182 protein-coding genes, 1 tRNA gene, 1 rRNA gene, 6 pseudogenes and 1 riboswitch (1 of these 191 cut by a window edge) are annotated in these 230,686 nt (G+C 71.1%); of the genes and pseudogenes, 131 read left to right on the top strand and 59 right to left on the bottom strand.

What is annotated here, in order from left to right; all coding sequences use genetic code 11:
• Both rrf and ACF062_RS06475 read left to right on the top strand, forming a co-directional pair.
• A 5S ribosomal RNA gene (gene rrf / locus ACF062_RS06470) occupies positions 1-94 on the top strand; the annotation flags it as partial.
• A gap of 115 nt (positions 95-209) precedes the next feature.
• On the top strand, positions 210-872 hold the full coding sequence (locus ACF062_RS06475) for a DegT/DnrJ/EryC1/StrS family aminotransferase (RefSeq protein ID WP_392137662.1): 663 nt from the start codon (positions 210-212) through the stop codon (positions 870-872).
• Here the strand turns inward: ACF062_RS06475 and ACF062_RS06480 are convergent.
• Positions 869-1,786 carry an alpha/beta hydrolase family esterase gene (locus ACF062_RS06480; protein ID WP_392136595.1) on the bottom strand — a complete coding sequence of 306 codons (918 nt, stop codon included), beginning with the start codon at positions 1,784-1,786 and terminating at the stop codon, positions 869-871. The genes ACF062_RS06475 and ACF062_RS06480 overlap by 4 nt on opposite strands.
• Before the next feature lie 116 nt (positions 1,787-1,902).
• Here ACF062_RS06480 and ACF062_RS06485 point away from each other — a divergent pair.
• Positions 1,903-1,975, top strand: a tRNA-Thr gene (locus tag ACF062_RS06485).
• Between the two features lie 103 nt (positions 1,976-2,078).
• Here ACF062_RS06485 and ACF062_RS06490 read toward each other — a convergent pair.
• Positions 2,079-4,763, bottom strand: coding sequence for a SpoIIE family protein phosphatase (locus tag ACF062_RS06490; protein ID WP_392136598.1), 2,685 nt, complete (start codon positions 4,761-4,763; stop codon positions 2,079-2,081).
• A gap of 271 nt (positions 4,764-5,034) precedes the next feature.
• On the opposite strand from ACF062_RS06490, the gene ACF062_RS06495 reads away from it, so the two are divergent.
• From ACF062_RS06495 to ACF062_RS06540, 10 genes are all read left to right on the top strand, one after another.
• Positions 5,035-10,545, top strand: a complete 5,511-nt coding sequence (locus tag ACF062_RS06495) for a HAMP domain-containing protein (protein ID WP_392136600.1) — start codon at positions 5,035-5,037, stop codon at positions 10,543-10,545.
• Positions 10,546-10,789: 244 nt separating this feature from the next.
• Entirely contained in the window at positions 10,790-11,473 is a 684-nt protein-coding gene (locus ACF062_RS06500; RefSeq protein WP_223777136.1) for a two-component system response regulator, read from the top strand.
• A 163-nt stretch (positions 11,474-11,636) separates the two neighbouring features.
• Positions 11,637-14,420: a DNA translocase FtsK gene (locus tag ACF062_RS06505; RefSeq protein ID WP_392136604.1), complete on the top strand. Its 2,784-nt coding sequence runs from the start codon at positions 11,637-11,639 to the stop codon at positions 14,418-14,420.
• 206 nt (positions 14,421-14,626) lie between these two features.
• The gene (locus tag ACF062_RS06510; RefSeq protein ID WP_392136607.1) at positions 14,627-15,529 is read left to right on the top strand and encodes a helix-turn-helix domain-containing protein; all 903 of its coding nucleotides are present in this window, start codon (positions 14,627-14,629) and stop codon (positions 15,527-15,529) included.
• Positions 15,530-15,667: 138 nt separating this feature from the next.
• Positions 15,668-17,140: a 30S ribosomal protein S12 methylthiotransferase RimO gene (gene rimO, locus ACF062_RS06515; RefSeq protein ID WP_392136610.1), complete on the top strand. Its 1,473-nt coding sequence runs from the start codon at positions 15,668-15,670 to the stop codon at positions 17,138-17,140.
• Positions 17,137-17,838 (top strand): CDP-diacylglycerol--glycerol-3-phosphate 3-phosphatidyltransferase, encoded by a 702-nt coding sequence (gene pgsA, locus ACF062_RS06520; protein ID WP_223777140.1) that lies wholly within the window; start codon positions 17,137-17,139, stop codon positions 17,836-17,838. Before rimO ends, pgsA begins: the two co-directional genes overlap by 4 nt.
• A 26-nt stretch (positions 17,839-17,864) precedes the next feature.
• The gene (locus ACF062_RS06525) at positions 17,865-18,416 is read left to right on the top strand and encodes a CinA family protein (RefSeq protein WP_392137663.1); all 552 of its coding nucleotides are present in this window, start codon (positions 17,865-17,867) and stop codon (positions 18,414-18,416) included.
• Positions 18,417-18,525: 109 nt separating this feature from the next.
• A complete protein-coding gene (locus ACF062_RS06530) occupies positions 18,526-18,900 on the top strand; it encodes a helix-turn-helix domain-containing protein (protein ID WP_055529762.1) in 375 nt (124 codons plus the stop codon).
• Between the two features lie 328 nt (positions 18,901-19,228).
• Positions 19,229-19,699, top strand: coding sequence for a Dps family protein (locus ACF062_RS06535; protein WP_223777142.1), 471 nt, complete (start codon positions 19,229-19,231; stop codon positions 19,697-19,699).
• A 191-nt stretch (positions 19,700-19,890) separates the two neighbouring features.
• Positions 19,891-20,268 carry a hypothetical protein gene (locus ACF062_RS06540; protein ID WP_392137664.1) on the top strand — a complete coding sequence of 126 codons (378 nt, stop codon included), beginning with the start codon at positions 19,891-19,893 and terminating at the stop codon, positions 20,266-20,268.
• Here the strand turns inward: ACF062_RS06540 and ACF062_RS06545 are convergent.
• From ACF062_RS06545 to ACF062_RS06560, 4 genes are all read right to left on the bottom strand, one after another.
• Positions 20,216-21,046 carry an SDR family NAD(P)-dependent oxidoreductase gene (locus ACF062_RS06545; RefSeq protein WP_392136613.1) on the bottom strand — a complete coding sequence of 277 codons (831 nt, stop codon included), beginning with the start codon at positions 21,044-21,046 and terminating at the stop codon, positions 20,216-20,218. The genes ACF062_RS06540 and ACF062_RS06545 overlap by 53 nt on opposite strands.
• Before the next feature lie 94 nt (positions 21,047-21,140).
• Positions 21,141-21,941, bottom strand: a complete 801-nt coding sequence (locus ACF062_RS06550; protein ID WP_392136615.1) for a DNA-formamidopyrimidine glycosylase family protein — start codon at positions 21,939-21,941, stop codon at positions 21,141-21,143.
• A 174-nt stretch (positions 21,942-22,115) separates the two neighbouring features.
• Positions 22,116-26,804 (bottom strand): ATP-dependent helicase, encoded by a 4,689-nt coding sequence (locus tag ACF062_RS06555; protein ID WP_392136617.1) that lies wholly within the window; start codon positions 26,802-26,804, stop codon positions 22,116-22,118.
• Positions 26,805-26,956: 152 nt separating this feature from the next.
• Positions 26,957-27,931: a hypothetical protein gene (locus ACF062_RS06560; RefSeq protein WP_392136619.1), complete on the bottom strand. Its 975-nt coding sequence runs from the start codon at positions 27,929-27,931 to the stop codon at positions 26,957-26,959.
• A 79-nt stretch (positions 27,932-28,010) separates the two neighbouring features.
• Between ACF062_RS06560 and ACF062_RS06565 the strand changes: the two genes are divergently transcribed.
• Both ACF062_RS06565 and ACF062_RS06570 read left to right on the top strand, forming a co-directional pair.
• Positions 28,011-28,205 carry a DUF3046 domain-containing protein gene (locus tag ACF062_RS06565; protein WP_127910735.1) on the top strand — a complete coding sequence of 65 codons (195 nt, stop codon included), beginning with the start codon at positions 28,011-28,013 and terminating at the stop codon, positions 28,203-28,205.
• A 104-nt stretch (positions 28,206-28,309) separates the two neighbouring features.
• Positions 28,310-29,584, top strand: a complete 1,275-nt coding sequence (locus tag ACF062_RS06570; protein WP_392136621.1) for an AI-2E family transporter — start codon at positions 28,310-28,312, stop codon at positions 29,582-29,584.
• Between the two features lie 72 nt (positions 29,585-29,656).
• On the opposite strand, the gene ACF062_RS06575 is transcribed toward ACF062_RS06570, so the two are convergent.
• Complete coding sequence (locus ACF062_RS06575; RefSeq protein ID WP_392137665.1) at positions 29,657-30,790, bottom strand: winged helix DNA-binding domain-containing protein; 1,134 nt, start codon at positions 30,788-30,790, stop codon at positions 29,657-29,659.
• Positions 30,791-31,091: 301 nt separating this feature from the next.
• Between ACF062_RS06575 and recA the strand changes: the two genes are divergently transcribed.
• The 4 genes from recA (at position 31,092) to ACF062_RS06595 (ending at position 36,610) form a co-directional block, all read left to right on the top strand.
• On the top strand, positions 31,092-32,225 hold the full coding sequence (gene recA, locus ACF062_RS06580) for a recombinase RecA (RefSeq protein ID WP_223777149.1): 1,134 nt from the start codon (positions 31,092-31,094) through the stop codon (positions 32,223-32,225).
• Between the two features lie 3 nt (positions 32,226-32,228).
• Positions 32,229-33,035: a recombination regulator RecX gene (recX, locus tag ACF062_RS06585; protein ID WP_392136624.1), complete on the top strand. Its 807-nt coding sequence runs from the start codon at positions 32,229-32,231 to the stop codon at positions 33,033-33,035.
• Positions 33,036-33,179: 144 nt separating this feature from the next.
• Positions 33,180-34,067, top strand: coding sequence for an ArsR/SmtB family transcription factor (locus ACF062_RS06590; protein WP_392136625.1), 888 nt, complete (start codon positions 33,180-33,182; stop codon positions 34,065-34,067).
• A complete protein-coding gene (locus ACF062_RS06595; RefSeq protein ID WP_392136627.1) occupies positions 34,064-36,610 on the top strand; it encodes an FtsX-like permease family protein in 2,547 nt (848 codons plus the stop codon). Before ACF062_RS06590 ends, ACF062_RS06595 begins: the two co-directional genes overlap by 4 nt.
• Before the next feature lie 35 nt (positions 36,611-36,645).
• Here the strand turns inward: ACF062_RS06595 and ACF062_RS06600 are convergent, their stop codons facing one another.
• From ACF062_RS06600 to ACF062_RS06635, 8 genes are all read right to left on the bottom strand, one after another.
• Positions 36,646-37,041, bottom strand: coding sequence for a rhodanese-like domain-containing protein (locus ACF062_RS06600; RefSeq protein ID WP_392137666.1), 396 nt, complete (start codon positions 37,039-37,041; stop codon positions 36,646-36,648).
• Positions 37,032-37,595 carry a cysteine dioxygenase gene (locus ACF062_RS06605; RefSeq protein ID WP_392136629.1) on the bottom strand — a complete coding sequence of 188 codons (564 nt, stop codon included), beginning with the start codon at positions 37,593-37,595 and terminating at the stop codon, positions 37,032-37,034. The genes ACF062_RS06600 and ACF062_RS06605 overlap by 10 nt, the downstream gene beginning before the upstream one ends.
• A gap of 81 nt (positions 37,596-37,676) precedes the next feature.
• Entirely contained in the window at positions 37,677-37,763 is an 87-nt protein-coding gene (locus ACF062_RS06610; RefSeq protein ID WP_392137667.1) for a putative leader peptide, read from the bottom strand.
• A 385-nt stretch (positions 37,764-38,148) separates the two neighbouring features.
• Complete coding sequence (locus ACF062_RS06615) at positions 38,149-39,882, bottom strand: FAD-dependent monooxygenase (RefSeq protein ID WP_392136631.1); 1,734 nt, start codon at positions 39,880-39,882, stop codon at positions 38,149-38,151.
• Between the two features lie 266 nt (positions 39,883-40,148).
• Entirely contained in the window at positions 40,149-41,147 is a 999-nt protein-coding gene (locus tag ACF062_RS06620) for an amino acid ABC transporter permease (protein WP_392136633.1), read from the bottom strand.
• Positions 41,144-41,791 carry an amino acid ABC transporter permease gene (locus tag ACF062_RS06625; RefSeq protein ID WP_392136635.1) on the bottom strand — a complete coding sequence of 216 codons (648 nt, stop codon included), beginning with the start codon at positions 41,789-41,791 and terminating at the stop codon, positions 41,144-41,146. Before ACF062_RS06625 ends, ACF062_RS06620 begins: the two co-directional genes overlap by 4 nt.
• 95 nt (positions 41,792-41,886) lie before the next feature.
• Entirely contained in the window at positions 41,887-42,807 is a 921-nt protein-coding gene (locus ACF062_RS06630) for a glutamate ABC transporter substrate-binding protein (protein WP_392136637.1), read from the bottom strand.
• A gap of 47 nt (positions 42,808-42,854) precedes the next feature.
• Positions 42,855-43,634, bottom strand: coding sequence for an amino acid ABC transporter ATP-binding protein (locus tag ACF062_RS06635; protein ID WP_392136639.1), 780 nt, complete (start codon positions 43,632-43,634; stop codon positions 42,855-42,857).
• Between the two features lie 279 nt (positions 43,635-43,913).
• Here ACF062_RS06635 and ACF062_RS06640 point away from each other — a divergent pair, with 279 nt between their 5' ends.
• Both ACF062_RS06640 and ACF062_RS06645 read left to right on the top strand, forming a co-directional pair.
• Complete coding sequence (locus ACF062_RS06640; RefSeq protein ID WP_223777158.1) at positions 43,914-44,603, top strand: response regulator transcription factor; 690 nt, start codon at positions 43,914-43,916, stop codon at positions 44,601-44,603.
• A 15-nt stretch (positions 44,604-44,618) separates the two neighbouring features.
• The gene (locus ACF062_RS06645) at positions 44,619-46,034 is read left to right on the top strand and encodes a sensor histidine kinase (protein ID WP_392136642.1); all 1,416 of its coding nucleotides are present in this window, start codon (positions 44,619-44,621) and stop codon (positions 46,032-46,034) included.
• 53 nt (positions 46,035-46,087) lie between these two features.
• Here the strand turns inward: ACF062_RS06645 and ACF062_RS06650 are convergent, their stop codons facing one another.
• Entirely contained in the window at positions 46,088-47,083 is a 996-nt protein-coding gene (locus ACF062_RS06650) for a TAXI family TRAP transporter solute-binding subunit (protein WP_392136644.1), read from the bottom strand.
• A gap of 140 nt (positions 47,084-47,223) precedes the next feature.
• On the opposite strand from ACF062_RS06650, the gene miaB reads away from it, so the two are divergent.
• The 3 genes and pseudogenes from miaB to ACF062_RS06665 all read left to right on the top strand — a co-directional run.
• Positions 47,224-48,714: a tRNA (N6-isopentenyl adenosine(37)-C2)-methylthiotransferase MiaB gene (gene miaB / locus ACF062_RS06655; RefSeq protein ID WP_392136646.1), complete on the top strand. Its 1,491-nt coding sequence runs from the start codon at positions 47,224-47,226 to the stop codon at positions 48,712-48,714.
• 357 nt (positions 48,715-49,071) lie between these two features.
• Positions 49,072-49,809, top strand: a complete 738-nt coding sequence (locus ACF062_RS06660; RefSeq protein ID WP_392136648.1) for a class III extradiol dioxygenase subunit B-like domain-containing protein — start codon at positions 49,072-49,074, stop codon at positions 49,807-49,809.
• A gap of 181 nt (positions 49,810-49,990) precedes the next feature.
• A pseudogene (locus ACF062_RS06665) lies at positions 49,991-50,212 on the top strand (YbaK/EbsC family protein); the annotation flags it as partial.
• Between the two features lie 280 nt (positions 50,213-50,492).
• On the opposite strand, the gene ACF062_RS06670 reads toward ACF062_RS06665, so the two are convergent.
• Positions 50,493-50,780 (bottom strand): antitoxin, encoded by a 288-nt coding sequence (locus tag ACF062_RS06670; protein ID WP_392136650.1) that lies wholly within the window; start codon positions 50,778-50,780, stop codon positions 50,493-50,495.
• Positions 50,781-50,814: 34 nt separating this feature from the next.
• Positions 50,815-51,117, bottom strand: coding sequence for a hypothetical protein (locus tag ACF062_RS06675; protein WP_392136652.1), 303 nt, complete (start codon positions 51,115-51,117; stop codon positions 50,815-50,817).
• 182 nt (positions 51,118-51,299) lie between these two features.
• Here ACF062_RS06675 and miaA point away from each other — a divergent pair, with 182 nt between their 5' ends.
• From miaA to hflX, 6 genes are all read left to right on the top strand, one after another.
• Positions 51,300-52,238 (top strand): tRNA (adenosine(37)-N6)-dimethylallyltransferase MiaA, encoded by a 939-nt coding sequence (miaA, locus tag ACF062_RS06680; protein ID WP_392136654.1) that lies wholly within the window; start codon positions 51,300-51,302, stop codon positions 52,236-52,238.
• A 107-nt stretch (positions 52,239-52,345) separates the two neighbouring features.
• Positions 52,346-52,807, top strand: a complete 462-nt coding sequence (locus tag ACF062_RS06685; protein WP_392137668.1) for a hypothetical protein — start codon at positions 52,346-52,348, stop codon at positions 52,805-52,807.
• 67 nt (positions 52,808-52,874) lie between these two features.
• Complete coding sequence (gene dapF, locus ACF062_RS06690; RefSeq protein ID WP_392136656.1) at positions 52,875-53,753, top strand: diaminopimelate epimerase; 879 nt, start codon at positions 52,875-52,877, stop codon at positions 53,751-53,753.
• Between the two features lie 142 nt (positions 53,754-53,895).
• On the top strand, positions 53,896-56,040 hold the full coding sequence (locus ACF062_RS06695; protein ID WP_392136658.1) for a RelA/SpoT family protein: 2,145 nt from the start codon (positions 53,896-53,898) through the stop codon (positions 56,038-56,040).
• 115 nt (positions 56,041-56,155) lie between these two features.
• Positions 56,156-57,655: a M1 family metallopeptidase gene (locus ACF062_RS06700; protein WP_392136660.1), complete on the top strand. Its 1,500-nt coding sequence runs from the start codon at positions 56,156-56,158 to the stop codon at positions 57,653-57,655.
• 242 nt (positions 57,656-57,897) lie between these two features.
• Complete coding sequence (gene hflX / locus ACF062_RS06705; RefSeq protein WP_392136662.1) at positions 57,898-59,388, top strand: GTPase HflX; 1,491 nt, start codon at positions 57,898-57,900, stop codon at positions 59,386-59,388.
• Between the two features lie 112 nt (positions 59,389-59,500).
• On the opposite strand, the gene ACF062_RS06710 is transcribed toward hflX, so the two are convergent.
• Positions 59,501-60,721, bottom strand: a complete 1,221-nt coding sequence (locus tag ACF062_RS06710; RefSeq protein WP_392136664.1) for a trypsin-like serine peptidase — start codon at positions 60,719-60,721, stop codon at positions 59,501-59,503.
• A 295-nt stretch (positions 60,722-61,016) separates the two neighbouring features.
• Positions 61,017-62,264, bottom strand: coding sequence for a trypsin-like serine peptidase (locus ACF062_RS06715; protein WP_392136666.1), 1,248 nt, complete (start codon positions 62,262-62,264; stop codon positions 61,017-61,019).
• 804 nt (positions 62,265-63,068) lie between these two features.
• On the opposite strand from ACF062_RS06715, the gene ACF062_RS06720 reads away from it, so the two are divergent.
• From ACF062_RS06720 to ACF062_RS06740, 5 genes are all read left to right on the top strand, one after another.
• Positions 63,069-64,640 carry a diaminobutyrate--2-oxoglutarate transaminase family protein gene (locus tag ACF062_RS06720; protein ID WP_392137669.1) on the top strand — a complete coding sequence of 524 codons (1,572 nt, stop codon included), beginning with the start codon at positions 63,069-63,071 and terminating at the stop codon, positions 64,638-64,640.
• 889 nt (positions 64,641-65,529) lie between these two features.
• On the top strand, positions 65,530-67,356 hold the full coding sequence (locus ACF062_RS06725) for an IucA/IucC family protein (RefSeq protein ID WP_392137670.1): 1,827 nt from the start codon (positions 65,530-65,532) through the stop codon (positions 67,354-67,356).
• 54 nt (positions 67,357-67,410) lie between these two features.
• On the top strand, positions 67,411-68,202 hold the full coding sequence (locus tag ACF062_RS06730; RefSeq protein WP_392136668.1) for a GNAT family N-acetyltransferase: 792 nt from the start codon (positions 67,411-67,413) through the stop codon (positions 68,200-68,202).
• Between the two features lie 58 nt (positions 68,203-68,260).
• Positions 68,261-70,141, top strand: coding sequence for an IucA/IucC family protein (locus tag ACF062_RS06735; RefSeq protein ID WP_392136670.1), 1,881 nt, complete (start codon positions 68,261-68,263; stop codon positions 70,139-70,141).
• A gap of 40 nt (positions 70,142-70,181) precedes the next feature.
• Positions 70,182-72,152: an ATP-dependent DNA helicase gene (locus ACF062_RS06740; RefSeq protein ID WP_392136672.1), complete on the top strand. Its 1,971-nt coding sequence runs from the start codon at positions 70,182-70,184 to the stop codon at positions 72,150-72,152.
• 96 nt (positions 72,153-72,248) lie between these two features.
• Here ACF062_RS06740 and lexA read toward each other — a convergent pair whose 3' ends face one another.
• Positions 72,249-73,034, bottom strand: a complete 786-nt coding sequence (lexA, locus tag ACF062_RS06745) for a transcriptional repressor LexA (RefSeq protein ID WP_030778599.1) — start codon at positions 73,032-73,034, stop codon at positions 72,249-72,251.
• Between the two features lie 496 nt (positions 73,035-73,530).
• On the opposite strand from lexA, the gene nrdR reads away from it, so the two are divergent.
• Both nrdR and ACF062_RS06755 read left to right on the top strand, forming a co-directional pair.
• Positions 73,531-74,076 carry a transcriptional regulator NrdR gene (gene nrdR, locus ACF062_RS06750; protein WP_392136675.1) on the top strand — a complete coding sequence of 182 codons (546 nt, stop codon included), beginning with the start codon at positions 73,531-73,533 and terminating at the stop codon, positions 74,074-74,076.
• A gap of 137 nt (positions 74,077-74,213) precedes the next feature.
• Positions 74,214-77,120, top strand: coding sequence for a vitamin B12-dependent ribonucleotide reductase (locus tag ACF062_RS06755; protein WP_392136676.1), 2,907 nt, complete (start codon positions 74,214-74,216; stop codon positions 77,118-77,120).
• A gap of 159 nt (positions 77,121-77,279) precedes the next feature.
• On the opposite strand, the gene ACF062_RS06760 is transcribed toward ACF062_RS06755, so the two are convergent.
• Complete coding sequence (locus ACF062_RS06760; protein ID WP_392136678.1) at positions 77,280-77,867, bottom strand: TerD family protein; 588 nt, start codon at positions 77,865-77,867, stop codon at positions 77,280-77,282.
• 226 nt (positions 77,868-78,093) lie between these two features.
• Between ACF062_RS06760 and ACF062_RS06765 the strand changes: the two genes are divergently transcribed.
• Positions 78,094-78,699 (top strand): YdbC family protein, encoded by a 606-nt coding sequence (locus ACF062_RS06765; protein ID WP_356578491.1) that lies wholly within the window; start codon positions 78,094-78,096, stop codon positions 78,697-78,699.
• A gap of 28 nt (positions 78,700-78,727) precedes the next feature.
• Here the strand turns inward: ACF062_RS06765 and ACF062_RS06770 are convergent.
• Positions 78,728-79,327 (bottom strand): annotated as a pseudogene (locus tag ACF062_RS06770) (TetR/AcrR family transcriptional regulator C-terminal ligand-binding domain-containing protein); the annotation flags it as partial.
• 309 nt (positions 79,328-79,636) lie between these two features.
• Between ACF062_RS06770 and abc-f the strand changes: the two are divergent.
• From abc-f to ACF062_RS06790, 4 genes are all read left to right on the top strand, one after another.
• Positions 79,637-81,247, top strand: a complete 1,611-nt coding sequence (abc-f, locus tag ACF062_RS06775) for a ribosomal protection-like ABC-F family protein (protein WP_392136680.1) — start codon at positions 79,637-79,639, stop codon at positions 81,245-81,247.
• A 34-nt stretch (positions 81,248-81,281) separates the two neighbouring features.
• Positions 81,282-81,941: a histidine phosphatase family protein gene (locus tag ACF062_RS06780; protein WP_223777180.1), complete on the top strand. Its 660-nt coding sequence runs from the start codon at positions 81,282-81,284 to the stop codon at positions 81,939-81,941.
• A 12-nt stretch (positions 81,942-81,953) separates the two neighbouring features.
• Positions 81,954-82,862, top strand: coding sequence for an ADP-ribosylglycohydrolase family protein (locus ACF062_RS06785; protein WP_392136683.1), 909 nt, complete (start codon positions 81,954-81,956; stop codon positions 82,860-82,862).
• A gap of 613 nt (positions 82,863-83,475) precedes the next feature.
• A complete protein-coding gene (locus tag ACF062_RS06790) occupies positions 83,476-84,978 on the top strand; it encodes a DUF4153 domain-containing protein (protein WP_392136685.1) in 1,503 nt (500 codons plus the stop codon).
• 143 nt (positions 84,979-85,121) lie between these two features.
• On the opposite strand, the gene ACF062_RS06795 is transcribed toward ACF062_RS06790, so the two are convergent.
• Positions 85,122-86,678 (bottom strand): MFS transporter, encoded by a 1,557-nt coding sequence (locus ACF062_RS06795; protein ID WP_392136687.1) that lies wholly within the window; start codon positions 86,676-86,678, stop codon positions 85,122-85,124.
• Positions 86,679-86,821: 143 nt separating this feature from the next.
• On the opposite strand from ACF062_RS06795, the gene ACF062_RS06800 reads away from it, so the two are divergent.
• The 3 genes from ACF062_RS06800 to ACF062_RS06810 all read left to right on the top strand — a co-directional run bounded on the left by ACF062_RS06800 (position 86,822) and on the right by ACF062_RS06810 (position 89,166).
• Positions 86,822-87,436: a TetR/AcrR family transcriptional regulator gene (locus tag ACF062_RS06800; RefSeq protein WP_392136688.1), complete on the top strand. Its 615-nt coding sequence runs from the start codon at positions 86,822-86,824 to the stop codon at positions 87,434-87,436.
• A 241-nt stretch (positions 87,437-87,677) separates the two neighbouring features.
• Positions 87,678-88,379, top strand: a complete 702-nt coding sequence (locus tag ACF062_RS06805) for a ribonuclease HII (RefSeq protein WP_356578375.1) — start codon at positions 87,678-87,680, stop codon at positions 88,377-88,379.
• Positions 88,380-88,458: 79 nt separating this feature from the next.
• Complete coding sequence (locus tag ACF062_RS06810) at positions 88,459-89,166, top strand: hypothetical protein (protein WP_392136690.1); 708 nt, start codon at positions 88,459-88,461, stop codon at positions 89,164-89,166.
• A 597-nt stretch (positions 89,167-89,763) separates the two neighbouring features.
• Here the strand turns inward: ACF062_RS06810 and ACF062_RS06815 are convergent.
• Entirely contained in the window at positions 89,764-90,402 is a 639-nt protein-coding gene (locus ACF062_RS06815) for a hypothetical protein (protein ID WP_392136692.1), read from the bottom strand.
• A 218-nt stretch (positions 90,403-90,620) separates the two neighbouring features.
• Entirely contained in the window at positions 90,621-92,810 is a 2,190-nt protein-coding gene (locus ACF062_RS06820; protein WP_392136694.1) for a RecQ family ATP-dependent DNA helicase, read from the bottom strand.
• Positions 92,811-92,943: 133 nt separating this feature from the next.
• Between ACF062_RS06820 and ACF062_RS06825 the strand changes: the two genes are divergently transcribed.
• The 7 genes from ACF062_RS06825 (at position 92,944) to ACF062_RS06855 (ending at position 104,113) form a co-directional block, all read left to right on the top strand.
• Positions 92,944-94,704 carry a DUF4192 domain-containing protein gene (locus ACF062_RS06825; protein WP_392136695.1) on the top strand — a complete coding sequence of 587 codons (1,761 nt, stop codon included), beginning with the start codon at positions 92,944-92,946 and terminating at the stop codon, positions 94,702-94,704.
• Positions 94,705-95,049: 345 nt separating this feature from the next.
• Positions 95,050-97,020, top strand: coding sequence for a glycogen debranching N-terminal domain-containing protein (locus ACF062_RS06830; RefSeq protein ID WP_392136697.1), 1,971 nt, complete (start codon positions 95,050-95,052; stop codon positions 97,018-97,020).
• A gap of 167 nt (positions 97,021-97,187) precedes the next feature.
• Entirely contained in the window at positions 97,188-97,949 is a 762-nt protein-coding gene (locus ACF062_RS06835) for an NUDIX domain-containing protein (protein WP_392136699.1), read from the top strand.
• Between the two features lie 263 nt (positions 97,950-98,212).
• Positions 98,213-100,093, top strand: coding sequence for an ATP-binding cassette domain-containing protein (locus ACF062_RS06840; protein ID WP_392136700.1), 1,881 nt, complete (start codon positions 98,213-98,215; stop codon positions 100,091-100,093).
• A gap of 162 nt (positions 100,094-100,255) precedes the next feature.
• The gene (locus ACF062_RS06845) at positions 100,256-101,146 is read left to right on the top strand and encodes a FadR/GntR family transcriptional regulator (protein WP_356578362.1); all 891 of its coding nucleotides are present in this window, start codon (positions 100,256-100,258) and stop codon (positions 101,144-101,146) included.
• Between the two features lie 452 nt (positions 101,147-101,598).
• Complete coding sequence (locus ACF062_RS06850; protein WP_263303363.1) at positions 101,599-103,143, top strand: RNA polymerase sigma factor; 1,545 nt, start codon at positions 101,599-101,601, stop codon at positions 103,141-103,143.
• Positions 103,144-103,282: 139 nt separating this feature from the next.
• The gene (locus ACF062_RS06855; protein ID WP_392136703.1) at positions 103,283-104,113 is read left to right on the top strand and encodes a serine protease; all 831 of its coding nucleotides are present in this window, start codon (positions 103,283-103,285) and stop codon (positions 104,111-104,113) included.
• A gap of 195 nt (positions 104,114-104,308) precedes the next feature.
• On the opposite strand, the gene ACF062_RS06860 is transcribed toward ACF062_RS06855, so the two are convergent.
• Positions 104,309-104,539, bottom strand: coding sequence for a hypothetical protein (locus ACF062_RS06860; protein ID WP_127911237.1), 231 nt, complete (start codon positions 104,537-104,539; stop codon positions 104,309-104,311).
• Positions 104,540-104,980: 441 nt separating this feature from the next.
• Here ACF062_RS06860 and ACF062_RS06865 point away from each other — a divergent pair, with 441 nt between their 5' ends.
• The 3 genes from ACF062_RS06865 to ACF062_RS06875 all read left to right on the top strand — a co-directional run bounded on the left by ACF062_RS06865 (position 104,981) and on the right by ACF062_RS06875 (position 109,381).
• Entirely contained in the window at positions 104,981-107,104 is a 2,124-nt protein-coding gene (locus ACF062_RS06865; protein ID WP_356578356.1) for a DNA topoisomerase IV subunit B, read from the top strand.
• 139 nt (positions 107,105-107,243) lie between these two features.
• The gene (locus ACF062_RS06870) at positions 107,244-107,792 is read left to right on the top strand and encodes a DUF485 domain-containing protein (protein WP_392137671.1); all 549 of its coding nucleotides are present in this window, start codon (positions 107,244-107,246) and stop codon (positions 107,790-107,792) included.
• A complete protein-coding gene (locus tag ACF062_RS06875) occupies positions 107,789-109,381 on the top strand; it encodes a cation acetate symporter (protein ID WP_392136706.1) in 1,593 nt (530 codons plus the stop codon). Before ACF062_RS06870 ends, ACF062_RS06875 begins: the two co-directional genes overlap by 4 nt.
• Positions 109,382-109,418: 37 nt before the next feature.
• Here the strand turns inward: ACF062_RS06875 and ACF062_RS06880 are convergent, their stop codons facing one another.
• From ACF062_RS06880 to ACF062_RS06910, 7 genes are all read right to left on the bottom strand, one after another.
• Positions 109,419-110,606 carry an RNA polymerase sigma factor gene (locus tag ACF062_RS06880; protein WP_392137672.1) on the bottom strand — a complete coding sequence of 396 codons (1,188 nt, stop codon included), beginning with the start codon at positions 110,604-110,606 and terminating at the stop codon, positions 109,419-109,421.
• 20 nt (positions 110,607-110,626) lie between these two features.
• Positions 110,627-111,034 (bottom strand): YciI family protein, encoded by a 408-nt coding sequence (locus ACF062_RS06885; RefSeq protein ID WP_223779233.1) that lies wholly within the window; start codon positions 111,032-111,034, stop codon positions 110,627-110,629.
• A 108-nt stretch (positions 111,035-111,142) separates the two neighbouring features.
• Positions 111,143-111,820, bottom strand: a complete 678-nt coding sequence (locus ACF062_RS06890) for a response regulator (RefSeq protein WP_392136707.1) — start codon at positions 111,818-111,820, stop codon at positions 111,143-111,145.
• A 22-nt stretch (positions 111,821-111,842) separates the two neighbouring features.
• Positions 111,843-113,483: an ATP-binding protein gene (locus ACF062_RS06895; protein WP_392136709.1), complete on the bottom strand. Its 1,641-nt coding sequence runs from the start codon at positions 113,481-113,483 to the stop codon at positions 111,843-111,845.
• Positions 113,484-113,643: 160 nt separating this feature from the next.
• Positions 113,644-114,549, bottom strand: coding sequence for a sucrase ferredoxin (locus ACF062_RS06900; RefSeq protein WP_392136711.1), 906 nt, complete (start codon positions 114,547-114,549; stop codon positions 113,644-113,646).
• Between the two features lie 36 nt (positions 114,550-114,585).
• The gene (locus ACF062_RS06905) at positions 114,586-116,130 is read right to left on the bottom strand and encodes an MFS transporter (protein WP_392136713.1); all 1,545 of its coding nucleotides are present in this window, start codon (positions 116,128-116,130) and stop codon (positions 114,586-114,588) included.
• Positions 116,131-116,579: 449 nt separating this feature from the next.
• Positions 116,580-117,860, bottom strand: coding sequence for a citrate synthase (locus tag ACF062_RS06910; RefSeq protein WP_392136714.1), 1,281 nt, complete (start codon positions 117,858-117,860; stop codon positions 116,580-116,582).
• Positions 117,861-117,990: 130 nt separating this feature from the next.
• On the opposite strand from ACF062_RS06910, the gene ACF062_RS06915 reads away from it, so the two are divergent.
• Positions 117,991-119,175, top strand: coding sequence for a citrate synthase/methylcitrate synthase (locus ACF062_RS06915; RefSeq protein ID WP_392136715.1), 1,185 nt, complete (start codon positions 117,991-117,993; stop codon positions 119,173-119,175).
• Positions 119,176-119,224: 49 nt separating this feature from the next.
• Here ACF062_RS06915 and ACF062_RS06920 read toward each other — a convergent pair.
• The 4 genes and pseudogenes from ACF062_RS06920 to ACF062_RS06935 all read right to left on the bottom strand — a co-directional run.
• Positions 119,225-119,359, bottom strand: a pseudogene (locus tag ACF062_RS06920) (hypothetical protein); the annotation flags it as partial.
• 254 nt (positions 119,360-119,613) lie between these two features.
• Positions 119,614-119,886, bottom strand: a complete 273-nt coding sequence (locus ACF062_RS06925; protein WP_392136716.1) for a hypothetical protein — start codon at positions 119,884-119,886, stop codon at positions 119,614-119,616.
• 128 nt (positions 119,887-120,014) lie between these two features.
• Positions 120,015-120,251 (bottom strand): hypothetical protein, encoded by a 237-nt coding sequence (locus tag ACF062_RS06930; protein WP_223777201.1) that lies wholly within the window; start codon positions 120,249-120,251, stop codon positions 120,015-120,017.
• A gap of 92 nt (positions 120,252-120,343) precedes the next feature.
• Entirely contained in the window at positions 120,344-120,919 is a 576-nt protein-coding gene (locus tag ACF062_RS06935; RefSeq protein ID WP_392136718.1) for a DUF6082 family protein, read from the bottom strand.
• 345 nt (positions 120,920-121,264) lie between these two features.
• Between ACF062_RS06935 and ACF062_RS06940 the strand changes: the two genes are divergently transcribed.
• Positions 121,265-122,416 carry a CobW family GTP-binding protein gene (locus ACF062_RS06940; protein WP_392136719.1) on the top strand — a complete coding sequence of 384 codons (1,152 nt, stop codon included), beginning with the start codon at positions 121,265-121,267 and terminating at the stop codon, positions 122,414-122,416.
• Positions 122,417-122,422: 6 nt separating this feature from the next.
• On the opposite strand, the gene ACF062_RS06945 is transcribed toward ACF062_RS06940, so the two are convergent.
• Positions 122,423-124,876, bottom strand: a complete 2,454-nt coding sequence (locus ACF062_RS06945) for a DNA topoisomerase (ATP-hydrolyzing) subunit A (RefSeq protein WP_223777204.1) — start codon at positions 124,874-124,876, stop codon at positions 122,423-122,425.
• A 236-nt stretch (positions 124,877-125,112) separates the two neighbouring features.
• On the opposite strand from ACF062_RS06945, the gene ACF062_RS06950 reads away from it, so the two are divergent.
• From ACF062_RS06950 to ACF062_RS06965, 4 genes are all read left to right on the top strand, one after another.
• Positions 125,113-126,477: a M16 family metallopeptidase gene (locus tag ACF062_RS06950; RefSeq protein ID WP_392136721.1), complete on the top strand. Its 1,365-nt coding sequence runs from the start codon at positions 125,113-125,115 to the stop codon at positions 126,475-126,477.
• Complete coding sequence (locus ACF062_RS06955; protein WP_392136723.1) at positions 126,474-127,859, top strand: M16 family metallopeptidase; 1,386 nt, start codon at positions 126,474-126,476, stop codon at positions 127,857-127,859. The genes ACF062_RS06950 and ACF062_RS06955 overlap by 4 nt, the downstream gene beginning before the upstream one ends.
• 204 nt (positions 127,860-128,063) lie before the next feature.
• A riboswitch (cyclic di-AMP (ydaO/yuaA leader) is annotated at positions 128,064-128,226 on the top strand.
• A 12-nt stretch (positions 128,227-128,238) separates the two neighbouring features.
• Entirely contained in the window at positions 128,239-129,042 is an 804-nt protein-coding gene (locus ACF062_RS06960) for a M23 family metallopeptidase (RefSeq protein ID WP_356578325.1), read from the top strand.
• A 192-nt stretch (positions 129,043-129,234) separates the two neighbouring features.
• Entirely contained in the window at positions 129,235-129,921 is a 687-nt protein-coding gene (locus ACF062_RS06965; RefSeq protein WP_392136725.1) for a GntR family transcriptional regulator, read from the top strand.
• 172 nt (positions 129,922-130,093) lie between these two features.
• On the opposite strand, the gene ACF062_RS06970 is transcribed toward ACF062_RS06965, so the two are convergent.
• Entirely contained in the window at positions 130,094-130,375 is a 282-nt protein-coding gene (locus ACF062_RS06970; RefSeq protein WP_190085156.1) for an HPr family phosphocarrier protein, read from the bottom strand.
• Positions 130,376-130,512: 137 nt separating this feature from the next.
• Between ACF062_RS06970 and ACF062_RS06975 the strand changes: the two genes are divergently transcribed.
• The 4 genes from ACF062_RS06975 (at position 130,513) to ACF062_RS06990 (ending at position 135,951) form a co-directional block, all read left to right on the top strand.
• Entirely contained in the window at positions 130,513-133,374 is a 2,862-nt protein-coding gene (locus ACF062_RS06975; protein ID WP_392136727.1) for a GNAT family N-acetyltransferase, read from the top strand.
• Positions 133,375-133,445: 71 nt separating this feature from the next.
• Positions 133,446-134,033: a DUF5998 family protein gene (locus tag ACF062_RS06980; RefSeq protein ID WP_392136729.1), complete on the top strand. Its 588-nt coding sequence runs from the start codon at positions 133,446-133,448 to the stop codon at positions 134,031-134,033.
• Positions 134,033-135,223, top strand: coding sequence for an alkaline phosphatase family protein (locus ACF062_RS06985; protein WP_392136731.1), 1,191 nt, complete (start codon positions 134,033-134,035; stop codon positions 135,221-135,223). The genes ACF062_RS06980 and ACF062_RS06985 overlap by 1 nt, the downstream gene beginning before the upstream one ends.
• Positions 135,224-135,291: 68 nt before the next feature.
• Positions 135,292-135,951, top strand: a complete 660-nt coding sequence (locus ACF062_RS06990) for a thymidine kinase (protein ID WP_392136733.1) — start codon at positions 135,292-135,294, stop codon at positions 135,949-135,951.
• Between the two features lies 1 nt (position 135,952).
• Here the strand turns inward: ACF062_RS06990 and ACF062_RS06995 are convergent, their stop codons facing one another.
• Positions 135,953-136,765, bottom strand: coding sequence for a VOC family protein (locus tag ACF062_RS06995; RefSeq protein WP_392136735.1), 813 nt, complete (start codon positions 136,763-136,765; stop codon positions 135,953-135,955).
• A 323-nt stretch (positions 136,766-137,088) separates the two neighbouring features.
• On the opposite strand from ACF062_RS06995, the gene ACF062_RS07000 reads away from it, so the two are divergent.
• On the top strand, positions 137,089-137,916 hold the full coding sequence (locus tag ACF062_RS07000; RefSeq protein ID WP_392136736.1) for a sulfurtransferase: 828 nt from the start codon (positions 137,089-137,091) through the stop codon (positions 137,914-137,916).
• Positions 137,917-137,976: 60 nt separating this feature from the next.
• Here the strand turns inward: ACF062_RS07000 and sepH are convergent, their stop codons facing one another.
• Positions 137,977-139,077 carry a septation protein SepH gene (gene sepH, locus ACF062_RS07005; RefSeq protein WP_223777216.1) on the bottom strand — a complete coding sequence of 367 codons (1,101 nt, stop codon included), beginning with the start codon at positions 139,075-139,077 and terminating at the stop codon, positions 137,977-137,979.
• 471 nt (positions 139,078-139,548) lie between these two features.
• Between sepH and ACF062_RS07010 the strand changes: the two genes are divergently transcribed.
• Complete coding sequence (locus tag ACF062_RS07010) at positions 139,549-140,781, top strand: hypothetical protein (protein WP_392136738.1); 1,233 nt, start codon at positions 139,549-139,551, stop codon at positions 140,779-140,781.
• 6 nt (positions 140,782-140,787) lie between these two features.
• Here the strand turns inward: ACF062_RS07010 and ACF062_RS07015 are convergent, their stop codons facing one another.
• Both ACF062_RS07015 and ACF062_RS07020 read right to left on the bottom strand, forming a co-directional pair.
• Positions 140,788-142,119, bottom strand: coding sequence for a D-arabinono-1,4-lactone oxidase (locus ACF062_RS07015; RefSeq protein ID WP_392136740.1), 1,332 nt, complete (start codon positions 142,117-142,119; stop codon positions 140,788-140,790).
• Positions 142,067-143,317, bottom strand: coding sequence for an MFS transporter (locus ACF062_RS07020; protein ID WP_392136741.1), 1,251 nt, complete (start codon positions 143,315-143,317; stop codon positions 142,067-142,069). Before ACF062_RS07020 ends, ACF062_RS07015 begins: the two co-directional genes overlap by 53 nt.
• 142 nt (positions 143,318-143,459) lie before the next feature.
• On the opposite strand from ACF062_RS07020, the gene ACF062_RS07025 reads away from it, so the two are divergent.
• Both ACF062_RS07025 and ACF062_RS07030 read left to right on the top strand, forming a co-directional pair.
• The gene (locus ACF062_RS07025) at positions 143,460-144,587 is read left to right on the top strand and encodes a ferrochelatase (protein ID WP_392136743.1); all 1,128 of its coding nucleotides are present in this window, start codon (positions 143,460-143,462) and stop codon (positions 144,585-144,587) included.
• 31 nt (positions 144,588-144,618) lie between these two features.
• Complete coding sequence (locus ACF062_RS07030; protein ID WP_392136744.1) at positions 144,619-145,428, top strand: inositol monophosphatase family protein; 810 nt, start codon at positions 144,619-144,621, stop codon at positions 145,426-145,428.
• Positions 145,429-145,511: 83 nt separating this feature from the next.
• Here the strand turns inward: ACF062_RS07030 and ACF062_RS07035 are convergent, their stop codons facing one another.
• On the bottom strand, positions 145,512-145,685 hold the full coding sequence (locus tag ACF062_RS07035; protein WP_167515896.1) for a hypothetical protein: 174 nt from the start codon (positions 145,683-145,685) through the stop codon (positions 145,512-145,514).
• A gap of 302 nt (positions 145,686-145,987) precedes the next feature.
• On the opposite strand from ACF062_RS07035, the gene ACF062_RS07040 reads away from it, so the two are divergent.
• The 4 genes from ACF062_RS07040 (at position 145,988) to ACF062_RS07055 (ending at position 149,529) form a co-directional block, all read left to right on the top strand.
• On the top strand, positions 145,988-146,641 hold the full coding sequence (locus tag ACF062_RS07040; RefSeq protein ID WP_055544891.1) for a response regulator transcription factor: 654 nt from the start codon (positions 145,988-145,990) through the stop codon (positions 146,639-146,641).
• Between the two features lie 6 nt (positions 146,642-146,647).
• Positions 146,648-147,895, top strand: a complete 1,248-nt coding sequence (locus tag ACF062_RS07045) for a HAMP domain-containing sensor histidine kinase (RefSeq protein ID WP_223777222.1) — start codon at positions 146,648-146,650, stop codon at positions 147,893-147,895.
• A 394-nt stretch (positions 147,896-148,289) separates the two neighbouring features.
• Entirely contained in the window at positions 148,290-148,586 is a 297-nt protein-coding gene (locus ACF062_RS07050; RefSeq protein WP_205035431.1) for a DUF4193 domain-containing protein, read from the top strand.
• Positions 148,587-148,599: 13 nt separating this feature from the next.
• Positions 148,600-149,529: a hypothetical protein gene (locus tag ACF062_RS07055; RefSeq protein WP_392136747.1), complete on the top strand. Its 930-nt coding sequence runs from the start codon at positions 148,600-148,602 to the stop codon at positions 149,527-149,529.
• Positions 149,530-149,584: 55 nt separating this feature from the next.
• On the opposite strand, the gene ACF062_RS07060 is transcribed toward ACF062_RS07055, so the two are convergent.
• A complete protein-coding gene (locus ACF062_RS07060; RefSeq protein ID WP_392136749.1) occupies positions 149,585-150,037 on the bottom strand; it encodes a DUF3093 domain-containing protein in 453 nt (150 codons plus the stop codon).
• Positions 150,038-150,095: 58 nt separating this feature from the next.
• On the opposite strand from ACF062_RS07060, the gene ACF062_RS07065 reads away from it, so the two are divergent.
• From ACF062_RS07065 to ACF062_RS07115, 11 genes are all read left to right on the top strand, one after another.
• On the top strand, positions 150,096-150,680 hold the full coding sequence (locus tag ACF062_RS07065) for a PaaI family thioesterase (RefSeq protein WP_223777225.1): 585 nt from the start codon (positions 150,096-150,098) through the stop codon (positions 150,678-150,680).
• Positions 150,680-151,228 carry a dUTP diphosphatase gene (gene dut / locus ACF062_RS07070; RefSeq protein WP_392136751.1) on the top strand — a complete coding sequence of 183 codons (549 nt, stop codon included), beginning with the start codon at positions 150,680-150,682 and terminating at the stop codon, positions 151,226-151,228. The genes ACF062_RS07065 and dut overlap by 1 nt, the downstream gene beginning before the upstream one ends.
• A 1-nt stretch (position 151,229) precedes the next feature.
• Positions 151,230-152,006 carry a DUF3710 domain-containing protein gene (locus tag ACF062_RS07075; protein WP_392136753.1) on the top strand — a complete coding sequence of 259 codons (777 nt, stop codon included), beginning with the start codon at positions 151,230-151,232 and terminating at the stop codon, positions 152,004-152,006.
• Between the two features lie 163 nt (positions 152,007-152,169).
• A complete protein-coding gene (locus ACF062_RS07080; RefSeq protein WP_392136754.1) occupies positions 152,170-155,415 on the top strand; it encodes an FtsX-like permease family protein in 3,246 nt (1,081 codons plus the stop codon).
• 47 nt (positions 155,416-155,462) lie between these two features.
• Positions 155,463-158,279, top strand: a complete 2,817-nt coding sequence (locus tag ACF062_RS07085; RefSeq protein WP_392136756.1) for an FtsX-like permease family protein — start codon at positions 155,463-155,465, stop codon at positions 158,277-158,279.
• A complete protein-coding gene (locus tag ACF062_RS07090) occupies positions 158,272-159,219 on the top strand; it encodes an ABC transporter ATP-binding protein (protein WP_392136758.1) in 948 nt (315 codons plus the stop codon). Before ACF062_RS07085 ends, ACF062_RS07090 begins: the two co-directional genes overlap by 8 nt.
• A 98-nt stretch (positions 159,220-159,317) precedes the next feature.
• On the top strand, positions 159,318-159,986 hold the full coding sequence (locus tag ACF062_RS07095; protein WP_392137673.1) for an ABC transporter ATP-binding protein: 669 nt from the start codon (positions 159,318-159,320) through the stop codon (positions 159,984-159,986).
• 169 nt (positions 159,987-160,155) lie between these two features.
• On the top strand, positions 160,156-162,711 hold the full coding sequence (locus tag ACF062_RS07100; RefSeq protein WP_392136760.1) for an ATP-binding protein: 2,556 nt from the start codon (positions 160,156-160,158) through the stop codon (positions 162,709-162,711).
• Between the two features lie 32 nt (positions 162,712-162,743).
• Positions 162,744-163,427 (top strand): response regulator, encoded by a 684-nt coding sequence (locus tag ACF062_RS07105; protein WP_223777234.1) that lies wholly within the window; start codon positions 162,744-162,746, stop codon positions 163,425-163,427.
• A 104-nt stretch (positions 163,428-163,531) separates the two neighbouring features.
• A complete protein-coding gene (locus tag ACF062_RS07110) occupies positions 163,532-163,930 on the top strand; it encodes an OB-fold nucleic acid binding domain-containing protein (RefSeq protein ID WP_127910110.1) in 399 nt (132 codons plus the stop codon).
• Between the two features lie 3 nt (positions 163,931-163,933).
• Positions 163,934-164,686 carry a DUF3159 domain-containing protein gene (locus tag ACF062_RS07115; RefSeq protein WP_392136763.1) on the top strand — a complete coding sequence of 251 codons (753 nt, stop codon included), beginning with the start codon at positions 163,934-163,936 and terminating at the stop codon, positions 164,684-164,686.
• 108 nt (positions 164,687-164,794) lie between these two features.
• Here ACF062_RS07115 and ACF062_RS07120 read toward each other — a convergent pair whose 3' ends face one another.
• The 4 genes from ACF062_RS07120 to ACF062_RS07135 all read right to left on the bottom strand — a co-directional run bounded on the left by ACF062_RS07120 (position 164,795) and on the right by ACF062_RS07135 (position 166,849).
• Positions 164,795-165,463, bottom strand: coding sequence for a potassium channel family protein (locus tag ACF062_RS07120; RefSeq protein ID WP_392136765.1), 669 nt, complete (start codon positions 165,461-165,463; stop codon positions 164,795-164,797).
• On the bottom strand, positions 165,463-166,131 hold the full coding sequence (locus ACF062_RS07125; RefSeq protein WP_127910113.1) for a TrkA family potassium uptake protein: 669 nt from the start codon (positions 166,129-166,131) through the stop codon (positions 165,463-165,465). Before ACF062_RS07125 ends, ACF062_RS07120 begins: the two co-directional genes overlap by 1 nt.
• Positions 166,132-166,277: 146 nt before the next feature.
• On the bottom strand, positions 166,278-166,517 hold the full coding sequence (locus tag ACF062_RS07130; RefSeq protein WP_223777237.1) for a hypothetical protein: 240 nt from the start codon (positions 166,515-166,517) through the stop codon (positions 166,278-166,280).
• Positions 166,517-166,849, bottom strand: a complete 333-nt coding sequence (locus ACF062_RS07135; RefSeq protein ID WP_392136767.1) for an ArsR/SmtB family transcription factor — start codon at positions 166,847-166,849, stop codon at positions 166,517-166,519. Before ACF062_RS07135 ends, ACF062_RS07130 begins: the two co-directional genes overlap by 1 nt.
• Positions 166,850-167,080: 231 nt before the next feature.
• On the opposite strand from ACF062_RS07135, the gene ACF062_RS07140 reads away from it, so the two are divergent.
• From ACF062_RS07140 to ACF062_RS07165, 6 genes are all read left to right on the top strand, one after another.
• Positions 167,081-169,540, top strand: a complete 2,460-nt coding sequence (locus tag ACF062_RS07140) for an MMPL family transporter (protein WP_392136769.1) — start codon at positions 167,081-167,083, stop codon at positions 169,538-169,540.
• A gap of 60 nt (positions 169,541-169,600) precedes the next feature.
• Positions 169,601-171,661, top strand: coding sequence for an APC family permease (locus ACF062_RS07145; protein ID WP_392136771.1), 2,061 nt, complete (start codon positions 169,601-169,603; stop codon positions 171,659-171,661).
• A gap of 106 nt (positions 171,662-171,767) precedes the next feature.
• Positions 171,768-173,111 (top strand): class I SAM-dependent RNA methyltransferase, encoded by a 1,344-nt coding sequence (locus ACF062_RS07150; RefSeq protein ID WP_392136773.1) that lies wholly within the window; start codon positions 171,768-171,770, stop codon positions 173,109-173,111.
• A gap of 96 nt (positions 173,112-173,207) precedes the next feature.
• Entirely contained in the window at positions 173,208-174,689 is a 1,482-nt protein-coding gene (locus ACF062_RS07155) for a sigma-70 family RNA polymerase sigma factor (RefSeq protein ID WP_392136775.1), read from the top strand.
• A gap of 181 nt (positions 174,690-174,870) precedes the next feature.
• Positions 174,871-177,255 carry a non-reducing end alpha-L-arabinofuranosidase family hydrolase gene (locus ACF062_RS07160; protein WP_392136777.1) on the top strand — a complete coding sequence of 795 codons (2,385 nt, stop codon included), beginning with the start codon at positions 174,871-174,873 and terminating at the stop codon, positions 177,253-177,255.
• Positions 177,256-177,299: 44 nt separating this feature from the next.
• On the top strand, positions 177,300-179,489 hold the full coding sequence (locus ACF062_RS07165) for a WD40/YVTN/BNR-like repeat-containing protein (RefSeq protein ID WP_392136779.1): 2,190 nt from the start codon (positions 177,300-177,302) through the stop codon (positions 179,487-179,489).
• A gap of 847 nt (positions 179,490-180,336) precedes the next feature.
• Here the strand turns inward: ACF062_RS07165 and ACF062_RS07170 are convergent.
• Both ACF062_RS07170 and ACF062_RS07175 read right to left on the bottom strand, forming a co-directional pair.
• Entirely contained in the window at positions 180,337-182,049 is a 1,713-nt protein-coding gene (locus ACF062_RS07170; RefSeq protein ID WP_392136781.1) for a hypothetical protein, read from the bottom strand.
• Between the two features lie 146 nt (positions 182,050-182,195).
• A complete protein-coding gene (locus ACF062_RS07175) occupies positions 182,196-182,342 on the bottom strand; it encodes a hypothetical protein (RefSeq protein WP_392136783.1) in 147 nt (48 codons plus the stop codon).
• Between the two features lie 24 nt (positions 182,343-182,366).
• Between ACF062_RS07175 and ACF062_RS07180 the strand changes: the two genes are divergently transcribed.
• The gene (locus tag ACF062_RS07180) at positions 182,367-183,362 is read left to right on the top strand and encodes a zeta toxin family protein (RefSeq protein WP_392136785.1); all 996 of its coding nucleotides are present in this window, start codon (positions 182,367-182,369) and stop codon (positions 183,360-183,362) included.
• Between the two features lie 198 nt (positions 183,363-183,560).
• Entirely contained in the window at positions 183,561-183,779 is a 219-nt protein-coding gene (locus ACF062_RS07185) for a hypothetical protein (protein ID WP_392136787.1), read from the top strand.
• A gap of 129 nt (positions 183,780-183,908) precedes the next feature.
• Here the strand turns inward: ACF062_RS07185 and ACF062_RS07190 are convergent, their stop codons facing one another.
• Complete coding sequence (locus tag ACF062_RS07190; protein WP_392136788.1) at positions 183,909-185,408, bottom strand: PucR family transcriptional regulator; 1,500 nt, start codon at positions 185,406-185,408, stop codon at positions 183,909-183,911.
• 398 nt (positions 185,409-185,806) lie between these two features.
• On the opposite strand from ACF062_RS07190, the gene ACF062_RS07195 reads away from it, so the two are divergent.
• Complete coding sequence (locus tag ACF062_RS07195) at positions 185,807-187,336, top strand: MFS transporter (protein ID WP_392136790.1); 1,530 nt, start codon at positions 185,807-185,809, stop codon at positions 187,334-187,336.
• A gap of 87 nt (positions 187,337-187,423) precedes the next feature.
• The gene (locus ACF062_RS07200; protein WP_392136792.1) at positions 187,424-189,076 is read left to right on the top strand and encodes an amidohydrolase; all 1,653 of its coding nucleotides are present in this window, start codon (positions 187,424-187,426) and stop codon (positions 189,074-189,076) included.
• A gap of 240 nt (positions 189,077-189,316) precedes the next feature.
• Here the strand turns inward: ACF062_RS07200 and ACF062_RS07205 are convergent, their stop codons facing one another.
• Positions 189,317-189,463, bottom strand: a complete 147-nt coding sequence (locus tag ACF062_RS07205) for a hypothetical protein (RefSeq protein WP_392136794.1) — start codon at positions 189,461-189,463, stop codon at positions 189,317-189,319.
• Between the two features lie 214 nt (positions 189,464-189,677).
• Here ACF062_RS07205 and ACF062_RS07210 point away from each other — a divergent pair, with 214 nt between their 5' ends.
• From ACF062_RS07210 to ACF062_RS07225, 4 genes are all read left to right on the top strand, one after another.
• Positions 189,678-190,901: a globin domain-containing protein gene (locus ACF062_RS07210; RefSeq protein ID WP_392136796.1), complete on the top strand. Its 1,224-nt coding sequence runs from the start codon at positions 189,678-189,680 to the stop codon at positions 190,899-190,901.
• A gap of 332 nt (positions 190,902-191,233) precedes the next feature.
• The gene (locus ACF062_RS07215; protein WP_392136798.1) at positions 191,234-192,544 is read left to right on the top strand and encodes an SPFH domain-containing protein; all 1,311 of its coding nucleotides are present in this window, start codon (positions 191,234-191,236) and stop codon (positions 192,542-192,544) included.
• A 55-nt stretch (positions 192,545-192,599) separates the two neighbouring features.
• Positions 192,600-193,541, top strand: a complete 942-nt coding sequence (locus ACF062_RS07220) for a C40 family peptidase (protein WP_392136799.1) — start codon at positions 192,600-192,602, stop codon at positions 193,539-193,541.
• A 340-nt stretch (positions 193,542-193,881) separates the two neighbouring features.
• Entirely contained in the window at positions 193,882-194,160 is a 279-nt protein-coding gene (locus ACF062_RS07225) for a hypothetical protein (RefSeq protein WP_392136800.1), read from the top strand.
• 29 nt (positions 194,161-194,189) lie between these two features.
• Here the strand turns inward: ACF062_RS07225 and ACF062_RS07230 are convergent, their stop codons facing one another.
• From ACF062_RS07230 to ACF062_RS07240, 3 genes are all read right to left on the bottom strand, one after another.
• Positions 194,190-194,924, bottom strand: a complete 735-nt coding sequence (locus ACF062_RS07230; RefSeq protein WP_392136801.1) for a response regulator — start codon at positions 194,922-194,924, stop codon at positions 194,190-194,192.
• Positions 194,911-196,083 carry a hypothetical protein gene (locus ACF062_RS07235; protein ID WP_392136802.1) on the bottom strand — a complete coding sequence of 391 codons (1,173 nt, stop codon included), beginning with the start codon at positions 196,081-196,083 and terminating at the stop codon, positions 194,911-194,913. The genes ACF062_RS07230 and ACF062_RS07235 overlap by 14 nt, the downstream gene beginning before the upstream one ends.
• Positions 196,084-196,405: 322 nt before the next feature.
• The gene (locus ACF062_RS07240) at positions 196,406-197,287 is read right to left on the bottom strand and encodes a MurR/RpiR family transcriptional regulator (RefSeq protein WP_392136803.1); all 882 of its coding nucleotides are present in this window, start codon (positions 197,285-197,287) and stop codon (positions 196,406-196,408) included.
• 435 nt (positions 197,288-197,722) lie between these two features.
• On the opposite strand from ACF062_RS07240, the gene ACF062_RS07245 reads away from it, so the two are divergent.
• The 9 genes and pseudogenes from ACF062_RS07245 (at position 197,723) to ACF062_RS07285 (ending at position 204,323) form a co-directional block, all read left to right on the top strand.
• Positions 197,723-198,373 (top strand): hypothetical protein, encoded by a 651-nt coding sequence (locus ACF062_RS07245; protein WP_392136804.1) that lies wholly within the window; start codon positions 197,723-197,725, stop codon positions 198,371-198,373.
• A 128-nt stretch (positions 198,374-198,501) separates the two neighbouring features.
• The gene (locus ACF062_RS07250; protein ID WP_392136805.1) at positions 198,502-199,014 is read left to right on the top strand and encodes a signal peptidase I; all 513 of its coding nucleotides are present in this window, start codon (positions 198,502-198,504) and stop codon (positions 199,012-199,014) included.
• Positions 199,015-199,017: 3 nt separating this feature from the next.
• Complete coding sequence (locus ACF062_RS07255; RefSeq protein WP_392136806.1) at positions 199,018-199,818, top strand: hypothetical protein; 801 nt, start codon at positions 199,018-199,020, stop codon at positions 199,816-199,818.
• A gap of 130 nt (positions 199,819-199,948) precedes the next feature.
• Positions 199,949-201,178: a peptidoglycan-binding protein gene (locus ACF062_RS07260; RefSeq protein ID WP_392136807.1), complete on the top strand. Its 1,230-nt coding sequence runs from the start codon at positions 199,949-199,951 to the stop codon at positions 201,176-201,178.
• Positions 201,179-201,561: 383 nt separating this feature from the next.
• Positions 201,562-201,981: an ATP-binding protein gene (locus ACF062_RS07265; RefSeq protein ID WP_392136808.1), complete on the top strand. Its 420-nt coding sequence runs from the start codon at positions 201,562-201,564 to the stop codon at positions 201,979-201,981.
• A gap of 360 nt (positions 201,982-202,341) precedes the next feature.
• Entirely contained in the window at positions 202,342-202,530 is a 189-nt protein-coding gene (locus ACF062_RS07270) for a ribbon-helix-helix protein, CopG family (protein WP_392136809.1), read from the top strand.
• Positions 202,527-202,874, top strand: a pseudogene (locus tag ACF062_RS07275) (type II toxin-antitoxin system death-on-curing family toxin); the annotation flags it as partial. The gene ACF062_RS07270 and the pseudogene ACF062_RS07275, both read left to right, overlap by 4 nt.
• 346 nt (positions 202,875-203,220) lie before the next feature.
• Positions 203,221-203,844, top strand: coding sequence for a hypothetical protein (locus ACF062_RS07280; protein WP_392136810.1), 624 nt, complete (start codon positions 203,221-203,223; stop codon positions 203,842-203,844).
• A complete protein-coding gene (locus ACF062_RS07285; protein ID WP_392136811.1) occupies positions 203,784-204,323 on the top strand; it encodes a hypothetical protein in 540 nt (179 codons plus the stop codon). Before ACF062_RS07280 ends, ACF062_RS07285 begins: the two co-directional genes overlap by 61 nt.
• 463 nt (positions 204,324-204,786) lie before the next feature.
• Here ACF062_RS07285 and ACF062_RS07290 read toward each other — a convergent pair whose 3' ends face one another.
• Positions 204,787-204,915, bottom strand: a complete 129-nt coding sequence (locus ACF062_RS07290) for a DUF6408 family protein (RefSeq protein WP_226599771.1) — start codon at positions 204,913-204,915, stop codon at positions 204,787-204,789.
• A gap of 464 nt (positions 204,916-205,379) precedes the next feature.
• Between ACF062_RS07290 and ACF062_RS07295 the strand changes: the two genes are divergently transcribed.
• The 20 genes and pseudogenes from ACF062_RS07295 (at position 205,380) to ACF062_RS07390 (ending at position 225,595) form a co-directional block, all read left to right on the top strand.
• A complete protein-coding gene (locus ACF062_RS07295; RefSeq protein WP_392136812.1) occupies positions 205,380-207,308 on the top strand; it encodes a DNA/RNA helicase domain-containing protein in 1,929 nt (642 codons plus the stop codon).
• 278 nt (positions 207,309-207,586) lie between these two features.
• Positions 207,587-207,787 (top strand): annotated as a pseudogene (locus tag ACF062_RS07300) (hypothetical protein); the annotation flags it as partial.
• Positions 207,788-207,937: 150 nt separating this feature from the next.
• Positions 207,938-208,093, top strand: a pseudogene (locus ACF062_RS07305) (VOC family protein); the annotation flags it as partial.
• A gap of 284 nt (positions 208,094-208,377) precedes the next feature.
• On the top strand, positions 208,378-209,496 hold the full coding sequence (locus ACF062_RS07310; RefSeq protein WP_392137674.1) for a homoserine O-acetyltransferase: 1,119 nt from the start codon (positions 208,378-208,380) through the stop codon (positions 209,494-209,496).
• Between the two features lie 44 nt (positions 209,497-209,540).
• Positions 209,541-210,872: an O-acetylhomoserine aminocarboxypropyltransferase/cysteine synthase family protein gene (locus ACF062_RS07315; RefSeq protein WP_392136813.1), complete on the top strand. Its 1,332-nt coding sequence runs from the start codon at positions 209,541-209,543 to the stop codon at positions 210,870-210,872.
• Positions 210,873-210,883: 11 nt separating this feature from the next.
• Entirely contained in the window at positions 210,884-212,188 is a 1,305-nt protein-coding gene (locus tag ACF062_RS07320) for an acetyl-CoA carboxylase biotin carboxylase subunit family protein (protein ID WP_392136814.1), read from the top strand.
• Positions 212,185-213,483: a hypothetical protein gene (locus tag ACF062_RS07325; RefSeq protein ID WP_392136815.1), complete on the top strand. Its 1,299-nt coding sequence runs from the start codon at positions 212,185-212,187 to the stop codon at positions 213,481-213,483. The genes ACF062_RS07320 and ACF062_RS07325 overlap by 4 nt, the downstream gene beginning before the upstream one ends.
• Positions 213,480-214,205, top strand: coding sequence for an alpha/beta fold hydrolase (locus ACF062_RS07330; RefSeq protein WP_356578249.1), 726 nt, complete (start codon positions 213,480-213,482; stop codon positions 214,203-214,205). The genes ACF062_RS07325 and ACF062_RS07330 overlap by 4 nt, the downstream gene beginning before the upstream one ends.
• Before the next feature lie 27 nt (positions 214,206-214,232).
• Positions 214,233-214,505, top strand: a complete 273-nt coding sequence (locus tag ACF062_RS07335) for an acyl carrier protein (RefSeq protein WP_320589720.1) — start codon at positions 214,233-214,235, stop codon at positions 214,503-214,505.
• A complete protein-coding gene (locus ACF062_RS07340; RefSeq protein WP_392136816.1) occupies positions 214,495-215,694 on the top strand; it encodes a hypothetical protein in 1,200 nt (399 codons plus the stop codon). Before ACF062_RS07335 ends, ACF062_RS07340 begins: the two co-directional genes overlap by 11 nt.
• On the top strand, positions 215,691-217,244 hold the full coding sequence (locus ACF062_RS07345; protein ID WP_392136817.1) for a class I adenylate-forming enzyme family protein: 1,554 nt from the start codon (positions 215,691-215,693) through the stop codon (positions 217,242-217,244). The genes ACF062_RS07340 and ACF062_RS07345 overlap by 4 nt, the downstream gene beginning before the upstream one ends.
• On the top strand, positions 217,228-218,532 hold the full coding sequence (locus ACF062_RS07350) for an alanine racemase (protein ID WP_392136818.1): 1,305 nt from the start codon (positions 217,228-217,230) through the stop codon (positions 218,530-218,532). The genes ACF062_RS07345 and ACF062_RS07350 overlap by 17 nt, the downstream gene beginning before the upstream one ends.
• Positions 218,532-218,783, top strand: coding sequence for an acyl carrier protein (locus tag ACF062_RS07355; protein WP_392136819.1), 252 nt, complete (start codon positions 218,532-218,534; stop codon positions 218,781-218,783). Before ACF062_RS07350 ends, ACF062_RS07355 begins: the two co-directional genes overlap by 1 nt.
• Positions 218,780-219,967, top strand: a complete 1,188-nt coding sequence (locus ACF062_RS07360; RefSeq protein ID WP_392136820.1) for an acyl-CoA dehydrogenase family protein — start codon at positions 218,780-218,782, stop codon at positions 219,965-219,967. Before ACF062_RS07355 ends, ACF062_RS07360 begins: the two co-directional genes overlap by 4 nt.
• On the top strand, positions 219,960-221,123 hold the full coding sequence (locus tag ACF062_RS07365) for an acyl-CoA dehydrogenase family protein (protein ID WP_392136821.1): 1,164 nt from the start codon (positions 219,960-219,962) through the stop codon (positions 221,121-221,123). The genes ACF062_RS07360 and ACF062_RS07365 overlap by 8 nt, the downstream gene beginning before the upstream one ends.
• Complete coding sequence (locus tag ACF062_RS07370) at positions 221,120-221,749, top strand: 4'-phosphopantetheinyl transferase family protein (RefSeq protein ID WP_392136822.1); 630 nt, start codon at positions 221,120-221,122, stop codon at positions 221,747-221,749. Before ACF062_RS07365 ends, ACF062_RS07370 begins: the two co-directional genes overlap by 4 nt.
• Complete coding sequence (locus ACF062_RS07375) at positions 221,749-222,792, top strand: hypothetical protein (RefSeq protein WP_392136823.1); 1,044 nt, start codon at positions 221,749-221,751, stop codon at positions 222,790-222,792. The genes ACF062_RS07370 and ACF062_RS07375 overlap by 1 nt, the downstream gene beginning before the upstream one ends.
• Positions 222,789-224,336: an amino acid adenylation domain-containing protein gene (locus ACF062_RS07380; protein WP_392136824.1), complete on the top strand. Its 1,548-nt coding sequence runs from the start codon at positions 222,789-222,791 to the stop codon at positions 224,334-224,336. The genes ACF062_RS07375 and ACF062_RS07380 overlap by 4 nt, the downstream gene beginning before the upstream one ends.
• Entirely contained in the window at positions 224,329-224,895 is a 567-nt protein-coding gene (locus ACF062_RS07385; RefSeq protein WP_392136825.1) for a flavin reductase family protein, read from the top strand. Before ACF062_RS07380 ends, ACF062_RS07385 begins: the two co-directional genes overlap by 8 nt.
• An 82-nt stretch (positions 224,896-224,977) precedes the next feature.
• Positions 224,978-225,595 carry an HPP family protein gene (locus ACF062_RS07390; RefSeq protein ID WP_392136826.1) on the top strand — a complete coding sequence of 206 codons (618 nt, stop codon included), beginning with the start codon at positions 224,978-224,980 and terminating at the stop codon, positions 225,593-225,595.
• Positions 225,596-225,686: 91 nt separating this feature from the next.
• On the opposite strand, the gene ACF062_RS07395 is transcribed toward ACF062_RS07390, so the two are convergent.
• Positions 225,687-226,640: a LysR family transcriptional regulator gene (locus ACF062_RS07395; RefSeq protein ID WP_392136827.1), complete on the bottom strand. Its 954-nt coding sequence runs from the start codon at positions 226,638-226,640 to the stop codon at positions 225,687-225,689.
• 209 nt (positions 226,641-226,849) lie between these two features.
• Between ACF062_RS07395 and ACF062_RS07400 the strand changes: the two genes are divergently transcribed.
• The 4 genes from ACF062_RS07400 to ACF062_RS07415 all read left to right on the top strand — a co-directional run.
• Entirely contained in the window at positions 226,850-227,257 is a 408-nt protein-coding gene (locus tag ACF062_RS07400; RefSeq protein ID WP_392136828.1) for a cupin domain-containing protein, read from the top strand.
• A 79-nt stretch (positions 227,258-227,336) separates the two neighbouring features.
• Entirely contained in the window at positions 227,337-227,870 is a 534-nt protein-coding gene (locus ACF062_RS07405; protein WP_392136829.1) for a cobalamin B12-binding domain-containing protein, read from the top strand.
• Positions 227,867-229,240 (top strand): methylaspartate mutase, encoded by a 1,374-nt coding sequence (locus ACF062_RS07410; RefSeq protein WP_392136830.1) that lies wholly within the window; start codon positions 227,867-227,869, stop codon positions 229,238-229,240. The genes ACF062_RS07405 and ACF062_RS07410 overlap by 4 nt, the downstream gene beginning before the upstream one ends.
• 7 nt (positions 229,241-229,247) lie before the next feature.
• A protein-coding gene (locus ACF062_RS07415) for an FAD/NAD(P)-binding protein (protein ID WP_392136831.1) crosses the window boundary here: on the top strand, positions 229,248-230,686 show its 5' portion. It continues 439 nt past the right edge of the window; 1,439 of the gene's 1,878 nt are visible here — the first part of the coding sequence; it begins with the start codon at positions 229,248-229,250; the stop codon falls past the right edge of the window.

The raw sequence follows: 230,686 nt of genomic DNA on the forward strand, positions 1-230,686 counted from the left end.
AACGCCCGGTTACATTCCGAACCCGGAAGCTAAGCCTCACAGCGCCGATGGTACTGCAGGGGGGACCCTGTGGGAGAGTAGGACGCCGCCGAACTCATCTTGATGGAGCTGGTCCCTGAACTTCGGTTCGGGGACCAGCTCTTTTTTGTTTTGCGTCACTTGCCGTTCACGTTGTGCAGCCAACATCCGCAGACATGGGGACAGTTGGAATGTTGCGCGCCGCCGGTGTCGGCACCGGTGACGAGGTCGTCGTGCCCGCCTACGGGAATGCCGAGATCGCCGAGGCCGTGGTCCGGGCCGGAGCGCTGCCGGTCTTCGCCGACATAGAGCCGGCGACGTACTGCCTCGACCCTGACGCCGTGGCCGCCGTGGTGACCCCGCGTACGGCAGCCGTCATCGTCGTACACCGCTTCGGGAGCCAGGCCGACGTACGGCGCCTGCGGGAACTGGGGAGCCGGCAAGGGTTCCTCGTCCTGGAGCAGGGCGAGTCGGAGGCTCCGTACGAAGGCATGGAGCGTCGGCGGGCGCATGCCGCGTACCTCAGCGGGCGGCTCAGTGGAGTCATGACGCCGGACGGCGGTGAGGGGCACAGCTATCAGCAGTACGTGGTGCGCGTGCCCGGGAACGGGCGCCCGGACCGGGACGCCTTCGCGCGCGCGGTACGGGCCAAGGGAGTCAACTGCTGGGTGCCCGTGAAGACTCCGGTGCACCGGCTGCCGCAGTTCCGCAGGGATGTATGCCTGCCCGAGACCGAGCGGGCCGCGGACGAGACGCTGGCGCTGCCCGTCGACGCGTCGATGTCGCGGCGCGACCTTCAACGCGTCGTCTCCGCCTGCAACGCCCTCGGAGGGCTTCTTCAACCCGCTTTCTAGGTCGCCTTCTTGGTATGGGATTCGAAGAACTCCCATATCAGGTCGGTGGCGTCGACACCGGCCTGCGGGTCGGACATGTTGCCGCCCGTCCCACCCGGCCAGGAGTGGCCCATCTCGGGCAGTCGATAGACGATGACGTCCGAGCCGTCGCGGCATGTGGCGGTCGTCTTCCTGATGTCGTTCTTGAGCTTCCGGGGTTCGCGAGGATCGCAGGACAGGCGCTTCTGCCAGGAGTCGATGCCCGCGTCCATTCCGCCGTAGTGCTCGTCGAGACCGCCGATGAAGGTGATCACCGAGACCGGGGTCTTCGGCATGTACGAGGCCTTCTCCGCGTCGGTGCCGAGATACCCGCCGCTGACAGGGGCGATGGCCGCGAAGGTGTCGGGTAGCTCCACCGCGAGCTTGTACGACATGTCGCCGCCGTTCGAGATGCCCGTGGCGTAGATGCGGGACGGATCGGCGTTCCAGGTCTTGGTCAGTCTCGTCGTGAGCGTGCGGATGAAGCCGACGTCGTCCTCGGTCCCGCAGCAGATGAGGGCATTGAAGCCCCGGTTGAGTCCGTCGGGGTAGGCGACGAGGAAGTTCTCGTCGTCAGCCTTGGCGTTCAGGCCGCTGATCGCCGCCATGGCCTTCCCGTCAGCCGGATAGGGGTGCATGGCGACGACGAGGGGAAGCTTCTCGGAACGCGTATATCCGGGTGGGGCGTGGACGGTGTAGACGCGCTTCTCGCCCTTCCAGGAGAGCGTGACCTTGTGGTCGCCGGGGCGTGGGATCTCCGCGGCTGCCGGCTTCTTCGAGGGGCGCGGGCCCGGGGTCTCCTTGGCGTCGGAGCCGCAGGCCGTGAGCGGCAGGAGCAGGGCTGCGATCGCCAGGGATACGGCGGAGCGCGGACGTGTCGTACGTCGGGTCGGCATGCGCGCAGGGTGACAGCGTCCGGGCAGGTGGTCCAGAGGAATGGGCGGTTCGGAGGGGCGCGGATTTCAGGTATGATCTATTCCGTTGCCGCGCGGGAAACCGCGAAGGACAGCAGGCCCCTATAGCTCAGTCGGTAGAGCGTCTCCATGGTAAGGAGAAGGTCAGCGGTTCGATTCCGCTTGGGGGCTCAATAAATGAAGGCCTCCGCCCGGTTGGGCGGAGGCCTTCTTCGCGTTCAGGCGTTGCTCGCCGTGCCGTGGTCCGGGGTGCCTGGAGGTGCCCCCGGAGCGCTCAGTCCTTGTCGAGGCCGGGGACGCGCATCGCGAGGATGGCCATGTCGTCGGACGGGGCGTCCGACGCGAAGCGCTCCACCGCGCGCATGATGCGGGCCGCCACCGCGCCGGCCGTCAGGCCCGTACAGGTCGTCAGGACGTCCGCGAGGCCGTCGTCGCCGAGCATGCGGGTGCCCTCGCGGCGCTCGGTGACGCCGTCGGTCACGCAGAGCAGGACGTCGCCCGGGTCGAGCGTCATCGTCTGCTCGTACAGTTCGAGGTCGTCCATGACGCCGAGCAGCGGCTGCGGTTCGGCGTACGGCTCGACCGTGCCGTCCTGGCGCAGGCGCAGCGGCAGCGGATGGCCGGCGCAGACGATCTTCAGGACCGCGGAGCCGTCCTCCTGGGGCCACAACTCGCCGTACAGGAGCGTCAGGAAGCGGCTGCGGGCGCCCTCGTCGAGGATCGCGGCGTTCAGGCGCTCCAGGACCGCGGGGCCGCCGAAGCCCTCGCGGGCGAGCAGGCGCAGGGCGTGCCGGGCGAGGCCCGTGACGGCGGCGGCCTCCGGGCCGGTGCCGCAGACGTCGCCGATCGCGAAGCCGTACGCGCCGTCGCGGATGGGGAAGAGGTCGTAGAAGTCGCCGCCGACTTCGTTGCCCTCGCCGGCCGCGCGGTAGATGACGTCGACCTCCACGCCCGGGATCTGCGGAAGGCCGGGCGGCAGCAGGCTGCGCTGCAGGGACTGGCTGATGGCCATGCGCTCGGAGTAGAGGCGGGCGTTGTCCAGGGCCAGGGCCGCCCGGCGGGAGAGATCTTCGGCCAATTCAAGGATCTCTTGGCGGAAGTGCTCGTCGGAGGGCTTACCGAGCGTGAGCATGCCGATGACGCGGTTGCGGGCCACCAGCGGCAGGACCACCGTCTCGCCGCCCACCGCGGATGCCGTGGACAAGGTGGTGCCGATGCCGGAGCCCAGGGTCATCGGTTCGCCGAGGCCCAGGCTGCGCATGGACGTGCGCAGCGCCGCCTGGTGGGCGGCCTCCGAGGGCGCGGCCCAGACGCGGGCGCCCGGGGTGGGGACCGGGTCGGGCGGGGCGATCTTGGAGAGGAGGGCCTTGAGGCCGTCGATGCGCTCCTCGTCCTCGTGCAGGACGTACGAGAGGTAGGGCTCGGCGGACTGGTCGGCGATGGTGTAGACGGCGCACCACGTGGCGAGCGTCGGGACCGTCATCTGGGCCATGAGGGCCAGGGTCTGGTCGCGGTCCAGGGTGCCGGCAAGGAGGTCGGAGGCCTCGACGAGGAAGGAGAGCGAGCCGCGGCGGAGCCGCTCCAGCTCGCCGAGGCGCGCGGACTCCACGGCGAGGGCGATGCGGTCGGCGGCGAACTGGAGGCGCAGGGCTTCTTCGTTCGAGTACCGGTCGGGGGCCTCCGCGGCGACGCCGAGGGAGCCGGTGAGACGGCCCTCGACCTTGAGGGGGACCGTGACGACGGAGCGCATGCCCGTGCCGCCCAGCAGCGGGACGGCGCCGGGGACGAGGGTGAGGTCCTCGTGGACGGCCGGCATGCGGGCCGAGCCGTAGCGCCCGGGGCCCGCCTCGACGGGGACGCGGGCGAAGCGCTGGCGGGCCGAGGGCAGGCCGGTGGAGGCGCGGACCTCCAACTCCGTCTCGTCGTCGGTGGCCAGGAGCAGGAAGGCCGCGTCGCCGTCGAGCATGTCGCGGGCGCGTTCGACGGTGCGCTGGAGCAGGCCGTCGAGGTCCTCGGGGGCGGGGGAGCCGATGAAGACCTCGAAGGGGTCCGTGGCGTTCGGCTCGCTGAGGGTGCCCTGCTCGGGGGTCGCGCCGCGGAGCGGGGTCTGCAGTACGGCGCGCTCGTCGTCGCGTACGAGGAGACAGACCGTGGACGGCTCGCCCTCGTTGTCACGCACGCGCAGGTGGGAGGCGTAGACGGGGATGACGCGGCCGTGGGAGCCGCGGATGCCGTAGCTGCCCTCCCAGCGGGAGAGCTGGAGGGCCTCGGCGATGCCGGTGCTGGTGCCGGGGGTGTGGGGCCAGGCCGCCAGGTCGTTCAGGGGCTTTCCGATGACCTGCTCGGCGGCGTACCCGAAGAGGTCCTCGGCGTCCTCGTTCCAGGCGTTGATCGCGCCCGCGCGGTCGATCTGGATCACGGCGACGCGGACTCTGCCGTCGGCGAGCGGCAGGAGGTCGGCCGGGAGGGCGGGGCCCGCGGTGCGGGTGCCCACCGAGCGGTGGGGGAGGTCGAGTTGGAACCAGACCAGTTTGTGCGTGGGGGTGTAGTCGACGCCCCAGCGGGTGGCGAGCGCGGCGCAGAGCTGGAGGCCGCGGCCGCCCTCGCGGTCGGGGCTGCCCATGTTCACGGAGGACTGCTGGAGCGGGATCTCGCGCTCCGGATAGCGGTCGGAGACCTCGATGCGTACGGCGTCCTCGCTGCGCAGGCACAGGACGTCGGCGGCCGTGCCGGCGTGCACCACGGCGTTGGTCACCAGCTCGCTGGTGAGGACGACGGCGTCGTCGATGATGTCCGAGAACCCCCAGCCCTGGAGGGTGTCGCGCACGAAGGAGCGGGCCGTCGCGACGGAACGTCCGACGGGGTCGAAGGTCGCAGCCGCACGCGCGGTGATCACAGCACTCCTCGTACGAGTTTCGACAGTTTCGACTGTCTCGACGCCCAGTTCTCCCGAACCCATGGTGCGGCCGCCCCTCCGATGCCCGCTTGTTCGTGTACCACCGCCCTGGCCGGGCAGGACCGGGGTGGTTGGACAGCCGGATGCAAGGTTACTTACCTTCGCCGTCCATGCTGATGCCGGTCGTCGGTCTTTCCGCCCGGAGGGGTGCGGACGGTATGCGAAGCTGCCGAACTGTTATGGCCTGGTTCTGCCATGGTGAAACACTGGGCAGGCTTCATGAAGGCAGCTCGAGCAGCCCAAGCAGTAGGTCAACCCTTGCGGGAGGGACACAGTGGAGTCTGGCGCAGCGACGCGGGGCACTAAGACGCGCGCGAAAGACGGACAGTCCCTGAACAAACAGCGCAAACCGCGCAATGGGGCGACTGCTTCCGTGGACGCGGCGGCCTTGAACCGGCTGCTCGCGGCCCTGGTGGCGATGCGGGACGGCAATTTCCGTAAGCGGCTCACGGTCTCCGGCGACGACGTCATGTCGCAGATCGCCGCGGTCTTCAACGAGGTCGCCGACCGGAATCTGCACCTCACCGGTGAGCTTTCGCGGGTCCGGCGCATGGTCGGACGTGAGGGAAAACTCACGGAACGGCTGGAGGGCGGAGCGAGCGAGGGCTCGTGGGCGGCCGCGATCGAGGCGTCGAACGCCCTTGTCGACGATCTCGTACGTCCCGTCTCCGAGGTCGGCCGGGTCCTGTCCGCGGTGGCGGAGGGTGACCTGGAGCAGCGCATGGAGCTGCGGGCGCAAGGGGCGGACGGGAACGGTCATCCGCTGCGCGGGGAGTTCCTGAAGGTCGGCCGTACCGTCAACAACCTCGTCGATCAGCTGTCCACCTTCACCGACGAGGTCACGCGGGTGGCCAGCGAGGTCGGTACGGAGGGCAAGCTGGGCGGGCAGGCCCGGGTGCGCGGGATGTCCGGTTCGTGGAAGGACCTCACGGACTCGGTCAACACCATGGCGTACCGCCTGACGGCGCAGGTACGGGACATCGCGCTGGTGACGACGGCCGTGGCGAAGGGTGACTTGTCCCGGAAGGTCACGGTTCACGTCGCGGGCGAGATGCTGGAGCTGAAGAACACCGTCAACACGATGGTGGACCAGCTCTCCTCGTTCTCCTCCGAGGTGACGCGCGTCGCCCGCGAGGTCGGTACGGAGGGCGAGCTCGGCGGCCAGGCGCAGGTGCCAGGTGTGGCGGGCGTGTGGAAGGACCTCACCGATTCGGTGAACCTCATGGCCGGCAATCTCACCGCCCAGGTGCGTGGCATCGCGGAGGTGACCACGGCGGTCGCCAACGGTGACCTGTCGCGGAAGGTCACGGTGAGCGCGCGCGGCGAGGTCGCCCAGCTCGCCGAGACGATCAACCAGATGACCGAGACGCTGCGTACGTTCGCGGACGAGGTCACCCGGGTGGCGAACGAGGTCGGTGCCGAGGGGCAGCTGGGTGGTCAGGCCAATGTGCCGGGAGCGGCGGGCACTTGGAAGGATCTGACGGACTCGGTCAACACGGTGTTCCGCAACCTCACCACGCAGGTGCGGGACATCGCGCAGGTGACGACGGCGGTGGCCAACGGCGATCTGTCGCAGAAGGTCACCGTCGACGTCGCGGGCGAGATGCTCGAGTTGAAGAACACCGTGAACACCATGGTGGATCAGCTCTCCGCCTTCGGTTCCGAAGTGACGCGGGTGGCGCGGGAGATCGGCGTCGAGGGTGAGCTGGGCGGCCAGGCGCAGGTGCAGGGCGCGGCCGGTACGTGGAAGGACCTCACCGACTCGGTGAACACCGCCTTCCGCAACCTCACCGGTCAGGTGCGCAACATCGCGCAGGTGACGACGGCGGTGGCCAACGGCGATCTGTCGCAGAAGGTCACGGTGGACGTCTCCGGAGAGATGCTCCAGCTGAAGAACACCGTGAACACGATGGTGGACCAGCTGTCGTCCTTCGCCGACCAGGTCACGCGGATGGCGCGCGACGTGGGCACCGAGGGCCGGCTCGGCGGCCAGGCGCGCGTGGACGGCGTGAGCGGTACGTGGAAGGACCTCACCGACTCCGTCAACTTCATGGCCGGGAACCTGACGTCGCAGGTGCGTCAGATCGCGCAGGTGACGACGGCGGTGGCGCGCGGTGATCTGTCCCAGAAGATCGAGGTCGACGCGCGTGGCGAGATCCTGGAGCTGAAGAACACCATCAACACGATGGTCGACCAGCTCTCCGCCTTCGCCGACCAGGTGACCCGAGTGGCCCGCGAGGTGGGCACCGAGGGGCGCCTCGGCGGTCAGGCGCAGGTGCCGGGCGTGGCAGGTGTGTGGCGTGACCTGACGGACTCCGTGAACGGCATGGCGGGCAACCTCACGGCCCAGGTGCGCAATATCGCGCAGGTCGCCACGGCGGTGGCGCGCGGTGACCTGTCGCAGAAGATCGACGTGGACGCGCGCGGCGAGATCCTGGAGCTGAAGAACACCCTCAACACGATGGTGGACCAGCTCTCGGCCTTCGCGGAGCAGGTCACGCGGGTCGCCCGCGAGGTGGGCACCGACGGCATCCTCGGTGGCCAGGCCGAGGTGCAGGGCGTCTCGGGCACCTGGAAGGACCTGACGCAGTCCGTGAACGGCATGGCGAACAACCTCACCCTCCAGGTGCGGAACATCGCCGAGGTCACCACGGCTGTCGCCATGGGTGACCTCTCCAAGAAGATCACCGTCGACGCGAAGGGCGAGATCCTCGAACTCGTCACGACCGTCAACACCATGGTCGACCAGCTGTCCTCGTTCGCCGAGCAGGTCACGCGCGTGGCCCGTGAAGTGGGCACCGAGGGGCAGCTCGGCGGCCAGGCACGGGTGCCCGGAGTCACCGGCATCTGGAAGGACCTGAGCGACAACGTCAACCTGATGGCCAACAACCTGACCAGCCAGGTGCGGAACATCTCCCAGGTCTCGGCGGCGGTCGCCAACGGCGACCTCACCAAGAAGGTCACGGTCGAGGCGCGCGGCGAGGTCGCGCAGCTCGCCGACACGGTCAACACCATGGTGACGACGCTGAGTTCGTTCGCCGACGAGGTCACGCGCGTGGCCCGCGAGGTGGGCACGGACGGCATCCTCGGCGGCCAGGCGCGCGTGCCGGGCGTTTCCGGTACGTGGAAGGACCTCACCGAGTCGGTGAACTCGATGGCGTCCAACCTGACCGGGCAGGTCCGCAACATCGCGATGGTGACCACCGCGATCGCCAAGGGCGACCTCACCAAGAAGATCGACATCGACGCCCGGGGCGAGATCCTGGAGCTCAAGACCACCATCAACACGATGGTCGACCAGCTGTCGTCCTTCGCCGAGCAGGTCACCCGGGTCGCCCGCGAGGTGGGCACGGAGGGGCAGCTGGGCGGTCAGGCACGCGTGCGTGACGTCGACGGCACCTGGCGCGACCTCACCGAGTCCGTGAACGAGATGGCCGGAAACCTCACCCGGCAGGTGCGTGCCATCGCCAAGGTCGCCACCGCGGTGACCCGGGGCGATCTGAACCTCAAGATCGAGGTCGACGCGGCGGGCGAGATCCAGGTCCTCCAGGACAACATCAACACGATGATCGCCAACCTCCGCGACACCACCCTGGCCAACAAGGAGCAGGACTGGCTCAAGGGCAACCTCGCGCGGATCTCGGGGCTGATGCAGGGCCGCCGGGACCTGGAGGACGTCGCCTCGCTGATCATGAGCGAGCTGACGCCGGTGGTCTCCGCGCAGCACGGCGCGTTCTTCCTGGCGATGCCCACGGACGACGCCAAGGATCTCGGGGGCGAGAACGAGGACGCGTACGAGCTGCGCATGCTCGGCAGCTACGGCTACTCGATGGGCTCCATGCCGACGTCCTTCCGGCCCGGCGAGACGCTGATCGGCACGGCCGCCAAGGAGCGGCGCACGATCCTCGTGGAGAACGCGCCCTCCGGCTACCTGCGGATCGCCTCCGGCCTCGGTGAGGCACCGCCCGCGCAGGTCATCGTGTTGCCGGTGCTCTTCGAAGGGACCGTCCTCGGCGTGATCGAGCTGGCCGCGTTCCAGCCCTTCACGCAGATCCAGAAGGACTTCCTCAGCCAGATCGCCGAGATGATCGCGACGAGCGTCAACACCATCAGCGTCAATACGAAGACCGAGGTGCTGCTCAAGCAGTCGCAGGAGCTCACCGAGCAACTGCGCGAACGCTCGGCCGAGTTGGAGAGCCGGCAGAAGGCGCTCCAGGACTCCAACGCCGAGCTGGAGGAGAAGGCCGAGCTGCTGGCCCAGCAGAACCGCGACATCGAGGTCAAGAACACCGAGATCGAAGAGGCCAGGCAGGTCCTGGAGGAGCGCGCGGAGCAGCTCGCGGTCTCGATGCGCTACAAGTCCGAATTCCTGGCGAACATGTCGCACGAGCTGCGCACACCGCTCAACTCCCTGCTGATCCTGGCCAAGTTGCTCGCCGACAACGCCGACTCGAACCTCACCCCGAAGCAGGTGGAGTTCGCCGAGACGATCCACGGCGCGGGCTCGGACCTGCTCCAGCTCATCAACGACATCCTCGACCTGTCGAAGGTCGAGGCCGGCAAGATGGACGTCTCCCCGACGCGCATCGCCCTGGTGCAACTCGTCGACTACGTAGAGGCCACGTTCCGCCCGCTGACCGCGGAGAAGGGGCTCGATTTCTCCGTACGCGTCTCCCCGGAGCTGCCCGCGACGCTGCACACGGACGAGCAGCGCCTCCTCCAGGTGCTGCGCAACCTCCTGTCGAACGCGGTGAAGTTCACCGACTCCGGAGCGGTCGAGCTGGTGATCCGGCACGCCAACAACGACGTGCCCAACGCGATCCGCGAGCAGCTCCTGGAAGCGGGCTCGCTGCGGGACGCGGGCGCCGACCTGATCGCCTTCTCGGTCACCGATACCGGCATCGGCATCGCGGCCAGCAAGATGCGGGTCATCTTCGAGGCGTTCAAGCAGGCCGACGGGACGACCAGCCGGAAGTACGGCGGCACCGGCCTCGGCCTGTCGATCAGCCGGGAGATCGCACGGCTGCTCGGCGGCGAGATCTACGCCCAGAGCGAGCCGGGCCGCGGCTCGACCTTCACGCTCTATTTGCCCCTGCACCCGAGCGAACTGCCTCCCCAGGGCTACGCGCAGCTCGCGCCCCCGCGCGCCACGGCGGAGCTGCCCGCCGCGGAGGGCGGTCCGACGGGCCCCGAGGCCCCTACGCAGCTCGCCGGCGCGGCGGCGCAGGAGCCGCAGACGGGCCCGGCGGCGCTCCTGCGGCGCCGTCGGCGCGCGGCGGCCGCGGCGTCCGGGATGTCCGTGGCGGAACAGCCGCCCGCGCAGCCGGTGGCCGGCGGCCAGGACCAGAGGCCGCAGGAGCAGTGGCCCGCGGGACAGGAGGCGTCGGCCGCGCGGCCGGGCTTCCACTTCGAGGGCGAGAAGGTGCTGATCGTCGACGACGACATCCGCAACGTCTTCGCGCTCACCAGCGTCCTGGAACAGCACGGCCTGTCGGTGCTGTACGCGGAGAACGGCCGCGAGGGCATCGAAGTGCTGGAGCAGCACGACGACGTGACGGTCGTTCTGATGGACATCATGATGCCGGAGATGGACGGGTACGCGACGACGACGGCGATCCGCAGGATGCCGCAGTTCGCGGGGCTCCCGATCATCGCGCTCACAGCGAAGGCGATGAAGGGCGACCGGGAGAAGGCGATCGACTCCGGAGCTTCCGACTACGTCACGAAGCCGGTCGATCCGGATCATCTGCTGTCGGTGATGGAGCAGTGGATGCGCGGTCAATGACCGAGAACCGGCTTCGTCACACGGAGTTGCTGACAGAGTGTGGCCGGAGTCGTGTAGAACCGCGGTATTCGGGGAACCTTCTGGTCTCCCACCGCGTTTCTGCTACGTGCACAGTGACATCGCGGTGACAGGGTGTGGCGACGGGCGGGGTGCGGCTACCATGACCGGCACAAGGACGGGCGGCGCAAGGGAGTCGTCCTCTGGGGCGGCGCCCGGTGTTTCGCCGGGGCGAGGAGGGCGGGCCATGGTGCAGAAGGCCAAGATCCTCCTGGTCGATGACCGGCCGGAGAATCTGCTGGCGCTGGAGGCCATCCTCTCTGCGCTCGATCAGACACTGGTGCGGGCATCGTCCGGGGAGGAAGCGCTCAAAGCACTACTCACGGACGACTTCGCGGTCATTCTGCTGGACGTGCAGATGCCAGGAATGGACGGTTTCGAAACCGCCGCGCACATCAAGCGGCGGGAGCGGACCCGGGACATCCCGATCATCTTCCTCACCGCCATCAACCACGGACCGCATCACACCTTCCGTGGCTATGCGGCGGGAGCGGTGGACTACATCTCCAAGCCGTTCGACCCGTGGGTGCTGCGCGCGAAGGTCTCGGTGTTCGTCGAGCTGTACATGAAGAACTGCCAACTGCGGGAGCAGGCGGCGCTGCTGCGTCTCCAGCTGGAAGGCGGCGGCAAGGCCTCGGCGGGCGACGCCAAGGAGCCGGCGGGGCTGCTCGCCGAGCTGTCGGCGCGGCTCGCGGCCGTCGAGGAACAGGCCGAGGCGCTCTCCAAACAGCTGGACGACGAGTCGGCGGACGCGGCCGCGGTCGCCACCGCCGCCCATCTCGAACGCAAACTGACCGGCCTGCGCCGGGCTCTTGACGCCCTGGAACCAGGTACCGGCAGCGGCGCCCCCTCGGTCCCCTCGCAGAACTGACGCGGCGCGTCGCCACGCGGACCCGGTGAGCCCCCGTCAGTTCACCGCGTCCTCAAGGGCGACACGAACGGGTGACGGTGGGGGTCCCCCTGTTCGAGCGAAGTCGAGAACTCGGGGGAGGGCACACGTGTCCACAGTGGTCGACAACGGTAACCTCACACCCATGGCCTCACGTCAGCCCGCAGCCAAGAAGACGCCCGCGAAGAAGGCGGCCGCGCCGACGAAGGCTCCGGTGAAGAAGGCCGCAGGCAGGCCGCCCGCGAAGAAGACCGCGGCAAGGAAGGCGCCCGCGAAGAAGGCCCCGGCCAAGAAGGCGGTGGCGAAGAAGCCCGCTCCCAAGCCGGCCCCGAGCCCCACCAGCGGGCTGTACCGCCTGGTACGCGCGGTCTGGCTGGGCATCGCACACACGGTCGGCGCGCTGTTCCGCGGCATAGGGCGCGGCGCGAAGGGCCTCGACCCGGCGCACCGCAAGGACGGCCTCGCGCTGCTGCTGCTCGGCGTCGCCCTGATCGTCGCGGCGGGTACCTGGTCGAATCTGCGGGGCCCGGTCGGCGATCTCGTCGAGATCCTGGTGACCGGCGCGTTCGGCCGCCTCGACCTGCTGGTTCCTCTGCTGGTCGGCGCCATCGCCGTACGCCTCATCCGGCACCCGGAGCAGCCCGAGGCGAACGGCCGGATCGTGATCGGCCTCTCCGCCCTGGTCGTCGGAGTCCTCGGGCAGGTCCACGTGGCGTGCGGCTCGCCCGCCCGCAGCGACGGCATGCAGGCGATAAGGGACGCCGGTGGCCTGATCGGCTGGGGCGCCTCCACACCGCTGATCTTCACCATGGGCGAGATCCTCGCGGTGCCGCTGCTGGTGCTGCTCACCGTCTTCGGGCTGCTCGTCGTCACGGCGACGCCCGTCAACGCCATCCCGCAGCGCCTGCGGCTGCTCGGCACCAAGCTGGGCGTGATCCAGCCGTATCCCGAGGCCGACGATTTCTCCGACGACGACGAGCGCTACGACGAGCAGTGGCGCGAGGCCCTCCCTGCGCGCTCCTCGCGGCGGCGCACCGCCGCCCCCGACGCGTACGCGCCCGACCAGATTGAGGAAGAGGCTCTCTCAAAGCGCCGCAGGCCGCGCGGGACTCCCGTACAGCCGGAGCTCGGCCGGCCCATGGACGCCGTGGACGTGGCGGCCGCCGCGGCCGCCGACCTGGACGGCGCCGTCCTGCACGGCATGCCGCCCTCGCCGCTGGTCGCCGATCTGACGCAGGGCGTCTCGGGGGAGCGGGAGGAGAGTGAGGAGCGTGAGGAGCGCGCGCGTACGGCTCCTGTACCGCCCGCGCGCGCCACGGACGCCCCCGTGCCCGGCAAGCTCAAGAAGAAGCCGCAGGCGGCCACCGAGGGCGTCGTGCCGGACCTCACCAAGTCCGCGCCCGACACCCCGCGCGAACTGCCGGCGCGCGCCGAGCAGCTTCAGCTCGCCGGCGACATCACGTACGCGCTGCCCTCCCTCGACCTCCTGGAGCGCGGCGGCCCCGGCAAGACGCGCAGCGCGGCCAACGACGCGGTCGTGGCCTCCCTGACGAACGTGTTCACGGAATTCAAGGTCGACGCGGTCGTCACCGGCTTCACGCGCGGCCCGACCGTCACGCGCTACGAGATCGAGCTCGGCCCCGCCGTGAAGGTCGAGAAGATCACGGCGCTGGCCAAGAACATCGCGTACGCGGTCGCCTCCCCGGACGTGCGGATCATCTCGCCGATCCCCGGCAAGTCCGCGGTCGGCATCGAGATCCCGAACACCGACCGCGAGATGGTCAACGTCGGCGACGTGCTGCGCCTCGCGGACGCGGCCGAGGACGACCACCCGATGCTGGTCGCGCTCGGCAAGGACGTCGAGGGCGGCTACGTCATGGCCAACATGGCGAAGATGCCGCACATCCTGGTCGCCGGAGCCACCGGCTCCGGTAAGTCGTCCTGCATCAACTGTCTGATCACCTCGATCATGATGCGGGCGACCCCGGAGGACGTACGGATGGTCCTCGTCGACCCCAAGCGCGTCGAGCTCACCGCGTACGAGGGCATTCCGCACCTGATCACGCCGATCATCACCAACCCCAAGCGGGCCGCCGAGGCGCTCCAGTGGGTCGTACGCGAGATGGATCTGCGCTACGACGACCTGGCCGCGTTCGGCTACCGGCACATCGACGACTTCAACCAGGCCGTGCGTGAGGGCAAGCTCAAGACGCCCGAGGGCAGTGAGCGGGAGCTTCAGGCCTATCCGTACCTACTGGTGATCGTCGACGAGCTCGCCGACCTGATGATGGTCGCGCCCCGCGACGTCGAGGACTCGATCGTGCGCATCACGCAGCTCGCGCGCGCCGCCGGCATCCATCTGGTGCTCGCCACCCAGCGGCCTTCCGTGGACGTCGTGACCGGCCTGATCAAGGCGAACGTCCCCTCGCGGCTCGCCTTCGCGACCTCCTCGCTCGCGGACAGCCGCGTCATTCTCGACCAGCCGGGCGCGGAGAAGCTCATCGGAAAGGGTGACGGCCTCTTCCTGCCGATGGGGGCGAACAAGCCCACCCGAATGCAGGGCGCCTTCGTCACCGAGGACGAGATCCACGCGGTGGTCCAGCACTGCAAGGACCAGATGGCCCCCGTCTTCCGCGAGGACGTGACCGTCGGCACCAAGCAGAAGAAGGAGATCGACGAGGACATCGGCGACGACCTCGACCTGCTGTGTCAGGCCGCTGAGCTGGTCGTATCCACTCAATTCGGGTCCACGTCGATGCTCCAGCGCAAGCTACGCGTCGGCTTCGCCAAGGCCGGACGGCTGATGGACCTCATGGAGTCGCGCTCCATCGTGGGCCCCAGCGAGGGCTCCAAGGCGCGTGACGTCGTGGTGAAGCCCGATGAGCTGGACGGAGTGCTCGCCGTGATCCGCGGGGAGGCTCAGCCCTGAGGAATCCGGGAGGCAACCGTTTCCCTTCCGCGTACGTCAAGTTGAGGGAGAGGGCGGAGTGATGTCGGGACGGCACGATGTGCCGCCATCAGGATGTCCGTCCCTTCCGATGGCGTACAAAGTCCGTCCCTCCGGTTGCCCCACCCTTTCAGGACCCCCCTAAACTGAACCTCCGGCAGGTGGCTACACGCTCGAAAGGCGCCCCCGTGTCCATCGGCAACTCCCCTGAAGACGACCGACCTTCAGACGACCGCCTCGACCGACTCCCCGGCCCGGCCGACGACAGCCCGGCGGACGACCGCCAGGCCGAAGACGCCCCGGCCGACGACCGGCCCTCGATCGGCCACGCGCTGCGGCAGGCCCGCGTCGACGCGGGCCTGACCGTGGACGAGATCAGCACGTCCACTCGGGTGCGCATCCCCATCGTGCACGCCATCGAGCAGGACGACTTCTCCCGCTGTGGCGGCGACGTCTACGCCCGCGGCCACATCAGAACGCTGGCGCGTGCCGTCCACCTCGATCCGGCGCCGCTCCTCGCGCAGTACGACGCAGCGCACGGCGGCCGCCCGCCCGTGCCCACCTCGGCGGCGCCCCTCTTCGAGGCCGAGCGCATCCGCTCCGATCCGCGCCGGCCGAACTGGACCGCCGCCATGGTCGCCGCGATCGTCGCGGTGATCGGCTTCGTCGGTTTCACCGCGTTCAACGGCGGTGACGACAGCAGTGGGTCGAAGTCGGTCGCCGAGGGCTCCTTGCCCGCCCCCACCAAGCCCGCGGACAAGCCCAAGCCCAACAAGCCCGCCGACCCCAAGCCCGACCCGTCGGACAGCGCCATCGCGGGCGTGCCCCGCGACAAGGTCACGGTCAAGGTCGACGCCGCTGACGGCCGCAGCTGGATCTCGGCCAAGGACCACAGCGGCCGCACCCTCTTCGACGGGGTCCTGGAGCAGGGCCAGGCCAAGACGTTCCAGGACAAGCAGAAGATCGACCTCATCCTCGGTGACGCGGGCGCGATCAACCTGTACGTGAACGGCAAGCCGGTCGAGAACGAATTCGAACCCGGCCAGGTCGAGCGTCTCTCCTACACGAAGGGTGACCCGGAGGTCGGCTGACCGGCCCCCTTTGGGCCACTGACCAGCAAAGCGGCGCGGGCCGCGGTGACGTCCAGGTGACGTCCCGGCGGCCGCGTACCGACCGCCGGGTAACCCTGGCGGCGGGGGCCGAGGCGTGGACGAAGTAGTCTTGAGACCATGCCCGAACGCCGCACCGTCGCCCTTGTCACTCTTGGCTGCGCCCGTAACGAGGTGGACTCGGAGGAGCTCGCAGGCCGCTTGGAGGCGGATGGCTGGCAGCTCGTCGAGGACGCCGAGGACGCGGACGTCGCCGTCGTCAACACCTGCGGCTTCGTCGAAGCCGCCAAGAAGGACTCCGTCGACGCCCTGCTCGAAGCCAACGATCTCAAGGGTCATGGCAGGACCCAGGCCGTCGTCGCGGTCGGCTGCATGGCCGAGCGGTACGGCAAAGAGCTCGCCGACGCGCTCCCCGAGGCCGACGGCGTGCTCGGCTTCGACGACTACTCCGACATCTCCGGCCGTCTCCAGACCATCCTGAGCGGCGGCAGTGTCGAGGCGCACACCCCGCGTGACCGGCGCAAGCTCCTGCCGATCAGCCCGGCGGAGCGACAGGACGCAGGGGCCGGGGTCGCCCTGCCCGGGCACGCCCCGGTGGAGGCCCCCAAGGACCTGCCCGAGGGCGTCGCGCCCGCGTCGGGGCCGAGGGCCCCGCTGCGCCGCCGCCTCGGCAGCAGCCCCGTCGCCTCGGTGAAGCTGGCCTCCGGCTGCGACCGGCGCTGCTCGTTCTGCGCCATCCCGTCCTTCCGCGGCTCCTTCATCTCGCGCCGGCCCTCCGACGTCCTCGGTGAGACCCGCTGGCTCGCCGAGCAGGGCGTCAAGGAGGTCATGCTCGTCTCCGAGAACAACACCTCCTACGGCAAGGACCTCGGCGACATCCGGCTCCTGGAGACCCTCCTGCCCGAGCTGGCCGCCGTCGACGGGATCGAGCGCGTGCGCGTCAGCTACCTCCAGCCCGCCGAGATGCGCCCCGGACTCATCGACGTACTCACCTCGACGGAGAAGGTCGCACCCTACTTCGACCTGTCCTTCCAGCACTCCGCGCCCGGCGTGCTGCGCGCGATGCGGCGCTTCGGCGACACCGACCGCTTCCTGGAGCTCCTGGAAACCATTCGGGCCAAGGCGCCGCAGGCCGGTGTCCGCTCGAACTTCATCGTCGGCTTCCCCGGCGAGACCGAGGGCGACCTCGCGGAGCTCGAGCGGTTCCTGAACGGCGCGCGCCTGGACGCCATCGGCGTCTTCGGGTACTCCGACGAGGAGGGCACCGAAGCGGCGACGTACGACGGGAAGCTCGACCAGGACGTCGTCGACGAGCGGCTCGCGCACATCGCGCGGCTCGCCGAGGACCTCACCTCGCAGCGTGCCGAGGAGCGGCTCGGCGAGAGCGTCCAGGTCCTCGTCGAGTCCCTCGACGAGGAGGAAGGGCCGCTGGGCCGGGCCGAGCACCAGGCTCCGGAGACGGACGGCCAGATCCGTCTGACGGGCCCGGGCGCCTCCGAGGGCCTCCAGGTCGGCCGTATGGTCATGGCAAAGGTCGTCGGCACGGAGGGCGTGGACTTGGTGGCTGAATGTCCAGAGGAGGCCGGCAGATGACCGGAGTCCCGGCATCCGCGTCAGGCGGCTCCGGCGCGCACGGCGCTCCGGGCGCCAAGCCGGTGCGTGGCGGGAAGCTGGGCGCTGTGGCCGTCGATCAGGCCAGCCTGTGGAATGTGGCCAACCTGTTGACCATGCTCCGGCTGCTGCTCGTGCCGGGCTTCGTGATGCTGCTTCTCGGCAACGGCGGATATGACCCGGCCTGGCGCTCCTTCGCCTGGGCCGCCTTCGCCGTCGCCATGATCACCGACCTCTTCGACGGGCATCTGGCACGCACATACAACCTGGTCACAGACTTCGGGAAGATCGCCGACCCCATCGCCGACAAGGCGATCATGGGGGCCGCGCTGATCTGTCTGTCGTGGCTCGGGGACTTGCCCTGGTGGGTCACCGGGGTGATTCTCGGACGTGAGCTCGGCATCACCCTGCTGCGGTTCTGGGTGATCCGCTATGGAGTCATTCCGGCCAGTCGCGGCGGCAAGATGAAGACGCTCGCGCAGGGCACGGCGGTCGGCATGTACGTTCTCGCCCTGACGGGGCCGCTCGCGACACTGCGGTTCTGGGTGATGGCGGTCGCCGTCGTACTGACGGTGGTGACCGCGCTCGACTATGTGAAGCAGGCCGTGGTGCTGCGCAAGCAGGGCAGGGCCGAGGAGCGTACGGCGGCAACGGAGTCCGCCCGGGAGGCAGCGAAGTGACATCCCCCGGACTCTCGGCTGTCGCGATGTCGGCGAGCAGGCTGCTGCGGCTCTTGGCCGCGCGCGGCGAGACGCTGGCCGTCGCCGAGTCGCTGACGGGGGGCCTGGTGGCCGCGGAGATCACGGCGGCGCCGGGCGCCTCGGTGGTCTTCCGGGGGTCCGTCACGGCGTATGCCACTGACCTGAAGCGGGACGTGCTCGGCGTCGAGGGCACTCTGCTGGACGAACGCGGAGCCGTGGATCCCGAGGTTGCCCGGCAGATGGCGGTCGGGGTGCGCAAGGCGCTCGGCGCCGACTGGGGTATCGCGACGACCGGTGTCGCGGGGCCCGACTCCCAGGACGGCAAGCCCGTCGGCACCGTCTTCGTGGCCGTCGCGGGGCCCGGCCTGGACGGTATGCGGGGTTACGCCGGTGGCGGAGCCGAGGGGAAAGTCGCCGCCCTGCGGTTGAACGGAGACCGTTCGGAAATCCGTATGGAGAGTGTACGGAGCGTGCTGACGCTGCTGCTGGAGCAGCTCGCGGACGAACCTGCCGGGAACGGGCGGGCACAGGATACGGAACAGAACGGGGGGAATTGATGTTTGCAGCCCTGAGTGAACACGACATCGCTCCCCGCACGGCCGCCGCACGAGGCGGTACGGTGGGGCGTGAAGGATGCGGCTACGCGGTCCGAGGAGGGAGCCACCGATGATTCTGCTCCGTCGCCTGCTGGGTGACGTGCTGCGTCGGCAGCGCCAGCGCCAGGGCCGTACTCTGCGCGAAGTCTCCTCGTCCGCCCGAGTCTCGCTCGGCTATCTCTCCGAGGTGGAGCGGGGGCAGAAGGAGGCTTCCTCCGAGCTGCTTTCCGCGATCTGCGACGCGCTTGACGTACGGATGTCCGAGCTGATGCGTGAAGTGAGCGACGAACTGTCGCTCGCGGAGCTGGCTGAGTCTGCAGCAGTCACGGAACCGGTGCGCGCGCCGGTTCGCCCGATGCTCAATTCTGTCTCCGTGGCCGGTGTGCCACCGGAACGGGTGACGATCAAGGCGCCGGCCGAGGCGGTGGACGTCGTCGCGGCGTGATGACGCCGTTGTGTGACGTGTGCTGACCGTTGACGTGCTTCCTGGCTGAGCGCTCATGCGTGTGAAGGTCCCGACCGGGTACCCGGTCGGGACCTTCTGCGTTCCCCGAAGGGACGGACGTCCCGTGTAGAAGCACCGGGACGGGACAGAAGACCACTTAGGCGGGTTGACGCCCGTTAACCGGCTTGAAGCCCACTAATCGGGTTGAAGCGCATTAATCGGGCTGAAGCCCGGAAGTGGTTTGAAAGCCTCTAATCAGCCATATCAGCCCACTTGTGCCATGGTTGATGAGGGTTTCACTCGTTCGTCGATGAGTTGGAGGAGACAGATGTACGTCGCCAAGAGCCCGCTGTCCGACGCGGATCAGAAGACGGTCTCGGAGGCGCTGCAGGGCGCGCTGGTGGACCTGGTCGACCTGTCGCTGGTGGCCAAGCAGGTCCACTGGAATGTCATCGGGCCGCGTTTCCGCTCCGTACATCTGCAGCTGGACGAGGTCGTCGACACCGCAAGGCAGCACTCCGACACGGTGGCGGAGCGTGCCTCCACGCTCGGTGTCTCGCCCGACGGGCGTGCGGCGACCGTGGCGCAGAGCAGCGGCATCGGCAAGACCCCCGAGGGCTGGATCAAGGACGCGGACGCGATCGGGGTGCTCGTGGACGCGCTGGGCGCGGTGATCACGCGCTTCCGTGAGCGGATCGACGCGACCGGTGAGGCCGATCCGGTCAGCCAGGACATCTTCATCGGCATCACGGCCGATCTCGAGAAGCATCACTGGATGTTCCAGGCCGAGAACGGCTGAGAAGGGCTGGGAAGGCCTGGCGGAGTACGGGGTGGTGTGGCGGCCGCCGGTGGTGTGGCGTAGGGGCCGTAGTGCTTCCCGCGCCGTCGGCGCGCCCTCGGATGCGCCCTCCCGCGGGGTGAACCGGGGGGCCTAGCGTCGATCTCGCGTGGCGGGAGGTGAGAGCCGTGGCGGCCGTGCGCGGAATAGTCGTGACGTGGCGGGTGGTGCGGTGGGCGCCTCTCGTCGCGGTCGGCGTGGTGTGGTGGTGGGGAGTACTGCGGCTCGCCCTCGCGCCCGACGCGGGGGCGCTGGAGGGGGCCGTCGCGGCTGGGGGGTGGGGGTTGAGTCTGCTTCCTGTGCACTGTGTGCCGAAGGGGCGGGCGGAGGGGCGGGTGACGGGTGCGGGAGCTTCGGGGGTGCGGGCGCGGTCGGCTTCGCGGCGTGCGGGGGCGGCTTTGAAGCGTGCGGGGGTGGCTTCACGGCGTGCGGGGCGCAGTGCCTGGCGGGAGCAGGGCGCCGGGGTGCGGTGGCGTGCTACCAAGGCATGGCGACGCCGCCGTTCGGGCGGAGGATCTGGCCTGTCGTGAAGGACGAGGCGTCGGCCGCGAGGTGCAGCACGGCGTGCGCGATGTCGTCCGGTTCGCCGACGCGGCCCAGGGGTGCCATGCGCGTCATGACCTCTTCCGTATGCGCCTGGGCCTGGCTGTCGTGGCGCTCGGTCATCGGAGTGCGGATCCAGCCCGGCGCCACGGCGTTGACCCGGATGGCGTGCGGGCCGACCTCCGTCGCCAAGGTCTTCGTGAGCTGTACGACAGCTGCCTTCGACGCCCCGTAGCAGAGGAGGCCGGGGCCGCCGGTGTCCACGGCTCCCGAGGCCATGGTGATGATGCTGCCGCCCGTACCCGCCTCGATCATGGCTCGGGCCGCGGCCTGGCACGCGTACAGGACGCCCTTGAAGTTGATGTCCAGGACCCGGTCGAGGTCCTTCTCGCGGGTCTCCAGGACCGGGCCGCTGTGCATGATTCCGGCGATGGCCGCCATGATGTCGAGTCGGCCGGTGCCGGTGCCGGTGCCGGTGCCTGTGTCTGTGCCTGAGCCTGTGCCGGTGGTGGCCGCGGCCGCGGCTTGCGCCACGGCTCGGTCGATCTGCTCTTTGTCGGCGACGTCGAGTTCGTAGGCGTGGGCCTCGCCGCCGGCCGCCTTGATGAGTGCCGCGGTCTCGTGGAGTTTCCGGGCGTCGCGGTCGGCGCAGTGGACGGTGGCGCCCGCCTCGGCCAGGAGCAGAGCCGAGGCGCGGCCGATGCCGCTCGCGGCGCCGGTGACGAATGCGGTGCGCCCGGTGAGGTCATACGCCTTGACGGCCATGACGGGACGGTACGGCGGAGCTGACGGGGCGTCAACTAGGTGGGTGCGGCGGCCTGGGTCTGGGCCGGGGCGTGTGTGTCGGGGGAGGGGTACGTCAGGGGGTCGGGCCCCGCTGGCAAGTAGGGCACCAGTAGGTGGGGCGACTGCGGGAGCCGTCGCCCTGCTCCGCCACGCGGATCGAGGTGCCGCAGCGCAGGCAGGGGCGGGGCGCGCGGCCGTACACGTACAGGCGCTGACCGGTGCGGGGGCGGCCGGTGGTGGTGCGGGAAGGGCGGTCGCGGTTGGCTTCCAGGAGCTTCTTCGCGAGGCCGGGCAGGCGGGCGGCCGTCTCCTCGGGGAGTTCACCTACGGGGAGCCAGGGGGTGGTGCCCAGGAGGAAGCAGAGTTCGCTCTTGTAGATGTTGCCGATGCCCGCGAGGTTGCGCTGGTCCAGCAGGGCCTCGCCGAGGGCGCGGTCGGGCGTCGCGAGGACGTTCTCCAGCGCACGCTCAGGGTCCCAGTCGGGGCCGAGGAGGTCGGGGCCCAGGTGGCCCACGGCCTTGTCCTCGTCGGCGGTACGGAGCAGGTCGAGGACGGGCAGGCGGTAGCCGACGGCGATGCGCTCCGCGGTGCCGAGGATCGCCCGGATCTGGTGCCCCGGGCCGCCGCGCCAGGGCTCCCCGGGGGCGTAGATGCGCCAGATGCCGTCCATGCGCAGGTGCGAGTGCAGGGTGAGCCCGCCCTCGATCCGGGTGAGGAGGTGCTTGCCGCGTGCGGTCACGTCCAGGACGGTGCGTCCGGTGAGGTCGACCGTCGCGAGCTTGGGGACGCGGAGGTCGGAGCGCGTGAGGGCGTGCCCGGCGAGGGCGGTGTGCAGACGCCGGGCTGCCTGGTGGACGGTGTCGCCTTCGGGCATGGGTCCAGGGTGGCATGGAGGGGCGGGGTGGGGGTTGGGGCGGGTTCGGGGGCGCAGCCCTGCGCTGAGTCCCCGGCTAGGTCGGGCTTGAGGGCGCAGCCCTGCGCTGAGTCTGCGCGGGACCTGCGGCTGGCCGTGAGGCATGGCCTGGCTGGCCGGTGGTGGAGGTCGAGGCTATGCGCGCAGTCGCAGGCCCCGGGGGGTGGCGTGGAAGCCGGCTCCTTCCAGGAGAGGGGCGAAAGGGGAGGTCAGGGCCGCGGCGCCGTTGACCCGCTCCACCGTGACCGTGCCGAGCGAGCCGGCTCGGGCGGCTGAGGCCAGGGCTTCGGCGGCGGCGTGCAGGCGGGGGTCCTCGGTGACCGGGTCCTCCGGGGTCGCGGGCCAGGCCAGGAGCGTCTTGCCGCCGCGCTCCATATAGAGCGTCAGTTCGCCGTCGACCAGAACCACCAGGGAGCCCGCCTTGCGGCCGGGCTTGTGGCTCGCGCCGGTCGGTGGCTCGGGCCAGGACAGGGCGGCGCCGTACGCGTTGGCGGGGTCGGCGGCGGCGAGGACGACGGCGGCCTGGGCGTCGGAGGGCCGGGTGCTGTCCGTACGCTCCCGGGTGTTCGCCGTGGCGCGCAGGCGGTCCACCGCGCCGTCCATCGCGAACTGGGCCGCGCCGAGCCCCTCCACGACGTAACCCCGCCGGGCCTGACCGCTGTCCTCGAAGGCGGACAGGACCCGGTACGTCGCCGAGAAGCCGCCTTCCACGCCTTCCGCGGCCACCGCGCCGCGAGTGACCACGCCGTGCCGGTCCAGGAGGGTGCGGGCCAGGGCGTGGGCGCGCAGCGTCGGGTCGGGCTCACGCTCCGGGAGCAGCGACCATCGGCCCGCGACCGTCGGGGGGCCGGTGCGGGAGACGGTGCGCGTGGCGGTGCGGGCGGCGGCGGTCAAGGAGCCGTAGCGCCCGCGCGGGATGCCTCGCTTGGCGCGGTGGGCCGTGGAGCCCGCGGTGCGCCCGGAGCCGAGGAGCGAACGCATCGGGGCGAGCGTGTCGTTCGTGAGCCGTCCTGACCAGGCCAGCTCCCAGATCGCGTCGGCCAGCTGCGGATCGGAGGCCTCCGGGTGCGTGGTCGCGCGGACCTGGTCGGCGATCTGGCGGAAGAACAGGCCGTACCCCCCGGAGAGGGTGTCCAGCACGGATTGGTGCAGGGCCGTGAGCTCCAAGGGGTGAGCCGGCGGCAGGAGCAGGGGCGCCGTGTCGGCCAGGTAGAGGGAGACCCAGCCGTCCTTTCCCGGCAGGGATCCGGCGCCCGCCCAGACCACCTCGCCGGCCGCGGTGAGTTCGTCGAGCATGGCGGGGGTGTAGCCGGAGACGCGCGAGGGCAGGACGAGCTTTTCGAGGGCGGAGGCCGGGACGGTCGCCCCCTGCAACTGCTCGACGGCGCGCACCAGCCCGTCGATGCCGCGCAGCCCATGGCCGCTCAGGTGCTGCCACTGGGGCAGGAACTGGGCGAGCGCCGACGGAGGCACCGGCTCCAGCTCATGCCGCAGGGCCGCCAGGGAGCGGCGGCGCAGACGGCGCAGGACCGTGGCGTCGCACCACTCCTGGCCGATGCCCGCGGGGTGGAACTCTCCTTGTACGACACGGCCGTTCGCCGCGAGGCGTTGCAGCGCGCCCTCCGTGACCGCGGTCCCGAGGCCGAAGCGGGCGGCGGCGGTGGCGGAGGTGAACGGGCCGTGCGTGCGGGCGAAGCGGGCCAGGAGGTCGCCGAGGGGGTCCTTGACCGGCTCGGTGAACGCTTCGGGGACCCCCACGGGCAGGGCCGTGCCGAGGGCGTCCCGCAGGCGGCCCGCGTCCTCGATCGCCGCCCAGTGGTCAGCCCCGGCGATGCGGACCCGGATGGCGCGGCGGGCGGAGCCCAGCTCGGCCGCCCACTCGGCCTCGGCGCCGCGCTCGGCCAGCTCGGCATCGGTGAGCGGTCCGAGCAGCCGCAGCAGGTCGGCGACGCCTTCGGAGTCCTTGATCCGCCGGTCCTCCGTGCGCCACTGGAGCTCCTGCTCCAGCTCGGCGAGGACATCCGCGTCGAGCAGCTCGCGCAGCTCCGCCTGGCCGAGCAGCTCCGCGAGCAGGTGGGAGTCCAGGGAGAGGGCCGCCGCGCGCCGCTCGGCCAGGGGGGAGTCGCCCTCGTACAGGAACTGCGCCACGTATCCGAACAGGAGGGAGCGGGCGAAGGGGGAGGGCTCGGGAGTGGTGACCTCGACGAGGCGGACGCTGCGGGACTCGATGTCGCCCATCAGTTCCGTGAGGCCCGGTACGTCGAAGACGTCCTGGAGGCACTCCCTGACGGCCTCCAGGACGATCGGGAACGACCCGTACTCGCTCGCCACTTCGAGCAGTTGGGCGGCGCGCTGGCGCTGCTGCCACAGAGGGGTGCGCTTGCCGGGGCTGCGGCGCGGCAACAGCAGGGCGCGGGCGGCGCACTCCCGGAAGCGGGAGGCGAACAGGGCCGAGCCGCCCACCTGGTCGGTGACGATCTGGTTGACCTCGCCCTTGTCGAAGACGACGTCACCGGCGCCTACGGGAGCCTTCTCCGCGTCGTACTCCACAGGGGGCCCGGTCGGGTCCTGGTCGAGGAGGTCCAGGCCCATCAGGTCGGCGTCCGGCAGGCGCAGCACGATGCCGTCGTCGGCGTGCATGACCTGGGCGTCCATGCCGTACCGCTCGGTCAGGCGGGCGCCCAGGGCGAGGGCCCACGGGGCATGTACCTGGGCGCCGAAGGGGGAGTGCACGACGACCCGCCAGTCGCCCAGCTCGTCACGGAACCGCTCGACCACGATCGTGCGGTCGTCCGGGATGTGCCCGCACGCCTCGCGCTGTTCCGCGAGGTACGACAGGACGTTGTCGGCGGCCCAGGAGTCGAGCCCCGCGGCGAGCAGCCGCACGCGCGCGTCCTCCCGCGAGAGCGCGCCGACCTCCCTGAGGAACGCGCCGAGCGCACGGCCCAGTTCGAGCGGGCGGCCCAGCTGGTCGCCCTTCCAGAAGGGCAGCCGGCCAGGGACACCGGGAGCGGGGGAGACGAGGACGCGGTCTCGGGTGATGTCCTCGATGCGCCAGGAGCTGGTGCCGAGCGTGAAGACGTCACCGATCCGGGACTCGTACACCATCTCCTCGTCGAGCTCTCCGACGCGGCCGCCGCCCTTCTTGGGGTCGGCGCCCGCGAGGAAGACCCCGAAGAGGCCGCGGTCGGGGATCGTGCCTCCGGAGGTGACCGCGAGGCGCTGCGCGCCGGGCCGCCCCGTGACCGTGCCCGCCACGCGGTCCCAGACCACGCGGGGCCGCAGCTCCGCGAAGGCGTCGGAGGGGTAGCGACCCGCGAGCATGTCGAGCACGGCCGTGAAGGCGGACTCCGGGAGCGAGGCGAAGGAGGCGGCCCGGCGGACCACCGTCAGGAGGTCGTCGACCTGCCAGGTGTCGAGCGCGACCATCGCCACCAGCTGCTGCGCAAGCACGTCCAGAGGATTGGCCGGGACGCGCAGTGACTCGATGGAACCCGTGCGCATCCGCTCCGTGACGACGGCGGCCTGGACCAGGTCGCCGCGGTACTTGGGGAAGACGACCCCGGTGGAGACAGCGCCCACCTGGTGGCCCGCGCGGCCCACGCGCTGGAGCCCGGAGGCGACGGACGGCGGCGACTCGACCTGCACGACCAGGTCGACCGCGCCCATGTCGATGCCCAGCTCCAGGCTGGACGTGGCGACGACGGCCGGCAGCCTGCCCGCCTTCAGGTCCTCCTCCACCTGGGCGCGCTGCTCCTTGGAGACCGAGCCATGATGGGCGCGCGCCAAGACCGGCGGGGCGCCCTTGGCGGCTCCTGACTCGGCCATCAGCTCCGCCGGGGAGTGGTCCTCGGGGAGGGCCTCCCCGGTCGCCCGTTCGTAGGCGATTTCGTTGAGGCGGTTGCACAGGCGCTCGGCCAGGCGGCGGGAGTTGGCGAAGACGATCGTCGAGCGGTGCGCCTGGACGAGGTCGGTGATGCGCTCCTCGACGTGCGGCCAGATCGAGGGACGCTCCGCCGCCGGGCCCCCGCCGTCCCCGGAATCGGCGACCGGGGAGCCGCCCAACTCGCCGAGATCCTCGACCGGGACGACCACCGAAAGGTCGAACTCCTTGCCGGACGGCGGCTGGACGATCTCCACCTTCCGCTTCGGGGAGAGATAGCGCGCCACCTCGTCCACCGGCCGCACCGTCGCCGAGAGGCCGATGCGACGCGCGGGCTTCGGCAGCAGCTCGTCCAGCCGCTCCAGGGACAGGGCGAGATGGGCGCCGCGCTTGGTGCCCGCGACGGCGTGCACCTCGTCGAGGATCACCGTCTCGATGCCGGTGAGCGCCTCCCGTGTGGCCGAGGTGAGCATCAGGAAGAGCGACTCGGGGGTGGTGATCAGGATGTCCGGCGGGCGGGTCGCCAGGGCACGGCGCTCGGCGGCAGGGGTGTCACCCGAGCGGATGCCGACGCGCACCTCCGGCTCGGGCATGCCGAGGCGCACGGCCTCTTGGCGGATGCCGGTCAAGGGACTGCGCAGGTTGCGCTCCACGTCGACCGCGAGGGCTTTGAGCGGGGAGACGTACAGCACCCGGCAGCGCTTCTTCGGGTCCGCGGGCGGCGGGGTCGAGGCCAGCTGGTCCAGCGCGGCCAAGAACGCGGCCAGGGTCTTGCCGGATCCCGTGGGCGCCACGACCAGCACGTCGGACCCCTCGGCGATCGCCCGCCAAGCGCCGGTCTGGGCGGAGGTGGGCGCGGAGAAAGCCCCCGTGAACCAGCCGCGGGTCGCGGGGGAGAACGCGTCGAGGGCGCCGTGGGCACCGGACGTGGAGCTGACCATGACCCCATCGTGCACCCCGCCACTGACAACGGCGTCGACCTGCGGAAATGGGTGTCGCGCCGGGGGCGAGGAGAGGGGAGCGGAGACGAGGGGGTGACGGCCGCCGGTGCCGCCCGCCCTGCCGCGGCGCCGACCCGAGGGCGGCCGACGGCTCAGTCGATGGGCCGCCCGTACGCCCGCAGCGTGCGCAGCGCCTCGATCGTCACGATCGGACGCGACTCGAAGGCCGTACCCGGCGCCCACTGCCGCCAGCGGATCGGCCAGCCGCCGTCCTCCCGCTGTTCCCGCGCCAGGAAGTCGAGCGAGCGCTCCATCTCGGCGTCGGTGAACCACGCGCGCGCGAGCGACTCGGGGACCTTCGCGAAGTCGTGCGGGAAGTGGTGCTCGCCCGGCGCGTACCCCGGCGACACTGGATACGCGTCCAGGTCATCCGGGTCCAATGCGGCCAGGCGCTGCTCGCGCACGAGGCGGCCGAGGCGGTCGGCGGCGGCCTGCGCGCGCGAGCGGTCGGGCACGCCGTCCAGGAAGGCGACCGCCGCCTGGACTTCGTAGGGGTGCGACTTCTCCAGCGATTCGACGGCCGCCCAGCAGAAGTCCGTGGCCCGGAAGAGCCAGGCGTGCCACACGTCGTTCCGGTGCAGCAGGCCCACCACGGGTCCGGTGGCGAGCAGCTCGCTGGGCGGGTCGTCCACGATGGGCACGAACGGCGCCGAAGGGTAGCCGCGCTGGCTGGGATGGATCGCGGGGAGAGCGCCCTCAGGTGTCGAGACCGCCGTCAGATAGCGGCACACGCGCTCCACCCGCTGCCCGCCGCAGCGTCGGATCGAGTCCAGGACCCGCAGCGCGTGCCCGGTGTGCAGCGGCTGGCTCACGGGACCCCGCAGATCGGGTTCGAGCGCGTAGCCGTACCCGCCGTCCGCGGTGGCGTACGCGGCGAGGGCGGTCTCCACCGCGTCCGCGGCCTGGTCGCGGCCCGTGCCGACGGCCTTCGTGGGGAAGTGGTACGCGAACCGCCGCTGCTCCAGGACGCGCGCGGTGAGCCAGACGAAGTGCTCGGCGCGGGCTACCGGGGAGGGCGCCGCGCCGGGGGAGGGCACTGGGTCGGGGGATGCTCCGGTTTCGGCCATGTCCCGACCGTAGGGCGGAAAGCGGCCCCGGCAAGCCCCCTGAGCCCGGCTGCACTCTCAGGGGCGCGATACTGAAGGCATGCGGTTGACGGTTTTCTGGCAGCGGATGGCGGCTCACTTCGGAGCGGGGTACGCCGACTCGTTCGCGCGCGATCACGTGATGTCGGAACTGGGCGGCCGCACGGTCAATGAGGCGCTGGACGCGGGCTGGGACGCCAAGGACGTGTGGCGCGCGGTCTGCACGGCCATGGACGTACCGGCCGAAAAGCGCTGACTTCAGGGCGGTTGGTTCACGCCGAAGGGCACCACGCGCGCGTGGGCCGTCCCAAGATGCGGGGGCGGCGGCCGTTTGCAGGCGGCGTGGGCGAGACTGGGCCCGTGGCATCCACAGACGAGACCGCGCAGGTCACCCAGGACATCGCTCCGTTCGGCACGCCGCCACCCCCGCGGCCCCCCGCCGATGCCGAGGCGGGGAACGGCGCCCACATGCCGCGCTGGCTGCCACGCGCCATGGTGCTCGCTCTCGCGCTCATCGCCTGCTTCCAACTGGGCAGTTGGGCCTTCCACCAACTGACGGGGCTGCTGATCAATGTCCTGATCGCGTTCTTCCTGGCCCTCGCGGTCGAGCCGGCGGTGAGCTGGATGGCGGCGCGCGGGCTGCGCAGGGGCTTCGCCACGTTCATCGTCTTCATGGGCGTCATGATCGTGAGCGCGGGCTTCGTCACGCTGATGGGCTCGATGCTCGCCGGACAGATCGTGGACATGGTCGAGGACTTCCCCGACTACCTCGACAAGGTCATCAGCTGGATCAACCAGACGTTTCACACGGACCTCTCCCGCGTCGAGGTGCAGGACAGCCTGGTCCACTCCGACTGGCTCCAGAAGTACGTGCAGAACAGCGCCAGCGGCGTCCTGGACGTCTCCGCGCAGGTCCTCGGCGGCCTCTTCCAGCTCCTGACGATCCTGCTGTTCTCGTTCTACTTCGCGGCCGACGGACCGCGGCTGCGGCGCGCGCTGTGCTCGGTGCTGCCGCCCGCCAGGCAGGCCGAGGTGCTGCGCGCCTGGGAGATCGCGGTCGACAAGACCGGCGGTTATCTGTACTCGCGCGGGCTGATGGCGCTGATCTCAGGGATCGCCCACTACATCCTGCTCCAGACGCTCGATGTCCCCTACGCGCCCGTGCTCGCGGTGTGGGTGGGCCTGGTCTCCCAGTTCATCCCCACCATCGGCACATATCTGGCGGGCGCCCTGCCGATGCTGATCGCCTTCACGGTCGATCCCTGGTACGCGCTCTGGGTACTGATCTTCGTCGTGATCTACCAGCAGTTCGAGAACTACGTGCTGCAGCCGAAGCTCACCGCCAAGAGCGTGGACATCCACCCCGCGGTCGCCTTCGGGTCGGTCATCGCGGGGACGGCACTCCTAGGAGCGGTCGGTGCGCTTATCGCCATCCCCGCCGTCGCGACCCTTCAGGCCTTCCTCGGGGCGTACGTGAAGCGGTACGACGTCACCGACGACCCCCGGGTGCACGGTCACCGGCGCAGGGTCGGACCGACCCTCCTCGCGCGCGTGCGGCGCGCTTTGGGCGGGCCGAACGAACCGGGGGCGGCGGCGGAGTCCGAGACGAGGCCGAAGCCGGACGGGCGTCCGTAGCCTGCGGCGGCGTCGTGCGCGACCGACGTCCAGGGCACCTCAGCAGGACAGGAGGCCCCACACGTCCGCTCGCTACGCCAGCAACCGGACCTCGGCCTCGGGGAGCTTGGCCCACCAGTAATGGTGGCGGCTGTAGACCTTCGTCTCGCGGCCGGTGAGGAGCGCCAGCAGGGAGCGGGCCTCCGTGGCGAGTCCGTCCCAGGTCTCGGCGGACAGGGGGTGGAAGGCCGTGGCCTCGATGGCGCCGTCCACCTGCCGCCACACCCCGGCGACACGGCCGTCCACCAGCAGGGTGGGCAGCACGTCGCCGTTGTTGCGGATCACCAGGGGGCGGTAGGCCGGGGGTATCACCCGGCTGCGGTCGGCGTAGGCCAGCAGGACGCTGTCCCACATCGCCAGAAGACGGGGCGGGGCGGGTGTGTCCGCGGCCGGGCGGGGAGCGCCGGGGAGATCGAAGAGGGTGCCGCCGTCCGGCCCCTGGAGCGCCTCGACGGTCCCCTCCAGGGTGCGGAGTGCCGCACGGACGGGCGCCCTCTGCACCATGGAGAACTGGGCCATGTCCGCCACCGAAGCGGGCCCGAAGCCGGCCAGGTACCGCAGGAGAAGGGCGCGCAACGCCTCCGGCCGCACCGCCCGCCCTGTGGGAGGGGGCCCGGCATCGGCCGCCACGAAAGACGGCCGGACGCCGAACGACCACGGGGCGCCGGTCGCGGCGTGGTGCAGCGGCGCGTACGCCTTCAGCCCCCACCACGCCCCGGCCGCCTTCTCGGCGCCGAGCCGCTCCTCGACCCACGCCTGCATCTCGGCCGAGGTCCGCGGGCGGTCGGCGAAGGCCAGCAGCTCCGGCACCAGCTCCTCGCCGTCCGCGGGCGTCAGGCCCGTCGCGGCGAAGCGGTGGCCGAGCCGGGAACCGTACAGCGTCGGCTGCATCGCCTCGCGGAAGTCCCGGTAGTCGTCACCGTGCGCGGCGTGCAGCGTGATCCGCATGAGGGTCGCCTTGATCACCGTGCGCTCGGTGAAGGCGGCGTCGAGCTCGCCGGGAGCGAAGTCGGCGAGCCGGTTCCAGAGCGCGACGTACGGCGAGGCCGGGTGCTGCGCCTGGAGCGCGACCACGCGCCGTATCCCGTCCTGGACGGTCAGTGGCTCGCGCTTCAGCAGCAGCTGGCGGCCGAGGGTGGCCCGGTTGAGTTCGTCCGCGGTGATCATCACAGCGGAGGATTCTGCCTCGCAGCACCGCGCGCCAGCCAGGGTTCGAGCCGCCGTCCCGGATCGCCGGGCGGTGCGGCGTGCCACGCTTGACACTAAAATCGAACATCCATTCTTATAGGGCGTCCGGCGGTCATTTTCCAGGGGCGCGAGGGAGGATCCCTGGCCCGCTACGCAGGATTTCGGTGAGGGACGGCCTTGAGTTATCCACAGGCTGGACGGGCGTCGGGGCGGATTGTCAGTGGCAGGCGTTAGCGTCTTTGACGTGAAGCGATCGACTCAAGCAAATCGGGTGGAACCCATGGCAGGAACCGACCGCGAGAAGGCGCTCGACGCCGCGCTCGCACAGATTGAACGGCAGTTCGGCAAGGGCGCAGTGATGCGCATGGGCGAGCGGCCGAATGAGCCCATCGAGGTCATCCCCACCGGGTCGACCGCGCTCGACGTCGCCCTCGGCGTCGGCGGCATCCCCCGCGGCCGTGTGGTGGAGGTGTACGGACCGGAATCCTCCGGTAAGACGACCCTCACGCTGCACGCCGTGGCCAACGCCCAGCGGGCGGGCGGCGCCGTGGCCTTCGTGGACGCGGAGCACGCCCTCGACCCCGAGTACGCGAAGAAGCTCGGCGTCGACATCGACAACCTCATCCTGTCCCAGCCGGACAACGGCGAGCAGGCACTCGAGATCGTCGACATGCTGGTCCGCTCCGGCGCCCTCGACCTCATCGTCATCGACTCCGTCGCCGCCCTGGTGCCGCGCGCGGAGATCGAGGGCGAGATGGGCGACTCGCACGTGGGTCTCCAGGCCCGCCTGATGAGCCAGGCGCTCCGGAAGATCACCAGCGCGCTCAACCAGTCCAAGACCACGGCGATCTTCATCAACCAGCTCCGCGAGAAGATCGGCGTCATGTTCGGCTCCCCGGAGACCACCACCGGTGGTCGGGCGCTGAAGTTCTATGCCTCGGTGCGCATGGACATCCGCCGCATCGAGACCCTGAAGGACGGCACGGACGCGGTGGGCAACCGCACCCGCGTGAAGGTCGTCAAGAACAAGGTCGCGCCGCCCTTCAAGCAGGCCGAGTTCGACATCCTCTACGGCCAGGGCATCAGCCGTGAGGGCGGCCTGATCGACATGGGCGTCGAGCACGGCTTCGTCCGCAAGGCGGGCGCCTGGTACACGTACGAGGGCGACCAGCTCGGCCAGGGCAAGGAGAACGCCCGCAACTTCCTGAAGGACAACCCCGACCTCGCCAACGAGATCGAGAGGAAGATCAAGGAGAAGCTGGGCGTCGGCGTGAAGCCCGAGGCTCCGGTCGCCGAGCCGGGCGCGGACGCGGCGGGTGCGGCGGGCGCGGCTCCGGCCGAGGACGCCGCCAAGACGGTGCCCGCGCCGGCGGCCAAGGCCACCAAGTCCAAGGCCGCGGCGGCCAAGAGCTAGCCCGTGACACGGCGAACGGACTGGGCGGACCACCCCGCCCCCGAAAGCCGCCCCGGCGCCGCGGGGCGGGGCCACGGGGGCGGTGTGGATCAGGGTGGCGTCGGCCCGTACGACGGCCGCGGCTTCCAGGACGGTGACGAGACCGGTTCCCACGGCGATGACCGGACGGGCTTCCGGGGCGGTGACGGCCACCGGGAGGGCGGCACCGGCCGGAGCGGTGGACGTCGCCGACGGCGTGGCGGCTTCGGCGACCACCAGGACGGCGGCCCCCCTTCCTCGTCGAGGGCCGAGAAGGGGGAACCGTCGACGGGGGATCCGGCTGAGCGGGCGCGGGCGATCTGTCTGCGCCTGCTCACCGGTACCCCGCGCACGCGCAAGCAGCTCGCCGACGCGCTGCGCAAGCGGGAGATCCCCGACGACGTGGCGGAGGAAGTCCTCTCCCGCTTCGAAGAGGTCGGGCTGATCAACGACAGCGCCTTCGCGGATGCCTGGGTGGAGTCCCGGCATCACGGCCGAGGCCTGGCCCGCCGGGCGCTCGCCCGGGAGCTGCGCACCAAGGGCGTGGAATCCACGCTGATCGACGAAGCCGTGGGGCAGCTCGACTCGGAGCAGGAGGAGGCGACCGCGCGGGAGCTGGTCGCCCGCAAGCTCCGTTCCACGCGCGGCCTCGACCGCGACAAGCGGCTCCGTCGCCTCGCGGGCATGCTCGCCCGCAAGGGCTACGGGGAAGGCATGGCGCTCAGAGTGGTCCGGCAGGCCCTGGAGGAAGAGGGCGAGGACACCGAGGACTTGGGGTACGAGGCGTTCTGAGGGCGCCGCTCCCACGGGGGTGGGGCGGCACCCGGAACGATCCGCGTACCCCAACTAGCGCTCCGCGGGGTGGGGTTAACCCCCCTGCGGAGACGCCGGGCCACCGCAGTGCACAGGACCATGTGCACGGACGACTGTGTACGTATGGCACAGGAACCCGGCACAACTGACGCGGCCCGAGCGCATGCCCCGGCGCCCAGCACGGCTTCGGCTCCCCGTGATCCGGCTCCCGGCGCGGCCTCGGCCCCGGTGCCGGCCAGTGCTTCGTCGGCGGACCCGGCACCAGGCCCGAGCCTCGACGCGGGCTCGATCCCGGCGCCGGAGAAGACCCCAGCTCCGGCGGAGGCCTCCGCCCCGCCCACACCCCAGACAGCCCTGCCAGCACCGCCCCCAGAAGAACTCAGCGACCTCCGCGTACTCAAAGCCCTCGCGCAGCCGCGCCGCCAGCAGATGTTGCAGCACCTCACCGTGCACGGCCCGGCGACCTCGGCGACGCTCGCCAGGGCGCTCGGCCTCAACACCGGGGCGACCAGTTACCACCTGCGTGAACTCGCCCGCTATGGCTTCGTCGAGGAGAGGCCGGGCTCGGGGCATGGTCGTGAGCGTTGGTGGCGGGCCGTCCCCGGTGACCGCCGCTTTCCACCGCGGAGCCGCCAGAGCCCCGAGGTGCGGCGCGTGATGGACGAACTCAACGACATCTCGTACGCAGCCGACCTCGAACTCTTCGAGCAGGTGCGGCGGGAGACGGGTGCCGAACCAGGGGAGTGGGGCGACGCCTTCCCCTACTCGCGCGGCACGATGCGGCTGACCGTTTCCGAACTCCGTGAGTTCTTCGAGGCGTACATCGCGCTGCTCAACCGCTACAAGAGGCCCGACGCCGACACCCCGGCGGATGCCCGCACCGTGCTCACGCGCTTTCTGGCCTTCCCGGCACCAGTACCCGAAGCCGCGCCCGCATCGGCGCCCGCGCCCGCGACGCCGCCCTTCCCGGACGCCCCCTCCGAGAACCGAGACGAGACCGAGCCCTCATGATGCTGCGCTACGCACTGCAAACGGTCAGGGAGCGCAAAGGCGGATTCCTGGGTGCCTTCCTCGCGCTGATGTGTGCCGCCGCGCTCATCACGGCCTGCGGCACGCTTCTGGAGACCGGCCTGCGCGGCACCGTCAGGACCGAGCGCTACGCCGCCGCACCGGTGATCGTCTCCGCCGACCAGAACGTCCACCAGACCACGGTCAAGCACAAGAAGGGCAAGACCAAGGTCAAGCACAAGGCGAAACCGATCGCCGAACGGGCCTGGCTGCCGGCCGATGCCATAGAGCGCAGACTCAAGAACGCTCCGGGCGTCGGTGAGGTCGTGCCCGAACTGACTTTCCTCGCCCAGCCGTTGACGGCCGCCGCTGGGATCGACAGGGACAGGCCCGCGTACGGACACGCATGGAGGTCCGCCGCCCTCACTCCGTTCCGCCTCGTCGACGGCCGTGCTCCGCGTGCGTCAGGCGACCTCGTCATCGACCGTGACCTCGCGGACCGCACCGGACTGGCCCCCGGCGACCGCCTCACCGTCCAGTCGACGCAGAGCCCCCGCACCTACCGCATCACCGGCGTCGCCGCCCCCGAGAACGGTGCCCTCCCCCACCAGACCTCGCTCTTCTTCTCCTCCGGAGAGGCCGAGCGGCTCGCGGCGCACCCCGGAAAGGTCAGCGCCTTCGGCGTCGTACCGGACCAAAACACCGGCGTCGCCGACCTCAAGCGTGCCGTCGCACACGCCCTCGACGGCACGACGGCGCAGGTCAGCGCGGGTGACGACCGCGGGCCCGTCGAGTTCCTCGACGCGGCCGGTGCCCGCGTCAAGCTCGTCAGCATGGGCGGCGCGATGGGCGGCACCTCCCTCCTCGTCGCGGTTCTCGTGGTCGTCGGCACCTTCGCCCTCTCCGTCCAACAGCGCCACCGCGAACTGGCCCTGCTCCGTGCCGTTGCCGCGACGCCCCGGCAAATCCGCAAGCTGCTCGGACGCGAGGCCCTGCTCGTCGGGGCTGCCGCGGGCGTCACCGGATCGCTCGCCGGCATCCCGCTCGGCGGCTGGCTGCACGGCCGCTTCGTGGAGACCGGAGCGGTCCCCGCCACTCTGGAGCACGCTGTCAGCGTCTTCCCGCCCTGCGTCGCCATCGGCGCGACCGTGCTCGGAGCCTGGGCCGCCGCTCGTATCGCCGGGCGCAGGATCGTCCGGATCCGCCCCGCCGAGGCCCTCGCCGAGGCACGGGTGGAGCGGTCCAGGCCCGCCTGGGGCCGGATCGTCGCCGGTCTCGTCCTGCTCGTCGGCGGTGCGGTGCTCGTCGCCGTGCTGAGCGTGCTGCGCACGGAGGCCGCTTCGACTCCTGTGACGTTCCTGGCGGTGGTGGTCCTGGCCTGTGCCCTCGCGCTCCTCGGCCCGTTCGTCGTCAGGGCGGCGGCAGCGCTGCTGCGCGGCCCGCTCCGGCTGACCGGGGCGACCGGCAAGCTCGCCCACGCCAATCTGCGCGGTAACGCGGCCCGGATGGCCGCCGCCGTCACCCCCCTCGCCCTCCTCACGGGCATGACCTGCACCGTCCTCTTCGTCCAGCCGACCCTTGGGGACGCGGCCCGGCAACAGGCCCGCGACGGCATCCGCGCGAACTGGGTGCTCGCCGCGCAAGGGCCGGGCGTCCCGGCGCAGGCCACGCGGAAACTGCGTACGGCCGAAGGCGTCGAGGCCGCCACCGAGGTCGTCCGCACCACCGTGCGGGTAGGGCTCGACAAGTACCCGGCGCAAGGCGTCACGCCGGAAGGGCTCGTCCGGACCTGGGACCCCGATGTCGTCGCCGGATCCCTGAAGGGCTTCGGCGCGGGCAGCGTCGCCGTCAGCGAACTGGCCGCCGACCAGCTCGGTCTGAAGCCGGGCGGCACGCTTGCGCTCACTCTCGGAGACGGCACGAAGGCGGAGCTCACCGTCCGTGCCGTGTACGCCCGCGGGCTCGGCTTCGGCGACCTGACCATGGCTCACGACCTGGTCGCCCGCCACGTCGACAACCCGCTCGCCGCCACGGTCCTCGTCAAGAGCGACCGTACACAGGAACAACTCGCGGCCGCCGTCGAGAAGTTCCGGGGCGTCCAAGTGCTCTCCCCGGCCGTCGCCGACGGACTCCATGCCGAACGCCAGCAGGCCAGCGCCGAGGTGAACCACCTCGCCATGGGCCTCGTCCTGGCCTTCACCGCCATCGCGGTGGTCAACACCCTCGCGATGTCCGTGTCCGAGCGCATGCGCGAATTCGCGATGCTCCGGCTCGCGGGCGCCACCCGCCGCCAGGTACTGCGGATGCTGCGCACCGAGGCGCTGTCGGTGCTCTTCATCGGCACCGCGCTCGGCAGCGGAGCGGCGCTCGCCGTACTGACCGCGTTCAGCGTGGGCATGACGGGCAGTGCGGCACCGACGGTCACTCCGCTGGTGTACGTCTCCGTGGTCGCCGTCGCCGGGCTGCTCGCCCTGCTGGCGACCGCGCTGCCCGGCCGCGCCGCCCTCAGGCCACTCCCGGTCACGGTGGCGACGGCCAAGGAGTAGGCGGCAAGGAGGAGGGCGGCCGAGCCTTCGCGCGGTCACACCGCCACCGGGAGCCCTGCCGCCTTCCACGCCTGGAAGCCGCCGATGAGGTCGGTCGCGTGACGCAGGCCCAACTGCCGCAGGGAAGCGGCCGCGAGGCTCGACGCGTAGCCCTCGTTGCAGATCACGACGACGCGCAGATCGTGATCCGTGGCCTGCGGGGCGCGATGGCTGCCCTGGGGGTCGAGGCGCCACTCCAGTTCGTTGCGCTCGACGACCAGGGCCCCGGGGATCAGGCCGTCGCGCTCCCTCAGTGCCGCGTACCGGATGTCGACCAGCAGGCCGCCGGCCCGCGCGACGTCGTACGCCTCCTGGGGGCCGACCCGGTCCAGGTCGCGCCGTACGCGCTCCAGCAACTCGTCGATACCGGTCGGCTGATCGCTCACTGCCAGTCCTCCGGGCGTTCCACGGACTCCAGGCGGAGCACCTCGCCGGTGCGGCTGTAGCGGCGGATCCGGGGGAGGGGCGGGTAGTAGGCGTGTACGGAGATGGCGTGCTCGGTGGTCGACTCGTTCAGCACCTCGTGTACGTGGTTACGGCCGAAGGCGCGGCCCTCACCGACCTTCAGGTCGCGCTCGCGGTCGACGCCTTCGGAGAGCTCCAGGGTCTTCCAGCCGTCGGTGGGCAGGCGCACGGCGAGCGAGTTCTCCTTGAGGGTGCCCGCCGCGGTGAGGAAGGCGCCGACCGACTCCGCGTGGTCGTGCCAGCCGGTTCCGGTACCCGGCGGCCAGCCGATCAGCCACGCCTCGCTGCCACCGGGCCCCTCCAGACGCACCCAGGTGCGGCCCTCGGGGTCGAGCGGGAGGGCGGCGATGAGGCTGGAGTCGGCCGCGCTGCGGCGGACGAAGTCGAGGAGTTCGGCGGCGGTCGGAGCGGTGGAGCGCGTGGACGCGGGCGCGACGGAAGCGGAGGCAGGGGCAGAAGCGGAAGGAGGGGAGACAGACACGGGTACCGTCCTGAAGGTTCGCGGAAGAGCGCGCGAGCAGGCCGGAGGGCGGCGCTCAGCGCGTGGAGAAAAGATGCGAATTCAGCAGGACGAGTGACACACGCAGCCTGCGTACCGGACAAGGTCCATGTGGACCCTCCGCCACAGGCGCACATCGGTGTCGGTCACGATCCGGAGTAGACCATGGAGGCCTGGGCCGGTCAACTCCTGCTCAGCATGCGATCGCGAGGGGTTCAGGGGGCGGTCGGACGGACTCCGTACGGCGGTGCGCGTACGTGGCCCTCCGGGGACGCGGGCACCTTCCCCGGATCACCGGCCTCCGCCCGGGTCCGCCGGTCCGTCTCCGCCCCGTCCGTCTCCACCCGGACCGCCCCGCACCGCCACCTCCGCCTGGTGGCCGCGAGGCCACGAGGCCGCGGCGGGCCCGGCCGCTCGCCATCCCGGCCCGGCTGCTCGCCGCACCAGCCGCCCTGCTCACCACACTGGCCCGGTCACTCGCCACACCAGCCACGCCGCCCGCCACCCCGGCCAACCCGCACCTTCCGCCACCGCCTCACTTGCCCGGCCGCGCCACCCCCGCCGAGCTCCCCTGCCCGCCTGCCTGAACCGCTGAGCCGGGCCGCACCGCCAGGCCCCGCTGTGCCGAGTCACCCTCCCGGCGGCCCTTCTGTTCGCCGCCCTTCTCGTCCCCGCTCGCCTGATCCGCGCCCTTACGCGCCGCCGCCCCCGCGCCACCCACCGCCGCTTCGGCGGCCGCGTACAGCTCGGCCGGCCGTACTCCGGAGAGCGCGGTGACCAGGTGCCCGTCGGGGCGTACGAGCAGAACGGTGTGCGCGGCGGCCCCGGGATAGCTCTCCGCGACGAGCAACTCGGCCGGGTGCGGCAGCGCCGTCACGGCGGCGGCGAGCCGAGGCATGATCCCGGCCGTCACCCAGTGCCGCCGCTCCCACACCACCGTGCCCGGCGCGACGAGGACGACGAGAAGATGACCGAATCCGAGTCGCTCCCGCAACTGGGCGAAGGACCCGTCGGGGGCGGTGACCTGCACATCGGCGACCGGTGCGCCCGACTCCGTGCCGACCGCCACCTGCGACTCGGACGGCGCGGGCGCCAGGGGGGAGTCCGCGTACGACGAGGGCGCACCGAGCGGCCCGCGCCCCACGTGGCCGTCCGTGAGGAGCGCGTCGTGTCCGCGCGCCGCCCCCGGCACGTAGGAGCGCAGACCTCCACCGCCGCGCAGCACCGGCAGCGACTGGTCGGCGGCGCGTAGGCGCGTGGCCACACCGGCCCGCCGCTCGGCCTGGTAGCTGTCGAGCAGCGGATCGTGCGGGCCGTGGTGCCAGGCGAGCGCCAGCTTCCACGCGAGGTTGTCCGCGTCCCGCAGCCCCTCGTCGAGTCCCTGCGTGCCGAGCGCGCCCAGGAGGTGCGCGGCGTCCCCGGCGAGGAAGGCGCGGCCGACCCGCCACCGGCGGGCCAGGCGGTGGTGGACGGTGTGCACGCCCGTGTCGAGCAGTTCGTACGGCGGTGTGGAACCCCCGCACCAGCCCGCGAGGGTCTCCCGGATCCGCAGGACGAGCGCGTCGGGTGTCACCAGCTCGCCGCGCGGCGGCAAGAGCCAGTCGAGCCGCCACACTCCGCCGGCGAGCGGACGGCCCGTCACCTCGGCGCCCCCGCCACGCCACGGAGGCATCCGGTGCAACAACGCTTCGCCGGCCCAAGGAAGTTCCGTCCGCAGCGCCGCCACGGCGTGGCGCTCGACCGCCGTACGGCCCGGAAAGCGGATGTCCAGGAGTTTGCGCACGGTGGAGCGGGACCCGTCGCAGCCCACCAGGTAACTGCCACGCCACCACGTGTCCTTGGGGGCGCGCGTATGGGCGGTCAGCCCGGACGCTTCCTGCTCCAGGGAGACGAGCTTGCTCTCCACCGCGATCTCGACGAGCCGTTCGCCGGCGATGGCCTCGCGCAGCGCGCCGGTCAGCACGTGCTGCGGCAGATGCAGCGGGGAGGGGGACTCGTCGTCGAAAGTGAGTTCCCGCATCACCTGCTTGCGCCGCAGGGACCGCCAACTGGCCCAGCGGGCGCCCGACTCCGCGTCACCGAACGAGTGACCCACGAGCCGTTCCACGAAGGCCGCGGTGTCCTCGCGGAGCACGTTCGTCCGCGCGAGGCGCTGCTCGTCCTTGCCCGGCCCTTCGTCGAGGACGACCGTGGGCACGGAGTGACGGGCGAGCGCGAGGGCGAGCGCGAGGCCGACGGGGCCCGCGCCGACGATGATCACCGGGTCCACGGCGCGCACCCTCCGGCCCGGCGGGATCCGAGGGTCCGGGCTGTCCGGAAGCGCTGGACGTACGTACAGAAACTGGCAGTTGGAGCCCGGTGCACGATCACAGAACGTATGCAACCTATTGCTGGTGCTTGCGTCAAGTGACGTTGGCAGTGGCGTCCACCAGGAAGTAACAGTGGGGCAGAGTCCGGACAGGGGGATTCAGGCCTGGGGAGACAGGAGTGGGGGGCGGCACGGCGGCCGCCCCCCACTCCTCTGTCGACGCTCTGTCAGTTGGACTTACCAACTGAGCCGGTCGAGTCGTCGCCCGGACGCCCGGTGCCGCCATCGGAACCACCGGCTCCGGCCTCGGGCGCGGCACCCGCCGCGGGCTCTACGGCGACCGACGGGCCGAGCGGCGTGGTCGTGTCCAGTACGCCGGGGGCCTCCGCGGGCTCCGCGGCGGCGGCCACCACGATGCCGGTCTTCGCGCGGCGCCCGCGCTTCTCGATCCACGTGGCGAGCGAGGAGAGCGCCATGCAGAGCGCGATGTAGATGGCACCGACGACGACGACCGTCTGGACGAACGGGTACGTGCCGTTCACCGGCGTGTTGTTGGCGATCAGCCGCGCTGAGTACAGCAGCTCGGGGTAGAGGATGATGTAGCCGAGCGAGGTGTCCTTGAGCGTCACCACGAGCTGGCTGATGATCGTCGGCAGCATGGAGCGCACGGCCTGCGGGAACAGGATGCCGGCCGTCACCTGCGTCTTGCTCATGCCCAGCGCGTAGGCGGCCTCCCGCTGGCCCTTCGGCACGGCGTTGACGCCCGCGCGCAGGACCTCGGCCTGGACGCAGCCGTTGTAGATCGAGAGGCCGAGGACGAGCGCCCAGAACGGCGTCATGTCGCCGACGACGCCGACCCACAGGGCGAAGATCGTGATCAGCAGCGGGATCGACCGGAAGAGGTCGATGAAGATCACTGAGGCCCAGCGCACCACCCGGTGGTCGGAGAGCCTGCCGACACAGAGGACGACCGCGAAGACCAGCGAGAGGACAGCGGCGAGCGCGAAAGCCTTCAGGGTCGCGAGGAGCGCTTCGAAGATGTTCTCGCGGATGCCGGAGTAGTTGAAGATGTCCCACAGGGCACCTTCGAACTCACCCTTCTCGTTGAGCCGCAGAACGACCCAGACGATCAGGCCGAGCACCGCCGCGGTGCCGACGACCGAGTAGATCCGGTTGCGGATCTTGGCCTTGGGGCCGGGGGCGTCGAAGAGGACACTGGCGCTCATCGGGCGACCTCCATACGGTGCTCCAGCAGCCGGAAGGCGCCGTTGATGGCGTAGGTGATGACCAGGTACGCGAGCGTGATCCAGAGGAAGATCATGGCGATGTCGTAACCGTCGTTGCTGAGGGTCTTGGCGACGTTGAACAGGTCGACGTTGTCGAAGCTGCCCGCGATCGCGGAGTTCTTCGTCAGCGCGATGAAGATCGACCCCATCGGGGCGACCACCGCGCGGGTGGCCTGGGGGAGCACCACGACCCGCATGACCTGCGTGAAGCTCATGCCGATCGCGCGGGCCGCCTCGGCCTGACCCATCGGCACGGTGTTGATGCCCGAGCGCAGGGCCTCGGCTATGAAGGACGACGTGTAGAAGCCCAGCGCCACGACGCCGAGCACGAAGGAGTCCATCTCCGGGAACAGGATCTTCGGAAGGATGAAGAAGGCCACCAGGAACAGCAGGGTCAGCGGGGTGTTCCGCAGGACGTTCACCCACACGGTGCCGAAGACGCGCAGTGGCGGCACCGGTGAGACCCGGAAGGCGGCGATGATCACACCGAGCACCAAGGCGATGATCCCGCTGACCACGGTCAGCTCCACGGTGCCGATGAACCCCTCGCGGAACAGCGACAGGTTGTCGGTCAGTACGTTCATGAATTCTCCGCGAGAGGGCGGTCGGGCGGCGACGGGCTCACAAGACGCCCCGCCCCGTACGGACGTATCGGCCGTACGAAGCGGGGCGCGTGGTCCTACTTGGGGTCGGTGAAGGCCGGCGGGTCCTTGTACTCGGAGCCGGACTTGCCGATGGTGGCGTCGAACGCCTTCTTGTAGTCGCCGTTCTCCTGGTGCGCCTTGATGGCGTCCGCGACGGCCTTCTGAAGCGCCTTGTCGCCCTTCTTGAGGCCGACACCGTAGGGCTCGTCCGAGAAGGGCTTGCCGACGACCTTGAGCTTCTTCGGGTTCTGCGCCGCGTAGCCCATCAGGATGGCGTCGTCGGTGGTGACGGCGTCGACCTGGTCGTTGAGCATCTGCGCCACGCACTCGGAGTACTTGGACAGCTCGGTCACCTTGGCGCCGTACTTCGGCTTCTTGATGTTCTGCAGCGGCGTGGAGCCCACGATGGAGCAGACCTTCTTGCCGCGGACCGTCTCCGGGCCCTTGATGTCCTTCTCGTCCTTGCGGACCAGCAGGGAGGCACCGGCGTGGTAGTACGGCCCGGCGAAGTCGATCTGCTTCTTGCGCTCGTCGTTGATCGTGTACGTGCCGATCATGAAGTCGACGTCGCCCTTGGAGACCGCGGTCTCGCGGGCGCCGGAGTCGACCGTCTTCCACTCGATCTGCTTGGGCGAGAAGCCGAGGTCGGCCGCGATCATCTTGGCGATCTCGATGTCGAACCCGGAGTACTCCTTGGTCGACTGGTCCTGGAAGCCCAGGTAAGGCTGGTCGGCCTTGGCGCCGATGACCAGCTTGCCGCGCTTCTTGGCGTCCTTGAAGACGGACGAGTCGATCGAGACGTCCTTCTTGACCGTGTAGCTGAGGGCCTTGGTGTCCTTGCTGTCCGGGCCCTCCGGCTTGTCGCCGGCGGAACCCTCTTTGCCGCCGCAGGCGGTGGCGGTCAGCGCGAGCGCGGCGATGGCCGCCGCGGTGGCGGCGGACTTGCGGAGCTTCATGGTGAACATCCTCTTGTTTCGGCAGGAGTTGAGACGGCGCGGGAGCCTCAGTGCTTAAGGATCTTCGACAGGAAGTCCTTGGCCCGGTCACTGCGCGGGTTGCTGAAGAACTGGTCCGGCGTGGCCTCCTCGACGATCCGGCCGTCCGCCATGAAGACGACGCGGTTCGCCGCGGACCGGGCGAAGCCCATCTCGTGGGTGACGACGACCATCGTCATCCCGTCGCGGGCGAGCTGTTGCATCACCTCGAGGACCTCGTTGATCATCTCCGGGTCGAGCGCCGACGTGGGCTCGTCGAAGAGCATCACCTTGGGGTCCATCGCCAACGAACGTGCGATCGCGACGCGTTGCTGCTGACCGCCGGAGAGCTGGGCGGGGTACTTGTCGGCCTGCGAGGCGACGCCCACGCGGTCGAGCAGACCGCGTGCCTTCGTCTCCGCCTCCGCCTTGCCGGTCTTGCGCACCTTGATCTGGCCCAGCGTCACGTTCTCGAGCACGGTCTTGTGCGCGAAAAGGTTGAAGGACTGGAAGACCATGCCCACGTCCGCACGGAGGCGGGCGAGCTCCTTGCCTTCCTGGGGCAGCGGCTTGCCGTCGATCGAGATGGCTCCCGAGTCGATCGTCTCCAGGCGGTTGATGGCGCGGCACAGGGTCGACTTGCCGGACCCTGAGGGGCCGATCACCACGACGACCTCGCCACGGGCGATGGTGAGGTCGATGTCCTGGAGGACGTGCAGAGCGCCGAAGTGCTTGTTGACGTTCTTCAGCACGACCAGGTCGTCCGCCCCGGGCGGTATGGCGTCCTTGGTCACCGATACTTCGGTCACGGCTTGTTGCTCCATCCTCCTCGGTTGGGAGGACAGTAATAACCCAGTGCGACCAGCGTCATTACATCTGAGGGGAAATTGAGCATAACGATCCGGCCGCAACCGGACACACCGTGTGAAGAGGGTCCACGATGTGCGTACCGGCTGGATAACGGAACGTGTCCGTGACCCGATCCCTCTTGACGCGGTCCTTACCCATCGGCGTGGATGCCTTGTGCGCATGCGCGCTGCGCGACTACCGGCCACAACGGAATGACGGATGAACTGGAGGGGGCCCGTATGAGACTGCTTCTTGTCGAGGACGACGATCACGTGGCCGCCGCCCTGTCCGCGATCCTGACCCGGCACGGCTTCGACGTCGTACACGCCCGGAACGGCGAAGAGGCACTCCAGGCCCTGCTGCCCGCACAGGCGCCCCCTTTTGGAGTGGTCCTGCTCGACCTCGGCCTGCCCGACCAGGACGGCTACGAGGTCTGCGGCAAGATCCGCAAGCGCGGCTCGACACCGGTGATCATGGTGACCGCCCGCGCCGACGTACGCTCCCGGATACACGGCCTGAACCTCGGAGCCGATGACTACGTAGTGAAGCCGTACGACACCGGTGAGCTGATCGCCCGCATCCACGCGGTCATCCGGCGCCCCACGCCCGGCGGCGCGACGGCGCCCGGCGACAGCGAGCTGCGGCTCGGTTCCGTCCACATCGAACTGCCCACCCGCCAGGTCAGCGTGGCGGGTTCGGTTGTCCAACTGACCCGCAAGGAGTTCGACTTGCTCGCACTCCTTGCCCAGCGCCCCGGAGTGGTGTTCCGCCGCGAACAGATCATCAGCGAAGTGTGGCGCACCAGTTGGGAAGGGACGGGGCGCACGCTGGAAGTGCACGTGGCGTCCCTGCGCTCCAAGTTGCACATGCCCGCCCTGATCGAGACGGTGCGCGGCGTCGGCTACCGCCTCGTCGCCCCGGCCACGTAGCAAGAGCGAGGACAGGTGCGCTCCCGCCTCCTCCCGCTGCTGATCGTCCTCATGGCGGGCGTGCTGCTCGCGCTCGGGTTCCCGCTGGCCGTCAGTGTCGCGGCGGCGCAACAGCAGAAGGTGATCGTCGACCGGATCGACGACACGGCGCGGTTCGCCTCCCTCGCGCAGTTCGTCACCAAACGCCCCACGGGCTCCCGGGTGAAAGGTGGCACGGACGAGCGCCGCGAGACGCTGCAGAAGGAACTCGACGACTACTACGAGGTCTACGGCATCAGAGCGGGTGTCTTCTACCGCGACGACGACCCCATGGCCCACGCCCCGGCCTCCTGGTACCTGCCCTCCAAGGGAGATGTCCGCGGAGCCTTCCAGGAGGCACTGCGCTCCCGTGGCAGCCATGACCCCGAGCAGGTGTGGCCGTGGCAGCGCGGCCGCCTCGCCGTCGCGTCCCCGGTGATCAGGGACGGGGACGTGATCGCCGTGGTGGTCACCGACTCGCCCACGGGACGCATGCGTTCGAAGACGCTCCAGGGCTGGCTGCTCATCGCCGCGGGCGAATCGGCGGCCATGCTCCTGGCGGTGGGAGCGGCCCTGCGCCTCACCGGCTGGGTGCTGCGCCCGGTGCGGGTCCTGGACGCCACCACGCATGACATAGCGACCGGACGCCTCAAGTCACGTGTCGCCGCCGCGGGCGGGCCACCAGAACTCAGACGCCTCGCCCGGTCGTTCAACGAGATGGCCGACCATGTGGAGGACGTGCTGGAACAGCAGCGTGCCTTCGTCGCCGACGCCTCGCACCAGCTGCGCAACCCCCTCTCCGCCCTGCTGCTCCGCATCGAACTCCTCGCCCTCGAACTGCCCGAGGGCAACGAGGAGATCGCCTCCGTCCGTACCGAGGGCAAGCGCCTGGCCCAGGTCCTCGACGACCTGCTCGGCCTGGCGCTCGCCGAGCACGCGGCGGCCGACCTGCGCCTCACCGACATCGGCGAGCTGGCGGCCGAGCGCGTCGCCGCCTGGCGGCCGCTCGCCGACGAGCGGGGCGTACGGCTCACGGGCGACTGCCCGGCGACCACCGGCTGGGCCGACCCGGTCGCCCTCTCCAGCGCGCTGGACGCGGTGATCGACAACGCCCTGAAGTTCACCCCCGAGGGAGGGCCGGTCCACGTGACGGTCTCCTCCAGCAACGGAACGACGACCGTGGTGGTCACCGACGGCGGGCCCGGTCTCACCGACGACGAGCTTGCGCGCGTCGGCGACCGCTTCTGGCGCAGCAACCGCCACCAGAACGTGCAGGGCTCGGGGCTCGGCCTGTCCATCTCGCGGGCCCTGCTCACGGCCGGCGGCGGCTCCATCGCGTACGCGCGGAACGAACCGCATGGACTGAAGGTGACCGTCAGCGTTCCCCGTAGCGGGCCGTCAGCGGCCTCCTGAGGGCCGCTGACGGCCCTCGCCAGGTTTCTCCTCGGCCCTCCCCATGCCCCCGCTCACGGTTTGACCGAGCGGTAGTAGCGGCGCGCCCCGTCGTGCAGCGGGAGGGGATCGGTGAACAGGGCGGTCCGTAGATCGACCAGCTGGGCCGCATGCACCTCATCGCCGATGTGGTCGCGGCTGTCGATCACGGTGCGGGTCAGCCCGGCGGTCAGGTCGGCGTCGGCCCGGTCGGTCGTGACCAGAAGGTTCGCGACCGCCAGCGTGGGCACCGCGGAGCCCTGCTGGGCGAGGGGGTAGGCGTCGGCCGGCATCGTCGCGGCCCGGTAGTAGCGCGAGGCGCCGCCCTGCTTGTGCAGCCTCTCGACGAGGTAGCCGAGCTGGACGAGGCGGAGGTCCATGTCCTTGGAGAGCGTGCGCACAGCGGTGGTCGGCAGCCCGCCCGACCAGAAGAAGGCATCGATGGAGCGGTTCTTCAGGAGGTCCGGCATGGTGTCGATGCCCGCGGACACCGGCTCGATGTCCGTGTCCGGATCGAGGCCCGCGGCGTCCAGCACCCTGTCCGCTATCAGCCGCACGCCCGAGCGGTCCTGCCCCACCGCCACCCGCTTGCCCCGCAGATCTTCCACGGACTGGATGTCGGAGCCCCGGGGCACCACCAACTGGACGTAGTCGTCGTAGAGGCGTGCGCAGCCCCGCAGGCGGCCCGCCTCGGGCGCGCCCTCAAGGCGGTACTTCTCGACGGCGTCGGCGGCCGCGATGGTGAAATCGGCCTCGCCCGTCGCCACCCGCTCGATGTTCTGCGGCGACCCCTGGCTGTTGAGGAGCTCCACGTCCACCTTCGGCATGTCCTGCGAAATCGCTGTGCGCAAGAGCTTTCCGTACCGCTCGTAGACGCCGTTCCGCACGCCCGTGCTGAACTTCATCCGCCCGCTCGGAGAGTCCTCGCCCACCGGAAGCAGCCACCACGACAGCAGCCCGAGCACCACGAGCGCCGCGGCCGAGCCCTGAAGGGCGCGGCGCCTGCCGATGCGGGGAAGGACCTGGAGCATGCGCGCGATCCTGCCAGCCCGCTCACCGTGATGACCAGGGGCGAGGTCACACCACACCCCGCTGGGAGCCGTCTCCGGAGTGCCCGGGTTCGCCATCGGCGGCCACGCGCGCGTGGCGACCCCGTACTCTGGGGGGCGAGATGAGCGCGAAGACTTACGAGGTGCGCACCTACGGGTGCCAGATGAACGTCCATGACTCCGAGCGGCTCTCCGGGCTGCTGGAGGACGCCGGCTACGAACGTGCGCCCGAAGGAGCCGACGGCGACGCCGACGTCGTCGTCTTCAACACGTGCGCCGTGCGCGAGAACGCCGACAACCGCCTGTACGGCAATCTCGGCCGCCTGGCCCCGATGAAGACGAAGCGTCCCGGGATGCAGATCGCCGTCGGCGGCTGCCTCGCCCAGAAGGACCGCGACACCATCGTCAAGAAGGCGCCCTGGGTCGACGTCGTCTTCGGCACGCACAACATCGGCAAGCTGCCGGTCCTCCTGGAGCGCGCCCGCGTCCAGGAAGAGGCGCAGGTCGAGATCGCCGAGTCGCTCGAGGCCTTCCCGTCGACGCTTCCGACCCGGCGCGAGAGCGCGTACGCCGCGTGGGTCTCCATCTCCGTCGGCTGCAACAACACTTGCACCTTCTGCATCGTCCCCGCCCTGCGCGGCAAGGAGAAGGACCGCAGGACCGGCGACATCCTCTCGGAGATCGAGGCACTCGTCGGCGAGGGCGTCAGCGAGATCACCCTCCTCGGGCAGAACGTGAACGCGTACGGCTCCGACATCGGCGACCGAGAGGCCTTCAGCAAGCTGCTGCGCGCTTGCGGGAAGATCGAGGGCCTGGAGCGCGTGCGCTTCACCTCACCGCACCCCCGCGACTTCACCGACGACGTGATCGCCGCGATGGCCGAGACGCCGAACGTGATGCCGCAGCTCCACATGCCGTTGCAGTCCGGTTCGGACCCCGTCCTGAAGGCGATGCGCCGCTCGTACCGCCAGGACCGCTTCCTGGGGATCATCGAGAAGGTCCGCGCCGCCATGCCGGACGCGGCGATCTCCACCGACATCATCGTGGGCTTCCCCGGCGAGACCGAGGAGGACTTCGAGCAGACGATGCACGTGGTCCGCGAGGCCCGCTTCGCCAACGCCTTCACCTTCCAGTACTCCAAGCGCCCCGGGACCCCGGCCGCGACCATGGAGGGGCAGATCCCCAAGGATGTCGTCCAGTCGCGCTACGAGCGCCTGGTGGCCCTCCAGGAGGAGATCTCCTGGGAGGAGAACAAGAAGCAGGTCGGCCGCACCCTGGAGCTGATGGTCGCCGAGGGCGAGGGCCGCAAGGACGGCGCCACGCACCGCCTCTCCGGCCGCGCCCCCGACAACCGCCTGGTGCACTTCACCAAGCCGGACACCGAGGTGCGCCCCGGTGACGTCGTGACGGTCGAGATCACCTACGCCGCCCCGCACCACCTGCTCGCCGAGGGCGCCGTCCTGAACGTGCGTCCCACGCGCGCGGGCGACGCCTGGGAGAAGCGCAACACAGAGGCGGCCGCGAAGCCCGCGGGCGTCATGCTGGGCCTGCCGAAGATCGGCGCTCCCGCGCCGCTGCCGGTGGCGACGGGGAGCGGCTGCGGCTGCGACTGACCTGAGGTGAGGGCCGTCGGCGGCGGGGGCCGCCGACGCCGGGTCGGGGGCTGCGATGGCGCTCTGGGCGCTTCTGGTGGACAAGGCCGCCCACGGGGGCGAGCGTGTGCCCGGCGAAGTCGTCGCCACCGTAGAGGGCACCCATGACGAAGCCGTGGAGCACTTCGCGGAATTCGTACGCCTCTACCGACCCCGGCACCCGAGGTACCCGCGGCGCGCCCGCCGTTACCGCACGGCCGGCGGCTGGCTGCTCATCGGCGACGGCTCCTCCGGTGTCGTACCCCTGTCGGTTCTTGATCTGCGAGCTGGAGTGGGACTCGGGACCGGTCTCCCAGTAGGCGCGTTACGCTGCGGATCATGCTTGTCGCCGCCGCCGTGTGCCCTTGTCCGCCCCTGCTCGTCCCCGAAGTCGCCGCGGGGGCCGCTCCCGAACTGCACGCCGCGCGCGCGGCGTGCACGGACGCCATCGGAGTCCTCGCCGCCGCCAGGCCCGATCGGCTGGTCGTGGTGGGTCCGGCCGAGCCCAGCGGGCAGGGATCGCATGCGCAGGGCGCGCGCGGGTCCTTCCGGGGCTTCGGGGTCGATCTCGGCGTACGACTTGGTTGCCCCCAGGGCGAGGGTGAGGACGACGCCGACGGTGAGGCGGCCGGGCGCGAGCTTCCGCCGTCGCTCGCGGTGGCCGCCTGGCTGCTCGAGCGCACCCGATGGTCGACCGCTCCCCTGGAAGGCCTGGGCGTGGGGGAACCACTTGCCGCCGAGCGGTGTATGCAACTCGGAGGGGAGATCGCGGGGCGAGCGGACCGCGTGGCCCTGCTGGTGATGGGCGACGCCAGCGCGTGCCGCACGCTGAAGGCGCCGGGGTACTTGGACGAGCGCGCGGCCGGCTTCGACGAGGAGGTCGGGCGGGCACTCGGCGCGGCCGACGTGGCGGCGTTGCAGGCGCTGGACGCCGAGCTCGCGCACGAACTGCAGGCGGCGGGCCGCGCCCCGTGGCAGGTGCTCGCCGGGGCGGCCGACGGCGCGGCGCTGAGCGGCGAGCTGCTCTACGAGGACGCGCCGTACGGCGTGGGGTATCTGGTGGCCGCCTGGTCGTAGTGACGGGGTGGTGTTGGTGACCGGGCGGTCCTAGTGAGCGCTTGGTTCCAGTGACCGGGTGGCCGTAGTGACCGCCTGGCCCCTGGTGACCTGCTGGTCGCAGCGCCTCCAGAGGCCGAGCGATTCCTGCCCGTCTCACGGCGGTCCGCCCGCCGCCCGACGCCCGGCGCCGACGCCTGACACGCGCGCGAAGGCGGACGTGGTCCGGGCGACCACCGGTTACGCGATCGGTGGCGTACCGCCCTTCGGCCACGTGACCAGGACCCGGGTGCTCGCCGACCGCTCCCTGCTGGAGCACGACGTGGTGTGGGCGGCGGCGGGCACGCCGTACGCCGTCTTTCCGATGGCCCCGAAGACGCTGATCGCCCGCCGACCGGACGGACAGGCGCGACGGCCGTGCTGACGGGGTCGCGCCCGACAGCCGGAGGGGCAGCCTCGACGGCCGTGCTGACGGGGGCCGATGGGATGTGCGGACGGACCGTGCGGACAGGCCCGGCGGGCCGTGCTGACGAGGCCCCGACGGCCGCGCGGACGGGCGCCGGGCGGTCCCGACGGCCGCGCGGACGGGCCTTCGGACGGGCCGGACGGGCCTTCGGACGGGCCCGCCGACCGTGTTCACGGCCGTCCCCGCGCACGGCGACGGCCGTGAAGCGGCATGCTTCACGGCCGTCCGCCGATGCGGGTCAGGGAGCCGGAGGGGGCGTCGGAGGCGCCGACGGCGGCGGAGTGGCGCTGCCGCCGTCGTCCTTGCCCTTGCCCTGGTCCTGCGCGGCGAGGCGGTCGACGGCGTCCTTCGCCTTGCCCGTGCCCGCCTGGATCTTGTCGCTGTACTTGCCCTTGGTCTTCTTGTCGACCACCTGCGCGGCCTTCTCCAGGCCGTGGTCGATCTTGTCCCCATGATGCTGCGCGAGGTCCGAGACCTTGTCCTTGGCAGGGGCGAGCTTGGCTTTCATGCGGTCCAGGAAGCCCATGGGTTCACCTTCCCTCGCTAGGGGGCTGTGGGAGCTACTTTCGGGCGCCCTCACCGGCCTCGGTGTCGGCCGCCTTCTCGGCGGACTGCTGCTTCGGGATGTCCACGCCCTCCGCCGCGGCCGCCTCGTCGCCGCCCTCCGCGGGCTTGTCCTCGGCGGCGCTCTCCTTGTCCGTGCCGGCCTCGGCAACGGGCTTCGAATTGGCCGAGCCGGGGGAGCCCTCCGCGGTTCCCTCGGTCTTCTCCGGCTCGGCCGTCACCGATGCGGCGGCGGCCGCCTCGGTCGTCGTCTCTTCGCTGTCCTTGGCCTTCCGGCGGAACCTTGCAAAAACGCCCATATCTACTCCATACGTTACTCGTGTGGGCGAAATCCCGCGCCGCCCGGTGCGGCACATTGCGTCGCCCGGGTCGTCGGTCCTCGAAACCGGCGGCCGGAACCTCGCAACAGGCAACGACCTGAGAGCCCTGTCGTCACGTAGCTCGTTCGGGAAGTGGACGTGGGGTTTGCGAGACTGGGGCGGTGAGTAGCGCAGCTCCCGCCCCGCGGGTCATCGCCGTCGTCGGTCCCACCGCGGCCGGAAAGTCCGATCTGGGCGTTTTCCTCGCCCAGCGTCTTGGGGGCGAAGTCGTCAACGCCGACTCCATGCAGCTCTACCGAGGGATGGATATCGGCACCGCCAAGCTGACACCCGAAGAGCGCGACGGAGTTCCCCACCACCTCCTCGACATCTGGGACGTCACGGAGGCGGCCAGCGTCGCCGAGTACCAGAAGCTGGCCCGCGCGCACATCGACCGTCTGCTCGCCGAGGGGCGCTGGCCGATCCTGGTCGGCGGCTCCGGGCTGTACGTCAGGGGGGCCGTCGACCACTTGGAGTTCCCCGGCACCGACCCCGCCGTGCGCGCCCGCCTGGAGGAGGAGCTGGTCCTGCGGGGCCCCGGAGCGCTGCACGCACGCCTCGCCGCCGCGGACCCGGGGGCCGCCCAGGCGATCCTGCCGAGCAACGGCCGCCGGATCGTCCGCGCCCTGGAGGTCATCGAGATCACCGGCAAGCCCTTCACCGCCAACCTCCCGAGGCACGAATCCGTGTACGACACGGTCCAGATCGGCGTCGACGTCGCCCGCCCCGAACTCGACGAACGCATCGCCACGCGCGTGGACCGCATGTGGGACGCGGGCCTGGTCGACGAGGTACGCGCGCTGGAGGCCCGAGGGCTCCGCGAGGGGCTCACGGCTTCGCGGGCGCTCGGCTACCAGCAGGTGCTTGCCGCCCTCGCCGGAGAGTGCACCGAGGAGGAGGCGCGCGCCGAGACGGTGCGCGCCACCAAACGCTTCGCGCGCCGCCAGGACTCGTGGTTCCGGCGCGATCCCCGGGTGCACTGGCTCAGTGGGGCCGTGGCCGATCGCGGGGAACTCCCGGCACGCGCACTGGCGTTGGTCGAACGACCGGTCACAGCCTGATCACGTGATGGCATCGGGACGCTCCGGCGGTCATCCGGGCACCTGACGGCGTGCCATCATCGACCATCGATCGACCAGTGAAGTCCGAAGTGGGAGGGCGCGTGGCGATGGAGGCCGGCCCTCGTGACACCGCGCATGACGGCGGAGAGCAGCTGAGTCCCGACGGCCCCGACGAGGCGCCGGGAGGCGTGACGGACGACGGTCCCGGCGCGGACGAGATGTCCGCGGAGGCCGAGGTCGAGGTCGAGCTGCGCCCGCAGCGACGCCTGCGCATCTGGCAGCTCGCGCCCATCGTGATCCTCGCCGCGGTCGGATCCCTCATGTTCGCCTTCCCGCTCGCCTTCGAGTTCGGCGACGGCGGCGCGGTGGTCGCCATGCTCGGACTGCTGCTCAGCTGCTGTGCGGCCGGCTGGGGGATGATGGCCGCCCGCCGGGTGGGGCACACCTGGCCGGGGCTGCCCGAGCGCGGCTCCGGACGCCGCCCGGACTGGCGGGTCGTCTCCGCGTACGCCCTGCTGTTCCTCGGCGCCGCTGTCCTCGCCGTGTGGCGGGTGGCCCGACTCCGCTGAGGCCGCCACCGGCAGCCCGCGGGCATCGGGCCGACCGAGTGTCGTACCCACCCCGTACGATCGAGGGATGAGCACGCGGATCGCCTTCCTCAAGGGGCACGGGACCGAGAACGACTTCGTGATCATCCCGGACCCGGACAACGCCATCGAGCTGCCCCCGGCCGCAGTCGTCGCCCTGTGCGATCGCCGGGCGGGCATCGGTGGCGACGGCGTCCTGCACGTCGTACGCTCCGCCGCCCACCCCGAGGCCCGTCATCTCGCGGACGAGGCCGAATGGTTCATGGACTACCGCAACGGCGACGGGTCGATCGCCGAGATGTGCGGCAATGGAGTGCGCGTCTTCGCCCGGTACCTCCAGCACGCGGGTCACATCGGCGCGGGCGACCTGGCGGTGGCCACCCGTGGTGGGGTGAAGACCGTGCACATCGCCAAGGCGGAATCCGGCGGCGAGATCACCGTGGGCATGGGCAAGGCGCGCCTCTCCGGAGACGACGTCACGGTCTCGGTCGCCGACCACGAGTGGCCCGCCCTCAACGTGAACATGGGCAACCCCCACGCGGTCGCCTTCGTGGACGACCTCTCCCAAGCGGGCAACCTCTACGCCCCGCCGCTTTTCAGCCCCGCTGCCGCCTACCCGGACGGGGTGAACGTCGAGTTCGTCGTCGACCGCGGCCCGCGTCACGTCGCCATGCGCGTGCACGAGCGCGGCGCGGGGGAGACCCGCTCGTGCGGCACCGGCACGTGCGCCGTGGCCGTGGCCGCGGCCCGCAGGGACGGCGTGGACCCGGCCGCCACCGGCGCCCCGGTCACGTACACCGTCGACGTGCTCGGCGGGCGCCTGGTGATCACCGAGCGGCCCGACGGCGAGATCGAGATGACCGGCCCCGCCGTGATCGTCGCCGAAGGCGAGTTCGCGTCCGAATGGCTCGAAACGGCAATCGCATGAACTGTCGCTCGAATGGGTGATCCGTTTCACGCTCGGCGAGAGGTGGTCAGTGCCGCGTGATGGGCTCGGTAGCATCAAGCACCGGCCCGGACGGAGTACGTCACCGTCCGTTCACCGCCGGTCGACGCAGCCGGAGGTGCCCATGAGCGCGGAGGCCACGAACCCTGCCACGCCCGTCCCCATGACGACCGGGGGCCAGCGCAGGCGCGGCCGCGCCCGTCTCGACCTGCGCAGGCTCGGCAGGGCCGCCCTGCTGGGACCCGCCACCCGCGACCGCCTCCCCGACGCGATCGGCCACGTGGCGGAGGCACACCGGGCCCACTATCCGGACGCCGACCTGGAGCCGCTGCGCCGTGCGTACGTCCTGGCGGAGTCCTCGCACCGGGGCCAGACGCGCAAGAGCGGCGAACCGTACATCACGCACCCCCTCGCCGTGACCCTGATCCTCGCCCAGCTCGGCGCGGAGATCACCACCTTGACCGCGTCCCTGCTCCACGACACCGTCGAGGACACCGACGTGACCCTCGACCAGGTACGGGCCGAGTTCGGCGACGACGTCTGCTACCTCGTCGACGGCGTCACCAAACTCGAAAAGGTCGACTACGGAGCGGCGGCCGAGCCGGAGACCTTCCGCAAGATGCTCGTCGCCACCGGCAACGACGTACGCGTCATGTCGATCAAACTCGCCGACCGCCTGCACAACATGCGCACGCTCGGTGTCATGCGCCCCGAGAAGCAGGCCCGCATCGCCAAAGTGACCCGGGACGTCCTCATTCCGCTCGCCGAGCGCCTCGGCGTACAGGCGCTCAAGACCGAGCTGGAGGACCTCGTCTTCGCGATCCTCCACCCGCAGGAGTACGCCGAGGTCAAGGCCCTCATCGATGCCAACGCCGCAAGCGAGCGGGACCCGCTCGGGGACATCGCCGGTGAGGTGCGCGGCGTGCTCCGAGAGGCGGGCATCACCGCCGAGGTCCTCATCAGGCCGCGGCACTTCCTCTCCGTCCACCGGGTGCACCGCAAGCGCGGTGAGCTGCGCGCCTCGGACTACGGCCGCCTCCTCGTGCTCGTCAACGAAGACGCGGACTGTTACGGAGTCCTCGGCGAACTGCACACCTGCTTCACGCCGGTCGTCTCGGAGTTCAAGGACTTCATCGCCGTACCGAAGTTCAACCTCTACCAATCGCTGCACACGGCGGTGGCCCGCCCGGACGGCCAGGTCGCCGAGGTCCTCATCCGCACGCACCAGATGCACCAGGTCGCCGAGGCGGGCGTCGTCGCACTGCGCAATCCCTACGCTCCTTCCTCGGAGGAGCCATCTGACCGGGCCGACGACGAGCGTGTGGACCCGACCAGGCCCGGCTGGCTCTCCCGGCTCCTCGACTGGCAGCAGGCCGCGCCCGACCCGGACACGTTCTGGTCGACGCTGCGCGAAGATCTCGCGCAGGACCGCGAGATCGCCGTCTTCCGCCCCGACGGCGGCACGCTCGGCCTGCCCGCCGGCGCCAGCTGCGTGGACGCCGCCTACGCCCAGTACGGCGAGGACGCGCACGCCTGCATCGGCGCACGCGTCAACGGCCGTCTGGCGACGCTCAGCACCGTCCTGCGGGACGGCGACACCGTGCAGTTGCTCATGGGGCAGGACGCCACATCCGGGCCGTCGAGCGAGTGGCTCGACCACGCCCGCACGCCCGGCGCCCGCATCGCGATCCGGCGCTGGCTGACGACGCATCCGGCGCCCGCTCCCGCCCCCACGCCGTCCCGTCGGCGGCCGGCCCAGCAGACACCGGTGACCACGCCCCGCCCCGAGGCCGCCGACGCGTCTCGTCCGGCTGCCGCGAGCGCCGTGGTGGACCGCGAGGGCGCGACCGTACGCCTGGCGGGGTGTTGTACGCCGGTGCCGCCCGACGCCATCACCGCCTTCGCCGTGCGCGGAGGCGTCGTAACCGTCCACCGTGTCGGCTGTCCGGCGGTGGAGCGCATGAAGGAAGTGGGGCGCGCGGAGGTCGGCGTGCGCTGGGGGGACACCACGGAGTGCCGGGTGACCCTGACCGCCGAATCGTTCGGCCGCGCCCACCTCCTCGCCGACCTCACCGAGGCAATCGCCCTTGAGGGCGTCGCCATCATCTCCGCGACCGTGGAACCGCCCACCCAGCAGCGCGTCCGCCACACGTACACGCTGCAACTGCCGGACGCGGCGCACCTTCCGGCGTTGATGCGGGCCATGCGCGCCGTGCCGGGCGTGTACGACGTGAGCCGCGCCCAGCACCCGGCCGCCGCCGCCCACTGACCCCGGGGGCCGGGTCCGTCGACTCGGCTCATCGAACGCAGGCACGGCGACTCGTTCGAGTGGCCGGAACGCGCGTCGTCACCCCGTGACGGGCCCGCGCTGATAGCCGTAAGCCATGCTGCTCACCCCTCGGATCACGGCCCAGCGGCCGAAGGCCCTTCGCACCCCCCGCATCGCCGCGGCACTGATCGCGGCGACCGCATCCGCCGCCCTCGTCGCCGCGAGCGCGCCGTCGCCGGCCGCCCCGCTCGGCATCGGCGACCCGCTCTTCCCGCACCTGGGCAACCCCGGGTACGACGTGGACTCGTACGACATCGCTTTCACCTACGGCGGTGACAACCGCAAGCCCCTGGATGCCGTCACCAAGATCGACGCCCGTGTCACGTCGCCCCTGGAGCGCGTGAACCTCGACTTCACCCACAGCAAGGTCCGCTCCGTCGAGGTCAACGGCGAAACCGCCCGCTTCGACAGCACCGGTGAGGACCTGGTCCTCACGCCGTCCGCGCCGGTCGCGCCCGGCGAGCGGCTGCGGATCACCGTCCGGCACACCAGCGACCCCGTCTCCGCCAAGGACGCCCAGAGCGGCTGGCTGCGCACGAGGGACGGGCTCGCCATGGCCAACCAGGCGGACGCCGCCCACCTGGTCTTCCCGTGCAACGACCATCCGGCGGACAAGGCGGCGTTCACCTTCCGTGTCACGGCACCCAAGGGACTCACCGCTGTCGCCAACGGCCTGCCGGTAGCCAAGGCGCGCCGTGCCGACGGGACCACCACGTGGGCGTACCGCACCCATCACCCGATGGCGACGGAACTGGCGCAGGTGTCGATCGGGCGCTCCACCGTGGTGCACCGCAAGGGCCCGCACGGCCTTCCCGTACGCGATGTGGTGCCCACCAAGGACCGCAAGCTCCTGGAGCGCTGGCTGAAGAAGACGCCCGGCCAGATCGACTGGATGGAGAAGAAGGTCGGCCGCTACCCCTTCGAGACCTACGGCGTCCTGGTGGCCGACGTGCGGACCGGCTTCGAATTGGAGACACAGACGCTCTCTCTCTTCGAGAAAGAGCTCTTCACCCGCCCCGAGTACCCCGAGTGGTACGTCGACGCGATCATGGTGCACGAACTGGCGCACCAGTGGTTCGGCGACAGCGTGAGCCCGCGGACCTGGTCGGACCTGTGGCTCAACGAAGGCCACGCCACCTGGTACGAGGCACTCTTCGCCGAGGAGAAGACGAAGCGGCCCATCAAGGACCGGATGCGGGCGGCCTACTCCCGGTCGGACGGCTGGCGCGCGGCCGGCGGACCGCCCGCCAAGCCCAAGGAGCCCGCTCCCGGGCAGAAGACCAGCCTCTTCCGGCCCGTCGTCTACGACGGCAGTGCCCTGGTTCTCTACGCGCTGCGCCAGGAGATCGGGCGCCGGGCGTTCGAGCACCTTGAGCGGCAGTGGGTCCACATCCACCGTGACGGCAACGCCACGACCGCCGACTTCGTGCGGCTGGCCTCCGAGGTCGCGGGCCGTGACCTGGGAGGATTCTTCGACGCCTGGCTGTACGGGCCGAAGACGCCGCCCATGCCGGGGCACCCGGACTGGCGTACGGGAGCGCCGGAAGGGAAATAACTTCCGGGCAGGGAAAAACACGGATGACGAGACGACCCGTTTCGTGCAACCATCTTCAGGTCGACGGCACGGCCGGTCCGGGCTCCGGGGTTTCCCCTCGGGGACATCTCAGGGTCGGCCGAGGCCGGTCCCGGGAATCTCCGGGCCGACCCGGGCGTTGTCGACTGTGACGGGTGACGCATCCGTCGGCGACGGATCAGGGATCCGTCCGTATTCCATCGACGCATCGACGTAAGGACCCAATGACCTCCTCTTCTTCCCCTTCCCAGGACGCACAGAGCTTCGCGCAGAACTACCCCGAAGGTCTTCGGGCCGATGCCCTGATGGAAGAGGACGTCGCCTGGAGCCACGAGATCGACGGAGAGCGGGACGGCGACCAGCTCGAACGCTCCGACCGCGCGGCTCTGCGCCGCGTCGCCGGACTCTCCACCGAGCTCGAGGACGTCACCGAAGTCGAGTACCGCCAGCTCCGCCTGGAGCGCGTGGTCCTCGTCGGCGTGTGGACCTCCGGGACCGTGGACGATGCGGAGAACTCCCTCGCCGAGCTGGCCGCACTCGCGGAGACCGCGGGCGCGCTCGTGCTCGACGGCGTCATCCAGCGCCGCGACAAGCCGGACCCGGCGACGTACATCGGCTCCGGCAAGGCTCTTGAGCTGCGTGACATCGTGCTCGAGACCGGCGCCGACACCGTCGTCTGCGACGGTGAGCTGAGCCCCGGCCAGCTGATCCACCTCGAAGACGTGGTGAAGGTCAAGGTGGTCGACCGGACCGCCCTGATCCTCGACATCTTCGCCCAGCACGCCAAGTCCCGAGAGGGCAAGGCGCAGGTGGCCCTCGCGCAGATGCAGTACATGCTGCCGAGGCTCCGCGGCTGGGGTCAGTCGCTCTCCCGTCAGATGGGTGGCGGCGGCGGTGGCGGCATGGCCACCCGTGGTCCCGGTGAGACCAAGATCGAGACGGACCGGCGACGGATCCGCGAGAAGATGGCGAAGATGCGCCGTGAGATCGCGGAGATGAAGACGGGCCGCGACATCAAGCGGCAGGAGCGCCGGCGCAATAAGGTGCCTTCGGTCGCGATCGCCGGCTACACGAACGCGGGCAAGTCCTCGCTCCTCAACCGCCTAACGGGCGCGGGCGTCTTGGTGGAGAACGCGCTGTTCGCCACCCTCGACCCGACCGTGCGCCGGGCCGAGACGCCGACCGGCCGTCTCTACACCCTGGCCGACACCGTCGGATTTGTGCGGCATCTGCCGCACCACCTCGTCGAGGCGTTCCGTTCCACGATGGAGGAGGTCGGCGACTCCGACCTGATCCTGCACGTGGTGGACGGTTCGCACCCGGTGCCGGAGGAGCAGCTGGCCGCCGTGCGCGAGGTGATCCGCGATGTGGGCGCCACCGACGTGCCCGAGATCGTCGTGATCAACAAGGCCGACGCGGCGGACCCGCTGGTCCTCCAGCGGCTGATGAGGAACGAGAAGCACGCGATCGCGGTCTCCGCGCGCACCGGTGCCGGTATCGCGGAGCTCCTCGCGCTGATCGACTCCGAACTGCCGCGGCCCAAGGTCGAGATCGAGGCCCTCGTCCCGTACACCCACGGCCAGCTCATCTCGCGTGCGCACGCCGAGGGCGAGGTCCTCTCCGAGGAGCACACCGGCGAGGGCACGCTGCTCAAGGCGCGGGTGCACGAGGAACTCGCCGCGGACCTCGGGCCGTACGTACCGGCCACCCGCTGACGGCAGCCGGTCCGGTCACGGTCCGGCCCAGTCACACGGCGAAGGCCCGCCCCCTCTCCCAGGGGGCGGGCCTTCGCCGTGTCCGTTGCTTCGGTTACTTCAGTTGCCTCGGTTACTGAGAGCCGTACTTCTTGCTCATCATGTCGTAGACCTGTTCGGCGCCCTTGCCCAGCTGCGGTCCCGCCAGCCAGGTGTTCTCGGCCGGGCCGATGGAGGTGTTCGACACGAGCTCGGTCTTGTCGCCCACCATCCGGAACCAGCCGCCGCCGGACGAGCCGCCGGTCATGGTGCAGCCGATGCGGTACATCGTCGGCAGGCTCGGCGACAGCGAGAGACGACCCGGCTTGTCCACGCACTTGTGCATGATCAGACCGTTGTACGGGGGAGCGGCAGGGTAGCCCCAGGCGCCCATCGAACTCACGCTCCGCGTGGTCGGAGTCGAGAAGTCGACATCGAGCGCGTTGCCCACGGTCTCCTCGAGGGACTTGCCGCCCCGCTCCGGCTTCACGTGCATCACGGCGTAGTCATGCGTCGCGCCCGCGCCGCCCGTCGGACCGCCCTCGTTGATCCACTCATTGGAGGTCGAGACCCAGTCCGCCCAGTACTGGCCGTAGGGGGCGATCTCCTGCGCGGCCGCGTTGCCCAGCTCGGCCTCGGACTTGCCGAGGTCGTTGTAGGCGGGCACGAACGCGATGTTGCGGTACCAGCCGCCCTGGGCGCCGGCGTGCACGCAGTGGCCCGCGGTCCACACGAGGTTGGACTTGCCCGGGTTGCGCGGGTCCTTCACGACAGTGCCGGAGCAGACCATCGAACCCTCGGGAGAGTCGAAGAAGATCTTGCCGACGGGGGCGGCGTTCTCGTGGTACGGCGTCTTCTCGGGCTTGGCCCGGACCGGCGACGGGGCGGGGTCGGTCGCGCCCTGGTCGGCGCTCGCGTCCTTCGCTGCGATCGTCTTGTTCGGGTCCTTGGCCTTCTTCATCCGCTCGGGCTTCCAGAGCCCGGCGATGACCGGATTGACGAAGTCCTTGGACTCGCGCAGCCAGTCGTCCTTGTCCCAGTTCTTCCAGGCGCCGTTCCTCCACTTGTCCGGGTCGATGCCGTGCTCCTTGAGCTTGTCGGCGAGCTCGCCGGGCAGCTTGGAGTCGGCACCCTCGGAACCGGCGTCGGAGCCGTCGGATCCCTGGGAAGCGGCGGTGTCCGGCTTGTCGCTCGCCTTGTCCTCGCTCGGACCGCAGGCCGTGGCGGTGAGCGCCAGGGTCGCCGCGAGTCCGGTGGCGGCGAGTGCGGCGCGCCGGCCACGGCTGCGCGCGAAGAGCGCACGAGTGGAACGCATGGTGCTATTACCCCCGATAGAACGAGATTGCATCATTGGTACGTGATTGCGGCATTGCCATGTGCGTGGTGATGGCCATGGAGATTGGCATGCGCCACGGGCACGCGTGTCATGGACGCGTCATGCGAGGCTCCAGGGAGCCCGGTAAGCCCCGCGTTGACACAACACCCCACTATGCCTGTGAGGTTGGGGACGAACAGCGGCGGGGCCGTGAAGGTTTCCGGCGACCCCGCCGTCGTACGGCATGCGGTATGAGAGACCTGGCTTGCTCGGAGTCCGATTTGCCAGGGCCGACTTACTGCCCGGCGAACTTCTTGCTGACCGCCGTGTAGATGCCCTTGGCCTCCTTGCCCAGGCGCGGACCGGCCAGCCAGCCCGCCGTCACCGGACCGATGGAGGTGTTCGAGACCAGGGCGGGCTTGCCGTCCTGGCCCTGCGCCACCCAGCCACCGCCGGACGAGCCGCCGGTCATCGTGCAGCCGATGCGGTACATCGTCGGGTCGGGCTTGGTGAGCGAGAGCCGGCCCGGCTTGTCGGCACACTGGAACAGCTTCTGGCCGTCGAAGGGCGGCGCCGCCGGGTAACCCGTGGCCGTCATCGTCTTGATCTGCGGAACCGCGGGGGCGTCGAAGTCCACCGGGAGCGCGGAACCGACGGTCTCCTCGAGCGACTTGCCCTCGCTGCCCTTCTCGGGCGCCACGTGAATCACCGCGAAGTCGTACGGCGCGCCCTTGCCGCCCGTCGGACCACCCTGCTCGATCCACTGGTCGGAAGTCTGCGCCCAGTCACCCCACCAGACGCCGTACGGAGCGACCTCTTCCTTGGGGGCGTTCTGCAGTTCCGCGGCCGACTTGCCGCTGTCGTTGTACGAGGGGACGAAGACCATGTTGCGGTACCAGCCGCCCTTGGCACCGGCGTGCACGCAGTGGCCGGCGGTCCACACCATGTTGGACTTGCCCGGGTGGGCCGGGTCCTTGATCACGGTCGCGGAGCAGACCATCGAACCCTCGGGCCCGTCGAAGAAGAGCTTGCCCGACTCGGCCGCCTGGTCGTGGTACGGCGCCTTCACGGCTGCCGCCTCGACGGGCTCGGGCGTCGGGTCGGTGATGCCCTGGTCACCGGAGATGTCGTTGTCGTCGACGCTGCGGTCCGGGTTCTTGTCGGCGTCCCGCATCCGGTCGGAATCCCAGAGGTCCTCGATGATCGGGTTGACGAAGTCGCCGGCCTCGCGCAGCCAGTCGTCCTTGTCCCAGTTCTTCCAGGCGCCGTTCTTCCACTTGTCCAGGTCGATCCCGTGCTCCTTGAGCCGGTCCTGGAGGTCCGCCGGAAGCTTGATCTTGTCATCGCCGTTGCTGCCGCCGCCCTCGCTGTCACCGGGCTGCGCCGAGGACGAGTCGCCGCCGGCGTTGTCCTCGGTGGGACCGCAGGCCGTGGCGGTCAGAACGAGCGCCGCGCCGAGCGCCACCGCGGCCGCCACGGGGGAGGTCCTGGTGCGCGCACTCCTCCCACTGCGGGCGGTGAAGAGCGGACGTATGGGTCGCATCGTGAGATTCCCCCTGGGCCTCGAAAAACGTTCAAAGAGCTGGACATCCGGGTGCGGAGCACCCGTCGCCCACCGGCGCGGATCCCCATCATTGGGGGGAGCGGCGCGCTGTCGCTGGTGAGCGGCCCCCCACACTATGCCGATGCCGTTGGGGACGGCCGACGGAAGGGCAACGGTTCCGTCACGGCAAGGATCTTCCGATGACCCGTGATCCCGAGGGTTCACCGTCGTTGGTACGTACGGGGGAGTCGCGGCCAGCGTTCATCCCCCTGCCAACTCGCCTGCACCCTCGGTCATATGGGCTCACCGGAGTCACACGACCGGACGTGCTTGTCCACAGCGGGAGGACCAACAGTCGTGGCCGTGACCGAGCCTGCGCCCGCGGCGGTGTCCGCAGCGTGTTCCGTAGCGCAGCCCTTGCAGTCGTCAAAGCCCTTGCAGTCCTCACAGCCTGTCGGGGTTGGGGAGACTTCGGAGGATGGAGAAATCGGGGGGAGGGGGGAGAGCGGGGGGAGTGGAGGGAGTGAGGCGGCTGAGGTGACGGGGGAGGCCGGCGGTGATGGTCGGCCGGAGCAGCGCGGTTGGGGCGAGGAGCCGGACCGAGACGGGGAATGCGGTCGGGCCGCCGATCGGGTCGCCGGTGGGGCCGCCGTGACTTCCGCGCGGTCCGCTGTGCCCGCTGTGCACTTCGGGGACTCCGTGGGCTCGGTGGAGCGGGTGCGGTCTGAGGACTCCTCGCAGCCCGTCTCGCGGTCGGCTGGGCAGTTGATTGGACAGACGACTGGGCAGGCGGACGCGCACGCCGTGGCGCAGTCCGTCACGCAGTCCGTCGCGCAGGAGGGCATCCTGCGGCGGCAGTCCGCGCGCGAGTCGGCGGCTCGCACCTATGCCAGGGCCCTGCCGATCGTGCCGGTGCGGGCGCGCGGCATGACCATCGAGGGCGCGGATGGGCGCCGCTACCTCGACTGCCTCTCGGGTGCCGGAACGCTGGCCCTCGGCCACAACCACCCGGTGGTGCTCGAAGCCATCAGGAAGGTCCTGGACTCGGGGGCGCCGCTGCACGTCCTCGACCTGGCCACACCCGTCAAGGACGCCTTCACCACCGAGCTGTTCAGCACACTGCCGAGCGGCCTCGCCGAGCGTGCGCGGATCCAGTTCTGCGGCCCCGCCGGAACGGACGCCGTGGAGGCCGCGCTGAAACTGGTCCGCGCGGCCACCGGTCGCAACGGCATGCTGGCCTTCACCGGCGCCTACCACGGCATGACGGCAGGGGCGCTCGAAGTATCCGGCGGCGCGCAGGACGTACGGGTCGCACGCCTCCCATACCCGCAGGACTACCGCTGCCCGTTCGGCCTCGGCGGCCCACGCGGCGCGGAACTCTCCGCCCGCTGGACCGAGAACCTCCTCGACGACGCCAAGTCGGGCGTCCCGGCCCCGGCAGGCATGATCCTCGAACCCGTCCAGGGCGAGGGCGGCGTCCTTCCGGCGCCCGACGCCTGGCTCCGCCGGATGCGTGAGATCACCGCGGCACGCGGCATCCCGCTCATCGCCGACGAGGTCCAGACGGGCGTCGGGCGGACCGGCGCCTTCTGGGCCGTCGAACACAGCGGCGTCGTACCGGACGTCATGGTGCTCTCCAAAGCGATCGGAGGCAGTCTGCCCCTCGCCGTCGTGATCTACCGAGACGACCTCGACGTCTGGGCCCCCGGTGCCCACGCCGGCACCTTCCGCGGTAACCAACTCGCCATGGCAGCGGGCGCGGCGACCCTCGCATACGTCCGCGAGAACTGCCTCGCCGAACGTGCCGCCACGTTGGGCGCCCGCATGATCAGCCAACTCCGTTCCTTGGCCGCGGCCCACCCGTGCATCGGAGAGGTCCGCGGCCGGGGCCTGATGATCGGTGTCGAACTCGTCGAGCCAGGGGAGCCTGGTGTTCCCCGTGCCCTGAGTGCGCCCGTAGAGCCCGTCGAGGCCGGAGAGCCCGTCGGGTCGGTTGAACTGACGGTGGCGGGCTCGGGCTCCGCGTGCGGCGGGACCGAGGCCGGGGGAATGCTGACCGCCAATGGTGACGTCACCGGCAACCGGGGCTCCGAGAACATGCCGACGGCTGGCCGGCCCGGTACAGCACACGACCCGCTCATCAGGGGCACCGACCATCTGCCGCCCGCTGCCCGCCCTCGCCCGCCGGCACCCCAACTGGCCGCCGCCGTACAGCGCGAGTGCCTGCGGCGCGGACTCATCGTCGAACTCGGCGGCCGCCACTCCAGCGTCGTACGACTCCTTCCCCCGCTGACCATCACCGACGAACAGGCGGCCGCGGTCCTCGACCGGCTGGCCGACGCGCTGACCACCGCGGCGCGTGCCCACCACGGATAGCCAAGACGGACTTGGACCGCCCCGCGGCGGCCCTGACATGCCGGGCGCGCCCCGGACCCGTCGCCACACGGAGCCCGAACAACCTCACAAGGAACCTCCTTTGAACGCCACCCCCGCATCCGAAGGCCGCCCCCACCTCGACGCCCCAGGCATGTGCGTCACGCAATCCCCCTTGGTGGCGGAGTCCGGTACGGTCCCCCGGCAGAAATGTGGCGGCCAAGGGGCCGAGCACCTGCGCGGGACGGCCATCGACCTGCTGGAGCACCCCGACCCGCACACCGCCGCGCAGGCGGCCGCCGTCGAGAACCTCCTGCGCTGCTGGGTCAGGGAGAACAACCTCCCGGCACCGGAACAGGGCGCCCTGCGCCTTCCCCTCCACGCCAGCGGCACGGCCCTGCTCGTCCCCGTGCACTACTGGTCGGCCACCGGCTGGCACCGCTTCGGCCTGCCTTACCTGGAGGACGGCCCGGCCAGCGCCCCTCCCGTCGACGCGGTGACCGTCGCCGCCCTCCTCGGCCGCGAGACGGCACGCCGCGACGCGGAACCGACGACGGCCAGTCCGGCGGCGGGCACTCCGGCGGCGGACACTCCGACTGCGGGTAGGTCGACTGTGGTCAGTCCGGCGGTGGACAGCCAGACGGCGGGCAGTCCGACGGCGAGTGGCACGGCGACGGAGGGCCCGGCAGAAGTCGTGAGCCGGGAGGGCGATAAGAGCCCGGCAGGTCCCGTGAGCTCGACGAGCCCTGTGAGCTCGACGAGCCCAGTGAACCCGGCAGGTCCTGTGCGCCCGGCGGATCCGATCAGCTCGGCGGATTCGATCAGCTCGGCAGGTCCGATCAGCTCGGCGGATTCGATCAGCTCGGCAGGTCCGATCAGCTCGGCGGATTCGATCAGCTCGGCGGATTCGGTGAGCCCGGCAGGTCATGTGAGCCCGGCAGGTCCGGTGAGCCCGGCGGGGTCAGCGAAATCGGCAGGCTCAGAGGAACCGGCAAGCTCAGCGGGATCCGCAGGCTCAGCGGAACCCGCAGGCTCAACGAAACCCGCAGGCTCAGCGGAATCCGCAGGCTCAGTGGAACCGGCAGAACCGGTGACCTCACCAGGCTTGATGCCCCCAGCCACGCCGAAGCAACCGGCGGAGCCAGACCCGCCAGCCACAGGAACCCCGACACCCGCAGCGAACCGGGAAGCGCAGGCGAACCCAGGCGGGTCAACGCCCCCGACCACGGCGCCCTCCGCAGCTGCGCCCCCGGCAGGCCCCGTCGACGGCGCCGATCTGGTCGGCCGGGTCGCCGACTCGGTCCGCCGCACCGCCCAGTTCATCGCCGACCGTCGCGCCAGCCCGGCCGACGAACCCGACCTGTTTCTGGCCGCCGAACAATCGCTGCTCCTCGGCCACCCCCTCCACCCGACCCCCAAAAGCCGCGAGGGCCTGTCCGACACCGAATCCCGTCTCTACTCACCCGAGTTGCGCGGCGCCTTCGCACTGCACTGGCTGGCCGTCGACCCCTCCGTACTCGCCGCGGACTCGGCCTGGACCGAGCGTGGGCGTACGCTCCCGGCCGACCAGCTCGCCGCCCGCCTCGCAGGCCCCGAACTGCCGCTGCCAGATGGCCGCGTTGCCCTGCCCGTGCACCCATGGCAAGTCCGCGAGCTCCGGCACCGCCCCGCGGCGGCCGAACTCCTCGACGCGGGCCTCCTCCAGGACCTCGGCCCTCATGGCGCCCCCTGGCACCCCACCTCCTCCGTACGCACCCTCTACCGTTCCGGCGCAGCCGCCATGCTCAAGCTCTCGCTCGGCGTGCGCATCACCAACTCCCGTCGCGAGAACCTCCGCAAGGAACTCCATCGCGGCGTCGAAGTCCACCGGCTGCTGCGCAGCGGCCTCGCCAAGCAGTGGCAGGCGGCACACCCCTGCTTCGACATCGTCCGCGACCCCGCGTGGCTCGCTGTCAATGACCGTGATGGTGCGCCCGTGGCCGGGCTCGACGTCATGATCCGGCACAACCCCTTCGGCCCAGGGGACGACGCCACCTGCGTCGCGGGCCTCGTCTCGCCCAAGCCTTCCACGCTGCCCGCCCGCCAGGACCTCCGGCTGATGCGCTCCCGGCTCAGCGAGACGGTGACCAGGCTGGCGGGACGGACGGGCCGCCCCCGAGGCGCGGTCGCCACCGAGTGGTTCCTGCGCTATCTGGAGACCGTCGTCCGCCCTGTGCTGTGGCTGGACAGCGAGGCGGGCGTCGCCCTGGAAGCGCACCAGCAGAACACGATCATCCTTCTCGATTCCGAGGGCTGGCCCGTGGGCGGCCGCTACCGCGACAACCAGGGCTACTACTTCCGCGAATCCCGGCGTGCCGAACTCGACCGGCGACTCCCCGGCATCGGGCAGCACAGTGACACCTTCGTCGCGGACGACGTGACCGACGAGCGGTTCGCCTACTACCTCGGCATCAACAACGTCCTGGGTCTGATCGGAGCATTCGGCGCCGAACGTCTGGCGGAGGAGAGGTTGTTGCTCGCGGCCTTCCGGCGCTTCCTCGGCGACATCGCATCCGGCCCCGACCGGCTGCGCACCTCGCTGCCCACGATGCTGCTCGACTCACCCGTGTTGCGGTGCAAGGCCAACCTGCTGACCCGGCTCCACGGCCTCGACGAGCTCGTCGGCCCGGTCGACACCCAGTCCGTGTACGTCACCATCAACAACCCCCTTCATTCCTGAGGAACATGCCCCACCTCTCCAGACTCTTCTGACTCTTCTGACAGGAGCGACGCCGTGTCTCCCACCGATGCGAGCACCGACGCCGGCACCGAACCCGCGGCCTCCGGCGCCGATGGCGCGGACGGCGCGGACGGCGCGGACACCCTCGACCTGCGCCTGCCCGACGAGCTCGTCGCCCTGCTGGCCGAGAGCGACGAGCGAACTCCGCGAACGGCAGCTCACATCGAGCACGGCGGACGAGCGCCGCACCATGCTCCGGGCACCGTGGCGGTGGAGGACCTCCTCGACGGCATCGCCGCCTGGGGGCCTGTCACCACCGACGCCGGTGTCTTCCAACTCGTACCTGTCCGCCTCGAACGCGACCTCCCGTTGATCAGCCGGTGGATGAACGACCCCGCGGTGGCGGCCTTCTGGGAACTGGCGGGGCCCGAGGCCGTCACCGAGGAGCACCTTCGCCCCCAGCTCGACGGAGACGGACGCAGCGTGCCCTGCCTCGGCGTGCTCGAAGGCATGCCGATGAGCTACTGGGAGATCTACCGCGCGGACCTCGACCCGCTGGCCCGCCACTACCCCTTCCGCCCGCACGACACCGGAATCCACCTCCTCATCGGTGGCGTCGTCAACCGCGGCCGCGGCCTTGGTACAGCACTGCTCAGGGCCGTCGCAGACCTTGTCCTCGACCGCCGCCCCGCATGCGCACGTGTCATCGCAGAACCCGACCTTCGCAACACCCCCTCCGTCTCCGCATTCCTGAGTGCTGGCTTCCGCTTCTCCGCCGAAGTGGACCTGCCCGACAAACGGGCGGCGCTCATGGTCCGCGACCGAGCCCTGCGCGCAGTGCTCTGACCCGATCACTCTTGGTACATCGCTCGACCCGATCCGGTTCCCTCCCTGAGGAGTCCACGTGCCGAATCCGTCCGCCAGCCCCATCTCCTGCCCCTCCACCGCGCTCTACGACCCGCCCGAGCTGACCCAGGACAGATGGCGCGAGGCCGGACGCCGACTGCTCGCCAAGATGATCGGCGAGTTCGCGTACGAGGAGATCATCCGGCCCGTGCCGGCCATGGAGGTGGAGACGGACACCTACCGTCTCCACCTCGAAGCGGCGAAGCCGGCCGCAGCTGACACGCCGCTCGGTGTCTACCGTGACCATGACGGCCCCTGCCTCACCTTCCGCGCCCGCCGCGGCTCGTACGGCAGCTGGCACGTGGACCCCGCCAGCCTGGCTCTGAGCGAAGGCGGTGCGGCGGCCCGCCCCCTCAGCGACCCCGTCAGATTCCTCGCGCTGGCCCGCAGGACCCTGGGACTCGACGGCGCCACCCTCGGTCACCTCGTACGCGAGCTCAGCGTCACACTCAGCGCCGACGCCCGGATCGACCACACCGCGCTCACCGCGGCGCAGCTCGCCGACCTTGGTTACGCGGAACTGGAGGGGCACCAGACCGGCCACCCCTGGCTCGTCCTCAACAAAGGGCGCATCGGCTTCTCCGCGACCGACGCCGGCCTCTGGGCGCCCGAGGCCCGTCGCTCCACGACGCTTCCATGGATCGCGGTCCACACCGACCTCGCCGTGTATCGAGGCGTCACCGGGCTGCAAACAGCTCAGCAGCTCTATGCCCGAGAGCTCCCCGCCTCCACCCAGGAGGCCTTCGCGGACTTACTCCGCGCGCGCGGGCTCGACCCCCAGGAGTACCTCTACCTTCCGGTGCACCCCTGGCAGTGGGACGAGGTCGTACTCCCGCTCTTCGCTCCCTCCGTAGCTGCGAACGCCATCGTTCCGCTGGGCAGCGACGGGGACGTACGCCTTCCCCAGCAGTCCATCCGTACGTTCCTCAACGCGTCCCGCCCCGACAGGCACACAGTGAAGCTGCCGCTGTCGGTCCTCAACACTCTGGTCTGGCGTGGCCTGCCCACGGAGCGCACGATCGCCGCGCCCGCCGTCACCGCCTGGATGCACGCACTACGTGACGTCGATCCCTTCCTGCGTGACGAGTGCCGGGTGATCCTCCTCGGTGAGGTCGCGTCGGTAGCCGTCGAACACCCTGTGTACGACGGTTTGCCGGAGGTCCCCTACCAGTACAGGGAGCTGCTCGGCGCCATCTGGCGCGAGCCTCTCACCCGCTACCTCGCCCCCCACGAACGCGCCCGCACCCTTGCCTCGCTGCTGCACGTCGACCCGGCCGGCAGGGCCTTCGTCACGGAGCTCGTGGAACGCTCGGGGCTCGCCCCCACCGTATGGCTGCGCCGGCTCTTCGCCGCCCTGCTGCCTCCGCTCCTGCACTTCCTCTACCGCTACGGCACCGTGTTCTCCCCTCACGGGGAGAACGCCATCGTCGTCTTCGACGACAAGGACGTGCCCGTCCGCCTCGCGGTGAAGGACTTCGTGGACGACGTGAACGTCAGCGCCGTGCGGCTGCCCGAGCAGGACTCGATGCCGGACGACGTGCGTGACGTACTGCTCACCGAGCCCCCCGGATTCCTCACCCAGTTCATCCACTCCGGTCTCTTCGTGGGGGTTTTCCGTTACCTGGCGCCGCTGTGCCAGGAACAATTGGGAGTGACCGAGGCCGATTTCTGGTCCGCCGTGCGCGCCGAGATCCTCCGGCACCAGGCACGCGCTCCGGAGATGAAGGAGCGGTACGAGATGTTCGACCTGCTCACACCACGTATCGAGCGGTTGTGCCTCAACCGGAACCGACTCCTCCTCGATGGGTACCGCGACCGCTCGCAACGCCCACACGCCGCCGTGCACGGCACCGTGCCCAACCCTCTCCATCAGCCTTGATCGCGGGATTGTCAGTGGGGCACCGTAGGGTGGTCGCGCTATGACGAAGCCCTCCCTCCCCGAGCTCCTGCACGCCGCCGTCACCGCTGTCGGCGGCACGGAACGCCCTGGCCAGGTGTCCATGGCCGAGGCCGTCGCCGAGGTGATCGACGACGGCTCCCACCTGCTGGTCCAGGCCGGCACCGGCACGGGCAAATCCCTCGGCTATCTCGTGCCGGCCCTGGCACACGGGGAGCGTGTGGTGGTCGCGACCGCCACGCTCGCCCTCCAGCGCCAGCTCGTGGAGCGGGACCTGCCGCGCACCGTGGACGCGCTGCATCCGCTGATGCGCCGCCGCCCCCAGTACGCGATGCTCAAGGGCCGCTCGAACTACCTGTGCCTCCACCGTCTCCACGAAGGCGCGCCCCAGGACGAGGAGGAGGGCCTCTTCGACCAGTTCGAGGCGGCGGCGCCCACCAGCAAACTGGGCCAGGACCTCCTGAGGATGCGGGACTGGGCCGACGAGACCGAGACGGGCGACCGTGACGACCTGACGCCCGGCGTCTCCGACCGAGCGTGGTCGCAGGTCTCCGTCTCCTCCAGGGAGTGCCTCGGCGCCTCGAAGTGTGCCTACGGGGCGGAGTGCTTCGCCGAGGCGGCCCGCGAGCGCGCCAAACTCGCCGACGTCATCGTCACGAACCACGCGCTGCTCGCCATCGACGCCATCGAGGGCGCCCCCGTCCTTCCCCAGCACGAAGTGCTGATCGTGGACGAGGCCCATGAGCTGGTCTCCCGGGTCACCGGCGTGGCCACGGGCGAGCTCACCCCCGGGCAGGTCAACCGCGCGGTCCGCCGCGCCGCCAAGCTCGTCAACGAGAAGGCCGCCGACCAGCTCCAGACCGCGTCAGAAGGCTTCGAGCGACTGATGGAGCTGGCCCTGCCGGGCCGCCTGGAGGAGATCCCCGAAGACCTCGGTTACGCGCTGATGGCCCTGCGCGACGCCGCGCGCACGGTCATCACGGCGCTCGGTTCCACCCGGGACAAGTCGGTCCAGGACGAGGACGCGGTCCGCAAGCAGGCACTCGCCTCCGTGGAATCGATCCACGACGTGGCGGAGCGCATCACGAACGGCTCCGAGTACGACGTCGTCTGGTACGAGCGGCACGACCGTTTCGGAGCCTCCCTGCGCGTGGCCCCGATGTCCGTGTCGGGTCTCCTGCGGGAGAAGCTCTTCGCCGAGCGTTCGGTGGTCCTCACCTCCGCCACGCTCAAGCTCGGCGGCGACTTCAACGGCGTCGGGGCGTCGCTCGGCCTGGCTCCGGAGGGCACGGAATCCGAGGACGCACCGCAGTGGAAGGGCCTCGACGTCGGCTCCCCGTTCGACTACGGCAAGCAGGGCATCCTCTACGTCGCCAAGCACCTGGCCCGTCCGGGCCGCGAGGGCACACGCAGCGACATGCTCGATGAGCTGGCCGAACTGATCGAAGCGGCCGGTGGTCGCACGCTCGGCCTCTTCTCCTCCATGCGTGCGGCTCAGGGCGCGGCGGAGGAGTTGCGGGAGCGCCTCGACATGCCCATCCTCCTCCAGGGCGAGGAGACCCTGGGCGAGCTGATCAAGGGCTTCGCGGCGGACGCGAGGACCTGCCTTTTCGGGACGCTCTCGCTCTGGCAGGGTGTTGACGTGCCGGGCCCCAGCTGCCAGCTGGTGATCATGGACAAGATCCCGTTCCCGCGCCCCGACGACCCGCTGATGAGCGCCCGCCAGAAGGCGGTCGACGACGCCGGCGGCAACGGCTTCATGGCGGTCGCGGCCACCCATGCGGCTCTTCTGATGGCGCAGGGCGCGGGGCGTCTCGTACGAGCGTCCGGGGATCGCGGCGTGGTCGCCGTCCTGGACCCCCGGCTGGCCACCGCGCGCTACGGCAGCTATCTGCGGGCTTCGCTGCCCGACTTCTGGTACACGACGGACCGTAATCAGGTACGTCGCTCCCTGGCCGCGATCGATGCCGCGGCGAAGGCGGCTGAGGCATAGAGAGCCGGGCGGCCCAGGCGTGGCGTGAAGAGCCCGGACACAGCAGGGCCCCGGAACCGGCGCAGTTGGTTCCGGGGCCCGGTCAGGGGCGCAGGCTCACACCCGCCGCAGCACCGCCACGACCTTGCCGAGGATCGTCGCCTCGTCGCCGGGGATCGGCTGGTACGCGGAGTTGTGCGGGAGGAGCCAGACGTGCCCGTCCTCCCGCTTGAAACGCTTGACCGTCGCTTCGCCGTCCAGCATGGCGGCCACGATGTCGCCGTTCTCCGCGACGGGCTGGCGACGCACCGTGACCCAGTCGCCGTCACAGATCGCGGCCTCGATCATCGAGTCACCGACGACCTTCAGCACGAAGAGCTCGCCGTCGCCCACGAGCTGCCGGGGGAGAGGGAAGACGTCCTCGACCGACTCCTCGGCGAGGATCGGACCACCGGCCGCGATCCGGCCGACGAGCGGGACGTACGACGCGGCGGGCTTGCCGGTGGTGTCGGTGGGCTGGCTGCTCGGCTGGTCCGAGCCGCGCACCTCGTACGCGCGCGGACGGTGGGGGTCGCGACGGAGGAAGCCCTTGCGCTCCAGGGCCATCAGCTGGTGGGCCACGGAGGAAGTGCTGGAGAGGCCCACCGCCTGACCGATCTCCCGCATCGACGGTGGGTAACCGCGCCGCTGCACCGAGTCCCTGATGACCTCGATCACCCTGCGCTGCCGGTCAGTGAGCCCTGAGCTGTCGGCCCGGATGCCTGGAGGTCGGCCCGGCAGGGAGCGCGTGGGCTTCGGCCCCTCCTGGTTCGTGGCTGCGTCATTCATGGCATGCACCGGCTCGAGTCGGCTCTGGGAGCGGTCCTGGGCAGTGATGGTGGCGCTGTCTGCGGTGGTGGTCACGTCGGTCGGCCCCTCTCGAGATGTTCTCTCCCTAGCTAGCCAACGGTAGTTGCTTTCGAAAGGTTGCGCCAAACACACGTTCGAGTGAAAAATCGCTGATTACCTGACGTGATCAGGTTTCCAGGTGTATGGCTGACGCTCGCACCGAACGGCAATTCGGTTCATTACGGTACGCTTCACCGCCGGGGTCGTGAGCCCCTTAGTGGAGCTCCCATACTGCCACCCGGCGCCCCGTCGGCCCGGCACCGGCCCCCTTTCCGAGCTGCGCGAGTGGCGCCTGTGTAGGCCCGGTACGACCAGGTGTGACGCGACACGCTAGGTGTCGAAAAAGCGGTCTAACCCCAGATCTAGTGGTTGGATTGCGGCAGCGGCCCAGAAGTTGTGGTCCCTGGTCCTTCAGGGACTCAGGCATCGCCTATGCTTGGGGCTGCTTCGAGGGGCCCCAAGGGCCCATTGAGGCTTATGAGTCGTGCCGTGAAGGAGGGTTGGGAGTTCCATGCACTGCCCCTTCTGTAGGCACCCCGACAGCCGCGTAGTCGACAGCCGCACCACTGACGACGGCACGTCGATCCGAAGGCGCCGCCAGTGCCCCGACTGCTCCCGTCGTTTCACGACCGTGGAGACGTGCTCACTGATGGTGATCAAGCGCAGCGGCGTGACGGAGCCCTTCAGTCGCACCAAGGTCATCAATGGCGTCCGCAAGGCATGCCAGGGACGGCCGGTGACCGAGGACGCCCTCGCCCTTCTCGGGCAGCGGGTGGAAGAGGCCGTGCGGGCCACCGGAAGCGCCGAACTGACCACCCATGACGTCGGGCTGGCCATACTGGGTCCGTTGCAGGAACTCGACCTTGTCGCCTACCTGCGCTTCGCCTCCGTGTACCGGGCGTTCGACTCGCTCGAGGACTTCGAGGCTGCCATCGGGGAGCTGAGGGAACAGCGGCTCGACGCGGAGCCGCGCGACGCGGGCGCAGAGCGCGTCGTGAATGACCGCGGGCCCGGAGGGACTGTCGAAGTCCCGGAGCCCGCCACCGCCGCCGACTGACCGGCTGACCGACCGGCCGGCGGCGGACCAGACCTGTCGCGGGTGTCCTTTGTGACGTCCGCGACGCCAGATACACATCCGTGTCACGGGAAGTTCGTGGCACTTCAGGGCGTTTTAGCCTGATACAGGGAGGCGGCATGACCGAGACGACGAGCGGCCCGGCACGAGGTTCCCGAGCCAAGGGATCCAAGGCCAAGGGTCTGCGCATCGAGCGCATCCACACGACCCCCGGCGTGCATCCGTACGACGAGGTGGTCTGGGAGCGCCGTGACGTCGTCATGACCAACTGGCGCGACGGCTCGGTCAACTTCGAGCAGCGTGGCGTCGAGTTCCCCGACTTCTGGTCGGTGAACGCGGTCAACATCGTCACCAGCAAGTACTTCCGCGGGGCCGTCGGTACCCCGCAGCGCGAGACCGGCCTCAAGCAGCTGATCGACCGCATCGTGAAGACCTACCGCAAGGCCGGCGAGGACTACGGCTACTTCGCCTCGCCCGCCGATGCCGAGATCTTCGAGCACGAGCTGGCGTACGCCCTCCTGCACCAGATCTTCAGCTTCAACTCGCCGGTCTGGTTCAACGTCGGCACGCCCCAGCCGCAGCAGGTGTCCGCCTGCTTCATCCTGGCCGTCGACGACTCCATGGAGTCGATTCTCGACTGGTACAAGGAAGAGGGCATGATCTTCAAGGGCGGCTCCGGCGCCGGCCTGAACCTCTCCCGCATCCGTTCCTCCAAGGAACTGCTGTCCTCCGGAGGAAACGCCTCGGGTCCCGTCTCCTTCATGCGCGGTGCCGACGCCTCCGCGGGAACGATCAAGTCCGGTGGCGCCACGCGCCGCGCGGCCAAGATGGTCATCCTCGACGTCGACCACCCCGACATCGAGGGCTTCATCGAGACCAAGGTCAAGGAAGAGGAGAAGATCCGCGCCCTTCGTGACGCGGGCTTCGACATGGACCTGGGCGGCGACGACATCACGTCCGTCCAGTACCAGAACGCCAACAACTCGGTCCGTGTGAACGACGAGTTCATGAAGGCAGTGGAGACCGGCTCCAAGTTCGGCCTGCGGGCCCGCATGACCGGTGACGTCATCGAGGAGGTCGACGCCAAGTCGCTCTTCCGCAAGATGGCCGAGGCGGCCTGGGCCTGTGCCGACCCCGGCATCCAGTACGACGACACGATCAACGCCTGGCACACCTGCCCGGAGTCCGGCCGGATCAACGGCTCGAACCCGTGCAGCGAGTACATGCACCTGGACAACACGTCCTGCAACCTCGCCTCGCTGAACCTGATGAAGTTCCTGAAGGACGACGGCAAGGGCACCCAGTCCTTCGACGCCGAGCGCTTCTCGAAGGTCGTCGAGCTGGTCATCACCGCGATGGACATCTCGATCTGCTTCGCGGACTTCCCGACGCAGAAGATCGGCGAGAACACCCGCGCCTTCCGTCAGCTGGGCATCGGCTACGCCAACCTCGGCGCCCTCCTGATGGCCACCGGTCACGCGTACGACTCCGATGGCGGCCGCGCCCTCGCCGGTGCCATCACCTCGCTGATGACGGGTACCTCGTACAAGCGTTCCGCCGAGCTCGCCGCTGTCGTCGGCCCGTACGACGGCTACGCCAAGAACGCCACGCCGCACAAGCGCGTCATGAAGCAGCACGCCGACGCCAACGCCTCGGCCGTCCGCATGGACGACCTGGACTCGCCGATCTGGGCCGCCGCCACGGAAGCCTGGCAGGACGTGATCCGTCTCGGTGAGAAGAACGGTTTCCGTAACTCCCAGGCGTCCGTCATCGCCCCGACCGGCACCATCGGTCTCGCGATGTCCTGCGACACCACGGGCCTGGAGCCCGACCTCGCCCTGGTGAAGTTCAAGAAGCTCGTCGGCGGCGGTTCGATGCAGATCGTCAACGGCACCGTGCCGCAGGCCCTGCGTCGCCTGGGCTACCAGGAGGAGCAGATCGAGGCGATCGTCGCCCATATCGCCGAGAACGGCAATGTGATCGACGCCCCGGGTCTGAAGACCGAGCACTACGAGGTCTTCGACTGCGCCATGGGCGAGCGCTCCATCTCCGCGATGGGCCACGTCCGCATGATGGCCGCGATCCAGCCGTGGATCTCGGGCGCCCTCTCCAAGACGGTCAACCTCCCGGAGACCGCCACCGTCGAGGACGTCGAAGAGGTCTACTTCGAGGCCTGGAAGATGGGCGTCAAGGCGCTCGCCATCTACCGCGACAACTGCAAGGTCGGCCAGCCGCTCTCCGCCAAGAAGAAGGAGGCGGAGAAGACCGAGATCACCGAGAAGACCGAAGAGACGATCCGTGCCGCGGTCGAGAAGGTGGTCGAGTACCGCCCGGTCCGCAAGCGTCTCCCGAAGGGCCGTCCCGGCATCACCACCTCCTTCACGGTGGGCGGCGCCGAGGGTTACATGACCGCCAACTCCTACCCGGACGACGGTCTCGGTGAGGTCTTCCTGAAGATGTCCAAGCAGGGCTCGACTCTCGCGGGCATGATGGACGCCTTCTCGATCGCCGTCTCGGTCGGTCTGCAGTACGGCGTGCCCCTGGAGACGTACGTTTCCAAGTTCACGAACATGCGCTTCGAGCCGGCCGGTATGACGGACGACCCGGACGTGCGGATGGCGCAGTCGATCGTCGACTACATCTTCCGCCGCCTGGCGCTCGACTTCCTGCCCTTCGAGACGCGCTCCGCGCTCGGCATCCACTCCGCCGAGGAGCGTCAGCGTCACCTGGAGACGGGTTCCTACGAGCCGTCCCTCGACGACTCCGAGGTCGACGTCGAGGGGCTGGCCCAGTCCGCTCCGCGGCAGACCGAGTCGCTGAAGGCGGTCGCCTCGCCGAAGCCGGAGGCCGAGGCCGAGGCGGCCAAGCCCGCCCCGCAGCAGGCGCACACCAGCGCCGAGCTCGTCGAGATGCAGCTGGGCATCCAGGCGGATGCGCCGCTGTGCTTCTCCTGCGGTACGAAGATGCAGCGGGCCGGCTCCTGCTACATCTGCGAGGGCTGCGGCTCCACCAGCGGTTGCAGCTGACCTGTGAAGGGCTGTGCCGGGCGCGCTTCCGGCACAGCTGAGCGGGTGGCTGTCTGCTGACAGCGACATGAAGGGGATCGGCGATACGTCGGTCCCCTTCGTCGTACCCGCGCAGCGCTCAGCCCGGCTCCTGGTGCTCGCGCACCGCACGGCCCGGCGTCAGATCTTGCTCCCCATGAGGGAGGCGAACGACGTGGGGTCGGCGTCGAAACCACGGATGGCCTCGCGGAACGACCACGCCCCGGACTCGTCCCTGGTGAATTCGGCGATGGTCGCGGCCGTGCTGTCGGCGACGCCCGCGAGGTCGCTCTGTGCCAGGTCCGTGTGGCCCTCGCGGATCCGCACAGCGGTGTTCGTGATGTCGCCGAACACCTTCTGCGTCTCCTGCTGCTGGATCGCTACGCCCACCACGACGCGGGAGTACGTGGGCGCGAGGCGATCGAGTTCCAGCACCATGACCTCGTCGAAACCGAAGCCCTGCCCCGTCCTGCTGTCACGGTTCAGGGTGATCGTGCCGTCCGGCGAGCGGCTGTCGAAGTGGACGAGGTAGACGGGCTTCCCGTAGGGAGCGTCCGCCGCGTACGTCGCGGCGATGATGTCGAGGTCGTTGGGCGGGGAACCGGCCGTGCTCGGGTCCCACTTGAGACCGACTTCGACCTTCTTGATTCCCTTGCTGACACTGCTCATTGGGCTTCCCCCTCCTCGTGACCTGGCCGTCGTCGTTCCGCCAGGATGTCCCGGATACACGCTACGACGTACGACTGACAACGGAGTAGCTTCCCTGGTCAGGAGGGCGCCATGGACGTAACCGGACGGCTCGGTCGTCGAACAGGGCGTCCCTGTGCGCGAATTGACGATGATTCTCGCTCGGGCGTTCGGCATCGAGGCGGGTGCCACCGGCTCGGCCGAGCTGATCCGGGTGCACTACGCCGGAGCGCGACCCGGGCCGCGCTCCGCGCCGTACGATGGCGCGGTGCTGGTCAAGTGGATTCGCTGCACCGTGGTGGACCGTCGGGGGTTCGAGCGAGGGCAGCGGAAATGGGCGGGGCTTTTGGGGGAGCCGGGGTTCCGGGGACAGGGCGGGGGGTGGAGCCGAGGGCGGCCGGGTGTCGCCCATGTCTTCGCCTTCTGGGAAAGCCGTGCCTTCTATGACTCCTTCATGGCTCGCTCGCACGACCGCCTGGCGGCTGCACAGGGGGGCACCTACAAGGACCTCCAGGCCAAGCTCTTCGATTACCGCTTCGACGTGAAGACAGGGTTCGAACCGCGCTTCACGGGCGCCGACGTGGTGCGCGTGGCGCACTGCCGGGTCCGCGAAGATCGGGTCGAGCACTTCGCCCTCATGCAGGAGAAGGTGTGGAACCCGGCGATGGCGGGCTCACCCGGGATGGTGCGCGGGCTCTTCGGAGAAGCGCCCGGACACGAATTCCTCGTGCTTTCCATGTGGCAATCCGCCGCCGAGCACGGCAAATACCGCGCCGAGCGGGTGGAACGCCTCTCGCTGCGTGCGCAGACGGACGCCGATGTCGCCGCTCTCGCCGGGGACATCGTGCAACTGGAGCCGTCCTGGACGGTCTGACCCCGCAGCGCGGTGAGGGCGCGCACCCTCACCGCCTGGTGAACACTCCTTCACGCGTCGCGGCGATGGCCGCAGCCGCCGACTGGTCGGCGAGCGTCGTGTCGATCGGCTCACGTGTGATGAAGACGCGGAACAACAGGGGTGCGGACACGGCGCGGACGAGTGCCGCCGCGTCGATGTCAGCAGTCGCCTCGCCGCGCTCCACCGCACGGGCGACGACCGTCTCGCAGCGGGTGAACCGCTCGGTGTAAAAGGAGTGCAGGGCTGCGGCGGCGCGCTCCGACTGGAAGGCCGCGGCGATGAAGGCGGTCGGCGCCGCCGCCGACGCCTCGTCGGAGAAGGATGCGACCACCTCCCTGGCCAGCTCCCGCAGATCCCCTTCCAGGCTGCCGGTGTCCGGCGGCGTCCATGTGTCCTCGCCCGCCATGTCCAGGGCGTCGGCGACCATGCCTTCGAGTCCGCCCCATCGGCGGTACAGCGTGGTCTTGTGGACTCCCGAGTGATCGGCCACGTATTCGACGGTGAGACCGGGGTAGCCATGATCGGCGAGGCCGCTCAGCACGGCGTCGCGGACGGCGGCGCGGGTGCGGGCCGTGCGGCCGCCGGGGCGGCGGGTGCCGGGGGCGGTGGTCGACGCCGGCGACGACTCGACATCGTCGGGCCTTGGGACCCCTTTGGGCCTCGGGACCCCTTTGGAAGGGTTTCGCCGGTCCGTATCGCCACTCGCCGACCCGGCGGCATGCCGATCCGCATCCTGCGACCGGCTGCTCCGACCAGCGGCAACGGGCTTCTGCGCCATGGATCGTCCCTCTCCGTCATCTCGTGTCCGCGAAGTTTACTGCAACTTCTGTTGCGTTAGCTCTCTCGTTGTGTCACACTCATCGTAATGCAACCTCAGTTGCGTTAATCTGGTATGGATGCGAATTCGGGGGTGCCCTTGCCTACTCAGATCTCTCTGCATGGCGTGACCAAAGCCCGTGGCGATCGGCTGTTGTTCGACGGGGTCTCCCTCGCGATCAAGCCGGGCGAGCGCATAGGCGTCGTGGGGGAGAACGGCGCGGGCAAGTCGACACTCCTGCACCTGATGTCCGGTGACGACCAGCCCGACGAAGGAGAGGTCGTGACCGTCGCCGAACAGGGGGTCGGGCTGCTCGCGCAGACTCCCCAGTTGCCTGCGGAGCGCTGCGTCGGTGACGCGATCGACGCGGCGCTGGCCGAGTTGCGAGCCATGGAGCGGCGGCTGCGCGAGCTCGAAGCGGACCTTGGTTCCGCGACCGAACAGGCCCTGGGGGAGTACGGCGATCTGCTGACGTCCTTCGAATCGCGCGGCGGCTATGAGGCGGACGCGCGTGTGGACAAGGCTATGCACGGGCTGGGCCTCGGGCATATCGGCAGGGACAGAGTCCTGGGCAGCCTGTCCGGAGGTGAGCAGGCGAGGCTCGGCCTGGCCTGTCTCATCGCTGCGGCCCCGGAAGTCATGCTCCTGGACGAACCGACGAACCACTTGGACGAGGGGGCGCTCGACTGGCTGGAGAGCGCCCTGTCGGTACATCGCGGCACCGTGGTCGCGGTCTCCCACGACCGCACGTTCCTGGAGCGGGTCGTCACCGCGATCCTCGAAGTGGACGCAGACCGCAGGACAGTGGTGCGCCACGGTGGCGGCTATCAGGGACTGCTCGCGGAACGGGCAGCTGCCCGCTCGCGCTGGGAGCAGGAGTACGCGCAGTGGTGCGAGGAGACCGCCCGACTCCAGGAGTTCATGGCGACCACCGCCCATGCCGTCGCCGGCGGACGCGCCATGAAGGACAACAACAAAATGGCGTACGACCGGGCGGGAGGCCGAGTCCAAGCCTCGGTCGCGGGCCGGGTGCGCAACGCGCAGGAGCGACTCCGCAGGCTCCAGGAGCAGCCCGTCGCCAAGCCTTCCGAGCCTCTGAGGTTCGCGGCGCGTCCCATGACGGGCGCCACCGAAGGCGAGCTGGTGGCCTTGCGGAACGTACGCGTGGGCGAGCGGCTCGCAGTGGACGAGTTCACGGTATCGGCCGGCGAGCGCCTGCTGATCCACGGGGATAACGGCGCGGGGAAATCCACACTGCTGCGCACCCTGGCGGGCGTGCTGGAACCGGACCAAGGCACCGTCGTCCGCAGAGGACGGATCGGCTATCTCGCACAGGAGATACCGGTACGACGTCCTGCCGAGCGCGTCCTTGAGGTCTTCGGAAGAGGGCTCGGACTGACCGAGGAGGAAGAGACGGAACTGCTCCTCTCGTTCGGCCTGTTCCGGGATCGCGACCTGCACATTCCAGTGGGCTCGCTCTCTGCCGGACAACGCCGGAGGCTTGCTCTTGCGCGGCTGCTCGCCAGGCCCGCGGACCTCCTGCTCCTCGACGAGCCCGCCAACCACCTGGCGCTCGGCCTGGTCGAGGAATTGGAGGCGGCGCTCGACGAGTGGACAGGAGCGCTGGTCGTCGTCTCGCACGACCGGTCCCTGCGGCGGCGTTTCACGGGGCGAATACGCCGGATGGAGTCCGGGCGGCTACCCGGCTGACCCACCCGCGAGCGAGCCGATCTAGGGTTTCCGCATGGCACGCCCGCGGCGCATCATCCTGGTCCGGCACGGCGAGTCGGCGGGGAACGCCGACGACACCGTGTACGAGCGCGAGCCCGACCACGCGCTCGCCCTCACCGAGACGGGGTGGGCCCAGGCGGCGGAGACGGGCAAACGGCTGCGGGAGGTGCTCGGTCGGGAGCGGGTGAGCGTGTACGTCTCGCCGTACCGCCGCACGCACGAGACGTTGCAGGCGTTCCGGCTCGACCCCGAGCTGGTGCGGGTGCGTGAGGAGCCCAGGCTGCGGGAGCAGGACTGGGGCAACTGGCAGGACCGGGACGACGTACGCCTGCAGAAGGCGTACCGGGACGCGTACGGACACTTCTTCTACCGTTTCGCGCAGGGCGAGTCGGGAGCCGATGTCTACGACAGGGTGGGGGCCTTCCTGGAGAGCCTCTACCGGAGCTTCGAGGCCCCGGACCACCCGCCGAACGTCCTGCTGGTCACGCACGGACTCACCATGCGGCTGTTCTGCATGCGGTGGTTCCACTGGACGGTGGCAGAGTTCGAGTCCCTGGCCAACCCGGGGAACGGCGAGATGAGGATGCTGGTGCTCGGTGAGGACGGCAAGTACGCACTGGACCGGCCGTTCGTGCGCTGGCGCGAGCCGGAGCCGTACGGCGTCACCGGATAGAGTGGCAGGGCGATGACCGCTGACTCCTCTCCCGACCGGCGCCTGGAGCGCGCTCTGGCCAGCCTGCGCGGACTGGCGGTGGGGGACGCGCTGGGCTCCCAGTTCTTCGTGCCCGCGCATTACCCGCTGCTCAAGCACCGACAGCTGCCGGACGCTCCGTGGCAGTGGACCGACGACACCGAGATGGCCTGTTCCGTGCTGGCCGTCCTCATGAAGCACCACCGGATCGACCAGGACGCGCTGGCCCAGTCCTTCGCCGAGCACCACGACTTCGACCGCGGGTACGGCCCTGCCGTGAACCGGTTGCTGAGGCTGGTCCGTGAGGGCGGCGATTGGAGGGAGCTGGCCTCCGCGCTCTTCAAGGGACAGGGGTCCTGGGGCAACGGCGCCGCGATGCGGATCGCCCCGCTCGGCGCCTGGTACGCGGACGACCCGGAGCAGGCGACGCACCAGGCGGAGATCTCGGCCTACACCACGCATCAGCACCGCGAGGCCGTGGTCGGCGCCATGGCGGTGGCCGCGGCCGCTGCGCTGACGGCCGATCCGGCGGGCCCGCCGACGCCACAGGCACTCCTCGACGGCGTCGTCGCCCTGGTGCCGCGCAGTGCCGTGGGTGCGGGACTGCGCCGGGCGCGGGACATGCTCGACTACGGCGACGCGGCGACGGTCGCCGCGGTGCTGGGATGCGGGCGCCGCACGACGGCCCACGACACGGTGCCGTTCGCGCTGTGGTCGGCGGCCCGGGGGCTCGGCGCGTACGAACACGCTATCTGGGACACCGCCCAGGTGGGCGGCGACATGGACACGACCTGCGCCATCGTGGGGGGCGTGGTTGCTTCCCGCGACGGTGGCGAGCCGCCCGCGGAGTGGCTGGAGCGGACCGAGGCGCTGCCGGACTGGCTGCCCGTCGGGAAGGCCTGATCCCGGGCATTTTGGGAACCATCGACGGCCGCAGGTCACGGTCGTGCCACAGGCGCATCCGGGCCGGGAGCTGAGCATGGACGTCCGGTTAGTCTGATGCGGCCGTCAGTTGATCTTGGCTTGCGCGCGTTGAACGAGATGCCGGTCCCGGCAGCCCAACGGTCACGTTTGTGAGCGGCGTGCGGTCCGGATGAACCGGTCGGGAGGGGGTCCCGTGTCCGACCTATCAGCCAGTGGTGGTGAGCCCACGGCCGGTGGCGAAGCAGAACGTAGCGGCGATGGCGAAGCACTACGCGGAGGCCAAGCGGTTGCCGGTGGTGGTGCGTCCGTCAGCGGTGATGCATCTGCTGGTGGGAGTGCATCGGCCGCGGTGGACGCGCCCGCGTCGAAACCGCCTGGCGTCACCGCGCCGCCGGCCGTTGAGGAGCCACGCGACGCCGCCGAAGCGACTGGTGGTCACGGGGTGTCGGTACCCGCCGGCGGTGGTCAGGCCGGCCCCGAGGGCCGGGCCGCCGCACCGCCGCAGTACGGGACGCCTGTGCCGCCGCGGCATCCGCAGTACCAGGCAGTGGGACGGGGAGGACCACAGCCACACGACGCCTGGGGTTCCCCCATGCGCGAAACCACGCCGTTCCTCGCCGATCTGCGCACCGCCCCGCCCGGCCCCGTCCGGACGGCGACACTCTTCTCGGTGCTCGCCGCCGCCGTACTGAGCATGCTGCTCCTTGGTGACGGGCTCGCGATCAATCTGCTGATCGTCGCCGTCCCCGCCGCGCTCGCTGCCTACTTCGCCTCTCAGAAAGCCGGTAGCCCGCCCGGCCCCTGGTCCCTGACGTGGGCGGTCGGCGGACTCGCACTGCTGATCGTGCCCGCACTGCGGGACGCGGGATGGCCGTCGTTCCTCGCTATCGTCTCCGCGATCGCGCTCGGCTCACTCGCCTTGCAGGGCTGCCGGACCTGGCTCGGGATAATCCTCAGCCCCGTCGGCCTCTTCGATGCGATCTGGAAGGGGCTCGTCTGGGGGTGGCGAGGCATGCGCGAGCGCGCGGGGAGTGCGCGCGGTGCCGGTCCCGCGATGCGCGCGGTGGCGATGACCGCCGTGCTGCTCCTGGTCTTCGGCGCACTGTTCGCAGGTGCGGACGCCGCGTTCGCCGACCTGCTCGGCGAGCTGATACCGGACACATCGCTCGCCGGAGCCCCCTGGCACGTCCTGCTCCTGGTGATCGGGGCGGCCGGCGCGCTCGCCGCAGCGCACGTGGCTGCTTCCCCCCTCCGGTGGGACCGGCTCGTGGTGAAGCCCGGCCGGGCACGCGGCCGGATGGAGTGGGCGCTGCCGCTGATCGTCCTCAACGTCCTCTTCGCGGCCTTCAACGCCGTCCAGCTCGCCGTGCTCTTCGGCGGCTACGAAGCCGTCCTCGACAAGACAGGACTCTCGTACTCCGCCTATGCGCGGCAAGGCTTCTGGCAGTTGCTCCTGGCCACGCTCCTCACACTGCTCGTCATCGTGTTCGCGTTGCGGTGGGCACCTCGTGATGGCGCCAAGGACCGCACGCTCGTCCGTGCGGTGCTCGGCACGCTCTGCGCGCTGACGCTCGTCGTGGTGGCGTCCGCGATGCGCCGTATGGACATGTACGTGGAGGCGTACGGCCTCACCCGGCTCAGGATTTCGGTCGTCGCAGTGGAGCTCTGGCTCGGCGTGATCATCGTATTGATCATGGCTGCCGGCGTCTGGGGCGCTCGATGGCTGCCGCGCGCCGTCGCCGCGAGCGCCGCGGCGGGAGTGCTGGCCTTCGGTCTGCTGTCGCCCGACGCGATGATCGCCGAGCGCAACGTGCAGCGTTACGAGGACACCGGAAAGTTTGACCCTGATTACGCCCGTCAGCTGTCCGCGGACGCGATACCGGCCCTCGACAAGCTTCCGGAGCCCCAGCGCTCCTGTGCGATCGAGGACATAGCCGACAGCCTCGGCGATGAGGAAGGTCCCTGGTACGCGACGAGCCTGGGGGAGTCCCGGGCGAGGCAGATCATCGAGGCCCGGCCGCCGCGGACGGGCGTGGGGGTCTGCGGAAGGACGGGTACGGACGATCCGCACACCCCGTACCCGTCCTACCCCTGACGTCGACTCGGCGCTGGTGGCGGCGGCTGAGGTGACCGCGTCCGCCCGCCGCCCGCACCCGCTTCAGCAACCACTGCCCGCACCGGGCGGCCACACCTCGCCTGCCGGGCCGATCTGACCGCCACGGTCGGCTCGCGCCCCGCTCAGCCGCCGCTGGGCCCGGCCGCGCTCGCCGTGCCGGAAAGAGCGTCGAGATCGCTCTTGCGTACGCGGACCACCAGTACGGCGGTCGCCAGGGCCAGCAGAGCCATCGCCACCGCCGGTATGAAGGCGGTCGAGATGCCCTCGGACAGCACTTCGTGGCCCCAAGGCGCCGGGAGTTCGTGCGTCTTGGCGAACTCGGCCTTCTGTTCCGGCGTGGCGTGCGCCATGAAGTCCGCCATCTGCTCCTTCCCCTCGTCCCGGCTCGCCGTGCCGAAGACCGTGGTCAGGATGGAGAGGCCGAGCGAGCCACCCACCTGCTGCGTCGCGTTGAGCAGCCCGGACGCCGCGCCTGCCTCGTGCAGGCCGACTCCGGAGACCGCCGTCAGCGTCAGCGTCACGAAGTTCAGGCCCATGCCGAAGCCGAACAGCAGCATCGGGCCGAGCACCCCACCGACGTACGAACTGTCCGGCCCGAGCAGCGTCTGCCAGCCCAGTCCCGCGGCGACGATGACCGACCCCGTCACCATGAACGGTTTGGGGCCGAGCACAGGCAGGAACTTCTGCGACAGGGCCGCACCGAGGGCGATCACGACCGTGACCGGCAGGAACGCCAGGCCTGCCTCGATGGGCGTGTAGTTCAGTACGTTCTGCACGAACAGCACGATGAAGAAGAACATGCCGAACATCGCGGCAGCCAGGCTGAGCATGATCACGTACGTGCCCGAGCGGTTGCGGTCGGCGAACATACGCAGCGGAGTGATCGGTTCCTTCGCGCGGCTCTCGACGAGCACGAAAGCGATCAGGAGGACGACCGCCGCCCCGAACGACCCCAGGGTGAGGCTGTCGCGCCAGCCCTCTTCCGCCGCCCGGATGAAGCCGAAGACCAGCGAGGTCATGCCCGCCGTCGAGGTGAGCGCGCCGAGGAGGTCGAAGCGGCCCGGGTGGCGTTCGGATTCGTTGATGTAGAGCGGGGTGAGGACGGCGATCAGGATGCCGATGGGTACGTTCACGAACAGCACCCAGCGCCAGTCGAGCCACTCGGTGAGCATGCCGCCGGCCAGCAGCCCGATCGCGCCGCCGCCCGCCGATACGGCTGCGAAGACGCCGAACGCGCGGTTCCGCTCCGGTCCCTCGGGGAAGGTCGTCGTGATGAGCGCCAGCGAGGTGGGTGACGCGATCGCGCCTCCGACACCCTGGAGGGCGCGCGCGGCCAGCAGTTGCCACGGCTCTTGGGCGAATCCGCCCAGAAGCGAGGCGAATGTGAAGAGGAGGATGCCGGCCATGAAGACGCGGCGTCGTCCAAGGATGTCCCCGGCCCGGCCGCCGAGCAGCAGCAGGCCGCCGAAGGTGAGGGTGTATGCGCTGACAACCCAAGTGAGGTCGGTCGTCGAGAAGTTGAGCGCGCCCTGAATGTGGGGAAGCGCGATATTCACAATCGTCGCGTCTAGGACCACCATGAGTTGGCAGGCCGCGATGACGGTGAGGGCTATGCCGGGGTGCCCCTCCCGGCGTGCGGCTCCAGGCTTTCGATCTTGCGTAAGTTGAGAGGTAGTCACATGATCCCCCGCAAGTGCCATAGTGAACGGTCCCGTTCACTGTCCTGAAAGACGGTAGTGACTCCCCTTCAGTGAACGCAAGCGTTCACTGAAGCTCGCTTCCCTCTTTTCTGCTCGCTTGCTCGCTCAACGGAGAGATGTTGATGGTTACTTCGCGCTGGACGGCCGCCCCCGCTCAGGCGGCTTCCCCGCGGCGCCGGGGGCCCGTGCTGGAGAGGGCGATCCTCGATGCCGCCCTTGAACAGCTCAGTACGGTCGGCTGGGGTGGGCTGACGATGGAGGGCGTCGCGGCGGGCGCGCAGACGGGTAAGGCCGCGGTGTACCGCCGCTGGCCGTCCAAGGCGGACCTCGTCGTACACGCGCTGCGGGCCGGGCTGCCGCAGATCGACAGTGCGCCGGACCTCGGAGGTGTTCGGGAGGAGCTGCTGCAACTGTGCCGGCAGATGCGGGAGGCGATGTTCTCGCGCCCCGGCTTCGCCTTGCGTGCCGTACTTCACGAATGCGACTCGGAGACGGCGGAACGCTTCCGTGACGTGATCTTCGAGGGGGTCGTCGAACCGGGCGTCAAGCTGATCAAGGAAGTCGTACGCCGGGGAATTGCGCGCGGAGAGGTGCGTTCCGGGGGAATGGACGACTACGTATGTGATGTCATCCCGGCCATGCTGATGTATCGCTCCAAGGTGTGCGGGAGCGAATGGACGGATGAGGAATTCGAGGATCTGATCGATCAGGTGATGGTGCCGCTATTGCGGAGGTGAGGTGAGGTGCGGGCCGGTTCCTGGTGGGCCTGGTGGGGTGGGTCGGCCGCGCCGGGTGACTGGTCGGCCGGATGCTTCGCGCTGTCTGCCGAGCGGCTTTCCCGCGGTCGGTGAGGTCGGTCCTCGGGCCCGCTCTGACCGGCCAGGGACCTGCCGGAGGCCCCCTCCGGAAGGTCCCCGAAGTTACTGGGCAGGCCTGGGTGTCGCTGGAGACCTCAGGCGGCGTAGGCTATCTGGCGCCATGCCGTACCAAGCACCCACCCACACCGTCGAGCGCTCCTTGCGCGCCACCACCGGAGCGAAGATCGTCGCCGGTGTCGACGAGGTCGGGCGCGGTGCGTGGGCGGGCCCCGTCACCGTCTGCGCGGCGGTCACGGGACTGCGCCGGCCGCCCGAAGGGCTCACCGATTCCAAGCTGATCACTCCCAAGCGGCGCACCGTGCTCGCGGCGGAACTGGAGAGCTGGGTCACGGCGCACGCCCTCGGGCATGCCTCGCACGAGGAGATCGACGAACTGGGGATGACGGCCGCGCTGCGGCTCGCCGCGGTGCGCGCGCTGGAGGGGCTGCCGGTCCGTCCGGACGCGGTCATCCTCGACGGCAAGCACGACTACCTCGGCGCTCCCTGGCAGGTTCGTACGGTGATCAAGGGCGACCAGTCCTGTGTGGCCGTCGCGGCGGCTTCGGTCATTGCCAAAGTCCGGCGCGACAAAATGATGGCCGAACTGGGCATCGAACATGCAGACTTCGGTTTTGCGGCCAACGCCGGCTATCCCTCGCCGGTACACAAGGCCGCGCTGGCGGAACGGGGACCCACCCCGTACCACCGGCTTTCGTGGGCGTATCTTGATGCGCTGCCCCAGTGGCGGCACCTCAAGAAGGCCCGCAGCTGGGCGGACGGAAACGTTCCGGAAATCGAGGGTCAGCTCGGCTTTGAGTTCTGACGCTTTTCCGGCCCTTCCGGTCGCACTCATGTGCCACCCGCCGACGCGACTCGCATCGGCGTTTGATAGACAACACTTCATGCCTCTCATTCCCGAGGAGCCTCAGATTCACGAGAGTGCCCAGGGTCCCCGCGCCACGCCGGCCAATGGCCGCACCGCGCCGACCCCCCGCCCCGTACCCGGTCCGCGTCCCGTGGCCCCGCCGCGCCCCGGCCGTCCGGGCCCTGCCCGGCCGATGCCGCCCGCGCAGCGCACGCCGCGCGATGCGGCCGCCAAGCCTGGGCCGTCCGCCCCGGCTGCTTCCGGTCCCTCCACCGCTGCTCCCTCCACTTCCGGAGTGACTGCTTCCGGAGTGTCCGCTTCCGTAGCATCCACTGACCGTGCCCCCGCGGCTTCCGTTCCGCAGATCCAGCTGATCCCGGCCTCGGCCGAGGGCGCGCTGGACGCGGCGGAGGAAGCCGTCGACCTGCTGCTCGACTCCGGGCGCGCGCCCGGGGACGTCCTGGTGATCACCACCGGCGATCCGCACCCGTGGGCCACGCACGAGCTGTCCTTCGGCGAGGCCGCCTACTGGGCTCAGCACGACGCGGGTGACGACGTCTTCTACGCCGACGCCTCCGCGCTGACCCGTGCGGCGTCCAGGCCCGTGGTCGTCGTCGCCGTCAACGGCGGCAGCGAGGAGACCGCGGTCGCCGCGCTGCCGACGGCCGTGACCCGTGCAGGCACCCTGCTGATCGTGTGCGGCGACCCGCAGCGGATCAACTCGATGCTGGGCGCAGGCGTCTGACGTCCGCGTCCGGCATCACCGCCTGGCGCGTCCTGGCCAGGCGGGTGCCTCAGGCGTACGACTCTAGGCGTCTGCGCCAGGCGTACGACGCTTGGCGTCTGCGTCAGGCGTACGACGACGTCCGGTAGAGGACGCACGTTGGCGGCCGCTGCGGGCCGCGTGTCGCTCGGCGGGGCCGTGCGGTGTCAGAGTCACCGTGCGGTGTCCACCGCGGTGCGGTGGGCTGTGCCGTGCCGTGCGGATTGGGTCGCGGGTGATCCGACGTTGGTCGCGCGAGGCATGGCTGGCTCGGCTGCTTGTCGATCCGTGCTGTGCCGTTCGTGCGGTTCCGTGCGGTTTCCGGTGAGCGGGCGGTGTGGGGACGGGGTGCGTGCCTCTGGGCTGTGCCTGTGCCTGCGCCTGTTCGTTGTCTGTGCCTGACGGGGGCCATGTCGGGGGCGGCGCGGCATGTCGGGGGCGGCTGTGGCTGGCAGGCCACCCGCCGGTTCGGCTGGGTCTGCGCCGGGTGGGTCGAGGTGACGACGCCCATGGTGCCCGCGTCTGAAGCGCTGCGGCGAGGTCGCGCCCCGCGGGCAGTGCGGCCCGTGTCCGTCCGCGTCAGCGTGCCGCCGCGCGACGAAGCACGTCCGAGGCTGCCCCTCCGGTGCGAGGAGTCGGCGGATCGGCCCCTGTGAGGGCTTCAGGCTGCGAGTCGGCGCTCGGCCTGCGGCCACCGCGTCCCTCACCGAGCACCTGCCAGCCGTCGCGCGTCAGCGTGATGTACGCGCCGCAACGCAATCCGTGCAAGGTGCAGGCGTCCCGCAGACCCCACATCCAGGCTCCGTCCTCCTGCGTCCAACGGGCGTCCCCTTCGCGGCAGTAGAGCAGCACGGCCGTGCGCACCGGCGTGCGGCGCCGCAGATCGTGAGGGATGATCCGGCGCAGCTGGGCCAGCAGAGCGTTGCGGAATACCCAGCCGTCCGTCGCGCTCGCGCGCCGACTGAACGAAGCGCTCGCCCGGAGCCGTTCCTCCGCATCCAGCACCGCCACGACGGCCGTCATGGGCGTCGGCCGATGCCGGGAGTGCAGACCACTCACGACCTCACGGGGGTTGCGCAGCAGAGGGATTCCCGCGGCAGACCACTCTGCGGGTTCAAGCATCCGGGCCAGTCGGTGGGCGGCATCGGCGGACATGTCGGCCGACGTCGAAGACTGCGACAGCGATGCCGCATCGGACGGAGCGAATCCGAAGGTCACGGTCCTCCCTTCGGCTACGCGCCCCAACTGAGGGCGGGGTCGGGCTGGGGGAGCGCACCGCGGCGCAGCCCTACCGGGCCTTGGGTATCGCGCGGGGAGCAACTCCAATTCTTCCCGCCGTCGTGGCTCGCGGCAACGAGCAAGTCGCGGCCACGCGCCGGTATCGGGCGATGCGTCGCGTATATCCCTGCCCAACTCGTCCTGTCCTGACGCTCATTTCAGCCCTGCACAGCCAGGACCAGCGGCAACACCCCCTTGGCGCCGGCGCGACGGAGCATGCGCGCCGCCACCGCGAGCGTCCAGCCGCTGTCGGTCATGTCATCGACCAAGAACACTGGCCCCTCGGCTTCCTGGAGCGCGGCGGCGAGCGCGGGCGGCACCGTCAACGCGCCGTCCAGGGCGCGCAGGCGCTGCGCGCTGTTGCTCCTCGGGACCCGCCCCGCATCGGCCCCCGCGGTGTACTCGATGGAGCCGAGGAGGGGGAGCCGGCCCACTTCGGCGATCCGGGCTCCCAGCGACTGGATCAGCTGAGGCCGGGTGTGCGAGGTCATGGTCACCACGCCTACCGGTCGCGGTTGTGCGTCGCCCGCGCCCGAGGCCCAGCCGCCGGGACCCTTGGCCCAGTCCGCCAGTACATCCACCACGGCCTTCGCCACGTCGTCCGGAACCGGCCCGTCCGGGGCCTGCGGGGTGAGCATGGGACGCAGGCGGTTGCCCCACCCGATGTCGGAGAGTCGGCCCAATGCCCGCCCGGGAGCGGCCTGTTCGCCTGCCGGAATGCGTCCCTTGAGGTCCACGCCAACTGCGGCCAGGCCGGTGGGCCACATCTTCCGGGGCTCGACGTCCACGCCCGCCCGCCCGAGCTCGCCCCGTGCCGAGTCCAGCGCGGCGGAGGAGACCTCATCCCCGAATCGCGCACCCGCGCAGTTGTCGCAACGCCCACAAGGGGCCGCTCCCTCGTCGTCCAGTTGGCGCCGCAGGAACTCCATGCGGCAACCGGACGACGACGCGTACTCGCGCATCGCCTGCTGCTCGGCCTGCCGCTGCTTGGCGACCCAGGCGTAGCGCTCGGTGTCGTACGCCCACGGCTGGCCGGTGGAGATCCACCCGCCCTTCACGCGGCGGACAGCACCGTCCACGTCGAGGACCTTGAGCATCGTCTCGAGCCGTGAGCGGCGCAGCTCGACCAAGGGCTCAAGAGCAGGCAGCGAAAGCGGTCTGCCGGCTTCGGCCAGGACGTCGAGCGTACGGCGCACCTGCTCCTCGGGCGGGAAGGCGAGCGAAGCGAAGTAGTTCCAGATCGCCTCGTCCTCCTTGCCCGGCAGAAGCAACACCTCCGCGTGGTCGACACCGCGGCCCGCGCGCCCCACCTGCTGGTAGTAGGCGATCGGTGAGGAGGGGGAGCCGAGGTGGACCACGAACCCCAGGTCGGGCTTGTCGAAGCCCATGCCGAGCGCGGAGGTGGCGACCAGAGCCTTCACGCGGTTGGCGAGAAGGTCTTCCTCGGCCTGCTGACGGTCGGCGTTCTCGGTCTTCCCCGTGTACGAGGCGACCGTGTGCCCGCACTGTCGCAGATAGGCGGTCACCTCTTCGGCGGCGGCGACCGTGAGGGTGTAGATGATCCCGGACCCCGGCAGGTCGTTGAGGTGGTCGGCCAGCCAGGCCAGCCGATGTGCGGCATTCGGCAACTGGAGTACGTTCAGGCTCAGGCTCTCCCGGTCGAGAGGCCCGCGTAGCACGAGCGCGTCCGAACCGCCCCCGGTACCCAGCTGCTCGGCGACATCCGCCGTCACGCGCGCGTTGGCGGTCGCCGTGGTGGCCAGGACCGGCACGTCGGGCGGGAGGTCGGCGAGCATGGTCCGCAGCCTGCGGTAGTCGGGCCGGAAGTCATGACCCCAGTCGGAGATGCAGTGCGCCTCGTCGACGACGAGCAGCCCGGTGGCCGCGGCGAGCTTGGGCAGGACCTGGTCGCGGAAGTCCGGGTTGTTGAGGCGTTCGGGACTCACCAGCAGCACGTCGACGTCCCCCGCGGCGACCTCGGCCTGGACGGACTCCCACTCCTCCGTGTTGGAGGAGTTGATCGTGCGCGCGCGGATGCCGGCTCGAGCGGCGGACTCGACCTGATTGCGCATGAGGGCGAGCAGCGGCGAGACGATCACGGTCGGACCGCTGCCGCGCTCGCGCAGCAGGGCCGTCGCGACGAAGTACACCGCGGACTTGCCCCAGCCCGTGCGCTGCACGACCAGCGCCCGGCGTTTGTCGGCGACCAGCGCCTCGATCGCGCGCCACTGATCCTCGCGCAGCCGGGCGCCGCCCGACGGGGGCGCCTCGCCGGGGGTGGAGGCGGGGCCGCCGACGAGGCGGGCGAGTACGGCGTCGGCCGCCGTGCGCAGGTCTTGGTTGGTCATGCCCCCATGCAACCCGATGGGTCGGACATTAGGCGAACGGGTTCGTCGGCCTGTGGATAAAGCTTGGCGTGTCCCTGATCGGGGTTATCCACAGGGGCAACCGGAATCTTGTGATCCGCGGGAGAGTCGGCGCATGACGAATCACAGCGAAGCAACCGGTCCGATCGACCCGAACGGCATCGACGCGGACGGTATTGACCCGAACGGCATCGACGCGGGCGGTATTGACCCGACCGGTATCGATGCGGGCGGCATTGGTCCGAGCGGCATCAAAGCGAATGGTGTCGACCCGAACCGCGCGGCCCGTCTCGGCGGCTCAGTCGAACCCACCAGCGCGCTTCGCCCCAGTGGCCCGGTCGGCCCCGTGGACCCGGTCGGTCCCGTGCGCCCCGCTGGCCCCGCTGGCCCCGACGAGACCGTCCGCCCCGGCAGCCTCACCGATATCGGCGAGGGGACGGCCCCGCCGAACCCGTTCGATGAGCCGCTGGTCACCCTGCGCACACCGGCCGAGCTGGCCGATTCCCTGCCGTACCTACTCGGTTTCAAGCCCGAGGAAAGCATCGTGCTCATCGCTCTGCATGGTGATCGCGGGCAGTTCGGCGGGCGCGTGCGTCTGGGAATCCCGGAGCGCGCGGAGGACTGGCCGAACGTCGCGGAGCAACTGGCGCAGTGCCTGGTGGGCGGCTGCGAGCGGAGGGGAGCTCGCCCCGACGGCGTCATCGCCTTCCTCTGCCGGGAGCCCGACGCGGCAGGGTCCGGCCAACCTGTCGTGGAGCAGTTGCGGCCGCTGGCGCAGGTGTTGCGTACGGCGTGCGGTGCCCTCGACGTCCCGGTCTTCGAAGTCGTGTGTATTTCGGGGGACCGTTTCTGGACCTACTGCTGCCCGGAGACCCGCTGCTGCCCACCGGAAGGCATGCCTCTGCTCAGGCCGGGCACCTCGGTCCTCGCCGCCGCGGCGACCTACGTGGGAGTCCAGGCGACCGCGACGCAGAGCGAGATCAGGGGGCGCCTGACTCCCTGGGAAACCGCTGCGGCGATCGAACAGGAGCGGGCCTTGGACGCGGCGGGCCTCGCGCTCATCCCCAGGATGCTGAGCGAGAAAGCGCGCATCACCGCTGTCGAGACGCTCGATCTGGCGCACCGAGTCATGGCGCGGCTGGCCGACGCCCCGCCCGTTTCCGGCACGCTTGAGGCCGACGGCAGGGACGACGAACTGATCGCACACGACGAGGCGGCCGCCTTGATCCTCGGCCTCCAGGTCCGGGATACACGGGACCGCGCGGCTGAGTGGATGGAAGGCGCTGAGGCGCCTCTGGCCCTGCGTCTGTGGAGGGCGCTGTCCCGCCGCTGCGTCGGCGCGTACACGGAGCACGCCGCGGCGCCGCTGGCCCTTGCCGGGTGGGTCGCCTGGTCCCTCGGTGACCTGGCGGAAGGCCAGGAAGCCCTGGACATGGCTCTGTGCGCCGACCCGGAGTACATGTTCGCTCTGCTCCTGAACCGAGCCTGCAACGAAGACATGGACCCGGAGCCGATCCGTCGCTGTCTCCGCAGGAGGCGCGACGACCGCGACGACCGCGACGACCATGACGACCATGACGGGGATGTGGCCCTCGAATCGCCGGACGGCATGGCCAAAATGCCGCAGGCTGAAGGGCTGTTGGAGGCAGGGGCCTCGTCCACGCGGGAAAGCGCCCCTCGACGACGCCGGCGGCGGCTGCCTCGCTCGCCCGGAAGCGATGGCCCCAGTACCTCCGACGCCCCTCGCACCTCAGGAGGACCAGGCAGCCCCCGCGCCACAGGCGGCCCCGGCGGCTCCCGCGCCTCCGGCAGTCCGGGTACGGGCCCGCAGAACCGGCGGCGCACGCTCAGGCGCGGCACGAGGAACGGCCGATGAGCGCGCCCGTCCGTTGCTGGGCCAGATGGGCGGCGCGGTTGCGCTCAGGGCTGGCGTCCATACGAAGTTGGCTCCATGTGGTCGGCTTCCCGCCGTGGAGGCGTGACTTGCGGCAGGGCGGGCCCGTTCACCTGAGTGGCGGTACCCGCGACCGGGTCGCGTGGCTGGACCGCCTCCGACCTTCCGTAGCGCAGACAACGCCGAAGAAGCCGCCCCATGTCCCTTTCCGCTCCGTCTCCCGCACCCGACAGAGAGGGGCCCCACCGGGCCGCGCCGGCCCCCGCGTTCCGGCCTCTCGCACCGCAGCCGTCCGGCGCACCGGCTCAGGCACAGTCGACGAGGACGATGTCCGCGACCGCGCCCCGATGCGCGGAGCTCCCGCCCGCGCATGCGACCTTGATCTGCGTCGCTCTCCCCGCCTTCGCGATCTCGACGGACCAGGGGCAGTTGACCGGCCGCGGACTGGAGGGGTTCTACCGCGCGGGACGACGGCTCCTGTCCCGCTGTCAGGTACGCGTGGCAGGGCGCGAGCCGGTCGCGGTGCAGGCCCGGATGCTCTCGGCGGACAGCGCCCGCTTCATGGCGACACTGCGCCTGTCGACCGGTACCGGTCCCGACCCGGAACTCGTCGTCGAGCGGATCCGGTACGCCGACGGTACGGAACGGATCACGCTGCACAGCTCGGCCGTGCGCCCCCTGCGGCTGCCCCTCGAGATCTCGCTCGGCACGGACCTCGCGGAGTTGGGCATCGTCGCGTCCGGCAGAGCCGGGCCCGAGGTTCCCGCAAGCGTGCACGACTCCGGGATGCGGTGGTCATCCGCAGGGGCGCATTGCCTGGTCACGGCCAGCCCGGCGCCCGCGGACGCTCTGGCCTCCGCAGGATTGTTGCGCTGGGAGGTGGACCTTCCGCCAGGTGCCTCTCGCAGCATTGAGCTGCGGGTGAGACCTGATGGAGCGGGGCCGATCCGTGCGGCAGGACACGGCGCGATGCGTTCCGTCGCCGCGGCGAAGGCGGTCGGCGATGACCCCGGAGTCCAGCCACTGCTGGCCCGTTCCGTCGAGGATCTACAGGCGCTACTGCTGAGGGACCCCGAGCACACCAGTGACATCTACCTGGCCGCAGGTGCGCCCTGGCGCTGCGGACTGGCGCCCGCCGAGGCGCTGGCCGCCGCCCGCATGGCGCTGCCGCTCGGTACCCGGCTCGCCGCCGGGACGATGCGCAGCCTTGCCCGGAATCAGCTCGCGGGGGCAGGTCCCCGGTCGGGCATGATCCCGGGGCCATTGAGGGACGCGGGGCCACACCTGCCACCGGGCTGCGCCGGCACCGAGGCGACGCTGCTCTTCCCGGCGCTCCTCGCCGAGGCGCGACGATGGGGGCTTCCCGGGCCGGAGGTGGAGGAACTGCTGCCCACGGCGGAGAGGTGCCTGCGGTGGCTGCGTACCGCGATCGGTGACGGCGTGTTCCTGCCGGACGCGCATCCGAGTGGGCTGGCGCGCTGTGAGACCCAGGCGCATGCGCACCGGGCCGCGCTGCTCGGCTCCGACCTGCTCGAGGCGTACGGCATAGAGGGCTCCGCGGGCCTGCGGCAATGGGCCCAGCGGCTGCGCTCGGCGTTCCGCGAGGAGTTCTGGGTGGCGGACCGGGCAGGTGGCCGCCCGGCTTCGGCCCGCCTGCCCGACGGCCGCCTTCTGCCGTACCTCACCGGGGGCGCGGCCCACCTCCTGGATACCGGCCTGCTGGGGTCGGGGGAGCTTGCCCCGGGCCTGCTCGACAAGATCCAGACCGAACAACTCGCCCGGCTGCTGGGCGGGCCCGTCATGGACTCCGGCTGGGGGCTGCGCAGCCTCGGGTCAAGTGAGGCCGCGTACAACCCGTTCGGGCACCGGGGCGGGGCGGTCCGTGTGCAGGAGACGGCGGTCGCCGTCACGGGCCTCGCGGCGGCGGGATACGACAAGGAGGCGAGCTCACTGTTGCGAGGCATGTTGTCCGCGGCCTCGTGCTTCGACCATCGGCTGCCGGAGATGTACGCGGGGGAGCAGCGCACGGAGGGAGGGGCCCCGCTGCCGCACCCGGCTGCCTGCCGCCCGTCCGCGATCGCTGCCGCGGCCGGGGTGCATGTCCTGACGGCGCTCGCCGGGATTCGTCCCGACGCGCCCGCGGGGACTGTGACGTTGAGTCCGGTCCGCAGTGCCCCATTGGGGGAGCTCGGGCTGACCGCGCTGAGTGTCGCGGGCGCCCCGTTCTCCGTACGGGTGAGCCGGCTGGGCCTCGCCATGGTCGAGGAGGCGGCCGAGGGGCTTCAGTTGGGAGTGTGACCCTGAAGAGCGGAGGGGAGGGCCACAGGTCAGGAAATCCGCAGCGCGGAGGGTGAGGCGGAGGAAAGGTACGAGGGACCGGCAGTCATGCAAGGACGGGGAAGAACCACGCCGGAAGGGTGAACGAGGCAGGTGTTTATCGTCAGGAAGACGACTATGATCGCCGCATGCCCCCCTACGACCCGTCGGCCTTCCCGCCCTTCGCCGTCACTGTCGACCTGGTCGTGCTGACCGTGCGCCGCCACGCGCTCTGCGCGCTGGCCGTGCGGCGCGGTGAACAGCCGTTCCAGGGGCGCTGGGCGCTACCCGGAGGATTCGTACGTCCGGACGAGGACCTCTCGGCCGCGGCGGCGCGCGAACTCGTCGAGGAGACGGGCCTGTGTGCCCATGAGCCCGACGCTCCGGCGCAGGACAACGGAGCACATCTCGAACAGCTCGCCACGTACGGCGACCCAAAGCGCGATCCCCGGATGCGAGTGGTCAGCGTCGCCCACCTCGCGCTCGCGCCGGACCTGCCCGCGCCCCGGGCGGGCGGCGATGCGCACAGTGCGCGTTGGGCGCCGGTGGAGGCCCTGCTCAATCAGGCGAGCTTCGGCCGTGACGGCGAACCGGCCGCGCCGCTTGCCTTCGATCACGCACAGATCCTGGCCGACGGCGTGGAGCGCGCCCGTTCCAAAATCGAGTACTCGTCACTTGCCACGGCCTTCTGCCCGCCGGAGTTCACGGTCGGAGAGCTGAGACGGGTGTACGAGGCGGTCTGGGGCGTCGTCCTCGACCCCCGCAACTTCCATCGCAAGGTGACCGGCACCCCAGGCTTCCTCGTCCCCACGGGCGGCACCACGACCCGGCAGGGAGGCCGCCCCGCCCAGCTCTTCCGTGCGGGAGGCGCGACGCTCCTCAACCCGCCGATGCTGCGCCCGGAGGTCTGACCCCCCACCGCGCGCCTCGGGGCCGGAGCGTGCCGCCGTGCTCGCGTTGGCCGTCGGTACCTCGCCCATCGGCTCTTCGTCTCCGACGCTCCAGCCGTTTCCTGCGTTCTGGCGGTCTTCCGGGGACACCCGCAGCCGGGCTCCTGCCCGAAATGCCGTAAATGTCGCGTTATCTTGCTTTAGTACCCACGGGGTTCGTCCGTCCCCGATCCGGCGGACGGGCCTCGGCCGCCGAGCGGTCGCCCCGTCCTGCGAGAGAAGCGATGATCCAGGCCATCGGACTGACCAGCAATCCCCGCGAGGAGCTCCCGCCCGCCGTCGACGACGTGTCCTTCGAGGCGCGCGCCGGCCGTGTCACGGCGTTGCTCGGCGCCGAGGGCGCTGGGAAGACCACGGCACTGCGGCTGATGCTCGAACTCCAACAGGGCCGCGGAATCACGTACTTCAGGGGCCGCCCCCTGCACCGCATCCCCCATCCGTCGCGCGAGGTGGGCGTGCTCCTGGGCGACGTCCCGGGGCACCCGTCGCGCACTGTCCGTGGTCACCTGCGCATGCTGTGCGCGGCAGTCGGAGTGCCCGTCCAGCGCGCTGACGACGTACTCGAGGTCGTAGGTCTCGTGAGCCTCCGGGATCAGCGCCTCGGCACCCTTTCGCGTGGCATGGACCGGCGTCTGGGGCTCGGCTGCGCACTGCTCGCGGACCCGCACACGCTTGTCCTGGACGGGCCGACCGAGGGACTCTCGGCCCGCGAGGGCGCCTGGCTGCACGGAATCCTGCGCGCCCACGCGAGCCAGGGCGGAACGGTCCTGTTCGCCACGGGCGACCCCAAGGAGGCCGCTCGGACCGCTGACCGCGTCGTCACTCTGGAGGCGGGGCGGCTCGTTGCGGACCAGGAAGCCCCCGACTTCGCTCGGACCAGACTCCGTCCCAGGGTCGCCGTGCTGAGCCCTTACGCGGCTCGCCTCGGCGCGCTCCTCACCAAAGAGGCACGTGCGAGCCGGCGGTCCATCGAGGTGGTCGCCGAGGGCGGCAACAGGCTCACCGTCTACGGCAGTAACTGCGCGGAGGTGGGGGAGACCGCGTACCGGCACGGCATCCTCGTCCATCAACTCGCCGACGAGGTGGGCGACGCGGGGCCTGTCGGTCCATCGGGCCGCTGGGAGCCGTCGGAGGCGTGGACGACCCCTGCGGCCGCCTCCGGGGCCGACGAAATCGGCCAAGGTGAGGCCGAGACCGAAGAAGAGGCGCCCCTGAGCGGGACGCAACGCCTCCCCACCGTCCCTCTGGCACCCCCCTCCACCGCTCTACCTGCCCCTCCCACCCCCCAGAGCGACTCCGCCTCCTGCCTGCCACCGCCCATCACCGTCCACCCCAGCCCCAGCCCTCTCCGCCCCCTGCGATACGAGCTGCGCCGTCTGACGGGTGTGGGGACCGGCTATCTCACCCTCGCGGTGGTCCTCGCCACATCCGTGCTGATCTGCGTCCTCCTGGCGCGGGCCGGGCACACGCCGCAAGCGCGCCTGCTCGCCGCCTGGCCTCAGGACCTGCCCCTGCCGCCGGCGGCCCTCGGCGCGGGGTTGCTCGGTGCCCTCGCGTTCGGGGACGAGTTCCGCCACCCTGCCCTCGCCGTGGACCGGGGCACAGTCCCGCGCCGCTTGGGGCTGCTCGTCGCCAAACTGCTCGTCGCCGCCGCCACGGCGCTGCTGTCGGGCGGGCTCACGGTCGGAGCCGACGCCGTGGTGCTTCATCTCGTATACGGAGAAGAGCTCAGCGGAGTTCCCGCTGACTGGCTTTCCTTGAGTGTGAGTTGGGCAGCCCTGGTCTCGGGGTGCGCTTGGGCCGGAGTGTTGGCCGCCGGCATCTTCCGTTCCACCACCGCGGGCCTGGCTGCCGTGCTAGGGGTGCCGATCGTCGTCGTACCTCTCGTACAAAAGGCCGTTGAGGGCCCTGCTGTGCGGTCGGCGGCCGGGCTTTCGGGGCGGCTGAGGGAGCTCGCGCTGATGCAGTGGCCGTTCGGAGTCGAGCGTTATGTGGCGGGAGGAATGCGCATGATCATTCAACCTGTGGGCGGGGCGCTGGCGTTGTCGCTCACCGCTCTGCTCTGCGCGTATGTGCTCACGGCGATGCGTAGCAGAGTCCGTTGAGGATCATCCGTCGTCTTCCGTTCCGGGCCTGTGCGCAACTCCCCGGGCGGCGCTCACTTCTTTCCGATAAGGCGTCAATTGCGGCGAGGTAAGCGATCACCCTTTCGTGTGCTTTTCACCAAAGACCTCAAGGCAGTTGGAGGCCACGCCGACAACTGATCCGTGAGTACCCTTGCGCACACCATGATGACCACCGCCCGCTCCGCCGACTCCGGTCTCGCCGGCCCGGGCGACCTCGACCGATACCCCTTCGCCGAGCCACATGGGGGCAGCGACCGTGTCGTCGCGCCCATGTGGGACGGCGCCGACCACGATCTGGGGCGCGTGAGCCGGCGCGCGTCAGGAAGCCGCGGCCGCGGGCTGCACGGCCAACTCGTCCAACAGCTGGGCCAGATGATCGTCTCCGGCGACCTGGGCGCCGACCGCCCGCTCGTCCCCGAGGAGATCGGCCAGCGCTTCGAGGTCTCCCGCACCGTCGTCCGTGAGTCGCTGCGCGTGCTCGAGGCCAAGGGCCTGGTAAGCGCCCGGCCCAACGTCGGCACGCGCGTGCGTCCCGTCAGCGACTGGAACCTGCTCGACCCGGACATCATCGAATGGCGGGCCTTCGGGCCACAGCGCGACGACCAGCGGCGCGAGCTCGGGGAGCTGCGCTGGATGATCGAGCCACTCGCCGCCCGGCTCGCCGCGGGACACGGCCGCGAGGAAGTGCAGCAGCGCCTCGTCGACATGGTCGAGATCATGGGCCACGCGCTGACCCAGGGTGACTCGATCACCTTCTCGCGCGCCGACGCGGAGTTCCACTCGCTCCTCATCCAGCTCGCCGGCAACCGCATGCTGGAGCACCTCTCCGGCATCGTCTCGGCCGCCCTCCAGGTCTCCGGGGGCCCCGTCACGGGCTGTGACCGCCCGAGCGAGGCCTCTCTCGTCCACCACTCGCGCGTCGTCGACGCGCTCGCGGCGGGCGACGGCGCCGTCGCCGAGGCCGCGATGCGGCAGCTGCTCACGGTCCACCCCGAGGTGGAGCGCGTCGTGCCCGCCCCGCGCGAGCACTGACCGCGCGTCCACGCCGCCCGCCGTGTGTGCTCCCCGCGGCAGGTGCCTCGCCGCCCCTGAGCGGTCGACGGCTCCCTCGCCGCACCAGCCGTCGCCGGATCTCCACGGGCTCCCCCAGAGCCCGGCGGGGTCCGGCGACGCGATCGTGAGGGTTGCGTCGCGGTGCATCGGGGGATCATTCGTGCATGCGTAAAGGTCGCTTCTGGCCGTATCTGGATGCTTTTGAGTACTTACGGGGTGTGACTCGGGCCACGTAGATTGGGCGTAACGCTCCAAGGAACAGCGCGATGACCTAAGAGGTGATAGCCGAGGAAGGAATACAGCGGACGTTCGCGACGCTGTGTAGCTTCCCGGCCCCCGCCCGCGCCGTCGGCCCAAATCCCTAGCCGCCGGTCGTCGGCTCCGGTCCACAATGGACGGGGCCGGAAGCCGTTTTCCAACGTTCCGAGAGGTTGTTCGTGTCGGCCAGCACATCCCGTACGCTCCCGCCGGAGATCGCCGAATCCGTCTCTGTCATGGCGCTCATCGAGCGGGGAAAGGCTGATGGGCAGATCGCCGGCGATGACGTGCGTCGTGCCTTCGAAGCTGACCAGATTCCGGCCACTCAGTGGAAGAACGTTCTGCGCAGCCTCAACCAGATCCTCGAGGAAGAGGGTGTGACGCTGATGGTCAGTGCCGCGGAGCCAAAACGCCCCCGCAAGAGCGTCGCAGCGAAGAGCCCGGCCAAGCGCACCGCGACCAGGACGGTCGCGGCCAAGACCGCCACGGCGAAGCCCACCGCCACCGCCGCCACTGAGGCGCCGACCGCGGACGGCACCGCCGAGGACGCGCCCGCGAAGAAGGTCGCAGCCAAGAAGACGACGGCCAAGAAGGCCGTCGCCAAGAAGACCGTCGCCAAGAAGGCCACGGCCAAGAAGTCCGCTTCCAAGAAGGACGCCGACGAGCTCCTGGACGAAGAGGCCACCGAGGAGGCACCCGCCGCCGGCAAGCCCGGCGAGGGCGAGCCCGCCGAGGAAGGCGCCCAGGGCTTCGTGCTCTCCGACGAGGACGAGGACGACGCGCCCGCCCAGCAGGTCGCCGCGGCCGGCGCCACCGCCGACCCCGTCAAGGACTACCTCAAGCAGATCGGCAAGGTCCCGCTGCTCAACGCCGAGCAGGAGGTCGAGCTCGCCAAGCGCATCGAGGCCGGTCTGTTCGCCGAGGACAAGCTGGCCAACGCCGACAAGCTCGCGCCGAAGCTCAAGCGTGAGCTGGAGATCATCGCCGAGGACGGCCGCCGCGCCAAGAACCACCTCCTGGAGGCCAACCTCCGCCTGGTGGTCTCCCTGGCCAAGCGCTACACCGGCCGCGGCATGCTCTTCCTGGACCTCATCCAGGAGGGCAACCTCGGTCTGATCCGCGCGGTCGAGAAGTTCGACTACACCAAGGGCTACAAGTTCTCCACGTACGCCACCTGGTGGATCCGTCAGGCGATCACCCGCGCCATGGCCGACCAGGCCCGCACCATCCGTATCCCGGTGCACATGGTCGAGGTCATCAACAAGCTGGCCCGTGTCCAGCGCCAGATGCTCCAGGACCTGGGCCGCGAGCCCACTCCGGAGGAGCTGGCCAAGGAACTCGACATGACCCCGGAGAAGGTCATCGAGGTCCAGAAGTACGGCCGTGAGCCGATCTCCCTCCACACCCCTCTGGGTGAGGACGGCGACAGCGAGTTCGGTGACCTCATCGAGGACTCCGAAGCGGTCGTGCCGGCCGACGCGGTCAGCTTCACGTTGCTCCAGGAGCAGCTGCACTCGGTCCTGGACACCCTGTCCGAGCGTGAGGCGGGCGTGGTCTCCATGCGCTTCGGTCTCACGGACGGCCAGCCCAAGACCCTCGACGAGATCGGCAAGGTCTACGGAGTGACGCGTGAGCGCATCCGTCAGATCGAGTCGAAGACGATGTCGAAGCTGCGTCACCCCTCGCGCTCGCAGGTCCTGCGCGACTACCTCGACTAGGTCTCGACTCTCGTCAGAGCGTTTCCCGGAAGGCCCGAAGTCCTCGGTACGAGGCTTCGGGCCTTCCGCGCGCGGGTGCGCGGTATGCGGCGCTGAATGACTCTGGGTAAGCCATCCCAGCCCAGAGTGAGGAGATCGCATGCGTCGTCCCTTCGCCCGATCGTGGACGGGGGTGCTGGCCACAGCGGCCGCTGCCGCCGCCCTGCCGCTGGCCTCCCCGGCGCCCGCGGCGGCCGACAGCGTGGTCATCGGGGGCAGTCCGGTGCGGATTTCGGAGAGCCCATGGGTGGTGGCGCTCTCCAGCCGTGACCGGTTCGGGGGTACCCGCTCAGGGCAGTTCTGCGGCGCCGTCGTGGTCGGGCGTACGACCGTCCTGACGGCGGCCCACTGCTTGAGCGAGGGCGTGCTCGGCGTACCGCTGAGCAGAGTGTCGGACCTGAGGGTCATCGCCGGTCGCGGAGATCTGGGCACGTCGGATGGGAAAGAGATCCCGGTCCGTGAGGCCCGGGTCAATCCGGAGTACGACGGCGACACGAACTCGGGCGACTTCGCGGCGCTGACCTTGGCCGAGCCGCTCCCCGAGAGTTACGTGATCGGCATGGCGGGGCCGGGCGATCCCGCGTACACGGCGGGGACCCAGGCCGCCGTATACGGCTGGGGGGACACCACGGGATCGGGCAGTTACGCCCGCACGCTCCACGCGGCGCGGGTGCAGGTACTGCCCGACACCGTGTGTGAGAAGGCGTACCCGGGCAGTGCCGACGGGAAGTACTCGGCGACGACCATGCTGTGCGCCGGTGAGATGGATGGCCGTCGAGACGCCTGTCAGGGCGACAGCGGCGGGCCGCTGGTCGCAGAGGGGCGGCTGATCGGCCTGGTGTCCTGGGGGAGCGGCTGCGGGCGTCCTGGCCGGCCAGGGGTCTATACGCGGATCTCGGACGTGGTGAGGATGATGGGGGGCCGCGCCTGAGGTGAGTGCTCATACGGGGCCGGCGGAGCCGTGGGCCCCGGTGGGCGGCCGACGGAGTCTGGGGCCCCCGGCGGGGCGCAGAAGGGCCCAGGAGGCCCTGTGACGAGAGCGGGCGGCCGCCCCTGCCTGTTGGCAGGGGCGGCCGCCCGTCACCGGCCTGGTGCGCCGGGGCTGGCTCGTCGTGGATGCGAGGTGTCAGCGTTCCTCTTCGGTGGTGCTCTCCGGAACGGCGGTCAAGCGCTCCGTCTCGTCCTGTATCTCAGCGGCGATCTTCTTGAGTTCCGGCTCGAACTTGCGGCCGTGGTGGGCGCAGAAGAGCAGTTCGCCGCCGCTCAGCAGGACGACACGCAGGTATGCCTGGGCGCCGCAGCGGTCGCAGCGATCAGCGGCCGTCAGGGGGCTCGCGGGGGTCAGAACAGTAGTCACGTCGCCTCTTCTCTAGCTCGACGAGCTGTCGTACCAGGGTCAACATCCAACCAGGCCGAAAACGTTCCCGCTCGCGGCTTTTCCTCGAAGTTTCTTTTTGAGGAGGTTGTCCGTTGCCGGTTGGCGGCGAATGTGCCGTATTGCGTCTCTTACGTGTCTTACGGTTTCGCGCTGTCTGTCAGGTGGGTGTCCTCCCGGCTGGGTTGCCGGTTGTTCATGAGGACGTGCCCGGAGCCTAAATGGTTCATGCCTCGAAGGGAACGTGACGTGCGCTTCACTCCATCGAGGGATCGAACATGCATGCGAGGCTGAGTTAGTGTGCGTGGGGACGAGGGTGGCGTTACAACGGCTCTACCAGGCCTCGGTACCCTCTGACGGGCAACCGAAGCCGCGTCCTTACCCCAAAGGACCCCCCTTGAAATTCAGCGAGGAGCGAACCGCGTGACCGCCGAGACGTCCGTGCCGTCCACAGCGTTGCTGACCGGAGCAGACCGGGACGGTTCCAACTACACCGCGCGGCACCTGCTCGTCCTGGAGGGGCTCGAGGCCGTCCGCAAGCGTCCGGGCATGTACATCGGGTCGACGGACAGCCGCGGCCTGATGCACTGCCTCTGGGAGATCATCGACAACTCCGTCGACGAGGCCCTGGGCGGCTACTGCGACCACATCGAGGTCATCCTCCACGACGACGCCTCCGTGGAGGTCCGGGACAACGGCCGGGGCATCCCCGTCGATGTCGAGCCCAAGACCGGCCTCTCCGGAGTCGAGGTCGTCATGACCAAGCTCCACGCGGGCGGCAAGTTCGGCGGTGGCTCCTACGCCGCCTCCGGCGGTCTGCACGGCGTGGGCGCCTCCGTGGTGAACGCGCTCTCCGCGCGTCTCGACGTAGAGGTGGACCGGGCCGGGCACACGCACGCCATCAGCTTCCGGCGCGGCGTCCCCGGTGCCTTCGCCAAGATCGGGCCCGACGCGCCCTTCGACCCGTCGGCGAAGCTCAGCAAGGTCAAGAAGATCCCCAAGACGCGCACCGGCACGCGCGTGCGTTACTGGGCGGATCGCCAGATCTTCCTCAAGGACGCCAAGCTCTCCCTGGAGAACCTGCACCAGCGCGCCCGTCAGACCGCCTTCCTGGTGCCGGGCCTGACCATCGTCGTGCGCGACGAGTTCGGCCTCGGCGAGGGCGGCACGAAGGGCGAGGAGTCCTTCCGCTTCGATGGCGGCATCAGCGAGTTCTGCGAGTACCTGGCCCAGGACAAGGCCGTCTGCGACGTCCTCCGCTTCTCCGGGCAGGGCACCTTCAAGGAGACGGTGCCGGTCCTCGACGACCACGGCCAGATGACCCCCACCGAGGTCACCCGTGAGCTCGGCGTCGACGTGGCGCTGCGATGGGGCACCGGGTACGACACGACCGTCCGGTCCTTCGTCAACATCATCGCCACGCCCAAGGGCGGCACCCATGTGACGGGCTTCGAGCGCTCCCTCACCAAGACGATGAACGAGGCGATGCGCGCCCAGAAGGTGCTGCGCGTCGCCGAGGACGACATCGTCAAGGATGACGCCCTCGAAGGCCTCACCGCCGTCGTCACGGTCCGTCTCGCCGAACCGCAGTTCGAGGGGCAGACCAAGGAGGTACTGGGCACCTCCGCGGCCAACCGCATCGTCGCCAACGTCATCGCCAAGGAGCTCAAGGCGTTCCTGACGTCCACCAAGCGGGACGCGAAGGCGCAGGCCCGTGCTGTGATGGACAAGGCCGTCGCCGCGGCCCGTACGCGCATCGCGGCCCGCCAGCACAAGGACGCCCAGCGCCGGAAGACCGCGCTGGAGTCCTCGTCGCTGCCCGCCAAGCTCGCGGACTGCCGCAGCGACGACGTGGAGCGCAGCGAGCTCTTCATCGTCGAGGGTGACTCCGCGCTCGGCACCGCCAAGCTCGCGCGGAACTCCGAGTTCCAGGCGCTGCTGCCGATCCGCGGCAAGATCCTCAACGTTCAGAAGGCGTCCGTGACGGACATGCTGAAGAACGCCGAGTGCGGCGCGATCATCCAGGTCATAGGAGCCGGGTCCGGCCGGACCTTCGACATCGACGCGGCCCGCTACGGGAAGATCATTCTGCTCGTCGACGCCGATGTCGACGGCGCGCACATCCGGATCCTGCTGCTGACGCTGTTCCAGCGGTACATGCGGCCCATGGTCGAGGCCGGGCGGGTCTTCGCGGCGGTGCCGCCGCTGCACCGCATCGAGCTCAGCCAGCCCAAGAAGGGCCAGGACAAGTACATCTACACGTACTCGGACCGTGAGCTGCGTGAGACGCTGCTCGAGATGCAGCGCAAGAACGTGCGCTACAAGGACTCGATCCAGCGTTACAAGGGCCTCGGCGAGATGGACGCCGACCAGCTGGCCGAGACCACGATGGACCCGCGCTTCCGGACCCTGCGGCGGATCAACATCTCCGACCTGGACTCGGCGGAGCAGGTCTTCGATCTGTTGATGGGCAACGACGTCGCACCGCGCAAGGAGTTCATCACGAGCTCCGCGGCGACGCTGGACCGCTCACGCATCGACGCCTAGCGGGGGCGGTCAGCCGGATCTGATGGCGCTTCACCTGATGGGGTGAAGCGCGCCGGGAGAAGTGTCAGGGATCTTCCCGGTCTGCCCATCCTTGGGCACGCGGCCGAACGGGGCCGCGGACAAGGAGAGTTCGGTGGAGATGCACGACGGGCCCGATGTCGGCACGGGCCGAACCGACTGGGTGCCGGCCGGTGATCCCCGAGATCCCTGGCATGACGCGTTCGCCTCCGGCTGGGGAGAGCTGGACGGTACGGTCGCGCCGGCTTCCGTGGCAGCACCCCGGGCCGCCGGGCAGCAGCGGAGCGCGAGTGCGGCGGACATCTACCTGGAGGTGCAGCGCAGCGAGGCCTTCCAGGAGGTGCGCCGCCGGTATCGGCGGTTCGCCTTCCCCGCCGTCGCCGTCTTCTTCGCCTGGTACGTGGCGTACGTCGTGACCGCGACGGCGGCGCCGGGTCTGATGGCGCGCCCCGTCGCGGGAGCGGTGAATGTGGGGCTGCTGGCGGGGCTCGGACAGTTCCTCACGACGTTCCTGCTGACCTGGGCGTATGCCCGGCACGCGCGCCTGCGCAGGGACCGGCCCGCCCTCGATCTGCGGTGGACGGTGTTCGAGCAGAAGCGGAAGCGGGTCGAGCAACAGGAGCGGCGGCGGGTGCCGAGCGGAGCGCGCGAGCAGGAGGCGGAGCGATGACCGGAGACCACCAGACGCTCGCGCTCGTCCTGTTCGGTGTCTTCGTGGCCGTGACGCTCGCGATCACGACGTGGGTGAGTCGCCACAGGCATGGCTCGGCCGAGGAGTTCTACGTGGGCGGACGGCTGTTCTCACCGATGGAGAACGGTTTCGCCGTCGCCGGTGACTACATGTCGGCCGCCTCTTTCCTCGGCATCTCCGGACTCATCGCGCTCTTCGGGTACGACGGACTGCTCTACTCGGTGGGCTTCCTCGTCGCGTGGCTCGTCGTGCTGTTCCTGGTGGCCGAACTGGTGCGCAACTGCGGCCGGTTCACGCTCGCCGATGTCGTGGCCGCGCGGATGAGGGAGCGGCCGGTGCGCGTCGCGGCGGGAACTTCCTCCGTGACCGTGTCCGTTCTCTATCTGGTGGCGCAGATGGTGGGGGCCGGCTCGCTGGTCGCGCTGCTGCTCGGTGGGACGAGCGGGGCGGCGCAGACCTGGACGGTGGTAGGCGTCGGCGCGCTCATGGTGATCTATGTGTCGTGGGGAGGGATGCGGGCCACTACCTGGATCCAGATCGTGAAAGCGGTCCTGCTGATGTGCGGCGCGATGGCGCTGACCGTGCTCGTACTGGTGCGCTTCCACGGCGACTTCGACCAACTGCTGCGCACCGCGGCCGACCGCAGCGGCCACGGCGAGCGGTTCCTGGCGCCGGGGCTGAAGTACGGGGGTGACTGGACCGCCAGGCTCGACTTCATCAGCCTCGGACTGGCACTTGTGCTCGGCACCGCGGGGCTGCCGCACATCCTGTCCCGCTTCTACACCGTGCCGACCGCGCGGGCCGCGCGCCGCTCGGTCGTCTGGTCCATCGGGCTCATCGGCAGCTTCTACCTGATGACGATCGTGCTGGGCTTCGGCGCGGCCGCGATCGTGGGCTCGGAGGCAGTGCGGGGCTCGAACGCGGCGGGGAACACGGCGGTTCCGCTGCTGGCACTCGACCTGGGCGGCGGCGCGGATTCCACTGGCGGAACGGTTCTGTTCGCGATCGTCGCGGCCGTCGCCTTCGCCACGATCCTTGCCGTGGTCGCCGGGATCACCCTTGCCTCTTCGGCGTCGGTGGCGCACGACTTGTACGCCTCTCTGCGTCGGCGGAGCGCGAAGCCGCGCAGTGAGGTGGCGGTGGCGCGTGTCGCCGCCGCAGGGATCGGTGTGGTGGCGATCGGGCTAGGGTTGCTGGCCCGCGACCTCAACGTGGCGTTCCTGGTGGGCCTCGCCTTCGCGGTCGCCGCGTCCGCCAATCTGCCGGCGCTGCTGTACTCGCTCTTCTGGCGGAACTTCACCACGCGGGGCGCGGTGTGGTCGGTGTACGGGGGGTTGCTGCCCGCGCTCGTACTGGTGCTGTTCTCGCCGGTGGTGTCCGGAGCGCCCAACTCCCTCTTCCCGGGCGTGGACTTCCAGTACTTTCCGCTGGAGAACCCAGGGCTCGTCTCCATCCCGCTGGGCTTCCTCGCGGGCTGGCTGGGCACGGTGACCTCTCGCGAACCGGCGGACGAGGCCAAGCACGCGGAGACCGAGGTGCGGTCGCTGACGGGCGCCGGAGCGGCGTAACGATTCCTCCCGGCCGAGCCCGCCGCGGCGCGAGCCGTCAGCTGCCCGGACGGGCGTTCAGCCGGGCGTTGAGTCGGGCGGCCTGGCGGGTCAGGTGATCGCGTTCGGCGAGGTTGGGTGCCGCGTGGGCGGCCTCCGCGTACAGCCGTGCGGCGGTCACCAGGTCGCCGTCGCGTTCGTGGAGGTACGCGGCCACCGCGGCGTGGCGGGGCAGTGAGTCGTCCACGGCCGCGAGCGCCGCCAGTCCGGCGCGTGGTCCATCGGCCTCGCCGACGGCCACGGCGCGGTTGAGCCGGACGACCGGGCTGTCGGTCAGGCGGACGAGTTCGTCGTACCACTCGACGATCTGCACCCAGTCGGTCTCCTCGGCGGTGGGCGCGTCGGCGTGGAGCGCCGCGATGGCGGCCTGGGCCTGGAACTCGCCCAGCCGGTCGCGGGCCAGGGCCGCCTGGAGGATCTCGACGCCCTCGGCGATCGAATCGGTGTCCCACCGGCCGCGGTCCTGCTCGGCGAGCGGCACCAGGCTGCCGTCGGGAGTGGTGCGGGTGGCGCGCCGGGCATGATGGAGCAGCATGAGGGCGAGCAGCCCGGACACCTCGGGGTGGTCGATGGCGGCCGCGAGCTGCCGGGTGAGCCGGATGGCCTCGGCGGCGAGGTCGACCTCTCCGGAGTAGCCCTCGTTGAAGACCAGGTAGAGGACGCGCAGGACGGTGGCGACATCACCGGGCTGGTCGAACCGCACACCGGAGACGGTGCGCTTGGCCCGGCTGATCCGCTGGGCCATGGTTGCCTCGGGCACGAGGTAGGCCCGGGCGATCTGGCGGGTGGTGAGCCCGCCGACGGCCCGCAGGGTGAGCGCGACCGCGGACGACGGCGTCAGCGACGGGTGGGCGCAGAGGAAGTAGAGCTGGAGCGTGTCGTCCACCGTGGGCGAGGGCCCGGGAGCGGGCTCCTCGTCGATGAGCTTCTCGCGCCGGCGGCGGGCGGAGTCCGCCCGGGCCGCGTCGAGGAACTTGCGCCACGCAACGGTGACCAGCCAGCCCTTCGGGTCCCGCACGGGGCTCCCCCCGCTCGAAGAGCTGGGGGAGGGGGCGGCGGGCCAGACGCGGACCGCCTCGACCAGCGCCTCCTGCACGGCGTCCTCGGCCGCCGCGAAGTCGGCTCCGCGGCGGACGAGGATGCCGAGCACGCTCGGCGTGAGGCTCCGGAGCAGGGCCTCGTTCATCTCGGAGGACACGTGAGAGGTCACTCCGTGATGGTGGGCGGCGCGGACAGGAACGGCCGCACCTCGAGCCACTCGTGGATCGGCTTCCCACCCGCCCCGGGGGCTGCCGACAGTTCCCCGGCCAGCTCGACGGCGCGGTCGTAGCTGTCGACGTCGATCACCATCCAGCCGGCGATGAGGTCCTTGGTCTCGGCGAACGGTCCGTCGGTGACCGGCGGCCGGCCCTCGCCGTCGTACCGGACGAAGGTCCCCTCGGGCGCGAGCGCCTGGCCGTCGACGAACTCGCCGGTCTCCTCGAGCCGGTCCGCGAAGTCGCGCATGTACTGCACGTGCGCCGCGATCTCCTCCGGCGTCCACTGGTCCATGGGGACGTCGTTGACCGCGGCGGGGGCGCCTCGGTAGTGCTTGAGCAGCAGGTACTTGGCCATCGTGGTCTCCTTGCGGCTGGTGCGACCCATTCTGGTCACGTTCATGGCGGGGACGGAGCCGGTGACGGATTCTCGACATGCCCAGCCGAAGTTTTTTCTCGCGCGCCGCTAGACGCTGGCCGCCCACTCATAGCGATGTTCCGGGCGCCCCGTGTCGCCGTACTTGAGGCTCAGGCGGACGCGGCCCGTGCGTTCCAGGAGCTTTAGGTAGCGCTGGGCCGTCTGGCGGCTCAGGCGGGTGCGGTCGGCCAGTTCCTGGGCGGAGAGGGGGCCGTCCGCGGCCATCAGGGCTCGGCGTACCAGTTCAGCCGTGGTGGGGGAGTGGCCCTTCGGCAGTTCCGGGGCCGGGGTCGACGAGAGGGCGCCGAAGATCCGGTCGACCTCGGCCTGCTCGGCCTCGCCGCCACCGTCCAGCGTGCGGCGCAGCGTCGCGTACGCGTCGAGTTTGGCGCGCAGACCCGCGTAGGAGAACGGCTTGACCAGGTACTGGAGTGCGCCGTGCCGCATCGCCGCCTGCACCGTGGCGACGTCACGCGCCGCCGTCACCATGATCACGTCGGTCTGGTGTCCGCGCCCACGCAACGCACGTACGACCGACAGACCCGTCTCGTCCGGCAGGTAGTGGTCCAGCAGCACCAAGTCGACGGGGGTGTCCTCGACCAGGCGCAGCGCCTCGGCGGCGCTGTGTGCCTTCGCCACCACGTGGAAGCCGGGGATCTTCGCCACATAGGCGGCGTTGACGTCCGCGACCCGGACGTCGTCGTCGACGACAAGGACCTCGATCAACGCGTCGCCTCCGTGCCTTCGGTCATCGTGATTCCTCCGTGGCGGCCAGTTCGGGCTCGCCGAGCGCTTCCGGCAGGACGACGGTGAACTCCGCGCCCCCCTCAGGTGCCTCACCGGCCCGTGCGCTGCCGCCCTGCCGCTCGGCGAGCCTGCGGACCAGAGCGAGGCCGATCCCGCGCTTGCCGTGCGCCGGCGGCTCCTTGGTGGTCCAGCCCTCTGTGAAGATCGTCTCGCGCTGCCCGGCGGGCACTCCCGGACCCGTGTCGCGGACGCGAAGGACCACCGAGCGCCCTTCGGTGCGTACGGCGACCTCCACGCGCGCGTGGCGGGTGCCCGCAGCGGCGTCAAGGGCGTTGTCGACGAGATTGCCGACGACCGTGACGAGGCCGCCAGGGTCGACGAGCCGATCGGGCAGCGAGGTGTCGCGCGGTACGGAAAGCGCGACACCGCGCTCCGCCGCGACCGTGGCCTTGCCGACCAGGAGCGCCGCGAGCAGCGGGTCGTGGATCTTCTCGGTGATCTGCTCGGCGGTCACGCGGTGCGCGCCGGCCACCTCGCCCACGTACTCGGCGGCCTCCTCGTACATCTCCAGTTCGAGCAGCCCAAGGAGCGTGTGCATGCGGTTGGCGTGTTCGTGGTCCTGGGCGCGCAGGGCGTCGATGAGGCCACGGGTGGAGTCCAGTTCGCGGCCGAGCTGCTCCAGCTCCGTGCGGTCGCGCAGGGTGGCGACGGCGCCCCCGTCGTCGGTGGGCATGCGGTTGGCGACCAGGACGCGTTGTCCGCGGACGGTCAGCAGGTCGGTGCCGGTGACCCGGCCGGCGAGGACATCCGTCGTACGTCCCTCGCCGAGCGCGTCGTCCAGCGGGCGGCCGAGCGCCTCCGCACCGAGGCCGAGGAGGCGCTGTGCCTCGTCGTTGAGCAGCCGGATCCGGCCGGCGCGGTCCAGGGCGACGACCCCCTCGCGGATGCCGTGCAGCATCGCCTCGCGCTCCGCGAGCAGCGCCGAGATGTCGGAGAAGGCCAGGTCACGGGTCTGCCGCTGCACCCTGCGGGAAATCAGGTACGCGGCGAGCGCGCCGACGGCCAGTGCCCCGCCCGCGTAGGCGAGCAACCCCGGGATCGAGTGGACCAGGCGGGCGCGCACGCTGTCGTACTCGATGCCTACGGAGACGGCGCCCACGATGGCCCCGTCCGCGTCCCGCAGCGGCACCTTGCCGCGCGCCGAGCGGCCCAGTGTGCCGTTGTCGATCTCCATGACCTCGCGGCCCGCGAGCGCGTCGCTGGGGTCGGTCGAGACGACCTTGCCGATCTGGGCGCGGTCGGTGTGGGACCAGCGGACGCCTTCTTTGTTCATGATGACGACGTACTCGGCGCCGCTGGCCCGGCGGATCCGGTCGGCTTCCTTCTGGACGGGCCCGTCACCCGTGGGCGGTGAGGACTTCAGCTCCTCGGCGAGCTGGGGGCGGGCGGCCGTCGTCTGGGCGATGGCCAGCGCGCGACGCATCGCCTGGTCGTCGAGCTGATCGCTGAGCGGCGCGAGGAAGAGCCCGGTGGCCAGGACCGCGACCCCGGCGGCGATCGCCAGCTGCATCAGCAGTACCTGCGAGAACACGCGCCGCGGCAGGCCGAGGCGGCGGCGTCGCACAGGGGAGGTCGGGCTCATGTGTACGAACGGTACGGCCGGTGACGGGCTACTCCGAAGTCAGTGTGGTGGGGATCTCGTACGCGAACCAGGCGGTCTGGCGGTCTGACGCGTTGGACCCGGGCTCCGGTCGGCCGTTGCCCCTTTGCGGCGCCCCTACGGGACCAGGGGTGCCTGCGCTCTACGGGACCGGGCGTACCGCCACCACGTCCATCCGCGCCGGGGACTTCAGAGCCGCACCGCAGCTCTCCGGGCGGGGCGGCTGCGAGGCGCCCTGTTCCACGGTGACCTGCCACCGGCGGCCATCAGTGTGTGCCACGGCTACCTCCCAGCGCGGGGCCGCGCCGTCCGTCCCGACGACGGTCAGGGCCCCGGCGCCGTCCTCGCCCGTCGCCGTCCGCACCGCCAGCTCGGCGGCCTGGGCGGGGCGCTCCCACGCGGAGTTCCCCCGGCAGCCCTCGCTGATCACCCGGCCCTCGCGCACCGCTTCGAGGATCTCCTTGACGGCGTGCGTCCCGGCCCTCCCGTACGCGTAGCCGTACGGGAGCACCAACAGCGTGGGCGAGAAACGGTGACCACCCAGATGAGTGATCTCCCAGGCTCCCTCTTCACCGGCGGCCGCGAGCTCGGCGGCGAGCGGTCGGCCGAGCAGGGCGCAGCAGCGGTCGCGCTTGCCGTTGGTGCAGACGAGCGCGAGCGGGGCGCCCGTGTGCGGGGTGCCGAAGCCGCCGTGGTCGCCCGCGCCGAGAGCCGCGAAGTCGAGGTCCAGCAAGCGCCTCGGGTCGTCCGTCACCTCGGAGCGCAGCCACGTGCGGCCGGGGACGGTGTGCGCCACGTACACCCGGTGCCGGGTCGGAGCATGGCAGTCCGCGTGGCGTCCGGGGCGGCGGATCAGCGCGACGCGCACGCCCGTGCCTTCGGCGGCCCTCTCCAGGGCGCGGCCGATCTCCGGGTCGAGATGGCTGGACGTCAGCGCCTTCGCGCCCCAGGGGCCCGGCTGCTCCACCAGGAGCCATGTCCTGGCGGTTGCCGCTGTCCCCGCAAGAGGCTCGTCCAGGTTCCGCGAGGCGGTCGCACACGTACTCACGTAGGCGAGCCTAACCTGCGCGCGGGGGAGGGCTGTTCACTCCTGCTCCTCGCCGTTCGCTTGCTTGGGCAGGCAGAACATCAGGGCCCACATCAGGGCGAGGGCGCCGCCGACCCACCACAGCACGCTGGTGAACGCGTCGCGGTTGAGCGCGCCGTCGGGTGAGCCGTTGGTGGCGGCGAAGAACACGAGGGCGGTCAGCGCGGTGCCGAGGGCGATGCCCAGGTGCATGGCAGTGTTGAACAGACCCGAGGCGGAACCGGCGTTCTCGTGCGGGACCTCGGCGAGCGCCATGTCGGCGAGCGAGCCGCCGACCATGCCGAGGCCGAACCCGATCAGTACCACCGGGGCGGTCATCGTGAGGAGGGTCAGGTCGGCCTGTCGGCTGCCGATCTCGAGTCCGTAGGCGGCCATCGAGGAGAGCGCGATCAGGGCTCCGGCCTGGGGCAACCGGCGCCCGAAGCGCCCGGCACTCTTCGCCGCGATCGTCGCACCGGCCAGTTCCCCGAGGGCGAGCAGCACGAACGCCAGGGCCGCGTGGAAGGGGCTCATGCCCAGGCCGCGCTGGAGGTAGAGCGTCCACGTCATGAAGAACAGGCCGCACAGCAGGCCGAGCATCAGCTGCGCGGACAGGCCGCCGGAGAACTGCCTGTCCCGGAAGAGGGACAGGGTCACGAGCGGGGCACGGTCCTGCTTGCGCTGCTGGTGGCGCAGGAAGACGCCGAGGACGAGGAGACCCGCGGCGAGCATGGCGAAGCACCACAGCGGCCAGTGGTGGGTGCGGCCCTCGGTGAGCGGGAAGAGGATCAGGACGATGGCCAGGGCGGACAGCGCCATGCCGCTGAGGTCGAGCCGGTCGGTCTTGTGCGCGGCCTTGTGCCTGGTCTTCTGCGCGGCCTTGTGCACGGTCTTGTGTGCGTTCCTGTGTGCGGTCGATTCGGGGATGAACCTGCGCCCCAGGATGAGCACGGCGAGGCCGACGGGCACGTTGATCAGGAAGATCGGCCGCCAGGACAGTCCGAGCAGGTCGGCCTCGGTGAGCAGGCCGCCCAGGACCGGTCCCAGGACGTTGGCGAGCGAGAGGACGGCTCCGTAGAGCCCGAAGGCTTTGCTGCGGTTCTCGCCGTCGAAGGTGACGTGGAGGGTGGCCAGGACCTGCGGGATCATCAGGGCCACTCCGGCACCCTGGAGCACGCGGGCGGCGATCAGCACACCGGGGCCGGTGGCCAGGCCACACAGCAGCGAGGCCACGGTGAACACGATGGTGCCGACAAGAAGGACCCTGCGCCGGCCGTGGAGGTCGCCGAGACGTCCGCCGGTGATCAGCCCGACGGCGACCATCAGCGAGTAACCGGCGGTCAGCCACTGCACCGCGGCCGGACCGGCTCCGGTCGACCCCTGGATCGCGGGCAGGGCGGTCAGCACGACCGACTGGTCGAGGATGTCCATGAGCTCGGCGACCAGGAGCACCACGAGGGCGATCCGGGCAGCCAGGGCCACCTTCGGCGGGCGATCCGACGGAGTGTGTGCCGGGGGCTCGGTGGTGTGCTGCGGCTCGTTGCCGAGCGCGGGGGAAGACACTGGTGGGACTCCTGATCCAAAGGAATCGGGGAGCTCAGCAGTCAGCCGCGCCGGGGCCGGAAACCGCGAAACCCGGGGCAGACGGCAGAGCTGCACCCGGAAACGACATACAGGGGTGGGCGACGCAACTCAGGCCAACGCGAGTCCGCCCCCGCACACGTGCGAACACTCGGCACGTGGGGGAACTGCGGACCGCTACCGGGCCTGGGGGATAAAAAACACCTCTAGATCGCCACAGAAGGAACAAGGAGTCTGCCGCCGGCGCCGACGTCTACGGCACAGCAACGTCTACGGCACAGCAACGTCTACGGCACAGCAACGTCTACGGCACAGCAACTTCTCAACGGTACGACACCCTCGGGGTCTCCGTACATCAGATATCGCGTCGGCACATCGAGTACCGCGTCGGCGGCAGAACCCCAGTCTCTCCAGTACCTAGGGGCCGCTGGTCAGAACGGGGCCTGCCCGGAGGGCGAAGCCGGGGCGGGCGGCGGCTGCGGTGGGCGCAGTCCGACGTACTGCCCGCTGGGGCGCATGCGCAGCGGCCGCTCGTCGTACTCCTCCAGGGCATGCGCCATCCAGCCCGCCGTGCGGGCCACCGCGAAGATCGTCTCGCCCGCCTCCGCCGACATCCCGGAGGAGGCGGTCAGGACGGCCAGGGCGAGGTCGACGTTGGCGTGCAGGTCCGTGTGGCGCGCGGCGGTGGCGACCACGTCGCGGGCCGCGGCGACGGCGGGGCCCGCCTTCGGCAACATCTCCAAGAGGCCGAACAGCGCCTGTGCCCGCGGGTCCTCGCCCCGGTAGAGGCGGTGGCCGAGGCCGGGGATGCGGCGGCCCGCGCGGAGTTCGTCGGCCACCACAGGGGCCGCGCTGCCCCGGTCGAGCACGTCGAGCAGCATGCGGTGGGCGAGGCCGCTGGCGGCGCCGTGCAGCGGGCCCTCCAGTACGCCGAGGCCCGCCGACACCGCCGCGTAGGGGTGGGCGCGTGCTGAGGCGGCGACGCGTACGGCGAGCGTCGACGCGGCGAGGTCGTGGTCGACGAGCAGCGCGAGCGCCATGTCCAGGGCGTGCAGCGATGCCTCGTCGGGGTCGAGACCGCTCAGCCGGGCCCACAGGCGCCGAGCCAGGGGACCCTCGTCCCGGTGCCCGGGGAGCACCGGGGGGAGGGCCGCGACGAGCGTGGGGATCAGGGTGCGCGCGGTGCCGATGACCGCCTCTTCGGAGAGGTCGAAGCGGAGCGGGTCGGCGGCCCCGGCGGCGATGGCCGCTACGCGCAGCCGGTCCGTCGGCCCGCTGTGCTCGGGCAGGGCGCTGACGGCCCGGCGGGCCGCGGAGACGGTCTCCCTCGGGGCGGTGAAGCCGATGCCGGGGCGCAGGACGCCGGTCCACAGCCACTCGGCGACCTCTTCGTAGGAGTGCGCCAGCGCGAGCTCCGTGGCGTCAACACCACGGAAGTAGTAGCGGTCGTCGTCGATGAGCGTGATGCGGGTGCGTACGGAGAGTGCGTCGGCGCTGGTCGAGGCGGCTGGTTCCCGTCTGTTCCTGCGGGCCAGGGCCTCGACCTCCCCGGGGTCGAACGTGCTGCCGCGTGCCCCCGCTCCGCGGCGGCTGCTGAGCTGACCTCGACTCACGTACGCGTACACGGTCTCGGGCTTCACACCGAGCAACTCGGCGGCTTCCTTGGTGCTTAGCCGCCGTCGACCGTCGTGCGCGGTTCCTTGATCCGTCATGGGCGACACCGTATCCGCATCTCGACACCTGCATCTGAATATTGATTCTAATTGAGGAGATCAATATTGACAGCTGTTTAGTCAAGCATGGACAGTCGAATCAAGTCCAGGGAGGAAGTCGAGGAAGAACATGCCGATCAATGGCTCCACCGCCACCCCCAACGAGCCTGTCGAGGTCCCACGTGGACTCGCGGGTGTCGTGGTCACCGAGACCCGACTCGGAGACGTGAGGGGATACGAGGGCTTCTACCACTACCGCCAGTACTCGGCCGTCGAGCTCGCGCAGAGCCGCAGCTTCGAGGACGTGTGGCACCTGATGCTCCACGGCGAGCTACCGGACGCCGGGCAGCGCTCCGGCTTCGCCGCGCGCACCGCGGCGCTGCGCCACCTCCCCGAAGAGGTGCACGCCGCGCTGCCCGCCATCGCCCGCGCCAGTGCGCTGTCGGGGCCGCTCTCCGGGCTGCGCACCGCCCTGTCGCTCTTCGGGGCGGCGAAGGGCTTCCGTCCGGTGTACGACATCGACGAGGACCAGCGGCGCGCCGACGCGCTGGCCGCGGCCGCCGTCGTACCGACGCTGCTCACCGCGCTGTACCGGCTCGGCCAGGGCCTGGAACCGGTGGAACCGAGGGACGACCTCTCGTACGCCGCCAACTACCTCTACATGCTCACCGGTTCCGAGCCGGACGCCGCCCGCGCCCGCGCGGTCGAGCAGTACTTGATCTCAACCATTGATCATGGCTTCAACGCGTCGACGTTCACGGCCCGGGTCATCACGTCCACCGGGGCGGATGTCGCGGCGTGTCTGGTGGGCGCCGTGGGTGCGCTGTCGGGGCCGCTGCACGGTGGGGCTCCGAGCCGCGCCCTCGACACCCTCGATGCGATCGGGACCCCCGACCGCATCGACGGATGGATCCGTGCACGTGTCCTCGCGGGAGAGCGCATCATGGGCTTCGGGCACCCTGTCTATCGCACCGAGGATCCGCGCTCACGCATGCTGCGGTGCGTCGCGCGCCAATTCGGCGGGCCCATGGTGGAGTTCGCCGTCGAGGTCGAGCGGCAGGTCGAGGCGATCCTGGCGGAGCTGAAGCCGGGGCGTGAGCTGCACACGAACGTGGAGTTCTACGCCGGGGTCGTCATGGAACTGTGCGGGCTGCCGCGCGAGATGTTCACGCCGACGTTCGCTTCCGCGCGCGTGGTGGGCTGGAGCGCCAACGTCCTGGAGCAGGCGCGGGACTCGAAGATCATTCGCCCGGCGGCGCGGTACGTGGGGGAGGCGCCGCCGGTCCCGGTGCCGTCGGTGTCGTCGGCGCCGTAGGCACTTTTCCGGCCCAACGGTCGGCGCCGGCGGTCGGGTGGGCCGACGGTCACGGACCGGGCGACGCTGTGGCCCGTTGGCGGTCCGCCAGGGCCTGCTCGAAGGCCCGGAACACCCGCCCCTCAGCGCTCTCCGGGGGAAGTGCGGCCTTGTGGGCCCGCGTCGCGTTCCAGTAGCGACGGAACGCCGTGCTGTTGAGCGGGTCCTAGGCGTGGGCGATCAGGTCGGATTCGGAGTGACTGCCCCAGCTGTGCGCGAGTACGTAGTGATTGGACGTCAAATTCGCGAAGAGGTTCTGGGCCCGCCGAAAGGGCGGAACGCCCCGTTGGCTGACGTGCCATCAATTCTCGCCCCGGATCTGTGGAATTCCTCCTGTGGCCGGGCACGGGAGACGGGCCCGGCCCCTGTGGGGACCGGGCCCGAGAGGGCTGCGGCTCGTCACGCGCCGGGAATGTCGCGCCTGGCCATGGTGAGCGTCTGGCGGGTGATGGCGACGATGCGCTGGTGGGCCCCGCGGGCGCAGTCGGGCGGCAAGGAACTCGTGAGCTCGTCGGTCGCGTCGGTGCCGATGACGGCGAAGTCCCCGTCATCGAGTTCGAAGATGTCGGGACACGTCTCGCCCGAGAGGCTGCCCCGCTGGTGCGGGGCGACGCCTATCCGGCGGTACATGGAGAGTTCCAGGGCGCTCTTGCGCCCAAGACGTACGGCCATTCTGCGGCTCCTTGCGGGCAGGCAGGAAATGACGGTGGATATGTCGGGCAGTGAGGGGTCGCTCACGTTGTGCGATGGCGATGCTCCGTCGGATTACCGGGTGCGGCACGACGGCTGGCTCGGGCGGCTCAGGTCTCGGGGATGTCGACCTTGGCTCGGATGAGGGTGTCCCGGCTGATGACGACGATGCGCTCATAGGCGGCACGTGCAGCATCGGCCGGCAGTTTGCCGTCGAGCGCCTCGGTCCTGTCCGTCCCGATGACGGCGAAGTTGCCGTCGCTGAGTTCGAAGATGTCGGGACAGGTCTGGCCGGTTGCGCTGCCCCGCTCACGGGGCGACGCGCCGATGCGGCGCACGATCTTCAAGGGGATCCCGGTCCTTGGGCGATAGGGAGTAAGGGCGGAGACAGGTTAGCCCTTGATGTCGCCGGGATGGGTGCGTCGTCATCCAACTGGACCTACTCGGCAGGAGGTTCACCCACCACCCACCACTCGTCGGTGTCGGCCTCCTGCAATTCCCTGTCCAGACGGTCCATCATCCTGCCCAGCTTGGCCTCGTCAGAGGAGCGGTCCAGGCTTGCCCGGTGGTGGCGCGTGGCATCCCAGTAGTGCCGGAAGAGCGGGTTCTGGCACATCACCCGAAGGTGTCCGTGCAGTTCTCCGAGCGTCATGGCGCCGATGCGGTGCGCATGCAGGGCGTTGATGTACAGCGCGTTCGCGAAGAGGAATTGCCGCTGTCTTTCGGGGGGTACATCTCCCTCGTAGGTGTCCAGGACGGCGGCCAGTGTGGCGTCCCCCATGGCTTTGCACAGCAAGTCGAAGTGCAGCCGATGCTGTTCGGTGAGCGCGTTGTTCCGGCGCTGCGCTTCGGTTGCCGCGAGGTCGCGCTCGGACGCGAGGCGTTCGCGTTCCGCCGTGCATGCCGCCTGCCTGCGCTGCCGTGTCCGGTGCCATGCAAACGTCCCGGTCGCGAACGCGAGCCCGGCAACCGCTGCCGAGCCCACCCCCCATGTCCATGAAATCTGTGTGGCCATGTCAACCCCCGAATCAGGCGACCGTCCGCCGGTCGTCGGGTGCGGGGCGACAGGGAGCGGACCGGCGAGCGGTGGGCGGTGCGCTTGCCGTCTCCCAGGGTGCCGAGCGGCTCTGATCGGCGGGGAGGCGGAGAGGAGGCGCACGGAAGGAAGGGGTGGTCGCACATCCCGGCGCCGTGCCCAATGTGTGCCCCGCGAGCGCCGCTAACAATCGTTCACTTCGCGGCACGTCCGGGCGCACATATCCTGGGACGGTCTTCACTCTTCGCGGGGAACCGCAGCGGCCCGCATCCTGTGTACGGGCTCGCCGCGACCCGTACGAACGCCGGTACGAGGGGCCCACGGTTGAACAAGCAGCAGATCCCGGTCATCGTCCTCGCCGGATTCCTCGGTTCCGGTAAGACCACCCTGCTCAACCATCTGCTGCACCGCAGCGGTGGCAGCCGGATCGGGGCGATCGTCAACGACTTCGGCTCGATCGAGATCGACGCGATGTCGGTCGCGGGGCAGCTCGGCGACTCGACCGTCTCCCTCGGCAACGGCTGCCTGTGCTGTGCCGTGGACGCGAGCGAGCTCGACGAGTACCTGGAGCGGCTCGCCCGGCCCTCCGCCGGGATCGATGTGATCGTCATCGAGGCGAGCGGCCTCGCGGAGCCGCAGGAGCTCGTGAAGATGCTGCTCGCCAGCGAGAACCCGCACATCGTGTACGGGGGGCTCGTCGAGGTGGTGGACGCCGCCGAGTTCGATGCCACGAGGGAGCGGCATCCCGAGGTGGACCGGCATCTCGGCGTCGCCGATCTCGTCGTGGTCAACAAGGCCGACCGGGTGCCGCGCGAGGAGCACGAGCGCGTCCTCGGCGTCGTCCGCGGGCTCGCCGGCCGCGCGGCTGTCGTCGCGGCCTCCTTCGGCCGCGTGGACGTGGAGCTGTTCTTCGACCGTGCGCCGGTGGGGGAGCGGGTCGGGCAGCTCTCCTTCGACGATCTGCGGGACGAGGGGGATCTGCGCGGCGATGACGAGCCTCGCGACCAGGTGGAACCGTCCGACGGCTGCCGCCACCACGGCCACCCGCACTCCGCCTACGAAAGCCTCTCCTTCGTCTCCGAGGCGCCCATGGGGCCCCGCCCCTTGATGGCCCTCCTGGACAGCAGGCCGGAGGGCCTCTACCGCATCAAGGGGTACGTCGATTTCGGCCCCTCCGACCCGGCGAACCGGTACGCGGTGCACGCCGTCGGGCGCTTTCTGCGCTTCTACCCGGAGCCGTGGGCTCCGGGCGAGCCGCGCCTGACCCAGCTCGTCCTCATCGGGTCGGACATCGACGTACCCGCCCTGGAGAAGGAGCTGGAGGCCTGTCGTGAGTACGCGCCACAGGCCGATGAGCACGGCATGTGGGGCGTACTGCGGTACGTCCAGGAGCCGGACGCCGACGAGCCCGACGCCGACGAGCCGGACGGCGATGAACCGGACACCGGCGAACCCGACGCCGAGCCCGCCGGCTGACCGCGGCTACACCGGGCCGGCCACCGCCGCCACCGGCTTCGCCAGCGATACGCCCGAACCGTCACGGCGCGGGTCGATGTCCGGCAGCTCGGCCGGTGCGCCATTGCGCTGGGCCGCGTGCGGCGGCGTCGGGCCCGCCCAGGCGAAGCTCAGGCAGTCCTCGCCCTTCAGGAACCGCTGGACGCGCACACCGCCCGTGGCACGCCCCTTGCGCGGGTACTGGTCGAACGGCGTGAGCTTGGCCGTCGTCTGCACCGAGTCGTCGAGCGTGCCGCGCGAGCCCGCCACCGTGAAGACGACCGCGTCCACCGCCGGGTCCACCGCCGTGAAGGAGATGACCTTCGCGCCATCGGCGAGCTTGATGCCCGTCATGCCGCCCGCTGGACGGCCCTGCGGGCGCACCTGAGAGGCCTGGTAGCGCAGCAGCTGGGCGTCGTCCGTGATGAAGACGAGATCCTCCTCGCCGGTGCGCAGCTCGGCCGCGCCCACGATCCGGTCACCGTCCTTCAGGGTGATGACCTCCAGCTCCTCCTTGTTGGAGGGATAGTCGGGCACCACGCGCTTGACCACGCCCTGGGCGGTGCCGAGCGCCAGACCCGGCGATGACTCATCGAGCGTCATCAGGCAGATCAGCTTCTCGTCCTTCGTCAGCGGAAGCAGCTCGGAGACGGGCGCCCCTCCGGAGAGGTTGGGCGCGCCCATCGTCTCCGGGAGCTGCGGGAGGTCCACTACGGAGAGCCGCAGCAGCCGCCCCTCGGACGTGACCGCGCCCACCTCGCCGCGCGCCGTGGCCGGCACCGCCGAGACGATCGCGTCGTGCTTGACGCGCTTGGTCTCGCCGTCACCGAAGGGCTCGCCGTTGGCCGTACGGGCCAGCAGGCCGGTCGATGACAGGAGTACGCGGCACGGGTCGTCCGCGACCTGGAGCGAGACCGTGGCGGCCGGGGAGCCCGCCGACTCCAGGAGCACCGTGCGCCGGTCCGTGCCGAACTTCTTGGCGACGGCGGCCAGTTCGGAGGAGACCAGCTTGCGCAGCTCGGCGTCCGAGTCCAGGATGCCGGTCAGCTCGTCGATCTCGCCGTTGAGCTTGTCGCGCTCGGACTCCAGCTCGATGCGGTCGTACTTGGTGAGACGGCGCAGCGGGGTGTCGAGGATGTACTGCGTCTGGATGTCGCTCAGCGAGAAGCGCTCGATGAGTCGCTCCTTGGCCTGCGCGGAGTTCTCACTGGAGCGGATGAGGCGGATGACCTCGTCGATGTCCAGAAGGGCGACCAGGAGGCCCTCGACCAGGTGCAGGCGGTCGCGCTTCTTGCCGCGGCGGAACTCGCTGCGGCGGCGCACCACGTCGAACCGGTGGTCGAGGTAGACCTCCAGGAGCTCCTTGAGGCCGAGCGTGAGGGGCTGTCCGTCGACCAGCGCGACGTTGTTGATGCCGAAGGACTCCTCCATCGGCGTCAGCTTGTACAGCTGCTCCAGGACGGCCTCCGGGACGAAGCCGTTCTTGATCTCGATGACCAGGCGCAGGCCGTGCGAGCGGTCGGTGAGGTCCTTGACGTCGGCGATGCCCTGGAGCTTCTTCGCGCCGACCAGGTCCTTGATCTTGGAGATGACCTTTTCGGGGCCTACGGAGAAAGGCAGTTCGGTGACGACCAGGCCCTTGCGGCGCGCCGTCACGTTCTCCACGGCGACCGTCGCGCGGATCTTGAAGGAGCCGCGGCCCGATTCGTACGCGTCCTTGATGCCGGTCAGGCCGACGATCTTGCCGCCCGTGGGCAGGTCGGGGCCCGGCACGTACTTCATCAGCGTCTCGAGGTCGGCCCCCGGGTGCTTGATCAGGTGGCGCGCGGCGGCGATGACCTCGCCGAGGTTGTGCGGCGGCATGTTCGTCGCCATGCCGACCGCGATGCCCGACGCGCCGTTGACCAGGAGGTTCGGGTAGGCCGCCGGGAGGGCGGACGGCTCCATCTCCTGGCCGTCGTAGTTCGGCTCGAAGTCGACGGTGTTCTCGTCGATCGATTCCGTCATGAGGGAGGTGGCGTCGGCCATCTTGCACTCGGTGTACCGCATGGCGGCCGGCGGGTCGTCGTTGCCGAGCGAGCCGAAGTTGCCGTGGCCGTCCACGAGCGGGAGGCGCATCGAGAAGGGCTGGGCCATGCGCACCAGCGCGTCGTAGATCGACGCGTCGCCGTGGGGGTGCAACTTACCCATGACCTCACCGACGACACGGGCGCACTTCACATAGCCGCGGTCGGGGCGCAGGCCCATCTCGTTCATCTGATAGACGATCCTGCGGTGCACCGGCTTCATGCCGTCGCGGGCGTCCGGCAGGGCCCGGGAGTAGATGACCGAATACGCGTACTCGAGGAAGGAGCCCTGCATCTCGTCGACGACGTCGATGTCGAGGATCTTCTCCTCGAACGAGTCGTCGGGCGGCGGGGTCTTCGTGCTGCGGCGGGCCATCGCTGCTGCGGCTCCTTCACCAACAAGTGCGGGATCTGACGCCGACCATTGTGGACTGTCCCACTGACAACGCCGACCACGCCCCGTGCCGACGGCGGCGTCACCCCCGCGACTACGCCGAGGGCGGACCGGGAACTTCGTCAGGTGTCCGCACGCTTGCATACAGTGGCAGGACTGGCAGCAATTGTTCTGAACCCAGCGATGATCACGACGATCCAGCGATCGAAGGGACGTACATGCCCATGGGTCACACGGCCACAGCCGAGGCCGGCTCCGGCGGCCTGACAGCGACCGAGCACCGGCTGGCCAACGGCCTGCGCGTGGTGCTCTCCGAGGACCACCTGACCCCGGTCGCCGCGGTCTGCCTCTGGTACGACGTCGGCTCCCGCCACGAGGTCAAGGGGCGGACCGGCCTGGCCCACCTCTTCGAGCACCTGATGTTCCAGGGCTCGAAGCAGGTGCACGGCAACGGCCACTTCGAACTGGTCCAGGGGGCGGGCGGCTCCCTCAACGGCACGACCAGCTTCGAGCGCACCAACTACTTCGAGACGATGCCCGCCCATCAGTTGGAGCTGGCCCTGTGGCTGGAGGCCGACCGGATGGGCTCGCTGCTCTCCGCGCTCGACGAGGAGTCCATGGAGAACCAGCGCGACGTCGTCAAGAACGAACGCCGCCAGCGCTACGACAACGTCCCGTACGGCACGGCCTTCGAGAAGCTGACCGCCCTCTCCTATCCGGAGGGGCACCCCTACCACCACACGCCGATCGGCTCCATGGCCGACCTGGACGCGGCCACCCTGGAAGACGCCCGCGCGTTCTTCCGCACGTACTACGCGCCCAACAACGCCGTCCTGTCGGTCGTCGGCGACATCGACCCCGAGCAGACGCTCGCCTGGGTCGAGAAGTACTTCGGGTCGATCCCCTCGCACGACGGCAAGCAGCCGCCGCGTGACGGCTCCCTCCCGGAGCGCATCGGCAAAGAGCTGCGCGAGGTCATCGAGGAGGATGTGCCGGCCCGCGCCCTCATGGCCGCCTACCGCCTCCCGGAGGACGGCACGCGCGCGTGCGACGCGGCCGACCTCGCCCTCACCGTCCTCGGCAGCGGCGACTCCTCCCGGCTCTACAACCGGCTCGTGCGCCGCGACCGCACCGCCGTCGCCGCCGGATTCGGCCTGCTGCGCCTCGCCGGTGCCCCCTCGCTCGGCTGGCTGGACGTGAAGACGTCCGGCGACGTCGAGGTCCCGGTCATCGAGGCCGCCGTCGACGAGGAGTTGGCCCGCTTCGCCGCGGAGGGCCCCACCCCGGAGGAGATGGAGCGCGCCCAGGCCCAGCTGGAGCGGGAGTGGCTCGACCGTCTCGGCACGGTCGCGGGCCGCGCGGACGAACTGTGCCGGTACGCGGTCCTGTTCGGCGACCCGCAGCTCGCTCTCACCGCGGTGCAGCGCGTGCTCGACGTCACCGCCGAGGAGGTCCAGGAGGTCGCCAAGGCCCGCCTGCGCCCGGACAACCGCGCGGTGCTCGTCTACGAACCGGTGTCCACCGAGGACGAGGCCGCCGAGGCCGCCGCCGAGACCGCAGAGGAAGAGGAGGCGGCGAAGTGACCGAGGCCGCGACGATGCAGTTCCACCCCCAGCCCCAGGCCGGCACGGCCAAGCCGTGGGCCTTCCCCGCCCCAGAGCGCGGCGCGCTGCCCAACGGCCTCACGGTGCTGCGCTGTGACCGCCCCGGCCAGCAGGTCGTCGCCGTGGAGGTCCACCTGGAGGCGCCCCTGGACGCCGAGCCGAAGGGCCTCGACGGCGTCGCCACGATCATGGCGAGGGCCTTCAACGAAGGCACCGACAAGCACTCGGCGGAGGAGTTCGCCGCCGAGCTCGACCGGTGCGGCGCCACCATGGACGCGCACGCCGACCACCCCGGCGTCCGCGTCTCCCTCGAAGTCCCGGTCTCCCGCCTCCCCAAGGCGCTCGGCCTGCTCTCCGACGCCCTGAGGGCCCCGGCCTTCGCGGACAGCGAGATCGAGCGCCTCGTACGCAACCGCCTGGACGAGATCCCGCATGAGGCGGCCAATCCGGCACGCCGCGCGGCCAAGGAGCTCTCCAGGCAGCTGTTCCCGGCGAGTTCGCGCATGTCGCGGCCCCGCCAGGGCACCGAGGAGACGGTCAAGGCCATCGACGCGGCCGCGGTGCGCGCCTTCTACGAGGCGCACGTCCGTCCCGCCACGTCCACCCTGGTGGTCGTCGGCGACCTCGCGGGCACCGACCTGGACGCCGTCCTCGCGGACACCGTCGGCACCTGGAAGGGCGGCACCGCCGAGCCCCGCCCGATGCCCGCGATCACCGCGGACGACACGGGCCGTGTCGTCATCGTGGACCGCCCCGGAGCCGTCCAGACGCAGCTTCTGATCGGCCGCATCGGCCCGGACCGGCACGACCGGATCTGGCCGGCCCAGGTCCTCGGCACGTACTGCCTGGGCGGAACCCTCACCTCCCGCCTGGACCGCGTCCTGCGCGAGGAGAAGGGCTACACCTACGGCGTACGGGCGTTCAGCCAGGTCCTGCGCTCCGCACCGGACGGCACGGGCGCCGCGATGCTCGCCATCAGCGGCTCCGTCGACACCGCCTCCACGGGGCCCGCGCTGGAGGACCTCTGGACGGTCCTGCGCACCCTCGCAGCCGAGGGCCTGACCGACGCCGAGCGCGACGTGGCGGTGCAGAACCTGGTGGGCGTGGCCCCGCTCAAGTACGAGATGGCCGCCTCCGTGGCCGCCACGCTCGCCGACCAGGTCGAGCAGAACCTCCCGGACGACTTCCAGGCGCGGCTCTACCGGCAGTTGGCCGCGACCGGCACCGTGGAGGCCACCGCGGCCGTCGTGAGCGCCTTCCCGGAGGACCACCTGGTGACGATCCTCGTCGGGGACGCCGCGGAGATCGAGGAGCCCGTCAGGGCGCTCGGCATCGGCGAGGTGAGTGTGGTCGCCGGCTGAGCGGCAGTCAGGACATATCGGGACCCCGGCGACCGTTTCGGTGGCCGGGGTCGCGTACTCCCCATATGTCCGAATTCATAGGGTGGTTGCCTGTTCGGTGTGTGGCGTGCGCTACAAAAGAGGCGTTCTGTTTGTCGATTGAAAGACGGCCCGTTTAGCGTCGGTCCGACTGTTCGTCACGCAGTACGTCGCATCCGCGGCACCGGACAGTCATCGCCGAGTCCCCGTACGGCGCGAGCCAGGGGAGCCGGGGACCCACATGTCCCCTGGGGTGAATCGGGCACCTTGCCGTCAGGTGAGGGACTCGTAGGAGACCTTCCTGCTCCGAACCCGTCAGCTAACCCGGTAGGCGAGAAGGAAGGAAAGGATCAGCCGCTTCATGGCGTTCACCCGTGCCACCGGGAAGCACCGTCGTCCCAGCCGCCTCACCCGCACCACCGCGAACGTCGCGGGCGTCGCAGCGATCACCACCACGGGTGTCATCGGAGGCCTGGCCGCTCCGGCGCTCGCCGCCGCCGACGACGCCGCCTTCGAACACACCGGGCTCACCCAGGCGATCTCCGTGGGCGACTCGCTCGCCGACAGCATCGACGCGCAGGCCGCCGCCCAGCGGCAGGCCGCCGACGACGCCGCGGCCGCCAAGAAGGCCGAAGAGGCCGCCAAGAAGAAGGCCGCCGAGGAGAAGCGCAAGGCCGAGGCCGAGGCCAAGGCGAAGGCCAAGAAGGAGCGCGAGGCGAAGGAGCGCGCCGCCCGCGAGGCCGAGCGCAAGCGCCTGAACACCTACGTCTCCCCGATCTCCGGCTCGTACGTCTCCACGGGTTACCAGACCGGCGGCGCCATGTGGTCCTCCGGCAGCCACACCGGCGTCGACTTCCACGCCGCGTCCGGCACGCCGGTCCACGCGGTGGGCGCCGGCACCGTCGTCGAGGCGGGCTGGGGCGGTGCCTACGGCAACAACGTGGTCATCAAGATGAACGACGGCACGTACACCCAGTACGGCCACATGTCGTCCCTCGGCGTCACCGTCGGCCAGACGGTCACCCCGGGCCAGCAGATAGGCCTCTCGGGCTCCACCGGCAACTCCAGTGGCCCGCACCTCCACTTCGAGGCCCGCACCGGCCCGGACTACGGCTCGGACATCGACCCCGTGGCGTACCTCCGCTCGCACGGCGTCAACGTCTGACCCGTCCCGGCACCTCACCGAAGGCCCCGGCTCTCCCGAGCCGGGGCCTTCGCCGTTTCCCACCCGCCTCGCCTGGCCAAAAGATATCCATGGAATCCGGCCCGCCATCGGAAATTCAGCGGCTCTGCAATAGAGTTCCGGAACGAGCGTCGGTCGACCGCGTTTCGCGGGGATTAAGGCGGAGGTCCGGTTATGCGCATTCCCGCACACTCGGTATGCACGGCCATCCGGGACGACATTGTGGCCGGGGTCTACGAAAGGGGCGGGCGGCTCACCGAGGAGCTTCTCGCGCGCCGCTACGGGGTCTCCCGCGTCCCCGTACGCGAAGCCCTGCGCACCCTGGAGGCCGAGGGCTTCGTCGTCACGCGCAGGCACGCCGGCGCCTGTGTCGCCGAGCCCACGGAGCAGGAGGCCGCCGACCTCCTGGAGCTGCGCACGGTGCTCGAGCCGCTCGCCGCGGCCCGCGCCGCACAGCGCCGCACCGACGCGCACCTCAAGGTCCTGCGCGGACTCGTGCGGCTGGGCCAGGAGCGCGTGCGGAAGGGTCAGGGGGAGGATCTGCGCTCGCTGGGCGGCTGGTTCCACGAGACGCTCGCCCAGGCCTCCGGCAGCCCCGGCCTCATCACGCTGCTCACCCAGCTGCGGCACAAGCTCGCCTGGATGTACGTCGTCGGGGCCCCGGCCGCGCCCGCGGTGTCCTGGTCCGAGCACGCGGCGATCGTCGACGCGGTGGCCCGCGGGGACGCGGAACGGGCCAGGATGCTCACCGCCGGCCACGCGGAGCGGGCGACGGCCGCGCACCGGTTGCGCCCCTCGCCGACGGCGGGCCGTGTGAGGGAAGTGCAACACCCCGTAAACACGGTGAGTCTCAGGAATTAACGCGGGTGCCGTATACAAAGTGAGGCGCGAGAGGAGTGCCGGTCAATGCAATTCCGGCCGTTCCTTTATTTCCGTGCATAAACTGCCGCCACATAAACTGGCACCAGGTGAGACATAAGGCAAAGGGCCCACCCCGTGTTCGGGGTGGGCCCTTTGAAAGGTGCTGCGTGGGTCAGACCGTCTCCGGAAGCTCCTCGAGACCGTCCGCGACCAGCTTCGCCAGACGGTCCAGGGCGGCGTCCGCGCCCTCGGCGTCGGAGGCGAGCACGATCTCCTCGCCACCCTGGGCGCCCAGGCCGAGCACCGCGAGCATCGAGGCGGCGTTGACCGGGTTGCCGTCGGCCTTGGCGATCGTCACGGGGACGCCGGCGGCCGTGGCCGCGCGGACGAAGATGGAGGCGGGTCGGGCGTGGAGGCCCTCGGCCCAGCCGACGTTGACGCGGCGCTCAGCCATGTGTTGCTGCCCTTCCAGGTGTTTCACACTTGTCTAGACCATTGTCGCATGTCGCGGTGGATGCTCTGGTGACGGGACGCCGGTCCTCCTCGACCGTACCCGGCCCAGGCGGCCCCGCGACCCGTACCCTGGGCCCCATGCAGACCCCGTCGGAGCAGCAGGATCGGCACGACTATCCCTCGCACTGGGAAGCCGACGTGGTGCTGCGCGACGGAGGCACCGCCCGGATCAGGCCCATCACGGCCGAGGACGCGGACCGCCTGGTCAGCTTCTACGAACAGGTCTCGGACGAGTCGAAGTACTACCGCTTCTTCGCGCCCTACCCGCGGCTGTCCGCCAAGGACGTGCGCCGCTTCACCCACCACGACCAGGTGGACCGCGTGGGACTCGCCGCCACGGTGGGCGGCGAGTTCATCGCCACCGTGCGCTACGACCGCATCGACGAGCGCGGCATGGCCGCCAGCGCCCCCGCCGACGAGGCCGAGGTCGCCTTCCTCGTACAGGACGCCCATCAGGGCCGCGGCGTGGCCTCCACGCTCCTCGAACACATCGCGGCGGTCGCCAGGGAGCGCGGCATCCGGCGCTTCGCGGCCGAGGTGCTGCCCGCCAACACCAAGATGATCAAGGTGTTCACGGACGCCGGGTACCAGCAGAAGCGCAGCTTCGAAGACGGCGTCGTACGCCTGGAGTTCGACCTGGAGCCCACCGACCGCTCGCTCGCCGTGCAGCGCGCCCGCGAACAGCGCGCCGAGGGACGGTCCGTGCAGCGCCTGCTGACGCCGGGCTCGGTCGCGGTGATCGGCGTCGGCCGCGCCCCCGGCGGCGTGGGCCGCAGCGTGCTGCGCAACCTCAAGGAGGCAGGCTTCACCGGGCGCCTCTCCGCGGTGAACAGCGCGTTCGACGAAGGCTCCGAAGTCGACGCGGTGCCCGCGTACCGCTCGGTCACGGCCATCGAGGAGCCCGTGGACCTCGCCGTGGTCGCCGTGCCCGCCGACCGGGTCTCCCAGGTCGTCGCCGAGTGCGGCGAGCGCGGGGTGCAGGGCCTCCTGGTGCTCTCCGCCGGGTACGGCGAGAGCGGCGCCGTGGGCCGCGAGCGGCAGCGCGAACTGGTCCGCCAGGCCCGGTCCTACGGCATGCGCATCATCGGCCCGAACGCCTTCGGTGTCATCAACACCTCCCCGGGGACGCGGCTCAACGCCTCGCTCGCTCCCGAGCCCCCCGCGCGCGGGCGCATCGGTCTGTTCACCCAGTCCGGCGCCATCGGCATCGCACTGCTCTCCGGACTGCACCGCCGGGGCGCGGGACTGTCCACGTTCGTCGGCTCCGGCAATCGCGCCGACGTGTCGGGCAACGACCTCCTCCAGTACTGGTACGAGGACCCCGACACCGACATCGCCCTGATGTACCTGGAGACCATCGGCAACCCGCGCAAGTTCACCCGCCTCGCGCGGCGGGCCGCGACCGCCAAGCCGCTCGTCGTGGTCCAGGGCGCCCGCCACAGCGGCATCGCACCGACCGGCCACGCCGTGCAGGCCACGCGCCTGCCGCACGCCACGGTCTCGGCGCTGCTGCGCCAGGCCGGCGTCATCCGCGTGGACACCGTCACCGAGATGGTCGACGCGGGCCTGCTGCTCGCGGGCCAGCCGCTGCCGTCAGGACCGCGCGTGGGCATCCTCGGCAACTCCGAGTCGCTCGGGCTCCTCACCTACGACGCGTGTGTCGCCGACGGGCTGCGGCCGCTGCCGCCGCGCGACCTCACGACCGGGGCCACCCCGGCCGACTTCCGGGCCGCGCTCGCCGAGACGCTGTCGGACGACGGATGCGACGCGGTGATCGTCAACGCGATCCCCTGGGTGCGGGAGGACGGGGTCGCGGCCGACCCCGAGACGCTCGCCACGGAGCTGCGGGCCGCCGCGGCGGGCTGCCCGGCGAAACCCGTCGCCGTGGTCCACGTCGAGCTCGGTGGCCTCGCCGAGGCCCTCTCCGCCGCGACCAGCACCCGGCCGGGCGTCCCGCCGAAGGAGCCCGGCGCCGGGGGCTGCGCCGACCCGGTCCACCCCGCACGGCCCGCGCCCGCCGCGCAAGACGAGCCGCCATCGCCCGGGACGGACGAGCCACCGGCGGAGCAGTACCGCATCCCCGCCTACCCCGCCGCCGAGCGCGCCGTCCGCGCGCTCTCCGAAGCCGTCAAGTACGCGCAGTGGCGCCGCGAGGCCGCCGAGCCCGGCAAGGTGCACGAGTACGACGACATCGACGAGAGCGGGACCGCCGAGCGCATCGCGGAGCTGCTGGGCAAGGACGGCGACCCCCGCGGCGCCACCCTCGCCCCGGCCGACGCCCACGAACTGCTCAGGCGGTACGGCATCCGCGTACGACGGGCCCTGCCCGCCCCGGACCCGGACGCCGCCGCGCACGCCGCGCGTACGCTCGGCTACCCCGTGGCCCTGAAGACCACCGCCCCGCACCTGCGGCACCGCGCCGACCTCGGCGGGGTGCGGCTCGACCTCGCCGACGAGGATCAACTGCGCCGCTCCTATCAAGAGTTGATCGACACCTTCGGCAAGCCCGCCGAGCTGCGGCCCGTCGTGCAGGGCATGGTGCCGCGCGGCGTCGACACCGTCGTGCGCGCCGTCATCGACCCGGCGGCCGGAGCGGTGCTCTCCTTCGGGCTCGCGGGCGCCGCCTCCGAGCTGCTCGGCGACACCGCGCACCGCCTCGTCCCGGTCACCGACCGGGAGGCGGCCTCCCTGATCCGGTCCATCAGGACCGCTCCCCTCCTCTTCGGCTGGCGCGGGTCGGCCCCCGTCGACACCCCGGCCCTCGAAGAGCTGCTCCAGAGGGTCTCCCGGCTCGTCGACGACCACCCCGAAGTGGTCGGTGTCACCCTGGAACCCGTGGTCGTCGCCCCGCACGGCCTCTCCGTGCTCGGCGCCTCCGTACGGCTCGCGCCCCCGCCCGCCCGCGACGACCTCGGTCCGCGGACGCTCCCCGGGTACTGAACCGCGCTCCGCGGGCGCCGGGGCGGCCACGGGGGCCCAGCGGCCCCGCACCGGGCCGTAGGATGGACGGCATGGCAAAGACCGGTACGACGACCCAGGGGCTGCGCGCGGCGATCGAGCGCAGCGGCTACTACCCGGCCCTCGTGGCCGAGGCGGTGGAGGCCGCGATCGGCGGCGAGGCCATCGGGTCGTACCTGGTCCACCAGGAGACGACGTTCGACGCCAACGAAGTGCGTCGGCACGTCACCGTCCTCGTCCTGACCGGCACGCGCTTCATCGTCAGCCACACCGACGAGCAGGCGGCGGACAGCACCTCCCCGACGCCGTACGCGACGACCTCCACGGAGTCGGTCAAGATCGGCCGGATCTCCTCCGTCGTCCTCAGCCGCGTCGTCGCCAACCCGGAGAAGTACGTGCCGGGCACGCCGCCGCGCGAGGTCGTCCTGACCATCGGCTGGGGCGCCGTCTCCCGCATCGACCTGGAGCCCGCGGCCTGCGGAGACCCCAACTGCGAGGCGGACCACGGCTACACCGGCAGCTCTACCGCCGACGACCTGAGCCTGCGCGTCAGCGAGGCGGGCGACGGCCCCGACGCCGTGCGGCAGACCCTCGCCTTCGCCCAGGCCCTGTCCGAGGCGACCGCGGACACCGCCCGCTGATGTCCCTGCCCGCCTGGGACGACGTGGAACCGCTCGCCCTCGACACCGCCCCCGTGCCCGCGTACGGCTCGGGTTCGCTCGCCGACCTGCTGCCGACGCTCGTCGCCCACCAGGGCGTGCCCGGCCACGCCGCGCGGACCATCGCCGAACTGGCCCCCGCCGACCGCAACTGCGTCTTCCTGATCGACGGCCTCGGCTGGGAGCAGCTCAAGGCCCATCCGGCGGAGGCGCCCTTCCTCAACTCGCTGCTGCCGACTTCGCGGGGCGGCACCGGGCGGCCCATCACGGCCGGCTTCCCCGCCACCACGGCGACCTCGCTCGCCTCCGTCGGCACGGGCCTGCCCCCCGGTGCGCACGGCCTGCCCGGCTACACCGTGCGCGACCCCGCCACCGGCGGGCTGATGAACCAGCTCCGCTGGAACCCATGGACCGACCCGCACGCCTGGCAGCCGTACCCGACGGTCTTCCAGCAGGCCCACGAGGCGGGCGTGCACACCGCCCAGGTGTCCTCCCCGACCTTCGAGCACACCCCGCTGACCAAGGTCGCCCTGAGCGGCGGCTCCTTCCGGGGCAAGCTCTCCGGAGAGGACCGCATGGACCTCGCCGCCGAGCAACTGGCCGCGGGGGACCGCTCCCTGGTCTACACGTACTACGCGGAAGTCGACGGCAAGGGCCACCGCTTCGGCGTCGACTCCGACGCCTGGCGCGGCCAGCTCATGTACGTCGACCGGCTCGCCCAGCGGCTGGCCGAGCAGCTCCCGCCGCGCAGCGCCCTGTACATCACCGCCGACCACGGCATGCTCGACATCCCCTTCGACGACGCCTCCCGCATCGACTTCGACGAGGACTGGGAGCTGCGCGCCGGCGTCGCCCTCCTCGGCGGCGAGGGCCGCGCCCGTCACGTCTACGCCGTCCCGGGCGCGCAGAGCGACGTCCTCACGGTGTGGCGCGAGGTGCTCGGCGAGCAGTTCTGGGTGGCCTCCCGTGACGAGGCGATCGCCGCGGGCTGGTTCGGTCCACACATTGATCAACGTGTGTACGAGCGCCTCGGCGACGTCATCGCCGCCGCGCACGCCGACGTCGCGATCGTCGCCGGCGAGCGGGAGCCCAAGGAGTCCGCACTGGTCGGCATGCACGGCTCCATGACCCCTGTGGAACAACTCGTCCCCCTTCTCGAAGTACGCTCCTAGCCGTACGCCCTGACGCGCCCTCCGGGGCGCCCCGCCTCCGCACGCCCCCGAAAGGTCCGCAACTCCCCATGCCCGAGCTGGTGTTCTTCTCCGGAACGATGGACTGCGGAAAGAGCACGCTGGCTCTGCAGATCGAGCACAACCGCTCGGCCCGCGGACTCCAGGGAATGATCTTCACGCGGGACGACCGGGCGGGCGAGGGCAAGCTCTCCTCGCGGCTCGGCCTCGTCACCGACGCCATCGAGGCCGCGGACGACTTCGACTTCTACGCCCACCTCGTCGACCACCTCTCCCAGGGCGGCCGCGCCGACTACGTGATCGCGGACGAGGCGCAGTTCCTGGCCCCGGAGCAGATCGACCAGCTCGCGCGGGTCGTCGACGACCTCGGCCTGGACGTCTTCGCCTTCGGCATCACCACGGACTTCCGCTCCAAGCTCTTCCCCGGCTCGCAGCGCCTGGTCGAGCTCGCCGACCGCGTCGAGGTGCTCCAGGTCGAGGCCCTGTGCTGGTGCGGCGCCCGGGCCACGCACAACGCCCGCACCATAGGCGGCGAGATGGTCGTCGAGGGCGCCCAGGTCGTCGTCGGCGACGTCAACCAGTCAGCGGACGAGGTGGGTTACGAAGTCCTGTGCCGCCGCCACCACCGCCGCAGGGCGACGGCGGCGACCGCACGCGCGGGCGCTCTCTCGCCCGACGTCCTGCCGGTCGACACCGCCGCCCGCGCCTGACTCAGGCGCGCTCGTGCGAGCGTACGAGGGTGAAGACCGCCCCCTCCGGATCGGCGACCGTCGCCTCCCGGCCCTGGGTGCCGGCCCGCGGCGGCGTGACGACCTGCCCGCCGAGCTCGACGACCCGGGTCACCGCCTCGTCGACATCTGCGGCTTCGAAGTACGTCATCCAGTGCGGGCCCCGGTCGCGTGGCAGCGCGTCGCCCACGCCGTGCACGGACGCCACCGGGCGGCCCTCGATGCGCAGGGTCAGAAAGTCGTCATCGGCCGAGACGACGGCCTCGTCGGTGAAGCCGAACACGGTTTCGTAGAACGTGACGACGCCCGTGGTCTCCCGCGTCACCAGCTCGTTCCAGGCCGGTGCCCCCGGCACCCGGGTCACCGCGCTGCCCAGGTGCCGCGCGGCCTGCCAGAGCCCGAAGACGGCGCCCGTGGGGTCCGAGGCGATGGCCATCCGCCCCGCCTGGCCCGCGGTGATCGGACCCACGCCGACCGTGCCGCCGCAGTACCGCACGGCCTCCGCCGTCGCGTCCGCGTCGTCCGTCGCCAGATAGGGCGTCCAGGCGATCGGCAGATGCCGGTCGGCCGGCAGCTGGCCGATGCCGGCCACCTCGCGGCCGTCGAGCAGGGCCCGCACATAGGGCCCGAGCTGCTCGGGACCCGGCCGGAACTCCCAGCCGAAGAGCGCTCCGTAGAACTCCTGGGTCGCCGCCAGGCCATGCGCCATCAGGCTCACCCAGCAGGGTGTGCCGGGTGCGCTTCGACCGGCTCCCGCGCCGTCGCGCCGCCCTGTGGACGCCTGTGCCTCGGTCATCGTCACCCTCTCCTCGGCCTTCGTGGTGGCCGCTTCACTTCCGCTTTTCCCGAATGCGCGTGCCCTCGCCGCGCGCATGCGCGCCCCTGTAGATGCTCGCACCACCCGTCGCGCCACGCGTCCCGGCCGCGCCGCACGGCCCGGCCTCCCGCGGAGGATGCCCGATTTGCGGTGGCTCACCCATGGCCGCGAGGCGGCCGAGCGGGGTCCATCCGTTGTACGGGGTGTGCTGGGTTCCGTACGCCCCGTGGCCGGGCGGCTTCCGGCGGAGCAGGGTAGCCGGACCTCGGCCGTACGGCCACCCCATGCGCAAGGATGGGCCCATGAACGCCATCATCTCCGCATCCGAACTCGCGAGCGACCTGGCGGGCGAGAATCCGCCGGTCCTGCTCGACGTCCGCTGGCAGCACCAGGGCTCCCTGCGCGAGGCCTACGAGGAAGGGCACATTCCGTCGGCTGTCTTCGTCGACCTGGACGCCGACCTGGCAGGACCCGCGGGACCCGGGGGCCGCCACCCGCTCCCCGACGTCGACCACTTCGGGGCCGTGATGCGGGCGGCGGGGGTCTCGGCGGACCGCGATGTCGTCGTGTACGACGGTGGCCAGAACTGGGCGGCCGCACGCCTGTGGTGGATGTTGCGCTGGACGGGGCACGCCTCCGTGCGTGTCCTTGACGGCGGCCTCGCCCTGTGGACCGGCCCCCTGGAGTCGGGCGCCGGAACGGCCCCGGCCGAGGGCACGTTCGAGCCGGCCCCCAACAGCACGGACTTCCTCGACGCGGACTCCGCGGCGGCCCTGGCCCGCTCCGGCCTGCTCCTGGACGCCCGCGCGGCCGAGCGCTACCGCGGCGAGGTCGAGCCGATCGACAAGGTGGCCGGGCACATCCCCGGCGCGGTCTCGGCGCCGACCACCGAGAACGTCGCACAGGACGGCCGCTTCAAGCCCGCCGCCGAGCTGGCGAACCGCTTCAAGGCGCTGGGTGCCTCCGGTACTTCGGAGGTCGGCGTCTACTGCGGCTCGGGTGTCTCGGGCGCCCATGAGGTGCTGGCCCTCGCGGTCGCGGGCATTCCGGCCGCGCTGTACGTCGGCTCATGGTCGGAGTGGTCGGCGGACGGTTCGCGTCCGGTCGCCACGGGTCCGGACCCGCAGTAGTCCGGTACGCGCGTGGGGGCCCGCACCAACTGGTGCGGGCCCCCACGCGCGTACCCGCGGCTACTCCTGCTTCTTGCGGCGCGTGCCGAAGACGATCTCGTCCCAGCTGGGCACCGCGGCGCGGCGCCCTGGGCGCACTCCGTCGGCCTCGGCCTGGCGGTCGGTGGAACCGACCAGGCGGTCGCGGTGGCTGGCCACCGAGCGCGGCATGAGGACGTCCGCGTAGGCCGAGCCGGCACCGGCCGACGCCGCGGGCGGCTCCTCGGCCTCGGGCTCCAGCTCGGGCTCTTCCTGGGCGGGCGGCGGCAGTTCCGCGGTGGTCGCGGCCGAGGGCCGCTCGGGCACCACCATGTCGCCACGGAAGCTGGGCACCGCCTCCAGGAGGCTGGTCAGCGAGTCGCGCTCCTGCTCGGCGACCGCGGGCACCACGCCGTCGGTCTCCTCCGCCGGTTCGGCGGGGGAGGCCGGGATGCTCTGACGGTCGAGCTGCCGGTCCAGGGCGCGGTCGAGCGGCCGCTCCGGCGGACGGTCCCGGGGGAGCCGGGCGATGCGCGGCACGAACGGGAAGCTGGGCTCGGGCGCGGCGATGTCGTCCGTCTCGCCGATCAGCGAGCGCGCCTCGTCGTCCACGGCCTGGACGAGCCGCCGGGGCGGGTCGTACGTCCAGCTCGCGGAGTGCGGCTCGGTCGCGACGCGGTAGACGAGCAGGACCTCCCAGGTGCCGTCGTCACGGCGCCAGGAGTCCCACTGGACGGACTCCTTGTCGGCGCCGCGCAGCAGCAGCCGCTCCTGCACGGCCTCGCCGAGCTGGGGCCCGGTGTTCTCACCCGGACGGCGTACAGGGGTCTTTCTGGCGCGCTCCGCCATGAAGGCGCGCTCGGCGAGCACGGGGCCTTCGAACCGGCGGACGCGGTCGACCGGGATCCCGGCGAACTGGGCCACTTCTTCCGCGCTGGCACCGGCACGTATCCGCGCCTGGATGTCGCGCGGGCGGAGGTGGCTCTCCACCTCGATCTCGATCTGTCCGAGTCGGGGCCGGTCGCCGCGGACGGCCGCACGCAGCCGCTCATCGATCGGAAGCGTGTACTCCGTGCTGTCCGCAGCCTTCAGCACCAGCCGTGTGCCGTCGTTGCTGACGGCCACGACACGCAGTTCGGGCATGGGGACCTCCCGGGTGGTGCCTGCCGACGTCACGTGCGTCGCTGCTTCCGCTAGTCGAGTGTGGCCTGCCCGGGTGCAGCCTGCCACAACCTTGCCGAGTTGCCCGGCGTGTCGGGCAGGGGCCCTGGACCGCCGTTATGGCACGGTAACCATTTTGCAACGCTAAGTGACGACTTTCGCCACCCTGTGCGGCTAGCCCCCCACCCGGCGGTCCTGGAAGGCCCCGGGCACCCTGGCGGGAGACCGGACCCAGGGCTCGCAACAGTACTCCATTCGGGCCACGCGGGTGGACCGCCGCGCCGCCGAACTTCTCATGGGGGAAGGGAGTTGGCGGACTTTTCGCCGCTTGCGCTCCCGCGCGCGCGTGGCGCACTTCACGGAATCACCCGAAACGGAACTAATCCCTTCGGCCATACGTCCCCTTCTCGTGCAGTGAGTCGAAAAGGCGAGGAAGGCAGGCAAGGGTCGGAGATGCGAGTTAAGCCGGATTCCGGCAAGGAGTCGAAGGACCAGGAGGAGCCGGAGGAGAAGCGGCGCCTCGATCTCAGCGTGCCTCAGGTGGCCGGGAGCGCCATCGCCGCGGTCGTGGCGGCGAAGCTGGCCTCGAACCTCGGCGTCTACGGGACGATCCTCGGCGCCGGCGTCGTGAGCGGCATCGCGACCTGCGGCGGCACGATCTTCCAGCACTTCTTCAAGCGCACCGGCGAGCAGATACGCGTCGTGGCGGTGCAGGCCAAGCCGAAGGCGCACCAGGTGCCCGCCACCACCGCCACGCGCGTGCCCGAGACGTTCAGGACGTCCGCCTACCCCGGCTACCCGGGGGCCGCGTCCGCCACCGGGCCCGTGACCACGACATGGGGGAGACCACAGGACCCCGAAGCCGACGCGACCAGGGCGCTTCCCGCCGCGGACGCCGACCCGACGACCGCGCTGCCCTCCGTGGCGGCCGGCCTCGACGCCGAGAAGACGCAGCTGCTCGGCCCGGTCGACGCCACCCGGCTCGTGCCGGGTGAGGATGCCACCCAAGTGATGTCCCCCGAGGACGCCACCCGGTTGACGCCCCGTGACGACGCCACGCGCGTGCTGCGCGTCGGGGCGCCGGCAGCGCCTCCAGGTGTGCCGCTCGAACCGCCGCTGCCCTCGGACGACTTCACCGACGGCACCACGCACCGCGCGCAGATCCGCAGCTGGAAGCGGCCGTTGATCGCGGCAGCCGTCGTCTTCGGCGTCGCCATGGGGGGCATCACCGCGTACGAGCTCGTGACCGACCAGGACCTCAGCGGCGGCAAGGGCACCACCATCGGCAACAGCTTCACGGGGAACCACTCCTCTCCGAGGAAGCCGTCCACGCCCTCTGGTGAACCGTCCGGTCAGCCCTCGGACAACGGCACTTCGGGGACGGACGACGGCTCCCGGCAGGGCGGGGACAACGCCACGCAGGATCCGCACGGGACCGGTGGGCAGACCCCGGGCGAGGGCGACGGCTCCGGGACCGGTTCCGGCTCGGGCTCCCAGCAGGACCCGGACAAGGGCACTGGAACGGACCCCGACAAGGACAAGGGCACCGACTCCGGAGACGACGGTTCCACGACGGACCCGACGCCGAAGCCGACCCCCACGCCCTCGAACGGCACAGGCACCGGCTCCGGTTCCGGCACGGGCACCGACGGCGAAGCGCAGCAGGGCGAGACCGCCAGCCCGTAGGCGAGGTCAGTCGCCGAGGACCCGCCGCAGGTAGGCGTTGGCGAACATGCGGTCCGGGTCCAGGTGGTCGCGCACGGCGGTGAACTCACCGAAGCGGGGGTACGCCTCGGCGAAGTACTCCGCGTCGCGCGTGTGCAGCTTGCCCCAGTGCGGCCGCCCCTCGTGCGCGGTGAAGATCCGCTCCGCCGCCGCGAAGTACGCCTGGTACGGCGTGCCCTTGTACATGTGGACGGCGATGTACGCGCTCTCCCGGCCCGAGGCCGTGGAGAGCGCGATGTCGTCCGCCGGCGCCGTGCGGACCTCCACGGGGAAGCTGATCCGCAGCCGCGAACGCTCGACCATGGCCTTCAGCTCACGCAGGGTCTCCACGAGGGCCTCGCGCGGAACGGCGTACTCCATCTCCATGAAGCGCACCCGGCGCGGGCTGGTGAAGACCTTGTAAGGGATGTCCGTGTACGTGCGGGCGGACAGCGCCTTGCTGGAGATCTTGGCGATGCCGGGGATGGTCACGGGGAAGGCGCGGCCGAGGGAGTTGACCGCCTGGAAGAGGCCGTTGGAGAGCAACTCGTCCTCTACGAAGGCGCTGATCCTGCCGGGCGGGGCCACGGGGCCCGGGCTGCGGTTGTTGCGCTTGGTGTTGCAGTTGCCGGTGTGCGGGAACCAGTAGAACTCGAAGTGCTCGTTCTCGGTGAAGAGCGCCTCGAAGTCGCTCGTGACCCGGTCGAACGTCATCGGCTCCTCGCGGGCGGTCAGGAAGAAGACCGGTTCCACGGCGAAGGTGATGGCGGTGATCACGCCGAGCGCCCCGAGCCCCACGCGGGCGGCGGCGAAGACGTCGGGGTTCTCCTCGGCGGAGCAGGTCAGGATCGTGCCGTCGGCGGTGACCAGCTCAAGGCCCGTGATCTGGGCGGCGATCGAGGCGGAGTCGCGGCCCGTGCCGTGCGTGCCGGTGCTGACGGCTCCGGAGACCGTCTGCTCCATGATGTCGCCCATGTTCGTGAGCGACAGGCCCTCGCGGGCGAGCGCCGTGTTCAGGCGCTTCAGCGGGGTGCCGGCCTCCACGGTGACCGTGCCCGCCGCCCGGTCGATCGCGCGGATGCCGGTGAGGAGATCGGGCCGTATGAGGAGGCCGTCGGTCGCGGCGGCCGCCGTGAAGGAGTGCCCCGCGCCGACGGGCTTCGCCCGCAGACCGTCGGCCTTGGCGCCGCGCAGGGCCTCGGAGAGCTCGTCCACCGAGGCGGGGGTGGTCTCCCTGGCGGGCCGCGCGGTGACGTTGCCCGCCCAGTTACGCCACGCCGCTGTGCTCTTCCCGCTGCCCGTGCCCGTTCCCGTGCTCATCGGTCCCTCCCCGTCGCGGAACCGGCCTCTTCAGCCGGCGATAGCCCAGGAGCCCGACGACGACCGCGGCGGCCCCGGAGATCCCCGGGACCGTGTACCCGGCGTCCGATCCCGCGGCGTCGATCACCCAGCCGGCCGCGGAGGAGCCGAGCGCGACGCCGACCGCGAGTCCGGTGCTCACCCAGGTCATGCCCTCGGTCAGCTTCGCGCGTGGTACGTGCTCCTCGACGAGGGCCATCGTCGTGATCATTGTGGGTGCGATGGAAAGGCCCGCGACGAACAGCGCCACGGCCAGAAACAGCAGGTTCCCGACCAGTTGAAGCGGGATCATACTCACGGCCATCGCGCAGACGCCCAGCAGCCACCTGGGGGCCGGTGCCCCCTTGAAGTGCAGCAGCCCGAAGACCGCTCCGGCGAGGCAGGAGCCGAGCGCGTACACCGCGAGCACCAGGCTCGCCGCGGACTTGTGACCCTGGTCCTCCGCGTACGCCACGGTGACCACGTCGATCGACCCGAAGATCGCGCCGGTCGCGACGAACGTGGCGACGAGCACCTGGAGGCCGCCCGAGCGCAATGCCGAGCCCCCGGTGTGGTGCTCGCGTGGATGGGGCACCGGCTCGGTGGCCCGCTGGGCCGTCAGCCAGAAGACACCGACGGCGAGGAAGCCCCCGGCGAGCAGCGGCCCGGCCTCGGGGAACCACACCGTGGAGAGCCCGATCGAGATGATCGGCCCGAAGATGAAGCAGACCTCGTCCACCACGGACTCGAAGGAGTACGCGGTGTGCAGCTGCGGGGTGCCGCGGTACAGGACGGCCCAGCGGGCCCGGATCATCGAGCCCACGCTCGGCACACAGCCGACCAGGGCGGCGAAAAGGAACAGCGTCCAGTCCGGCGTCTCGAACTTCGCGCACAGCAGCAGCCCGGCGACCGCGGCCAGGGAGACCAGCGTGGCGGGCCTGAGCACCCGGCGCTGGCCGTGCCGGTCCACCAGGCGGGAGATCTGCGGCCCGATCGCGGCGGCGGACAGCGCCACCGTCGCCGAGAGCGCGCCGGCGAGGCCGTACCGCCCGGTCAGCTGGGACACCATCGTCACGATGCCGATGCCCATCATCGAAAGCGGCATACGGCCGAGGAACCCGGCCGTGGAGAACGCCTTGGTGCCGGGGGCGGCGAAGAGGGCTCGGTAGGAGCTGGGCACGTGGACTCCGCGAAAGCGCCGGGGCCACGTGCGAGAAGCGACCCCGGTAAGGCGTAAAGGTGGCTGATACAGCTTACGGCTCCGGCGGGGCGGACGCACCGTGATTTTCCGGCTGTCAGTGGCGGGTGGCAGGATCGGTTGCATGTCCGATGCGCTCGATCCCACTCCCTACGACGCCCTGCTGCTGCTCTCGTTCGGCGGCCCCGAGGGCCCCGACGACGTGGTCCCGTTCCTGGAGAACGTGACGCGCGGGCGCGGCATCCCCAAGGAGCGGCTCAAGGAGGTGGGGCAGCACTACTTCCTGTTCGGCGGGGTCAGCCCGATCAACGACCAGAACCGCGCCCTCCTCGACGCCCTGCGCAAGGACTTCGCGGAGCACGGCCTGGACCTGCCGGTCTACTGGGGCAATCGCAACTGGGCGCCGTACCTCACCGACACCCTGCGCGAGATGGTCACCGACGGCCACCGCCGCATCCTGGTCCTGGCCACCAGTGCGTACGCCTCGTACTCGGGCTGCCGCCAGTACCGCGAGAACCTCGCCGACTCCCTCGCCGCCCTGGCGGCCGAGGGCCTGGAGCTGCCGCGGATCGACAAGCTCCGGCACTACTTCAACCACCCCGGCTTCGTGCGCCCCATGATCGACGGCGTCCTGAAGTCCCTCTTCGAACTGCCCGAGGACGTACGGGACGGCGCGCACCTCGCCTTCACGACGCACTCCATCCCGAACGCCGCGGCCGACACCTCGGGTCCGACCGAGGACCACGGCGACGGCGGCGCCTACGTCAAGGAGCACCTGGACGTCGCCCGCCTCATCGCCGACGCGGTGCGCGAGGAGACCGGCGTCGAGCACCCCTGGCAGCTCGTCTACCAGTCGCGCAGCGGCGCCCCGCACATCCCGTGGCTGGAGCCGGACATCTGCGACCACCTGGAGGAGCGGCACGGCGCCGGCGCCCCCGCGGTGGTCATGGTCCCCATCGGCTTCGTCTCCGACCACATGGAGGTCCTGTACGACCTCGACACCGAGGCCGAGGCCAAGGCCGCCGAGCTGGGTCTGCCGGTCCGCCGCTCGGCGACGGTCGGCGCCGACCCGCGATTCGCCGCGGCGATCAGGGACCTGGTCCTGGAGCGCGCGGCCAAGGAGAGCGGCATGCCCGTCACCCCCTGCGCCCTCGGGACGCTGGGCGCGAGTCATGACCTGTGCCCGGTGGGCTGCTGCCCGGCCCGCGCCCCGAAGCCCGCGGCCGCCGGCGCCGACAGCCCGTACGCGTGACCCCCGAGACCCCCGAGCTGGAGCGAGCACGATGACGGACCCGCTGAAGGCGCTCAAGGCCGAGCTGCTCGACATCGCCCTGGAGGCCGCGCACCGCGCCGGTGTCTTCCTGCGCGACGGCCGCCCCGACGATCTGGGCGTGGCGGCCACCAAGTCCAGCGCCGTGGACGTCGTCACCGAGATGGACATCGCCTCGGAGAAGCTCATCACCGACTTCCTCGCCGAGCGCAGGCCGGACGACGGCGTGCTCGGCGAGGAGGGCGCGAGCCTGGCGGGCAGCAGCGGCGTGCAGTGGGTCGTCGACCCCATCGACGGCACCGTCAACTACCTGTACGGCCGCCCGGACTGGTGCGTGTCCATCGCCGCCCGCAAGGACGGCGAGACCCTCGTCGGGGTCGTCCACGCCCCGGTCCGCGGCGAGACGTACCGCGCGGTCCTCGGCGAGGGCGCCTTCGTCGGCGACCGCCCCGCGCGCGTGCGCCCCGCGCCGCCGTTCGGTCAGGCCCTGGTCGGCACCGGCTTCGGCTATCTCACCGAGCGCCGTGCCCGGCAGGCCGAGGTCGCCCGGCACCTCGTTCCGAAGGTGCGCGACATCCGCCGCGGCGGCTCGGCGGCGATCGACCTGTGCGACGTCGCGCTGGGCAGGCTGGACGCGTACTACGAGCGAGGGCTCAACCCCTGGGACTTCGCGGCCGGCGACCTCGTCGCGCGGGAAGCGGGCGCCCTGACCGGTGGCCGCCCCGGAGAGGCCCTCTCGGGCGAGCTGGCCATCGCTGCCGCACCCGGCCTCTTCGAGCCCCTCCAGGGCCTCCTGGAGGACCTCGGGGCCTGGCACGACTGACGCGGGCGCGCACGCGAAGGCCCCGGCACCTCGTCCAAGGATGCCGGGGCCCTTCGTGCGTATGTGCTCAGACGCGTACGTGCTCAGACGTGCAGAGCGCCTACCTCGACGCCGTGCTCGGCGGCCAGGCGGTGGAGGTCTTCCAGCTCCGCCTGCTCGACCTCGGCAAGGAAGTCGTCTCCCGTCTCACGGGCCATCGTGAGGTCGGACTCCGTGGCCTTTATGCGCTGCAGGAGACCTGCGGTGAATGCGTCCATGGTTGCGCCCCCTCGGCTGGGTCGTGGGTCGATGGCACGGGGGTGTGCCCTCAAGAAGGGGCGATCACGTCTCGAACCGCTCCTGGAGAAAGCGGTTCGTGGCATGCCACATACAAAGCGTGATCGCGGGTGTAAGGCCGTCCTCCCCCCGCTCCCTTCCGCAGAAACCTCAACGGGCCGAGAAAATCCCGCATTCCCCGCTCCCCAGACCGCCTTACAGCCGGTTTATGGCCGAAAGGGGCAGGATGGAGCCCTACCCCAAGACAAACCTGCCCGCAGGGGCACAGAGGAAGGACAGCGACGTGCGCGTACTCGTCGTCGAGGACGAGCAGCTGCTCGCCGATGCGGTGGCCACCGGACTGCGCCGGGAGGCCATGGCCGTCGACGTCGTGTACGACGGGGCGGCCGCCCTGGAGCGCATCGGCGTCAACGACTACGACGTGGTGGTGCTCGACCGGGACCTCCCGCTCGTGCACGGCGACGACGTCTGCCGCAAGATCGTCGAGCTCGGCATGCCGACCCGCGTCCTGATGCTCACCGCGTCGGGCGATGTCAGCGACCGCGTCGAGGGACTGGAGATCGGCGCCGACGACTACCTCCCCAAGCCCTTCGCGTTCAGCGAGCTCACGGCACGCGTGCGTGCCCTCGGGCGGCGCACCAGCGTGCCGCTGCCGCCCGTCCTGGAGCGGGCCGGGATCAAGCTCGACCCCAACCGCCGCGAGGTCTTCCGCGACGGCAAGGAGATCCAGCTGGCCCCCAAGGAGTTCGCCGTCCTCGAAGTGCTGCTGCGCAGCGAGGGCGCGGTCGTCTCCGCGGAGCAGCTCCTGGAGAAGGCCTGGGACGAGAACACCGACCCGTTCACGAACGTGGTCCGGGTCACCGTCATGACCCTGCGCCGCAAGCTCGGTGAGCCCGCCGTCATCGTGACGGTCCCGGGCTCCGGTTACCGGATCTGACCCCCGGTGGCCGCGACACCCGCGCCACCGGCGGCGCCTCCGAAGCCGACATGGGACCCGAGGAAGGTCGAAGCGCCCTTCCCCTGGCTGCGTCCCACCATCCGCATACGCCTCACACTGCTCTACGGCGGCATGTTCCTGATCGCGGGCATCCTGCTGCTGTCGATCATCTACCTGCTCGCCGCGCAGGCGTTGAACGTGGGCAGTGACCTGCCGTTCAGGGTCACGGGCAAGTCCTCGGTGAGCAGTGACAGCTGCGCCAACTTCCGGCTGCTCCCCGAGGGCCCCACGGAGGCACAGCTCAACGCCGCGCTGAACGAGTGCGTCAACACGATGCGCCAGAACGCCCTGGACAACCTCCTCAGCCGTTCACTTCTGGCCCTCCTCGGCCTCGCCGTGATCGCCTTCGCCTTCGGGTACGCGATGGCGGGCCGCGTGCTCTCGCCGCTGGGCCGCATCACCCGTACCGCCCGCAGGGTGGCCGGCACGGACCTGACGCGGCGCATCGAGCTGGACGGCCCGGACGACGAGCTGAAGGAGCTCTCCGACACCTTCGACGAGATGCTGGACCGCTTGGAGCGGGCCTTCACCGCCCAGCAGCGATTCGTCGGCAACGCCTCGCACGAGCTGCGCACGCCGCTGGCGATCAACCGCACGCTCCTGGAAGTGCACCTCTCGGACCCCGGGGCGCCCCCCGAGCTCCACCAGCTCGGCAAGACGCTCCTGGCCACCAACGAACGCAGCGAGCAGCTCGTGGAGGGCCTGTTGCTGCTCGCCCGCAGCGACAACCAGATCGTCGAGCGCAAGCCCGTCGACCTGGCCGAGGTCGCCGACCGCGCCGTCGACCAGGTGCGAGGCGAGGCCGAGGCGAAGGGCGTGGAGATCCGCGGGGAGCGCGGCCCGGCCGTCGTGCAGGGCAACGGCGTACTCCTGGAGCGGATCGCCCTGAACCTCGTCCAGAACGCCGTCAGGTACAACGTGCCGGACGAGGGGTGGGTCGAGGTCACCACGGAGGCCCAGCACGGCCAGGCGGTCCTGGTGGTGTCGAACACGGGCCCCGTGGTGCCCGCGTACGAGATCGACAATCTCTTCGAGCCGTTCCGCAGGCTGCGGACCGAGCGGACGGGCAGCGACAAGGGCGTCGGACTCGGCCTGTCGATCGCCCGGTCGGTGGCCAGGGCCCACGGGGGCCGTATCATCGCGGAGCCGCGCGAGGGGGGTGGGCTCGTGATGCGAGTCACGCTTCCCATCTGACATGCTGCCGCGAACACGATGGCGTGTTCGCTTTGCGCGGAATTTTCGGGACTCGATCTCCCGAGAACCGTGTGCGATCGATCACAATGGCGATTTTCTCGCCATCTACTCTCCGTGATCGTGAAAGTCGTCGGAAAGCCTGGAAAATCCGGGTTTTCGGGGGTCTTGATCACGGGAAGTACACGGGGTGGCGCCCGTGAAGTGCGACATTCGGACCGTGTACGGTCCCGATCGCCATCCAAGCCGACCACCTCATCAGGGGTGCGGTTGGGTGTCGATTGAGTAACAGACCTTGATGTGAGGCAAAATCTCCGCCTCGGGTCGGGCACAAGTCCGGCCTCTCACGCGTTACGTGCGCTGGAGACACCGCAGACACCCAGAGGGGGAGAGCGACATGGCAACGGACTACGACACCCCACGCAAGACCGATGACGACCTCAACGAGGACAGCATCGAGGAACTGAAGGCCCGGAGGAACGACAAGTCGACTTCGACTGTCGACGTCGACGAGTTCGAGGCCGCCGAGGGCCTCGAACTGCCCGGCGCGGACCTGTCCAACGAGGAGCTCGCCGTCCGGGTGCTCCCGAAGCAGCAGGACGAGTTCACCTGCATGAGCTGCTTCCTGGTGCACCACCGCAGCCAGCTGGCCAAGGAGAAGAACGGCCAGCCGATCTGCCGCGACTGCGACTGAGGCGGGGTCGGCCATGACTGGCTCGACCCCGTCCAGGAAGCGCCGCTTCCGCAAGCGCGGAGCGGACCAAGCCGCCGCCTCGGGCGATGGCGTACGTGACGACGAGCGGGGCTCTTCCCTCAACGGAGCAGCCTCGCTCGATCCGGCGAACGCCGTCGAGGTGGCGCCGGACGGGACGGCGGCCGACAAGGCCTCAGGGACCACTCGGACAACCGGGCCCCGGAGCCGCGTCGCCGCTGTCGCGGACGGAGTGAAGGAAGGCGTGCGCAAGGGCGGGCGCAGCGCCAAGGCCGGCGTCGGCTACCTCGCCGACCGGCTCATCGAGAACGCCCCGCGGATCCCGGTCCGCGATCTGGCGACCCTCCGCAAGCAGTTCCCGGGCCTCGGCCCCGAGCAGCTCGCGGACAAGCTCGTCGCCGGCGCCGCCAACGCCTCGTCCACGGTGGGCGCGGGTGTGGGCGCCGCGGCGGCGATGCCCGTACCACCGGCGATGCCCGCCGAACTCGCGGCCGAGATCACCGGCGTCGCGGCCATAGAACTGAAGTTGATCGCCGAACTGCACGAGGTCTACGGACAGCGTCCCGAAGGCAACCTCAAGCAGCGCAGCACGGCGTACCTGACCTCATGGACGCAGGAGCGCGGCGTCGACATGGGGAAGCCCTCGACGCTCAATGCCGCGCTGGGCGGCCAGGTGAAGCGGGAGCTGCGGCAGCAGATCATGAAGCGGATGGTCCGCAATCTTCCGAACCTCATGCCCTTCATGGTGGGCGCCGCGGTCGGGGCGGTGATGAACCGCCGCGACACGAAGAAGCTTGCCGAGAAGATCCGCGATGATCTGCGGAAGCGGCAGGTTCCGTGGGACGCGTTGCCGGAGCTGCCGCCTCTGGAGTCGCCGGACGATCCTCTGCGGTTGGGGGGACGTCCCAAGGAGCTGGGTCGCTGAGCCCGGTGGGGGTCTGCGGGTCGGTTGTGGCTGAGCGCGCAGTTCCCCGCGCCCCTCAGGGGGCGCTTTGGCGTATGGAGTTCAGCGCTTCCGCCAAGGCCTCCGGGTGCCTCGTCGAGAGGTAGGCGTAGGGCGTCGGGTCCGCCGGGTCCGTGATCGTCACGCGCAGGGCCGTGGGGATGTAGGCGCGCAGCAGCATGAAGGCGCGCGGGTCGGCCTTGTAGGAGCGCCAGGCGCGGGTCTCCTCGCCCGTCAGGACCTCCGCCTCGCCCAGGGCGGACACCGGGATCTTCGCGTCGCCCGCGACCAGCGAGCCGGCCACCACGCGGATCCGCACCGAGCCGTACGCACTGGTGACGACCGCCGCCACCGCCGTGCCGCCGACCAGGCCGCCGAGGAGCGGCAGCGTGCCGAACGGCAGCATGATCAGGGCCATCGCCACACCCACCAGGACCGAGGCGAACCACCACGAACGGGGTGCGGTCAGGCGTTCTTCGTAAGGCTGCATGGAACCAAGCTTGGCACGGTGGGCTGTGAGCACTGACGCGGAGGTAAGGTCTGCGCCTGTGAGTGGTACATCTGCAGCTCTGACGCCCCCGGCCGACGCCATAGCGCCCGTCCGCCACCCCGACGCGCCCGCCCCCGGCGAGCTGATCGGTGCTCACTACGAGCACTGCTTCGGGTGCGGCGAGGGCCAGGCGCACGGACTGCACCTCGCGGCGCGCGCCGGCGAGGGTGTGACCGTCACCGCCGAGTTCACCGTGCGCGAGGCACACCAGGGCGCCCCGGGCCTCGCCCACGGCGGCGTCCTCGCCACCGCCCTCGACGAGACGCTGGGCTCGCTGAACTGGCTGCTGCGGGTGATCGCCGTGACCGGCCGCCTGGAGACCGACTTCGCACGGCCCGTGCCGCTGGGCACCGTGCTGTTCCTGGAGGCCGAGGTCACCGCCGTCGCAGGGCGGAAGATCTACTCCAGGGCCACCGGCCGGATCGGCGGCCCCGACGGGCCCGTCGCGGTCCGCGCCGACGCCCTCTTCATCGAGGTGAAGGTCGACCACTTCATCGACAACGGCCGCCCGGAGGAGATCCGGGCCGCCATGAACGACCCGGACCAGATCCGGCGTGCCCGCGCTTTCGAGGTGAACCCGTGATGTCCCGTACCCCTTCCGGCGAGCTGAACGTGCTGATCAGGCGCGTCGACCCCGAGGTGCCGCTGCCGGAGTACGCGCAGCCCGGTGACGCGGGCTGCGACCTGCGCACGACGGAGGCCGGCGAACTCGCGCCGGGCGAGCGGACCGTACTGCCCACCGGGGTGTCCATCGCGCTCCCTGAGGGGTACGCGGCCTTCGTGCACCCCCGTTCCGGGCTCGCCGCCCGCTGCGGTGTCGCTCTGGTGAATGCCCCGGGGACGGTGGATGCCGGGTACCGTGGAGAGATCAAGGTGATCGTCGTGAATCTCGATCCGCGCGAGTCGGTGCGGTTCGAGCGCTTCGACCGGATTGCCCAACTGGTCGTCCAGCAGGTCGAGAAGGTGCGCTTCCAGGAGGTGGCGGAGCTTCCCGTATCGGCGCGGGCCGAGGGGGGCTTCGGGTCCACCGGCGGCCATGCCGCCGTGGGCGTCGGCTCGGGCGTGAGCCAGGGCGAACAAACGGGTGGGAATCGATACGCATCGGTCGTATCCGACCGGGAAGGACAGTGACGTGTTCGGACGTCGCAAGAAGGACAGTGCCGCCGAGGACGCGGCGGGCGCGGACGAGCAGGTCGTCGACGGCGTGAACGGCGCTGAGTCCGCCGGCTCCGCCGACGTCGCGCGCTCGCGCGTGAGGCTCGAGCCGGAGCCCCGTCCCGACGGTCCCTGGGACATCTCAGAGGTCCGTGAGCCCGGCGAGGGCCGTGTGGACCTCGGTGGGCTCTTCGTGCCGGGGGTCGAGGGCATGGAGCTGCGGGTGGAGGTCGCGGGCGACGCGATCGTCGCGGCCACCGTCGTGCTCCAGGACAGCGCCATCCAGTTGCAGGGCTTCGCCGCCCCCAAGAAGGAGGGCATCTGGGGCGAGGTCCGCGAGGAGATCGCCACCGGAATCACCCAGCAGGGCGGTGTCATCGACGAGGTCGAGGGCCCCCTCGGCTGGGAGCTGCGCGCGCAGGTCCCGGTACAGCTGCCGGACGGTACCGGCGGTGTACAGGTCGTGCGCTTCATCGGCGTCGACGGGCCGCGCTGGTTCCTGCGCGGTGTGATCTCCGGGCAGGGCGCGGTGCAGCCGCAGGCCGCCGGGCTCCTGGAGCAGATCTTCCGGGACACCGTCGTCGTCCGCGGCGAGGGCCCGATGGCGCCGCGCGACCCGATCGTCCTGAAGCTGCCGGACGACGCGCAGATGGTCGCCGAGGGCGGCGTCCAGCAGGAACAGCAGGAAGGCTCGCGCTTCTCGGGCGGCATGGGGCAGCTCCAGCGCGGCCCCGAGATCACCGAGGTCCGCTGACCCTCCGAGCGCGACGCCGTAGACCTTCGATCGTCTGACGGTGCTCGCCTGACGGTATTTCAACTGCCTTGTGGCCCGCGGTGGTTCCGGCTCGTCCGGACCATTGCGGGCCACATTCGCGTACGCCCATACTGTGCCGGTCACTCGGGGGGAGACCGGTGCGGTGAGTGGACGGCGGGTGCCCGCCGCGGTGCGGGGGAGTCGGCATCACGGGTTGGTCCTGGGGGCCGCCGGGCTCGCCGTGCTGCTCGCGGCCACCGTCCTCGCCGCCCTCGCGGCGCTCTCTGAGAAGGCCGTGGAGGGCGGGGCGCAGCGACGGCTCGCCGCGGACCGGGAGGCCGTCGTCGAGGTCGCGAGCCCTCATCGGGCGGACGGCGCACGGCGGTTGGACCAGGACGTCCGCGCCGCCCTCGGCCGCGCCTACCGCGACGTACCCCACCACACCTGGTCCGCGCTGCGGGCACCCGCGGCCCGGGGCGACGAACTCGCCGTCACCGAAACCGCGGGCCGTCCGCGCCAGGACGCCACCCTCACCGTGGTCGCCGTGGAGGGCGCGGGGCGGCACGCCGCACTGCGGGCCGGGCGCTGGCCGCGCCCCCGCGCCGGGCCCGTCGAGGTCGCGCTGACCGAGGCCGCCGCCGCGGAACTCGCCGTGCGGCCCGGGGACGACGTCACGGTACGGGGCGCGGACGAACGGCTCGTGCGGACGAAGGTCGTCGGACTGTACGCCGCCGGGGACCGCTCGCCCGCCGTGTGGGCCGCGCTGAGCAGTACGTTCGGGACGCCGGACACGGTGGCGGTCGCCGCGCGCGAGGCGTTCGCGGGCAGCCGGGGACTCGCTGGGGACGCGGCGGCGCTGTGGCTCGGGGTGCCCGAAGCGGGCGGGCTGCGGCTCGGGGACATCGGGGCGCTTCAGGACCGCGCCAAGCGGTTCGCGGGAAGCGACGCCTCGCTGTCCGTGCTGCGGGGCGGCGGCGGGCCGTCCGGGGACGACATCATCGTGTCGGCCGGGCTGCGCCGGGCGCTCGACCGGCTCACCGCGCCGATCGCCGTGGCCCGCGCCGGGCTCTACGTCCCCGCGACGCTCCTGGCCGCGCTCGCCGCGACCGCCCTCGTGCTCACCGCGCGGCAGCTCGCCGAACACCGGCGCCCGGAGCTGGCCCTGCTCGCCGCCCGCGGGGCGGGCACCCGGCGGCTCGTCCTGTCGACCGCCGGGCAGTGGGCCTGCGTGGCCGTGCCCGCCGGGGTGGCCGCGCCCTTCCTCGCCGGACCGCTGCTGCGCGGGCTCGCCGAGGCCGGGCTCATCGAGGGCGAGGTGCCGGGCTCGGCGGCCACCGGTCTCGGATGGGCGGCGGCCCTGGCCGCCGTCGCCGCACACGGCGCCGCGCTGCTGCTGCCGACGGCCCGGGTCGTGCGGGACCGGCGGGCGGTGACCCGGCTCCGGCTGCGGGTGGCGCGGTTCGCCGGGGCCCAGCGGCTCGGGGCGGACGTGGCGCTCGCGGCGGTCGCCGTCCTCGGCTGGCTCCAGCTGCGGCGGTACCGCTCGCCGGTGACCGGCGCCGACGGCCTCGATCCGGTCCTGGTGCTCGCACCGGTCGCGATGACCGGGGCGGCCGCGCTGCTCGTCCTGCGGTTCCTGCCGCTGCTCGCCCGCGTTGTCGACCCCCTCGCGCGGCGCGCCCGCGGGCTCGTCCTGCCGCTCGGCGGCTGGCAGATCGGGCGGCGCGCGGCACGCCACGCCGGGCCCGCCCTGGTGGTGACGCTCGCCCTCGCGGTCGCCGCGCTCAGCAGTACGGCGCTGGCGATCCTCGACCGCGGCGACCGTGACCAGGCCGCGTTCCAGGTCGGCGCGGACCTGCGCGTCGAGCCGGGCGAGGGCGTGGCGCCCGAGGAGCGGCGCGGTGCGTACGAGGCGCTGCCGGGCGCGGCGGCCGTCACGCCGGTGGTCACCTCGCAGGGGTACGTCGGGCAGGACGCGGTGGCCGTCACCGCCGTGAACACGGCGCGGGGGCCGGTGCCTTCACTGCGGGGCGATCTCGCGGACGCGCCCGTACGCGATCTGGTCGCGCCACTCGGCAGAGGGATACCGGAGCACGGGTTACCGGTCCGAGGTGAGGGGTCCTTGCGGGAACTGCCGCTGCGGGTGCGGATGGCGGCCAGTGGCGGCGGTGACGTCGTACCCGTACGGCTCACCGTCCACTTCGAGGACGGGGACGGGCTCGGCCGGTCGAGTTCGGTGGTGATCAAGGAGGGGCGGGCCCGGTCCGTGCCGCTGAAGGTGGGCGTGCGCGGTGGCGGCGCGCGCATCCTCCAGATCGACCTGAGCATGGTCGGCGAACGGGTGCGGCGGACCTACCGGCTGACCGTCGACCGCGTGCCGGGGCTCGCGCGGGCGGCGCGCTGGCACGACCTGCGGGCCGACGCGCCGGACCGGCACGCGGCCGGCTGCCCGGGTGTGCGGCGGGAGCGGGGAGCTTCGGGCGAGGCGCCGGGGCCCGTGCTCTGCCAGGACACCCCCGCTCCCGGCACACTCCTCGACGCGGTGCTGCGCGGGCCCGACGTACGGCTGAAGTACCCCGCGTGGAGCGTGCGGCTCGGCACGGACCGGGCCAAGGGGCGGCCTGCCGCGCCGGCGCTCGCCGGTGACGCGCTGCTCGACTCGGGGGCGATCAGGGTCGGGGACACCGTGACGGTCCGGCGGAGCGCGGGCGGGAGCGCGCGGGTCAGGATCGTCGGGCGGCTCGCGGCGGTGCCCGGCGTGCCGCGCGACCGGCCGCGACTGCTCGCCGACTCCCGTGCCATGGCCGCGCAGTGGGCCCTGAGCGGGGCGCTTCCCGAGGCGGAGGAGGCGTGGTGGGTGGGGGCGCGCGGCGCCGACACGGGTGCGGCCATGGCCGCGGTGCGCGCCGATCCGCGGCTGGGGAAGGCCGTCGACGTGCCCTATGCCCGCGCGGAGTTGGCGGCCGATCCCCTGCGGCGGGGCGCGCGGGGCGCGTTGAAGCTGTGCCTGGTGCTGGCGCCCGCCTTCGCCGTCATCGCCTTCGCGCTGCACGCGGTGGTCTCGGCGCGGTCCAGGGAGCGGGAGTTCGCGCTGCTGCGGGCGCTCGGCGTGCGGCGGGGGCAGGTGGCGGCGTACCTGTGGACGGAGCAACTGGCGCTGGCCGGGGTGGCGGCGGTGCTCGGCACGGGGCTCGGGGCGGCCCTGGCGTCGGTGATCATGCCCGTGGTGACCGTCGACGCCGAGGGCGATCCGGTCTTTCCCTCGCTGGTCACACAGGTGCCCTGGGTGCGCGTGGGGGTGACGGCCGGGGTGACCGCGGCGGTGATCTGTGCGGTGGTGACGGTGGCCGCGCGGGTCCTCGGGCGGGTGGATCCGGCGCGGGTGCTCCGGGTGGGGGAGGAAGGGTGAGGGGGCCGAGCGGAGGCGTCGGTGGTGTCGCGGGGCGCGGGAGGTCCGTGCCGCGCGAGTGGTGGCGGGGAGGGCTCGCCCTGCTGCTGAGCACCCTGATCTGCGTACTGGTCGCGGTCGCCGCCGGTGGGCCCGGAGTGCTCGAACAGCTGGCCGGGCAGGCCTTGGGCTCCCGCCTTGAGCAGGCGCAGCGGCTCGCGCCCGGAGTCGTCCACAGCGCGCGGTTCGACCCGGAGGAGGCGCGGATCGGCGCGGAGAGCGATCTCGGCGCCGATCTCGACGGGTACGCGCAGGCCATCGAGAATTCCACGCCCCGGTCGTTGCGGGGCGCGCTCGTGCATGACTCGACCAGGGTCCAGCTGCCCACGGTGCGAGGCGCGGGGGCCGCGCTGTCCCTCGTGTACGCCTCCGACGCCCCGGGGCAGGAGGCGTACGTGGCCGGGCGGGCGCCCCGCGCGCGGGACGAGGTCGTCGAGCTCGCCGTGTCCACGCGGACGCGGGACGCGCTGAGGCTCCGGATCGGGCAGCGGGTGCCGCTGAGAGCCGGGGCCCTGGAGAACGTCCACGCCGTGGGGCACGTCACCGGGATCTTCCGGGCCGCGGGCGAGCGGCGGCTCTGGCGCGAACAACCACTGCTGGCGCGGCCGTTGCCCGGCGTGGCGGGAGCGCGGGAGAGCGCCGGCGCATTGATCGCGCCCCGTGGGGCCGAACTCCTCCAGAACCAGGCCGGCGCCGAGCTGACCGTCCACTGGAACATGCGGCTGGCCCTCGACGGCGCGGGCGCCGCCCGCTTCGTGGGTGAGCGGGGAGAGCGGGATTTCCGGCGGGCCATGGCCCGCCATCCGCTCTCCGCGCGCGAGTCCACCTGCCGGTTCGGGGGGTACGGCGGGAAGTCGTGCGTGATCGGTCTCCACCCCGCGACCGAGCTGGAGACCGCCACCGAACTGCCCGACGTCTTCGAGGAGTTCCTGCGGCGGTGGCGCCAGGCCACGGTCGTGATCTCGTTCGCGTCAGCCTCGCTGCTCGGGGTCGGCCTCGCCGCCGTCGTCGTGACGTCGCTGTTGGTGGTGCGCCGCCGCCTGCCCGCGGACCGGCTGCTGCGGGCGCGGGGCGCCTCGGCCCTGGGGCTCGCCCTCGTGCGCGCCGCGTGGAACGCGCCTGCCGCGGCACTCGGGTTCGGCGTCGGCTGCGCGGTCGCCGGGGCGGTGCCGGGGACTTCACCCGCGTACGGCGGCGGTCTGGCCGTCGCGGTGCTCTGCTGGTTGCTGCTGCCCGTCCTCACGTGGGGCGCGGTACGGGACCGGGCGGTGCTGCGCGAGCGGGCACCGGGGCGGGCCGGGCGGCGGCTGGTCGCCGAGGCGGTCGTGCTGCTGCTGGCCGCGGGAGGCGTGTTCGCGCTGCGGGCGCGTGGCATCGACGGAGCTGAGGGAGCTGCGGGGGCTGGGGGAGCTGCGGGAATGTCGGGGGCGGATGGGGCCGATGGGGCTACGGGGGTTGATGGGGTTCCGGGGGTCGAGGGGGTCGCGGGGGCCTTGGGGCCCGATCCGCTGCTCGCCGCGGCTCCCGTGCTGCTCGGGCTCGCCGCGGTCGCCGTGCTGGTGCGGTGCTACCCCTGGCCGGTGCGGCTGGCGGCGCGGTGGTCCGGCCGGGGACGCGGCGTCGTGGGGCTCGTCGCGCTGTCCCGTGCCGCGAAAGAGGCCCCCGCGCGCGGGCTCGCGCTGCTCGTCCTCGTGGTGACGCTCGCCGGAGCCGTCTTCGGAGGCCTCGTCTCCGGGACGCTGGCTGAGGGGCGGCGGTCGGCGGCGGCCTGGCAGGTGGGCGCCGACGCCTCCTTCCTGGGGGCGGGGCGCGACCCCGACATGGCCGCGCGGCTGGCACGCGCGCGTGGCGTGCGGGAAACGGTGGCGGTGCGGCAGCTGCGGGTCGATCCCGTCAGCGGTACGGACGGGGGAAGGTACGGGATCTCCAGCCTGATCGGGGTGGACGCGGTCAAGCTGCGGGAGGCGGCGGGGAGTTCGGCCGCCGCGCGGGCACTGCGCGACGCCGGGCTGACCGGCGGCGACAGGGGCCGGGAGATCAGGGTGCTCGCCTCCGAAGGCCGCGCGGGAGACCTGCTCACCTTCACGCGGCACGGCAAGGAGGTGCGGCTGCGGATCGCCGGGCCGCTGCCCGAGGGGGTGGAACGCGACCCGGCGCTCGGGCCCGTACGCGGAGCCACCGAGACACGGCAACACCTGCTGCTCACCGACAACAGGGACCTCGGGTCCTTCGCCGCCTCGGAGTTCGAGGAGTCCGCGCTCCTGCTGTACGGGGAGCGCCTGGACGCCGGGGCGCTGCGCTCCCTCGTACCGCGCGCGGCCCCGGGAACCGCCACCGGCGAACTCCGCATCCGTACCGAGGAACAGGCCGAGGCCGACGACGACGGGCTCATCGCCGCCGTGGACACCGCGCACACCGCCTGCACCGCCCTCGCCGTGCTCCTCGCGCTGCTCGCCCTCGTCCTCGAACTGCTGCTGTCCGCTCCCGCGCGCAGGCGCACCGCCGCCTACCTGCGCACCCTCGGCCTCGGCGGCCGCGCCACGTCCGCGCTCCAGCTGCTGCAACTGCTGCCCATGGTGCTCGCGGCCCTGGCGGGCGGCGTCGCCCTCGGCCTCGCGCTGCCCGCGCTGCTCGGGCCCGCCCTCGACCTGCGGGAGTTCACCGGCGGGCCCACCGCGCCCGACCGGCACGTCGACGCGCTGTTCACCGTGGCTCTGTCGGCGGGGCTCTGCGTCCTGGTCGCCGTGGCGGTGGCCGTGGAGACCTGGCTCGGGCGGCGCCGGGGGCTCGGCGCCGTCCTGCGACTGGGGAGAACCGATGACTGAAGCGTCCCGCCGGGGAGCCGTGCCCGAACTGTCCGCTCTGGAGGCGCGGGCCCGCGCCGCGCCTCCGTCCGCGGGCGACGAGGGCCTCGTCGTCTGCGACAACCTCGTACGCGTCTACCGCACCGAGGACGTCGAGGTGCAGGCGCTCCAGGGCCTCGACCTGGTGGTGGCCGAGGGCGAGTGCGTGGCCCTGGTCGGCGCCTCGGGGTCGGGCAAGTCCACGCTCCTGTCGATCCTGTCGGGGCTCGACCTGCCCACCGCGGGCCGCGCGAGGGTCGCGGGCCACGATCTGCTCGCCATGGGGCGACGCGAGCGGCTGGAGTACCGCAGGCACACCGTCGGCTTCGTCTGGCAGCAGACCGGCCGCAATCTGCTGCCATACCTGACCGCACTGGAGAACGTGTCCCTGCCGATGAAGTACGCGCGCGTGCCGCGCCGTTCCCGCCGGGAGAAGGCCGTCGACCTGCTCGGCGTGCTCGGCGTCGCGCACTGCCGCGACCGGCGGCCCGCCGAGCTCTCCGGCGGTGAACAGCAGCGCGTCGCCGTCGCGGTCGCCACCGCCAACTCCCCGCGCGTACTGCTGGCCGACGAGCCCACCGGAGAGCTGGACACGGCCACCGGGGAGGACGTCTTCGCGGCTCTGCGCCGCGCCAACGAGGAGCTGGGCGCGACCATCCTGGTCGTCACCCACGACTCGCTCGTCTCCGAGCAGGTCCGCCGCACGGTACGCATCCGTGACGGGCGTACGTCTACGGAGACGCTCCGCGAACGGGGCGGCGCGGGTGAGGAGTTCACGGTTCTGGACCGGGCGGGGCGGTTGCAGCTGCCGGGGGAGTACGTGGAGCGGTACGGGCTGCGGGGGCGGGTGCGGCTCACGGCCGAGCCGGGCCATGTGGGCGTGTGGCCGGACGGGGCGGGGGCGGAGGACGGTGGCGGGTGAGCGCAAGCGTTCTGCCCTCGTCCGGACCGACGCCTGGTGACGATACTGATGCCAGCTCGAACAAAGGTTCACAAAGGGAGCACTCTGTGCCGGAAGCCATGGTCGTCGTCGAAGACCTCCACCGCACGTACGGCACCGGCGCCGCCGCCGTGCACGCCCTGCGCGGCGTCTCCTTCACCGTCCCGCGCGGCGAACTCGTCGCCCTGAAGGGACGCTCAGGCTCCGGCAAGACGACCCTGCTGAACCTCGTCGGTGGACTCGACGTCCCGGACAGCGGCAAGATCACCGTTGACGGCCTGGACCTCGCGGGCCTCGGCGAGAGCGGCCTGCTTGAGCTGCGCCGCGACCGCCTCGGCTTCGTCTTCCAGTCCTTCGGACTCATCCCCATCCTCACCGCCGCCGAGAACGTCGGCGTCCCCCTGCGGCTGAAGAAGACCGACCCACGCGCGCGGGAGGAGCGGGTTGCGCTGCTGCTCGCCCTCGTCGGCCTCGCGGACCACGCGAAGCAGCGGCCAGGCGAGCTCTCCGGAGGGCAGCAGCAGCGCGTGGCGATCGCCCGCGCCCTGGCGAACAAGCCCTCCCTGCTGATCGCCGACGAGCCCACCGGGCAGCTGGACGCGGAGACCGGGCTCGCCGTGATGGAGCTGCTGCGCGCGGTCGTCCGCAGCGAGGGCGTCACCGCGCTGGTCGCCACGCACGACACGGCGCTGCTCGACCTCGCCGACCGTGTCCTCGAGCTGCGCGACGGGGAGACCGTCGAACACTGACCGGTACCGCGGGCGCGTCGGGGGTACCCACCCGGGCGTATCAGGGTTGTGTCAAGGACGGCCTCCCGCGCCCCCTCGCCCGTAATGCCGGATTTGCTGGCCGTAAGGTCGAACCTGCGTACGCAGTCGGACGCTGCGTACACAGTTGTTCGAGGAAGACAATGAGGCCATGGCACGCGGCAAGCTTCGGATCTACCTGGGCGCGGCACCGGGCGTCGGCAAGACGTACGCGATGCTCTCCGAGGCGCACCGGCGCGTCGAGCGCGGCACGGACTGCGTGGTCGGCTTCGTGGAGCACCACGACAGACCGCGCACCGAGGTGATGCTGCACGGCCTCGAACAGGTGCCCCGCAAGGACCTGGAGTACCGCGGCACCGCCTTCACCGAGATGGACGTCGACGCCGTCCTGGAGCGCGCCCCCGCCGTCGCCCTCGTCGACGAACTCGCCCACACCAACATCCCCGGCTCCCGCAACGCCAAGCGCTGGCAGGACGTCGAGGAGCTCCTCGCGGCGGGCATCGACGTCGTCTCCACGGTGAACATCCAGCACCTGGAGTCCCTCGGCGACGTCGTCGAGTCCATCACCGGCGTACGCCAGCGCGAGACCGTCCCGGACGAGGTGGTGCGCCGCGCCGACCAGATCGAACTGGTCGACATGTCGCCCCAGGCGCTGCGCCGCCGCATGGCCCACGGCAACATCTACAAGCCCGACCGCATCGACGCCTCCCTCTCCAACTACTTCCGCCCCGGCAACCTCACCGCCCTGCGGGAACTCGCCCTGCTGTGGGTCGCCGACCGCGTCGACGAGTACCTCCAGCAGTACCGGGGCGAGCACAACATCCGCTCCACCTGGCAGGCCCGCGAACGCATCGTCGTCGGCCTCACCGGCGGACCCGAGGGCCGTACGCTCATCAGACGCGCCTCCCGGATGGCCGCCAAGGGCTCCGGCAGCGAGATCCTCGCCGTCTACATAGCCCGCAGCGACGGCCTGACCGCCGCGTCCCCCAAGGAGCTGGCCGTCCAGCGCACCCTGGTCGAAGACCTCGGCGGCACCTTCCACCACGTCATAGGCGACGACATACCGGCCGCGCTGCTCGACTTCGCCCGGGGCGTCAACGCCACCCAGATCGTCCTCGGCTCCTCGCGCCGCAAGACCTGGCAGTACGTCTTCGGGCCCGGCGTCGGCGCGACCGTCGCCCGCGACTCCGGCCCCGACCTGGACGTGCACATCGTCACCCACGGCGAGGTCGCCAAGGGACGCGGCCTGCCCGTCGCCCGCGGCGCCCGCCTCGGCCGCTCCCGGATCATCTGGGGCTGGCTGGTCGGCGTCGCGGGACCCGCGCTCCTGACGCTGCTGCTCACCCACGTCGACGCCGACCTCGGCCTCGCCAACGACATGCTGCTCTTCCTGACGCTGACGGTCGCCGCCGCGCTCCTCGGCGGCCTCCTGCCGGCCCTCGCGTCGGCGGCCGTCGGCTCGCTGCTCCTCAACTACTACTTCACGCCGCCGCTGCACCTGTGGACGGTCTCCAACAACAAGAACATCGTCGCGATCGCCGTCTTCGTGGGCGTCGCCGTCTCCGTGGCCTCGGTGGTGGACCTCGCCGCGCGGCGCACCCACCAGGCCGCCAGGCTGCGCGCCGAGTCGGAGATACTCTCCTTCCTCGCGGGCAGCGTCCTGCGCGGCGAGACCAGCCTGGACGCCCTCCTGGAGCGGGTCAGGGAGACCTTCGCCATGGAGTCCGTCGCGCTCCTGGAACGCGCGGGCGACACCGAACCCTGGACCTGCGCGGGCAGCGTCGGCGACGGCCGCGCGCCGGGCCGCCCCGAGGACGCCGACGTCGACATGCCGGTCGGCGACCACATGGCGCTCGCCCTGTCCGGCCGCGTCCTGCCCGCCGCCGACCGCCGAGTCCTCGCCGCGTTCGCCGCGCAGGCCGCCGTCGTCCTGGACCGCCAGCGCCTGAAGTCCGAGGCCGACCAGGCCCGCACCCTCGCCGAGGGCAACCGCATCCGCACCGCGCTGCTCGCCGCCGTCAGCCACGACCTGCGTACGCCACTGGCGGGCATCAAGGCGGCCGTGTCCTCGCTGCGGTCCGACGACGTCGAGTGGTCCGAGGAGGACGAGGCCGAGCTCCTCGCGGGCATCGAGGACGGCGCCGACCGCCTCGAACACCTCGTGGGCAACCTCCTCGACATGTCACGGCTCCAGACCGGCACCGTCACCCCGCTGATCCGCGAGATCGACCTCGACGAAGTCGTCCCCATGGCCCTCGGCGGCGTCCCCGACGGCAGCGCGGAGCTGGACATCCCCGAGACGCTGCCGATGGTCGCCGTCGACAAGGGCCTGCTGGAGCGGGCGGTCGCGAACATCGTCGAGAACGCCGTCAAGTACGCCCCCGAGGGCGAGCCCGTCAAGGTCTCCGCCAGTGCCCTGGGCGAGCGCGTCGAGCTGCGCGTCGTTGACCGCGGGCCCGGCGTCCCCGATACCGCCAAGGACCGCATCTTCGCGCCCTTCCAGCGCTACGGTGACGCTCCGCGCGGCGCGGGCGTGGGCCTCGGCCTCGCCGTCGCCCGCGGCTTCGTCGAGGCCATGGGCGGCACCGTCACCGCCGAGGACACGCCCGGCGGCGGCCTGACCATGGTCCTCACCCTGCGGGCGGTGGCGGGGCGGCCACCGGACCGCCCCGAACTGCCCGACCTCCCCGCCCAGGTCACCCAGTGACCCCGAACCAGAACCCAGAAAGGCAGGCCGGCATGACCCGGGTGCTCGTGGTCGACGACGAGCCGCAGATCGTACGCGCCCTCGTGATCAACCTGAAGGCACGCAAGTACGAGGTGGACGCGGCATCCGACGGCGCCACGGCGCTGCAACTGGCCGCCGCCCGCCACCCCGACGTGATCGTGCTCGACCTCGGGCTGCCCGACATGGACGGCGTGGAGGTCATCCGGGGCCTGCGCGGCTGGACGCGCGTCCCGATCCTCGTACTGTCCGCCCGGCACAGCTCCGACGAGAAGGTCGAGGCTCTCGACGCGGGCGCCGACGACTACGTGACCAAGCCCTTCGGCATGGACGAGCTCCTGGCCCGGCTGCGCGCCGCCGTCCGCAGGGCCGAGCCCACCGGCGCGGGCGAGGACGACATCATGGTCGACACCGAGGACTTCACCGTCGACCTGGCCGCCAAGAAGGTCAACCGCGCCGGCCGCGACGTACGCCTGACGCCGACCGAATGGCATCTCCTGGAGGTCCTGGTGCGCAACACCGGCCGCCTGGTCAGCCAGAAGCAGCTGCTCCAAGAGGTGTGGGGCCCCTCCTACGGCACCGAGACCAACTACCTGCGCGTCTACATGGCGCAGCTGCGCCGCAAGCTGGAGGCCGACCCGGCACATCCGCGGCACTTCATCACCGAGCCGGGAATGGGCTACCGCTTCGAGCGGTGAACTCCGCCGTCCGACCGCACGCGTCGGATCCGCCGTGAGCGGGCATAAGCACAGATGAGCGCACCCCTTTCCCCGGTGTCGGCACCCCCCGGTAGGCTTCTTGTATGAGTGCTGTTCCTGGTTCCGAAAAGCCGGCAGGCCGTTTCCGGCGCATGCTCGACCGGCTGTCCTCCTCCCAGGAGGATCTGGAGTCGGAGGAGCTGCGCGAGGACTCCGAGACCGCGGGCTGCGTCCGCATCGGAGACTGCCAAGACCGCCAGATAGTCACCGTTACTGGTACCTTGCGCACGGTCACCCTGCGACCACGCGCCGGGGTCCCCGCGCTGGAGGCCGAGCTGTTCGACGGCTCCGCGGCGCTGGACGTGGTGTGGCTCGGCAGGCGCTCCATCGTCGGGATAGAGCCGGGGCGCAAGCTGATCGCATCGGGCCGGATCTCGATGAGCCGCGGCCGCCGGGTGCTCTTCAACCCCAAATACGAACTCAGACCGCTCGGACGGGAGTAGCCGGTGACGTCCCTCGACAAGCCGACGGACCAGGGGAACGCGGATCAGGACCAGCAGACCGCGTCCGATTCCAGGGCCGTGACCGAGGCAGCCCTCTTCGAGGCCTTCGGCGGCGTGCGGGGCATGGTGGAGACGGTCGTCCCCGGCCTGCTCTTCGTGACCATCTTCACGGTCAACAAGGACCTGCACATGTCGGCCATCGCGGCCCTCGCGGTGTCCCTGGTGCTCGTGGTGGTCCGCCTGGTCATGAAGGACACCGTCAAGCACGCCTTCAGCGGCGTCTTCGGAGTCGCCTTCGGCGTGGTCTTCGCGATGATGACCGGCAACGCCAAGGACTTCTACCTGCCGGGCATGCTCTACACCCTGGGCCTCGCCCTGGCCTACATCATCACGACCCTCGCGGGCGCTCCCCTGATCGGCCTCATTCTCGGCCCGGTCTTCAAGGAGAACCTCTCCTGGCGCACCCGCAACCCGGGCCGCAAGAAGGCGTACGCGAAGGCCAGCTGGGCCTGGGGCCTGATCCTGCTCGCCAAGTGCGCGATCCTCTTCCCGCTGTACTGGTGGGCGGACACCACGCAGTTCGGCTGGGTCCTGGTCGCCCTGAAGATCCCGCCGTTCCTGCTCGCCGTCTACCTCACCTGGGTCTTCCTGGCGAAGGCCCCGCCGCCGATCGACGTCTTCGCCGAGATGGAAGCGGCCGAGAAGGCGGAGAAGGACCGCGAGGCCGCGGCGCGGGTCCAGGGAGGCGCCCCGTAAGGGGCGCGGGGAACTGCGCGCCCAGCCACGACGGACCCGCGGAGAACATACGCAGTTGGGGGCGCCCGGTAACCACCGGGCGCCCCCAACTGCGTACCGCAAAAACCGCTAGCTCTCCCGACGCACCGAAAGCAGATCCTCCAGCTGCTCCTCACGCGCCTGCGCGGCCACGAAGAGAAGCTCGTCGCCCGCCTCGAGGGAGTCATCCGGCGTCGGCGCCAGAACGCGCGTGCCGCGGATGATCGTCACCAGCGAGGTGTCCTCGGGCCACTGCACGTCACCGACCCGCGTGCCCGCGAGGGCCGACTCGGGCGGCAGCGTCAGCTCGACGAGGTTCGCGTCGCCGTGGCTGAAGCGCAGCAGCCGAACGAGGTCGCCGACGCTCACCGCCTCCTCGACGAGGGCGGACATCAGGCGCGGGGTGGAGACCGCGACGTCGACGCCCCAGGACTCGTTGAAGAGCCACTCGTTCTTGGGGTTGTTCACGCGGGCGACGACGCGCGGGACGCCGTACTCGGTCTTGGCGAGCAGGGACACGACGAGGTTGACCTTGTCGTCGCCGGTCGCGGCGATCACGACGTTGCAGCGCTGGAGCGCCGCCTCGTCGAGGGAGGTGATCTCGCAGGCGTCGGCGAGCAGCCACTCGGCCTGCGGGACGCGCTCGACGGAGATGGCCGTCGGCGCCTTGTCGACGAGAAGGACCTCGTGGCCGTTCTCCAGGAGCTCACCGGCGATGGAGCGACCCACCGCGCCGGCTCCGGCAATGGCGACCCTCATCAGTGACCGCCCTCCTCGGGGCCTTCGGCGAACGCCGCTTCGACCTTGTCGACCTGATCGGTGCGCATCATCACATGCACCAGGTCGCCCTCCTGGAGGACCGTCTGCGAGGTCGGCAGGACCGCCTCACCCAGCCGGGTGAGGAAGGCGACGCGTACGCCGGTCTCCTCCTGGAGCCGGCTGATCTTGTGCCCGATCCAGGCCTCGGACGCGTGCACCTCGGCGAGCTGCACGCCGCCGGTGGGGTCGCGCCACAGCGGTTCCGCCCCCGAGGGGAGCAGACGGCGCAACATCTGGTCGGCGGTCCAGCGGACGGTGGCGACCGTGGGGATGCCGAGGCGCTGGTAGACCTCGGCGCGGCGGGGGTCGTAGATGCGGGCCGCGACGTTCTCGATGCCGAACATCTCGCGGGCGACGCGGGCGGCGATGATGTTCGAGTTGTCGCCGCTGCTGACGGCGGCGAAGGCGCCCGCCTCCTCGATGCCGGCCTCGCGCAGGGTGTCCTGGTCGAAGCCGACGCCGGTGACGCGGCGGCCGCCGAACCCGGAGCCCAGGCGGCGGAAGGCCGTGGGGTCCTGGTCGACCACGGCGACCGTGTGCCCCTGTTGTTCCAGGGTCTGCGCGAGAGCGGAACCGACTCTCCCGCAGCCCATGATGACGATGTGCACGACCGTCCTTCCGGCTGTGTCAATACTCTGTGCTCAGGCTGAACGGTAAAAGCGTCTCAGACCGGAGCCCAAGCTACACACGCGCGGTCCGCGCAGGGCACCCCCGTGCACCCCCGCGCACCTGCCGGGCGGACGGATGCGCGGACTCAGTCGACGCTGCGCAGCAGGCCCTCGACGTTCTGCAGCCGGTGACCGAGCTCCACCAGCTGGAGGCGGGTCGCCTCCTGCTCCGACCTGGCGCGTTCGACGGCCTCGCGGTACTCCTGCATGGCCTGCGCGTACTGCCGGTCGCGCTCGCGGTTGCGCTGCGACTGGAAGTAGGCGACGGCGACGACCGCGCCCGCGAGTATCAGGAAAAATGCGACCGGAATGATCACGTCGTCCACTAGGACGTCCCCTTGTCTGAGTGCTGTCCGTCGTCGTCCGTCCGGCCCTGCCGGACGGCCGCGATGATCGTATCCACGTTCAACCGCACGTCGAACGGCGCCAGTTCGAAGTACTTGAGCGCCTTGCCGTCGTCGGAGAGCTCCAGGCGGCCGACGACGAGGCCTGCCTTCTCCATGCGTTCGAGGTGCATGTAGAGCAGGGGGCGGGACACCCCGAGCCGCCGGGCCAGTTCGCTGACGTACAGCTGGCCGGACGCGAGCTCGCTGATGATCCGGATGCGCTGCGCGTGGCCGACCGCCGCGAGGAAAGCCAGGAGCTCCTCGCTGTCCATGATCCGCCTTCACGCTGGTCCCGATACCTGTCAGTCAAGACTTACGCATGGCGGGTTCCGCTGTCAATCCGCGCCTCTGGCGCCTCTGGTGTGACGGGATGTGGCGGTGGAAGTGGTGGTTGACGGCTCGTTCCTTCACCTGTCAGTCTCCGCTTACATATGTAAGGCGAAATGCGGAGCGCAGGCGATGGGCAGTCGATGGGCAGTCGAAGGGGTGGGGCGGGGATGGACATGAGAAGCGTCGGAAAACGGTCGGCCACGGTGCGCGTGGCCCGGTGGAGCGCGCTGCATCCATGGCGGGCGATCACCGGGTGGCTGGTCTTCGTGGCGTTGTGCCTGGGCGGCGGGGTCGCCGCCGGCATGAACAGCGCCACCTCGGAGGACTTCCGCGTCGGCGAGGCCGGCCGGGCCGAGGCCCTGGCCACCGAGGGCGGCGTCCAGCTCAGGCCCACGGAACAGATACTGATCCGGGCCGCGTCGGGCCCCCTGGACGAGGCGGCCGCCGACGCCGCCGTCAAGGACGTCACCGCCCGGATGAAGGCACTGCCCGAGGTCGCCTCGGTGGCGGAGCCGGTGCGTTCGGCGGACGGGCGCGTCCTGCGGGTGCCGGTTGAGCTCAACGGCTCGGAGCAGGACGGCAAGAAGAACGTCGTCCCGTTGAGGGCCCAGACGGAGGAGGCCGCCAAGGCCCACCCGGAGCTGACGATCGAGGAGACCGGCGACGCCTCCGTCAGCAAGGGCGTCAACGACCAGCGCGGCAAGGACCTCGCCTTCTCCGAGGCGATCACGCTGCCCGTCACGCTGATCACACTGGCCGTCGTCTTCGGCTCGGTCGTCATGGTCGGTGTGCCGCTGCTGCTCGCGATCACGTCGATCATGGCGACCATGGGCCTGGCGATGGTGGCCTCGCACCTGCTGCCCGACACCGGCGTCGGGATGAGCATGATCCTGCTCATCGGCATGGCCGTCGGCGTCGACTACACGCTCTTCTACCTCAAGCGCGAGCGCGAGGAGCGGGCCAGGGCGGGCGGCCGCCTCACCTCCGAGGCGCTCGTCGAGGCCGCCGCGGCGACGGCCGGCCGGGCCATCGTGGTCTCCGGACTCGCCGTGATCGTCTCCACCACCGCGCTCTTCCTGGCCCGTGACGTCATCTTCGACTCGCTCGCCACCGGCACCGTCCTGGTCGTCGCCGTCGCCGTGGTCAGCTCGGTCACGGTGCTTCCCGCGCTGCTGGTCAAGCTCGGCCGCCGTACCGAGCGCCGCGCCGCCAGGCGCCTCGCCCGGGGCGGGTCCGTGCGCGCGTACGGCGAGAAGGGGCCAGGCCGCGCCTGGCACGCCCTGCTCACGCCCGCCCGCAAGCACCCCGCGCTCACCCTGGGCCTGTCGGTCCTGGTCATGTTGGGGCTCGCGCTGCCCGCGCTGAACATGAACCTCAAGAATCCGGCGCGGGACAGCTTCTCCCGCGAGATCGCGGCGATGAAGGGGTACGACAGGCTGCTCGCGGCCTTCCCGGAGCTGCGTGTGCGCCACCTGGTCGTGGTGCGGGCGCGGGCCTCGCAGTCAGGTGAGGTGCGGCAGGCACTCCGGGAGCTGGCCCGCGAGGCACAGGCGGACCCGCTCTTCGCCGACCGCGCCGGCGCTTCGGTTGCCCACTCCTCTGAGGAGCAGAGGAGCAGACCTCCGGTTGTCCGCTCCTCTGAGGACCGGAGGGGCACAGCTCCGGTTGCCCGCTCCTCTGAGGACCGGAGGACCACACCTCCGCTCCTCCGCTCATCCGAGGACCGGAGGACCACACCTCCGCTCCTCCGCTCATCCGAGGACCGGAGGACCACAACCCTGGAGCTCAACACCCGCCACGCCACGTACTCGCAAGAGGCCGAAGCCTCACTCGACCACCTGCGCGACCGCCACCTCCCCGCCACCGTAGGCAAGCTCCCCGGCGTGGAGACCGCCGTCACCGGCGAGGTGGCCCGCGGCGTCGACTACGTGGAGCACCAGAACGAGAAGCTGCCGCTCGTCCTCGGCTTCCTGCTCCTGATGACCTTCGCCATGACGGTCTACGCGTTCCGCTCAGTCGTCCTCGGGATACTCGGCGTCGGGCTCAACCTCCTCTCCGCCGCCTCCGCGCTCGGACTGCTCGTCCTCGTCTTCCAGGGCCGGTGGGCCGAGGACCTGCTCTCCTTCGTCTCGCTCGACGGCATCTCCTCGCGCGTACCGCTCTTCCTCTTCGTGATCCTCTTCGGGCTCTCGATGGACTACCAGGTCTTCGTCGTCAGCCGGATCCGCGAGGCCGCGCTGAACGGCGTGCCCACGCGGCAGGCGGTCCTCGACGGCATCGCCTCCTCCGCGAAGGTGGTCACCAGCGCGGCCCTCGTCATGGTCACCGTCTTCGCGAGCTTCGTGATGCTGCACATCCTGGAGATGAAGCAGATGGGGTTCGTCCTCGCGGCGGCCGTCCTGCTCGACGCGTTCGTGATTCGCGTCATGATCCTTCCGGCGGCGCTGCTCCTCCTCGGGCGCGCCACCTGGTGGCCGTCCGGCGCGATCCGACGCGCGCAGGGACGGTCGGCTCCCCGCGGTGAAGGGCCCGACGGGCCCGACGGGGGCCTTTCCGCCGGGGGCGAGGGGGGCCGCTCCGAGGGAAGTTTTGAGCAGCGCTCTAAACAGGGCAGCCTCCCACACAGCGGATAGCCGGAGCAGATGGGGGTGGTGGGTGGGCGGGCACCCGATCGAACGCTTACGATCCTCTGCGTGTCCAAACTGACCGACGTGCCCAAACGGATCCTCATCGGGCGCGCACTGCGCAGTGACCGGCTCGGAGAAACGCTCCTGCCGAAGCGCATCGCACTCCCCGTCTTCGCGTCCGACCCGCTCTCCTCCGTGGCGTACGCGCCGGGAGAGGTCCTTCTCGTCCTCTCCATCGCGGGTGTGTCGGCGTACCACTTCAGCCCGTGGATCGCGGTGGCGGTCGTGGTGCTGATGTTCACCGTGGTCGCCTCGTACAGACAGAACGTGCACGCGTACCCGAGCGGTGGTGGCGACTACGAGGTCGCCACCACCAATCTCGGCCCCAAGGCCGGCCTCACCGTCGCGAGCGCCCTGCTCGTCGACTACGTCCTGACCGTGGCCGTGTCGATCTCCTCGGGCATCGAGAACCTCGGCTCCGCGGTCCCCTTCGTGGTCGAGCACAAGGTCCTCTGCGCGGTCGCCGTCATCGTCCTGCTCACACTGATGAACCTGCGCGGCGTGAAGGAGTCCGGGAAGCTCTTCGCCATCCCGACGTACGTCTTCGTGGCAGGCGTCTTCCTGATGATCGCGTGGGGCGCCTTCCGGGGCATCGTCCTGGACGACACCATGCGGGCGCCCACCGCCGACTACGAGATCAAGCCCGAGCACCAGGGCCTCGCGGGCTTCGCGCTGGTCTTCCTGCTCCTGCGGGCGTTCTCCTCGGGCTGTGCCGCGCTCACCGGCGTCGAGGCGATCAGCAACGGCGTCCCGGCCTTCCGCAAGCCGAAGTCCAGGAACGCCGCGACGACGCTCGCCCTCATGGGCGGCCTGGCCGTCACCATGTTCTGCGGCATCATCGCGCTCGCCATGGTGACCAAGGTCCGCATGGCGGAGTACCCGGGCAAGGACCTCTTCCACAACGGCGTCCCGGTCGGCTCGGACTACGTCCAGAACCCGGTGATCTCCCAGGTCGCCGAGGCCGTCTTCGGCCACGGCAGCTACCTGTTCATGATCCTCGCGGCCGCCACCGCGCTCGTCCTCTTCCTCGCGGCCAACACGGCGTACAACGGCTTCCCGCTGCTCGGCTCGATCCTCGCCCAGGACCGCTACCTGCCGCGCCAGCTGCACACCCGCGGCGACCGCCTCGCGTTCTCCAACGGCATCGTGCTCCTCGCGGGCGCCGCGGCCCTCCTGGTCTTCGTCTACGGGGCCGACTCCACCCGCCTGATCCAGCTCTACATCGTCGGCGTCTTCGTCTCCTTCACGCTCAGCCAGATCGGCATGGTCCGGCACTGGAACCGCCACCTGGCCGCCGAGAAGGACCAGAACAAGCGCCGCCGCATGATCCGCTCCCGCGCGATCAACACCTTCGGCGCCTTCTTCACGGGTCTGGTCCTGGTCGTCGTACTCGTCACGAAGTTCACGCACGGCGCCTGGGTCGCCCTGCTCGGCATGGTGATCTTCTACGCGACGATGACGGCGATCCGCCGCCACTACGACCGCGTGGCCGAGGAGATCGCCGCCCCGGACACCCCGTCCGACGACAGCGTGCGCCCCTCCCGTGTCCACTCGATCGTCCTCGTCTCCAAGATCCACCGGCCGACGCTGCGCGCCCTGTCGTACGCGAAGCTGATGCGCTCGCACACCCTGGAGGCGCTCAGCATCAACGTCGACCCGGCGGAGACCAAGGCACTCAAGGACGAGTGGGAGCGACGCGGGATCACCGTGCCGCTGAAGGTCCTCGACTCGCCCTACCGCGAGATCACCCGGCCGATCATCGAGTACGTGAAGAACCTGCGCCGGGAGAGCCCGCGCGACGTGGTCAGCGTGATCATCCCGGAGTACGTGGTGGGCCACTGGTACGAGCACCTGCTGCACAACCAGAGCGCGCTGCGCCTCAAGGGCCGGCTGCTCTTCACGCCGGGCGTGATGGTGACGTCCGTCCCCTACCAGCTGGACTCCTCCGAGGCCGCGAAGCGGCGGGCCCGCAAGCGCCAGGAGTGGAACGCGCCGGGCGCGGTGCGGCGGGGCCCGGTGGAGAAGCCGAGACGCACGCGGGAGAAGGAGCCGAGCAAGAAGGCGTGACGCCGCCTTCCGGCGCTGTCTGTGGTGAACAGCCGGACGACACCCACGTAGACTGGTGGGCTGTTGTCCGGCTGTTCCCCTTTTTACGTTGTGGAGTCACCCCGCCATGCAGGCAGAACCGAAGAATCCGCAGGCGGGGAACTCCCTGGTCGGACACGAGTACGAGGTCGAGATCGGCCCCGTCGCGCACGGCGGCCACTGCATCGCCCGCACGGCGGAGGGCCAGGTGCTCTTCGTGCGGCACACGCTGCCCGGCGAGAAGGTCATCGCACGGGTGACCGAGGGCGAGGAGGGCGCGCGCTTCCTGCGTGCGGACGCGGTGGAGATCCTCGACCCCTCCAAGGACCGCGTCGAGGCCCCCTGCCCCTACGCCGGCCCCGGCCGCTGCGGCGGCTGCGACTGGCAGCACGCGAAGCCGGGCGCGCAGCGCCGACTCAAGGGCGAGGTCATCGCCGAACAGCTCAAGCGCCTCGCGGGCCTGACCCCCGAGGAGGCCGGCTGGGACGGCACGGTCATGCCGGCCGAGGGCGACAAGCTGCCGCCGGGCGAGGTCCCTTCCTGGCGTACGCGCGTGCAGTACGCGGTGGACGCGGACGGCAACGCCGGTCTGCGCCGCCACCGCTCGCACGAGGTCGAGCCGATCGAACACTGCATGATCGCGGCGGACGGCGTCTCCGAACTCGGCATCGAACAGCGTGACTGGTCCGGCATGGAGTCGATCGAGGCGATCGCGGCGACGGGCTCCCAGGACCGCCAGGTGATCCTCACCCCGAAGCCGGGCGCGCGCCTGCCGATCGTGGAACTGGACAAGCCGGTGTCGGTGATGAGGGTGGAGGAGAAGGACGGCGGCATCCACCGAGTCCATGGCCGCCCCTTCGTCCGTGAGCGGGCCGACGGCCGGACGTACCGGGTCGGCAGCGGCGGCTTCTGGCAGGTCCACCCGAAGGCGGCGGAGACGCTGATGCTCGCCGTGATGCAGGGCCTGCTGCCCCGGAAGGGCGACACGGCGCTGGACCTCTACTGCGGGGTCGGCCTCTTCGCGGGCGCCCTCGCGGACCGGGTCGGGGAGCAGGGCGCGGTGCTCGGCATCGAGTCCGGCAAGCGGGCCGTGGAGGACGCGCGCCACAACCTCGCCGCCTTCGACCGCGTCCGCATCGAACAGGGCAAGGTCGAATCGGTCCTCCCGCGCACGGGCATCACGGAGGCCGACCTGATCGTCCTGGACCCCCCGCGCGCAGGCGCGGGCAAGCAGACGGTCCGCCACCTGGCGGGCCTCGGCGCCCGCCGGATCGCGTACGTGGCCTGCGACCCGGCGGCGCTGGCGCGGGACCTCGGGTACTTCCGGGAGGGCGGGTACCGGGTGCGGTCGCTGCGGGCGTTCGATCTGTTTCCGATGACCCATCATGTGGAGTGCGTGGCGATTCTGGAGCCGGCCGCGAAGGGCAACTGACCCGCGCGTCCCGTGAGCGTCGCCCCTGGGGGATGACGTCGTGGTCCACACGGCTAGGGTGTGGCGCCGTACTCGGCGGATCACTCCCCTGAAGAGATGGGACCGGTGCTCATGGACGCGGATCACGTGAGGCTGGTCCTCGCGGCGCAGCGCGGTGACCAGCGGGCGCGCGAGGAGCTCGTTTCCGCGTATCTGCCGTTGTTGTACAACATCGTCGGACGGGCACTGAGCGGCCATGCCGACGTGGACGACGTCGTCCAGGAGACGCTGCTGCGGGCGGTACGCGACCTGCCCGCGCTGCGGGCCCCGGAGAGCTTCCGGTCGTGGCTGGTGTCGATCACGCTCCGGCAGATCAACACGTACTGGCAGCGGCAGCGCACACTCGCCGACCGGACCACGCTCATCGACGAGGCGCTCCCGGTGCCGGACGCCGCCGCCCCTCTGGAGGAAACGACGATCCTGCGGCTGCGCATGTCGGAGGAGCGCGGACAGGCGGTCGAAGCCGGCCGTTGGCTCGACCCGGAACACCGGGTGCTCCTTTCGCTGTGGTGGCAGGAGTGCGCCGGGCTGCTCAGCCGCCAGGACATCGCCGACGCGACTGGCGTCGGCGTCTCCCACACAGGGGTTCGCCTGCAGCGCATGCGCGAGCAGCTGGAACTGAGCCGGACCATCGTCGCCGCGCTGGCGGCCGACCCGCGCTGTCCGGGCCTGAGCGCGACCGTCTCGGGCTGGGACGGTGCGCGAACGTCCGTGTGGCGCAAGCGGATCGCCCGGCACACGCGCGACTGCGCGACATGTACGGCGACGGCGGCCGAGCGGGTACCGGCCGAGTTGCTCTTGTCCGGCCTCACGCCGCTGGCCGTGCCGACGGCGCTCCTCGCGGCGCTGGTCGCGAAGGGTTTGCTGTCGGGTACGGCGGTGACGACGGCGGCTACCGCGAGCGCCACGGGTGCGGCGGCGGGGGGCGGAGCTCTGCTGGGCAAGCTCCACGCGGTGACCGCCCATCCGGTCGCGGCCCTCGCCACCGGCGCGGTGCTCGTCACCGGGACCGCCACGTACGTCGCCTGGCCCGAACCGGAGCACCGGGTGCCCCATGCCGTCGCCGCACCGACAGCGGGCACGACCGCCCCGGCTCCGTCGGCTCCCTCGGCCACGCCGTCGGGCCCGGCCGTGGTTCCGCTGGGCGCGCGGTCCCTCGAATCCGTGGACCGGCCCGGCCAGTTCCTCGCGTACGACGGCGACTTCGCGACGCTCGGCAGCGTTGCGGACACCTTCACCGTCAGCAAGGGGCTCGCGGACAGCCGGTGTGTCACGTTCCGGGCGGCCGACGGCCGGTATCTGCGCCACCACTATCTGCGGCTGCGGCTGAGCGTCGACGACGGCAGCCGGCTGTTCCGGGAGGACGCCACCTTCTGCCCGCGCCCCGGGACGGTCGACGGATCGGTGACGCTGCACGCGCACAACTACCCGGGCTCCGCCCTGCGGCCCCGCGACGGATCGATCCGCCTCGACGGCTCCAACGGCACGCGTACCTTCACTGGCCAGGCCTCCTTCGTCGTCCGCGCGCCGCAGACGTGACGCTCCGGATCCGCTGACCTCGCAGCCGGCCCCCGGATAACACTTTTCCGCTGCGAGATCCGTCACCGCGTGGGCGCGCACATTTTTCGTTACGCCGTCCCACCTTCCCCAGCCTCCTCTTCAGGGTGCCGCTTCACCGGCGTCCCCCGCTGATCCATCCCCCTGAAGAAGGCCACTCCCCATGACCAGACACACCGATGAACCCCGCAAGGGCCTGCACCGGCTCCGCCGGCCCCGCCGGACGCTGACGATCGGCCTGACGGCCTCGGCGCTGGTGGCCGGTGTCGTGACCTTGCTCCCCAACTCCGCCGGGGCCGCGAGCCTGGAGGCCGAGGCGTCCTCGTCGGGCCGGTACTTCGGCACCGCGATAGCCGCGGGGCGGCTGAGCGACTCGACGTACACGTCGATCGCCGACCGGGAGTTCAACATGATCACCCCGGAGAACGAGATGAAGTGGGACGCGGTCGAGCCGTCCCGCGGGAACTTCCGGTTCGCGGCCGCCGACAAGATCGTCAACCGGGCCCTGGAGCGCGGCCAGCGGCTGCGCGGCCACACCACGGTGTGGCACTCGCAGCTGCCGGACTGGGCGAAAGCGATCAACGACCCGAGCACGCTGCGCAGCGTCACGAACAACCACATCAAGACCACGATGGGCCGCTACAAGGGCAAGATCTACGCCTGGGACGTCGTCAACGAGGCGTTCCAGGACGGCGGCAGCGGCGCGCTGCGCGATTCGGTGTTCAAGAAGGTGCTCGGCAGCGGCTTCATCGAGGAGGCGTTCCGCACCGCCCGCGCGGCCGACCCGGCCGCGAAGCTCTGCTACAACGACTACAACATCGAGGACTGGTCGGCCGCCAAGACCCAGGGCGTGTACCGCCTGGTCAAGGACTTCAAGGCGCGCGGTGTCCCCATCGACTGCGTCGGTTTCCAGAGCCACTTCGGGGCGGGCGGCCCGCCGGCAAGCTTCAAGAAGACCCTCGACAGCTTCGCGGCCCTCGGCGTCGACGTGCAGATCACCGAGCTGGACATCGCCCAGGCGTCTCCCGCGCACTACGCGAGTGCGGTCAACGCCTGCCTCGGCGTGAAGCGTTGCACCGGCATCACGGTGTGGGGCGTCCGCGACAGCGACTCGTGGCGCGCGGACGAGAAGCCGCTGCTGTTCGACGCGGCCGGCAAGCCGAAGCCCGCGTACGACGCCGTCAAGAAGGCGTTCGGCGCGGGGTCGGGTACGACCACCCCGGCCGACCCGGGCGACGGCACCGGCCGGATCAAGGGCGTGGCCTCCGGCCGCTGCATCGACGTCCCCGACTCCTCGACGGCCAACGGCACCCGAGTACAGCTGAGGGACTGCGACGGGCAGTCCAACCAGAGCTGGACGCACACCGCTGCCAAGCAGCTGAAGGTGTTCGGCAACAAGTGCCTGGACGCGAAGGCGAAGGGCACGGCGAACGGCACCGAGGTGGTCATCTGGGACTGCAACGGCGGCACGAACCAGCAGTGGAACATCAACCGCGACGGTTCGATCTCCGGCGTCCGGTCCGGCAAGTGCGTGGACGCGATCGGCGCGGGCACGTCCAACGGCACCAAGATCCAGCTGTACACCTGCGCCGACGTCGACAACCAGAAGTGGACCGTCCCCTCCGGGGCGGCCGGTGGTACGTGCGCGCTGCCGTCCACGTACAAGTGGAGCTCGACCGGCGCCCTCGCGCAGCCCGCGAACGGCTGGGCCTCGCTGAAGGACTTCACCCACGTCCCGTACAACGGCAAGCACCTCGTCTACGGGTCGATGTCTACGGGCACCTCGTACGGCTCGATGGCGTTCGCCCCGTTCAGCGACTGGTCCGGCATGAGGGCGGCCAGGCAGACGAAGATGAGCCAGAACGCGGTCGCGCCCACCCTCTTCTACTTCGCGCCGAAGAAGATCTGGGTCCTTACGTACCAGTGGGGGGCTTCGCCCTTCAGCTACCGCACCTCCGCCGACCCGGCCAACCCCAACGGCTGGTCCGCGCCGCAGCCCCTGTTCACCGGCAGCCTGCCCGACTCCCGGACCGGCCCGATCGACCAGACGCTGATCGGCGACGACAAGAACATGTACCTCTTCTTCGCCGGTGACAACGGCAAGATCTACCGGGCGTCCATGCCGATCGGGAACTTCCCCGGCAACTTCGGCTCGTCGTACACGACGGTCATGAGCGACACGGTCAAGAACCTCTTCGAGGCACCGCAGGTCTACAAGGTCCAGGGCCAGAACCAGTACCTGATGATCGTCGAGGCGCGGGGCGCCGGCGAGAAGCGCTACTTCCGCTCCTTCACGGCGACCAGCCTGAACGGTACGTGGACCCCGCAGGCCGCCACCGAGTCCAACCCCTTCGCGGGCAAGGCAAACAGCGGCGCGACCTGGACCGACGACATCAGCCACGGTGACCTGATCCGCTCCAACCCGGACCAGACCATGACCGTCGACCCGTGCCACCTCCAGCTGCTCTACCAGGGCAAGGACCCGAAGTCGGACGCCCCCTACGACGCGCTGCCGTACCGGCCGGGTGTTCTGACCCTGAAGCGCTGAGCCGTTCCGCAGACAGCCCATTACTTGCAAGGAGCACTGCCCCCATGAACACCTCACCCCCCACCCACACGGGCTCCCGGCGGCGCGGTCTGCACCGTCGCCGCGGGGGCGCCGTCGCCCTGCTGCTCGCGGTGCCCGCCGCGGCCGTGCCGTACCTGCTCCTCACGCAGGACGACTCCCAGGCCGCGAAGGCCCGGACGTCAGCGGCAGCACCGTACAAGTGGAAGAACGCGCAGACCGTCGGCGGCGGTTACGTCCCGGGCCTCGTCTTCAACCAGCGTGAGCAGGGCCTGCTGTACGCCCGCACCGACATGGGCGGCGCGTACCGCTGGGACGCCGGCGCCGAGAAGTGGATCCCGCTGACCGACTGGCTCGGCGAGAAGGACTGGAACCTGCTCGGCATCGACTCTCTCGCCACCGACCCCGTCGACCCCGACCGGCTCTACCTCGGCGCGGGCACATACACCAACGACTGGGCGGGCAACGGCGCGATCCTGCGCTCCACCGACCGTGGCCGCACCTTCAAGCGCACCAAGCTGCCTTTCAAGATCGGCGGCAACGAGGACGGCCGCGGCGCCGGAGAACGCCTCGTCGTCGATCCGTCGGACAACTCGAACCTGCTCCTCGGCTCTCGCAAGAACGGGCTGTGGCGGTCCACCGACCACGGTGCGAGCTGGCGTCAGGTCGAGTCCTTCCCGGTCAAGGACGGGGCGGACAGCGGCGGGGGCATCTCGTTCGTGACGTACGGGCCGAAGGGCAGCGACACCGTGTACGTCGGAGTCGCCGACAAGTCCAAGCCCCTCTACCGCTCGACCGACGGCGGTGCCACCTGGCAGCCGGTCGCCGGGCAGCCGACCGGCCAGCTGCCGCAGCACGGTGTCGTCACGGGTGACGGCACGCTGTATGTGACGTACACCGACAACCTCGGGCCCAACGGCGTCACCGGCGGCTCGGTCCACAAGTACTCGACGAGCGGCGGGAGTTGGAAGGACGTGTCCCCCTCGCGGGGCTCGTACGGCTTCTCGGGGCTCGCGGTCGACCCGCGCAAGCCGTCCACGGTGATGGTCACGACACTGGGCCGCTGGTACCCCGAGGACGAGATCTACCGCACCACTGACGGCGGTTCGACCTGGAAGGCCCTCGCGGACAAGTCCGTACGGGACGCCTCCGGCGCGCCGTACGTCGGCACCCACACCGGTCACTGGATGACGGCCCTCGCGATCGACCCGTTCGACTCCGGGCACGTGCTGTACGGCACCGGCAACGGGATCTGGCGGAGCCAGGACGCCGACGCCGGGACGAGCCATTGGGCCGCAGGGGCCAAGGGACTCGAGGAGACGGCGATCCTCGACGCCATCGCCCCGCCCGGCGGCGCGAGCGTCCTGACCGCCATGGGTGACCAGGGCGGATTCCGGCACACCGACCTGACGCGGGTGCCGCCCGGGCGCATGAAGAACCCGCTGATGAGCAACAGCACCGACATCGACTACGCGGAGAAGAAGCCGTCGGTGATGGCGCGGGTCGGTACGGGCGGCAAGCAGGACGGCGCCTACTCCACCGACGGAGGCGTCACCTGGCGGGGCTTCGCCGCCGAACCGGTGGCCGGCGCCCACAGCGGCCGTATCGCCCTCGCGGCGGACGGCTCCACGCTGGTGTGGACCCAGGCCGGGCAGTCCCCGTACCGTTCGACGGACAAGGGAGCGACCTGGAGAGAGGTGCAGGGGCTCGGCACGGGGGCAGAGGTCGTCGCCGACCGCTCCTTGGCCCGCACCTTCTACTCCCTGGCCGGAGGCACCCTCTACGCCAGCACCGACGGCGGCGCGACCTTCACCGCCCGCGCGACCGGCCTGCCCGCCGACGGCCGCCTCAAGGCCGTGCCGGGCCGGGCCGGCGACCTGTGGATCACGGGTGGCGGCAAGGGCCTGCTCCATTCCACGGACGGTGGCGGCACGTTCACCCGGCTCACCTCGGTGACGTCCGCCTCGGCGGTCGGCTTCGGCAAGGCCGCGCCGCGCGCCTCGTACCAGACGCTGTACCTGATCGGCACGGTCAAGGACGTCACCGGCGTCTTCCGCTCCACCGACAAGGGCGCCACCTGGACCCGCGTCAACGACAAGGCCCACCAGTGGGGCGCCATCGGCAGTCAGGGCGTGGTGACCGGCGATCCCGACACCTACGGCCGTGTCTACATCGGCACCAACGGCCGCGGCCTCCAGTACGGCGACCCGTCCTGATCGCCGAGCGTCGCCCGTGACAGCGGGCCGCCCTCCTGGCCGAGGCGACATCCACGGTCAGGAGGGCGGAGTTCGTGGCGATCCTTGAGCCTGCTGAGAAGGGTCGCTGACCTGCGGCTCTCGCTGAGCGCGTCCGCAGCGAGCGGCGCAGCGACATGGAGAGCCGGGACGGCAGGCTGATGCGGAGGCTGCGGAAGCAGAAGTAGCTGCGGCGGCGTCGCGTCCGGCGGCTGCAGCAGACCGTGCGGAACGTCCGGCTTGGTCGCTTGCATGTGCGGCATGCCCTGCGGCAGTGGCCGCGGTGCGGGCACTTGCGGCGGCGTTGCGGGCGGCCTCGGCTGCCTGGCGTGCTGTTTTTGCGTCGGCGGCGTTTGCAGAGGCGGAGGTGGCTGCCGGGTGGGCGCGGGAGGCTGCTTGTCCGGTAGCCGACGTCGCGGCTGCCGCGCTGTCGTGGCGTTGGAGGCAGTACGTGCTGCGGACAGAGCAGTGTTGGATGCGCTGATGGCGGTACGCGCGGCCTGCGAAGCGCTGCTCGCCGCATCGGCCGCGCGCCCCACAGCCTCGCCGGCCTTAACAGCGTCCCCCTTGGCGGCGGCCGGCGGTGCCGCTGCTGGGGCCGGTGTCGGCACTGGCACTCGCACTGGCCGACGGAGCGGCCGGCCCCATCGCCTTGGCGCCGCAGGCGGCGGCCGGGGCGATGGGGCCGGGCGGTGGGGCTGGTGCTGAAACGGGGTCGGCGTCGGGGACGGGCAGGATCTATCAAGGCCGTGTCTCCGCTTTTCGGTTGCGCTTCGCTGTCCGGCTCAACCGATCTGCCTGCCTCGTGGCCCCAGGGGAAACCCGCTGGTCAGCTGGCCCGAGGCGACGGCGTGGAAGACGCATCCGTGGCCGTGGGTGTGGCCGTGGCCGTGGGCGCGGGCTGGGCCGTCGCCTCGGTCGTGGCTTCCGGAGTGGGAGCGGACCGCGGCGTGGCCTCGGGCCGGGGGGTTTGCTGCGCCACGCTCGCGGGGGTGGCCCGCTTGGTCCAGTCGTCCTGAAGCCTGACCTTGAAGGTGTCGCCGAGCCGGGACGGGTCCAGGGACAGACTGAAGGACCCGTTGGCGCTGACGCCTCCGGCGTCGAACCAGGTGCCGTCTGCCGCTTGGACCTGGAGGATGCCCTTGGCCTCGCTGTCGCCGAGGGTCTTGCCCTTGACGACGACCTTGGAGTCGCTCCAGGTGACGGAGGAGATGTCCGGGGTGGGCAAGGTGACGGGCACGGTGATCTCGGGACCGCTGGTTCCATCGGGGAAGTGCTGTCGGGCGGTCAGGTGGGCCCAGTCCCACTCCGCCTTGCGCGAGGGGTTGTTGTAGAAGTGACTGATGGAGCCGTCGTCCTCGATGTGTGTCCGCTCGTCGGTCACCCACGTCCCGTCCGCCGTGCGGAACTGCACGGACGCGCCGGGCTGCCCGGAACCGGTCAACGTAGGCCCCTGGACACCGTTCTTCGCCGTGAGCGACAGCTTCATCGGCAGTGTGGGGAGGATCTCGACGGGGACGGTGTCGTAGTTGTCGGGATTCTTCGGTTCGGACACCACCAGATTCGCCATGCCCGGGGGCACACTTGTCGGCACGGGGACGCCCCTCTTGTCGAAGATCGCGGACGACCCGGTCGTCGTGGTGGCGACCTGTCCGAGTGAGAACCGTCGCCCCTGAGTCACCAGTTGGACGTCCACGTTGCCGATGCTCTGAACGGAGTTGGTCCATCCATTGAGCCGCATGACACCACCGGCCCGCACGCGGGCGGTTGTGGCGTCCGTGTTCCACTGAAGCTGTGACGCGCGTGGATCGGTGATGATGCGGATGGTGCGCTTGTCCTCGTGGCCGGAGGCGGCGTCTTCGGTGACGTAGATGTCATGCACACCGGTGGGCACAGCGAAGCCCGACGTTGAGGCGGACCACATGCCGTCGTCGTTCACGCGTCCGCCGGACTTCAGTGGCATGGGCGTGCGGCCGGGGCCGTAGCTCAGAGAGATCCGCGCGCCGGGCTCGCCGATACCGCCGAAGGAGAGCCAGAAGTGGTTGGACAGGAAAGTACCCTCGCGCGGAGTGGTGAACATGGCGGGCTGGACGCCCAGCTTGATGGTGAGGGTGACGGGGGCGGAGGTCCGTTGGTGCCGGCCGCTCTTCTGGGTCACACGGAAATCGAAGAGGCCGTCCGCCAGTGCCCCGGCGGGGAAGCGGGCGATATCGGCCCATTTCCCGTCCGGGTCGACGAGGCCGGTGAAGCTGTTCAGTGACTTCCAGGAGGCGGCACCGGCCTTACGGTACTCAAGGGACAAGGTCGCTTTGGGTTCGCCGGTGCCACCGAAGCTGATCTGGCTGGACTGCCGACCGGCCGCCACGGTGGAGTGGTCGGCGGGTCGGGTGATCACCGGTCTGGCAAGACCGGCACCAGGGGTGTCGGCCCCGGAGAAGGCGCCGCTGACGGCGGTCGCCTGGGACATGGGTGTGGAGTAACCGGGTGTCACCGAGCTGGAGAGCGCCAGGAGCGCGAGCACCGCGACCGAAGACGTGCCCACGATGATCCGGGAGCGACACGGTCGAGCACGCCGCGTGCGGGACGCTCCGTAGGCCGTGCCGTGTGCCCCCGTGTGGTGTGCCATTCCCATTCCCGGTCTTGCTCCTTCGTGTGAGACGGCGTGCGACATGCAACAAGTGTTGCATGTCATCCCATGTGCAGTAAAATCGGTGCCAGCCCCGGCCGTCCGTCCTTGGTCGCCCTGTCCAGATATCCGCGCGGATCATCGGTCTGCGGATCCCGCACCGGCGTCGATTCGCCGACCGTGGGGCCCGGGGTGATCTGAATGGCCATGCCGGCCCCTTTCTCGGTTGCTGTGTGTTTTACGCACACCCGGGGGTCTCTCAAGCTTCTTCGAAGCAACTCCCATATCCTCAAAAGGAGTTGACGTGCTCAACTCCGTCTGAGCGGCCGTTGGGAAGCAGCGCAGACCACCACACGACGACTACTTGGAGCGCCAGTGCGGGATCGCCTTGCCTCTTCCGGGGGCAGCGGCATCCTTGCCCGGCGCATCCTGCCGACCTGGACGGCAACGGCGGTCCGCCAGGACCAGCCAGTGCACATCTACGTCGCCAGCCCCCGGGCAGCGGCAAGACCGCGGTCGCCGACGACGTCCGTACCGCAGGTGTCCGGGTGAGGGCCGACACCCGCCGCCGGCAGGCGGCCGCCCTGGCGCACGCGCGGGCCCACCGCTTCGGCGCGGTGATCGAAACCGCCCTGGGCGACGCCGACGTGGAAGACCTGCGGGCCGCCGCAGCGGCGGTCCGCAGGGACGGCACCCGCCTCGGACTCGTCACCGTCGCCGCCTCACTCGCCCACTGTCAGGCCGGCACTCTCGCCCGCTTCCTCGACGGCGCCCTCCATCAGGAGGGTGGGCGGTTCGTGAGCTGGGACAACCTCGACACCTGCGCGCAGCGGCTCCTGCGGAACCTGACGGTGGTCGAGGACGAACAGCTCGTTCACCAGATGCCCGTGGTGCGGCGGGACTTCGCCCTGCTGTACGACAACGAGCTGACCGGCGAGAGCACCTGGCGCCGCCGGCCCGCGGACGCACAGGCGGTGGCCACGGAACAGGTGGGGCCGTGGACCGCCCGCGAGGCAACCCGGTTCCTCCAGGGCCTCGCGCTGAGCGAGCGCCTGCTGCGCACGACGCCGATCCCCGAGGGCAACCGCCTCGCGGTCCAGCGGGACGTCACCCGGGCCACCGCACTCGCCGAACTCCTGCGCCGCCGCGCCCGGGCAACCCGTACGGCACCGGCGTGGACTACCACCGGCCGTCCTCCGGTGAACACACGTGGACCTTCGAAAACCTGATTGTGCCCGGCTACCTGGACGACATCCTTGCCCAGGAGCGGCCCCGGGCCGTGTACGTGATGGGGCAGCCCGTAGCAGGCGAGACCCGAGCTGCCCGCACCGTGCTGCGCACCTTGCGCGATCAGGGAACCCACGGCGGCAAGAGCCCCGAGGGCGGGAAAGAAGCCCGGGACGCCAAGGGCCGCAGCGGCTCGGGTCATGCCGTCGCCCCGGCGCACGGCACCCGGACCCCGGCCGGCGACGCCCGGCCCGGCTCGGCTGCGGCCGGCCGGCAGGACCAGGAGGCGCCCGGCGCACGCCAGTGCCGACGGCCTGACCGGCATCGGCGCCCTGGCCGCCGCCGTACTCGTCGGCGGTGTCGCCACCACCGTCTACGGCACCCGCCGCCGGGCCGGCCGCCAGCCGGACGCACGGTAACTGACGGCCCGTCAGTTCTCTGCGCCCTCCGCCACCCGGGAACGGGTGGCGGAGGCCACCGCGTTCCCGCCCCATGCGTCCCGGACCGCGAACGGCCCCCGCGCCCGGCCTCCCCGGCCCGCCCGCACCTCACCCCGGACCGCGCCGCGCACCGCCCCCTCCCTCGCCTTCGTCCGGGTCCGCATCATCGTGGAAGAGCAGCCAGAGGCCGAAGGACGCGTCCGGGGCGTCCAGCGGCGCGCCGAGGAGCCGCTCGCAGCGGCGCAGCCGGTTGTTGAGGGTGTGGCGGTGCACGCCCAGGGCCGCAGCGGTGCGGTCGTTGCGGTATTCCTCGCGGACCCAGGTGCGCAGCGTCGTCAGCAGGACGTTGCCGCCGGGTGCCGTCTCCAGGGTCTCCAGCAGGCGCGCGCGCAACAGCGCCACCCCGGCCAGGTCGATGGTCGCCGGCACCAGGTCCCGCCACTCCAGTTCGCCGTGGGTCACCAGGGGAACCTGTCGGCGAACGGCCTGGCGGGCGGCGGACCGTGCCTGTTCGTAGGCGACGCCCAGTTCGGAGCGGTGCTGGAGGGAGGCCAGGCCCGCGTGCACGGGGCGGGCGAGGTGGTCGGCCAGCCCGTCGACCAGGGTGCGGGCGTCCAGGAAGACCTCGGCGCGGGCCACCAGCAGCATCCCCTCGGGAACCTCGCACGGCGTCACCCAGCGCCCCAGGCCCCAGCACTCCTCCAGCGCCGCGCCGAGCAGCGTGGGCGAGGCACCGGTGAGCACCAGCATCGCGTACGGGCCGGCCTGCGGGAGCCGGAACTCCTCGACGACCTTGCTCCACACACCGCTCCGCAGCGCGTGGCCGGCCAGCAGCCGTATCCCCGCCTGGAGCATGAGCAGTTCGTGCGGGGCGGGCGGGCGGCCCCGGTTGAAGTGGTCGGCGAGCTCGGCCGCGGCGCGGTCCAGGCGCTCAAGACGGGCCGTGTCCAGAGGGCGGCCGGTCACCAGCAGCACCGCCCGGACACCGCCGCCGACGGCGATGGACCGCACCCGGACCCGCTCGCCGCCGGAGTCCAGCACCGCGCGGAACATCGGGTCGTGGCCGGCGGCGGGCGGCAGTTCGCCGCGCAGCCGAGCGAGCAGCGAACCGCCCGCGTCGGGGTGTCCGGCCAGGGGCCGCAGTCCGGCGTCGAGGACGTGGACGTGCGCGTCGAGTTCGGTGGCCAGCGCGCGGGCCCAGGCACCCAGCTCCGGGACAGCCGGCCGGACGCGGCGCAGCGCGGCATGGATCTCGGCCGCCGGGTCCTGGCCGTGCGCCGGGAGCCAGCGCACCACCGGCACCTCGTACTGCTCGGCCAAGGCGAGGAAACCGATGGGGACGGGCTGGGCGGCATCGGCCACCTGGACGACCGCGAGCGGTACGTGGCGCAGGCGGGCGATCAGGGCGCGCTGCGCGTCCCGGTCGGCCGGGATGGCCGCGGCGTCCAGGGCCACGGCGTGTCCGGCCGGCGGCGGGTCCGGTTCCGTCAGGGAGCGTCCGCGCAGGTCGGTCAGGTCGGTCACCTGCCGTTCCACACCCCAGGCGCCGACCATCAGACGGGCCTGCGGGGAGAGATTCGCCAGTAATTGCAGTGTCTGTACCGCCATATCCCCATTATTTCGGCCGGTGCGCGTGCCGCGGTGCCGCCGCCCGGTGACGGGGATCACCCGGGTCTTCCGTCCCGCCGGTTTCGGGACGTGCGGCCGGTCTCCGGGGCGGGCCATCCGTCCTGGACGCGTGGCCACCGGCGGCCGTCCGGAGCGGTGCGGCACCGCCTCCGGTGCGGTTCGCGGGCGGTGGCGGCTGGCCGCGTGGCCACAGGGGCCCGGCCGCACCCCGGCACACCGTCGGCACCGGTTTGTGGGGTGGGACTTTCGCCGGGAATTCCGCCGGCCCGGGCGGCCCAGTCTGGAGGCACACCACACGAGCACTCCGCCGGCCCGGAGAACGCCGCCCACCTCGCGGCACCGGGAACGGGCGTACCCCGTAGAGGAGATGACCGACAATGCCTGGTCCCGCGGTTTCCACCGACCCACCGGTGCCGCAGAACTGGTCGCCCCGGATGCTGCGCAATCCGCGGCGGCGGGAGGCGGCCCTCCTGGGAGTCAGCGCGGTCTCCACGATCCAGATGGTCGACCCGAGCCTGAACTCCACCGCCCTGCCGCGGGCCGCCGAGGGCCTGGGCATGAGCTCCGGAACGATGACGCTGGCGGCCAGTATCGCCACGCTGCTGTTGGCGGCCTCGATGCTGGGCACCGGGTCCCTGGGCGACCTGCGCGGACGTCGCAAGGTCCTGCTGGCCGGCGCGCTCGCCGCGGTCGTCGGCTGCCTGGTGACCGCCCTGGCCGGCAACGGCGCCGTCTTCCTCATCGGACGCATCGTCACCGGTATCGGGACGGCGGCCGCCTTCGGCATGAGTCTGGCGATCATCCCCTTGCTTTTCCACCCGCGCGAGCTGCCCCGGGCGTTCGGGATCTGGCTCGGTGTGCAGGGCATCATGATCGTGGTCGCCTGTATCGGCGGTGGTCTGCTGGTCACGCACTTCAGCTGGCGGATCGGCTACCTCGTCATCCCGGTGATCGGCCTGATCGCCACCGCCTGGGCGTACCTGACGGTGCCGGACAGCCGGGCCGAGAAGGCGCGCCGCTTCGACACGGTCGGGGTGCTGCTCGCGGCCCTGGCGCTGATCTGCCTGATCGAAGGGTTCAGCCAGGTCGGTGCGCACGGCTGGCTGTCGCCGGTCACGCTGGGGCTGATGGCGGCCGCGGTGGTGCTGTTCGGCCTGTTCGCCGCCTGGGAGCGGCGGGTGGACGAACCGGCCTTCCCGATGGAGCTGTTCGCCTCCCGCCCGTTCGTCGCGGCGATCGTGGTCGGGGTGGTCTTCAACCTCGGCAACGCGGCGGTGACCATGCAGTACCCGCTGATGGTCCAGGGGACGCTCGGCAAGTCGGCCTTCGTCTCCTCGATCGTGATCGCGATGTTCGGCGCGGGCTCGATCGGTGGTGCGTTCGGGGCCGGGGCCTTCCAGACCCGGCGGGGCATCAGCGACCGGGCGATGTTCGTCAGCGGTCTCGGCATCATCGCGGTCGCCCTGCTGGCCATGGCCTTCACCACCGAACACACCCCGCTGTGGCTGTTCCTGGCGACCTCGACGGTGATCGGATTCGGCGTCACCTGGGCACAGAACCCCCAGTCCACGGTGATGATGCGGTCCGCGCCGTCCTCGATGGTCGGGTCCGTGGGCGCGATCAAGCCCGCGGTCGGTCAGATGGGCATGGGGCTCGGCCTGGGCGGTCTCATCCCGGTGGTGAACTCCTTCACCGCCTCCTCCTCCGGTACGCCGCAGCACGCCGCCGCCCGCGGCTTCGCACTCGGCATGCTGCTGGTCGCCGTCTTCCTCGCGGTCGCCGCGCTGGTCATCTGGCGGATGATGCGGCCCCGGCGAGACGACGGCCCCGCAACGGTCCCGAACCGGACCGCCACCGAACCGGCCGAATGGGCCCAGGCGGCCGCGCGGACCGACGAACCCGCCTGACCCCTGGCGCACCCGGCTCCCCTGGCCCGCCTCCCTTCCCCCGCCCGTACCACCCGTACCACCCGTACCACCCTAGGAAGGTCCCCCATGAGCACCACTCCCGCGATCGAGCCCGCCGGCCAGGCACCCGAGCGGATCTTCGTCAACGCCAACCTGATCACCGTCGATCCGTCCCGGCCCCGGGCCGAGGCGCTCGCGGTGAGCGGCGGCCGCATCATCGCCCTCGGCGACAGCGACGAGATCCGCGCCCTGGGCGGCCCGGACACCGACATCGTCGACCTGGGCGGCCGTACCGCGCTGCCAGGCTTCGTCGAGGCGCACGGCCACCCGAGCGTCAGCATGACCACCGACGGCCCCGACGTGGTGGACATCCGCCCGATGACCTGCCCCACCGCCGAGGCCGTGCGCGCGCGGATCAACGAGACCATCGCCGCCGCCGAACCCGGTGTGCCGCTGGCCTTCGTCGGCTGGGACACCCTCCTCCAGGAGGGCCTCGGAGAGCCCACCCGCGCCTGGCTGGACGAGCTGGCCCCCGCCAACCCGGTCGCGATACTCCAGAACTCCGCGCACATGTCCTGGGGCAACTCCCTGGCCGTCAAGGCGATCGGGCTCACCCGCGACACCCCGGACCCGGCCGGCTGCCACTTCGAGCGCGACGCCGACGGCGAGCCCACCGGGAAGGCGGTCGAGGCCCCGGCCTCTCTGATGATGATCGGCACCCCGCTGAACCCGCCCGCTGACCGCGCCCCCGCGCTGCTCGCCAATGAGCACGAGGTGCTCGCCGCCCGTGGCCTGACCACCTGCGGGGACCTCGGCCTCAAGGCCGGCATGCGGGAGGTCTGCGCCGCGTTCGCCCGGAGCCCGGAGGCCCGGGTGCGGGTCCGGGCCTACGAGATGTCCAACGCGGAGCTGCACACGGACGCCGTCCCCGGCCAGGGCGACGCCATGTTCCGCCAGATAGGCATCAAGATGTGGGCCGACGGAAGCCCGTGGATCGGCAACATCGCCACCAGCTTCCCGTACCTCACCAACGACCGCACCGCCGCCATCGGCCTGGGCCCCGACCACCGCGGCTGCGCCAACTACACGGCGGAGCAGGCCCGCGCGATCGCCGAGGCGTACCTGCCGCGCGGCTGGCAGCTGGCCTGCCACGTCCACGGCGACGTGGCGGTGGACATGATGCTCGACGTCTTCGAGAAGGTGCTGGACGAGCACGGGCGCCCGGACCACCGCACCCGCTTCGAGCACTGCGGCACCATGACCCGCGAGCAGTACCGGCGGGCCGCCGAGCTGGGCATCACCTGCAGCCTCTTCGTGGACCACATCTACTACTGGGGCGACGTCCTGGTGGAGAGCCTGTTCGGGGAGCGGGCCGAGGACTGGGCCAACGCCCGGGCCGCCCTGGACGCCGGCATCCGGATCTCCTTCCACAACGACTCGCCGGTCACCCCGGTGGAGCCGCTGCGCAACATCCAGGTCGCGGTCACCCGCCGCACCCGCTCCGGCACCCGCGTCCTGGGACCGCAGAACCGCGTCACCCTCGACGAGGCGATCCGCGCCGAGACCATCGACTCCGCGTGGCAGCTCCAGAGCGAGCACGAGGTCGGCTCCCTCGAAGTGGGCAAGCACGCCGACCTGGTGGTCCTGAACGACGACCCGTACGCGGTGGACCCGGACACCATCGGTGACCTCCAGGTACTCGCCACCTACCTGGACGGCCGGCCGACCTACACCGCCTGACCCCGGCCAGGCACCGTCCCCCTGCCCCGCGACCCGGCACCGACCGGCGTCCGCGGGGCCGCGGGCGTGGGGGAGCGGGGCATGTCGGGTAGGGACGTCGGTCCTACCGGTAGGGGCGACGTTCACCGGGATGCGCGCGTCCCCCGCCCCCACGCGGATGGTGGCCGATCCGGGCCGCGTCCGCCTCGTCCATGCCGACCGTGAGGAACCGCGTGATCGTGCCGTCCTCGCCCAGTACGCTCAGCGCCCCGTACTCCGTGTCGACGCCAGGGCAGCCGCGGACCGAGCGATCCGCCGCAGGACGACTTCCAGGTCGAGGTCGGAGCCGATGGCCGGCACGACGTCCAGCAGTGTGCGGGCCCCGGGCCCCTGCGTTCGTTCTTCCACCGCAGCTCCGTTCGTCTCCGTGCGGCCCGACCACCAGCATGCCGGACGCCGCCGCCCGCCTGGTGCCTGGCCTGAAAGTCCCGGCGGGAAGGGAAGTTCGCCCCTACCGGGCCGCCTGCCCCGGCACCACGATCAGCAGAGCGATCACCGCGACGAGCGGCACGGAAACGCTCTCGTCGACGCTCACCACGTTCCCACCACCCCGGGGAGACCCATGCTGTCGTCCGACTCGGCCGCCGTTGTCCGCGCCACCCTGCCCGCCGTCGACGCGGCCCTGAACGAGATCACGGGCCGCTTCTACACCGCCATGTTCGGCGCGCGGCCCGAGCTGCTGGACGGGCTGTTCAACCGCGGCAACCAGGCCAGCGGCGAGCAGAGCCAGGCACTGGCCGGATCCATCGCCGCGTTCGCCGAGGCGCTGCTGGCCGACCCCGACGCCCACCCGGACGCTCTGCTGTCGCGGATCGCGCATAAGCACGCCGCGCTCGGCGTCACCGAGGACCAGTACACGATCGTTCACAAGTACCTCTTCGGCGCGATTGCCGAGGTCCTGGGCGAGGCGATCACCCCGGAGGTGGCCGCCGGCTGGGACGAGGTGTACTGGCTGATGGCGGGCGCACTGATCGCGCGGGAAGCCCGCCTCTACCACGAGGCCGGGGTCGATCCGCGTGCGCCGTGGCGCCGGTGGACGGTGGTGGAGCGGCGCGAGGAGACCCCGGACGCGGTCTCCTTCCTGCTGCGCCCGGCCGACGGCGGCCCGCTGCCCCGGGCGCGCGCCGGCCAGTACGTCAGCGTCAAGGTGCCGATGCCCGACGGCATCCACCAGACCCGCCAGTACAGCCTGTCGGACGCGCCCGGCGACCGGCTGCGCCGGATCACCGTCAAGCGGGTGGCGAGCGTGGCCGACGCCCCCGAGGGCGAGGTCTCCAACGAGCTGCACCGCACCGTACGGGCCGGCGACGAACTCACCCTGTCGGCACCATTCGGCGACGTGGTTCTCGACGGCGCCGACGCTCCGCTGCTGCTGGTCTCCGCCGGGATCGGCTGCACCCCGATGGTCGGCATGCTCGCCCACCTCGCCGCCACCGGCTCGTCCCGCCCGGTGCGCATCCTGCACGCCGACCTCAGCCCGGCCGACCACGCCCTGCGCGCCGAAACCAAGCGCCTGGTGTCTCAACTCCCCGACGCTCAGGCGCACTTCTGGTACGAGCGGGGCGCGGACGAGGAGGCCGGCGCGCGCCCGGGCCGGATGGTCCTGGACGGCCCGGGTCTGGGACTGGACCTCGACCTGTCCGCCGATACCGACGTGTACCTGTGCGGCTCGCTGCCCTTCATGCGCGCCGTCCGCACCGGTCTGCTCCGGGCCGGCGTCCCCGCCCGCCGCATCCGCTACGAGGTCTTCGGCCCTGACCTGTGGCTGGCCCACGCCGACAGCTGAACGCACCCACCGCCGACACGGGAGGCGGCGGATCCCACCGGGGCCCGCCGCCTCCCGTTGCCGTCCGCAGCCGGCCGCGGCCGGTCAAGAGGGCCGGAAGTCCCGGGGGTTGCGGACCTTCAGCGGACCCGGCGCGCGGGGGGATCTGTGAGGCTCTCGTTGCAGGCGCAAGATCATCGGCCGTGGCCCGCCACCTCGACGCATCGCCGCAACGACACATCGCCACCACGACATACGCCGGGGCCGGTGGGTCACGGACCGCGCCGCGAGCGCGGACGGGCGCGACACCGCGCGCCCGATGACGCCGGAGACCGGAGACGGAGCGAAGCACTATGGCAGCCGCGAACAGGGGAGAAGAGGGGACGCACCGCCCCGACGAGGCGCGCGAATCGGAGGACGACACCGAGGAACTGCCCTCGGTGGGCGTGGCACCACCGCGCCCGGAGACCACCGGTCCGGCGCACACGCCCGTCCCGACCGAGGGCCGGGCGCGCCCGCAGGACGTGGCCGTGGCCGGGATCGCTCTCGTCAAGGAGCTGTTGGAACCCGCCGAACCGGCCGCCAAGGGCGGCGCCCCGGCTCCGGCCCCAACCGCTCCGCCACCGGCCCCCGCCGACGCCGGAACCGCTCCGGCCGCACGCCGCCCGAAGAAGCGCCCGGCGGCCGCGGCCCCTCCCGGCCCCCGCCCCCACCGCGTCGGCGAGAACCCCTCACAGCGCCGCGCCCCCTCCGCCGACCCCGCGCTGGTGGAACGGCGAGGCCGCTCGTTCTCCGGCTGGGCGGCCATCCTCCTCGCCGTCCTGGCCTCGGCCTGCTGCGCGACCGTGCTCTGGTGGCACGGCCTCCTCCCGGAGCGTGCGGTACGCGCCGCGGGCCTGCCGCTCGTCCCGGACCACGGCCCCGTGCGGCTGTGGGAGTGGACGCTGGTCGGGTGCGGCGGAGTCGTGGCGCTGCTCGCGCTCGGCGGGCTCACCCGGGGGCGGGCCGGGAGCGTCTGGGTGCTCAGCCTGTTCGGACGGTACCGGGGCAGCGTGCGGCGCACCGGGCTTGTCTGGATCAACCCTTTGGTGCTGCGCCGCAGAGTGGACGTCCGGCTGCGGCACTGGCGCAGCGAGCCGATGCCCGCCGTGGACGCGGCCGGCATCCAACTCCGCGTCGTCGTCCTGGTGGTGTGGCGGATCAAGGACACCGCGCGGGTGCTGCTCGCCGTCAACGACCACGAGGCGTATCTGCGCGAACAGGTGGAGGCGGCGATGGCCCGGGTGCTCTCCCAACTGCCCGCCGACGCCTTCCACGAGGACACCCCGACCCTGCGGGACGCGGAGGCGGTCGGCGACACGCTGACGAAGACCCTGTCCGCCGGCTGCCTGCCGGTGGGCATCGAGATCTTCTCCGCCCAGCCCACCCGGCTCGAGTACGCGCCGGAGGTGGCGGCCGCGATGCGGCGCAGCCAGATCGCCGCCCTCGATGCCAAGCACCGCGGCACCGTACTGACCTCGGTCATCGACGCCGTGGCCGAGACCATCCACGGGCTGACCTCGCGCGGCCTGGTCGAGCTCGACGACTACGAACGCCGGGCGCTGGTACGGGACTTGACCATCGCCTTCTACACCTCGCGGGGCAGCGCACCGGCGGAGACCTGAGTGGACCCCTTACACACGGAATACCGAACACGCAACACGGAAGGCAGGTGAGCGCATGCGCACTCCCGAATTCACCGAGGAGATACCCGCGGACTGCGCCTGTGCGTTCTGCGCGGGCGCGGCAGGCACTGAGGCCGGCGGGGGACGGCACGGCGGACGGCGCGCCCGCTGCGCCGTACGTGGCGCGGTCGCGGCCGCGGTGGGCGCGGCCGCCGTGATCGGCGCGGGCACGACCGCCGCCGCCGAACCGGCGCCGAGCCACGTCGGCTGGGACGGCAGCAAGTACTGGTATCAGGACGCCACCGGCTGGTGGCGCTGGACCAGCCACTACGACAAGTACCTCCGTCACACCGGCGGTTCGGCGTCCGGCGCCGGCGCGTCCGGGGTCACGCACACCGCGCCCTCGTCCTCCTCCGCCGGGCACAACCCCCGTCCTACCTTCCGGGGCCGGGCCGGCTGGGACACCACGGACCGGGTGTACTGGTACCAGCAGGGCGGCAGCTGGTGGTGGACCAGCCACCAGTGGAAGTACGAGGCCCGCACCGGCCGCTCCGGCTCGACGGCCCGGACCGACTCCCCGGCTTCGTCGTCCAGGAGCCGCGCCGGGCATGCCGACCGTGGCAGCCATGGCAGCCACGGTACGGAGGCCGCGATCCGCTGGGCGATGGGCCAGCTCGGCAAGCCGTACACCTGGGGTGGCAACGGCCCGTACGGGTACGACTGTTCGGGCCTGGTGCAGCAGGCGTACCGCCGTGCGGGCATCTCGCTGCCGCGGGTCGCCGACGCCCAGTACCGCGCCGCCGCGAAGCTCTCCCGTTCGCAGCTGCGCCGCGGTGACCTGGTCTTCTGGTCCTCCAACGGCTCGCCCTCCGGTATCCACCACGTGGCGATCTACCTCGGTGGCGGCCAGTATGTGGAGGCCCCGCGCCCCGGCAAGTCCGTGCGGATCTCCTCGTTCTCGTACTACAACCCCACGCTCTACGGCCGGGTCGGCTGAGCGGATTCGATGGGCCGGGGTGCGCCGGGGTGAACGGTGGTGAGCCGCGCACCTTGGCGCGCTTGCCCGGCGGCCTCCACGGCCGACTTCGCAAGGGCCGCGGCACCACGGATCTTGCGGTTCTTCAGCCAGGTCTGGCCAGTCTCCTTGACCCATCTCGCGGTCTCCGCCGTGACAGCCATACCCGGGGCCCCGGGCCCACCGACTCTTACAAATGACCAGTTCCGACTCATTTGAAAGGTAGGGCCCGACCGTGACGGATTCCGCTGGACCGAAACACGCGAGCGGTGCGGGCGTTGTACCGCAACTGCGATGGGATGCCGCGCGGACGGACGCACGGGTGAGACCGGGGGCCCGTATCTCGCTCGCGGGGTGGACCGGCGCGTCCCGGCGCGCCGGTCCGGTGGACGTCTTCCTGGTGGCTCAGGGCGCGACGTACAGCCTGGCGCGGATCGGCGCCGGCGGGGCGGGCGGCGGGCCCGGCCACTTCCGCCGCAGCGGGGTGGCCGTTCCCGGCGATGTGCCGCCCGGCGCGGCCGTCCTGGTGGTGATCGATCCGGGCAACCCGATGGAGATCGACTCCATCCCCGTGGCGGTGATGGGGCTGGTGGGCTGGTGACGGCGACCGGTCCGCGGCCGCCGTCACGCTCAGCGAACCGACGGGCCGACGAGGCTCCGCCCCTGCTCCTGGCCCGAACCCGCGCACGGCCCCTGGCCTCTCCTCATGAGGACAGCCGCCTGCCCGGCGATGGCGGCCGCCTGGGCGCGGCGCTCCACCCCCAGCTTGTCGAACAGCCGCGAGACATAGTGCTTGACCGTCTTCTCGGCCAGGAACAGCCGCTGCCCGATCTGGCGGTTCGTCAGCCCCTGGCCGATCAACTCCAGGATCTGCAGGTCGCGTTCGGTCAGGTCGGGGAAGGCGTCCAGGCCCCGCTTCGGCTTGCGGCCGCAGCGCACTCGTTCCATGAGCGCGGCGACCGCGCCGGGACCGAGCAGCGAGCGCCCCGCGGCCGCCTCCCGCACCGCGCCCACCAGCTCCGGCCCGCGCACCTGCTTCAGCAGAAATCCGCAGGCCCCGGCCGTGAGCGCGTCGAGCTGCACCTCGTCGTCGGCGTACGTGGTCAGCATCAGGCACGCCACCCCTGGCGCGGCCGTGCGCAGCGCGCTGCATACGGCCACGCCGTCACCGTCGGGCAGGTGCACGTCCAGCACGGCGACGTCCGGACGCAGCGCGGGGACGCGGGCCAGCGCCTCCTGCGCCGTCGCGCCTTCGCCCACCACCGTGAGGTCCGACTCCGCGTTGAGCAGACCGGCCACCCCACGGCGCACCATCTCGTGATCGTCGAGGACGAACACCCGGATCGGGCCGTCAGCGCTTGTCATCGGCGGTGGCCTGGGTGGGCGTGGGCGAGGGGGTCTGTGCGGGCGCGGGCGAGGGGGCCTGCGTGGGCTGCGCGCTGCGCGTCGGCTCGGGGGCCGGCGTGGAATCCGAGCCTTCCGCGGACTGCGGGCTCCGTGCGGAGTCGGGGGTCGGAGCCTGCGAGGGCGCGGGGGTGTGCTGAGCCGGAGAAGCGGGGGTGGCCTTGTCGGTCCAGCCGTCCACGAAGCGGACGGCGAAGGTGGCGCCGAGCTTCGCGGGGTCGACGTGCAGGGTGAACGTGCCGCTGCCGGAGTACCCGCCCTGGTCAAACCATGTGCCGTCCGCGCCGAGGACCTGCATCCGCCCCTTGCCGCCCTCGTCACCGAGCGTGGTGCCGGTGACGGTGACGTCCTTCTTCGTGCGTGCCACCCCGGAGATTTCGGGGGTCGGGAAGGCGACGGGCACCACCAGATTCGCCATGCCCCCGGGTACGCCGACCGGGACGGGGACACCGCTGACGTCGAAGACCGCGGAACTCTTGCCGTTCCCGTAGGGCTCGGTGGCGAACGTGCCGAGAGGGAACCGCCGGCCCTGGGTCGTCAGCTGGACCGCCACGTCACCCACGGGGCCCATGGAGTTGGTCCAGCCGTAGAGCCGCGTGGTGCCGCCGGCCCGGACCCGGCTGGTGGTGCTCTTCACGTCCCACTGGAGCCGGGACACGTTCCGGTCGGTGATGAAGGTGAGGGTGCGCTTGTCCTCCTGGCCGGGTGCGGCGTCCTCGCTGACGTACATGTCGTACGTACCGGCGGGAACGGAGTCCTTCAGCGCGGTGGCGACCCACGTACCGTCCCCGCCCACCCGCACGCTGCCCCTGAGCGCCATCGATGTGCGGTCCGGGCCGTAGGACAGGGAGATCCGCGCGCCGGGCTCGCCGGAGCCGGCGAAGATGATCCGGGGGTTGTGCCGGCCCACATGCGTGGGGGAGCCGTCCGCGGGCCGGGTGATCACGGGAGCGACCACACCGGGGCCGGGCGTGTCCGCCGAGGCCGTGGCACTGGTCAGGAGACGGGCGAGCGCGGTGGCGGTGCCCGGGCTCTTGGCGGACAGGGCCCGGTGCGGCCGGGCGTGCCGCGGGCGGGGAGCCGTCTTCCGGGCGGTTTCCGCCTCTCTGTGATGTCTCATGCTGCTGTCGCTCCTTCGTATGAGGCGGCGGTACGGCGCGGCCCGTGGGGGAGAGGCCCTGGTGAGGTCCGCCGCCTGGGCGCGGCGGGGCGCGGTGCGGCAGGGCCTGGGTACGGGCGGCCATCCGGGCGCTGCCGGAGCACCGCTCCGCGACGAGAGCGGTGCGTTCTTCGCGCGTTCTTCGCCCAGGGTCATGCACCCGGGGTTGCAGCAATCGTTGCACAACTGCGGGCATGCACCAAAATGAGCGACGCGCGCACCGACCGAGGGGCGAGAAGAGGGGGCGGGAAGGGCTGTCGGGGCGATCACCGCCCCGCACCGCTCACTGGTCCGGGTCGGGCACCACGGTCGACGGGGCCATGAGATCCATGTCGCCCCACAGCGCTTCGATGTCGCTGGTCGCACGGGCCGCCTGCTCGGGGCGGCCGGCGGCGAGTTCGGCGAGCACGGCCTGGCTGACGGCGACCGCCGGCGTCAGGGTGGGAAAGATCGACGTGCTCTCGCTGGGGATGGCCACCACGACATCGGCGGCCTGCGCGAGTCGGCTGGTGCGGCGGTCAGTGACGAGGCAGACCGTGAGATCGCGGCGCGACGCGGCCTGCGCCATGGTGATCAGCTCATGCGGAGTGCGCCAGAAGTTGAAGATCACCAAGCAGCCGCCCGGGGGCAGGCCCACCAGCTGCGTCACCCGCTCCGTCCCGGCCTGGGTCTCCAGGCGCAGGTCGAACCCCATGCCTGTACCCACGTAGGACAGCACGATGGCCGGCGCGGCGAAGCTGCCGGACGCGGCGACCAGAGTGCGCGGCGCCGCCATGATGGCCGCCGCGAGCGCCTTGATCTCGTCCGGGTCCAGGCTCTGCGCCATCCGTGACAGGTGGTCGGCGTCCTGATGGAGCGCGGCCCGCGCCGGGGTCTCGGTCATCTCGGTGGAGTGCCGGTCGAGCAGCTCCGGCGTCGACAGCGCGGAGAGGTACTGGCTGCGCACCTCCAGCTGGAGGTCGGGCCAGCCGCCGAACCCCATCTGGCGGGCCGCGCGGGTGACCGTCGAGGCGTTGACACCGGCCCGCTGGGCCATGTCACGCGCGGAGGCGTAGGAGGCGAACTGCGGGTTGGTCTGGACGACTTCGAAGACCCGGGCAGCCTGGCTGCCGCGCGGCAACTTCGCCAGCTGCTCCGCGATGCGTACCTGGAGCGACCTTCCCACCTCCACTTTGGGGCCGCGCCGCGGCGCGGATACGCGCCCCAGTCTACGGGCCCGGGCGGCAGGGCATGGCGGTGCGCGACGCCGAAGCCCGCTCCCGGTTCGCATCCGGCTCGCGACCCGGCGCAACACCCGTTGCGCCTCCGCCTGCGCTTCTGAGCGTTCGGCACGCCACATTCGTTGCATATGGATTTGACTGCAATGATCTTTGCGTCTCTAATGGGTTCCGAACGCAGGTTTGCGGACATAGCCCGCAAATCCTGACTTGGGGTCCTGGTGCCGCGCTTCCTGGCGCCGGGCCCCAGCGGGGCGGGCATCGGAGAGGTGACCTCGGCCGGCCCGCTCCCTCGCCGGAGGCGCATGCAACCTCACCTTCGTGCGCCTCCGGCGAAAGCCTCCAACCAAATCCCCTACACACAAAAGAAGTTGAGATCTCCTGTGGAAACTGAGCAGAACACCAAGCGGGCCTCGCGCAAGAAGAAGGCCATCGCCGGTGTCGCCGTACTGGCCGGCGCGGGCCTCCTCGCCGCTGGTGGTTACGCCCTGAGCACCTCCACCGGCCTGGCGACCTCCGGCCTCTTCGGCACCACTACGCAGAACGGTCCCGACCCCGACACCAACGCCGACGTCTCGCTGCTGGTCAACGGCCACCAGCGCGCCGACCTGGCCGACGAGCTGACCAACGCCAAGATGGCCAACGACGGCGAGGGCGCGCAGACCACCGTCAAGCTGACCGCCGGCGGCAAGACCGACATCGACACGGTCGGTCTGAAGGTCAACTACGCCAAGACCGACGCGAACGAGGGCCTGGCCAAGCAGCTGGTCGTCGACGTCGACGCGGACGGCCGGCGTGTGGCGTCCGGCCTCTCGGCCGCGGACATCGCCAAGAAGACCACGCTCCCGGTCTCCCTCGCCGCCCTGTCCGGCGGAAAGCTGATGCACGACGGCAGCAACGAGCTCCCGGTGACGCTGCACGTCCACCTCAAGGACGGCACCGAGAAGAACTGGGACCAGGTGAAGGACCAGACCATCAAGTCGATCTCCTTCGGCTTCACCGGCAGCGGTACCCCGTCCGCCGACGGGAAGTGATGACCGGCCTCACGGCGCGGAACTCCGGGGGCGGGCACCATCGAGCGGCCTCGAGCCCGCCCCCGGTTCCCCGCGCCGCGGTGGCTCGTACCACCGCGGCGCGGATGGCCCGCCGAGCGTTCAGGACCATGATGACCCTGCTGGTCACGGCCCTGGCGCTCGGCGCGCTGGCCGCCGGCATCGCCTGGCTGGCGTACGGCGTCCGGTTCGTACCGGTGCTCACCCCGTCGATGCGGCCCGGTATGCCGCCCGGCTCGCTGGCGGTGACCAGGCCCCTCGCTCCCGAGGACATCCGGACCGGCCAGGTCCTGGTGTTCCGGCCCCCGCAGCCGTGGACGCCCAAGGACGGCCGGCCCGTTCTGCACCGGGTCACCGCGATCGAGCAGTACGCGGCGGGACGGGTGCTCACGACCAAGGGCGATGCCAATCCGGGCCCCGATCCCTGGAAGGTCGACCTCTCGGGCCCCGGCGAGTACGCCCGGGTCGTCGCGGTCGTCCCCCACGTCGGGACGGTGGCCAAGGCCGCGCACCAGGCCGGGCCGGTCGCGCTCGGCGGTGCGCTGCTCGGCCTGTACTTCCTGGGCTGGGGCGCGCGGCGGCTCGTGCCCCGGAGCGGTGGACGACACAATCAAGGAGCGTGAAGCGTGCATTTCGCACGGCATGAGAAGCGGCCGGTGCGCCCGGCCGCACGGAGGGGCGCGGCGGCGGCCCTGGGGGCGGTGGCGGTACTGGGCGCTGCGGTGCCGGCCGCGGCCGCCGGCCACGACGGGTCCGCCGGCAACCCGCAACTGGTCTACGTCCGCTCGGGACCCGGCGTCTCCTGGACGGCCGACACCCTTGGCCTGCACCCCGGCGACCAGGTGGACCGCTACCTCGACGTGGTCTCCGACCACAGCGCCCCGCTGGCGCAGTCGCTGCGGCTGTGGGGCACCGGCCGGCTCACCGACGGCGGGGGCCTGGTCGCCGGTGTACGCGAATGCTCGGTCGCCTGGCGCAACGGAAAGTGCGGCGGTCGCGAAGCCCAACTCTCCGCCCCCGGCACGCCGTTGGCCAAGCCGGCCGGACTGGGCGGCGCTCGTACGGTCCCCGCCCGCGACACCCGCCACCTGAAGCTGACCCTGGCCGTCCCCGCCGACCTGCCGCCCGCCCTCGCCGGTGCCACCGCCCGCGTCACCCTCCAGGCGACAGGAACGGCCCAGGGGGACGGGTCCAGTACGGGCGGCGCCACCGGGGCGGACGCCACCGCCGGCTCCGGCGGCGGCACGGACTCCACCGGCGGCTCGTCACTCGGCGGGGCACTCGCCCACACCGGCGCCGGCGGCCTGTGGGGCCTGATCCTGCTCAGCGTCGGCGCGCTGTGCGCCGGCACCGCCGTCCTGGTCAACCGCCGCCGGACCACACCGGACGGTACGGACGCCGCGCCCGCCGCCTCCGTCGAGGCCTGACGCCCGCCCGCTCATATCCCCTCGCCCCCGTACCGGCGCGCCCGTGGTTCCGCGCGCCCGCGTGTCCGCCTGCCCACATACCCACGGGACGCGCGGCGGTGCCCCCCGCCTCCACCCGAAAGCAGTGTGCATGTCCCTCCCCCTCTTCCAGGAAGTCCTCGCCCCGTCCAACTGCGACTGCCCCGACTGCGACGCGCGCCGGTGCGCGGCGCGTTCGGCCCGGGTGGGCCGCGCCACGACCGGCGCGCTGATGGTCGCGATGGCGACCGCCACCACCGTCGGCGGCGCCGTCCAGGTGTGCGCCGCCCAGCCCGCGGCCGCTGCGCCGGGCCCGGCCGCCGCCAGTCACACCGCGGTACAGGCAACCGCCCGGCAGGGGGCGGTGACGAGCCGGACGGAGATCCTCCGCCACGCCCAGCACTGGGTGGACCGCGGGGTGCGGTACAGCATGGGCAGCTACTTCGAGGGCTACCGGCAGGACTGCTCGGGGTTCGTGTCGATGGCGTGGGGCCTGTCCGGCAGCCAGTGGACCGGGAGCCTGGCCTCCTACGGGGTCCGGGTGAGCAAGAACGACCTCCAGCCCGGCGACATGCTGCTCTACCACAATGCGGCCAACCCCGTTCACGGTTCACACGTCGTCATCTTCGGCGGCTGGACGGACGCCTCCCACACCCATTACGTCGCCTACGAACTGACCCCGCCCCACGCGCTGCGGCGGGTGACCCCCTTCCCGTACTGGAACCACACCTCGGGGTACGTGGCCTACCGCTCGCGGGCGGTCACGCCCGGCGGCGGCCAGGGCGGCGGAGGCGCCCCGGCACGGCCCGCCCAGGGCGCCTTCCCCGGCGCAGGCGTCTTCGGCCCCGGCCAACACAACAACTACATAACCGAGTTGGGCGAAATGCTCGTGCAACGCGGCGGCGCGCGGTTCTACTCCACCGGCCCCGGACCGTCCTGGGGGCAGGCCGACCAGCAGGCCACCGCGGCGTTCCAGCGCGCCCAGGGCTGGCACGGCGCGGAGGCGGACGGCATACCGGGACCGGACACCTGGCGGCTCCTGGCCAACGGAACCGGCCACAACATCCCGGCGGCATCGGGCGGCGGCGGGACGGCGGACGGTGTCCCCGCTTTCCCCGGGCGCGGAGTCTTCCGTCCGGGACAGTCCAATTCCTTCGTGACCCAACTCGGGCAGCAACTGGTGAAGAAGGGGTTCGGACAGCACTACGCGGTGGGCCCCGGCCCCAGCTGGTCGGAGAGCGACCGCCGCAACGTCGAGGCGTTCCAGCGCGCCCAGGGCTGGCGCGGCGCCGACGCGGACGGCCGCCCGGGCCCGGAAACCTGGCGCCGCCTCTTCCACTGACGGGCCCGCCCCTGCTCACCCCTCGGGCGGGAAGCCCGCGTCGGGCACACGGATCGGTAAGACACCCCGGACGGGAAGGCATTCCATGAGGTCCATCCCATTCAACGAGACACATCCCATGCAAGGAGGAATATCGCTTTTAGTGGCACAGCACGAAACAACCGGGCAAGAGCGGAGGGTATGCGTGCGTGGCCGTCGGTTCCTCGTTCCGGGACCGAAAAGCCCTCGCCGGGACGGCCGGAAGGCCCTCACCTTTGCGGTTCGTCCGGGCACCAACGGTCATTCCACCGGGCCGGTTCGTTCGTACACCCTTGAATGAGTCTCAGAAATCCATCACTCATTGGGGAACTGTTGTGTTCGTTGTCGATTCCACCCGTGCGGATGTGGCAGAGGCCAGGAGGACGGCCCGCGCGTACGTGAAGAGGCACTGTCCCTGGGCGCGGGAGGACGACGTGCTGCTGGTGATCAGTGAGCTCGTGGGGAACGCGGTACGGCACACCGAGGGTTTCTGGCGCCTCAGCCTCCAGGCCCGCCCGCACGCGCTCGTCGCCCGAGTGGACGACCACAGCACGCGTATGCCCGCTCCCCGGGTCCCGGACGTGACCGGCACGGGCGGTTACGGATGGCACATCGCGCGCAGCCTGTGCGGGCAGCTCACAGTGCTGCCGCGCCGCGACGGCAAGACCGTGGAGGCGCGTTGGAACCGCTCGGACGCCCCGGTGGACTCCATCCCCTTCGAGGGCGCCGTTCCCGCCACGGACGCCACCCGCTTCGCTCACACCGCGGGGCGCGTCGCCGCGTGAAGCGTCCGCGGGCGTCGGCAAGGTGGAGTTCCCTTTCCGCGAATGGGTACCGAGGAGCACCTTTCCCCGCTGACGAAGCGGCTTGTAGGGACCTGGGCCGTTTCCTCCGGATCATCTCGCCGACCAGATGAAGATGGCGGCGAGGTGGAGGCCGACGGTCACTGGTGTACGGCGGCGGGCTTCCCCACGCGGGGTATCGCGAGTGGGGCAACTTTCTTGACGCTCGGTTGACGCTCGCAATGGAAGTCTTTGGGCCTCCGCGGCAGCGATGCGCACAACCGCTTGGTCCCACGCTCCGCGGAGCCGAGCGCGGCCCGATCGCGCCACTTGGTACCGGCTTGGTGTCATCTCTGTACGGCGATGACACTTCGACTCCCCGACGACCTTGACGCGAAGCTCACCGAGCGGGCTCGTCGGGAGGGCCGCGGCATGCAGGAACTTGTCATTGAGGCCATCCGTGACGCCCAGGACCGGGCCGAGCTGAAGGTCGATGACGTCCTCGCCGAGCTGATGGACAGCGATGCGGAGGTCTTGGACTACCTGAAGTGACGGACCCGCGCTACATCCGGATCGACGAGATTCTGGCCGTCGCCCGTACAGTCAACGGTACCGAGCACAGCGTGCGTGACATGGGGCTCCTGGTGTCGGCGATCGAGCGGCCCCGGACGAACGTGTTCGGGGCCGAGCTGTATCCCACGTTGCACGAGAAGGCTGCGGCACTGCTGCACTCCGTCGCCCGCAACCGTGCGCTGATCGACGGCAACAAGCGCACCGCCTGGCTCGCCATGCGTGTCTTCCTGCGATTCAACGGCGTCAGCGTGAGCACCGTCCCGCCGCCCATTTTCGTGACCGGCCCGTTCGTCGAGGAAGTCGCGCAGGACAACGTCGATGTACATGTGGAGTACGTGGCGATTTCTGGTGCTTATCGCACAGGGCATCTGACCTGCGGTTTTCGTGGGTTGCTCGGGCGTGGCCGGGCGCGCTCGACACCTGCGGTTCCATCCCGGAAGGAACGGTGGGCGAGTGTTGCCCCCGGTCTTCACAGGGTCCGCGCAAGGCGGCCCTGACGCTCATGGAACATCCTCTTTGATCGGGCGTCAGCTGATGCGTGAGGTCGGTATGCGGTCCGTGTGTCGAGTGCACGGATCGTGGCAATGGGCGGCCTTATCAAGAAGGTGACCGGCGGTCCGGTGCCGACGGGGGTGGTGGAGTGCGGCGGTACGAGCAGCGGGGGGAGGGGTGTGGCGGTCCCACCATCCCGGTGACGCAGGCACCCGGAGACCCCCTGGTCCCGGCCGGGCGCGCGGCTGGAACTCCACACTGCTCGCACCGCCGGAGCCGGAAACGGAGCTGGAACCGGTAGATGCGCCCCTCGCCGACGACGACGCCCTCGGCACCGGCGAACTCCTGCGGAGCGACGCGCAGGAGATCGTCTGGAGGGCATCCCTGCGGCTGGCCCATCTCATCGGCGGCTGGTTTCCCCTGCACCCGTTCGTCGCACAGGACCTTTGCCGGCCCCGCGGCACGCACCCCACGCTTCGCCTCGAAGTCGACCATGCTGGTGAGACGTTGGACGAGAAGGAGGCGGTGCAGTACGTCGCGGCCGAACTCGGGGACGATTCGAGGCGGTTGACGGGAATCGTCTGGCCCGGTGACTTCTTCCCCGGCCTGATGCTGGAGCTGCGACGGCTCCGTGGCGACACGGTGATTCGGCTGGCAACAACACGATTGAAGGAACGGGCGCAGGCCGGTGACCGTGAGACGGGGCACTGTTACGACCCCCGCATGCTCACAGGGAGGACGTGCCGGGCAGCAGCCGCCACGGCGACAGCGCGGTCGGGCTGGGTCCCCGGCAACTGGTGATGCGCACCGTGCGCCGTTGCGGTCTGCTCACCCTGGACGGTCACGCCCTGCTGGACCGGTCGGTCCTGCCCAGCGCGGTCTATGGGCGCCGACCGGCCCGGTCGCAGGCCGCCGCTCTGGACTCAGCCGTCGTGGAACTGCTCGCGGAACGTCTTCTGGAGCCGGCCCTGGGTAGCCGGGACGCCTGGGGGCAGCCGCACTTCCCGCCGCGTGACGGACAGCGGACCATTCTCCTCATTGGCTACCGCCCCGCCAGGCCGCGGGTGATACGTCCGTGGGGCGGTGGCGAACCGGACGGGGTGGGACTGCGCGGCGCTCAGTTCGTCGCAGGTCATCTGCGAGGCCTGCGACCGGGGTGCCTGCCCAGCGACCTTCAGCGCGCGGCCTTCCGGGAGCACTGCCGCAGGCGCGGCAAGGCGGGCGGCTGGGAACTGCCGTACGGCTACACGTTCGTGACCGAGCACACGCCCGGCCGCTGACCTTTCACGGGTTCGCGCGTCCACGGCTCCGGCCCGCTCTTCTTACGCGCGACTCCCCGTGGACGCTCTTCGGGGCAGTCGGCTGATGCGGCGCAGCCGCAGCCAGGGCGGGTGGGCCGCGATTCCCTGCTGGGCGTGGGGGCTCGGAAGCATGGCAGGGCTAGTCGGACTGTGGCAGGTGGCCCAGCAGTGGCCGGTGTGGGCCGGCTTCGGGCTGGCTTCCGCAGTTGTCGGGCTGGCGCTGAGGCAAGCGGCTGCGACCGGAACGAAGGGTCGGAGAGGAAGTCCAGCGGGTCAACGGAACCTACCGCCACGACGACGGTGCCGAATCGCTGTGATCGTCACCACAGGAGGGTTCACGACGGGTGCCTCACCGGCACCGGACTTGAGCTGACCCATCATCCGACCACATCCCGGGAAGGTCAGTAGGTGGCGGGCTCTCCGGGCCCGCCACCAGCCTGCTTCAGAACAGCAGATGCGCTACCGCCGCCAGCGTCGCCAGCACGAGACTGGAGATGACCCCGGCGGAGATGTCGATCAGAACCTTGCGGAACCAGATACGACGCGTGGACTTGCACTCGACAGGGTTCATGCGAAACCACTCCACAGCTGTGAGTCGGAATGGTAGGGACGCCCTACCGGGCATCCGCTGGCTCGCCGCACGCGAAGTGGTGACAGCGACCACCGCGACTCATGGCCGGTGCATGGGTTGCAAGAACCTGTGCGTGCTCTCCGGGAAGGCCCGCAGCGCAGTCGCACTTTAATGGAGTGGAGCAGGGCGTAGCCACTGGATTCGCCATGTGCTTTGGGTCTGAGTCCGTTCGTGACTATAGGTGGGAGCGGGCCTGGGGCTGTGGCCGCCCGCTACCGGGTCGGTTCACCCATGCGCTCGGTCGCGTTGCTCGTCGTCGGCTTCCGAATCCTGCTGGCTGGCCATCGCAACTTAGTCCTGTTGACTGTCGAAATACTCGTACACCCCTTCGATACCGCCAGGCGCATGTCAAGGTACGGTGACTGCCGGACCGAGCAGTCGAGAGCGGGGATGGGTAAGCGGTCATGACAGGCGGGGGCAAGTGGTCGGACCTGGAGGCGTTTTGGCCGGCCGAGGAGATGGTGCGGGACCCGGATCGTGTGGTTCCTGAGATCACCAAGTGCTACGAACTTGCTCACCCGAAGGGGAAGCAACCCTCGGCGGGGGATGTCGCATCGTGGAGGGAAAGCGTCTACGAGGTTGCCACGGCCCTGACGAACCTCGGGCTCGGACAGGTCTACGTGTTCGTGGAGTACCGAGTCCACGAGAAGATGAACCCCATTGATGTAGTCCTCGCCGGCACCCACCCCAAAGGTGGGTACAGCTACGCCGCAATCGAGCTGAAGCAATGGCGCACGGTCTTGCGTCCCGATCCGTCCATGGCGACGAACGGCCTCTGCGCCTCGTGTCGGAGCGCCGCTGGGACTCTCTGTGATGAGTGCGCTCTCGGTTGTGTCTATATGCCTGACTACGGTCGTCACAAGAAGCATCCTGCGATGCAAGTGAAGGAAAACCTGGACTCGCTGCGACGTCACCACAGCATGTTCGACGACCGCTACGTCCACCTCGTCGGCGCCGCATATCTGCACAACCTGAAGGACCGTGAGTCGCAGTGGATCAGCAGGATCAAGCCGGCGCCAGGCATCCCGACGTTCACTGCCCGCCAGCCCGCGGATCTCCGCTCATTCCTGCAGTCCCACTTCATGCCGGTCGCGGATGCGTCGGCGGCCCAGGCGCTGCTCGATCGACGCCGCTCCGCTGCCCTCCTGACATCGGAAGTTGGGGCGATCGTCAACGGTCACACGCAGTTCAGCCTGGTTGAGAAGCAGCTTGAAGCTGTGAACAGCGTGATGGACGCTCTCCGCTCGCCGTCACCCGGCGTTAAGAAGGTGTTCGTGATCAGCGGCCGAGCGGGCACTGGGAAGTCTCTTATTGCACTGACCCTGCTAGGGCAAGCGCTCAAAGAAGGGTATGGCGCGAAGTTTGTTTCGGGAGGTGTCGCGTCCCGGGAGAACTTCAAGCGTGGCGCCAGGGGAAAGGGCAAGGCGTTTCCGACGCTGAACAAGGTCGCCGACGATGTGGCCGCCAATGAGCTCGATCTGTTGTTGTGTGACGAAGCGCACCGGCTTACCGAGCGCCCACAGACCGGTTCTTTCGCCATGCGACGAGGCGAGTCCTCTGTCTCGGTGATCGTGACTCGGGCCAGGGTGCCTGTCTTCTTTGTCGACGGTGACCAACGTCTGTTCGCCGAGGAGATCTGGTCTGAGCAGGAACTCATCGACGCGATCTACGAGTTGAGAGCAGAGATCGTACCGATCAGGCTCGAAAGGGCTTATCGAGCTGTGGGGAGTTCCACCTACGACGCATGGGTGAAACGTTTCCTCAACGGTGATCCTGTGCCGTGGCATGCCGATGACGAGCAGGACCCGGAGCCCTTCGAGCTGTACTACACGGACAGCCCCGCCCGCATGGAGAAGTTCCTGCAATCCAAGCTGGATGCCGGATTGAGCGCCCGGATGAGTGCAGGCATGTGCTGGGACTGGACCGACGACACAGGCACGGCACCGGACGTTGCGCCGGAGAAGGGTTGGGCCCGGCCGTGGAATGCCGGCGATAACCACCGCACTCCCGGAGTGCCGAAGCGACGGTTCTGGGCTACGGATCCCGGCGGCTTCGGTCAGATCGGCTGTGTACACACAGCACAGGGCCTGGAGTACGAGTGGGGCGGAGTGATCATGGGGGCCGATTACACCTGGGCCGGGGACGCATGGGTCGTGGATCGTGAGCATGTGCGCAGTAAGGCTCGTCGGATCCCCTCCGACAAGGACTTGCTGGAGCGGATTCGCAATGCCTACGGAGTTCTGTTGACTCGCTCGATTCGAGGCACGGTGCTGTACTCCGTGGACCCGAAGACCAGGCAACTCTTCGCTGACCTCGGGGTTCCGAAGCTGTGACCGAAGTGTCCAGCCGCCGGGGCAATATGCAGCAGCCTGACGAACCGATAGACGGCAGGAGCGATGCCCCGATGGCTGGGCGGGCGGTTCAGGGAACTGAGCGTGTGAGGGGTGCGTCCGACCGCTCGGCGCGGAGGGGAATGAGCGCCTGATGTGGTCGCTGCGGCAGTTGCACCTCGCACCGGGTGGGAGCGGGGTGTCCGCGAGTGCTTCCCGGCCACGCACTGCTCCGCCGGAACATTGCTCGGCTTGAACCCGGACCGTTTCGACCAACGCCAACGAAAATACGCACCGATGCCGTCGAGCGGGCCGCGGACGGCCGGCTGGTCCTGGTCGCCGAGGACGGCCGCCGCCTCGACCCGGTCGACGAGGTCATCGTGCTGACCGGCTTCAGCCCCGACCTGTCCTTCCTCTCCGAGATCCGCCTGGACATCGCCGAGCGCCTTGAGGCCCCCGTCGCACTGGCCCCGCCGATCGACCGACGCCCCTGAAGCGGACCAGTCGCAGGACGGTGGTTGCTGCGCCGCTCCTGCCGGGCCGTCCGTCACCCAGACCGGCGTCGGCGCCCCCGGCGCGTCGGGAGGCTGCTGACGTACTCCCGGACCACCTCACCCCGCAGGAGGTACGCCATGCCCCGTGTCCAACTCGCCCTTCGCGTCCCGGACCTGAGTGCGTCCGTCGCGTTCTACAGCAAGCTGTTCGGCGCCGAGTCGGCCAAACTCCGCGACTGCTACGCCGACTTCGCGCTCACCGAGCCCTCGCTCAAACTCGTCCTGATCGAGGGCTGTCGCTGATCGGCGGCTGCATCGAGGGGAACCTGACTTACTGCGGGCCCCCGCACCGCCCGGCCGCTGGGGAGATGACGAAGTAGCGGCTCGGCCGTGCCGGGCCGCGCAGGTGCGCTTCTAGGTTCTCCGGCATGGATACAGACAGCGTTCTGGCCCTGGGGCTTCGTCGGGCCGGGGGCATTCGTCCGGCCGTGTTCCAAGGTCCGGACGCGGATGTCGAGGTGGATGCGGAGGCCGACGTTCGGCCGGGGGCGCCCGTCAGTGGGGCCTGGGTGCCGGGGATGGCGGCCGGGCGGCGCAAGTGGGTGGCGTTGCCCGCTCCGTTGGGGCTGGAGGGGGGTGGCGTACTCCCCGATGTCCGGCTCGCCTACGAGAGTTGGGGCCGGCTCGCCCCGGACGCGTCGAACGCGGTGCTCGTTCTGCACGGGCTCACGGGCGACAGTCATGCGAGCGGCCCGGCGATGCCGGGGCACCCCACCGCCGGGTGGTGGGACGGGCTCGTCGGGCCCGGCCGGGCGGTCGACACCGACCGTTGGTTCGTCGTCGCGCCCAATGTTCTCGGTGGCTGCCAGGGCTCCACCGGGCCCGCCTCGACGACGCGGCACGGCCACCCCTGGGGGTCGCGCTTCCCGGCGCTGACGATTCGCGACCAGGTCGCCGCCGAAGCGGGTCTCGCCGATGCCCTCGGGATCCGTACCTGGGCGGCCGTCCTCGGCGGTTCCATGGGCGGCATGCGCGCCCTGGAATGGGCCGTCGGCCGGCCCGACCGGGTGCGCACCCTGGGAGTGCTGGCCTGCTCCGCGGCGGCCACGGCGGACCAGATCGCCTGGTCCGTTCCCCAACTGCACGCCATCCGCAGCGACCCGCACTGGCGGGGCGGCGACTACTACGGGGCTCCGGCCGGCCGCGGCCCGCACCGTGGCCTCGGCAACGCCCGCCGCATCGCCCACATCACCTACCGCGGCGGCGCCGAGCTGGAAGAACGCTTCGGCAGGCGGGTCGAGAGGGAGGGGAGACGTTCGATACCGGGGGGAGGCGGGGGCGCCCCCACCCCGCCAATCCGCCGCTACGCCGTCGAGTCCTACCTCGACCACCACGCCCAAAAGCTCGTGCACCGCTTCGACGCGGGCAGCTACGTCGTGCTCACCGACGCCATGAACCGGCACGACATCGGGCGCGGCCGCGGTGGTGTGGACGCGGCTCTGCGCCGCGTACGGGCGGACGCGTTCGTCCTCGGGTTCAGCAGTGACCGGCTGTTTCCGCCGTACGAGCAGCACAGGATCGCCCGCGGGCTGCCGCGTTGCGCGCATTTCTCCGTCGTCGAGTCGCCCACGGGACACGACGGATTCCTCATCGAACACGAGCAGGTCGGCGCCGTCCTCCGGCAGGCACTGCGGTGAACGGACCATCGGCAAGCAGGACCGAGAGAGCAAGGAACGACGCAATGACGGAAGTGATGGCGCCCGAGGCCTGGTCCTTCGAGACCCGGCAGATCCACGCCGGAACGGCGCCCGACCCGACGACGCTGGCCCGAGCCGTGCCGATCTACCAGACGGGAGCCTTCGCGTTCCAGGACACCGCCCATGCGGCGCGCCTGTTCACCCTGGAGGAGAAGGGCAACATCTACTCGCGCATCCAGAACCCGACGCACGAAGCGCTCGAACGGCGCATCGCGTCCCTGGAGGGCGCCGTCGACGCCGTGGCCGTCGCTTCCGGGCACGCCGCCGTGGCCCTGGCCATCCTCAATCTGGCGGGTGCCGGTGACCACGTCGTGTCGAGCGCGACGCTGTACGGCGGAACGTACAACCTGCTCCGGCATCTGCTGCCCGAGTACGGGATCGAGACGACGTTCGTCGACGATCCCGATGACCCCGAATCGTGGCGGCGGGCTCTGCGGCCCACCACGAAGGCGGTGTTCGGCGAGACGGTCGGGAACCCCCGCAACAATCTCCTCGACATCCGCGCGGTGGCCGATGTCGCGCACGCGGCCGGTGTGCCTTTCGTGCTCGACAACACGGGGCTCACGCCGTACCTGCTGCGGCCCGCCGAGCACGGCGTCGACGTGGTGGTGCACTCCACGTCGAAGTACCTCTCCGGGCACGGCACGGTCATCGGCGGTGTCGTCGTCGACAACGGCACCTTCGACTTCGGCGCGCACGCGGCCCGCTTCCCGAAGTACAGCGAGCCCGACCCGAGCTTCCACGGGCTGCGCTTCTGGGACGAGTTCGGGCCCGGCGCGTATGCCCGCCGACTGCGGCTGCGGCTGCTGCGCGACCTCGGCCCCGCCACCACACCGTTCACCAGCTTCCTGGTGCTCCAGGGCCTGGAGACACTGTCGCTGCGCATGGAGCGGCACGTCAGCAACGCCCTCGAACTCGCCCACTGGCTGGAGGGCCGCCCCGAGGTCTCGGCGGTCCACCATCCCGGGCTGCCGTCCAGCCCCTGGCACCCACTGGCGCGGAAGTACCTGCCGCGCGGAGCGGGCGGGGTCGTCTCCTTCGAGCTCGCCGGCGGGCGGGAGGCGGGCGCGCGGTTCATCGACGGCCTCCAACTCGTCAGCCACCTCGCCAACATCGGCGACGTACGCAGTCTCGCCATCCACCCGGCCAGTACGACGCACTACCAGCTGACCCCCGAGCAGCAGCGGGCGGCGGGCGTGGCGCCGGGGCTGATCCGGTTCTCGACCGGCATCGAAGGCATCGAGGACATCACATCCGACCTGGCGACCGCACTGGCGGCAGCCACCTCGGCCCCCGGCCGAGCGACGAAGCAGTGAGGGCAGCAGCCGTGCAGCATCTGGTCTTTGTGGATTCGAGCGTCCTGGGCCTGCGGGCCATGGAGTACGCGAGGGAGAAGGGGGACAGCGTCACGCTTCTTTGGTCGTCGCGGTACGACTTCATGCACACCCCCGCCAGCCGCGAACGGGCCCTCGACCTCGCCCACCGGGCCATCGAGGTCACGGAGCTCCATGACCCGCGAGCCGCGCTGCGGGCCCTGCGCGCCGCCGGTGTGCACCTGGACGGGATCGACGGGGTGATCGCCACCCTGCACATGCTCGCCGGGACGGCCGCGCGGCTCGCCGAGCTGACCGGTGCCCAGGGGCCGTCGCTCCGCGGTGTGGCCGCCGCCCGGGACAAGGCGGCCTGCCGCCGCATCGTGGACGAGCGCGGCCTGCCCAACGTGCGGTACGCCGAGGTCACCGAGGCCGGAGCGGCGCTCGCCGCGGCCGCGGACATCGGCTATCCGGTCGTGGTCAAGCCGGTCTGCGGCGTGGGGAAGAACGTCACCACCTTCGCCCGGTCGCCCCAGGACATCGAACGTCACTTCCAGGAGGCCGGCGCCCGCCTCGACTCCCTGGAGCAGGGGTTCGCAGTGGACCTCGACGACCGCTACATCCTGGAGGAGGTGGCCGTAGGACCGCTCTACTCGGTCGAGGTGGCCACGGACGGCACCACCTACACACCGCTCGTCACCGTGCGCCGCAAGCTGGGCCTCGGCAACCCGGTGCTCGAACTCGGCTCCACCGTGCCCTGCGGCCTCCCACCGGCCGCCGAGCGGGAACTCGGCGCCTACGCGGTCGACGTGTGCCGGGCGCTCGGCCTGGACCTGGGCCTCTTCCACGTCGAGGTGATCGGCACCGCCGACGGGCCCCGCCTGGTGGAGGTCAACCCGCGGATAGCGGGCGGCACCGTGCCCGAGGTCATCCGGGCGGCGACCGGCCGCGGGCTCTTCGAAGTCCTCGTCGACCTGTACGACGGCGAGCCGCTGTCGCCCGAACCCTTCCCGGTCGAGACCGCCGCGAGCCACACCTTCCTGGCGGCCCAGGAGGACTGCGTCGTCCGCGACGACCTGCCCGCCGACTGGTTCGAGGCGTTCCGGCCCCGGCTGCACTCCGGGTCCACCAGCATCGGCCCCGGCTCCCGCCTGCTCGGCATGGAGGGCAACACCACCACGTACGGCGTGATCCGGGTGGTCGCCGAGGACGCCGCGCGCGCCGAGGCGGCCTGCACGGAGCTGCGCGAGGAGATCTCGGAACTCCTCGGCTTCCCGATGGTGCCGTTGGCCCCCGGCCTGCTGGAGGCGCGCGCATGAGCGCACGACCCACCGAGGGCGCGACGGACGAGACCGCGCCGGACGCCGCTGCCGCGCGGCGCGCGCTCTTCACCTCACGCCGGTTCCTGGTGCTCTGGGCGGCCATGCTCGTCAGCTCCGCCGGTACGTTCTTCCTGCTGCTCACCGCCTCCTCCTGGCTGCTCACCGAGGGCGGCTCCGGGCTCGGCGCGGCCGCCGTCTTCGGCTTCCAGTGGATCCTGCCGGTCGTGCTGGTCGGCGTCGTCCGGAAAGTGTGCGAGGGGCCTCGGCTGCGTCGCACGGTCGTGTACGCCGAACTGGGCGGCGCCGCGGTCTCGTTGGCCATCGGCGTCTTCCTCGGCGCGGACCTGATCGTCGCCGTGCTCGGCTGCTTCCTGGTCCGCGGACTCCTGGAAGGCATCACCAAGACGGCCCGCGTGGTCTACGCACGACAGCTCTTCGACGGGCCGGACCTCAAGCTCGCCTCGTACACCTTCAACAACTCCTACTACCTGGGGAGCGCGGCCGGCGGTGTCCTCGGCAGCCTCCTCGTCGGCGAGGTGTCGGTCGTCACCGCCGGTGCCATCGACGCGGTCACCTTCACCCTCTCCGCCTGCTGCTACCGCTGGCTGCCCGCCGTCTCGGTGCCCCGCGCCGAGGGCACGACGCGCCGCGGACTGCCCGCCCAGGTCCGGGCCGCCCTGAGCGGCCGGCGCGGGCTGATCCGCGCGGTGGTGTATCTCGTCCTCGCGGTCGGGGTGTTCCAGGGCTTCCACAGCGCGGCCCGCACGGTGGTGCCGGTACGGGTGCTCGGGCAGGGCGAGAGCGGCGTGATGAACCTGCAGATCGTCGCGGGTATCGCGCTCGTCCTCGGCGCGGTCACCGTCCCCGTCGTGCTGCGCCGCACGACGGCCCGCACCTACCAGGGGCTTGCGCTCAACGGCCTGACCGCCGCCGTGCTGTTCCTGGTCTGTCTCACCGCGCAGCCGTGGAGCCTGTACGCCGCCTACTTCGGCTTCCTCTTCCTCTTCGAGTTCGCCTTCACGGCGGCGCAGGGAGAGGTCGTGCAGAAGTGCCCGGCCACCGACCTGGTGGCGCTGACCAGCTTCACCAACGCCCTCGGCACCGGCCTCCTGATCGTCTGCACCCTGCTCGCCGGAGCGCTCTTCGACGTCCTGGCGCTGTCCACCGTCGGCCTGCTGTACGCGGCGCTCGCCGTCGCCGCGGGGATCGCCCTCGAGGTCTTCCTGAAGACGCGCCCCGTGCCCGTGCGGCAGGCGAAGACGCCGGCCGCGCAGGAGGTGAGCGCCGCATGACGGCCCTGGCACAGCCGGTGCTCACCCCCTTCGGCCGGCGACCCGGAGCGCTGAACACCGTGGTGTTCCACCCGGCCGGCGGCGGCCTCGGCCAGTACGTGACGCTGCTCTCCCGGCTGGCCCGGCGCGGCCCCGTCCACGGGGTGCGTGCCGTGGGACTCGTACCGGGCGAGGAACCGGACCGCACGGTCGACGCCATGGTCGAGCGCTACCTGGGGCTCATCCGCGACCTGCCGGAGCGCCCGAACCTGCTGGTCGGCTGGTCGCTCGGCGGGCTGCTCGCCTGGGAGACCGGGGCCCGGCTCGCCGCGGAAGGAGCCGCCCCCGCGGTCGTCATGATCGACAGCTTCGCCGAACCCTGGTCCGCGTACGGGAAACCGCGCGAGGGACTCCTCGCGGACATCCGGCGCGGGGGACTGGTGCCGATGGGCCCCGAGGCCGCCGAGGCGGCGGGCCGCACCGCCGCCGCCCACCTCGACGCCTGCGCCGTACACCACGTGACGAGCCGGCACACCGGAGCGGTGCTGCTCATGTCCTGCGCGGGCGCGGAGCGGGAGCGGCAGATCGCCGACTGGCGGCGGCGGGCGTCCCGGCTGGCCGTGACCGAGCTGGACTGCGGCCACTTCGAGACCTTCGGCACCGGGCACACGAGCACGGTCCTCCGCCACCTCGACACCTTCATCGACGCCTCCGTCGGCGTGTCCGACGCCCGCCCTTTGTGAACACCACCCAGACCCAGAAGGAACACGATGAGCGCCCTACTGACGCGTGACTCCGTCGCCGCGTGCGTGCGACGGATCCTGGCCCAGCGGATCCCGGCCGACGTCGGCCACATCCGTGAGGACGAACCCCTGGTCGGTGAGGTGCTTCAGCTCAACTCCCTCGCGGTACTGAGTGTTCTCGTCGAGTTGGAGGACGAGTTGGGGGTCCAGTTCACCGACGACGTGCTCGTCGGGCGCTGGTTCGAGACGGTGCGGGATCTCATCGACATCGTGCTGACCGGGGCCCCCGATGGACGCTGAGCTCTTCGACTGCCTCCAGGTCAACCTGGCGGCGCACGCCGACCGGCTGCACGGTGCCGGCACCCATCTCCTGCTCGGCGCCGGGCTGCGGTTCAGGCCCGCGCCGGGGCCCCTCGGGCTTCCCACGGTGGAGCGCGGCGTACGCGCGCAGCTGACGGAGGCCACCCGGCGCCTCGGACTCGTGGCGGGCGAGCCGCACACCGCCGCCTCGGCGGCGGACCTCACCCCCGCCGACGGCTGCTATGTCGTCGCCGACGCCTTCCACCTGCCCTGGTTGCCGTACCACCGGCAACGCCACATGGAGCACAGCTTCCTGCTGGAGAACGACGGTACGGACGGCGTGCTCATCCGCGACAGCTACCACAACGAGACGCCCTGGGGCATCGCGAGACCGGGCCGGTGGACGCTGACCCGGCAGGAGTTCGCCGCCGCCGTCCCCGGCCCCGCGCTGGCGGTGCGGCTCAGGGCAGCACAGCCGGGAGCCGGGCACGGCGGCCCGCCCGCCGCGGCCGAGCCCGAGACGGACTTCGCGGACCCGTCCGCGGTGGACGCCTACGCCGACGCCTACCGGCAACACCCCGACCGCGCGGCCGCGTTGACGCGGCTGACCCTGGAGACCTGGCTGCTCGCCAGGGCCCGCGAACTGCACGCCGCCTACCTGTGCCACACCGGGCGGCTCCCGGACGGCGACGCGCTCCAGGCGCATCTCACGGCCTGGAAGAAGCTGACCGAGCAGGTCTACCTCGCACACCGCCGGGTGGAGCGCGGCCGTCCGGAACCCCAGGGCCTCACCGACCGGCTCGCCGCGCTCCTCCACGCCGACCCGCGGCTCTTCGGGCACGGCGCGGAGCCCGCGTCGGCCGCCTCCGCTGCCCGGAAGACGGAGCCGCGGCCCCCCGGCGTACCGGAGGGGCTGCGGCGTGCGGTCGCCGCCACGGCCGCCCGGGTGCTCGGCACCGACGAGGCCACCCTGCTCGCCGGCGCGGCCTTCGACTCCGTGCCGTCCTTCAGCTCCTTCCGGGTCGTGGAGATCGTCGAGCGGCTGGAGAGCGAACTGGGCATCGAGTTCGCCGCCGACGACCTGGCCCCCGAGAACCTGCACCATGTCGACGCCGTCTGCCGCGTCGTCCAACGATCGAACGATGGCGGCGCACCCCGTGCGCTCGCCCTTGACGGAGAGGGCCGATGAACTTCCCGACGTCCACCGCACAGGCGGCCCCGCCGAGCGCCACCACCATGCACGAACTGCTCGACACCGCGGCCCGGCTGCACCCCGAAGCCCCCGCCGTCACCAGCGGCGAGCACCACGTCAGCTACTCCGAACTGGACGCCGCCAGCCGCCGACTCGCCGTCTGGATGAACGAGTTGGGGCTGCGCAGGGGCGAGCGCCTGATCATCGCCGGCGGCCCCGGAGTGCTGCAGTCCGTCCTCGTGTACGCCGCCTCCCGGGCGGGTGTCGCCTTCTCACTGCTGCACGAACAGGTGCGCGGCGCGGCCCTCGACCACGTCCTCGGCGACTGCGAGCCCGCGCTCCTGGTGAGCGACCACAGCGAGTCGCTGGCCGCCGCCACACTCCGGGGCGTGCGCGCGCACCACGCCGAGGACGTCGCCCGCCGGGCCTTCGACGCGAAGGCACCGCTCGGCCCGCTGCCGGCCGCGCCGCTGCCGGTCGACCCGTTCTGCCTGATCTACACCTCCGGCACCACGGCGCTTCCGAAGGCCGTGGTCAGCACCCACCAGCAGGCGGTGTTCGCGGTACGGGCGATACAGCGGGTGCTCGGCTACCGGTCCGACGACGTGATCTACAGCCCGCTGCCGCAGTCCTTCGATTACGGCCTCTACCAGCTCTTCCTCGCCACGAGCAGCGGCGCGCACCTCTGGCTCGGCCGGCCGGCCGAGGTCGGGCCGCGGCTCCTGACGAACCTGCTGCGCGCCGGGGCGACCGTCCTGCCCGCCGTCCCCGCCGTCGCCGACGCCCTGGCCCGGCTGCTGCGCCGGGCCGGCGCCGACCGCACCCCCCGGCTGCGGATGCTGACGAACACCGGCGCCGCGATGCCGCAGCAGGCCCTCACCGCGCTGCGCGAGGCCGTCCCCGGGCTCCGGGTGCATCTGATGTTCGGCCTCACCGAGTGCAAGCGCGCCACCATCATGCCCGCGGACGAGGACCTCGTACGGCCCGGTGCGAGCGGCCGGGCGCTGCCCGGCACCGAGGTGTTCGTCGTCGACGACGCCGGCCGTCGCCTGCCGCCCGGCGAGATCGGGGAGATCACCGTACGAGGCCCTCATGTCATGGCCGGGTACTGGCGCCGCCCCGAACTGACCGCCCAGCGGTTCCACCGTGCGGAAGGCCTCTTCCCCGAGCTGCGCACGGGCGACTACGGCTGGCTCGACGAGGACGGCTTCCTGTACTTCAGCGGACGCCGCGACGACCTCTACAAGACGAACGGCTTCCGGGTGAGCGCCACCGAGGTGGAGGCGGCCGCGCGCCGCGTGCCCGGAGTGGAGGCCGCGGCCGTGCTCGCCCCGGAGGGCGACCGGGCCGCCCGGCTCTTCGTACAGGTCACCGGCGAGCTCACCGGAGCCGATGTGCTGCTGCGCATGCGGGAGCAGATCGAGGAGTTCAAGATTCCGCGCGGCTGCCTGGTCATCGACGCCCTGCCGCTGACCGGCAACGGCAAGACCGACCGCAAGGCGCTCGTCGCCCTGGAGGAAGGGGCCAGCCGTGTCCACACCCGCTGACGCCGCGTCCCGGCCCGCCCCTCAGGAGGGCGCGGCCTTGCTGCCCGTCCCGCTGGAGGACCTCGCGGACGTACCGACCCCCGCCTACGTCTACGACCTCGCCGAAGTCCGCCGCAACCAGGCGCGGTTGCGGGCCTCCCTGCCCGAGCGGGCCGGCCTGTACTACTCGCTGAAGGCCAACCCGCACCCCGCGCTGCTGCGCACCCTGCGCGAAGGCGGCGCCAGGCCCGAGGTGTGCTCCACCGGCGAACTCACCGCCGCGCTGGAGGCGGGCTGGGCCGCCGACACGGTGCTGTACACAGGCCCCGGAAAGCGTGACGCGGAGATCACCGACGCGCTGGAGCGCGGCGTACGGTTCTTCTCCGTCGACTCGCCGCACGCCATCGAGCAACTGAGCCGCCTGGCGGAGGAGTCCGGGGCCCCCGCCCGCTGTCTGCTGCGGATCAACGACGACGAGCCGGTGCCGGGGCAGGGCCTCGCGATGACCGGGGTGGCCTCGCAGTTCGGTGCGGACGCCGGCTGGGTCCTCGCCGAACCCGCCCGGTTCGCGAACCGGCCGCACGCCCGCGTCGTCGGCCTGCACCTGTACATGGGCAGCAACCTCGGCGAAGTCGACGCCCTGGAGGCGCAGTTCGCCCGCGCCCTGCGCACCGCGCGGACTCTCGACGCCACCCTGTCCGCGCACGGGGTGCGCTGCGAGGTGCTCGACCTCGGCGGCGGCTTCGGCGCGCCCTTCGCCCGCGCCGGCCACGCCCCCGACCTGCGGGCCCTGCGGCCCCGCCTGGAGGCACTGTTCGACGAGGAGATACCCGGCTGGCGCGACGGCGGCCCCGAGGTCGTCTTCGAGTCCGGGCGCCACCTCGTCGGGACCGCGGGCACCCTGCTCACGGCCGTACTCGACGTCAAGCGCTCGCACGGCAAGGACATCGTGGTCCTCGAATCCGGCATCAACCACCTGGGCGGCATGGCGGGGATGCGGCGGCTCCCCCCGCTCAACCCGACCCTGGTCGCCGCCCAGGAGCCGCGGGAAGCAGAGGAGTTGACGGCTCTCGTCGCGGGACCCCTGTGCACCCCCCTCGACACCTGGTCCCGTGCCGCGCGGCTGCCCGCGCTGCGCCCGCACGACCTGGTCGCCGTGCCCAACGTCGGCGCCTACGGCCTGTCGGCGAGCCTCGTCGCCTTCCTCGGGCATCCACTGCCCGCGGAGGCCGTGGTCGACAGCGACCGCCCGGGGACGCCCCCGGAGATATCCCGTACCACCCTTATCAGGCAAGGAGTCATGGACTGATGGACGCTCGTTTCATTGAACTGCTCACCCCTTCCCTCAAGTTCCTGGGCGAGCACGAGATCGGCGCGGATTCCTCCCTGCGCGATCTCGGGCTCGACTCGATGCAGGCCATCGAGCTGCTCTTCGCGATCGAGGACACCTTCGAGGTGACACTCCCGGACGACGACATGAACGACGCGACGTTCGCCACGGCGGGCAGCCTGTGGCAGGCGATCGACGCGGCACTGACGGCCCAGGGCGTGGCGGCGTGACGCTCACCGAGCTCGAAGAGGCCGTCGACGCCGACGTGCGGTGGGCCGACCGGGTCGCCGCCGTGGCGGCCGTCGCCGCCGAGCACGCGGCGCGCAGGGACCAGGACGCGTCCTTCCCCGCCGAAGCGCTCACCGAACTGCGCCGCACCCGGCTGCTCGGCCTGCTGGTGCCACGGGAGTACGGCGGACTCGGCGGCACCGTCGCCGACCTGGTCGAGGCGGGCATCACGCTCGGCAGGGCCGACACGTCCGTAGCGATGATCTTCGCGATGCACTGCCAGCAGACCGAGGCCGTGGTCCGCCACGGCAGCGCACGGCTGCGCGCCGAACTCCTGCCGCGGATCGCCGCCGGCCAGGTGTACCTTGCCTCGGTCACCACCGAGGCGGGCAAGGGCGGCCACCTGCTCACCTCGCGGGCGGCGCTCGCCACCGCGGGCGACGAGCTCGTCATCGACCGCTTCGCGCCCATCGTCACCGGTGGCGGCCACGCCGACGGATTCCTGGTCACCATGCTCGCCCCCGGCGCCGCGGGGCCCGGCCAGGTCTCCCTCGTCTACGCGGACCGGGCACAGCTCGACATCCGGCCCTCCGGGGAGTGGCAGCCCCTGGGCATGCGGGCCAGCCACAGCGGAGCGCTCCAGCTGACCGGCACGGTGCCGGCCCATCACGTCATCGGCGAGCACGGGCAGTTCCACACCGTCGCCGCCACCGTGTTCGGGCCGCTCGCGCACCTGGGCTGGTCGGCGTGTTGGCTGGGCACGGCGGCCGGAGCGCTCTCGCGGGTGCTGAAGCTGCTCCGCTCCCCGCAGGGCCGGGGAAGCACGGACCTGTCCTCCGAGCTGCTGCTCACGCGTCTGTCGAAGGTCCGCCAGCGCTTGGACACCGTGCACGCCCTGCTCACCAGGACGCGGCAGACCGTCCAGGACAGTCCGGACCTGAGCGTGCCCCGTGTGCAGCTCCAGCTCAACGCCCTCAAGATCACCGCGGCCGAGATGTGCCACAGCGCGGTCGACGAGCTGGTGACCGCGGCCGGCATGCGTCACGGCTACCTCAAGAACTCGCCGACCCGCCTGGAGCAGGCGCTGCGCGATCTGCGCTCGGCCGCACTGAACTACAGCAACGACCGCCTGCACCTGGCGGACGGCAGGCTCGCACTCCTCGATCCGGAGGTGCGCTTTGTCTGACGACGGAACCGACCCGTCTCTCCGCGACGGCATCCACCCGTCTCTCCGTGACGGCTTCCGGGCGGCGGTCGGGCGGGCCCTGGAACCGCTGTCCGGGGACGCCACGCTCCCGCGGGTGTGCGGTGCGCTCGGCGCCGCCGGAATCCTCGCCGGGGTCTACCGACGCACGGGCCGTGACGGACCCGTCGCCGACCCGGGACGGCTAGGGGCGCTGCTGGCCGCCACGGATGCCCGGGGCGACAACGGCGTCACGCTCGGCGTGCTGGTGCAGACGGCGAGCGCGGTGCCCCTACTGGGGTCCGCCCCGGCGGGATCGCCCGCGGCACGGGTGTACGAGGAGACGCTGCGCGGGGCGACGACCGTGGCCCTCGCCGCCACGGACGCCGCGGCCCCCGGCTCGGACCTGGCCGGACTCGGCACCGAAGTAAGCGCGAGCGGCGGTGAGTTGACACTTACCGGCGGCAAGCGGTGGGCCACCGGCGCCTGCGTGGCCGGCCATCTCCTGGTCCTCGCCAGGCACCGGCCGGGCCGCCACTTCACCAGCTTCACCTGGGTGCTCGTCCCCGCGGACGCGCCCGGCGTCGAGATCGTGGACGCGGCGACGGACCTGCTGCCCGGATCGGCCACCGGCCACATCCGGTTCGACTCCGTCCGGCTCCCCGCCGACCACGTCATCGGCAGGCAGGGGCGCGGGATGGCCGCCTTCGCCCGGCACATGGGCACCGAGCGGCTCGCCGGCGCGCAGTGGGCCGTCGCGCTCACCGGCAGAGTCCTCGCCCAGACACTCGACGTACTCCAAGGGCGCAGCGTCGACGGCGTACCCCTGTGGCACAACGACGTGGTGCGCCGCGACTTCGCGGCCTGCCTCGTCAAGGTCTCCGGCCTTCGCGCCCTGTACGAGACGCATGCGCGACGCATCGTCGAGGAGCAGGATCTGGCGGCCGCGGCCCTCCTGAAGTCCGCCGTGGGCCTGGCCGCGGACGAGGTGCTCGCCTGCTGTGCGCAGCTCCAGGGAGCGGACGGGTTCCTGCGCGGCCGCGCGCAGCAGATCCGGGCCGAGGCCGCCGTCCTCGGCATCGGCGGCGGGGCCACCGGACTGCTGCTCGGCAACGTCGCCGACGGCGCGGAACCGCTCCTGGAGAGGCTGCGCGCATGACCGCCACCGCCTGGCGGGCCGTGGAGGTGGCCGACCGGACCTGGGTGCTCAGCGGCCCGCAGGACGACCTTCCCGCCGGGGCCGCGCCCACCGAGGACGACCTGCGGCAGGCGCGCGGGCTGCCCCGCTGGCGCGCCGAGGAGTTCACCGCGAGCCGGGCGGTGCTGCGCCGCCTGCTGCGCCAGGTGCGCGCCGACCTCGTCGGCGCGGCGGTGCGCAAGGACCGGCGCGGCCGGCCGATCCTCGACGGGCACCCCGGCGTCGGGATCAGCGTCTCCCACGACGGCGGCACCATCGCCGCCGCCGTGGGGCCGGGGCGGCGTGTCGGCGTCGACGTCCAACTGCCGCCCGAGCCGCTCTCGGACGCATTGGTGCGCCGGTGTCTGCGGGGCCGCGCCCCCCAGGTGTCCGCCCTGCCGGAACCCGACAGGTCCACCGAGTTCGCCCGCGTGTGGACCGTGCAGGAGGCCTGCGTGAAGGCGGAGGGCACCGGGCTCGCCGGCAGCCCCTGGACGATCGACGTGGAACCGGGCCGCGACAGGGGCCACTGGGGCCCCTACCGCTGGGTGAGCCTGCGCCGCTCGCCGATCCCTCTGAGCTGTGCCTTCACGGACCTGGAGCGATGATGACGACGACGACCCTCACGGCCTCGCCACCGCGCCTGAGCTGCTACACCACGAACCTGGTCGCCTACCTGTCCGCGGACCTGCCCGACGCCGGACGGCACTTCGCCGCATCCGTACGACTCGCCGTCCGCACCGGCCTGCCACCGGGCCGGCTGGCCTTCTCCCACCACACCCGGGTCGACACGGCGACGGGCCTCGGCCCGCTCGCCTACCGGAGCGCCGCCGACCGGCAGCGGGCCCATGCCGGGCTCGCCCGCGAACTCGCCCTGCGCGGCCGGGTTCTCGCCGTCGGCAACACCCGCCACCTGCCCTGGTCGCCGGGGTACGGCCGCGCCGACGCGCCGCACTGGCTGCTCCTGCACGACCACCGCGACGGGTGCTGGCTGGTCGCCGACCACTTCACCGCCCTCACACCGCACGGCCCGCAGGAGCCCTACCTGGGCTGGCTGGACGGAGACGAACTGACCCTGGCCCTCACACCGGTGCCCGACCCGGCGCCGGAGGTCGCGCTGCGGGACAGGCTCGCCCTGGGCAGCGCCGCCCCGGTGCCCGGCCCCGGCCACTTCCGGTGGCTGGAGCGGGAGCCGGCGGCGGACGGGACCTGTCCGGCCCCCGACGCCCCGGAAGCCACCGTTCTCGGCACCGGGGCCACCGCGCCCGACGAGGGGAGCTGGCTGTTCGGTCTGCCCGACGTCCTCTCGTACGTACGCGACGTGCTCGTCGCCGAACCGACGGCGCCCGGCCGGTACGCCGACGACCTGTGGGCGGCGGGCTGTCACCACGCCCACCGCCTGACCGTGCTCGCCGAGTCCGGCGCCATGAGCCGCGCGGACGTGGACACGCTGACCGCCCTCTGGGCCGAACTGCCGCGCGCCCTGCGCTTCGCGGCCCAGTCCGCCGAGCGCGGACGCCCGCGTGCGGGGCTTGTGGGCGCGGCCTTCGACAGGCTGCTCGACGCGCTCCGGCCGCTCCCGGACGACCTGCACACCCCCGCATTCCCAGCGCTCCCGGCGCCCCCGCACACCCTGGAAGGACAGCAGTGAAGGAGACCCTGTACGAGTGGTTCGCGGCGTCGGTCGCCGCGCACCCGCACGAACCCGCCCTCGAGGTGGGCACGGACCGCCTGACCTACGGGCAACTGGACGCGCTGGCCGAGCGCCTCGCCGCCGAGCTGGTCGCGGCCCACGGCGGTGTGCCCGACCGGGTCGGGCTGCTCGCCGAGCGCAGCGCCACGGCCTACGCCGGGTACCTGGCGGTGCAGCGCCTCGGCGCCACCGTCGTGCCGCTCAACCCCGCCTTCCCGGCGGCCCGTACCGAGGCCGTGGTGACGGCGGGCCGCCTCGGCCTCGTCCTCGCCGAGGAGCGGGGGAGCGCGGCCGGCCTCTCCGTTCCCGTCCTCGTACCGGACCTGACGGCGCCGCACGCCCGTGCGTTGCCGGAGCTTTCCCCATACCGCGCCACCCCGGACGGCATCGCGTACGTGCTGTTCACCTCCGGCTCGACGGGCAGGCCGAAGGGCGTGCCGATCCGGCACCGCGAGGTGTGCGCGTATCTCTCGCACGTCGTGGAGCGGTACGAGGTGCGGCCGGGCAGCCGTGTCTCACAGACCTTCGATCTGACCTTCGACCTCTCGGTCTTCGACATGTTCACCGCCTGGGGCGGCGGCGGCACTCTGGTGGTGCCGGACCGGGGGGACCTGATGGCGCCCGTGCGTTGGGCCGCCCGGCAGGAGCTGACCCACTGGTTCTCCGTACCGTCGATGGTCTCCTACGCGAGCCGTATGCGCTCCCTGGGCCCCGACCGGATGCCCTCCTTGCGCTGGAGCCTCTTCTGCGGTGAGCCACTGACCGTGCAGCAGGCACGTGCCTGGGCCGGCGCGGCGCCGAACAGCACGCTGGAGAACCTGTACGGGCCGACCGAGCTCACCATCAGCTGCGCCCAGTTCAGGCTTCCGGCCGACCCCGACGCGTGGCCGGAGACCGGCAACGGCACCGTTCCCGTCGGGCAGCTCTATCCGGGGCTCGAACACCGGATCCTGGACGAGCGGGGCCGGCCCGCCGACCAGGGCGAGCTGGTCGTGCGCGGCGCCCAGCGGTTTCCCGGCTACCTCGACCCGGCCGACAACGCGGGCCGGTTCGTGCGGTACGCCGAGGGCGGGTCGACGGCCGCGGAGAGCTACGAGGGCGACGGGCCGCTGACCGACGAGCACTGGTACCGCACCGGGGACCGAGTCCGCCGTGCCGGCCCCGAAACCGGGCTCGTCCACCTCGGCCGGCTCGACCAGCAGGTCAAGGTGCGCGGCTACCGGGTGGAACTCGGCGAGATCGAGGCCGTGTTGCGCGCACAGCCAGGAGTGGGTGACGCGGTCGTCGTCGCGGTCGCGGGACACGGCGGCGAGACCGTACTGGAGGCGGTCTGCACGGGGAGCGGTCCGGACCCGGACGACCTGGCCCGCGCGCTGCGGGCGCGGCTGCCCGCGTACATGGTGCCGCGCGGCATCGCGGTCTTCGCCGAGCTGCCGCTCAACGACAACGGCAAGATCGACCGGAAGGTCCTGGCCGCGAGCCTGAAGGCCCGTCATGGCTGAACCCACGCTGGTCCCCGGCAGCCCGCCGCTCGCGCTCCTGGACGACGCCTCGCCCGCGGTCACCGCGGACGGCTACCGCGCCGCCGTCTCCAGACTGCCCACCGGAGTCACCGTCATCACCGCGAGCGGGCCCGAAGGCCCGGTCGGCTGCACGGCCAACGCGGTCATGTCGCTCTCCCTGGAGCCGCCGAGCCTCCTGGTCTCCCTGGGCGGCCGGAGCGCCACCCTGGAGCGGATCCGGGCGGCGGGCTCCTTCGCCGTGAACGTGCTGACCTGGTCCGACCGCGCGCTCACCCGGAAGTTCGCCACCGGTACGGCGGCCGAACGGTTCGCCGGGGTCGGCTGGGACCTCATGCACCAGGTCCCCGTCCTCAGCCGGTCCGCCGCGGCGATGGTGTGCGAGGTCCACGAGCTGGTGCCCCTGTTCGACCACACGCTCGTGGTCGGCACGGTCACGTGGGCGCAGGCGGGCGAGGCGGACCCGGCCGTGTACTACGGCAACGAGCTGCGCGCGCTACGGCCCGTGGATCTGGCGAGTGGATCTGAGAAGCGGACCTGAGAAGCGGATCTGAGAAGCGGACCTGACTAAGTGACACAGCGCGCCTTCTGTCGCCGCCCCGGCGGAATTTAGCGTCATGCGCATGGCAACAGAGACCCCGACCCCGTCCCCGACCCCGTCCCCGTCCCCGACCCCGTCCCCGTCCCCGACCCCGACCGTGACCGAGACGCGGGACGTCGACACGTCCTCCCGAGCGGATCGCCCGCTGCTCAGGATCCTGACCAGCAAGGCGCCCCCGAGGCCGGCGTGGAAGGGGCTGATCCCCGCCACCCTGTGCGCCGTGGCCGCCCTGCTGGCCCTGGTGGGTCTCGGTGCCCTGGCGCATCAGGTGCTGCTCGTGCCGCCGCTGGCCGCCAGCGCCGCGCTGATCTTCGGCGCCCCGGCGCTCCCGCTGTCGCAGCCGCGCAGCGTCGTGGGAGGGCAACTGCTCTCCGCAGGCACCGGTTTCGTCGTACTCGCCGTGGGCGGTGGCTCGATGGCCGCCGCCGCGGTGGCGGGGGGACTCGCGCTCGGCGTGATGGTGGTGGCGCGTACCCCGCACTCACCCGCCGCGGCCACCGCGGTGATCGTCGTCCTGACGGAGCCGGCGGTGCTGCCCTTCCTGTCGCTGCTGGCCCTGGCGGCCGTCGTGCTGGTCGTCATCGGCATGGCGGCGGGCCTGAACCGGGCCGCCCCCTCCTACCCGTCCTACTGGTGGTAGTCCAGGCCGTCCGGTCATACACCGAATCCCGCACCGCGTCGCTCGCGGTGCGGGATTCGGTGTATGACCGGACGATCGGTCAGGCGATGGATCAGGCAACGGTGACAGCCGGTGGGCCGATCCGCCGGGCCAGTTCGAGGGTGGCCGCGAGAGCCGGCGGGAGCCAGGTCTGCTGGTTCCAGACCATGCGCACGACGTGGCGTTCACCGGGCACGCCCTCGACCACGCCCACCTCGCCGTTCTCGATCTCCCGGGCCGCCGACTCCCGTGGCAGGACCGCGATGCACGGGCCGTTCCTGAGGAGTTCGAGCGCACCCTGCACGGACGCTATCGACATGAATTCCGTACCCAGCGAGTAGGTGCCTTCGATGGCTGACCTGAATTTTTCGAGAGAGCTGTCGTCGGAATCCACGTGCAGCAGCCGAACAGTGCTGTGCCGGGCCTTTACCTGCCACTCGGTGAGCGAATTTTCCGCGTTTCCTTCAGAAGTCTCTTCGAGCAGTCCGATGAGTTCTCGTCCGGCCACCGCCACCACATCCACGGAGCGCAGGTCCTCGATGTGCAGACCGGCCGGTACATTCGCGCCGCGGTTCGGCGGCTCAAGAATCAGCCCCATGTCAAGACGTCCGGCGGATATCTCTTCCGTGATGCGCTGCGAATCCATTCCCGCCGGCGCGAGCTCCAGCTTCGGATAGCGGTATCTGCATTCCCAGACGAGCCGGGTCAGCTCCTGGTCGACGGAGAGCGGGGAGGCGCCCACGGACACCCGCCCGCTGACCTCGCGGCCGTCGGCCAGCGACGTGGTCAACTCGTCGACCAGGCCGAGCAGCCGCACCGCGTAGCCGTGGAAGGTCTCGCCGTCCGGCGTGGGGCGCACCCCGTGGTAGAGGCGTTGGAAAAGTGAGGTGCCGACCTGTGATTCCAGCGCCCGTATATGGGCCGCCGCGGTCGACTGCGAGTAACCCAGATTGCGTCCGGCCCGCGTGATGCTGCCGGTGCGCACCACCTCCAGGAAAGTTCTCACCTGGTACAGCGTAATTTCCATGGTCGCCCCTCCGGCCATTGATATATCCGCCCATTCTGCTGGGTCACGGATGCCCGCGTCACCGGCTGCCGGATGACTTAGTCAACTTCAGGGCGTGCGGTTCTTCCGTTGCCCCCCATCGAACACCGGCCCGTTGTGTGACCTTCCGCCCCGGATAGATTTCTTTTCGAGAAGCGATTCCCGTCGCAACCGAAAAGGAAAGCAGGAACATGTCCGAGATCGAGTACATCAAGAACGTCTTCCGCAGCGGGTTCGAGCTGACCGACATCGAGTGGACGTCCTGGCAGGAACCCGGGCGGGCCGGCGTCGAGCACCACGTGCTGTGGGCGCCGGACACCGAGAGCGGTGAGGACTCGGTCGGCCTGCTCCTCCGCTTCCCGCCGACGGCCCACGGCGACTTCCACGAGCACCTCGGGTATGAGCTGATGCTCGTCCTCGACGGTCAGCTGGACCACAGCGACGGCGCCTCGTACGTCAAGGGCGACCTGGTCGTCGAGGGCCCCGGCACCCAGCACCAGATGTCCAGCGCCGCCGGCTGCACCGTCCTCGCCGTCCGCACCCGCCCGGCGCGGGCGCGGGTGCCGCAGGGCCCGATCCGCGCGGTCGCCTCCGTCTGAGCGACCGGCTTTCACCAGGCCGGCGCCCAGCCGCCAGGCCACCGTCACCGAACAACGGCTCGTCGAATGAGAGAGGTTCATGCACTCGCCCGCACCGACAGGCGACGCCCCGCCCGATGTCCGGGACAGCGGCCGGCGCGTCCTGGTCTCCAGCGTCTCCTCGGACTCCCACACGTGGAATCTGGTCTTCCTCCAGCTCATGCTGGAAGAGCTGGGACACGAAGTGATCAATCTCGGCTCCTGTGTCCCCGATGAGCTGCTGATCGAGGAGTGCCGTCGTACCGCCCCCGACATGGTGGTGATCAGCAGCGTCAACGGGCACGGCCATCTGGACGGCCGCCGGCTCATCGGCCGGCTGCGCGCCGAGCCCGGACTGAGCGGGCTGCCCGTCGTCATCGGCGGCAAGCTCGGCACCCGCGGCGCGGAGAACCGCGCGTACGGACCGGAGTTGATCGCCGCGGGCTTCGACGCGGTCTTCGAGGACACCGCGGGCGTCGCCCCGTTCCGCAGGTATCTCGCGGAGGCCGGCAGGCCGGGGCTCGACCCCGCCCCGCGCCCCACCCCCGTCCCCACCCGCACCCCCGCTCTCGTCGCTTCGGGAGAGACCGTATGAGGACGAATACGTTGCTCGCGGCCGGTGCCCCGGCCGCCGTGCGGCGGCGCTCCACCACGCCCTTCGGGGCGGCGGTGGCCGCCGCCGCGGCGGCCGGCCGGCTCGTGGTCCAGCCCCGCATGGGCTTCCCCGACGTGGCCGGCATGCTCACCGGCCTGCGGGCGGTGACCGCGGCCGACGCCACCACCGTCGGCACCGTGACGCTCGACAGCTACACCCGGGTCGGCGACCACGCGTCGGCGCGCAAGGCCCTCGACGAGGGGAGCGACCTCAACGGCTTCCCGATCGTGGCGCACGGCGCCGATGTCACCCGCGACATGATCGCCCGGGTGGGCGGCGGCGCCGACTTCGCCATCCAGGTCCGGCACGGTTCGCCGCTGCCGCTGGGCATCGTGCAGGCCCTGCTGGACGCGGGGCTCGACGCGACCGAGGGCGGCCCGGTCTCGTACTGCCTGCCCTACAGCCGCACCCCGCTCGCCGAAGCCGTGACCGCCTGGGCGGACAGCTGCGAGCTGCTCGCGGAGCAGGTCGACGGCGCCCACCTGGAGAGCTTCGGCGGCTGCATGCTCGGCCAGCTGTGCCCACCCGGACTGCTGGTGGCCATCTCCGTGCTGGAAGGGATGTTCTTCAAGCAGCACGGCCTGCGCAGCGTGTCGTTGAGCTACGCCCAGGGGACCAGCTTCGCCCAGGACGTCGACGCGATCGGGGCCATGCGCCGTCTCGCGGGCGAACTCCTCGGCGATCTGCAGTGGCACGTCGTGCTCTACACCTACATGGGCGTGTTCCCCCGGACACCGGCCGGAGCGCTGTCCCTGCTGCGGGACAGCGCCGTGCTCGCCGCGGTGACCGGCACCGAGCGGATGATCGTCAAGACCCCCGCCGAGGCCCATCGCATCCCCACCGTGGCCGACAACATCCAGGCCCTCCAGGAAGCGGCACGCGCGGCGGAGTCGGCCGCTCGGCTGCCGCTGGACGCCCTGGGCGCCGCCGCCGCGGACCCCGCGGGCGACAACCCGGTCTACGCCGAGGCGCGCGCCCTCATCGACGCCGTCCTCAACCTGGACGCGGACATCGGGACGGCCCTCCTCAAGGCCTTCGCCAAGGGCTACTTGGACGTGCCCTACTGCCTGCACGCCGACAACGCCCAGCGCTCCCGCAGCTACATAGCCGGCGACGGCACCCTCCAATGGCAGTCCGCCGGGTCGATGCCGATCACCACGACCGCCCCGGCCGGAGCGCGTCAACTGCGCGCCGACGCCTTTCTGGACATGCTCAGTTTTGTGCAACGGCGGTACGACGACGCCGCGTTGGAGGAACTCCCGACGGCCGGCCCCTCCGCCCTCCTCTCCACCGCCCTCTTGAAGGACTGAATCGAACGTGCCCGAAGAAAGCAGCAGACGCCCCACCCTCACCATCGCGGTCATCGGCACCGGCCCGCGCGGCATCTCCGTACTGGAGCGGCTCGCCGTCCGGCTGGCGGAGGGCGAACTCGCCGACCACACCGTACGTATCCATGTCATCGACGCGACCGAGCCGGGCGCCGGACGCGTCTGGCGCACCGACCAGGACGAGTGGTTCACCATGAACACCGTCGTCGGCCAGGTGACGATGTACTCCGGCGTCCCCGACGGGGGCCCGGTCCGGCCCGGCGCGGGACCGTCCCTCGGGCAGTGGATCGCCCGGCGCGCCGCCACCCACGGCGAACCCGCGCTGGACGCCGACGACTACGCCTCCCGGCGCCGGTACGGCCAGTACCTGCGCTCCGTCTACCGGACGATCCTCGACCACCTACCGACGAACGTCGAAGTGACCGAGACCCGCGGCTCGGTCACCTCCGTCGTCGCCGCCTCACGCGGCGGCTACGCCCTCGAACTCGACTGCCCGCCCTACCTGATCGACGCCGACAAGGTCCTCCTCGCCACCGGACACCCCAGGAACGCCCCGGACCCGCACGAGGCCGAGCTCCTCGACTTCGCGGAACGCCACCCCGGCATCACGTACCTGTGCGGCGACTCCGCGGCGGACATGCCGCTCTCCGTGCGGGATATCGCCCCCGGCAGCACCGTCGGCATCCGGGGCATGGGCCTGTCGTTCTACGACGTGATGCTCTCCCTCACGGTCGGCCGCGGCGGCACCTTCGAGCAGGCCGGGGACGGCCGGCTCCGTTACGTGCCCAGCGGCCTCGAACCCAGGATCGTCACCGGCTCGCGCAGTGGCCTGCCGATCCCGGCCCGCGGCAGGAACCAGAAGGAGCCCGACCACACCTTCCGGCCGCGCTTCCTCACCAAGGAGGCCGTCGCCGCGGCCCGGAAGCGCCGGTACTCGGCCACCGGCAGCGACAGGCTGCGCTTCGACGAGGACGTACTGCCCCTGCTCCTGAAGGACCTCGACCATGTGTACCGCTCCGCACACCGGGCGTCGGGAGCCACACAACCGCTGCCGCCACTCGACCTGCACGCGCTGGCCCGCCCCTTCAAGGACGCCCGGTTCGACTCTCCCGCGGCATTCCGCGATCGGCTCGTGGAGACCATGCGTGAGGACCTGGCGCAGGCCGCCCTGGGCAACGTAGCGGGCCCGCTCAAGGCGGCGCTCGACGTGCTGCGCGACATCCGCAACGTCGTCAGGGAAGCCGTGGACTTCGGCGGACTCCACCCCGACTCGCACGCGGAGGAGTTCCAGCGCGACTTCGTGCCGGTCAACGCGCTGCTCTCGGCCGGCCCGCCCATCGAGCGGGTGGAGCAGCTCCTCACCCTCGTCGAAAGCGGCGTGGTGGAGGTGGCCGGGCCCGCCACGCGGTTCACGGCGGACGAGGCCAC

This window comes from Streptomyces sp. NPDC015345 (genome assembly GCF_043078805.1).
GTDB lineage: Bacteria > Actinomycetota > Actinomycetes > Streptomycetales > Streptomycetaceae > Streptomyces.

Coding starts and splice junctions, on each gene's coding strand:
- ACF062_RS06985 (WP_392136731.1), top strand. CDS start 134,033: ATGTCCCTGCCCGCCTGGGACGACGTGGAACCGCTCGCCCTCGACACC.
- ACF062_RS06910 (WP_392136714.1), bottom strand. CDS start 117,860: ATGACGGATCAAGGAACCGCGCACGACGGTCGACGGCGGCTAAGCACC.
- ACF062_RS06915 (WP_392136715.1), top strand. CDS start 117,991: ATGCCGATCAATGGCTCCACCGCCACCCCCAACGAGCCTGTCGAGGTC.
- ACF062_RS06975 (WP_392136727.1), top strand. CDS start 130,513: ATGCAGACCCCGTCGGAGCAGCAGGATCGGCACGACTATCCCTCGCAC.
- ACF062_RS07270 (WP_392136809.1), top strand. CDS start 202,342: ATGACACTTCGACTCCCCGACGACCTTGACGCGAAGCTCACCGAGCGG.
- ACF062_RS07295 (WP_392136812.1), top strand. CDS start 205,380: ATGACAGGCGGGGGCAAGTGGTCGGACCTGGAGGCGTTTTGGCCGGCC.
- ACF062_RS06870 (WP_392137671.1), top strand. CDS start 107,244: ATGCACGACGGGCCCGATGTCGGCACGGGCCGAACCGACTGGGTGCCG.
- ACF062_RS06840 (WP_392136700.1), top strand. CDS start 98,213: ATGATCCAGGCCATCGGACTGACCAGCAATCCCCGCGAGGAGCTCCCG.
- ACF062_RS07290 (WP_226599771.1), bottom strand. CDS start 204,915: ATGAACCCTGTCGAGTGCAAGTCCACGCGTCGTATCTGGTTCCGCAAG.
- ACF062_RS07120 (WP_392136765.1), bottom strand. CDS start 165,463: ATGAGGGTCGCCATTGCCGGAGCCGGCGCGGTGGGTCGCTCCATCGCC.
- sepH (WP_223777216.1), bottom strand. CDS start 139,077: ATGCCCGAACTGCGTGTCGTGGCCGTCAGCAACGACGGCACACGGCTG.
- nrdR (WP_392136675.1), top strand. CDS start 73,531: ATGCACTGCCCCTTCTGTAGGCACCCCGACAGCCGCGTAGTCGACAGC.
- ACF062_RS07175 (WP_392136783.1), bottom strand. CDS start 182,342: ATGGCCATTCAGATCACCCCGGGCCCCACGGTCGGCGAATCGACGCCG.
- ACF062_RS07355 (WP_392136819.1), top strand. CDS start 218,532: ATGGACGCTCGTTTCATTGAACTGCTCACCCCTTCCCTCAAGTTCCTG.
- ACF062_RS07405 (WP_392136829.1), top strand. CDS start 227,337: ATGCACTCGCCCGCACCGACAGGCGACGCCCCGCCCGATGTCCGGGAC.
- ACF062_RS07030 (WP_392136744.1), top strand. CDS start 144,619: ATGACGGACCCGCTGAAGGCGCTCAAGGCCGAGCTGCTCGACATCGCC.
- ACF062_RS06565 (WP_127910735.1), top strand. CDS start 28,011: ATGCGGTTGACGGTTTTCTGGCAGCGGATGGCGGCTCACTTCGGAGCG.
- ACF062_RS06700 (WP_392136660.1), top strand. CDS start 56,156: ATGCTGCTCACCCCTCGGATCACGGCCCAGCGGCCGAAGGCCCTTCGC.
- ACF062_RS07330 (WP_356578249.1), top strand. CDS start 213,480: ATGACGGCCCTGGCACAGCCGGTGCTCACCCCCTTCGGCCGGCGACCC.
- ACF062_RS06490 (WP_392136598.1), bottom strand. CDS start 4,763: ATGGGTTCGGGAGAACTGGGCGTCGAGACAGTCGAAACTGTCGAAACT.
- ACF062_RS07250 (WP_392136805.1), top strand. CDS start 198,502: ATGATGACCCTGCTGGTCACGGCCCTGGCGCTCGGCGCGCTGGCCGCC.
- ACF062_RS06675 (WP_392136652.1), bottom strand. CDS start 51,117: ATGGGCGTTTTTGCAAGGTTCCGCCGGAAGGCCAAGGACAGCGAAGAG.
- ACF062_RS07050 (WP_205035431.1), top strand. CDS start 148,290: ATGGCAACGGACTACGACACCCCACGCAAGACCGATGACGACCTCAAC.
- ACF062_RS06825 (WP_392136695.1), top strand. CDS start 92,944: ATGACGAATCACAGCGAAGCAACCGGTCCGATCGACCCGAACGGCATC.
- ACF062_RS06530 (WP_055529762.1), top strand. CDS start 18,526: ATGATTCTGCTCCGTCGCCTGCTGGGTGACGTGCTGCGTCGGCAGCGC.
- ACF062_RS07165 (WP_392136779.1), top strand. CDS start 177,300: ATGAACACCTCACCCCCCACCCACACGGGCTCCCGGCGGCGCGGTCTG.
- ACF062_RS07340 (WP_392136816.1), top strand. CDS start 214,495: ATGGACGCTGAGCTCTTCGACTGCCTCCAGGTCAACCTGGCGGCGCAC.
- rimO (WP_392136610.1), top strand. CDS start 15,668: ATGCCCGAACGCCGCACCGTCGCCCTTGTCACTCTTGGCTGCGCCCGT.
- ACF062_RS07315 (WP_392136813.1), top strand. CDS start 209,541: ATGACGGAAGTGATGGCGCCCGAGGCCTGGTCCTTCGAGACCCGGCAG.
- ACF062_RS07150 (WP_392136773.1), top strand. CDS start 171,768: ATGCAGGCAGAACCGAAGAATCCGCAGGCGGGGAACTCCCTGGTCGGA.
- ACF062_RS07135 (WP_392136767.1), bottom strand. CDS start 166,849: ATGGACAGCGAGGAGCTCCTGGCTTTCCTCGCGGCGGTCGGCCACGCG.
- ACF062_RS06835 (WP_392136699.1), top strand. CDS start 97,188: ATGCCCCCCTACGACCCGTCGGCCTTCCCGCCCTTCGCCGTCACTGTC.
- ACF062_RS06650 (WP_392136644.1), bottom strand. CDS start 47,083: ATGCTCCAGGTCCTTCCCCGCATCGGCAGGCGCCGCGCCCTTCAGGGC.
- ACF062_RS06810 (WP_392136690.1), top strand. CDS start 88,459: ATGCCTCTCATTCCCGAGGAGCCTCAGATTCACGAGAGTGCCCAGGGT.
- ACF062_RS07195 (WP_392136790.1), top strand. CDS start 185,807: ATGCCTGGTCCCGCGGTTTCCACCGACCCACCGGTGCCGCAGAACTGG.
- ACF062_RS07035 (WP_167515896.1), bottom strand. CDS start 145,685: ATGGACGCATTCACCGCAGGTCTCCTGCAGCGCATAAAGGCCACGGAG.
- ACF062_RS07370 (WP_392136822.1), top strand. CDS start 221,120: ATGACCGCCACCGCCTGGCGGGCCGTGGAGGTGGCCGACCGGACCTGG.
- ACF062_RS07410 (WP_392136830.1), top strand. CDS start 227,867: ATGAGGACGAATACGTTGCTCGCGGCCGGTGCCCCGGCCGCCGTGCGG.
- ACF062_RS06545 (WP_392136613.1), bottom strand. CDS start 21,046: ATGGCCGTCAAGGCGTATGACCTCACCGGGCGCACCGCATTCGTCACC.
- ACF062_RS06660 (WP_392136648.1), top strand. CDS start 49,072: ATGCTTGTCGCCGCCGCCGTGTGCCCTTGTCCGCCCCTGCTCGTCCCC.
- ACF062_RS06790 (WP_392136685.1), top strand. CDS start 83,476: ATGCGCGAAACCACGCCGTTCCTCGCCGATCTGCGCACCGCCCCGCCC.
- ACF062_RS07190 (WP_392136788.1), bottom strand. CDS start 185,408: ATGGCGGTACAGACACTGCAATTACTGGCGAATCTCTCCCCGCAGGCC.
- ACF062_RS06630 (WP_392136637.1), bottom strand. CDS start 42,807: ATGAAGCTCCGCAAGTCCGCCGCCACCGCGGCGGCCATCGCCGCGCTC.
- ACF062_RS07055 (WP_392136747.1), top strand. CDS start 148,600: ATGACTGGCTCGACCCCGTCCAGGAAGCGCCGCTTCCGCAAGCGCGGA.
- ACF062_RS06620 (WP_392136633.1), bottom strand. CDS start 41,147: ATGAGCGCCAGTGTCCTCTTCGACGCCCCCGGCCCCAAGGCCAAGATC.
- ACF062_RS07110 (WP_127910110.1), top strand. CDS start 163,532: ATGAGTGCTGTTCCTGGTTCCGAAAAGCCGGCAGGCCGTTTCCGGCGC.
- ACF062_RS07230 (WP_392136801.1), bottom strand. CDS start 194,924: ATGACAAGCGCTGACGGCCCGATCCGGGTGTTCGTCCTCGACGATCAC.
- ACF062_RS07095 (WP_392137673.1), top strand. CDS start 159,318: ATGGTCGTCGTCGAAGACCTCCACCGCACGTACGGCACCGGCGCCGCC.
- ACF062_RS06805 (WP_356578375.1), top strand. CDS start 87,678: ATGCCGTACCAAGCACCCACCCACACCGTCGAGCGCTCCTTGCGCGCC.
- ACF062_RS07140 (WP_392136769.1), top strand. CDS start 167,081: ATGAGAAGCGTCGGAAAACGGTCGGCCACGGTGCGCGTGGCCCGGTGG.
- ACF062_RS07215 (WP_392136798.1), top strand. CDS start 191,234: ATGGCAGCCGCGAACAGGGGAGAAGAGGGGACGCACCGCCCCGACGAG.
- recA (WP_223777149.1), top strand. CDS start 31,092: ATGGCAGGAACCGACCGCGAGAAGGCGCTCGACGCCGCGCTCGCACAG.
- ACF062_RS07310 (WP_392137674.1), top strand. CDS start 208,378: ATGGCGGCCGGGCGGCGCAAGTGGGTGGCGTTGCCCGCTCCGTTGGGG.
- dapF (WP_392136656.1), top strand. CDS start 52,875: ATGAGCACGCGGATCGCCTTCCTCAAGGGGCACGGGACCGAGAACGAC.
- ACF062_RS06595 (WP_392136627.1), top strand. CDS start 34,064: ATGATGCTGCGCTACGCACTGCAAACGGTCAGGGAGCGCAAAGGCGGA.
- ACF062_RS06640 (WP_223777158.1), top strand. CDS start 43,914: ATGAGACTGCTTCTTGTCGAGGACGACGATCACGTGGCCGCCGCCCTG.
- ACF062_RS06555 (WP_392136617.1), bottom strand. CDS start 26,804: ATGGTCAGCTCCACGTCCGGTGCCCACGGCGCCCTCGACGCGTTCTCC.
- ACF062_RS07010 (WP_392136738.1), top strand. CDS start 139,549: ATGCGAGTTAAGCCGGATTCCGGCAAGGAGTCGAAGGACCAGGAGGAG.
- ACF062_RS06875 (WP_392136706.1), top strand. CDS start 107,789: ATGACCGGAGACCACCAGACGCTCGCGCTCGTCCTGTTCGGTGTCTTC.
- ACF062_RS06480 (WP_392136595.1), bottom strand. CDS start 1,786: ATGCCGACCCGACGTACGACACGTCCGCGCTCCGCCGTATCCCTGGCG.
- ACF062_RS06945 (WP_223777204.1), bottom strand. CDS start 124,876: ATGGCCCGCCGCAGCACGAAGACCCCGCCGCCCGACGACTCGTTCGAG.
- ACF062_RS06925 (WP_392136716.1), bottom strand. CDS start 119,886: ATGGCCGTACGTCTTGGGCGCAAGAGCGCCCTGGAACTCTCCATGTAC.
- hflX (WP_392136662.1), top strand. CDS start 57,898: ATGACCTCCTCTTCTTCCCCTTCCCAGGACGCACAGAGCTTCGCGCAG.
- ACF062_RS07260 (WP_392136807.1), top strand. CDS start 199,949: ATGTCCCTCCCCCTCTTCCAGGAAGTCCTCGCCCCGTCCAACTGCGAC.
- ACF062_RS06685 (WP_392137668.1), top strand. CDS start 52,346: ATGGAGGCCGGCCCTCGTGACACCGCGCATGACGGCGGAGAGCAGCTG.
- ACF062_RS06785 (WP_392136683.1), top strand. CDS start 81,954: ATGACCGCTGACTCCTCTCCCGACCGGCGCCTGGAGCGCGCTCTGGCC.
- ACF062_RS07345 (WP_392136817.1), top strand. CDS start 215,691: ATGAACTTCCCGACGTCCACCGCACAGGCGGCCCCGCCGAGCGCCACC.
- ACF062_RS06800 (WP_392136688.1), top strand. CDS start 86,822: ATGGTTACTTCGCGCTGGACGGCCGCCCCCGCTCAGGCGGCTTCCCCG.
- ACF062_RS06830 (WP_392136697.1), top strand. CDS start 95,050: ATGTCCGCGACCGCGCCCCGATGCGCGGAGCTCCCGCCCGCGCATGCG.
- ACF062_RS06755 (WP_392136676.1), top strand. CDS start 74,214: ATGACCGAGACGACGAGCGGCCCGGCACGAGGTTCCCGAGCCAAGGGA.
- ACF062_RS07375 (WP_392136823.1), top strand. CDS start 221,749: ATGACGACGACGACCCTCACGGCCTCGCCACCGCGCCTGAGCTGCTAC.
- ACF062_RS06590 (WP_392136625.1), top strand. CDS start 33,180: ATGGCACAGGAACCCGGCACAACTGACGCGGCCCGAGCGCATGCCCCG.
- ACF062_RS06990 (WP_392136733.1), top strand. CDS start 135,292: ATGCCCGAGCTGGTGTTCTTCTCCGGAACGATGGACTGCGGAAAGAGC.
- ACF062_RS07395 (WP_392136827.1), bottom strand. CDS start 226,640: ATGGAAATTACGCTGTACCAGGTGAGAACTTTCCTGGAGGTGGTGCGC.
- ACF062_RS06710 (WP_392136664.1), bottom strand. CDS start 60,721: ATGCGTTCCACTCGTGCGCTCTTCGCGCGCAGCCGTGGCCGGCGCGCC.
- ACF062_RS06670 (WP_392136650.1), bottom strand. CDS start 50,780: ATGGGCTTCCTGGACCGCATGAAAGCCAAGCTCGCCCCTGCCAAGGAC.
- ACF062_RS07325 (WP_392136815.1), top strand. CDS start 212,185: ATGAGCGCACGACCCACCGAGGGCGCGACGGACGAGACCGCGCCGGAC.
- ACF062_RS07210 (WP_392136796.1), top strand. CDS start 189,678: ATGCTGTCGTCCGACTCGGCCGCCGTTGTCCGCGCCACCCTGCCCGCC.
- ACF062_RS06535 (WP_223777142.1), top strand. CDS start 19,229: ATGTACGTCGCCAAGAGCCCGCTGTCCGACGCGGATCAGAAGACGGTC.
- ACF062_RS06995 (WP_392136735.1), bottom strand. CDS start 136,765: ATGACCGAGGCACAGGCGTCCACAGGGCGGCGCGACGGCGCGGGAGCC.
- ACF062_RS07185 (WP_392136787.1), top strand. CDS start 183,561: ATGCCGTCGCCCCGGCGCACGGCACCCGGACCCCGGCCGGCGACGCCC.
- ACF062_RS06625 (WP_392136635.1), bottom strand. CDS start 41,791: ATGAACGTACTGACCGACAACCTGTCGCTGTTCCGCGAGGGGTTCATC.
- ACF062_RS06980 (WP_392136729.1), top strand. CDS start 133,446: ATGGCAAAGACCGGTACGACGACCCAGGGGCTGCGCGCGGCGATCGAG.
- ACF062_RS06895 (WP_392136709.1), bottom strand. CDS start 113,483: ATGAGCCCGACCTCCCCTGTGCGACGCCGCCGCCTCGGCCTGCCGCGG.
- ACF062_RS07220 (WP_392136799.1), top strand. CDS start 192,600: ATGCGCACTCCCGAATTCACCGAGGAGATACCCGCGGACTGCGCCTGT.
- ACF062_RS07155 (WP_392136775.1), top strand. CDS start 173,208: ATGGGACCGGTGCTCATGGACGCGGATCACGTGAGGCTGGTCCTCGCG.
- ACF062_RS07015 (WP_392136740.1), bottom strand. CDS start 142,119: ATGAGCACGGGAACGGGCACGGGCAGCGGGAAGAGCACAGCGGCGTGG.
- ACF062_RS06880 (WP_392137672.1), bottom strand. CDS start 110,606: ATGAACGAGGCCCTGCTCCGGAGCCTCACGCCGAGCGTGCTCGGCATC.
- ACF062_RS06525 (WP_392137663.1), top strand. CDS start 17,865: ATGTCGGCGAGCAGGCTGCTGCGGCTCTTGGCCGCGCGCGGCGAGACG.
- ACF062_RS06855 (WP_392136703.1), top strand. CDS start 103,283: ATGCGTCGTCCCTTCGCCCGATCGTGGACGGGGGTGCTGGCCACAGCG.
- ACF062_RS06505 (WP_392136604.1), top strand. CDS start 11,637: ATGGCCTCACGTCAGCCCGCAGCCAAGAAGACGCCCGCGAAGAAGGCG.
- dut (WP_392136751.1), top strand. CDS start 150,680: ATGTCCCGTACCCCTTCCGGCGAGCTGAACGTGCTGATCAGGCGCGTC.
- ACF062_RS07000 (WP_392136736.1), top strand. CDS start 137,089: ATGAACGCCATCATCTCCGCATCCGAACTCGCGAGCGACCTGGCGGGC.
- ACF062_RS07160 (WP_392136777.1), top strand. CDS start 174,871: ATGACCAGACACACCGATGAACCCCGCAAGGGCCTGCACCGGCTCCGC.
- ACF062_RS06820 (WP_392136694.1), bottom strand. CDS start 92,810: ATGACCAACCAAGACCTGCGCACGGCGGCCGACGCCGTACTCGCCCGC.
- ACF062_RS06935 (WP_392136718.1), bottom strand. CDS start 120,919: ATGGCCACACAGATTTCATGGACATGGGGGGTGGGCTCGGCAGCGGTT.
- ACF062_RS06695 (WP_392136658.1), top strand. CDS start 53,896: ATGAGCGCGGAGGCCACGAACCCTGCCACGCCCGTCCCCATGACGACC.
- ACF062_RS06740 (WP_392136672.1), top strand. CDS start 70,182: ATGACGAAGCCCTCCCTCCCCGAGCTCCTGCACGCCGCCGTCACCGCT.
- ACF062_RS06500 (WP_223777136.1), top strand. CDS start 10,790: ATGGTGCAGAAGGCCAAGATCCTCCTGGTCGATGACCGGCCGGAGAAT.
- ACF062_RS07200 (WP_392136792.1), top strand. CDS start 187,424: ATGAGCACCACTCCCGCGATCGAGCCCGCCGGCCAGGCACCCGAGCGG.
- ACF062_RS06960 (WP_356578325.1), top strand. CDS start 128,239: ATGGCGTTCACCCGTGCCACCGGGAAGCACCGTCGTCCCAGCCGCCTC.
- pgsA (WP_223777140.1), top strand. CDS start 17,137: ATGACCGGAGTCCCGGCATCCGCGTCAGGCGGCTCCGGCGCGCACGGC.
- ACF062_RS07385 (WP_392136825.1), top strand. CDS start 224,329: ATGGCTGAACCCACGCTGGTCCCCGGCAGCCCGCCGCTCGCGCTCCTG.
- ACF062_RS06885 (WP_223779233.1), bottom strand. CDS start 111,034: ATGGCCAAGTACCTGCTGCTCAAGCACTACCGAGGCGCCCCCGCCGCG.
- ACF062_RS07105 (WP_223777234.1), top strand. CDS start 162,744: ATGACCCGGGTGCTCGTGGTCGACGACGAGCCGCAGATCGTACGCGCC.
- ACF062_RS06780 (WP_223777180.1), top strand. CDS start 81,282: ATGGCACGCCCGCGGCGCATCATCCTGGTCCGGCACGGCGAGTCGGCG.
- ACF062_RS07400 (WP_392136828.1), top strand. CDS start 226,850: ATGTCCGAGATCGAGTACATCAAGAACGTCTTCCGCAGCGGGTTCGAG.
- ACF062_RS06575 (WP_392137665.1), bottom strand. CDS start 30,790: ATGATCACCGCGGACGAACTCAACCGGGCCACCCTCGGCCGCCAGCTG.
- ACF062_RS07390 (WP_392136826.1), top strand. CDS start 224,978: ATGGCAACAGAGACCCCGACCCCGTCCCCGACCCCGTCCCCGTCCCCG.
- ACF062_RS06950 (WP_392136721.1), top strand. CDS start 125,113: ATGCCCATGGGTCACACGGCCACAGCCGAGGCCGGCTCCGGCGGCCTG.
- ACF062_RS07100 (WP_392136760.1), top strand. CDS start 160,156: ATGGCACGCGGCAAGCTTCGGATCTACCTGGGCGCGGCACCGGGCGTC.
- ACF062_RS06560 (WP_392136619.1), bottom strand. CDS start 27,931: ATGGCCGAAACCGGAGCATCCCCCGACCCAGTGCCCTCCCCCGGCGCG.
- ACF062_RS06715 (WP_392136666.1), bottom strand. CDS start 62,264: ATGCGACCCATACGTCCGCTCTTCACCGCCCGCAGTGGGAGGAGTGCG.
- ACF062_RS07235 (WP_392136802.1), bottom strand. CDS start 196,083: ATGAGACATCACAGAGAGGCGGAAACCGCCCGGAAGACGGCTCCCCGC.
- ACF062_RS07060 (WP_392136749.1), bottom strand. CDS start 150,037: ATGCAGCCTTACGAAGAACGCCTGACCGCACCCCGTTCGTGGTGGTTC.
- ACF062_RS06475 (WP_392137662.1), top strand. CDS start 210: ATGTTGCGCGCCGCCGGTGTCGGCACCGGTGACGAGGTCGTCGTGCCC.
- ACF062_RS06550 (WP_392136615.1), bottom strand. CDS start 21,941: ATGCCCGAAGGCGACACCGTCCACCAGGCAGCCCGGCGTCTGCACACC.
- ACF062_RS07025 (WP_392136743.1), top strand. CDS start 143,460: ATGTCCGATGCGCTCGATCCCACTCCCTACGACGCCCTGCTGCTGCTC.
- ACF062_RS06970 (WP_190085156.1), bottom strand. CDS start 130,375: ATGGCTGAGCGCCGCGTCAACGTCGGCTGGGCCGAGGGCCTCCACGCC.
- ACF062_RS07335 (WP_320589720.1), top strand. CDS start 214,233: ATGAGCGCCCTACTGACGCGTGACTCCGTCGCCGCGTGCGTGCGACGG.
- miaB (WP_392136646.1), top strand. CDS start 47,224: ATGAGCGCGAAGACTTACGAGGTGCGCACCTACGGGTGCCAGATGAAC.
- ACF062_RS07090 (WP_392136758.1), top strand. CDS start 158,272: ATGACTGAAGCGTCCCGCCGGGGAGCCGTGCCCGAACTGTCCGCTCTG.
- ACF062_RS06965 (WP_392136725.1), top strand. CDS start 129,235: ATGCGCATTCCCGCACACTCGGTATGCACGGCCATCCGGGACGACATT.